The 228,502-nt window shown below is 69.9% G+C and carries 208 protein-coding genes, 6 tRNA genes and 1 pseudogene (2 of these 215 running past the window's edge); 131 read left to right on the forward strand and 84 right to left on the reverse strand.

Features of this window, described 5'->3' with window-relative positions; translation table 11 throughout:
• The 5 genes from BUR99_RS12585 to BUR99_RS12605 all read right to left on the reverse strand — a co-directional run.
• Window positions 1-521, reverse strand: the start of a protein-coding gene (locus BUR99_RS12585) for an alpha-hydroxy acid oxidase (RefSeq protein ID WP_074260698.1). It extends 874 nt beyond the left edge of the window; only the first 521 of its 1,395 coding nucleotides appear in the window; its start codon is at window positions 519-521; the stop codon falls past the left edge of the window.
• A gap of 74 nt (window positions 522-595) precedes the next feature.
• On the reverse strand, window positions 596-1,360 hold the full coding sequence (locus BUR99_RS12590) for a FadR/GntR family transcriptional regulator (RefSeq protein ID WP_074260699.1): 765 nt from the start codon (window positions 1,358-1,360) through the stop codon (window positions 596-598).
• A gap of 84 nt (window positions 1,361-1,444) precedes the next feature.
• Window positions 1,445-2,479, reverse strand: coding sequence for an NAD(P)-dependent alcohol dehydrogenase (locus BUR99_RS12595; protein WP_074260700.1), 1,035 nt, complete (start codon window positions 2,477-2,479; stop codon window positions 1,445-1,447).
• Between the two features lie 104 nt (window positions 2,480-2,583).
• Window positions 2,584-3,747 carry an NYN domain-containing protein gene (locus BUR99_RS12600; RefSeq protein WP_084183964.1) on the reverse strand — a complete coding sequence of 388 codons (1,164 nt, stop codon included), beginning with the start codon at window positions 3,745-3,747 and terminating at the stop codon, window positions 2,584-2,586.
• Window positions 3,748-3,827: 80 nt separating this feature from the next.
• Window positions 3,828-4,418: a DJ-1/PfpI family protein gene (locus BUR99_RS12605; protein WP_074260701.1), complete on the reverse strand. Its 591-nt coding sequence runs from the start codon at window positions 4,416-4,418 to the stop codon at window positions 3,828-3,830.
• Window positions 4,419-4,628: 210 nt separating this feature from the next.
• Here BUR99_RS12605 and BUR99_RS12610 point away from each other — a divergent pair, with 210 nt between their 5' ends.
• The 3 genes from BUR99_RS12610 to BUR99_RS12620 all read left to right on the forward strand — a co-directional run bounded on the left by BUR99_RS12610 (window position 4,629) and on the right by BUR99_RS12620 (window position 8,297).
• Window positions 4,629-5,405, forward strand: a complete 777-nt coding sequence (locus BUR99_RS12610) for an IclR family transcriptional regulator (protein WP_074260702.1) — start codon at window positions 4,629-4,631, stop codon at window positions 5,403-5,405.
• A 152-nt stretch (window positions 5,406-5,557) separates the two neighbouring features.
• A complete protein-coding gene (locus BUR99_RS12615; protein ID WP_074260703.1) occupies window positions 5,558-6,529 on the forward strand; it encodes an aldo/keto reductase in 972 nt (323 codons plus the stop codon).
• Window positions 6,530-6,659: 130 nt separating this feature from the next.
• Window positions 6,660-8,297: an alpha/beta hydrolase gene (locus BUR99_RS12620; protein ID WP_084183965.1), complete on the forward strand. Its 1,638-nt coding sequence runs from the start codon at window positions 6,660-6,662 to the stop codon at window positions 8,295-8,297.
• An 80-nt stretch (window positions 8,298-8,377) separates the two neighbouring features.
• Here BUR99_RS12620 and BUR99_RS12625 read toward each other — a convergent pair whose 3' ends face one another.
• A complete protein-coding gene (locus BUR99_RS12625; protein WP_074260704.1) occupies window positions 8,378-9,361 on the reverse strand; it encodes a serine hydrolase domain-containing protein in 984 nt (327 codons plus the stop codon).
• Between the two features lie 111 nt (window positions 9,362-9,472).
• Window positions 9,473-10,402: a 2-hydroxyacid dehydrogenase gene (locus BUR99_RS12630; RefSeq protein WP_074260705.1), complete on the reverse strand. Its 930-nt coding sequence runs from the start codon at window positions 10,400-10,402 to the stop codon at window positions 9,473-9,475.
• 47 nt (window positions 10,403-10,449) lie between these two features.
• Here BUR99_RS12630 and BUR99_RS12635 point away from each other — a divergent pair, with 47 nt between their 5' ends.
• Both BUR99_RS12635 and gdhA read left to right on the forward strand, forming a co-directional pair.
• Window positions 10,450-11,019 carry a hypothetical protein gene (locus tag BUR99_RS12635; RefSeq protein WP_074260706.1) on the forward strand — a complete coding sequence of 190 codons (570 nt, stop codon included), beginning with the start codon at window positions 10,450-10,452 and terminating at the stop codon, window positions 11,017-11,019.
• A gap of 138 nt (window positions 11,020-11,157) precedes the next feature.
• Window positions 11,158-12,516, forward strand: coding sequence for an NADP-specific glutamate dehydrogenase (gene gdhA, locus BUR99_RS12640; RefSeq protein WP_074260707.1), 1,359 nt, complete (start codon window positions 11,158-11,160; stop codon window positions 12,514-12,516).
• Window positions 12,517-12,786: 270 nt separating this feature from the next.
• On the opposite strand, the gene BUR99_RS12645 is transcribed toward gdhA, so the two are convergent.
• Window positions 12,787-14,289, reverse strand: coding sequence for an MFS transporter (locus BUR99_RS12645; protein ID WP_074260708.1), 1,503 nt, complete (start codon window positions 14,287-14,289; stop codon window positions 12,787-12,789).
• A gap of 5 nt (window positions 14,290-14,294) precedes the next feature.
• Window positions 14,295-14,792, reverse strand: a complete 498-nt coding sequence (locus BUR99_RS12650) for a MarR family winged helix-turn-helix transcriptional regulator (RefSeq protein ID WP_084183966.1) — start codon at window positions 14,790-14,792, stop codon at window positions 14,295-14,297.
• Window positions 14,793-14,910: 118 nt separating this feature from the next.
• On the opposite strand from BUR99_RS12650, the gene BUR99_RS12655 reads away from it, so the two are divergent.
• The 5 genes from BUR99_RS12655 (at window position 14,911) to BUR99_RS12675 (ending at window position 21,590) form a co-directional block, all read left to right on the forward strand.
• Window positions 14,911-16,077 (forward strand): DUF4185 domain-containing protein, encoded by a 1,167-nt coding sequence (locus BUR99_RS12655; protein WP_074260709.1) that lies wholly within the window; start codon window positions 14,911-14,913, stop codon window positions 16,075-16,077.
• 186 nt (window positions 16,078-16,263) lie between these two features.
• On the forward strand, window positions 16,264-17,598 hold the full coding sequence (locus BUR99_RS12660; RefSeq protein ID WP_074260710.1) for an ABC transporter substrate-binding protein: 1,335 nt from the start codon (window positions 16,264-16,266) through the stop codon (window positions 17,596-17,598).
• Between the two features lie 77 nt (window positions 17,599-17,675).
• Window positions 17,676-18,674, forward strand: coding sequence for a carbohydrate ABC transporter permease (locus BUR99_RS12665; RefSeq protein WP_074260711.1), 999 nt, complete (start codon window positions 17,676-17,678; stop codon window positions 18,672-18,674).
• A gap of 10 nt (window positions 18,675-18,684) precedes the next feature.
• The gene (locus BUR99_RS12670; protein WP_074260712.1) at window positions 18,685-19,506 is read left to right on the forward strand and encodes a carbohydrate ABC transporter permease; all 822 of its coding nucleotides are present in this window, start codon (window positions 18,685-18,687) and stop codon (window positions 19,504-19,506) included.
• Between the two features lie 41 nt (window positions 19,507-19,547).
• On the forward strand, window positions 19,548-21,590 hold the full coding sequence (locus BUR99_RS12675; protein WP_074260713.1) for a DUF4185 domain-containing protein: 2,043 nt from the start codon (window positions 19,548-19,550) through the stop codon (window positions 21,588-21,590).
• A 75-nt stretch (window positions 21,591-21,665) separates the two neighbouring features.
• Here the strand turns inward: BUR99_RS12675 and BUR99_RS12680 are convergent, their stop codons facing one another.
• Window positions 21,666-22,388 carry a TetR/AcrR family transcriptional regulator gene (locus BUR99_RS12680; protein ID WP_074260714.1) on the reverse strand — a complete coding sequence of 241 codons (723 nt, stop codon included), beginning with the start codon at window positions 22,386-22,388 and terminating at the stop codon, window positions 21,666-21,668.
• Between the two features lie 86 nt (window positions 22,389-22,474).
• Here BUR99_RS12680 and BUR99_RS12685 point away from each other — a divergent pair, with 86 nt between their 5' ends.
• Entirely contained in the window at window positions 22,475-22,864 is a 390-nt protein-coding gene (locus BUR99_RS12685; RefSeq protein WP_074260715.1) for a VOC family protein, read from the forward strand.
• Between the two features lie 62 nt (window positions 22,865-22,926).
• On the opposite strand, the gene BUR99_RS12690 is transcribed toward BUR99_RS12685, so the two are convergent.
• Window positions 22,927-24,069 carry a glycoside hydrolase family 172 protein gene (locus tag BUR99_RS12690; RefSeq protein WP_084183967.1) on the reverse strand — a complete coding sequence of 381 codons (1,143 nt, stop codon included), beginning with the start codon at window positions 24,067-24,069 and terminating at the stop codon, window positions 22,927-22,929.
• A gap of 113 nt (window positions 24,070-24,182) precedes the next feature.
• Between BUR99_RS12690 and BUR99_RS12695 the strand changes: the two genes are divergently transcribed.
• Window positions 24,183-25,193, forward strand: a complete 1,011-nt coding sequence (locus BUR99_RS12695) for a LacI family DNA-binding transcriptional regulator (protein WP_074260717.1) — start codon at window positions 24,183-24,185, stop codon at window positions 25,191-25,193.
• A 25-nt stretch (window positions 25,194-25,218) separates the two neighbouring features.
• On the opposite strand, the gene argS is transcribed toward BUR99_RS12695, so the two are convergent.
• Complete coding sequence (gene argS, locus BUR99_RS12700) at window positions 25,219-26,940, reverse strand: arginine--tRNA ligase (protein ID WP_074260718.1); 1,722 nt, start codon at window positions 26,938-26,940, stop codon at window positions 25,219-25,221.
• Window positions 26,941-27,100: 160 nt separating this feature from the next.
• Between argS and BUR99_RS12705 the strand changes: the two genes are divergently transcribed.
• From BUR99_RS12705 to BUR99_RS12720, 4 genes are all read left to right on the forward strand, one after another.
• Window positions 27,101-28,645 carry an FGGY-family carbohydrate kinase gene (locus BUR99_RS12705; protein ID WP_074260719.1) on the forward strand — a complete coding sequence of 515 codons (1,545 nt, stop codon included), beginning with the start codon at window positions 27,101-27,103 and terminating at the stop codon, window positions 28,643-28,645.
• Window positions 28,642-31,179 carry a GH116 family glycosyl hydrolase gene (locus BUR99_RS12710; protein ID WP_074260720.1) on the forward strand — a complete coding sequence of 846 codons (2,538 nt, stop codon included), beginning with the start codon at window positions 28,642-28,644 and terminating at the stop codon, window positions 31,177-31,179. Before BUR99_RS12705 ends, BUR99_RS12710 begins: the two co-directional genes overlap by 4 nt.
• Entirely contained in the window at window positions 31,176-32,810 is a 1,635-nt protein-coding gene (locus BUR99_RS12715) for a fucose isomerase (RefSeq protein ID WP_074260721.1), read from the forward strand. Before BUR99_RS12710 ends, BUR99_RS12715 begins: the two co-directional genes overlap by 4 nt.
• An 80-nt stretch (window positions 32,811-32,890) precedes the next feature.
• Window positions 32,891-33,739: an alpha/beta hydrolase gene (locus BUR99_RS12720; protein ID WP_074260722.1), complete on the forward strand. Its 849-nt coding sequence runs from the start codon at window positions 32,891-32,893 to the stop codon at window positions 33,737-33,739.
• Between the two features lie 9 nt (window positions 33,740-33,748).
• On the opposite strand, the gene BUR99_RS12725 is transcribed toward BUR99_RS12720, so the two are convergent.
• Both BUR99_RS12725 and BUR99_RS12730 read right to left on the reverse strand, forming a co-directional pair.
• Window positions 33,749-34,111, reverse strand: coding sequence for a hypothetical protein (locus BUR99_RS12725; protein WP_074260723.1), 363 nt, complete (start codon window positions 34,109-34,111; stop codon window positions 33,749-33,751).
• 41 nt (window positions 34,112-34,152) lie between these two features.
• Window positions 34,153-34,797 carry a histidine phosphatase family protein gene (locus BUR99_RS12730; RefSeq protein WP_074260724.1) on the reverse strand — a complete coding sequence of 215 codons (645 nt, stop codon included), beginning with the start codon at window positions 34,795-34,797 and terminating at the stop codon, window positions 34,153-34,155.
• Between the two features lie 70 nt (window positions 34,798-34,867).
• On the opposite strand from BUR99_RS12730, the gene BUR99_RS12735 reads away from it, so the two are divergent.
• Both BUR99_RS12735 and BUR99_RS12740 read left to right on the forward strand, forming a co-directional pair.
• Window positions 34,868-35,917 carry a lipoate-protein ligase LplAB gene (locus tag BUR99_RS12735; RefSeq protein ID WP_074261029.1) on the forward strand — a complete coding sequence of 350 codons (1,050 nt, stop codon included), beginning with the start codon at window positions 34,868-34,870 and terminating at the stop codon, window positions 35,915-35,917.
• Window positions 35,918-35,979: 62 nt separating this feature from the next.
• Window positions 35,980-36,315: a hypothetical protein gene (locus tag BUR99_RS12740; RefSeq protein WP_074260725.1), complete on the forward strand. Its 336-nt coding sequence runs from the start codon at window positions 35,980-35,982 to the stop codon at window positions 36,313-36,315.
• A 51-nt stretch (window positions 36,316-36,366) separates the two neighbouring features.
• On the opposite strand, the gene BUR99_RS12745 is transcribed toward BUR99_RS12740, so the two are convergent.
• A complete protein-coding gene (locus tag BUR99_RS12745; protein WP_074260726.1) occupies window positions 36,367-36,981 on the reverse strand; it encodes a TetR/AcrR family transcriptional regulator in 615 nt (204 codons plus the stop codon).
• 103 nt (window positions 36,982-37,084) lie between these two features.
• Here BUR99_RS12745 and BUR99_RS12750 point away from each other — a divergent pair, with 103 nt between their 5' ends.
• From BUR99_RS12750 to BUR99_RS12760, 3 genes are all read left to right on the forward strand, one after another.
• Window positions 37,085-38,575: an APC family permease gene (locus BUR99_RS12750; protein WP_074260727.1), complete on the forward strand. Its 1,491-nt coding sequence runs from the start codon at window positions 37,085-37,087 to the stop codon at window positions 38,573-38,575.
• The gene (locus BUR99_RS12755; protein WP_074260728.1) at window positions 38,572-40,275 is read left to right on the forward strand and encodes an amidohydrolase; all 1,704 of its coding nucleotides are present in this window, start codon (window positions 38,572-38,574) and stop codon (window positions 40,273-40,275) included. The genes BUR99_RS12750 and BUR99_RS12755 overlap by 4 nt, the downstream gene beginning before the upstream one ends.
• Window positions 40,276-40,363: 88 nt before the next feature.
• Window positions 40,364-41,272 (forward strand): DNA-methyltransferase, encoded by a 909-nt coding sequence (locus BUR99_RS12760; protein ID WP_074260729.1) that lies wholly within the window; start codon window positions 40,364-40,366, stop codon window positions 41,270-41,272.
• Between the two features lie 24 nt (window positions 41,273-41,296).
• Here BUR99_RS12760 and idi read toward each other — a convergent pair whose 3' ends face one another.
• The 14 genes from idi to BUR99_RS12825 all read right to left on the reverse strand — a co-directional run bounded on the left by idi (window position 41,297) and on the right by BUR99_RS12825 (window position 56,498).
• Complete coding sequence (gene idi, locus BUR99_RS12765) at window positions 41,297-41,857, reverse strand: isopentenyl-diphosphate Delta-isomerase (protein ID WP_234980844.1); 561 nt, start codon at window positions 41,855-41,857, stop codon at window positions 41,297-41,299.
• Window positions 41,854-43,257, reverse strand: coding sequence for an alkaline phosphatase family protein (locus BUR99_RS20035; RefSeq protein ID WP_074260730.1), 1,404 nt, complete (start codon window positions 43,255-43,257; stop codon window positions 41,854-41,856). Before BUR99_RS20035 ends, idi begins: the two co-directional genes overlap by 4 nt.
• A complete protein-coding gene (gene eboE, locus BUR99_RS20040; protein ID WP_074260731.1) occupies window positions 43,254-44,393 on the reverse strand; it encodes a metabolite traffic protein EboE in 1,140 nt (379 codons plus the stop codon). Before eboE ends, BUR99_RS20035 begins: the two co-directional genes overlap by 4 nt.
• Window positions 44,393-45,301, reverse strand: coding sequence for a TatD family hydrolase (locus tag BUR99_RS12780; protein ID WP_074260732.1), 909 nt, complete (start codon window positions 45,299-45,301; stop codon window positions 44,393-44,395). The genes eboE and BUR99_RS12780 overlap by 1 nt, the downstream gene beginning before the upstream one ends.
• A 2-nt stretch (window positions 45,302-45,303) precedes the next feature.
• Complete coding sequence (locus BUR99_RS20450) at window positions 45,304-45,957, reverse strand: EboA domain-containing protein (RefSeq protein ID WP_200802725.1); 654 nt, start codon at window positions 45,955-45,957, stop codon at window positions 45,304-45,306.
• On the reverse strand, window positions 45,954-46,799 hold the full coding sequence (locus BUR99_RS20455) for a sugar phosphate isomerase/epimerase family protein (RefSeq protein ID WP_200802726.1): 846 nt from the start codon (window positions 46,797-46,799) through the stop codon (window positions 45,954-45,956). The genes BUR99_RS20450 and BUR99_RS20455 overlap by 4 nt, the downstream gene beginning before the upstream one ends.
• Window positions 46,796-47,752: an SCO3242 family prenyltransferase gene (locus tag BUR99_RS12790; protein WP_074260733.1), complete on the reverse strand. Its 957-nt coding sequence runs from the start codon at window positions 47,750-47,752 to the stop codon at window positions 46,796-46,798. The genes BUR99_RS20455 and BUR99_RS12790 overlap by 4 nt, the downstream gene beginning before the upstream one ends.
• Window positions 47,749-48,993, reverse strand: a complete 1,245-nt coding sequence (locus tag BUR99_RS12795) for an inositol-3-phosphate synthase (protein ID WP_084183969.1) — start codon at window positions 48,991-48,993, stop codon at window positions 47,749-47,751. Before BUR99_RS12795 ends, BUR99_RS12790 begins: the two co-directional genes overlap by 4 nt.
• Window positions 48,994-49,031: 38 nt before the next feature.
• Complete coding sequence (locus BUR99_RS12800) at window positions 49,032-50,165, reverse strand: polyprenyl synthetase family protein (RefSeq protein WP_074260734.1); 1,134 nt, start codon at window positions 50,163-50,165, stop codon at window positions 49,032-49,034.
• A gap of 418 nt (window positions 50,166-50,583) precedes the next feature.
• On the reverse strand, window positions 50,584-51,603 hold the full coding sequence (locus tag BUR99_RS12805) for a LacI family DNA-binding transcriptional regulator (RefSeq protein ID WP_074260735.1): 1,020 nt from the start codon (window positions 51,601-51,603) through the stop codon (window positions 50,584-50,586).
• Between the two features lie 25 nt (window positions 51,604-51,628).
• Window positions 51,629-53,080, reverse strand: coding sequence for a glycoside hydrolase family 1 protein (locus BUR99_RS12810; protein ID WP_143231626.1), 1,452 nt, complete (start codon window positions 53,078-53,080; stop codon window positions 51,629-51,631).
• 2 nt (window positions 53,081-53,082) lie between these two features.
• On the reverse strand, window positions 53,083-53,955 hold the full coding sequence (locus BUR99_RS12815; RefSeq protein WP_074260737.1) for a carbohydrate ABC transporter permease: 873 nt from the start codon (window positions 53,953-53,955) through the stop codon (window positions 53,083-53,085).
• Window positions 53,952-55,103: a carbohydrate ABC transporter permease gene (locus BUR99_RS12820; protein WP_074260738.1), complete on the reverse strand. Its 1,152-nt coding sequence runs from the start codon at window positions 55,101-55,103 to the stop codon at window positions 53,952-53,954. The genes BUR99_RS12815 and BUR99_RS12820 overlap by 4 nt, the downstream gene beginning before the upstream one ends.
• A gap of 78 nt (window positions 55,104-55,181) precedes the next feature.
• Window positions 55,182-56,498, reverse strand: coding sequence for an ABC transporter substrate-binding protein (locus tag BUR99_RS12825; protein WP_074261032.1), 1,317 nt, complete (start codon window positions 56,496-56,498; stop codon window positions 55,182-55,184).
• 231 nt (window positions 56,499-56,729) lie between these two features.
• On the opposite strand from BUR99_RS12825, the gene BUR99_RS12830 reads away from it, so the two are divergent.
• On the forward strand, window positions 56,730-57,542 hold the full coding sequence (locus BUR99_RS12830) for a M15 family metallopeptidase (protein ID WP_234980845.1): 813 nt from the start codon (window positions 56,730-56,732) through the stop codon (window positions 57,540-57,542).
• Window positions 57,535-58,866: an MFS transporter gene (locus BUR99_RS12835; protein ID WP_074260740.1), complete on the forward strand. Its 1,332-nt coding sequence runs from the start codon at window positions 57,535-57,537 to the stop codon at window positions 58,864-58,866. Before BUR99_RS12830 ends, BUR99_RS12835 begins: the two co-directional genes overlap by 8 nt.
• On the opposite strand, the gene BUR99_RS12840 is transcribed toward BUR99_RS12835, so the two are convergent.
• Window positions 58,829-59,845, reverse strand: coding sequence for a DUF1648 domain-containing protein (locus tag BUR99_RS12840; RefSeq protein WP_074260741.1), 1,017 nt, complete (start codon window positions 59,843-59,845; stop codon window positions 58,829-58,831). The two genes, BUR99_RS12835 and BUR99_RS12840, sit on opposite strands and share 38 nt — an antisense overlap.
• Entirely contained in the window at window positions 59,842-60,192 is a 351-nt protein-coding gene (locus tag BUR99_RS12845; RefSeq protein WP_074260742.1) for a GntR family transcriptional regulator, read from the reverse strand. Before BUR99_RS12845 ends, BUR99_RS12840 begins: the two co-directional genes overlap by 4 nt.
• A 317-nt stretch (window positions 60,193-60,509) precedes the next feature.
• On the opposite strand from BUR99_RS12845, the gene BUR99_RS12850 reads away from it, so the two are divergent.
• On the forward strand, window positions 60,510-61,685 hold the full coding sequence (locus tag BUR99_RS12850) for an amidase domain-containing protein (protein ID WP_143231627.1): 1,176 nt from the start codon (window positions 60,510-60,512) through the stop codon (window positions 61,683-61,685).
• Between the two features lie 84 nt (window positions 61,686-61,769).
• On the opposite strand, the gene pgm is transcribed toward BUR99_RS12850, so the two are convergent.
• Both pgm and BUR99_RS12860 read right to left on the reverse strand, forming a co-directional pair.
• On the reverse strand, window positions 61,770-63,395 hold the full coding sequence (gene pgm / locus BUR99_RS12855) for a phosphoglucomutase (alpha-D-glucose-1,6-bisphosphate-dependent) (RefSeq protein ID WP_074261033.1): 1,626 nt from the start codon (window positions 63,393-63,395) through the stop codon (window positions 61,770-61,772).
• 209 nt (window positions 63,396-63,604) lie between these two features.
• Window positions 63,605-64,882 carry a DUF445 domain-containing protein gene (locus BUR99_RS12860; RefSeq protein ID WP_074260744.1) on the reverse strand — a complete coding sequence of 426 codons (1,278 nt, stop codon included), beginning with the start codon at window positions 64,880-64,882 and terminating at the stop codon, window positions 63,605-63,607.
• A 98-nt stretch (window positions 64,883-64,980) separates the two neighbouring features.
• Here BUR99_RS12860 and pheA point away from each other — a divergent pair, with 98 nt between their 5' ends.
• Window positions 64,981-65,934, forward strand: coding sequence for a prephenate dehydratase (gene pheA, locus BUR99_RS12865; protein WP_074260745.1), 954 nt, complete (start codon window positions 64,981-64,983; stop codon window positions 65,932-65,934).
• Window positions 65,935-65,961: 27 nt separating this feature from the next.
• On the forward strand, window positions 65,962-66,903 hold the full coding sequence (locus BUR99_RS12870; protein ID WP_074260746.1) for a hypothetical protein: 942 nt from the start codon (window positions 65,962-65,964) through the stop codon (window positions 66,901-66,903).
• Here BUR99_RS12870 and BUR99_RS12875 read toward each other — a convergent pair.
• Window positions 66,881-67,888 (reverse strand): diacylglycerol/lipid kinase family protein, encoded by a 1,008-nt coding sequence (locus tag BUR99_RS12875; protein WP_074260747.1) that lies wholly within the window; start codon window positions 67,886-67,888, stop codon window positions 66,881-66,883. The two genes, BUR99_RS12870 and BUR99_RS12875, sit on opposite strands and share 23 nt — an antisense overlap.
• Window positions 67,889-67,996: 108 nt before the next feature.
• Between BUR99_RS12875 and serS the strand changes: the two genes are divergently transcribed.
• From serS to BUR99_RS12930, 11 genes are all read left to right on the forward strand, one after another.
• Window positions 67,997-69,262, forward strand: a complete 1,266-nt coding sequence (serS, locus tag BUR99_RS12880; RefSeq protein WP_074260748.1) for a serine--tRNA ligase — start codon at window positions 67,997-67,999, stop codon at window positions 69,260-69,262.
• Window positions 69,263-69,273: 11 nt separating this feature from the next.
• The gene (locus BUR99_RS12885; RefSeq protein ID WP_143231654.1) at window positions 69,274-70,095 is read left to right on the forward strand and encodes an HAD family hydrolase; all 822 of its coding nucleotides are present in this window, start codon (window positions 69,274-69,276) and stop codon (window positions 70,093-70,095) included.
• A 74-nt stretch (window positions 70,096-70,169) separates the two neighbouring features.
• Window positions 70,170-71,465, forward strand: coding sequence for an LCP family protein (locus BUR99_RS12890; RefSeq protein ID WP_074260750.1), 1,296 nt, complete (start codon window positions 70,170-70,172; stop codon window positions 71,463-71,465).
• Between the two features lie 114 nt (window positions 71,466-71,579).
• Window positions 71,580-71,664: transfer RNA gene (locus tag BUR99_RS12895), tRNA-Ser, on the forward strand.
• 28 nt (window positions 71,665-71,692) lie between these two features.
• A complete protein-coding gene (locus tag BUR99_RS12900; protein WP_074260751.1) occupies window positions 71,693-72,991 on the forward strand; it encodes an LCP family protein in 1,299 nt (432 codons plus the stop codon).
• 76 nt (window positions 72,992-73,067) lie between these two features.
• Window positions 73,068-73,156, forward strand: a tRNA-Ser gene (locus tag BUR99_RS12905).
• Between the two features lie 287 nt (window positions 73,157-73,443).
• Complete coding sequence (locus tag BUR99_RS12910) at window positions 73,444-74,640, forward strand: ROK family transcriptional regulator (protein ID WP_074260752.1); 1,197 nt, start codon at window positions 73,444-73,446, stop codon at window positions 74,638-74,640.
• Between the two features lie 31 nt (window positions 74,641-74,671).
• Window positions 74,672-75,973, forward strand: a complete 1,302-nt coding sequence (locus tag BUR99_RS12915; protein WP_159440994.1) for an ABC transporter substrate-binding protein — start codon at window positions 74,672-74,674, stop codon at window positions 75,971-75,973.
• Between the two features lie 87 nt (window positions 75,974-76,060).
• Window positions 76,061-77,026 carry a carbohydrate ABC transporter permease gene (locus tag BUR99_RS12920; protein WP_084183973.1) on the forward strand — a complete coding sequence of 322 codons (966 nt, stop codon included), beginning with the start codon at window positions 76,061-76,063 and terminating at the stop codon, window positions 77,024-77,026.
• Entirely contained in the window at window positions 77,026-77,862 is an 837-nt protein-coding gene (locus BUR99_RS12925) for a carbohydrate ABC transporter permease (RefSeq protein WP_074260754.1), read from the forward strand. Before BUR99_RS12920 ends, BUR99_RS12925 begins: the two co-directional genes overlap by 1 nt.
• Before the next feature lie 23 nt (window positions 77,863-77,885).
• Window positions 77,886-79,586: a beta-galactosidase gene (locus BUR99_RS12930; protein WP_200802728.1), complete on the forward strand. Its 1,701-nt coding sequence runs from the start codon at window positions 77,886-77,888 to the stop codon at window positions 79,584-79,586.
• Window position 79,587: 1 nt separating this feature from the next.
• Here the strand turns inward: BUR99_RS12930 and BUR99_RS12935 are convergent, their stop codons facing one another.
• A complete protein-coding gene (locus BUR99_RS12935) occupies window positions 79,588-80,355 on the reverse strand; it encodes a FadR/GntR family transcriptional regulator (protein ID WP_084183974.1) in 768 nt (255 codons plus the stop codon).
• A gap of 97 nt (window positions 80,356-80,452) precedes the next feature.
• Here BUR99_RS12935 and BUR99_RS12940 point away from each other — a divergent pair, with 97 nt between their 5' ends.
• From BUR99_RS12940 to BUR99_RS12980, 9 genes are all read left to right on the forward strand, one after another.
• Window positions 80,453-81,574, forward strand: a complete 1,122-nt coding sequence (locus tag BUR99_RS12940; RefSeq protein ID WP_074260757.1) for an enolase C-terminal domain-like protein — start codon at window positions 80,453-80,455, stop codon at window positions 81,572-81,574.
• Between the two features lie 92 nt (window positions 81,575-81,666).
• Window positions 81,667-82,686: a LacI family DNA-binding transcriptional regulator gene (locus BUR99_RS12945; protein WP_074260758.1), complete on the forward strand. Its 1,020-nt coding sequence runs from the start codon at window positions 81,667-81,669 to the stop codon at window positions 82,684-82,686.
• 304 nt (window positions 82,687-82,990) lie between these two features.
• Window positions 82,991-84,202 carry an ABC transporter substrate-binding protein gene (locus BUR99_RS12950; RefSeq protein ID WP_234980846.1) on the forward strand — a complete coding sequence of 404 codons (1,212 nt, stop codon included), beginning with the start codon at window positions 82,991-82,993 and terminating at the stop codon, window positions 84,200-84,202.
• 5 nt (window positions 84,203-84,207) lie between these two features.
• Window positions 84,208-85,137 carry a carbohydrate ABC transporter permease gene (locus BUR99_RS12955; RefSeq protein ID WP_074260760.1) on the forward strand — a complete coding sequence of 310 codons (930 nt, stop codon included), beginning with the start codon at window positions 84,208-84,210 and terminating at the stop codon, window positions 85,135-85,137.
• Window positions 85,130-86,041, forward strand: a complete 912-nt coding sequence (locus BUR99_RS12960; protein ID WP_234980847.1) for a carbohydrate ABC transporter permease — start codon at window positions 85,130-85,132, stop codon at window positions 86,039-86,041. The genes BUR99_RS12955 and BUR99_RS12960 overlap by 8 nt, the downstream gene beginning before the upstream one ends.
• Before the next feature lie 7 nt (window positions 86,042-86,048).
• On the forward strand, window positions 86,049-87,263 hold the full coding sequence (locus BUR99_RS12965) for a Gfo/Idh/MocA family protein (RefSeq protein ID WP_074260761.1): 1,215 nt from the start codon (window positions 86,049-86,051) through the stop codon (window positions 87,261-87,263).
• Window positions 87,264-87,359: 96 nt separating this feature from the next.
• On the forward strand, window positions 87,360-88,334 hold the full coding sequence (locus BUR99_RS12970) for a DMT family transporter (protein ID WP_074260762.1): 975 nt from the start codon (window positions 87,360-87,362) through the stop codon (window positions 88,332-88,334).
• Window positions 88,335-88,445: 111 nt separating this feature from the next.
• Window positions 88,446-92,288 carry a discoidin domain-containing protein gene (locus tag BUR99_RS12975; protein ID WP_074260763.1) on the forward strand — a complete coding sequence of 1,281 codons (3,843 nt, stop codon included), beginning with the start codon at window positions 88,446-88,448 and terminating at the stop codon, window positions 92,286-92,288.
• A gap of 169 nt (window positions 92,289-92,457) precedes the next feature.
• Window positions 92,458-92,898 (forward strand): hypothetical protein, encoded by a 441-nt coding sequence (locus BUR99_RS12980; RefSeq protein WP_074260764.1) that lies wholly within the window; start codon window positions 92,458-92,460, stop codon window positions 92,896-92,898.
• Window positions 92,899-92,978: 80 nt separating this feature from the next.
• Here BUR99_RS12980 and ku read toward each other — a convergent pair whose 3' ends face one another.
• Window positions 92,979-93,857, reverse strand: a complete 879-nt coding sequence (gene ku, locus BUR99_RS12985; RefSeq protein ID WP_074260765.1) for a non-homologous end joining protein Ku — start codon at window positions 93,855-93,857, stop codon at window positions 92,979-92,981.
• A gap of 87 nt (window positions 93,858-93,944) precedes the next feature.
• Here ku and BUR99_RS12990 point away from each other — a divergent pair, with 87 nt between their 5' ends.
• Window positions 93,945-96,461 (forward strand): ATP-dependent DNA ligase, encoded by a 2,517-nt coding sequence (locus tag BUR99_RS12990; RefSeq protein WP_074261036.1) that lies wholly within the window; start codon window positions 93,945-93,947, stop codon window positions 96,459-96,461.
• 26 nt (window positions 96,462-96,487) lie between these two features.
• Here BUR99_RS12990 and BUR99_RS12995 read toward each other — a convergent pair whose 3' ends face one another.
• Both BUR99_RS12995 and BUR99_RS13000 read right to left on the reverse strand, forming a co-directional pair.
• A complete protein-coding gene (locus tag BUR99_RS12995; protein ID WP_074260766.1) occupies window positions 96,488-97,465 on the reverse strand; it encodes a DNA topoisomerase IB in 978 nt (325 codons plus the stop codon).
• Window positions 97,466-97,493: 28 nt separating this feature from the next.
• Window positions 97,494-98,393, reverse strand: a complete 900-nt coding sequence (locus BUR99_RS13000) for an SDR family oxidoreductase (protein WP_074260767.1) — start codon at window positions 98,391-98,393, stop codon at window positions 97,494-97,496.
• Between the two features lie 279 nt (window positions 98,394-98,672).
• On the opposite strand from BUR99_RS13000, the gene BUR99_RS20460 reads away from it, so the two are divergent.
• Both BUR99_RS20460 and BUR99_RS13005 read left to right on the forward strand, forming a co-directional pair.
• Window positions 98,673-98,837, forward strand: a complete 165-nt coding sequence (locus BUR99_RS20460; RefSeq protein WP_200802729.1) for a hypothetical protein — start codon at window positions 98,673-98,675, stop codon at window positions 98,835-98,837.
• 74 nt (window positions 98,838-98,911) lie between these two features.
• The gene (locus BUR99_RS13005) at window positions 98,912-99,304 is read left to right on the forward strand and encodes a DUF7882 family protein (protein WP_234980848.1); all 393 of its coding nucleotides are present in this window, start codon (window positions 98,912-98,914) and stop codon (window positions 99,302-99,304) included.
• 44 nt (window positions 99,305-99,348) lie between these two features.
• Here BUR99_RS13005 and BUR99_RS13010 read toward each other — a convergent pair whose 3' ends face one another.
• Entirely contained in the window at window positions 99,349-99,672 is a 324-nt protein-coding gene (locus tag BUR99_RS13010) for a DUF7882 family protein (protein ID WP_074260768.1), read from the reverse strand.
• A 142-nt stretch (window positions 99,673-99,814) separates the two neighbouring features.
• On the opposite strand from BUR99_RS13010, the gene BUR99_RS13015 reads away from it, so the two are divergent.
• From BUR99_RS13015 to BUR99_RS13060, 10 genes are all read left to right on the forward strand, one after another.
• On the forward strand, window positions 99,815-100,033 hold the full coding sequence (locus BUR99_RS13015) for a hypothetical protein (protein ID WP_074260769.1): 219 nt from the start codon (window positions 99,815-99,817) through the stop codon (window positions 100,031-100,033).
• A 56-nt stretch (window positions 100,034-100,089) separates the two neighbouring features.
• Entirely contained in the window at window positions 100,090-101,097 is a 1,008-nt protein-coding gene (locus BUR99_RS13020; protein ID WP_074260770.1) for a LacI family DNA-binding transcriptional regulator, read from the forward strand.
• A 193-nt stretch (window positions 101,098-101,290) separates the two neighbouring features.
• Window positions 101,291-102,955 (forward strand): glycoside hydrolase family 13 protein, encoded by a 1,665-nt coding sequence (locus tag BUR99_RS13025; protein WP_074261037.1) that lies wholly within the window; start codon window positions 101,291-101,293, stop codon window positions 102,953-102,955.
• 93 nt (window positions 102,956-103,048) lie between these two features.
• The gene (locus BUR99_RS13030; protein WP_074260771.1) at window positions 103,049-104,407 is read left to right on the forward strand and encodes an ABC transporter substrate-binding protein; all 1,359 of its coding nucleotides are present in this window, start codon (window positions 103,049-103,051) and stop codon (window positions 104,405-104,407) included.
• Window positions 104,408-104,493: 86 nt separating this feature from the next.
• Window positions 104,494-105,474, forward strand: a complete 981-nt coding sequence (locus BUR99_RS13035) for a carbohydrate ABC transporter permease (protein ID WP_200802730.1) — start codon at window positions 104,494-104,496, stop codon at window positions 105,472-105,474.
• Window positions 105,471-106,436, forward strand: a complete 966-nt coding sequence (locus tag BUR99_RS13040; RefSeq protein ID WP_074260772.1) for a carbohydrate ABC transporter permease — start codon at window positions 105,471-105,473, stop codon at window positions 106,434-106,436. The genes BUR99_RS13035 and BUR99_RS13040 overlap by 4 nt, the downstream gene beginning before the upstream one ends.
• Window positions 106,437-106,493: 57 nt before the next feature.
• Window positions 106,494-106,892, forward strand: coding sequence for an MmcQ/YjbR family DNA-binding protein (locus tag BUR99_RS13045; RefSeq protein ID WP_074260773.1), 399 nt, complete (start codon window positions 106,494-106,496; stop codon window positions 106,890-106,892).
• A gap of 127 nt (window positions 106,893-107,019) precedes the next feature.
• Window positions 107,020-107,092, forward strand: a tRNA-Arg gene (locus BUR99_RS13050).
• A gap of 214 nt (window positions 107,093-107,306) precedes the next feature.
• Window positions 107,307-108,779, forward strand: a complete 1,473-nt coding sequence (locus BUR99_RS13055) for a hypothetical protein (RefSeq protein WP_074260774.1) — start codon at window positions 107,307-107,309, stop codon at window positions 108,777-108,779.
• Complete coding sequence (locus tag BUR99_RS13060) at window positions 108,742-109,035, forward strand: GNAT family N-acetyltransferase (RefSeq protein ID WP_074260775.1); 294 nt, start codon at window positions 108,742-108,744, stop codon at window positions 109,033-109,035. Before BUR99_RS13055 ends, BUR99_RS13060 begins: the two co-directional genes overlap by 38 nt.
• A gap of 302 nt (window positions 109,036-109,337) precedes the next feature.
• On the opposite strand, the gene BUR99_RS13065 is transcribed toward BUR99_RS13060, so the two are convergent.
• From BUR99_RS13065 to upp, 5 genes are all read right to left on the reverse strand, one after another.
• Complete coding sequence (locus BUR99_RS13065) at window positions 109,338-110,693, reverse strand: M20/M25/M40 family metallo-hydrolase (RefSeq protein WP_074260776.1); 1,356 nt, start codon at window positions 110,691-110,693, stop codon at window positions 109,338-109,340.
• A 58-nt stretch (window positions 110,694-110,751) separates the two neighbouring features.
• Window positions 110,752-112,200 carry an SLC13 family permease gene (locus tag BUR99_RS13070; RefSeq protein WP_074260777.1) on the reverse strand — a complete coding sequence of 483 codons (1,449 nt, stop codon included), beginning with the start codon at window positions 112,198-112,200 and terminating at the stop codon, window positions 110,752-110,754.
• A gap of 112 nt (window positions 112,201-112,312) precedes the next feature.
• Entirely contained in the window at window positions 112,313-112,756 is a 444-nt protein-coding gene (locus tag BUR99_RS13075; protein ID WP_074260778.1) for a MarR family winged helix-turn-helix transcriptional regulator, read from the reverse strand.
• Between the two features lie 391 nt (window positions 112,757-113,147).
• Window positions 113,148-113,942 carry a winged helix-turn-helix domain-containing protein gene (locus BUR99_RS13080; protein ID WP_084183976.1) on the reverse strand — a complete coding sequence of 265 codons (795 nt, stop codon included), beginning with the start codon at window positions 113,940-113,942 and terminating at the stop codon, window positions 113,148-113,150.
• 498 nt (window positions 113,943-114,440) lie between these two features.
• The gene (gene upp, locus BUR99_RS13085; protein ID WP_074260779.1) at window positions 114,441-115,076 is read right to left on the reverse strand and encodes a uracil phosphoribosyltransferase; all 636 of its coding nucleotides are present in this window, start codon (window positions 115,074-115,076) and stop codon (window positions 114,441-114,443) included.
• A gap of 45 nt (window positions 115,077-115,121) precedes the next feature.
• Here upp and tadA point away from each other — a divergent pair, with 45 nt between their 5' ends.
• On the forward strand, window positions 115,122-115,589 hold the full coding sequence (gene tadA / locus BUR99_RS13090) for a tRNA adenosine(34) deaminase TadA (protein ID WP_074260780.1): 468 nt from the start codon (window positions 115,122-115,124) through the stop codon (window positions 115,587-115,589).
• Window positions 115,590-115,835: 246 nt separating this feature from the next.
• On the opposite strand, the gene BUR99_RS13095 is transcribed toward tadA, so the two are convergent.
• Entirely contained in the window at window positions 115,836-116,456 is a 621-nt protein-coding gene (locus BUR99_RS13095; protein ID WP_200802731.1) for a TetR family transcriptional regulator, read from the reverse strand.
• Window positions 116,457-116,571: 115 nt separating this feature from the next.
• On the opposite strand from BUR99_RS13095, the gene BUR99_RS13100 reads away from it, so the two are divergent.
• Window positions 116,572-117,357, forward strand: coding sequence for an SDR family NAD(P)-dependent oxidoreductase (locus tag BUR99_RS13100; RefSeq protein ID WP_074260781.1), 786 nt, complete (start codon window positions 116,572-116,574; stop codon window positions 117,355-117,357).
• 209 nt (window positions 117,358-117,566) lie between these two features.
• Here BUR99_RS13100 and BUR99_RS13105 read toward each other — a convergent pair whose 3' ends face one another.
• Both BUR99_RS13105 and BUR99_RS13110 read right to left on the reverse strand, forming a co-directional pair.
• Entirely contained in the window at window positions 117,567-118,295 is a 729-nt protein-coding gene (locus tag BUR99_RS13105; protein WP_074260782.1) for a glutamine amidotransferase-related protein, read from the reverse strand.
• On the reverse strand, window positions 118,292-119,254 hold the full coding sequence (locus tag BUR99_RS13110; RefSeq protein ID WP_074260783.1) for a cation diffusion facilitator family transporter: 963 nt from the start codon (window positions 119,252-119,254) through the stop codon (window positions 118,292-118,294). The genes BUR99_RS13105 and BUR99_RS13110 overlap by 4 nt, the downstream gene beginning before the upstream one ends.
• A 104-nt stretch (window positions 119,255-119,358) precedes the next feature.
• Between BUR99_RS13110 and proC the strand changes: the two genes are divergently transcribed.
• Complete coding sequence (gene proC / locus BUR99_RS13115) at window positions 119,359-120,213, forward strand: pyrroline-5-carboxylate reductase (RefSeq protein ID WP_074260784.1); 855 nt, start codon at window positions 119,359-119,361, stop codon at window positions 120,211-120,213.
• Window positions 120,214-120,322: 109 nt separating this feature from the next.
• On the opposite strand, the gene BUR99_RS13120 is transcribed toward proC, so the two are convergent.
• Window positions 120,323-120,574: a hypothetical protein gene (locus tag BUR99_RS13120; protein WP_143231629.1), complete on the reverse strand. Its 252-nt coding sequence runs from the start codon at window positions 120,572-120,574 to the stop codon at window positions 120,323-120,325.
• A 170-nt stretch (window positions 120,575-120,744) separates the two neighbouring features.
• Here BUR99_RS13120 and BUR99_RS20620 point away from each other — a divergent pair, with 170 nt between their 5' ends.
• Complete coding sequence (locus BUR99_RS20620; RefSeq protein ID WP_268755770.1) at window positions 120,745-120,867, forward strand: hypothetical protein; 123 nt, start codon at window positions 120,745-120,747, stop codon at window positions 120,865-120,867.
• A 109-nt stretch (window positions 120,868-120,976) separates the two neighbouring features.
• Here BUR99_RS20620 and rlmC read toward each other — a convergent pair whose 3' ends face one another.
• The gene (gene rlmC / locus BUR99_RS13125) at window positions 120,977-122,101 is read right to left on the reverse strand and encodes a 23S rRNA (uracil(747)-C(5))-methyltransferase RlmC (protein ID WP_074260786.1); all 1,125 of its coding nucleotides are present in this window, start codon (window positions 122,099-122,101) and stop codon (window positions 120,977-120,979) included.
• A gap of 86 nt (window positions 122,102-122,187) precedes the next feature.
• Here rlmC and BUR99_RS13130 point away from each other — a divergent pair, with 86 nt between their 5' ends.
• The 3 genes from BUR99_RS13130 (at window position 122,188) to BUR99_RS13140 (ending at window position 123,987) form a co-directional block, all read left to right on the forward strand.
• Window positions 122,188-122,748 (forward strand): ribonuclease FAU-1 family protein, encoded by a 561-nt coding sequence (locus BUR99_RS13130; RefSeq protein ID WP_084183977.1) that lies wholly within the window; start codon window positions 122,188-122,190, stop codon window positions 122,746-122,748.
• 94 nt (window positions 122,749-122,842) lie between these two features.
• Window positions 122,843-123,430: a hypothetical protein gene (locus tag BUR99_RS13135; RefSeq protein WP_074260787.1), complete on the forward strand. Its 588-nt coding sequence runs from the start codon at window positions 122,843-122,845 to the stop codon at window positions 123,428-123,430.
• On the forward strand, window positions 123,427-123,987 hold the full coding sequence (locus BUR99_RS13140; protein ID WP_074260788.1) for an RNA polymerase sigma factor: 561 nt from the start codon (window positions 123,427-123,429) through the stop codon (window positions 123,985-123,987). The genes BUR99_RS13135 and BUR99_RS13140 overlap by 4 nt, the downstream gene beginning before the upstream one ends.
• 30 nt (window positions 123,988-124,017) lie before the next feature.
• On the opposite strand, the gene BUR99_RS13145 is transcribed toward BUR99_RS13140, so the two are convergent.
• Window positions 124,018-124,359 carry a pyrophosphohydrolase domain-containing protein gene (locus BUR99_RS13145; protein WP_074260789.1) on the reverse strand — a complete coding sequence of 114 codons (342 nt, stop codon included), beginning with the start codon at window positions 124,357-124,359 and terminating at the stop codon, window positions 124,018-124,020.
• 123 nt (window positions 124,360-124,482) lie between these two features.
• Between BUR99_RS13145 and BUR99_RS13150 the strand changes: the two genes are divergently transcribed.
• Window positions 124,483-125,967, forward strand: a complete 1,485-nt coding sequence (locus tag BUR99_RS13150; RefSeq protein WP_074260790.1) for an HNH endonuclease signature motif containing protein — start codon at window positions 124,483-124,485, stop codon at window positions 125,965-125,967.
• A gap of 167 nt (window positions 125,968-126,134) precedes the next feature.
• Here BUR99_RS13150 and BUR99_RS13155 read toward each other — a convergent pair whose 3' ends face one another.
• Genes BUR99_RS13155 through BUR99_RS20050 form a run of 7 tightly spaced genes read right to left on the reverse strand, consistent with a single transcriptional unit; the run spans window position 126,135 to window position 134,231 of the window.
• Complete coding sequence (locus BUR99_RS13155) at window positions 126,135-126,845, reverse strand: response regulator (RefSeq protein ID WP_074260791.1); 711 nt, start codon at window positions 126,843-126,845, stop codon at window positions 126,135-126,137.
• Complete coding sequence (locus BUR99_RS13160; RefSeq protein WP_074260792.1) at window positions 126,842-129,373, reverse strand: DUF4118 domain-containing protein; 2,532 nt, start codon at window positions 129,371-129,373, stop codon at window positions 126,842-126,844. The genes BUR99_RS13155 and BUR99_RS13160 overlap by 4 nt, the downstream gene beginning before the upstream one ends.
• Before the next feature lie 11 nt (window positions 129,374-129,384).
• On the reverse strand, window positions 129,385-129,990 hold the full coding sequence (gene kdpC / locus BUR99_RS13165) for a potassium-transporting ATPase subunit KdpC (protein ID WP_074260793.1): 606 nt from the start codon (window positions 129,988-129,990) through the stop codon (window positions 129,385-129,387).
• A 25-nt stretch (window positions 129,991-130,015) separates the two neighbouring features.
• Entirely contained in the window at window positions 130,016-132,223 is a 2,208-nt protein-coding gene (gene kdpB / locus BUR99_RS13170) for a potassium-transporting ATPase subunit KdpB (protein WP_084183979.1), read from the reverse strand.
• A 3-nt stretch (window positions 132,224-132,226) separates the two neighbouring features.
• Window positions 132,227-133,900 (reverse strand): potassium-transporting ATPase subunit KdpA, encoded by a 1,674-nt coding sequence (gene kdpA / locus BUR99_RS13175; protein WP_074260795.1) that lies wholly within the window; start codon window positions 133,898-133,900, stop codon window positions 132,227-132,229.
• A complete protein-coding gene (locus BUR99_RS20680; RefSeq protein WP_022891167.1) occupies window positions 133,900-133,989 on the reverse strand; it encodes a potassium-transporting ATPase subunit F in 90 nt (29 codons plus the stop codon). The genes kdpA and BUR99_RS20680 overlap by 1 nt, the downstream gene beginning before the upstream one ends.
• Entirely contained in the window at window positions 133,986-134,231 is a 246-nt protein-coding gene (locus BUR99_RS20050; protein ID WP_143231630.1) for a hypothetical protein, read from the reverse strand. Before BUR99_RS20050 ends, BUR99_RS20680 begins: the two co-directional genes overlap by 4 nt.
• Window positions 134,232-134,337: 106 nt before the next feature.
• Between BUR99_RS20050 and BUR99_RS13185 the strand changes: the two genes are divergently transcribed.
• Window positions 134,338-134,838: a hypothetical protein gene (locus tag BUR99_RS13185; protein WP_074260796.1), complete on the forward strand. Its 501-nt coding sequence runs from the start codon at window positions 134,338-134,340 to the stop codon at window positions 134,836-134,838.
• 65 nt (window positions 134,839-134,903) lie between these two features.
• Here the strand turns inward: BUR99_RS13185 and BUR99_RS13190 are convergent, their stop codons facing one another.
• Window positions 134,904-135,482: a hypothetical protein gene (locus BUR99_RS13190; RefSeq protein WP_074260797.1), complete on the reverse strand. Its 579-nt coding sequence runs from the start codon at window positions 135,480-135,482 to the stop codon at window positions 134,904-134,906.
• 153 nt (window positions 135,483-135,635) lie between these two features.
• Here BUR99_RS13190 and BUR99_RS13195 point away from each other — a divergent pair, with 153 nt between their 5' ends.
• Complete coding sequence (locus tag BUR99_RS13195; protein ID WP_074260798.1) at window positions 135,636-136,037, forward strand: hypothetical protein; 402 nt, start codon at window positions 135,636-135,638, stop codon at window positions 136,035-136,037.
• Between the two features lie 20 nt (window positions 136,038-136,057).
• Here the strand turns inward: BUR99_RS13195 and BUR99_RS13200 are convergent, their stop codons facing one another.
• Window positions 136,058-136,726: a potassium channel family protein gene (locus BUR99_RS13200; protein ID WP_074260799.1), complete on the reverse strand. Its 669-nt coding sequence runs from the start codon at window positions 136,724-136,726 to the stop codon at window positions 136,058-136,060.
• The gene (locus BUR99_RS13205; protein ID WP_084183981.1) at window positions 136,719-138,161 is read right to left on the reverse strand and encodes a TrkH family potassium uptake protein; all 1,443 of its coding nucleotides are present in this window, start codon (window positions 138,159-138,161) and stop codon (window positions 136,719-136,721) included. The genes BUR99_RS13200 and BUR99_RS13205 overlap by 8 nt, the downstream gene beginning before the upstream one ends.
• Before the next feature lie 70 nt (window positions 138,162-138,231).
• Here BUR99_RS13205 and BUR99_RS13210 point away from each other — a divergent pair, with 70 nt between their 5' ends.
• A complete protein-coding gene (locus BUR99_RS13210; protein ID WP_074260801.1) occupies window positions 138,232-138,678 on the forward strand; it encodes an ArsR/SmtB family transcription factor in 447 nt (148 codons plus the stop codon).
• Window positions 138,679-138,688: 10 nt separating this feature from the next.
• Here BUR99_RS13210 and BUR99_RS13215 read toward each other — a convergent pair whose 3' ends face one another.
• Together BUR99_RS13215 and BUR99_RS13220 are read right to left on the reverse strand one after the other, a co-directional pair.
• Window positions 138,689-139,171: an anthrone oxygenase family protein gene (locus BUR99_RS13215; RefSeq protein ID WP_074260802.1), complete on the reverse strand. Its 483-nt coding sequence runs from the start codon at window positions 139,169-139,171 to the stop codon at window positions 138,689-138,691.
• 83 nt (window positions 139,172-139,254) lie between these two features.
• Complete coding sequence (locus tag BUR99_RS13220) at window positions 139,255-139,764, reverse strand: GNAT family N-acetyltransferase (RefSeq protein WP_074260803.1); 510 nt, start codon at window positions 139,762-139,764, stop codon at window positions 139,255-139,257.
• Window positions 139,765-139,882: 118 nt separating this feature from the next.
• Between BUR99_RS13220 and BUR99_RS13225 the strand changes: the two genes are divergently transcribed.
• The 5 genes from BUR99_RS13225 to BUR99_RS13245 all read left to right on the forward strand — a co-directional run bounded on the left by BUR99_RS13225 (window position 139,883) and on the right by BUR99_RS13245 (window position 145,487).
• Entirely contained in the window at window positions 139,883-139,981 is a 99-nt protein-coding gene (locus tag BUR99_RS13225) for a 30S ribosomal protein bS22 (protein ID WP_003792170.1), read from the forward strand.
• Window positions 139,982-140,056: 75 nt separating this feature from the next.
• Window positions 140,057-140,329 carry a glutaredoxin family protein gene (locus BUR99_RS13230; RefSeq protein WP_074260804.1) on the forward strand — a complete coding sequence of 91 codons (273 nt, stop codon included), beginning with the start codon at window positions 140,057-140,059 and terminating at the stop codon, window positions 140,327-140,329.
• 153 nt (window positions 140,330-140,482) lie between these two features.
• A complete protein-coding gene (locus BUR99_RS13235) occupies window positions 140,483-142,843 on the forward strand; it encodes an arylsulfatase (protein ID WP_074260805.1) in 2,361 nt (786 codons plus the stop codon).
• Window positions 142,840-143,790: an HAD family hydrolase gene (locus BUR99_RS13240; protein ID WP_084183982.1), complete on the forward strand. Its 951-nt coding sequence runs from the start codon at window positions 142,840-142,842 to the stop codon at window positions 143,788-143,790. The genes BUR99_RS13235 and BUR99_RS13240 overlap by 4 nt, the downstream gene beginning before the upstream one ends.
• 8 nt (window positions 143,791-143,798) lie before the next feature.
• Window positions 143,799-145,487: a SulP family inorganic anion transporter gene (locus tag BUR99_RS13245; protein ID WP_074260806.1), complete on the forward strand. Its 1,689-nt coding sequence runs from the start codon at window positions 143,799-143,801 to the stop codon at window positions 145,485-145,487.
• Between the two features lie 7 nt (window positions 145,488-145,494).
• On the opposite strand, the gene BUR99_RS13250 is transcribed toward BUR99_RS13245, so the two are convergent.
• Window positions 145,495-146,427 (reverse strand): formylglycine-generating enzyme family protein, encoded by a 933-nt coding sequence (locus BUR99_RS13250; RefSeq protein ID WP_074260807.1) that lies wholly within the window; start codon window positions 146,425-146,427, stop codon window positions 145,495-145,497.
• Between the two features lie 94 nt (window positions 146,428-146,521).
• The gene (gene aspS, locus BUR99_RS13255; protein ID WP_074260808.1) at window positions 146,522-147,880 is read right to left on the reverse strand and encodes an aspartate--tRNA(Asn) ligase; all 1,359 of its coding nucleotides are present in this window, start codon (window positions 147,878-147,880) and stop codon (window positions 146,522-146,524) included.
• A gap of 127 nt (window positions 147,881-148,007) precedes the next feature.
• Between aspS and BUR99_RS13260 the strand changes: the two genes are divergently transcribed.
• From BUR99_RS13260 to ccsB, 6 genes are all read left to right on the forward strand, one after another.
• On the forward strand, window positions 148,008-148,964 hold the full coding sequence (locus tag BUR99_RS13260) for a Dyp-type peroxidase (RefSeq protein WP_074260809.1): 957 nt from the start codon (window positions 148,008-148,010) through the stop codon (window positions 148,962-148,964).
• Window positions 148,965-149,042: 78 nt separating this feature from the next.
• Window positions 149,043-149,702: a histidine phosphatase family protein gene (locus BUR99_RS13265; RefSeq protein ID WP_074260810.1), complete on the forward strand. Its 660-nt coding sequence runs from the start codon at window positions 149,043-149,045 to the stop codon at window positions 149,700-149,702.
• Window positions 149,702-150,295: a TlpA family protein disulfide reductase gene (locus BUR99_RS13270; protein ID WP_074260811.1), complete on the forward strand. Its 594-nt coding sequence runs from the start codon at window positions 149,702-149,704 to the stop codon at window positions 150,293-150,295. The genes BUR99_RS13265 and BUR99_RS13270 overlap by 1 nt, the downstream gene beginning before the upstream one ends.
• 3 nt (window positions 150,296-150,298) lie before the next feature.
• The gene (locus BUR99_RS13275; protein ID WP_074260812.1) at window positions 150,299-151,045 is read left to right on the forward strand and encodes a cytochrome c biogenesis CcdA family protein; all 747 of its coding nucleotides are present in this window, start codon (window positions 150,299-150,301) and stop codon (window positions 151,043-151,045) included.
• On the forward strand, window positions 151,029-152,795 hold the full coding sequence (gene resB / locus BUR99_RS13280; RefSeq protein ID WP_074260813.1) for a cytochrome c biogenesis protein ResB: 1,767 nt from the start codon (window positions 151,029-151,031) through the stop codon (window positions 152,793-152,795). Before BUR99_RS13275 ends, resB begins: the two co-directional genes overlap by 17 nt.
• A 57-nt stretch (window positions 152,796-152,852) precedes the next feature.
• On the forward strand, window positions 152,853-153,800 hold the full coding sequence (ccsB, locus tag BUR99_RS13285) for a c-type cytochrome biogenesis protein CcsB (RefSeq protein WP_074261043.1): 948 nt from the start codon (window positions 152,853-152,855) through the stop codon (window positions 153,798-153,800).
• Between the two features lie 13 nt (window positions 153,801-153,813).
• On the opposite strand, the gene BUR99_RS13290 is transcribed toward ccsB, so the two are convergent.
• Entirely contained in the window at window positions 153,814-154,806 is a 993-nt protein-coding gene (locus BUR99_RS13290) for a 1-phosphofructokinase family hexose kinase (protein WP_074260814.1), read from the reverse strand.
• A gap of 344 nt (window positions 154,807-155,150) precedes the next feature.
• Between BUR99_RS13290 and pulA the strand changes: the two genes are divergently transcribed.
• Window positions 155,151-161,255, forward strand: a complete 6,105-nt coding sequence (pulA, locus tag BUR99_RS13295; protein WP_074260815.1) for a pullulanase-type alpha-1,6-glucosidase — start codon at window positions 155,151-155,153, stop codon at window positions 161,253-161,255.
• 16 nt (window positions 161,256-161,271) lie between these two features.
• Here pulA and BUR99_RS13300 read toward each other — a convergent pair whose 3' ends face one another.
• Window positions 161,272-162,495: an MFS transporter gene (locus tag BUR99_RS13300; protein ID WP_084183984.1), complete on the reverse strand. Its 1,224-nt coding sequence runs from the start codon at window positions 162,493-162,495 to the stop codon at window positions 161,272-161,274.
• Window positions 162,496-162,567: 72 nt separating this feature from the next.
• Here BUR99_RS13300 and BUR99_RS13305 point away from each other — a divergent pair, with 72 nt between their 5' ends.
• Window positions 162,568-162,930, forward strand: a complete 363-nt coding sequence (locus BUR99_RS13305; protein WP_074260816.1) for a MerR family transcriptional regulator — start codon at window positions 162,568-162,570, stop codon at window positions 162,928-162,930.
• Here BUR99_RS13305 and BUR99_RS13310 read toward each other — a convergent pair.
• On the reverse strand, window positions 162,920-163,390 hold the full coding sequence (locus tag BUR99_RS13310; protein ID WP_074261045.1) for a MarR family winged helix-turn-helix transcriptional regulator: 471 nt from the start codon (window positions 163,388-163,390) through the stop codon (window positions 162,920-162,922). The genes BUR99_RS13305 and BUR99_RS13310 overlap by 11 nt on opposite strands.
• 83 nt (window positions 163,391-163,473) lie before the next feature.
• Between BUR99_RS13310 and BUR99_RS13315 the strand changes: the two genes are divergently transcribed.
• Both BUR99_RS13315 and BUR99_RS13320 read left to right on the forward strand, forming a co-directional pair.
• Window positions 163,474-163,749, forward strand: coding sequence for a hypothetical protein (locus BUR99_RS13315; protein ID WP_074260817.1), 276 nt, complete (start codon window positions 163,474-163,476; stop codon window positions 163,747-163,749).
• On the forward strand, window positions 163,746-164,597 hold the full coding sequence (locus tag BUR99_RS13320) for an SDR family oxidoreductase (protein ID WP_074260818.1): 852 nt from the start codon (window positions 163,746-163,748) through the stop codon (window positions 164,595-164,597). Before BUR99_RS13315 ends, BUR99_RS13320 begins: the two co-directional genes overlap by 4 nt.
• 27 nt (window positions 164,598-164,624) lie before the next feature.
• Here BUR99_RS13320 and BUR99_RS13325 read toward each other — a convergent pair whose 3' ends face one another.
• Entirely contained in the window at window positions 164,625-165,614 is a 990-nt protein-coding gene (locus BUR99_RS13325) for an o-succinylbenzoate synthase (RefSeq protein ID WP_074260819.1), read from the reverse strand.
• Window positions 165,615-165,685: 71 nt separating this feature from the next.
• Here BUR99_RS13325 and BUR99_RS13330 point away from each other — a divergent pair, with 71 nt between their 5' ends.
• The 4 genes from BUR99_RS13330 (at window position 165,686) to BUR99_RS13345 (ending at window position 169,126) form a co-directional block, all read left to right on the forward strand.
• On the forward strand, window positions 165,686-165,871 hold the full coding sequence (locus BUR99_RS13330) for a hypothetical protein (protein WP_074260820.1): 186 nt from the start codon (window positions 165,686-165,688) through the stop codon (window positions 165,869-165,871).
• A gap of 48 nt (window positions 165,872-165,919) precedes the next feature.
• Window positions 165,920-166,840: a 1,4-dihydroxy-2-naphthoyl-CoA synthase gene (locus BUR99_RS13335; protein ID WP_074260821.1), complete on the forward strand. Its 921-nt coding sequence runs from the start codon at window positions 165,920-165,922 to the stop codon at window positions 166,838-166,840.
• 43 nt (window positions 166,841-166,883) lie between these two features.
• Complete coding sequence (locus tag BUR99_RS13340) at window positions 166,884-168,056, forward strand: AMP-binding protein (RefSeq protein WP_394327843.1); 1,173 nt, start codon at window positions 166,884-166,886, stop codon at window positions 168,054-168,056.
• A 62-nt stretch (window positions 168,057-168,118) separates the two neighbouring features.
• Window positions 168,119-169,126, forward strand: coding sequence for a 1,4-dihydroxy-2-naphthoate polyprenyltransferase (locus BUR99_RS13345; RefSeq protein ID WP_074260822.1), 1,008 nt, complete (start codon window positions 168,119-168,121; stop codon window positions 169,124-169,126).
• A gap of 16 nt (window positions 169,127-169,142) precedes the next feature.
• Here the strand turns inward: BUR99_RS13345 and BUR99_RS13350 are convergent, their stop codons facing one another.
• Complete coding sequence (locus BUR99_RS13350; protein ID WP_074260823.1) at window positions 169,143-169,418, reverse strand: DUF4229 domain-containing protein; 276 nt, start codon at window positions 169,416-169,418, stop codon at window positions 169,143-169,145.
• A gap of 73 nt (window positions 169,419-169,491) precedes the next feature.
• On the opposite strand from BUR99_RS13350, the gene BUR99_RS13355 reads away from it, so the two are divergent.
• From BUR99_RS13355 to BUR99_RS13365, 3 genes are read left to right on the forward strand one after another with little or no spacing between them, the layout of a single operon-like run.
• Window positions 169,492-169,932 (forward strand): PLD nuclease N-terminal domain-containing protein, encoded by a 441-nt coding sequence (locus BUR99_RS13355; RefSeq protein WP_074260824.1) that lies wholly within the window; start codon window positions 169,492-169,494, stop codon window positions 169,930-169,932.
• Window positions 169,925-171,811 carry a 2-succinyl-5-enolpyruvyl-6-hydroxy-3-cyclohexene-1-carboxylic-acid synthase gene (gene menD, locus BUR99_RS13360; RefSeq protein ID WP_074260825.1) on the forward strand — a complete coding sequence of 629 codons (1,887 nt, stop codon included), beginning with the start codon at window positions 169,925-169,927 and terminating at the stop codon, window positions 171,809-171,811. The genes BUR99_RS13355 and menD overlap by 8 nt, the downstream gene beginning before the upstream one ends.
• Before the next feature lie 39 nt (window positions 171,812-171,850).
• Window positions 171,851-172,708: a PPK2 family polyphosphate kinase gene (locus BUR99_RS13365; RefSeq protein ID WP_074260826.1), complete on the forward strand. Its 858-nt coding sequence runs from the start codon at window positions 171,851-171,853 to the stop codon at window positions 172,706-172,708.
• Between the two features lie 244 nt (window positions 172,709-172,952).
• On the opposite strand, the gene BUR99_RS13370 is transcribed toward BUR99_RS13365, so the two are convergent.
• Window positions 172,953-173,234 (reverse strand): GIY-YIG nuclease family protein, encoded by a 282-nt coding sequence (locus BUR99_RS13370; protein WP_074260827.1) that lies wholly within the window; start codon window positions 173,232-173,234, stop codon window positions 172,953-172,955.
• Between the two features lie 327 nt (window positions 173,235-173,561).
• The gene (locus tag BUR99_RS13375) at window positions 173,562-174,860 is read right to left on the reverse strand and encodes an isochorismate synthase (protein ID WP_074260828.1); all 1,299 of its coding nucleotides are present in this window, start codon (window positions 174,858-174,860) and stop codon (window positions 173,562-173,564) included.
• Window positions 174,861-174,901: 41 nt separating this feature from the next.
• Here BUR99_RS13375 and BUR99_RS13380 point away from each other — a divergent pair, with 41 nt between their 5' ends.
• The 12 genes from BUR99_RS13380 to BUR99_RS13435 all read left to right on the forward strand — a co-directional run bounded on the left by BUR99_RS13380 (window position 174,902) and on the right by BUR99_RS13435 (window position 186,661).
• The gene (locus BUR99_RS13380; protein ID WP_074260829.1) at window positions 174,902-175,609 is read left to right on the forward strand and encodes a class I SAM-dependent methyltransferase; all 708 of its coding nucleotides are present in this window, start codon (window positions 174,902-174,904) and stop codon (window positions 175,607-175,609) included.
• Between the two features lie 120 nt (window positions 175,610-175,729).
• Window positions 175,730-176,854, forward strand: coding sequence for a polyprenyl synthetase family protein (locus tag BUR99_RS13385; RefSeq protein WP_074261047.1), 1,125 nt, complete (start codon window positions 175,730-175,732; stop codon window positions 176,852-176,854).
• A gap of 16 nt (window positions 176,855-176,870) precedes the next feature.
• Window positions 176,871-178,250, forward strand: a complete 1,380-nt coding sequence (locus tag BUR99_RS13390) for an FAD-dependent oxidoreductase (protein ID WP_074260830.1) — start codon at window positions 176,871-176,873, stop codon at window positions 178,248-178,250.
• 220 nt (window positions 178,251-178,470) lie between these two features.
• Entirely contained in the window at window positions 178,471-179,133 is a 663-nt protein-coding gene (locus BUR99_RS13395; protein WP_074260831.1) for a prepilin peptidase, read from the forward strand.
• Between the two features lie 288 nt (window positions 179,134-179,421).
• A complete protein-coding gene (locus tag BUR99_RS13400; protein ID WP_074260832.1) occupies window positions 179,422-179,622 on the forward strand; it encodes a Flp family type IVb pilin in 201 nt (66 codons plus the stop codon).
• A gap of 25 nt (window positions 179,623-179,647) precedes the next feature.
• Window positions 179,648-180,079, forward strand: a complete 432-nt coding sequence (locus BUR99_RS13405; RefSeq protein ID WP_074260833.1) for a TadE/TadG family type IV pilus assembly protein — start codon at window positions 179,648-179,650, stop codon at window positions 180,077-180,079.
• Window positions 180,079-181,140: a pilus assembly protein TadG-related protein gene (locus BUR99_RS13410; RefSeq protein WP_074260834.1), complete on the forward strand. Its 1,062-nt coding sequence runs from the start codon at window positions 180,079-180,081 to the stop codon at window positions 181,138-181,140. Before BUR99_RS13405 ends, BUR99_RS13410 begins: the two co-directional genes overlap by 1 nt.
• A 37-nt stretch (window positions 181,141-181,177) precedes the next feature.
• Window positions 181,178-181,960, forward strand: a complete 783-nt coding sequence (gene cpaB / locus BUR99_RS20055) for a Flp pilus assembly protein CpaB (RefSeq protein WP_074260835.1) — start codon at window positions 181,178-181,180, stop codon at window positions 181,958-181,960.
• Window positions 181,960-183,309 carry a CpaE/TadZ family protein gene (locus BUR99_RS13420; protein ID WP_143231631.1) on the forward strand — a complete coding sequence of 450 codons (1,350 nt, stop codon included), beginning with the start codon at window positions 181,960-181,962 and terminating at the stop codon, window positions 183,307-183,309. Before cpaB ends, BUR99_RS13420 begins: the two co-directional genes overlap by 1 nt.
• Window positions 183,296-184,825, forward strand: a complete 1,530-nt coding sequence (locus tag BUR99_RS13425) for a TadA family conjugal transfer-associated ATPase (protein ID WP_074260836.1) — start codon at window positions 183,296-183,298, stop codon at window positions 184,823-184,825. Before BUR99_RS13420 ends, BUR99_RS13425 begins: the two co-directional genes overlap by 14 nt.
• Complete coding sequence (locus BUR99_RS13430) at window positions 184,822-185,778, forward strand: type II secretion system F family protein (protein WP_074260837.1); 957 nt, start codon at window positions 184,822-184,824, stop codon at window positions 185,776-185,778. The genes BUR99_RS13425 and BUR99_RS13430 overlap by 4 nt, the downstream gene beginning before the upstream one ends.
• A gap of 1 nt (window position 185,779) precedes the next feature.
• Entirely contained in the window at window positions 185,780-186,661 is an 882-nt protein-coding gene (locus BUR99_RS13435) for a type II secretion system F family protein (protein WP_074260838.1), read from the forward strand.
• On the opposite strand, the gene BUR99_RS13440 is transcribed toward BUR99_RS13435, so the two are convergent.
• Complete coding sequence (locus BUR99_RS13440; protein ID WP_074260839.1) at window positions 186,584-187,447, reverse strand: HTTM domain-containing protein; 864 nt, start codon at window positions 187,445-187,447, stop codon at window positions 186,584-186,586. The genes BUR99_RS13435 and BUR99_RS13440 overlap by 78 nt on opposite strands.
• Entirely contained in the window at window positions 187,438-187,827 is a 390-nt protein-coding gene (locus BUR99_RS13445; RefSeq protein WP_074260840.1) for a hypothetical protein, read from the reverse strand. Before BUR99_RS13445 ends, BUR99_RS13440 begins: the two co-directional genes overlap by 10 nt.
• A gap of 169 nt (window positions 187,828-187,996) precedes the next feature.
• Here BUR99_RS13445 and BUR99_RS13450 point away from each other — a divergent pair, with 169 nt between their 5' ends.
• Both BUR99_RS13450 and BUR99_RS13455 read left to right on the forward strand, forming a co-directional pair.
• On the forward strand, window positions 187,997-189,049 hold the full coding sequence (locus BUR99_RS13450) for an alpha/beta hydrolase (protein ID WP_074260841.1): 1,053 nt from the start codon (window positions 187,997-187,999) through the stop codon (window positions 189,047-189,049).
• Window positions 189,046-189,510: a hypothetical protein gene (locus BUR99_RS13455; RefSeq protein ID WP_143231632.1), complete on the forward strand. Its 465-nt coding sequence runs from the start codon at window positions 189,046-189,048 to the stop codon at window positions 189,508-189,510. Before BUR99_RS13450 ends, BUR99_RS13455 begins: the two co-directional genes overlap by 4 nt.
• Window positions 189,511-189,559: 49 nt before the next feature.
• Here the strand turns inward: BUR99_RS13455 and BUR99_RS13460 are convergent, their stop codons facing one another.
• The gene (locus BUR99_RS13460) at window positions 189,560-190,048 is read right to left on the reverse strand and encodes a YajQ family cyclic di-GMP-binding protein (protein ID WP_022891219.1); all 489 of its coding nucleotides are present in this window, start codon (window positions 190,046-190,048) and stop codon (window positions 189,560-189,562) included.
• 98 nt (window positions 190,049-190,146) lie between these two features.
• Entirely contained in the window at window positions 190,147-191,166 is a 1,020-nt protein-coding gene (locus tag BUR99_RS13465) for a LacI family DNA-binding transcriptional regulator (protein ID WP_074260843.1), read from the reverse strand.
• A gap of 191 nt (window positions 191,167-191,357) precedes the next feature.
• On the opposite strand from BUR99_RS13465, the gene BUR99_RS20465 reads away from it, so the two are divergent.
• The 6 genes from BUR99_RS20465 (at window position 191,358) to BUR99_RS13490 (ending at window position 195,730) form a co-directional block, all read left to right on the forward strand.
• Window positions 191,358-191,522, forward strand: a complete 165-nt coding sequence (locus tag BUR99_RS20465; protein ID WP_165877421.1) for a hypothetical protein — start codon at window positions 191,358-191,360, stop codon at window positions 191,520-191,522.
• A gap of 4 nt (window positions 191,523-191,526) precedes the next feature.
• The gene (locus BUR99_RS13470) at window positions 191,527-192,186 is read left to right on the forward strand and encodes a PH domain-containing protein (protein WP_074260844.1); all 660 of its coding nucleotides are present in this window, start codon (window positions 191,527-191,529) and stop codon (window positions 192,184-192,186) included.
• An 80-nt stretch (window positions 192,187-192,266) separates the two neighbouring features.
• Window positions 192,267-192,351 (forward strand) — tRNA-Tyr (locus BUR99_RS13475).
• Between the two features lie 95 nt (window positions 192,352-192,446).
• Window positions 192,447-193,262 carry an inositol monophosphatase family protein gene (locus BUR99_RS13480; protein WP_074260845.1) on the forward strand — a complete coding sequence of 272 codons (816 nt, stop codon included), beginning with the start codon at window positions 192,447-192,449 and terminating at the stop codon, window positions 193,260-193,262.
• Window positions 193,263-193,449: 187 nt separating this feature from the next.
• A complete protein-coding gene (locus BUR99_RS13485; protein WP_143231633.1) occupies window positions 193,450-195,411 on the forward strand; it encodes a M23 family metallopeptidase in 1,962 nt (653 codons plus the stop codon).
• Between the two features lies 1 nt (window position 195,412).
• A complete protein-coding gene (locus BUR99_RS13490; protein WP_074260847.1) occupies window positions 195,413-195,730 on the forward strand; it encodes a CHY zinc finger protein in 318 nt (105 codons plus the stop codon).
• 57 nt (window positions 195,731-195,787) lie between these two features.
• Here the strand turns inward: BUR99_RS13490 and BUR99_RS13495 are convergent, their stop codons facing one another.
• Complete coding sequence (locus BUR99_RS13495) at window positions 195,788-197,482, reverse strand: glycoside hydrolase family 13 protein (protein ID WP_074260848.1); 1,695 nt, start codon at window positions 197,480-197,482, stop codon at window positions 195,788-195,790.
• Between the two features lie 244 nt (window positions 197,483-197,726).
• Here BUR99_RS13495 and BUR99_RS13500 point away from each other — a divergent pair, with 244 nt between their 5' ends.
• The 4 genes from BUR99_RS13500 to BUR99_RS13515 all read left to right on the forward strand — a co-directional run bounded on the left by BUR99_RS13500 (window position 197,727) and on the right by BUR99_RS13515 (window position 203,641).
• A complete protein-coding gene (locus BUR99_RS13500; RefSeq protein ID WP_074260849.1) occupies window positions 197,727-198,959 on the forward strand; it encodes a sugar ABC transporter substrate-binding protein in 1,233 nt (410 codons plus the stop codon).
• Window positions 198,960-199,037: 78 nt separating this feature from the next.
• Window positions 199,038-200,660, forward strand: coding sequence for an ABC transporter permease subunit (locus tag BUR99_RS13505; RefSeq protein ID WP_074260850.1), 1,623 nt, complete (start codon window positions 199,038-199,040; stop codon window positions 200,658-200,660).
• Window positions 200,660-201,664, forward strand: coding sequence for a sugar ABC transporter permease (locus tag BUR99_RS13510; RefSeq protein ID WP_084183990.1), 1,005 nt, complete (start codon window positions 200,660-200,662; stop codon window positions 201,662-201,664). The genes BUR99_RS13505 and BUR99_RS13510 overlap by 1 nt, the downstream gene beginning before the upstream one ends.
• Window positions 201,665-201,730: 66 nt before the next feature.
• On the forward strand, window positions 201,731-203,641 hold the full coding sequence (locus BUR99_RS13515) for a glycoside hydrolase family 13 protein (protein WP_074260851.1): 1,911 nt from the start codon (window positions 201,731-201,733) through the stop codon (window positions 203,639-203,641).
• Between the two features lie 21 nt (window positions 203,642-203,662).
• On the opposite strand, the gene BUR99_RS13520 is transcribed toward BUR99_RS13515, so the two are convergent.
• Entirely contained in the window at window positions 203,663-204,274 is a 612-nt protein-coding gene (locus BUR99_RS13520; protein ID WP_143231634.1) for a hypothetical protein, read from the reverse strand.
• A gap of 142 nt (window positions 204,275-204,416) precedes the next feature.
• Here BUR99_RS13520 and BUR99_RS13525 point away from each other — a divergent pair.
• Window positions 204,417-204,488: transfer RNA gene (locus BUR99_RS13525), tRNA-Thr, on the forward strand.
• A 47-nt stretch (window positions 204,489-204,535) separates the two neighbouring features.
• Window positions 204,536-204,609, forward strand: a tRNA-Met gene (locus tag BUR99_RS13530).
• Between the two features lie 845 nt (window positions 204,610-205,454).
• Here the strand turns inward: BUR99_RS13530 and BUR99_RS13535 are convergent.
• Together BUR99_RS13535 and BUR99_RS13540 are read right to left on the reverse strand one after the other, a co-directional pair.
• Entirely contained in the window at window positions 205,455-206,189 is a 735-nt protein-coding gene (locus BUR99_RS13535; protein ID WP_074260853.1) for an NYN domain-containing protein, read from the reverse strand.
• A gap of 63 nt (window positions 206,190-206,252) precedes the next feature.
• A complete protein-coding gene (locus BUR99_RS13540) occupies window positions 206,253-206,759 on the reverse strand; it encodes a TetR/AcrR family transcriptional regulator (RefSeq protein ID WP_159440995.1) in 507 nt (168 codons plus the stop codon).
• 245 nt (window positions 206,760-207,004) lie between these two features.
• Between BUR99_RS13540 and BUR99_RS13545 the strand changes: the two genes are divergently transcribed.
• The gene (locus BUR99_RS13545) at window positions 207,005-207,958 is read left to right on the forward strand and encodes an alpha/beta hydrolase (protein ID WP_074260855.1); all 954 of its coding nucleotides are present in this window, start codon (window positions 207,005-207,007) and stop codon (window positions 207,956-207,958) included.
• A gap of 684 nt (window positions 207,959-208,642) precedes the next feature.
• A pseudogene (locus BUR99_RS20685) lies at window positions 208,643-209,002 on the forward strand (CPBP family intramembrane glutamic endopeptidase); the annotation flags it as partial.
• A 222-nt stretch (window positions 209,003-209,224) separates the two neighbouring features.
• On the opposite strand, the gene BUR99_RS20690 reads toward BUR99_RS20685, so the two are convergent.
• Window positions 209,225-209,890 (reverse strand): GAP family protein, encoded by a 666-nt coding sequence (locus tag BUR99_RS20690; protein WP_074260857.1) that lies wholly within the window; start codon window positions 209,888-209,890, stop codon window positions 209,225-209,227.
• A 338-nt stretch (window positions 209,891-210,228) separates the two neighbouring features.
• Complete coding sequence (locus tag BUR99_RS13570; RefSeq protein WP_074260859.1) at window positions 210,229-211,893, reverse strand: DHA2 family efflux MFS transporter permease subunit; 1,665 nt, start codon at window positions 211,891-211,893, stop codon at window positions 210,229-210,231.
• Between the two features lie 133 nt (window positions 211,894-212,026).
• Between BUR99_RS13570 and BUR99_RS13575 the strand changes: the two genes are divergently transcribed.
• From BUR99_RS13575 to BUR99_RS13585, 3 genes are all read left to right on the forward strand, one after another.
• A complete protein-coding gene (locus tag BUR99_RS13575; RefSeq protein ID WP_074260860.1) occupies window positions 212,027-213,892 on the forward strand; it encodes a DEAD/DEAH box helicase in 1,866 nt (621 codons plus the stop codon).
• 14 nt (window positions 213,893-213,906) lie between these two features.
• Window positions 213,907-214,329 (forward strand): ribosomal maturation YjgA family protein, encoded by a 423-nt coding sequence (locus tag BUR99_RS13580; RefSeq protein WP_074260861.1) that lies wholly within the window; start codon window positions 213,907-213,909, stop codon window positions 214,327-214,329.
• A gap of 81 nt (window positions 214,330-214,410) precedes the next feature.
• Window positions 214,411-214,899 (forward strand): hypothetical protein, encoded by a 489-nt coding sequence (locus BUR99_RS13585; protein WP_074260862.1) that lies wholly within the window; start codon window positions 214,411-214,413, stop codon window positions 214,897-214,899.
• Window positions 214,900-214,920: 21 nt separating this feature from the next.
• On the opposite strand, the gene BUR99_RS13590 is transcribed toward BUR99_RS13585, so the two are convergent.
• Window positions 214,921-215,925 carry a magnesium and cobalt transport protein CorA gene (locus tag BUR99_RS13590; protein ID WP_074260863.1) on the reverse strand — a complete coding sequence of 335 codons (1,005 nt, stop codon included), beginning with the start codon at window positions 215,923-215,925 and terminating at the stop codon, window positions 214,921-214,923.
• Window positions 215,926-216,159: 234 nt separating this feature from the next.
• On the reverse strand, window positions 216,160-217,719 hold the full coding sequence (locus BUR99_RS13595) for a glycosyltransferase (RefSeq protein ID WP_074260864.1): 1,560 nt from the start codon (window positions 217,717-217,719) through the stop codon (window positions 216,160-216,162).
• Between the two features lie 200 nt (window positions 217,720-217,919).
• Here BUR99_RS13595 and BUR99_RS13600 point away from each other — a divergent pair, with 200 nt between their 5' ends.
• A complete protein-coding gene (locus BUR99_RS13600; RefSeq protein ID WP_327077896.1) occupies window positions 217,920-218,876 on the forward strand; it encodes a phosphodiesterase in 957 nt (318 codons plus the stop codon).
• Between the two features lie 125 nt (window positions 218,877-219,001).
• Complete coding sequence (gene cls / locus BUR99_RS13605) at window positions 219,002-220,474, forward strand: cardiolipin synthase (protein ID WP_074260866.1); 1,473 nt, start codon at window positions 219,002-219,004, stop codon at window positions 220,472-220,474.
• Between the two features lie 15 nt (window positions 220,475-220,489).
• On the opposite strand, the gene BUR99_RS13610 is transcribed toward cls, so the two are convergent.
• Window positions 220,490-222,112 carry a stealth family protein gene (locus BUR99_RS13610; RefSeq protein WP_074260867.1) on the reverse strand — a complete coding sequence of 541 codons (1,623 nt, stop codon included), beginning with the start codon at window positions 222,110-222,112 and terminating at the stop codon, window positions 220,490-220,492.
• Window positions 222,113-222,332: 220 nt separating this feature from the next.
• Here BUR99_RS13610 and BUR99_RS13615 point away from each other — a divergent pair, with 220 nt between their 5' ends.
• From BUR99_RS13615 to BUR99_RS13640, 6 genes are all read left to right on the forward strand, one after another.
• The gene (locus BUR99_RS13615) at window positions 222,333-222,953 is read left to right on the forward strand and encodes a DJ-1/PfpI family protein (RefSeq protein ID WP_074260868.1); all 621 of its coding nucleotides are present in this window, start codon (window positions 222,333-222,335) and stop codon (window positions 222,951-222,953) included.
• Window positions 222,950-223,417 (forward strand): MarR family winged helix-turn-helix transcriptional regulator, encoded by a 468-nt coding sequence (locus BUR99_RS13620; protein WP_074260869.1) that lies wholly within the window; start codon window positions 222,950-222,952, stop codon window positions 223,415-223,417. Before BUR99_RS13615 ends, BUR99_RS13620 begins: the two co-directional genes overlap by 4 nt.
• A gap of 134 nt (window positions 223,418-223,551) precedes the next feature.
• Window positions 223,552-224,637 (forward strand): fatty acid desaturase family protein, encoded by a 1,086-nt coding sequence (locus BUR99_RS13625; RefSeq protein WP_084183991.1) that lies wholly within the window; start codon window positions 223,552-223,554, stop codon window positions 224,635-224,637.
• A 99-nt stretch (window positions 224,638-224,736) separates the two neighbouring features.
• Complete coding sequence (locus BUR99_RS13630; RefSeq protein WP_074260870.1) at window positions 224,737-226,182, forward strand: NtaA/DmoA family FMN-dependent monooxygenase; 1,446 nt, start codon at window positions 224,737-224,739, stop codon at window positions 226,180-226,182.
• A 123-nt stretch (window positions 226,183-226,305) separates the two neighbouring features.
• Window positions 226,306-227,703, forward strand: coding sequence for an aminotransferase class V-fold PLP-dependent enzyme (locus BUR99_RS13635; RefSeq protein WP_200802733.1), 1,398 nt, complete (start codon window positions 226,306-226,308; stop codon window positions 227,701-227,703).
• Between the two features lie 90 nt (window positions 227,704-227,793).
• On the forward strand, window positions 227,794-228,502 hold the 5' portion of the coding sequence (locus BUR99_RS13640) for a bile acid:sodium symporter family protein (RefSeq protein WP_074260871.1). Its footprint extends 218 nt past the window's final position; only the first 709 of its 927 coding nucleotides appear in the window; its start codon is at window positions 227,794-227,796; the stop codon falls past the right edge of the window.

Here is a 228,502-nt window from a genome sequence, read left to right on the forward strand (position 1 = left end):
CGGCGCACGAGCTCGTACGACTTCTCGCGGTCGCGCATCACGTAGAGCTGGAACCAGTTGCGGCCGTTCGGGTTCGCGGCCTTCACGTCTTCGATCGAGGTCGTGCCCATGGTCGACAGGGTGAACGGGATGCCAGCGGCACCCGCAGCGCCGGCGCCCGCAGTCTCGCCCTCGGTCTGCATCATGCGCGTGAAGCCGGTGGGCGCGATGCCGAACGGCAGGGCGGTCGGGCCGCCGAGCACCTCGCGGCTCATGTCGACCTCGGGCACATTGCGCAGGATCGCCGGGTGGAACTCGATGTCCTCGAAGGCCTGACGGGCGCGCTTCAGCGAGATCTCGCCCTCGGCGGCGCCCTCGGTGTAGTCGAACGGCGCCTTCGGCGTGCGGCGCTTCGCGATGTCGCGGAGGTCGGCGATCGTGAGGGCCTTGTCGAGGCGACGCTGCTTCGCGTTCAGGGTCGGCGCCTTGAAGCGCATGAGCTCGGCGAGCTCCTTGGGGTTCGGGAACTGGCGCTGGACCATCGGTGCTGCTCTCTTTCGGTGCCGGTGAGATGACACGAATCGACCTTCGTGGGTGGGCGGAAGGTCGATTCGCGTCATCTCGGTGGGGTGTCGACGAACGTCTCGGCGTAGTAGCCCGAGATGTGGTCGTGGGTACGGGTGCGGGCGGATGCGGCATCCGCTCGCCTGATGGCCTCCACGATGCCGCGGTGCTCGCTGCGGAGGCGGGCGGAGGTCGTGTGCCAGTCGGTGATCGCGGCGACGCCCTCGAGGGCGTACCCCTCGATGCCGCTGCGGAGGCCGGCCATCGTCGCGGTGATCACCTGGTTGCCGGATGCCTCGGCGAGGGCGAGGTGGAAGGCGGCGTCGAGGGCGAGGAACTCGGTCGGCGCGAGGTCGGGGGAGTCCATGGCGTCGAGCAGCAGCTCCGCCGGGGCGAGGTCGGGTGCCGGCGCGTCGGCGTTCGTTGCTGCGGCCGCGGCCGTGTTCGCCTCCGCCTCGGCGAGATCGCCGGCGACCGAGGTCTCGAGGATGAGCCGGGTGCGCACGATGTCGGCGACGGGGAACCCGCTCGCCGCGACCTGCAGCCGCATGAGCGCGGACATGCCGCCGCCGGGAGTCGCGATGATGATCGCGCCCGAGTTCGGGCCGGAGCCCGCGGCGGTGCGGATGAGCCCGAGCACCTCGAGCACGCGCAGCGCCTCGCGCACGCTCGAACGGCCGACGCCGAGCTCGGCCGAGAGGGCGCGCTCGCCGGGCAGCCGGTCGCCGGGGCGCAGGGCGCCCTCGAGCAGTTGCGTCTCGATGTGCTCGAGCACGGTGCGCCAGGCGCGCGGGGTGTCGGATGTCTCAGCGCCCATGCCGATCGTCCTCTCCGCGCGTCTGTGGTCTGACCACACTAGCATGTGTGGTCAGACCACAGGGATCGCCGGCGCTCGCGGCGGCTACGGGACGATGATCGCCCGGCCGCGCAGCGTGCCGTCGTGCAGGCGTCGGTACGCCTCGGGGGCCTCGTCGATCGGGAACACCTCGGTCTCCACCTTCACGAGCCCGGCGCGGGCCAGGTCGAACACCTCGAACAGCTCGGCGCGCGAACCCCAGTAGGGGGCGCGAACCGTCGAGTCGTAGGGGGCGCCGAGCATGCCGACCGGCAGCATGCCGGCACCGACGCCGACGATCACGTGGTCGCTCTCGACGCCGGCGACGCTGCGGCCGAGGTCGATGGTCGGCTGGATCGCGACGAAGTCGAACACCGCCGTGACCGGGCGCCCGCCGGTGGCCTCGCGGATCCGCTCGGCGGCATCGGCGTCGGAGGCGAACGCGTGGTGCGCGCCCACCTCGCGGGCGAGTGCGAGCTTCTCCTCGCCCAGGTCGAGTGCGATGACCGTCGACGGCGTGATCGCTCGGAGGATCTGGATCGCCACGTGGCCGAGGCCGCCCGCGCCGATGACGACGGCGGTCGTGCCCGGCACGAGCTTCGGCAGCGACATCTTGATCGCGTGGTACGGCGTGAGGCCCGCGTCGGTGAGCGCGACGTTCTGCACCGGGTCGAGGTCGCCGAGGGGCAGCAGGTGCCGGTCGCTGCGCACGATCATGTACTCGGCCATCGCGCCGGGGGCGCCGAGCCCGGGAGGGGCGATGCCGAGTTCGACGGCGCGCTCGCAGTAGTTCTCCTTGCCCTGGGCGCACTGGTAGCAGCGGCCGCAGCCCTGCGGGCCGTAGACCGCGACGGAGTCGCCGATCGCGACGCCGGTGACGCCGTCGCCGAGCTTGTCGACGATGCCGGCGCCCTCGTGGCCGAGCGTGAGCGGCAGGCCGTAGGTGTACTGCTCCTCGGTCAGGCCCATCACGAAGCTGTCGGAGTGGCAGGCGCCCGCGGCGGTCACCTTCAGGCGCACCTCACCCGGCCCCGGTTCCGGAACCTCGATCTCGACGACCTCCGGTGATCCGCCGATGGTCCGATACTGCACCGCCTTCATGGCACCCTCCCGTTCGCGACCGGCGTCCAGTACGCCGGACGATCCCAGTCTTCTCCCCGGGCCTGAACGGTGTCGGTGAACGACGGCGAGCGGATGCCGCGGGGTCAGTCCTTCGTCGGGCGGATGCGCACGCGACCCCGGCCGGTCTCGTCGAGCTCGACCACGCCGCCGCGCGACTTCAGGAAGTCGGTGAACGAGGCGAACCCGAGTCGGCGTTCCTGGAAGCTCGGGTCCATGCGCATCATCTGGTTCTTCACGGTGCTCGACGACTGCCACTCCTCGTCGTTCTTGGCATGGAGCAGCTCGAGCGCTTTGAGCAGCAGGCGGCTGGGGTTGCGCGGACTGCCTCCTGCGGTGTCGTCGGCCGGCGCGTGGTCGGTCGGGGCGACGAACTGCAGCGCCCTGGCCGAGGCGCGCTTGGCCGGCGGTTCGGGTGCCTCTGCGGGCTCGGCCGTCTCGGCCGGCGCCGTGGCCGAGGCATCCGCGACCGACTTCGTGGTGGCACGGCGGCGGCGGGTCGGGGCCTTGGTCGAGGCATCAGCGGCCGGTTCCGTCGCACCGTCGGTCGCCGTGGCGTCGGCCGGCTCCGCCGCGGCCTTCGCCCGCGTTCGGCGCCCGGTCGTCGGCGCGGCCGCGGGCTCGGCGGCGCTCGCCGCGGCATCCGCCGCCTCGTCGTCGGTGACCGCGGCATCGGTCGCGAGCAGGGTGTCGTAGTCGGCGTACTCGTCGCAGGCTGCGGTGAGCGCCCGGCTCGTGCCGCCCGCGACGCCGATGCCGACGACGTAGCGCCCGAGGCGCTTGGCCTTCTGCGCGAGTGCGACGTAGTCGGAGTCGCCGGCGACGATCACGATGTGGGTGAGGTCGTCGATGCGGAACATGTCCTCGACGGCGTCGACGGCCAGGCGGATGTCGGCGCCGTTCTTCGTCGCGGAGAGCGGGAACAGCTGCACGAGGTCGACGGCGCGGTCGATGAGCTGACCGCGGTAGCTCGCGTTCACGGGAGTCGACCAGTCGGCGTAGGCGCGGGCGATCGCGATCGTGCCGAAGGTCGCCGCGAAGTCGAGCACGGCGTCGACGTCGACCGTCGCCTCGGCGAGCTTCTTCGCCGTCTCCGATCCGGCGGCGGGCGCCTTGCTCGTCGAGGTGTCCTTGCGGTAGGCGCTGACCCTGCGCGAGCCTGGGTCGCCGTGCAGCTGGTCGTAGCGCGAGATCACGATGTTGTCGAAGTCGAAGTACAGGGCCACGCGGGGTTCTGCCGAGACGGGCATGAAGACCTTCCATCGGGGGTGTGTCTCCGATGCTACGCCCGTGGGCTGTGCGAGAACCGGAGGCACTCCCCGCGACGTCGTCAGGCGGATGCCGCGACGAGCTCGCCCTCGGCACGAACCCCTGCGGCGTCGAGCACGCCCAGGAACGCCTTCATCCACGTTCCGTTGTCGGGCCAGGCGCGCGAGGTGACGAGGTTGCCGTCGACCACGCCGCCGCCGTTCTCGAAGACGCCGCCCACGACCTCCACGTCGATCGCCAGCTCGGGGTAGATCGACGAGGTGCGACCGGCGAGCACGCCGGCGGCCGCGAGCAGCAGCGGGCCGTGGCAGGTGGCAGCGACCGGGGCATCCGTCGCGAAGAAGTGGCGCACGATGCGCTTGGCGTCCTCGTTGTTTCGCAGGTACTCGGGCGCGCGGCCGCCGGGGATCACGATCGCTGCGTAGTCGGCCGGGTCGACGTCGGCGAGCGCGACGTCCGCCGGCCAGGTGTGGCCGAGCTTCTCGGTGTAGGTGTCGAAGCCGTCGACGAAGTCGTGCACGACGAACTGCAGCTTGCGAACCTCGGGCGCGCCGATGTGCACCTCGAAGCCCTCCTCCTTCAGCCGCTCGTACGGGTAGAGCACCTCGAGCGTCTCGGCGGCGTCGCCGGTGATGATGAGGATCTTGGTCATGAGGGGTACCTCCGGTGGTACTTCGCTGTACGGATGCCGCGGGTCGGCGACTCGGGCGGGTCGCCGCGTCTGCGTCGACGGGGCAACTCTGCGCCGCCGATCGGCTCGTGTCACACCGCGTTCGCACTATGTGCGAAACGGCTCCGAATCCGCCGCGCTCGCCGCAGTGCAGCCATGTCGCGGGGCGGGTGCCGGGCGTAGCATCGGGGCATGAGCGCAGAGGAGCGCCACGGCGGCGCGGGCATCCAGTCGGCCGAGCGCGTGCTGCGCATCCTCGAACTCGTCGGTGCGGCGCCCACCGGGCTCACGGCCGCCGAGATCGCCCAGCGGCTCGGACTCGGCCAGTCGACCACCTACCGCCTGCTCGCGACGCTGCACCGGCAGGACTACCTCGCGAGGCAGTCGGGCGAGCACCGCTACATCCTCGGCCGCACGGTCGACCAGCTCGGGCGGGCGCTCCAGTACCAGCTCGTCGCGACCGACCCGGTGCGCCAGGTGCTGCGGGCGATGCACGACGCCGTGGGCGCACCGGCCTACCTCACGGTGTTCCGGGGCGACGACATCGCCGTGGCGCACATCGAGGACTCGGCCGCGCACCCCCGCATCGGGCAGCTCCACGTGGGGTTCTCCGAGGCGTCGCACACGACCGCGTTCGGCAAGCTCATGCTGGCCTCGCGCGACGACGCCGGGGTCGCCCGCTTCCTCGAGCGGCACTCGCCCGCACGCCTCACGGCGTCGAGCATCACGGATGCCGCGACGCTGCACGACCAGCTCGACGAGATCCGGGCCCAGCAGGTGGCCGTCGAGATCGAGGAGTACCTGCCGAAGCTCGCGTGCATCGCCGCCCCCGTGCGGTCGGCGGCGGGCCGCACCGTCGGCGCGGTGTCGGTGTCGGTGCAGGCGAAGGACTTCGCCGCTCGGTCCGCGCACCTCGAGCGTGCGGTGCGCCGCGGCGCGTGGCAGGTCTCCGCACGGCTCTCGGGCTGAGTCCCGCGTCACCTGCGGTGATCTCGCGTAATCCGGGAACACCCGCCGACTCGGTGCGGTTGGCTTCGGATGTCGGTCGCCGGCGTTCGCCCATGAGCGAGCCCCGCGCGGACCGGCGCCGAGCCCGCCACCCGAATCCTCGAGGAGTCCGCATGACCGAACCCGCCCAGACCGCCGACCGCGCCCGCATCGGCGCGTCCGACCTCGCGATCGCGCCGCTGTCGCTCGGCACCAACGTCTTCGGCTGGACCGCTGACCGCGACGCGACGTTCGCCGTGCTCGACGCGTTCACGGCCGGCGGTGGGAACTTCCTCGACACCGCCGACGGCTACTCGGCCTGGGTGCCCGGGAACACGGGTGGTGACAGCGAGCGCCTCATCGGGGAATGGATCGCGTCGCGCGGTTCGCGCGACGATGTCGTCATCGCCACCAAGGTGAGCACGCACCCCGACTTCGCGGGCCTCTCGGCTTCGAACATCCGGGCTGCGGCGGATGCCTCGCTCCAGCGCCTCGGCACCGACGTGATCGACCTCTACTACGCCCACTTCGACGATGCCGACGTGCCGCTCGAGGAGACCGTCGGGGCCTTCTCCGCGCTCGTGGACGCCGGCAAGGTACGGGCGATCGGCATCTCGAACTACACGCCCGAGCGCATCGACGAGTGGTTCCGGGTGACGGAGGCGAACGGCCTGCACCGTGCGGTCGCCCTGCAGCCGCACTACAACCTCGTCGAGCGCGACTTCGAGTCCAACGGCCTGCGCGAGCGCGCCGAACGCGAGGGGCTCGCGGTCTTCCCCTACTTCTCGCTCGCGAAGGGCTTCCTCGCGGGCAAGTACCGCACCGAGGCGGATGTCACCGCCAGCGGCGCGAGTGTTCGCGCCGGCGGCGCGGCGCCGTACGTCGGGGAGCGCGGGGACCGGGTGCTCGCCGTGCTCGACGCGGTCGCCGCCGCGCACGGGACATCCGTCGCCTCGGTCTCGCTCGCGTGGCTCCGACAGCAGCCGACGGTCGTCGCGCCCATCGCCAGCGCGCGCACCGTCGAGCAGTTGGGCGACCTGCTCGCGTCGATCCCGCTCGAGCTGACCGACGAGGAGCTCGCCGCGCTCGCGCACGCCTCGGCCTGAGGGGACGGGTCGCGGCATCGCGGCATCGCCGCGACACGGCCCGCGAAGGGCTGCGTTGCCGCGATCCCGACCGGTCGCCGTGGAATGATGCGGTGACGTCGCCCGAGCGCGACGGCGGGAGGGGGTCGGCGTGAAGGCTCGCTGGTGGAGACTCGATCCCGGAGGCGCGCTCATCGGGCTGCTCGTCGCCGCCCTCTCGATGACGCCGTCGCTGCTGCCGCGCCCCGCGTTGTTCCAGGGCATCATCACCGCGTTCGCGTTCCTGATCGGATACGGCATCGGGGTCTTCGCGTGGTGGCTGGTCCGCCGCTTCGTCCACTGGCGGCCGAAGCCGGAGCACCGCCGCATCGCGTGGTGGGTCTACCTCGGGCTTGCCGTGCTGCTCGCGATCCTCCTCGCCTTCGCCTCGGTGGGATGGCAGAACGAGGTGCGCAACACGGTCGAGCTGCCCGAGATCGACGGGTTCGACGGCTTGCTCTTCTTCGCCGGCTTCGTGCCGGTCGTGCTCATCGGCATCGCCCTCGCCCGTGCCGAGCGACGACTCGGCATGCGGTTGTCCGCCCGGCTCGGACGCGGCTGGGGCATGACCGCGACGGTGGCGATCGTCGTCGCCTCGACCGTTGCGCTCGTGTCGGTCGTGATGTTCGGCCTCGACCGGCTCTACCTCGCGAACAACGGCCCCGCGGCCCCGTGGGTCACCGAGCCGATGAGCGCCTTCCGATCGGCGGGACCCGATTCCGAGGTCGAGTGGGATCTCGTGGGCCGGCACGGCACCGCCTTCCTCGGCGGCGGTCCGAAGGCCGCCGACATCGAGGAGCTCACCGGTCGCCCGGCGCTCGAGCCCGTGCGCGTCTACGTCGGCCAGGCGAACGCGCCGACCGTCGAGGAACGCGCCGCCATCGCGGTGCGCGAGCTGGAACGCACCGGGGCGTTCGACCGCGACGTGCTCGTGGTCGCCACGACCACCGGGTCGGGGTGGCTGGAGCCTCAGGCCGTCGACGCCGTCGAGTACCTCCACGGCGGCGACACCGCGATCGTGTCGATGCAGTACGCGTACACGCCGAGCTGGGTGTCGTTCGTCTTCGACCCCGATGCGCCGGTCGCGTCATCCGTCGCTCTGTTCGAGGCCGTGCGGGCGAAGTGGGAGACCCTGCCCGAGGCGAGTCGCCCGCAGCTCGTGGTCTACGGCCTGAGCCTCGGCGCGCACGGCACGCAGGAGGCGTTCGACGGCTTGGACGACCTGCGCGCGAACACCGAGGGTGCGCTCCTCGTCGGCAGCCCGAACGGCGCCACGATGTGGCGCGAGCTCACCGAGGCTCGCGACGCGGGCAGCCCGCAGTGGCAGCCCGTCGTCGACGGCGGACGCGAGGTGCGCTGGCTGTCGGTGCCCGGCGACTTCCACGCGCTCGGCCCGGACTGGGCGGCGCCGCGCGTCGCGTACCTGCAGCACGCGAACGATCCCGTCACCTGGCTCGGCCTCGAGCTGATCTGGGCGGAGCCCGACTGGCTGACGCCCGACGAGCGCGCCGACGAGGTCAGCGACTCGATGCGCTGGATCCCCGCCGTGACCGCGCTGCAGGTCGTCATCGACATGTTCATGGGCGAGAGCGTGCCCGCCAGCCACGGACACAACTACGGCGACGTGGTGCTCGACGGCTGGCAGGCGATCACGGGCGACGGCGGCCTCGACGCCGCCGCGATGGCGCGCATCCAGGCCGTGCTCGAGGGATACGCGGAGGTGCAGCCCGTCGGCAGCGTCAGCCAATAGCGCACGCTCGTGCGACGAGGCTGCAGTGCTTCGATACCGACGGCCTCGGAGCCTGGACCGGCTGACCCGGCGTCGACGTCTCAGGCCGCCGCGGCCACCGCGTTGTGCAGCTCGTCGGCCTCGACGCCGAGGCGCCGGACCCCGCCGCCGACGTTGGTGAGCAGCACGAAGCAGACGTCCCGCGACGGGGTGATCCAGAACTCGCACCCGCCCCATCCGCCGTGGCCGTAGCTGTCGCGGGTGAGCAGGCCGGGGGCGTTGTTGCGCAGGTTCCAGGTGAAGCCCCAGTCCTGCCCGCGCGACGCCGGGTACGGCTCGAGCTTCGTCATGCCGGCGGTCAACGGTCGCAGCATCGCCTCGACGGTGACGGGGGCGACGAGCGAGCCGTCGTCGCGGAGCAGCGCGCTGCCCACCGCGAGCAGGTCGCCCGCCCGACCGAACAGACCGGCGCCGGGGTGGCCGAGCGCCGCGAAGCGGGTGTAGTCGAGGCCCTGTTCGGCGGCATCGACGACCTCGTGCGGCGTCGAATCCACGTCGAGGGTGAACCCGTCGGCACCGGCCCTCCCGGCGACCGCGGTGACGGCGTCGAGCCACGGCTCGCCCCCGGCGTGCTCGATCATGGCGGCCACGCCCTCGAACCCGAGGGTCGAGTACCGCGTCGTCGTGCCCGCCTCGAAGTCCCGTCCCGGTGCGACGAGCGACTCGCGGAGCCCGCCCTCGTCCATCGGCGGCTCGGCGATGCCCGAGCTGTGGCTCACGAGATGCCGCAGCCGAACGACGTCGTCGCGACCGGCGCCGAAGCCGGGCACGGCGGCCGCGAGCGGCGTGTCGGGAGTCAGCAGCCCCCGCTCGACGAGTCGCAGCGCGGCGAGTCCGACGAGCGGCTTCGTCACCGAGAAGAGCGGGTAGTGGTCGTCGACGGAGGTCGCACGCCCGTGCTCGGTGCCGAAGGCCTCGAGCGCGACGATGCCGTCGCTCGTCGCGATGCCGAGCACGGCGGTCGGCAGAGATTCGGCGGCGACGTGGCGTCGCACCCAGTCGAAGGCGTCGTCGAAGCGGGGCATGGGGTCCTCTCGGTCGGTCTGGGTGGAGCTCGTGGGTTCGGGTCAGCTGCGGGTTGAGCTTGTCGAAACCGGCGGCGGTTTCGACCGGCTCGACCCGCAGCCGGGGCCGGGTCAGCTGCGGTACACGACGTTCAGGGGAGCGTCGCCGCGCAGCATCCGCTCGATCTGCTCGCGCAGCAACCGCGCCATGCGCGGCATCATCGCGGTCGAGGCACCGCCGACGTGCGGGCTCACGAGCACGTTCGGAAGGGCGAAGAGCGGATGCCCCGCCGGCAGCGGTTCGGGATCGGTGACGTCGAGGGCGAACCGGAGTCGGCCCGATTCGGCCTCGGCGATGATCGCCTCGGTGTCGGCGACCCTGCCGCGGGCGATGTTCACGACGAGGGCGCCGTCGGGCAGCGCCGCGAGGAAGTCGGCGTCGACGAGGCCGGTCGTGGTGCCGGTCAGCGGAACGCCGACGACCACGATGTCGGCGTTCGGCAGCAGCGTCGGCAGCTCGTCGATGCCGCGGATGAAACCCTGCTCGTCGGACCGGGCGCGGCTCGCGACCCGGGTGAGCTCGACCTCGAACGGCGCGAGCCGCGCCTCGATCGCGCGCCCGACGCCGCCGTAGCCGAGCAGCAGCACGCGGCGGTCGGCGAGGCTCTCGTAGCGTGCCGGCGCCCAACGGCCCTCGCCGGCCGCCCGCACGAAGTGGGGGATGCCGCGCTGCGACGCGAGGATCAGTGCGAGCGTCAGCTCGGCCGTCGAGGTCTCGTGCACGCTCGCGGCGTTGGCGAAGATGTGCCCCGCCGGCAGGGCCGCCGGCACGTCGTCGTAGCCGATCGACTGCGACTGCACGAGCTGGGTGGCGACGCCCTCGAGTGCCGAGAGACGCGCCGCGGCGCCCATGTACGGGGGCACGACGAGGTCGATGCGGTCGGCGGGAGGCTCGCCGGTGAGGTCCCAGACCCGCACCTCGGCTCCGGCCGGCGGGGCGCCGAGGGCGTTCAGCAGGGCCTGGCCCGGCACGGTGACGAGGAGACGGGGCGTGTCGGTCATGCCCCGATCCTTTCAGAGGGGGTCGGGGGACTGGTAACGTCCGGGCCATGGAGCACGACGCGGCGGAGGCTGCTGACGGCGCGGCGCGGGGAGGGCATCGGCGCAGGCGCGACCGCTTCGCCGGGCGCCCGGTCGAAGAGCGCGCCGAGGAGCTGAAGGAACGCGTCTACGCCACGTTCACCGGCCTCGCGATCGTGCTCGTGCAGCTCGCGAACGCCGAGCACCTCGCCGCGCAGCAGGCGACGTTCGCCCTGCTCGTCGGCATCGTCGGCATCACGGCGGCCGGGTTCGTCGCCGATGTCGTCTCGTACCTCGCCGTGCATGCGGGGTTCCCCGAGGGGGCGGAGTTCCGTCGGATGCTGCGCGTCGCCGGCGAGGCGCTCGCCTCGGCCTCCGTGCCGCTCATCCTCCTGGTGCTGGCGTGGCTGGACGTGATCGAGCTCGCGACCGCCCTGCGGGCGGCGAGCATCCTCTACATCGCGACACTCGCCGCGATCGGGTACCTCGCGGTGCGCCGCACCCGCCTCCGGTGGTGGCAGAAGGGGATCGCACTGGCCATCCTCGTCGGGCTCGGCTTCGCGGTCATCGTGCTCCAGCAGCTCGCTCACGCGGACTGAGGCCGGCGCCGCCGGGACCGGGCCGCGCCTCGGCCGGAGCGGCCGTCACACGTCCGGAGTCTTCCTCGACACTGGGTAGTGTGGAATGGCCGCGCGCGACATGCACCACGTGGCATCCGTTCGACAGAAGGGCGCGCGTTGCCGAACCGCACCACCATCGAAGACATCTACGCCGACACGCTGCGGCGCAACCCCGGCGAGGTGGAGTTCCACCAGGCCGTGCGCGAGGTCTTCGACTCGCTCGGGCGGGTGCTCGACAAGAACCCGCAGTACGTGCAGGCCTCGATCCTCGAGCGCATCTGCGAGCCCGAGCGCCAGATCATCTTCCGGGTGCCGTGGGTCGACGACGCCGGGCAGGTGCGCATCAACCGCGGGTTCCGCGTGCAGTTCAACTCGGCGCTCGGCCCGTACAAGGGTGGGCTGCGCTTCCACCCGTCGGTGCTGCTCGGCACCGTGAAGTTCCTCGGCTTCGAGCAGGTCTTCAAGAACGCGCTCACCGGCATGCCCATCGGCGGCGGCAAGGGCGGCAGCGACTTCGACCCCAAGGGTCGCTCCGACGGCGAGATCATGCGGTTCTGCCAGTCGTTCATGACCGAGGCCTACCGCCACATCGGCGAGTACACGGATGTCCCGGCCGGCGACATCGGCGTCGGTGCACGTGAGATCGGCTACCTCTTCGGCCAGTACAAGCGCATCACCAACCGCTACGAGTCGGGCGTGCTCACCGGCAAGGGCGTGACCTGGGGCGGCTCGCTCGTGCGCACAGAGGCCACCGGCTACGGCGCCGTGTTCTTCACCGAGCACATGCTCGCGACGAAGGGCCGCTCGTTCGACGGCGCCCGCGTGCTCGTCTCGGGCTCCGGCAACGTCGCCGTCTACGCCATCGAGAAGGTGCACGCCCTCGGCGGCATCGTCGTGGGCGCCTCCGACTCGTCGGGTGCCATCCACGACCCCGACGGCATCGACCTCGCGCTGCTCCGCGACATCAAGGAGCGTCGCCGCGAGCGCATCTCGGTCTACGCCGAGGAGCGCGGCGGTCGGGTGAGGTTCCTGCCCGGGGCGTCCGTCTGGGACATCGAGAGCGACGAGCGCATCGACGTCGCCCTGCCGTGCGCGACGCAGAACGAAATCTCAGAGGCCCAGGCCGTGAAGCTCGTCGCCTCGGGCGTCGTCGCCGTCGCCGAGGGCGCGAACATGCCCACGACGCCCGGCGCGCTTCGCGTGCTGCGCGAGGCCGGAGTGCTCTTCGGCCCGGGCAAGGCCGCGAACGCGGGCGGCGTCGCGACCTCCGCGCTCGAGATGCAGCAGAACGCCTCACGCGACTCGTGGGGCTTCGAGCACACCGAGGAGCGCCTGTCGGAGATCATGGCGGGCATCCACGAGCGCACCGCCGCGACCGCCGACGAGTACGGCGTGCCGGGTGACTACGTGGTCGGCGCGAACATCGCCGGATTCACGCGCGTCGCCGACGCGATGCTCGCCCTCGGCGTCATCTGACGCGCTGGCGGCTGCTCGCCGGCAGCTGCCGTGGCCCGCGATTGCGCCCGCTCGCCCGCGCTCGCACCTTCGCGCGCCCGCACTCTGGCGCGCCCGCGCCTTCGCGCGCCCGCACTCTGGCGCGCTCGCACCTTCGCGCGCTCGCGCGCGCCCGTCGAGATGACGCGTCTTGTCGGTTCGAGGTCGCGAATACCGACAACACGCGTCATCTCGACGGCACCCCGCGGTGGAGTGGCGCCCGGGAGCGGGGGGAGTGGCGCCGGAATCGGGCTAGGCGCGCGACTTCGGCAGACGGATCGGCGAGGTGAGCGCCACCTCTTCGGAGAAGTCGGCGGGCACGAGCCGGTCGTTCGGCACACGGGGCACGAGCTCGCGCTCCGACGCGCGCTCACGGTCGCGGTCGATCCTGCGCTCACGCTCGGCGTCGCGATCCCGGCCGAACTCCCGTTCGATCTCGCGCTCGAGCTGATCGACCCCGACGGTCGGCACGGACTGCGTGGCCACCGCCGCGATCGCCGCGGTCGGGGCATCCGAGAATTGCACGGCGGGCCGCCAGGCGTACCGCGGATGCCGCGTCAGCCGCATTCCCCGTGACATGACGAGCCAGCCGAGGCCGATGAGTGCGGCGACCATCGCGGCGACGGCCGCGAGCCCGAGCGCCCAGCGCGGACCCATGCCGTCGGCGACGGCGCCCACGATCGGGGCGCCGATGGGGGTGCCGCCCGCGAGGATCGCCATGTACAGCGCCATCACCCGGCCGCGCAGTTCGGGCTCGGTCGTGGTCTGCACGTAGCCGTTCGCGGTCGTGAGGATCGTCACCGCGCCGAGTCCGATGAGGATCGTCGAGGCGGCGAAGGTCCAGTAGGTGGGCATGAGCGCCGCGGTGAGCGTCGCGAAGCCGAGGAACGCGCAGGCGAGGATGACCACGCGGATGCGCGCCCGCTCTCGTCGAGCCGCGAGGAGCGCCCCGGTCAGCGAGCCGATCGCGAGGATCGAGGAGAGCAGTCCGTACTCGCCGGCGCCGCGGCCGAACTCGACGGCCATCGTCGAGGAGAAGATCGGGAAGTTCATGCCGAACGCGCCGATGAGGAACACCATGACGAAGACCACGACGAGGTCGGGCCTGCCTGCCACGTAGCGGAAGCCGGCGACGAACTGGCCCTTGGCGCGGGGTGCGCGCGGAGAGCGCTTCAGCTGCCGGCCCTTCAGCATCGCGAGCGCACCGAGCACCGCGAGGAAGGTGAAGGCGTTGATGATGAAGACCCAGCCCGAGCCGACCAGCACGATGAGGAAGCCCGCGACGGCGGGGCCGATCATGCGAGCGGTGTTGAACGACGCCGAGTTCAGCGCGACCGCGTTCGACATGTCGGAGTTCGACACGAGGTCGGAGACGAACGTCTGCCGTGCGGGGTTGTCGATGGCGTTCACGAGACCGAGGGCGAGCGCGAAGAGGTAGAGGTGCCAGAGTTCGGCGTGACCGAAGACGAGCAGGAGGCCGAGCGCGAGCCCGAGCAGCATGAGCAGGGTCTGCGTGACCATGAGGATCTTGCGGCGGTCGAAGCGATCGGCGATGAGGCCGGTGATCGGCACGAGCAGCAGCTGCGGTGCGAACTGCAGCGCCATGGTGATGCCGACGGCGAAGGCGTCGTTGTCGGTGAGTTCGGTGAGCACCACCCAGTTCTGGGCGGTGGCCTGCATCCAGGCGCCGACGTTCGAGACGAGGGCGCCGATGAACCAGATTCGATAGTTGCGGTGGGCGAGGGATCTGAACATTGCACTCACTGGTCGGTGAGCCTCCTGAGGATGGTCGTGGCCTCGGCGAGCGTCTCGCGTTCGGCGGGGGTGAGTGCGGCGAAGCGCTTGGCGAGCCAGGCGTCGCGGCGGCGGCGGGTCTCGAGCACGATCGTCTCGCCCGCCTCGGTGGCGGAGACGATGACCTTGCGTCCGTCGTCGGGCGAAGCGGTACGGGTGGCGTAGCCCGCGTCGACGAGGCAGTTCACCGTGCGGTTCATCGACGGCGCGGTGACCCGCTCGAGCTCGGCGAGTCGGCCGATCGTGAGGGGGCCCTCGGTCGAGATCCAGCCGAGGGTCGAGAACTGCGAGCCGCTGAGTTCGGTCTCGGTGCGCTCCTGCCTGAGCCGGCGGGAGAGGCGCATGATCGCGATGCGGAGTTCGGTGCTCTGTTCGGCCAGAGTTCGGCGCCGTGCGGCCGGTGCTCGGGTCGGCGCCGCAGGGGTCGATCGATCGGCAGAGGCAGGGCGCGCGACATCCGACATATTGCTTAGTGTAACAAATTAGCCTTGCTAAAGATTCCACGCGGCCTGCCCGCTTCTTGAAATCGGTTTCAAAGTCACGGCCGTCGACGTATCGTGTCGGTGACGATCGAGGAGGATCATGCGCCATGCCGGCAGCAATCGCGTTCCGTGGAGTCTTGCGCTCGGGGCATCCGTCGCGCTCATGCTGGGCGCGTGCGCCCAGGGAGGCGGGGGAGGTGAGCCGGTGAACGTCGACCCCGACCCCGACAAGCCCTTCGTGCTCGAGGGCGTGGGCAACCTGACCGAGATCGCGAAGCTCACCGGGCCCGACTCCATCAACGACACCGAGTCCGCGGCCGTGGCGGGCACTGACCTCGGCTCGATGGTGAACCTGGGCGACAAGACCTTCCTGCTCTTCGGCGACACGTTCGGCGACCGCGCCCCCGACGCCTACGGCGGGCAGGGCGGCAACTGGCGCTCGAACGTCTCCGCCTGGACCACCGACGACGACCCGAGCGACGGGCTCACCTTCGACGGCTGGGCGCCAGCCGATGACCTCGGCTGGGCGGAGGCGCTCGTCGAAGGCGACCACGACGCGAACGACGGCACGGGTGAGGTGACGAAGATCCCGACGTACGGCTTCGCGATCGGCGACACCCTCTACCTCTCGTACATGTCGGTGAAGTTCTGGGGCGAGCCGGGGGCGTGGGACGCGAACGACGCCGGCCTGGCGAAGTCGACCGACGAGGGTGCGAGCTGGACGGCGCTCGACGCGCCGCGATGGCCCGGTGACTCGAACTTCATCCAGGTGGCGACGGCGAACGTCGAGGAGGGCGGCGACGAGTACGTCTACTTCTGGTCGATTCCGGCCGGGCGATTCGGCGGAGTTCAGCTCATGCGGGTGCCGGCGACGGTCGAGGCGGTCGAGGATGCCGCGGCGTACACGTACTTCACCGGTACGGACGGCGACGGCGCACCCGAATGGAGCTCCGACATGGCCGCTGCGAGGACGATCGTCGACGGCACGATCGGCGAGCTGTCCGTCATGTGGTCGGACTACCTCGACCGGTGGCTGATGACCTACTCCGACGACGGCAACGCCTACATGCGCGAGGGCATCACGCCGTGGGGCCCGTGGGGCGAGCCGATCGAGATGGTCTCCGCCGTCGACCATCCCGGCCTCTACTCGCCGTACATGAACCCGCGATACGTCGGCGAGGGAGGCAGGCGGATCTACTTCACGTTGTCGCTGTGGGGGCCGTACAACGTCTTCTGGTTCTCGGTCGACCTCGAGCGCGCGGAGTGATGGGCGACCGCCTCGTGCACGGCATCGCGACCCTTGCGCATGAAATCGATTTCGCGTACGCTGACGCCGAGACGAGATCAGAGGCGATCCGCAGCGGCGGTGCGCCGGTCTGATCGAACCGGACCGGGCTCCCTGACCGGCCACAGCAACGACTCACCGATGAGTCGAGTTCCTGAGGAGGGACGAATGCACAAGAGAATCACCAGGCTCGCCACCGTCGGCATCGCGGCCGCAGCGGTCGGGGTCATGCTCGCCGGCTGCACGCCTGCGAACAGCAACACGACGGAAGACGGCAAGTCCAAGGTCGTGTTCTGGCAGCAGAAGTTCGAGGACTACCAGCAGGACTGGTTCAAGGCGCAGGTCGCCGAGTTCAACGAGAGCCAGGACGAGGTCGAGGTCGAGCTCCTGGTGGTCCCGGCCGACACCTGGGACCAGAAGCTCAAGGCCGCCCAGGCTGCGGGCAAGGCACCCGACGTGAAGACCACGAGCTACGGCAACGTCAAGCCCATGCAGGCCACCGGTCAGATCGCGAACCTCAGCGAACTGATGGACGCCGACGCCTTCAGCGACATCGCCGAGAACATCGCTCCGTTCGTCACGGTCGACGATGGCGTCTACGCGTACCCCCTGCTCGTCGAGCCGTCGACGGTGCTGTTCTACCGCACCGACCTGCTCTCGGCAGCCGGCATCGATGCGCCGCCGACGACGTGGGACGAGCTCCTGGACGACGCTCGAACGCTCACCAAGGGCGACGTCTACGGCATGAACATCGCCCAGACCGCGCCAGACCTCGGATGGTCGAGCTGGGGCCTCCAGTACAACGCGGCCGGCGACTTCCCGCTGCGCGGTGACTGGTCGGAGGCGTCGGCCGACGATCCCGCCTACGAGGATCTCGCGAAGTTCTACCAGACGCTCTACACCGAGAAGCTGATGCCGCAGGAAGCGACCTATCCATACGCCGACTGCTCGTTCTTCGGTGAAGGCAAAGTGGCCATGAGCGCATGCGGATCATGGGCGCTCGGCCAGCTCTCGGCGAACCCCGACTGGGCGGGCGTGTGGGAGAACACGGCCGTCGCCGCCTTCCCCTCGTCCGATGGCGACCCCACCTCGCCGACGTCGACGCTCGGCGGATGGACGCTCACCGTCGATGCGAAGTCGAAGGTGCAAGAGGATTCCGCGGCGTTCGTCCAGTGGCTCCTCGCCGACGACGACACGGATCGGCTCGTCGACTTCTTCACGGCGACCGGCTTCTCGAAGTACCCGGCGCGAGTCTCGGTCACCGACGCGCTCGCGGCGACTCCCGAGGCGGCCGACAACCCGTTCCTCGCGACGATCACCGAGGACATCGTGCCCTACGCCAAGGCGGAGCCGTCCTACCCGTGGGACGTCAGCCTCGCCTTCGCGACCAGCCTCGAGAAGGCCATGCGGGGCGGTGACATCCCCGCCGCGATGAGCGAGGCCCAGGCGGCGATCGAGGATGTGATCGAGAAGCAGAAGTTGGCCGGCACCGGCAGCGACTGATTCGTGACGTGGGGCGGGTGCAGCCCTGCCGCACCCGCCCGACGTTCAGTCCCGACCGATCCCGAAGGAGCACAGCGATGACGATGTCGCCGCAGTCCACCAATCGCCTCGCGACCGCCGCGAGCGTCGCCCTGGAGCCCGAGGGCACGGCTCCGGCGTCCAAGCGCCGACGCAGAGTCGCAGGCCGTCTGAGCACGCATGTGATGGACAACCGCACCGCGTACGTGATGATCGCGCCGATGGTGGTGCTGCTCGGCATGTTCGTCTGGTGGCCGCTGCTCTACTCGTTCTACCTGTCGACGTTCGAGATCAGCTTCTACGAGGAGCCGGTGTTCGTCGGACTGCAGTTCTACGGCTACGTCCTCGAGGATCCCGACTTCTGGCATTCCATCGGCATCGGCGCCACCTACGTGCTGTACACCGTCCCCGCGATCATGATCATCGCGTTCCTGGTCGCCAGCTTCATCCGGACGGTCGGTCGCAAGGTGGCCGGACTGCTGAAGACGACGGTCTACGTGCCCACCGTGGTCTCCGCGGTGATCACGTCGGTGGTGTTCGTCTTCATGTATCGCGCCGACGGCGGCCTCATCAACTGGCTGATCGGTTTCGTCGGCCTCGGCCCGTTCGCATTCCTCTCCGACCCCGAGCTCGCGCTGCCCGCGATCTCGGTGCCGGGTATCTGGCTCGCCTTCGGAATCACGACGCTCATCATGCTCGCGGGCATGTACGACATCCCGCAGAGCTACTACGAGGCCGCCCAGCTGGAGGGCGCGAACTTCTTCCAGCGCACGTGGTTCATCACGATCCCGCTCATGAAGAACGTGCTGCTGTACCTGGTGGTGACGGCGACCATCGCGGGCATGCAGCAGTTCGAGCTTCCGCTCATCATGACGCAGGGCGGTCCGACGAACTCGACGATGACCCCCAACCTGTTCATCTTCAACCAGTTCAAGGACCCCACCCCGTACGCCACGAGCTTCTCGCTGACGGCGGCGCTCATCCTCTTCTTCGTCCTGGGTGGCATCAGCATGCTGATCTTCCGCCTCATCCGCTCCGACAAAGCGATCGACGCATAGGAATCTCGAAATGAAGGCCTCTCTCGGGCGACGCGTCGCCACCTACGCGCTCGCCGCGCTCATCGTCATCAGCACCACACTCCCACTCGCGTGGATGCTCATCTCCGGGTTCAAGGGTCGGAGCGAGGTGTTGCGGACCCCGTTCCAGTTCTTCCCCGACGTCTGGTTGTGGCAGAACTACGCGGCGATCCTGCAGGACCCCGCGTTCCTCCAGTCGATGGCATTGACCTTCGCGGGCGCCCTGCTGTTCACACTGCTCAGCCTCGTCGTGAACTCCATCGCCGCGTACGCGTTCGCTCGTCTCGACTTCCGAGGGAAGCGGTTCTGGTGGGTCTACTGCATCACGCCGATGTTCATCCCCGGCATGGCGATCCTGTTGACCTCCTACGTCGTGGTGTCGAACCTCGGGATGCTCAACACCCTCGCCGTCCTGATCATCCCCGGTGCTGCTTCGGCCGTGCAGATGTTCTTCATCCGGCAGTTCTACCTGAACACCCCGCTCGCCATCGAGGAGGCGGCCCTGATCGACGGCGCCGGCCGCTGGCGCATCTTCTGGTCGATCTTCCTCCCGCAATCGCAGGGAGTGTTCGTCGTCGTCGGGGTCGGCTCGTTCCTCGCGTACTGGAACGCGTACGTCTGGCCGATCCTGACGATCCAGGACCCCGGTCTGCAGCAGATCATGCAGTACATCGCGGGCTTCCGCTCGGAACGCGGGAACGAGTGGGGGCTCCTCATGGCCGGATCCACGCTCGCGGCCCTGCCGACGATCCTGCTCGTGCTGATCTTCCAGCGATACATCGTCAACGGCGTGCGGCTCGCCGGAATGAAGTAGCCCGCAACCTCGCGAACCTCCACCGACAGGGAGATGCAACGATGCAACCCGTACGAAGGACCTCCGCAATCCTCGCCGCCGTCGGCGCGCTCGTGATCGGCGTGATCGCGCCGATCGGCGCAGCCGCGGCACCGCTCGCTCCTGCGGAGAGCGCGGTCGCCGAGTCATCCGCCGACCACTCGCCTGCTGTGCTCGTCAGCAAGATGACGGGGCCGAAGTCGCTGAGTGCCACCGACACGCGGTGGGCGGTGACGGGCACCGACCTCGGCATCATGTGGGACAACGGCTCGGGCGAGGTGCTCACCGCGTTCGGCGACACGTTCGGCGACTGGAACGGGCCGGGCGGCGGTGGCGGCGACTGGCGCTCGAACGTGCTGCTGCGCAGCAGCGACACCGATCTCGCCGACGGCATGACGTTCGACTCGGCCGTCGAGGACGCCCCGGGTCACGCCGGCGAGATCATCCCGTCGCTGAAGATCAACGGCCAGGAGATGACGACGATCCCGACGGCCGGCATCGCCGTGGGCGATCGGCAGTACCTCGCCTTCATGTCGGTGCGCCAGTGGGGTGCGCCGGGCGTGTGGGACACGAACTTCAGCCGCATCGCCTACTCCGACGACGACGGCGAGACCTGGAACTCGACCGACGGACCGGAGTGGGCGAACACCGCCGACGGTCAGCACCCGTTCCAGATGGTCGCGTTCGAGCGTCATGACGGCTTCGTCTACATGTTCGGCACTCCCAACGGGCGATTCGGTGCGGTGCACGTCGCACGCGTGCCCGAGGCATCCGTGCTCGACAAGTCGGCCTACTCGTACTGGAACGGGTCGAGCTGGGTGCTGGGCGACGACACCGCCGCCGCGCCGATCGTGCCGCCGAACGCCGCCGAGCTCTCGGTGCGATACAGCGAGCACACCGGCGGCTGGCTGATGACCTATCTGAACGAGGACCTCGACCTGGTGCTGCGCACCGCACCCTCGGCCGAGGGGCCGTGGAGCGACACGCAGCGGCTGGCGAGCTTCGCCGACTACCCCGGCCTGTACGGCGGCTACCTGCACCCGTGGTCGGAGGACGGCGAGCTCTACTTCGCACTGTCGCAGTGGGACCCCTACAACGTCTACCTGATGCGCGCCGAGATCGACGAGAACGGTGCCGTCGTGAACCCGAACCTCATCGAGGACCCCGGCTTCGAACGGGCCGTCGACGGCACGATGCCGGCGCCGTGGGCGTGCACCGGCAACTGCGGCATCGACGTCAACCACGCGTGGGCGCACGGCGGCAGCAAGCAGGGATGGATGCGCCACAACGCCGGATGGATCGACATCCACCAGGATGTCGCGGTCGAGCCGAACACCACGTACACCTTCACCGGCTTCGTCGTGACCGGTGGCGCTCCCGCGCCCGGTTCGATCGGAGTGCGCGAACTCGGCGCCGGCGGGTCGACGCTCGCCGAGGCATCCTTCGAATCGGTCGGTGCGTACACGCGGTACTCGGTGACCTTCCACAGCGGCGATCGCACGGCGGTGCAGGCCTTCGTCGGCACGAACCTGAACGGCGACCGCTGGGTGCAGACCGACGACCTCTCGCTCGTGAAGGCGAAGGAGCAGCTGCCCGGGCTGACGGTCACCGTCTCGTCCGACCCGGCTGCCGGCTCCGAGGTCGTGCGCGACGACGTCGTGGCGTACACGGTGCACGTGTCGACCGACAGCACTCGCCCCGAGCAGGTCTCGCTCGCGGTCGATCTCGCCGGGCTCGTCGACGATGCGACTCCGGATGCCGCGTCGGTGCGCTCCTCGTTCGGCGAGGCGGTGCTCGACGGCTCGATGCTGCGCTGGTCGGGCGAGATCGCCCCCGGCGAGCGGCTCGACCTCGGCTTCGCCGTGACCGTGCGGCGCGACGCGTCGCGCGGCGACTCGGAGCTCGTCGTCACGACCACGGCCGAGGCGGAGCGAGCGATCCTGACCTCCTGCGGCGGCTGCGAGCTCAGCCTCTCGGCGGTGCACTACGACCCGCGGCCGCCGCGCCCCGAGTTCCCCGACAAGCCCGGAAAGCCCGACAAGCCGGGCAAGCCCGGCCGCCCCTGACGCCGCGGACGTCCCCGCAGGCCGGTCGAGGGAGAACGAGGTCTCGGAGGCGGGTTCGGGCGCGAGGCGGTGCGATTAGCCGCTGATCGCGTCGCCCAGTCCGGCGATGACCCGGTCCAGCCCGTACGCCCATTCCCTCTCGGCATCGTGCGGGCCGCCCATCGCCTCCCCGGCCGCGCGACCGACCCGTTGCGCGAGTGCGAAGTCGTCGCCCACGTAACGGGCCAGGCTCGCGACCGACTCCTCCCAGAGCTCGCCGAACTCGCCGGTCGCGGGACGCGTCACGATTCTCGAGGCCGACGACCGCACGAAGTCGAGCACGAACGTCAGCGCCGCATCGCGGTGGATGTCGCCGATCGACGTGCCGTCGAAGGCTCGCAGCTCGTGGTCGTACTTCGCGATCGTCCCGGGGCCGAGGGCGGTGCGCGGGTCGTCGACGTCGAGCAACCAGGGGTGGGTGCGCAGGAGCGCGAGGTTGTCGTCGGCGACCCGGCGCACCCGGGTGCGCCACGCCGCCCGCCCGAACGGCGTCGACGTCATGCGCGCGTACACGTGGTCGGCCATCAGCACGAGCAGGTCGTCGCGGCTGTTGACGTGGGTGTACACCGACATCGCCGTCATCTCGAGCGACTGCGCGAGCGCGCGCACGGTGACGGCGGTGAGGCCGCCCTCGTCGGCGAGGGCGATCGCGCGTGCGACGACGTCGCCGGTCGAGTAGCGCGCCCGGGGGCCACGGCTGCCGCCCGCCGACGCACTCGGGCTGTCGCGCCACAACAGGTCGACCAAGGGTCGGGGCATCGCGGGGCCTTCCTCGGAATAATCCATAACATTGTACGTTGTAGCCTGTGCTGTACGTCGTACAGGGTTTACTGACAGGAGACTCGATGAACATCACCCAGACCGCTCTCTCGCTGAACGTCGCCGACGTCGACGCCTCGGCGGGCTTCGCCGAGACCTTCTTCGGTTACGAGGAGGCCATGGCGGCCGACGGGTTCGTGTCGCTTCGGCATCCCGACTCGAACACGAACCTGATCTTCCTGGCCACGGGCCTGTCCACCTTCAAGCCGAGCGAGATCGCGGGCTCAGCGAGGCAGGGGCTGCTGCTCGTCTTCGTCGTCGACGACCTCGACGGCGAGTTCGCGCGCATCGAGGCGGCCGGCGCCCGAGTCGTGACACCTCCGGAGACCGAGCCGTGGGGTGAGCGCTTCTGCCAGTTCGCGGATCCGAACGGGCTCATCTGGCAGCTCGTGCAGTGGGTCGACCAGCCCGCTTGAGCGGTGAGGGGGTGGCGCGCTCCGCGCGGCGCCCCCTCGCCTGCGGGACTACTCCGCCACGCTCACTCCTGCGGCGCCCGCGGCGGCATGGCGCCGATGTCCGGCACCGGTGCGGTGCCGAGGTGCACCTCCATGTCGTCGGCGGTCGGTGACTTCGGACGGCGTGCCGTGGGGCGGTCGAGATAGAACATCGCCGTCGAGGCGATGTCGTCGCGGAGCGGGAGGTAGCGCCATCCGCTGCGCCACCCGAGCGCCTGGATGTCGACCTTCGGGATGCCGGTCGCGAAGAAGATCGGGTCGAGCAGGTGCCAGCGGTACATGCCGAATCGCTGCTGGCTGACGTAGAGGCCGTCGGGGCGGATCACCTGGGGCATGCCGAGGTAGGGGGTCGAGAACTCGGTGTACCCCTGGCCGGGGATGTCGAAGTTCCAGGCCCCGCCGAAGTAGTCCTCGGTGCCGGTGCCGCAGATCGTGGGGTGGTCGGTGTCGTCGTCGAGGTAGAACTTGATCTCGCCTTCGCCCCACCAGCCGTTGGAGTTCACGCCCCACGCGAGGTAGGTGCCGACGTACTGGCCCTGCCCCTCGACGCCCTCGAGGATCGTGTGCGGCACGAGCTCCTCGAGCGGGTTCGATCGGCGCCATTGCGCGTGGAAGTAGCCGTCGGCCGAGTAGTCGCCGCCGATCTCGTAGGTCACTTGGTAGTACACGCGCACGTCGACGACCGAGGTGTTCTCGATCGTGAGTCGTGCGCCGGTCCTGAAGGGCATCGGCCAGTACGAGTTGAATCCGCCGTGCGGGTTCGCGGCGATCGCCTGGGAGTTCACCTGCGCGAACACGCCCCAGCCGTTGCAGAAGAAATCGCCGTACGGCACTTCGACCGCGGGCTCCTCTGCGCCGTCCCAATACGCGCGCAGCACGAGCGTGCGCCAGTTGTCGGTGTGGGTCGTGATCCAGATGTGCGTGATCCTGCCCGGGCCGTCGATCGTCGCGAGGTCGAGGGTCTCGCCGGCCTTGATGTCGACGCTCGGCGAGATCTTCCAGCCGGGTCCGAGATCGCGGGCGGCGGATGCCCCGGTGCCCTCGGTCGCTCGGCCGCCGCCGCCGACCGCGCCGTCGAAGTTCTCGGGCGAGATCGAGCGCGTCTGCAGGCGTCGGAGCGCCGAGATCGACGAGAGGTCGGGACTCTGGGGATGAGGGGCGTTCACGATCGGCCACTTCCTCGTGTCGGCGCGGCACGTGCCGCGCTGCTGGAATCGATTTCAACACTGTAAGGTTGCCTCACCGGCATGTCAACGCGAGCCGGCGCAGGGCAGGGCGCATGGCGACGATCTACGAGGTGGCGAAACTCGCCGGGGTGTCCCCGGCGACGGTCTCGCGCGTCTTCAACGGGGTGGCGGTCTCCGACGAGAAGTCGGCCGCGGTTCGAGACGCCGCGAAGCAGCTGAGGTTCACGCCCAACCGCACCGCCCGCACCCTGCGCAAGCAGGAGTCCGAGGTCATCGCGCTCGTCATCCCCGACATCGAGAACCCCTACTTCACCGAACTCGCCCGTGGGGTCGAAGACGTCGCGCAGAAGGCCGGGTTCTCCGTCGTGCTGTGCAACACCGACTCGCAGGTCGACAAGGAGGCGACCTACCTCCAGATCGCGATCTCCGAGCACATGGCAGGGGTGATCCTCGCCGCGGCATCCGACCAGACCAATCTCGACGACATCCGCGCGGCGGGCCGGCCGGTCGTCGCCGTCGACCGCGGCACGGGCTACGACATCGACGGCGTGATCATGGCCAACCGCACGGCGGGCCAGGCGGCGACCGAGCACCTCGTGCAGGCCGGGTATCGGCGCATCGCATGCATCACCGGCCCGCAGCACATCGAGACGGCCGCCGAGCGCGCGCAGGGGTGGCGCGCGGTCATGACGCGGCAGTTCCCCGAGTCGAACGCCGACGAACTGCTGCGCTACTCGACGTTCCGCGTCGACGGCGGCCGGGAGTCGATGGAGGCGCTGCTCGCCCTCCCCGAGCCGCCCGACGCCGTCGTCGCGGCCAACAACCTGCTCGGCGTCGGCGCGATCCAGGTGCTGACCGAGCACGGCCTCACCCCGCCGAAGCTCGGAGTCGCGGTCGTCGGCTCGCTGCCGTTCACGACGCTGTCGCCGAGCGCGGTCACCGTCGTCAAGCTGCCGGCGCGGCACATGGGCGTGACCGCGGCCAAGATGCTGCTCGAGCGCATCGCGGGTGACGATCAGCAGGCGCGCACGGTCGTGCTGCGCGGCGAGCTGCAGCCGGCACGGCCGGCCGGCGATCCGCAGGTTCCCGCCACGTCGATGTGACGTCGCCGGGCTCGACAGCGCACCGTCACATGCGGAGCGGCGCGCTGATGCCCAGCAGGTCGAGACCCCGCACCAGCACCGCTTCGGTCTGGCGGCAGAGGCGCAGCCGTGCGTCGCGATCAGCGGTCTCCGCGCGGAGGATCGGGACGGCGTCGTAGAACGCCGCGAACCGCTTCGCGACCTGGTAGAGCAGGGCGCAGAGCCGGTGGGGTTCGAAGGACTCGCCCGCTGCTCGCGCAGTGGCGTCGAAGTCGAGCAGCAGGAGCGCCAGCTCACGGGCTTCGGGAGTGTCGAGGACGATCGGCGCGTTCGGATCGTGCCCCTTCGACCCGGGGTGCGAGAAGACGGAGCGGACCCGGGTCACCGCGTACTGCAGGTAGGGGCCGGTGTTGCCGACCGGGGCGAGCATCCGGTCGAGATCGAACATGTAGCCGGTGTCGTGCGGCACCGAGAGGTCGGCGTACTTGATCGCGCCGATGGCGACCGCGCGGGCCGCGCGTTCGCGTTCCTCGTCGTCATCGATCGCGTGCTCGCGATCCGTGGCCGCGGCCGCTCGCCGGTACGCCTCGTCGATCAGGCCGGCCAGCGTGGCGCCGTCCCCGCTCCGGGTGCGGAGCAGCTTGTTGTCGGCGCCCACGACGTTGCCGATCTTCACGTGCACGGTCTCGGTCGTCGGCGGGAGCCAGCCGGCTTCGCGGGCGACGGCCCAGACCATCTCGAGGTGCGTCGCCTGCGGCTCGCCGATCACGTAGACCGCCTGATCGGCCCCCAGCACCAGCGCGCGGTGCCGAATGGTGGCCAGGTCGGTCGTGGCGTAGCCGTACCCGCCGTCGCGCTTCCGGACGATGAGCGGGGCCGGGGTGCCGTCGCGCCCGGTGAATCCCTCGGGGAAGGCGCACAGGGCGCCGTCGCTCACCCGTGCGAGCCCGAGCGCTTCGAGCTCGGCGCAGATGCCGGCGAGTTCGTCGTTGTACGAGCTCTCTCCGGCCAGGTCCTCGTCGGTCAGTGACACGTCGAGGCTGTCGTAGACCTTCCGGAAATAGGCCTTCGACGCGTCGACGAGCTCGGTCCACCGCTCGAGCGTGGCGGCATCGCCCGCCTGGAGGAGCACCACGCGCCGGCGCGCGCGCTCGGCGAACTCGGGCGATGCGTCGAACTTCGCGCGCGCCGCCCGGTAGAAGGCGTTGGGGTCCTCGGCCATCCGGTCGAGCTCGGCCGAGCCGAGTCCGAGGTCGATCGAGTGCTCGATGAGCATGCCGAACGGCGTACCCCAGTCGCCGATGTGGTTCTGGCGGATGACGGTGTGCCCGCTCCACTCCAGCATGCGCGCCAGGGCGTCGCCGACGACGGTGGTGCGCAGGTGGCCGACGTGCATCTCCTTGGCCACGTTCGGCGATGAGTAGTCGATCACGATGCGTCGACCCGTGGCGTCGTGTCGCTCTGGAATCGAGAGCGAGGTGAGCCGCTCCGCGATCCAGTCGGTGGAGAGCTCGAGGTTCACGTACCCGGGCCCGGTCACCTCGGCGCGCGCGATCGGGCCGTCGACCGGGATCCGCTCGACGACCTGCAGTGCAAGGTCGCGCGGGCGCAGGCCGTGCGCGGGTCCGAGCGACAGGGCGGCGTTGCTCTGCAGGTCCGCGAAGCGCGACTCCCGGATCACCGGGTCGACGCCCGCGGGCTCGACGCCGAGCACTTCGGCGATCGCGTGCGCTGCGACGGACGCCACGGCAGCTGTCGGGCTCTCCACGCGTGGAGTGTATCGAACGCCGTGTCCGGGGTCTCCTCGGATCCCCACATCGATTGCATCGTTCCGATTGATCATGAAATCGATTTCGCATAGAGTGGCCGACGACGACGTGGCGGACTTGCCGACGACGTCCCACCGGCCGCGATCGAGGAGGAACGCCATGCCGAAGCGATGCACGCTCGGTGTCGACATCGGCACCTCGAGCAGCAAGGGCGTGCTCGTCGCGGCCGATGGCGAGATCCTCGCCACCGCGACGGTGGCGCACGAGGTGCAGCGCCCACGCGCCGGTTGGGTCGAGATGGACGGCCGCATCTGGTGGGACGAGTTCGTGGAGCTCTCGCGTCGACTGCTGGCCGAGGCATCCGCTCTCGGCATCGACCTCGAACTGGTCGGCGTCGGCGTCAGCGGCATGGGCCCCTGCATTCTCCTCGTCGACGAACACGACGATCCGGTGCGTCCGGCGATCCTCTACGGCGTCGACACGAGGGCGGCGGCGCAGGTCGAGCGGATGTCGCAGCAGCTCGGCATCGACGAGATCACGAGGGTCGGCGGCTCGGCCCTCACCTCCCAGGCCGGCGGCCCGAAGATCGCCTGGATCGCCGAGGAGGAGCCCGAGGCGTACGCCCGGGCCCGCCGCCTGTTCATGCCCGCCTCGTGGCTCGCACGCAGACTGACCGGCGCCTACGTGCTCGACCACCAGTCGGCCAGCCAGGTCTCCCCGCTCTACGACATCGAGGCCGAGACGTGGCACCGGCCGTGGTGGAACCGGTTCGCCGCGGGCATCGAGGCGCCGCCGCTCGCGTGGGCGGGCGACGTCGTCGGAACCGTCACGGATGCTGCGGCCGTCGCCACCGGCATCCCGGCCGGCACGCCCGTGATCGCCGGCACGATCGACGCGTGGACCGAGGCGGTCAGCGTCGGCGCCCACGGCACCGGCGACCTCATGCTGATGTACGGCACGACGATGTTCCTCATCGCGACGGGGGAGGAGACGCTGCGCACCCCGTCGATGTGGACGACGGTCGGCGCCTTCGCGGGCACCCGCAACCTCGCCGGCGGACTCGCGACCTCGGGCGCGCTGACGGCGTGGCTGACGGACCTCACCGACGCCGACTACCCGACCCTGCTCGCCGAGGCGGCCGACTCCGGAGTCGGCGCCCGCGGCCTCGTGATGCTGCCGTACTTCGCCGGAGAGCGCACCCCGATCCTCGACCCCGACGCGCGCGGCGTCATCGCGGGCCTGACACTCAGCCACTCGCGCGGCGATCTCTACCGCGCCGCGCTCGAGGCGACCGCGCTCGGCGTGCGGCACAACGTCGAGACCATGCGCGCCGCAGGCGCCGACATCCGCCGCATCGTCGCCGTCGGCGGCGGCACGCAGGGCTCGCTGTGGCTGCAGATCGTGTCGGATGTCACGGGGCTCGTGCAGGAGGTGCCGCAGACGACGATCGGGGCGAGCTACGGCGCCGCGTTCCTCGCGGCGGTCGCGACGGCATCGGTTGCGCCGCCGAGCATCGCCGACTGGAACCCGGTCGCGACGACGATCCGGCCACGGCCCGAGACCGCCGCCGGCTACGACGTGCTCTTCGAGCGCTACCTCCGCCTCTACGCCTCGACGAGGGAGCTCGTGCACGAGCTCGCAGCCGAGCAGCGCCGTGCATCCGGAGACGCTCACGACCACGCCGATCAGGAGGGCACGCGATGACCCGCAGAGCACGAGGCATCCCGCACACCGCGGAACGCGCCGCGTTCCCCCTCGGCGGCATCGGCACGGGCAACGTCTCGATCGGCGCGCGCGGCGAACTGCGCGACTGGGAGCTCGAGAACCTGCCCGACAAGGGGCGGCTGAACCCCAACACCTTCTTCGCGATCCACGCGGCGCCCGAAGGCAGCGCCGCCGTCACCCGCGTGCTCGAAGCGCGGATCACCGGCCGCCACGACTGGGACGCCGGCTACGGCTTCGACCGGCTCGCCGGGCTGCCTCGCCTGCACGGTGCGACGATGCACGGCGAGTACCCCGTGGTCGACATCGACTTCGACGACGACGTGCTCCCGGTCGACGTCTCGCTCACGGCCTTCACCCCCCTCGTGCCGCTCGACGCGGACGCCTCCGGCATCCCCGCCGCCGTACTGCGCTACCGCGTCGCGAACCCCGGAGCGGTGCCCGTCGCCGTCACGATCGCCGGCTCGCTCACGCACACCGCGGGTCGAGGCGAGGGGCCGTACGGCATGCGTGCCGCGCAGACCGTGCGCTGGCGCGACGACGGCGCGGTGCGCGGGCTCGACTTCGGCATCGGGCTGCCCGACGACGACTTCGGGTACGGCACGATGAGCCTCACCACGACGGATGCCTCGACGACGGCGAAGCCCCAGTGGGTGACCGGGTTCTGGCCCGACGGTCCGCGCCTCTTCTGGAGCGACCTCAGTGATGACGGCCTGCTCGAACCCGAGCCGCGGCTGACGCTCGAGGATCGCCCCCGCGGACTGTTCGCCGACTCCGACGACGGCGCGCCGATGGCCGAGGAGGCCCTCTTCGAGAAGCTCCCGCGCCTCCGCACCGGCACGCTCGGCATCGTGCACGAACTGGCACCGGGGGAGCAGCGCGACTTCGAGTTCGTGCTCTCCTGGAGCTTCCCGAACCGCCGACGCGGCTGGTACGGCCACATCGTCTTCGGCGACGCCGACCCCGCAGAGGTCGTGCGCAACCGCTACGCCACGCTGTGGCCCGACGCCTGGGCGGCGGCATCCCACCTGCATCGCGAACTGCCCGCCCTCGAGGCGGCGACGCGTGCATTCGTCGAGGCGCTCTACGGCGGCAGCCTCGATCCTGTGATCGCCGACGCCGTCGGCGCGAACGTCGCTGCGCTGCGCTCGACGACGTGCTTCGTCGTCGAGCAGCCGAACCCCGAGCTCGGTGCCGGACCCGTGTTCGCCGCGTGGGAGGGCTCGTTCGACCACGGCGGCTCCTGCGAGGGCACCTGCACGCACGTCTGGTCGTACGCGCAGACGGCGGCGTGGCTGTTCCCGTCGCTCGAGCGGAGTGCGCGCCGGGTCGAGTTCCTGCTCGAGACGGATGCCGCGGGCGCCCAGAAGTTCCGGTCGAACCGGGTCTTCGGCGGCCCGTCGTGGTTCATGGGCCCCGCGGTCGACGGGCAGCTCGGCACGTTCCTGCGCCTGCACCGCGAATGGCGGTTCTCGGGCGACGACGAGTTCCTCCGCGAGCTCTGGCCCGCTGCGGTGCGCACCCTCGACTACGCGATCCGCGAGTGGGACAGCGACGGCGACGGCCTGCTCGACGGCGAGCTGCACAACACCTACGACATCGAGTTCCACGGCATCGAGCCGCTCGCGAACGGAATATTCCTGGCCGCGCTGCACGCCGGCGCCCGCATGGCGGCCCACCTCGGCGAGACGGACCGCGCGAGCGACTGGCTCGAGCGTGCCGAGCGCTGCGCGGCGGGCATGGAGGCACTGCTCTGGAACGGCGAGTACTACCGCCAGGTCTCGGGCGACGTCGACGCGCACCGCTACCAGTACGGCGACGGCGTGCTCTCCGATCAACTGCTCGGCCAGTTCCACGCCTCGGTCAACGGCCTCGGCGAGATCCTGCCCCGTGACCACGTGCGGAGTGCCCTCCGCGCGATCGTCGGGCACAACCACCGAGCCGACCTCACCGAGCACGAGAGCACGCAGCGGGTCTACGCACTGAACGACGAGGGCGGGCTGCTCCTCGCGTCGTGGCCGCGCGGCGGACGACCGGCGATCCCGTTCGTCTACTCCGACGAGGTCTGGACCGGCATCGAGCACCAGGTCGCCGCCAGCCTCGTCTACGCCGGGCTCGTCGACGACGCGCTCCTCGTCGAGCGCACGCTGCGCGCACGCTACGACGGCACCGTGCGGAACCCGTGGAACGAGATCGAGTGCGGCAACCACTACGCCCGCTCGCTCGCGTCCTGGGCACTGCTGCTCGCATTCAGCGGCGTGCAATGGGATGCCCCGGCCCGAACGCTCTCGTTCGACCCGAGTTCCGACGGCCGCTACCTCTTCACCACCGGTGGGGCGTGGGGGCGCGTCGAGATCGACGGCGACGAGCTGACGCTGCGCCTCGAGGGCGGCGTGCTCGACGTCGACCGCATCGTGCTGCGCGGGCGCGAGGCATCCGGAGCACTGCACCTGACCACCGGCGACGACCACACCGCCCGCGCGGTGACCGACCACGAACACCAGGAGACACGATGACGAGTTACACCCTGCCCGCGACCGTCGAACGGCCGGTCGCGACGTCGAACACCGCCTACCTCATCGCGAGCGGCGATCTGCGCGAATCGGCCAACACCGCGGGCTGGGCGACCCAGTCGGCGATGGAGGCGGAGGTCACGGCGGCCCTCGGCGAACTCGGCTGGCGGGTCGTGCGCGCCAACGGCGTCGACCCGGCGACGGGCCACGGCTTCATCTCGAGCCAGCGCATGGGACTCGAGGTCTTCAAGGCGATCCCCGTGGACGCCCCGCTCATCGTCGCCGAGGCGGTCTGGCAGTACTCGCACCACGTGCTCGCTGGGCTCCGCACCCACCGCGGCCCCATCCTCACCGTCGCGAACTTCGCCGGCGACTGGCCGGGGCTGGTCGGCCTCCTCGGCCTGAACGCCGGCCTGACGAAGATGGGCAAGCCGTACTCGACCATCTGGTCGGTGGACTTCACCGACGAGTGGTTCCGCGCCGGTCTCCGCGAATGGGTCGAGACCGGGCGCATCACCCACGACGCGTCGCACGTGCGGGCGCTGCCCGAGCTGCCCGACACCCCCGAGGTGCGCCTCGGCCGAGCCCTCGGCGACCAGCTGCTCGCCGACAAGGCGATCATCGGCGTCTTCGACGAGGGCTGCATGGGCATGTACAACGCGGTCTTCGACGACGAGCTGCTGAACCCGCTCGGCATCTACAAGGAGCGGCTGTCGCAGTCGGCGCTCTACGCCGAGATGCTGACCGTGCCCGACGCCGAGGCCGACGCCGCCCGCGACTGGCTCGTCGAACGCGGCATGACCTTCCGCTTCGGCACGGATGACGCGACCGAGCTCACGGTCGAGCAGGTGCGCTGGCAGATGAAGATGTACATCGCCGCGCTCCGTATCTCCGACGACTTCGGCCTCGACGCCGTCGGCATCCAGTACCAGCAGGGGCTGAAGGACCTCGTGCCCGCGTCGGACCTCGCCGAGGGCGTGCTCAACTCGACCGAGCGGCCGCCCGTGTTCTCGCGCGACGGCTCGCGCGAGCTGTACGCCGGGCGCGCGTTCCCGCATTTCAACGAAGCCGACGAGGGCGTCGCCGTCGACGCGCTCATCACCGATCGCGTCTGGACCGCGATGGGTCTCGTGCCCGACAACACCCTGCACGACGTGCGCTGGGGCGAGGAGCACGACGGCGAGTTCGTCTGGGTGTACGAGATCTCGGGCTCGGTGCCGGCCTCGCACCTCGGCGGTTGGGACCATGCCGAGGGATGGCGCCAGGGCCCGGTGTTCTTCCCCGCGGGGGGCGCGACGATCAACGGGGTGTCCAAGCCGGGCGAGATCGTGCTCTCGCGGGTCTTCATCGCCGACGGGATCCTGCAAGCCGACGTCTTCCGCGCCACCGTCGTCGAGCTGCCGGCCGAGGAGACCGAGCGGCGCAAGCAGGCGACCAATCCCGAGTGGCCGATCGCGCACGTCGTGCTGCACGACGTCTCGCGCGACCAGTTCATGGCTCGGCACAAGGCCAACCACGCTCAGCTCGTGTACGCGCCCGACGCCGAGACCGCCGACAAGGCGCTCGCGGCGAAGGTCGCGATGCTCGACCGCATCGGCGTGAAGGTCAACCTCGTCGGTACCGTGGCGCTCTGAGGCGGGGAGTCGACGGCGGAGCGAGCGAGCCGGCGCGCGGGTTCATCGACCATCGCCGCACGGCCTGCCATGATGTCGGCATGGCGACCTTCACCGATGCGCACGGGGTCCGGATCCACTACGAGTCGTGGCGGGTTCCCGACGCGACCGCGGTGATCCAGCTCGCGCACGGCGTCGGCGAGCACATCGGGCGGTACGGCGAGCTGATCGAAGCGCTGAACGCGGCCGGCTACTCCGTCTGGGCCGACGACCATCGCGGCCACGGCCAGACCGGATTCGAGCACCACGGCGGCGACCTCACCCGCATGGGCCGCCTCGGTCCCGGCGGGCTCCGGGCGACGATCGACGCGGTCGAGCAGTTCACCCGCGTCATCCGCGAAGCCGAAGGGCCGGAGCTGCCGCTCGTGCTGCTCGGCCACTCATGGGGCTCGCTCATGTCGCAGATCATCGTGAACCGCAGCGCCGAGAAGTACGACGGCGTCGTGCTCACCGGCACGGCCTATCGCACGCTGTTCGACATGAACGGCGGCGACCTGAACGCCCGACACAAGCACCTCGGGCCGACCCCGGTCGAGTGGCTCAGCCGCGACCCCGACGTCGCCGCCGCCTTCATGGCCGACCCGTATACGACCGACGTGCCGCTGCGGAAGCTCTTCGGCACGGTCGACGCGCTGCGTCTGCTCGGCCGGCCCGCTCGGGACCTGCCCGCCGAGCTGCCGCTGCTCATCATGGTCGGCTCCGACGACACGCTCGGCGGCGAGCAGAGCGCGGCGAAGCTCGCGAACGCCTACGTGCACCGCTCGGGCCTCGTCGACGTCGAGCTCATCGTCTACGAGGGCGCCCGGCACGAGATCTTCAACGAGACGAACCGCGCCGAGGTGCGCGCCGACCTCATCGGCTGGCTCGACGAGCGCTTCGCGGTGGACTGAGGCGCGTCGTCAGTCGAGCATCGCCCACACCACGCACAGCGCACCGGCCGCAGCGAGCACGACCCATGACGGGTGTCGTGCACGGCTGAACACGAGCGGCAGCAGGCTCGCCGCGATGAGGCACCACCCGATCGCCGCGATCGCGGCATCCACGCCGGCATCGAACGCGAACAGCGCCAGCGCGATGGCGATGGCGAGGGCGAGCACCGACGTGACATGCCAGGCGAACCGCAGCGTCGCCACCGGGAACTCCGCTCCCGCCACTCGCGGCAGATCGTGATGCCGAGAGAGCGGCACGAGGATGAAGCGCTCACCGAGCAGCGAGTGGCCGATGGCGAGCACGAGCATGAGCACCGAGGCGATGACGAGCATGCGGTCAGGCTATCGAGGAGCGGTCGGCCGGGACCCGTGGTTCAGATCGCCGCGCGTCCCGGAGGCACGTCGAAGCCGAGCAGCCTGATGCGCGGATGGCTCGTGACCTGCGACTCCGTCGCCCACGGGTAGACGATCGTGGTGATGTTGCAGTTACCGAGCACCGGCAGCAGGTCGCGGTAGCCGTCGGGGTCCATGCCGGCGAGATCGCAGAAGAGCAGCCTGATGAGCGTCGCGTGCGCCACGACGAGCACGCGCCCGTCGGGGAACTCCTCGACGAGCTCGTCGAAGACCGGCAGGGCGCGGGCGATGCCGTCGCGGCCGCGCTCGCCGCCGGGGAAGGGGTTCGACGCCGGGGCGCGGCAGAACGCCGACCACTCCTCGGGGAACCGCTCGGCGAGCTCGGTCGGGGTGAGCCCCTCGCCGTCGCCGAAGTCGATCTCCACGAGGCGGTCGTCGATGCGCAGTGCGAGGCCGGTCGTCTCGACGGATGGCGCGGCCGAACGCCGGGCCCGGCTGAGCGGCGAGGCGACGATCGCGTCGAGCTGCGCGTCGACGGCCCAGGCGCCGAGCGCGGCGGCCTGTCCGAGACCGTGCCGCGTCAGCGGGACATCCGAATTGCCCGCGTACCGGTGGTCGGCGTGCCAGGTCGTCTCGCCGTGGCGTGCCAGGTAGAACGTCGTCATCTCGGGCCCCCTGCCGTCCCCTCGATCGTAGGCTCCCGCATCCATGCCCGGCATCCGTAGGCTGTACCGCATGCACGGTGAATACAAGGTGCCCGGTGGCAAGCTCGTGGTCGTCGATTTCGAGGTGCGCGACGGGGTGATCGTGAACCCGCGCGTCGCGGGCGACTTCTTCCTCGAACCCGACGAGGCGCTGGGCGACATCGACGCCGCGCTCACGGGGCTCTCCGCGGCATCCGATGCGAAGCAGATCGCCGCGGCGATCACCGCGGGCCTCCGGCACGACGCCGTCATGCTCGGCTTCTCGGCCGAAGCGATCGCGGTGGCCGTGCGACGGGCGATGACGGACGCCACGAGCTGGGCCGACTACGAGTGGGAGATCGTGCACGACGCGGCCGTGCCGCCGCGCACGCACCTCGCCCTCGACGAGGTGCTGGCGACCCGTGTGGGCGAGGGGCGCCGCAAGCCCACACTGCGCTTCTGGGAGTGGGACGAGTCGGCAGTCGTCATCGGCAGCTTCCAGTCGGTGAAGAACGAGGTCGACCCCGAAGGCGCCGAGAAGTACGGCTTCGACGTCGTGCGCCGCATCTCGGGCGGCGGCGCGATGATGATGGAGCGCGGCAACGTCGTGACGTACTCGCTCTACGTGCCGGGCGAACTCGTGCAGGGCATGAGCTTCGCCGACTCCTACGCCTTCCTCGACGACTGGGTGCTCCAGGGCCTGCGTGCGATCGGCATCGAGGCGACCTACCAGCCGCTCAACGACATCGCGAGCCCGCTCGGCAAGATCGGCGGCGCCGCGCAGAAGCGACTCGGCTCGGGGGGCGTGCTGCACCACGTCACGATGTCGTACGACCTCGACAACGAGAAGATGCTCGAGGTGCTGCGCATCGGCCGCGAGAAGATCAGCGACAAGGGCATCGCGTCGGCCGCCAAGCGCGTCGATCCGCTGCGCTCGCAGACCGGGCTGTCGCGCGCGGCCGTCATCGAGAGCCTGAAGCAGACGTTCGCGACGCTCTACGGAGCCACCCCCGGCACGGTGAGCGCCGACGAGCTCGCCGAGGCCGAGGCGCTCGTCGAGTCCAAGTTCTCGACGCGGGAGTGGCTGTACCGGGTTCCCTGAGCCCGCCGGGCACTGTCCACACCGTGCGAGGAAGGCTCAGCGATCCCCGTTAGACTCGCCGGGTGGAGTGGTGGATCTGGGTCGGCATCGCCGCGCTCGTCGTCGCCTTCGTGGCGCTCGCCGTGCGGCGCGGCTGGATCGACCTCTCAGACAAGACCAAGCGCGGCGGCGGTGGCGGCGGCGTCATGATGATCGGCGACGAGGTCTTCGCGCCCCGCAAGCACGAGGCGCAGGTCGAGCTCGACCGGCAGAGCCGGCTCCCGGTTCCCGCGCCGATTCCGGGCGACGGCGACAAGGGCATCGCGTTCGACGACGACGGCACGGATGCCTCGCGGCCCGCGCCCGTCGGCGCCGATCGCTTCCGCGGCACGATCCGACTCGACGTCGACCGCGACTGAGTTTCCCGCCGCCGGTCGGGTCGACCCGCGGGCCTCGATGCGCTTCGGTCGCTACTCGACCGGCGAGAGAGCCGTCGGGCAGCCGAGTTCGGCGGCGACGGCGCGCATCGCGGCGGCGGCCTTCTCGACGGTCATGAGGGCGTTGCCGCCGACGATGTGCAGCCCGTAGGCGTCCTCGAGTGCGACGAAGGTCATCGCGAGATCGTCGTCCGAAAGCCCGGGGGAGAACGCCCCCGAGGTGCGCCCCGCCGCGATGATGCCCCGATACGTCTCGAGCTGGCGCAGGTAGAGCTTCTGCACGAGCTCGTCGTGCAGGGCCGAGTTGCCGGCGAGCACGTCGAACTCGTAGAGCAGGCTCATCAGCGCGTCGTCGGGGCCGCTCGGCAGGCCCGCGTCGATCGCCGCGGCGAGCTGCTCGCGCGGATCGGCGAGGCCGGCGATCGTGACGTCGCGTGCGTCGCAGAAGCGCTCGACGCCGGCGGCGTGCGCCTCGACGAGCAGGGCGTCGAGGTCTTCGTAGTAGTAGAGGATCGCGCCGCGGGTGAGGCCGGCCTGCGCCGCGACATCCGTCAGCGAGAGCGAGCGCAGCCCGTGGGTGCGTCCGGCCGCGTACGTCGCTTCGATCAGGGCCGCCCGTCGTGCTTCCTGGGTGCGGGGGCGTGCCATGTCGTTGACACTATCCGATCGGCGTGCAACACTGCTTGAGTTATTTGACTCAAGTGTCAAAAAACCTGAACGCCCGGATCCCCCGACGAAGAGAGATCGAAGCATGTCCAGCCCGAACCCCCCGAGCGGCACTGCCGCCCCGGCATCACCCACCCTCGACACGGCCGCGACGACGACGCACGGCGGTCAGCTCTCGCGCTCGCTCGGCGTCGGCGGCAACGTGCTCATCACCCTCTCGGGCATCTCGCCGGCCTCGAGCGTCTTCATCCTCGGCGGCGCGGCCCTCGCCGGCTACGGCACCGGCGTCTTCTGGGGCTTCGCCCTCGCCGGCGTGATCAGCATCCTCATCGCGTTCTGCTACGCCGAGCTCGCCTCGCGCCACCCGATCGCCGGCGGTGACTACTCCCTCGTCAGCCGGGTGCTCGGCCCGGCCTCCGGCGCAGCGGTGTTCTTCATCGGCATGGTGAGCCTGCCGCTCATCATCGCGATCTTCGCGCTCGGCGTGGCCGACTACCTGGGCTTCGCGCTCGCCGGTCTCGACCCGCTCGCGACCGCGCTCATCGTGATCGTGCTCGCGACCGTGACGGCGTGCTTCAACATCCGCACCAATGCGTGGGTCACCGGCGTGTTCCTCTTCATCGAGCTCGCGGCGCTCGCCCTGCTCGCCGTGCTCGGCCTCGTGCACATCGAACGACCGATCACCGACCTGTTCGACTCGCAGGCGCTCGATGCGGCCACCGGGGGGCTCGCGCCGCTCGGCATCGCCGGCCTCGTGCTCGCCGTGACCCAGGGCATCTTCTCGTACAACGGCTACGGCGGCGCGGTCTACTTCGCCGAGGAGACGAAGAACGCGAAGCGCGCCATCGCGCGAGCCGTGCTCTGGAGCGCCGTCATCACCGTGATCGCCGAACTCGTGCCGCTGACCGCCGTGCTGCTCGGCGCCGACTCGCTCGAGGAACTGTTCGGTGCCGGGCTGCCGGTCGAGAGCTTCCTCGCCTCCCGCGCCGGTGACACGGTGACCGTCGTCGTGCTCATCGCGATCGCACTCGCCATCATCAACGCCATCATCGCGATCGCCCTGCAATCGGGCCGGCTGCTCTTCGCCGCCGCCCGCGACCAGGCGATGCCGGCCGCACTCGCACGGCCGCTCGGCCGGGTGTCGGCGCGCACCAGCATGCCGGTCGCCGCGACCATCGTGATGGGCGTCATCGCGCTGGCGGCGTGCTTCATCCCCTTCGACGTGCTGCTGAACGCCACCGGTTCGACCCTCGCCTTCAGCTACGGCTTCATCGCGCTCGCGGCGTTCGTCGTGCGCCGCTCGCCCGCTGCGCACGGCACGTACCGCATGCCGCTCTGGCCGGCGCCGCCCGTGCTCGCGCTCGTCGCGATCATCACGATCTTCGTGATCGGCATCCTCGACCCGGCGCAGTGGCTGAGTCTCACGATCGCGTTCGGCATCGTCGCCGCGGGCTACCTGTACTTCGTGCTGTACCTCCGGCACCGCCCGGGCGTGCTGCACCTGATCGATGCATCCGACGACCCCGACGACCTCGACGGCACTCCGGTCGCGGCGGGCGAAGGGCGCGGCGCATGACCATCGACCTGCTCATCACCGGCGCGCGCGTGCGCACCTTCGACCCCGCGCAGCCCTGGGCCGATGCCGTTGGGGTCGAGGGCGACCGCATCGCCTACGTCGGCACCGCAGCGGATGCCCCGGCAGCGCGCCGAACGATCGACGCCACCGGGCGTCTCGTGACCCCCGGCATCATCGACAGCCACAATCACCTCCTGCTCGGCTTCGACGCCGACGCGGTCTCGCTCGAGGGTGCTCACGAGCTCGCCGAGGTGCGCCGGCGCATCTCCGAGTTCGCGGCGCGCCGCCCCGAGCTCGACTGGGTCTGCGCCGAGAACGCGGTGTACTCGATCGTCGAGGGCCGGCGGCCGAGCGCGGCCGACCTCGACGGATTGACCGACCGGCCGGTGTTCGTCACGACGTACGACCAGCACTCCGTCTGGTTGAACCGCACCGCGCTCCGCGTGCTCGGCATCGCCGACGGCGTCGACATCCCCTGGGGCCGACCCGAGCGCGACGCCCGCACCGGTGAGCCGACCGGCTGGGTGACCGACTTCTACACGAGCGCCATGACCGAGGCCGGACTCGCGGCGCTGCAACGGGACATCCCGATGTACTCGCCGGAGCGCCGGTATCGCAAGCTGTGCGCGAGCATGCGCATGGCCACCTCGCTCGGCATCACGACCGTCGTCGAACCGCAGGTGCCGCTCGCCGAGCTCGGCCTCTTCACCCGCGCGAGCGGCGAGGGGCGCTTGAGTTCGCGGGTCATCGCGGCGCTCTTCCACCCGGTCGGAGCGGATGCCGCGTTCCGCGCGCAGCTCTGCGATGCGGTCGACTCGGCACCCGCTGACGACCGTCTGCGGTTCGGGCCGGTCAAGCTCTACGCCGACGACGTGATCGAGCCGCACACCGCCCTGATGCTCGAGGACTACGCGAACCGGCCGGGGGTGCGCGGGCGCCCGAGCTACCCCGACCGTGAGCTGGTCGGCGTCATCGGCGAACTCGACCGGCTCGGGTTCCAGACCCACACGCATGCCACGGGCGACGGCGGCATCCGGCTCGCCCTCGACGCGATCGAACACGCGGCGCGCAGCAACGGCACCCGCGACCGGCGCCACGGCATCGTGCACGTCGAGTGCCTGCATCCCGACGATCTGCCGCGCTTCCGTGAACTCGGCGTGACGGCGGCGATGCAGCCGCGGCACTGCTCGCCCGACCTGGTGGCGGGCACATGGATGGAGAACGTCGGCGAAGAGCGGTGGGATCGTGCCTGGCGGTTCCGGAGCCTGCTCGAATCGGGCGCGACCGTCGCCTTCTCGAGCGACTGGCAGGTGGGCGAGATGGACCCTCTCGTCGGGCTCTACTCGGCGGCCACGCGGGCCGGTCTCGACGGCTCCGACGCCTGGACGAGCCCCGAGCGCGTCGGCATCGATCGCTCGCTCGAGGCGTACACCGTGCACGGGGCTCGCGCGTGGCACCTCGAGCACGCGCTCGGCCGTATCGCGCCCGGCATGCTCGCCGACCTCGCCGTGTGGTCGGGCGACCTGACGGCCGCCGACGACGACCCGGCCGCCCTGCTCGACGAGCACGCCGAGCTCACGGTCGTCGGCGGGGAGCCGGTGTACTCTGCGGGCGGACTCGTCGAGGCGATCGGGCCCGCCGATCACGACCCGGTCGCCCTCGTCGGGGGCGCCCCGAACACGCAGGTGCACGACCACTGAGCCCGGGCGGTGCGCCGCACTCGCGGCAGGGCACGACGCGGCCGCTCGGCCAGCGTCGTGCCCACGGTCGGACTGACAGACTGGACGGGTGCACAGCGACGAACCCGACCGCATCATCCATGCGGACAACCTCGCCGTGCTGCCGACCTTCCCCGACGGCCGGTTCACGCTCATCTACCTCGACCCGCCGTTCAACACGGGCCGGGCGCAGTCGCGGCAGTCGACCCGCCACGTGCGCGTCGCGGAGTCGCCGACGGATGACGCTGCGCCCGAGCCGGGTTCCGTGAGCACCGTCGGAACCATCACCGGGTTCGCCGGCAAGCGCTACGAGCGCATCCGCGGCGACCTGCTGCGCTACGACGACCGCTTCGACGACTACTGGGGCTTCCTCGAACCGCGGCTCATGGAGGCGTGGCGGCTGCTCGCCGACGACGGCACCCTCTACCTGCACCTCGACTACCGCGAGGCGCACTACGCCAAGGTGCTGCTCGATGCGCTCTTCGGGCGCGAGAGCTTTCTCAACGAACTGATCTGGGCCTACGACTACGGCGCGAAGGCCAAGAGCCGGTGGCCGACGAAGCACGACACGATCCTCGTCTACGTGAAGAACCCGTCGGCCTACTGGTTCGATTCGAGCGCCGTCGACCGCGAGCCGTACATGGCCCCGGGGCTCGTGACGCCCGAGAAGGCCGAGCTCGGCAAGCTGCCGACCGACGTGTGGTGGCACACGATCGTCTCGCCGACCGGCCGTGAGAAGACGGGCTACCCGACGCAGAAGCCCGAGGGGATCCTCCGCCGCATCGTGCAGGCGTCGACGCGCGAGGGCGACTGGGTGCTCGACTTCTTCGCGGGGTCGGGCACGACCGGTGCCGTCGCCGCGACGCTCGGCCGCCGCTTCGTGCTCGTCGACGAGAACCCCGAGGCGATCGCCGTCATGAAGGGCCGGTTCACGGATGTCGCGGGGGTCGTGTTCGAGCAGGGGCCGACGGTGTCCTGAAGCGTCCGTCGGCGGCTCGGGCAACTATCGCGCTCGCGGGAGGAAGCCCGCGGCCGCGAGCTCGCGCAGTTGCAGCACGCTCCAGGGGCTGACGAGGAACGGAGCGTCGGCCGCGGTACGAGCGAAGGCTGACGGATCGACCCATTGCCAGTCCATGACCTCGTCGGATGCCGGTGAGGGATCGCCCGACAGCTCGGCCACGTAGACCGGGCAGACCTCGTTCTCGACGATCCCGTCGGCGGCGGTCGCCCGGTAGCTGAAGTCGGGCAGCGCGAGCCGCAGCGATGTCGGTTCGATGCCGAGCTCGGTGCGCAGCCGACGGCGCACGGCGTCGTCGACGGCCTCGCCGGGCGCCGGGTGCCCGCAGGCCGTGTTGGTCCAGACCCCGGGCCACGTGCGCTTGTTGAGCGATCGGCGGGTCAGCAGCATCCGCCCGCGCGCATCGAAGCCGTAGCACGAGAAGGCGAGGTGCAGCGGGGTCTCGGTGGTGTGCACCTCGGCCTTGTCCATCGTGCCGATCGGGGCGCCGGCCGGGTCGAGGAGCACGACCTGTTCCGCCACCGTCACGGCGGCACCGCTGCTCACGGGGCCACTGCGTTCGCCGGCACGCCCGACGCCTGCAGCACGAGATCGCGCACGTTCGCCGCGGGCACGATCTCGCCCGCCGAGGTCCAGAACGGCAGGTTCGCGTCGGAGCACAGCAGCAGCGGGGTGTCGGCGGGGCCGTCGGGCAGGCGCCCGTGCGTGCCGCGCACGTACGACGGGTCGAGCGGGATCACGTTCATGGCGTACCGCAGGCCGAGCTTCTTCTTCACCAGGCCGAGCCCGGCCTTCGCCTTCGCGAACGGGTCGGCCGGGTCGAGGAAGAGCTCGGCGGGGTCGTAGCCGGGCTTGCGGTGGATGTCGACGCCGCGCGCGAACTCGGGCGCACGATCGTCGTCGAGCCAGTAGTAGTACGTGAACCAGGCTCCGGGCTCGGCGATGACGACGAGCTCGCCAGACCGCTCGTGATCGATGCCGTACCGGGCCTGCTGTTCTCGGTCGAGCACCTCGTCGACACCGGGCAGCGCCTCGAGGAGCTCACGGGTGCGGTGCAGGTCGGCGGGGTCGGCGACGTACACGTGCGCGACCTGGTGGTCGGCGACGGCGAATGCCCGCGACGTCCACGGGTCGAGCTGCTCGCGGCCGTCCTGCGTGTAGACCTCGAGCAGGCCCTCGCGTCGGAGGGCGCGGTTGATGTCGACCGGATGCGTCGCCTCGGCGATGCCGTATTCGGCGACGGCGATCACGGTGACGCCCGCCGCGGCGGCATCGTCGAGCAGTGGCGCGAGCGTCGCGTCGAGTTCCGCGGCGGCGCGGTCGGCCTCGGGTGCGTTCGGCCCGAAGCGCTGCAGGTCGTAGTCGAGGTGCGGGAGGTAGGCCATCACGAGGTCTGAGCGCTGCTCGCGCATGACCGTGCGCGTGGCCTCGACGATCCAGCGCGTCGACCTGATCGACGCCGTCGGGCCCCAGTACTGGAAGAGCGGGAACTCGCCGAGCGCGCCGACGAGTTCGTCGTGCAGCGCGGGCGGGCGCACGTAGGCGTCGGGCGACTTGCGCCCGTCGGCGTGGTAGATCGGGCGCGGGGTGACCGTGATGTCGGTCGTCGCGCCCATCGCGTACCACCAGCCGATGTTGGCCGCGGTGAACTCGGGCCGGGCTCGGCGCGCGGTCTCCCAGACCTTCTCGCCCTGCACGAGGCGGTTGTGCTGGCGCCACAGGTGCACCTCGCCCTGGTCGCGGAAGTACCAGCCGTTGCCGACGATGCCGTGCTGCGCGGGAGCGAGCCCCGTGAGCAGCGTCGACTGCACGCTGCAGGTCACGGCGGGCAGCACGGTGCCGAGCCTCGTCTGGGCGCCCGAGGCAGCCATGGCGCGGAGCCGCGGCATGTGCGAGAGCGCGCGCGGGGTCAGGCCGACGACGTCGAGCAGCAGCACGGAGGTCACGACGCCACCTCCGAGAGCGAGCGGGTGCCGAGCAGCTCGTCGGCCGCCCAGCGCACCTCGGCGGCGATGCCCGCGACGAGGTCGTCGACGCCGCCCGGCAGCACGCTCCAGGTGTAGGTCTCGACGTCGAGGTGCGCCTCGTCGCCATGGGGGATGTCGCGGACCGCGTCGACGGCGGCGCGCAGCACCTCGGTCGTCGCCGAGATCGGCGCGGCGGGCGCGAGGTGCAGGGGCACGTGGAAGTGCACCCGCCACGGGCCGTCGGCCGGGAGGCCGGCGAGCGCCTCGGGCAGGTCGTCGACCGCGAGCACCGTGCCGTCGGGGGAGAGCTCGCGGGTCTGGTGCAGGTAGCGCTGCTCGACGAAGGCGGCGACCGCCTCGCGGTTCGCCGGGTCGCCGGGATGCTCGACGTGCAGTGCCGCCGACGCCTGCACCTTCACGACCCGGAGGCCCGCGTCGGCGATCTGCCGCACGGCGGCGGCGGGGTCGGCGAACGAGACGGCCAGGTGGCAGGTGTCGAGGCAGATGCCGATGAACTCGGGGTCGATGCCCTCGGCCACGCGCGGGGCGAGCCACCGCACGACGTCGTCGACGGTGTCGAGGATGCAGCCGGGCTCGGGCTCGACGGCCAGGCGCACGGTGCGTCCGGTGGCCTCCCGCAGTGCGCGGAGCTCGCGGGAGACGTGCACGAGCGCCGCGGTCGCGAGCGCGTCGTCGTCGTCGGTCCACGGGTCGCGCCAGCCGAGCGGCAGCGTCGAGATGCTTCCGGATGCCCCGGCCGGCAGCAGCTCGGCGAGCACGCGTGCGCAGTCGAGCGTGAACGCGGCGCGGCGGGGGTCGGTCCAGTCGGGCCGGTACACGTCGAGCTTCACCACCTCGGCGTGGAACGCGCTGTACGGGAACGCGTTGATCGTGCGGAGCTCCAGCCCGTTGGCGTCGAGCCGCCCGCGCAGCAGCTGCCGATCGGCCTCGCTCGACGCGAGCCGATGTGCGAGCTCGGCCGGCAGCCAGAGGCCGACGCCGAGGCGATCGAGGCCGGCCTGCTCGCGCACCGGCCCGGCGAAGGCATCGAGTTGCTCGAGCACCCCGTCGAGGTCTTCGGCCGGGTGCACGTTGGTGCAGTAGGAGAGTTCCATCAGACCCTCGCCCCCCGCAGCACGGAGTTGCCCTCGAACGTGACCCCGGCGGCAGGAACGGCCGGGGCTGCAGCGGCGCCCGAGGCATCCGCCGCCTCCTCGAACCCGGGCACCGGGTCGAGGTGCAGCCGCCCGCTCTGGCCGTAGAAGGCGACGGGGTTGCGCCACAGCAGCGCGTCGACCTCGTCGTCGGTGAAGCCGGCGTCGAGCATGGCCTGCCCGGTCTTGCGGGTCTTCAACGGGTCGGAGTTGCCCCAGTCGGCGGCCGAGTTCACCAGCATCCGCTCGGTGCCGTGCTCGCGGAGGATCGCGACCATGCGCGCCTCGTCCATCTTCGTGTCGGGGTAGATCGAGAAGCCCATCCAGCAGCCGCTGTCGGCGACGGCCGCCACCGTCGTCTCGTTGAGGTGGTCGACGACGACCAGCTCGGGCGCGATGCCGGCGTCCCGGATCACGTCGAGCGTGCGCAGCGTGCCGGCCGCCTTGTCGCGGTGCGGCGTGTGCACCATCGCGGGCAGCTCGAACTCGCGGGCGAGCGCGAGCTGGGCGACGAAGACCTCGTCCTCCTCGGGGGTCATCGAGTCGTAGCCGAGCTCGCCGACGGCGACGACCCCGTCTTTCGCGAGGTAGCGCGGCAGCACGGCGAGCACCTCGCGGCAGCGCGGGTCGTTCGCCTCCTTGGGGTTCAGGCCGATCGTCGCGTGGTGGCGGATGCCGTACTGCGCCGCACGGAACCGCTCCCAGCCGATGAGCCCGTCGAAGTAGTCGACGAAGCTGCCGACGTTCGTGCGGGGCTGCCCGAGCCAGAAGGCCGGCTCGACGACCGCACGCACGCCGGCGGCGTACATCGCCGCGTAGTCGTTCGTGGTGCGTGCGCTCATGTGGATGTGGGGGTCGAAGATTCGCATGGTCAGCCTCCCGGCGTGGTCTGGATCGTGGCGAGTCGGGTCATGTCGGCGCTGATGTCGCGGCCGGCAGCGAGGCGTTCGGCGATGAGGGCGGCGGCCATGCGCGAGAGCTCGGCGTCGCCGCGCTCGTCGATGCCGACGACGGCCTCGAGGGGGATGCCCATGAACAGCGCCTTCAGCACCCCGTGCCGCCAGCCGTGCTGGTCGAGCTCACGGGCGGCGAAGTCGCCGAGGGCGGCGGCGACGAGACGCGGGTCGTTCGTGCGCAGTGCGTCGGCGACGAGTTCGCGCCCCGCCGCGACGACCGCCGTGCCGGTCGGCGGCGCGGGGCTCGGCGGCGCGACGCTCGGTTCGACACGAGACGACGCGGCGTTCAGCCCGCACAGCACGCCGCGCCGTTCGGCGTCGTCGCCGTAGCGGTAGAGCTCGGCGATGGCGCCGGCGGCGGCCTCGTCGTCGACGGCCGAGATGAGCGCCAGCACGAGCGCCGCACGGGCCCGGTCGTCGCCGGTGCCGTGCACGAGCCCGAGCGGGTCGTGCTCGGGATCGACGGGGTCGCGCCCCACCGAGCGCCCGGCCGCCGGGAAGAGCACCGAGATGCGCTGCGGGTCGGCCGTCACCTCGTCGACCGCCGCGATCGTCCACGGATGGGTCATCGTTCCTCCTCCATCGCTTCGTGAATGGCACGGATGCCGCGGGCTGCGGCGCCCGGCGCATCGTGCGAGTGCCTGGGCAGCTCGATGGCCGCCACGCCCCGGTAGCCGAGCTCCTCGAGCGTGGCCAGGGCGGTGACGAGGTCGAGTCGCCCATGCCCGAGTTCGAGGTGCTCGTGCACGCCGGGCATCATGTCGTCGACCTGCACGTTCACGAGCAGCCCGCCCGCGGCGCGGAGTGCGCCGACGACGCCATCGGGCTCGACCGCGACGCAGTGGCCGAGGTCGACGGTGATGCCGAAGGCCTCGGGGCCGCCGAGCTCGTCACGGAGGCGCAGGGCGTCGGCGACGTTCTCGACGAGCATGCCGGGTTCGGGCTCGAAGCCGAGCCGCACGCCGGCGGCGTCGGCGAGGTCGACGACCTCGCGCATGCGTTCGACGAGCATCGTCCAGGCCTCGTCGGGGGCCATGTCGCCCGGCACGACGCCGGACCAGAGCGAGACGCAGTCGGCGCGGAGCACCGCGGCGAGTTCGATGGCGCGGCCGAGGAAGCGCAGTCGCGGCTCGGCCTCCCGATCGACGAGCGTCGGGCGATGCTTCACGAAAGGGTCGAGCAGGTACCGGCTGCCCGTCTCGACGACGACCGGCCAGCCGAGTTCGTCGAGGCGCCCGCGAAGCCGTGCGGCGCGCTCGAACGCGTCGTCGGCGAACGGGTCGAGGTGCGGGTGCCCGAGGGTCAGCGCGAGCGCTCCGTACCCCTCGGCCTCGAGCACCCTGATCGTGTCGTCGAGGGTGTGGTCGGCGAAACCGTTCGTGCCGTAGCCGATGCTGAAACCGGGGGTCACGTCACATCGCCCCGCTTGCGCCGCGCCGAGATCGCTCGGCGCGCGAGGTCGACGCCCGTGAGCAGCGCCGCCGATCCGAGCGCCCCGGTGCGGGCGACGAGCGTGGTCTGCAGCGGGATCATCGCGCCGATGCCCGCCCGCGTGGCGGTGCGGACGTTGCCGGCCGACGGGTCGTCGAGGGTGCGCAGCTGCGTCGGCAGCGTCGCGGCGAGGTAGGAGGCCGTCGCCGCGATGGTCGCGAGCGTGGCGCCGATCCGCCACGCGGTCGACCGCGTGCCGGCCGTGCCGACCGCGCCGACCGGGCCGGCCGTGCTGACGCCGTTCGCTGCGGAGCGTGCGGCGAAGGCTCCCCGGTCGCCCGCTGCGGCCGCCACCGCGCTCGCCGCGGTGATCGCGAGCGTCGCGCCGGCGACGCCGACCGTTCCGCCGTGCACCTCGCCGCGCGAGTGCAGCGTGACGCCGGCCGTGTGCAGCGCGACGGTCGCGGCGGCGGGAAGCGCACGTCGTGCCCCGCCGGCGCCCATCATGACGTCGAGCCCGCGGCACGCGGCCATCGACACGGGCCCGAGCGGCGTCGACTTCGCCACGGTGTTGTAGAGCACGATCGCGCCGACGAGCGGCACCGCGACGCCGAGGCCCCGGCGCCCGCCGCCCGCGGCCGCGAGGGCGAGGCCCGCCGCGAAGCATCCGCTCACGACCGCCAGTGCGTCGCCCGCCGACACCCGGCCCGAGGGGATGGGCCGCTCGGGCCGTTCCTCGGCGTCGAGCTGCCGATCGGCGTAGTCGTTCAGCGCCATGCCGCCGCTGTAGAGCAGCACGGATGCCGCGGGCAGCAGCCACTGACGACCCGTGAAGCGGGCGCCACCGGCGTGCCCGCCCGCCAACGTGTCGCCGATCACCGTCAGCGCGGCCGGCGCGCGGACGAGGTCGAGGATGTCGGCGGGGGAGGTCATGCCGGCGTCACCGCGGTCTGCGCTGCGGCGTGCACCCGCGCGCCGGTGGCGTGCGCCCAGTCGCGGAGGGCGACCGTCTGCTGCGAGAAGTCGTGCACGTCGCTGCCCCACGGGTCCTTGAAGAAGAAGCCGAACTCCGGCACGACTCCGCGCTGGCCGTCGGCTGCGGCGAGCGCCAGGAGGCGGGCGATGTCGAGGATGAGCGGCGCCGCGAGCATCGAGTCGTACGCGGACCAGATGGTCTGCGTGGTGATGCGCGACGAGAGGAAGCCCTCGGCGTGGATGTGGTCCCATGCGGTCTTCACGTCGCCGAGATCGGGCACGTTGTCGATGTGCAGGGGGGCCACGACATGGTCGCCGACGAGGCTCACGAGACCGCGGGTCTTCGTCGCCAGCTTGCTGCGCACGGCCTCGGGGTCGGCGAGGGTCGCGCCGTCGCCGCCGCCGAGGATGTTGGTGCCGGCCCACGAGAGCACGCGCATGCTGCGCGCCATGAACATCGGCGCGAGCGCGGTGCGGAGCAGTGTCTCGCCGGTCTTGCCGTCCTGGCCGGCGTAGGGGATGCCGCGCTCGGTGGCGAGGGCGCGAAGCGTCGGCAGGCCGAGACCGGCCGACGGGGTGAAGCAGGCGTAGGCGCTGTCGGACTCGATGGCGGCGAGCGCGGCGATCGAGCTCGGGGGCAGCAGGGCCCGGTCGGGGTCTTCGAGGGCCGCCGTGAGCAGGTCGGCGTCGTGGAACTCCACGTGGTCCTCGAGGATCGGCTCGGTCGAGGAGATGTCGATGACCACGACGTGGGTGAGTCCGTGCCCTTCACGGAACGCCGTGATGTCGGCGGCCATGCGCCGGACCGCGTCGGCCTGCGAGCCCAGGTGGGTCGTGGGGTCGTACCCGGGGCGGATCTCCGCGTCGGTGCGAGCGAGCGCGTCGTCGGCCGTTGCGACGAAGCGGTGGGCGAGCATCCCGGACTCGACGAGCTCGTGCGCCCGCTGCCGGAGTGGCGTCGTGCTGACGTCGTGCCCGCCGACGACCAGGTCGGCGAAGGCCGGCAACGGCACGCCGGCGAACGCCTCGCTCGCGGTCGTGCAGCCGGTCGGCGGTGCGAGCTCGGCGAGCATCGCATGCAGGCCGACGGACACCACGGTGCCGATCGATCCGCGCGCACCGATCAGCCAGAGGCCGACCCGGCCCTCGTGCCAGGTGCCGGGGTCGATTGCCGCAGTGGATGTCTCGTGCTGGGTCATGTCGTTCCTCCGTGTCGTGTCGTTCGGTGTGGGGTCGTTCAACTCGTGCGCCCCCGCAGGGAGTGCGCGAGATCGGTGAGGTAGGCGGCGAGTCGATCGGGCAGTCCGGCTTCGGCGAGACGGATGCCGCGAGCGACGTGCTCGTCGATCGCGCGCGCGACGGCGGCCCGTGCTCCGGTGCGGGTCACGAAGTCGCGGATCGCGGCGGCATCCGCCTCGGTCGCGGCAGGGTCGCCGAGGATGGCGTCGAGCAGCGCACGGCCCGCGGGGTCGGCCCGGTGGTAGGCGAGGCGCACATGCTCGGTGCGCTTGCCCTGCTGCACGTCCGAGAGCACCGACTTGCCGGTCGCTTCAGCCGCCCCGAAGAGGCCGAGCTCGTCGTCGGCGAGTTGGTAGGCGATGCCGAACGCGATGCCGACCTGCTGCAGGCACTCGAGTTCGGCGTGGGTGGCCGCGTCGCTCGCGACGGCGCCGAGGCGCAGGGGGAGCACCACGCTGTAGGCCGCGGTCTTCAGTTCGGCGACGAGCAGCGGCTCGGATGCATCGGGACGCAGCAGTTCGGACCGCACGTCGAGGAACTCGCCCGCGATGGTGGTCTCGAGCGCAGCGGATGCCTCGGCAGCGAGCCGTCGCTGCACCGCAGCGGGCGCCGGCGCTTCGAGGAGCGCGAGCATCGCGGCGTTGATCGCGAGATCGCCGGCGAGGAGCGCGGCGGTCATCGCCTGACGCTCGGCAGCGGTCTCGGTGAGCCCCTCGAGCAGCCCGGCGGCGGTGTAGCGGGCGACGATGTTGGGCCGGCCGTGTCGCACCCGGTCGCCGTCGATGATGTCGTCGTGCATGCAGAGGCCGAGGTGCAGCAGTTGCTGGGCCCCGGCGACCTCGGCGAGGAGCGCGGTGTCGGTGCCGCCCATGCCGAAGAACGCCGCTGCGACGAGTCGGGGCCGCGTGTGCTTGCCGCCGTCGGACGCGCGCGCCTCGGCGATGAGCTCGGCCGGAGCGGGGCCGGAGGCAGCGCACCGCGCCTGCACGCGATCCCAGTGGGACGCGGTGATCGCGGGTGCTCGGCGTGCGAACTCATCCACAAGCAGTGCCAGCGGCAGCGCCTCGGCCTCGAGTACCGCACCGGCGCGAGCCGAGTCGAGCGCGTTCGCGATCGCCGGGGTCGGCTTCATTGCTGCTCCTCCGTCGACATTGACAGGGCGGGTGGCGCGTTCCTCGCGGGCGAGGCTTTTGGTCATCTCGTCGGGGATTATGTCGACAAAAGTGGCAAATACGCTCAGTTGGTTACTGAAGCTCAGCATAAGTGGCGCAGAAGTTGGTCGTCAATCGACAAAACTTTTGACGGCGACCGCGAAAGCCACCCGAAGGAGGGGTGCACGAACGAGGCCGGCCGACGAGATCATCGAAGCCGAGCTCGTCGCGGCATCCGTCGAAGCCGGGACTCTGCAGAGATGGGCGTCACCCGCCGAGTGCCGTTGCAGTGGGCGGACAACACGAAGCCCGTCCGCTCCGACGGCTGGTGGTCGGCCTGGGCGAACGGTTGGGGGCTGCGCCCGACGTGGTCGGCGTGACGCGCGGATACCTCGGGACTCAGCCCGACTGGCGCACCACGAGCTCGGTCGGCAGGATCGTCGCCGACTCCACGTCTTCGCCGGCGATGAGACGCACGAGCTTGCGCGCCATCTCGGCGCCCATCTCGGAAGACGGCTGCCGCACGGTCGTGAGCGGCGGCATCGCGGTGGCCGCGTAGCGGTCGTCGTCGAAGCCGACCACGGCGACGTCGCCCGGCACCGAGCGCCCGGCGTCCGCGAGCGCGGAGAGGGCGCCCATCGCCATCTGGTCGTTGGCGGCGAACACGCCGTCGAGCTCGGGTGCACGCTCGAGCAGCCGGCGCATGGCGGCAGCACCCGAGGCCGCCGTGAAGTCGCCGAAGTCGACGAGGTCGTCGGCGAGCCCGGCTCGGCCGACGACCGAGGTGAAGCCGTGCAGGCGATCGACCCCGGGCGGCATGTCCTGCGGGCCGGCGATCGTCGCGAGCCGGGTGCGCCCCGTGTCGATGAGGTGCTGCGCCGCGGCCTCTGCGCCGTGCTCGTTGTCGACGTCGACGGTGTACCCGCTCGACTCCTCGGGGCCGAGCGGGCGCCCGCCGAACACGAGCGGCAGCGAGCGCGAGAGGTGCGCGAAGGAGTGGTCGCCCGTGTGATGCGAGACGACGAGCGCACCGTCGACGTTGCCGCCGAGCAGGTAGCGCCGGGTCTTGTCGGGGTCGAGCTCCGACTCGATGAGCATGTTCAACGTGTACTCGGTGCCGGCGAGCGCGAGCGCGGCGCCCTGCACGATCGAGGCGAAGAAGGGGTCGTCGAAGACGCGGGCCGCCGACTCGGGCACGATGAGCGCGATGGCCTGGGTGCGCCGGCTCGCGAGCGAGCGGGCGGCCCGGTTCGGCACGTAGTTCAGCGCAGTGATCGCCGCCTGCACGACCTCGGTGACCTCGGGACTCACCTTCGGCGATCCGTTGACGACCCGGGAGACCGTTGCGCGGGAGACGCCGGCGCGGGCCGCGACCATCTCGAGGGTCGGCGCGTGGCCGGCCGGTGTGCTCCCCGTCATCGTGGGCCCCTTCCCGTGCTCCGGTTCACCCCACGATAGTGGTCGCGGCGAGCTGCCTCTTCGCCCGCGCGATCAGTGCCGCGAACGCGTGCGCGCTGTCCTTCGGCGTGCGCTCGAACGTGTCGTAGTCGACCCGCACGATGCCGAACCGCTTCTCGTAGCCCCACGCCCACTCGAAGTTGTCGAGCAGCGACCAGACGAAGTAGCCGCGCACGTCGGCGCCCTGCTCGATCGCCTCCGCGATGGCGTCGACGTGGTCGAGCACGTACTCGGTGCGCTCCACGTCGTGCACGGCACCGTCGTCCGAGACGTCGTCGTCGTAGGCCGCACCGTTCTCCGTCACGTACAGCGGCGGCAGGTTCGGGTACTCCGCCCCCAGCCGCACGAGCAGCCGGGTGAGGCCAGAGGGGTTGACCTCCCAGTCCATGGCCGTGCGCGGCAGGTCGCGAGACGGCATCGAGACGTGCTCGCTGCCCGGGAACGGCGAGCGGCCGGGCCGATCGGTCGGTCGGAGCGACGGTTCGGCGTCGGCGGGCAGCGGATGCCCCGAGACGTTGTCGTCGTGGTAGTGGTTCACGCCGAGGAAGTCGATCGGCTGCGAGATCTGCTGCAGGTCGCCGGGGAGCACGCGCGAGTCGAGCCCGAACTCGCGCACGTCGGCGAGCAGGTCGCTCGGGTACGCGCCGAGCAGCAGGGGCTCGAGGTACATCCGGTTCCAGAGGGCGTCGATGCGCCGGGCGGCCTCGAGATCGACGGGGTCGGCCGGATCGTTCGGCACCGCGTTCGTGAGGTTCAGCGTGATGCCGAGCCGGATGTCGCGCCCCGCGGCATCCGCGAGGCCCCTGAGCCGCTCGACGGCGAGGCCGTGCGCGAGGTGCTGGTGATGCACGGCGGCCAGGCCCGCCTCGGGGTCGTTCAGGCCGGGCGCGTGCTCGCCGCCGACGTAGCCGATGAGCGACGAGCAGAGCGGTTCGTTGAACGTCGTCCAGTGCGTGACGCGGTCGCCGAGCGACTCGTACACGGCCTCGGCGTACTCCGCGAAGCGGAAGGAGGTGTCGCGGCTCGCCCAGCCGCCCTGCTCCTGGAGTGCCTGGGGCAGGTCCCAGTGGTAGAGCGTGAGCCAGGGCAGGATGCCTGCGCCGAGCAGTTCGTCGACGAGCCGCGAGTAGAAGTCGAGGCCCTCCTGGTTGACCGTGCGGCCGCCGGGCACGACGCGCGCCCAGCTCGTCGAGAACCGGTAGGAGTCGAGGCCGAGCGAGCGCATGAGCGCCACGTCCTCGGGCATGCGGTGGTAGTGGTCGACCGCCCGGTCGGGGGTGTCGCCGCCGGCGATCGCACCGGGCACGCGGGCGAACGCGTCCCAGATGGAATCCTCCTTGCCGCCCTCGTGCGCGGCGCCTTCGATCTGCGCCGCGGCGGTCGCCGAGCCCCAGATGAAGCCGGCCGGCCAGTTCCGTCGGAACGACGCGTGATTCACGTTCAACCCTTCACAGCTCCTTGCATGATTCCCGAGATGAGTTGCTTGCCCGCGATGACGAACAGGATGAGCAACGGCAGCGTCGCGAGCACCGCGCCGGCGAGCACGACCGAGTAGTCGACGTACTTCGCGGACTGCAGCTGGCTGAGCGCCACCTGCAGGGTCGGATTCTGCGGCACGACGAGCAGCGGCCAGAGGTAGTCGGTCCACGCCGTCATGAAGGTGAAGAGGCCGAGGATCGCCATCGCCGGGCGTGCCGCGGGCACGCCGACGTGCCAGAACGTCGAGATCATGCTCGCGCCGTCGACGCGGGCCGCCTCGATGAGCTCGTCGGGGATGACATCGACGAGGTACTGCCGCATGAAGAACACGCCGAAGGCGGTCACGAGCGTCGGCACGATCACCGCGCCGAGCGTGCCGGTCCAGCCGAACTGCTTCATGAGCATGAAGAGGGGGATGATGCCGAGCTGGGTCGGGACGGCGAGCGTCGCGATCACGAAGACGAGGAGGCCTTCGCGGCCGCGGAAGCGGAGCTTCGCGAAGGCGTACCCGGCGAGCGTCGAGAACGTGATGACGGAGACCGAGATCACCGTCGAGACGATGATGCTGTTGCCGAGCGCCAGCCAGAACGGCACGGTGTCGATGACCTCCGCGACGTTGGTCCAGAACTGCCCGCCGGGCAGGAGCGGGGGCCACGTGCTCGAGAGTGCGGACTTGTCGCTCGACCCGATGATGAACGACCACCACAGCGGGTAGGCGCCGCCGAGGAAGATCGCGAGGATCAGGAGGTAGGCGAGGAGGCCGGGGCGACGTTCGAGGCCCATGCCGCGTCCTCGGCGACTGCGCCGGGGGGCTCCGATCGTGGTGGCGGTCATGCGCGGGGCTCCTCGTCGTACGGTGCGGCGGTCGGATCGGGGTCGAGTCGGTCGGCCGGGTCGGTGGGCTCGGGGAGCGCGGCACCGGAGCCTGGGACGGCGCCGGGGACGGCGCGATATCCCTCGAGGCGTCGTCGTGTGCGTCGCTTCGAGACCCGCGCCTCGCTCGAGGCGATGCGGCGCGAGAACCAGAAGTTCAGCAGGCCGAAGGCGACGATGATCACGAACAGCATCCAGGCGACGGCCGAGGCGCGGCCGAACTCCTGGCGGTTGAAGGCCAGGTCCCAGAGGTAGAGCACCGTGGTCTGGTACTGCCGCTGCGGACCGCCGGGAACGGAGCTCGCCGCGTTGAAGAGCTTCGGCTCGGTGAAGATCTGGAGGCCGCCGATGGTGGCGGTGATGATCACGAAGACGAGTGTCGGGCGGATGCTCGGGATCGTGATCGCGAAGAAGCGGCGCACGGCGCCCGCCCCGTCGAGGGCGGCCGATTCGTGCACGTCCCGCGGCACCGCCTGCATGGCGGCGAGCAGGATGAGCGCGTTGTAGCCGGTCCAGCGCCAGTTGACCATCGTGGCGATCGCGACGTGCGACGGGAACGTCTCCGTCTTCCACATCACGGGGTCGAGGCCGAGCGTCGTGAGGATGTTGTTGACGAGGCCGTACTGCTCGCCGAAGACGTTGCTGAAGATCAGGGTCACCGCGACCGGGGTCACGATGTACGGCAGGATGACCGACAGGCGCCAGAAGGTCTTCGCGCGGAGGTTCTGGTCGAGCACGGCCGCGATGACGACCGCGGCGACGAGCTGCGGAACCGCCGACAGCAGGAAGATGCTGAAGGTGTTGAAGAGCGAGTTCCAGAACAGGGGGCTGGCCAGCTCGGTGGCGAAGTTCTCGAAGCCGACCCAGTCGCCGGGGCCCGTGAGCAGGTTCCAGTCGTTCAGCGACACCACGAAGGTGTAGACGAGCGGGAAGAGTCCGACGAGGCCGAAGAGGATGAAGAACGGCGCCACGTAGAAGTACGGGGAGTACTTCACGTCGAAGCGCGACAGCTTGCGCCGGAACTCGGAGCGGCCGGTGTCCGGTTGCGCGGGGGGAGTCGGCGAGGCGGCCGGCCGCGGTTCCGCCGATGGGGTGAGTGTCGAGGTCATCTGCTCGCCTGTCGTGGTGGGGTGTTCGGGGACCGGGCCCGGCGGGATCCGCCGGACCCGGTCGTCGGATCGAGTGGGTTACTCGGAGACGAGCTCGTGCAGCAGGTCGATCGCGTGGTTCCACGCGGTCGGGCCGTCGGCCTTGCCGGAGTCGAGCTCCTGCACCGAGGGACCGAAGACCTGCTCCTGGATCACCGAGTCGTCGGGGCCCTTGTACTGGGCGACGACGCCCTCGGCGCGCGCGGCGAGGATCTCGCCGATCGGCGCGTCGTTGAAGAACGCCGTGAGGTCGCTCTCACCGGTGACGCCGGCATCGCCCTGCGCCTCGACGTTGCTCGGGAAGGCGCCCGCGGCCTGGAAGGCGGTGACCTGCGACTGCGCGTCCGTCAGGTACGCGGCGAGTGCGGCTGCCTCCTTCGGGTGCTTCGAAGTGGTCGGGACGGTCAGGAACGAGCCGCCCCAGTTGGCCGCGCCGCCGGGGAAGACGTCGGCGAAGTCCCAGCCGCTGGTGGCGTCGCCACCGCCGGCCTCGACCTGGCCCTTGACCACGCCGAGCATCCAGCCGGGGCAGACGAAGGTCGCGAACGAGCCGTCGACGAAGGCCTGGCCCTTGCCCCAGTCCCACTGGGTCTGGTTTGCGGAGAGGCCGTCGGCCGCACCCTGCGCGAGCAGGGCCCAGCGCGCTTCGAGGTCGGCGTTGCCCTCGACGTTGAGCTCGCCATCGGCCGTGTAGTAGCCCTCGTCGAGCTGGTTCACCATCGAGTTCCAGACGAACCCGGACTGGTCGTAGAACGCCTTGCCGGTGGCGGCCTTGTACTGGTTGCCGACCTCGAGGAACTTCTCCCAGGTGGCGTCGTCGCCGCCGAAGAGCGCTGCGACGGATTCGCGGTCGCTCGGAAGCCCGGCCGCCTCGAACAGCGCGCCGTTGTAGCAGAGGCCCTCGGGGCCGATGTCCGTGCCGTACCCGATGATGCGGCCGTCGGCGTCGGTGGCCTGCTTCACCTTCCAGTCGACCCATTGGTCGGCCGTGTCCTCGGCGCCGTACTCGCTGAGGTCGGTGAACGAGTCGCTCACCTGCATGACCTTGCTGAGCCAGCCCTCTTCGACGGCCTGGACGTCGGGGAGCCCGGCGCCGGCGGCCTGCTTGGTCTGCCAGTCGGTGAGCGCGTTGCCACCGGTGTCGATGTTCGTCGCCTCGATGGTGATGTCGGGGTTGTCGGCCTCGTACTGCTCGTAGAGGTCGTCGAGTCCCATGGTGCCGAACGTCGTGACGGTCAGCGTGATCTTCTCGTCGCTCCCTTCGCCGCCACCTGAGGAACAGGCGGTGGCGAGGAGGGCGATGGTCGCTGCGCCGGCTACGGCTGCGGCAACCTTCGTGTGGCGTGAGAGCTTCACGGTCACTCCTTTGTGTGTGCGTGGACGGGAATGTGTCACAGTGCGTGAGAGCGCTCTCGTCGGGAATGGTGAGAGCGCTCTCACGATTCGAGACGTGACTCTATGCAGCATGAGGGCAATTGTCAAGAGAGCGCTCTCATCCAGTGTTTCCGGCGGGCGGCCGAACCCCGGTCGCCGGGTGTCGGTCGGCCTGCCGGTCAGCGCTCAGCACGCCCGGCGTAGACTCGCACGGTGTCATCGAGCCAACGTTCAGAGCCCTCCGACGAGGCGGTGCAGCGACGACGACTCACGATCGCCGGCTCCCTGAGTCTGGTCCTGGTGGCCGTCGCCGTCGTCGTGATCGGCGCGGTATCCGCCGGGTCCGCAGCGGGATCGGGGGGCGCAGGGGCATCCGCTTCGACCGAGACGCCGACCCCTCGCCCGGTGCCCGGTGAGGCGCCGCCGCCCGCGACCGTCGATACCTTCGACCGCACCGCGCACTCCCTCGACGACCCGAACAGCATCTGGGTCGTCGTCAACAAGCTGCGCCCCATGAACCCGCAGGACTTCGAGCCCGAAGACCTCGTCGAGGTCGACGTGCCGCACACGTGGGACCCCGAGATGCGCCAGGAGGCGTCCGACGCGATCGTCGCGATGTTCCAGGCGGCCTCCGACGAGGCCGACCTCACGCTCGCCTCGAACAGTGCGTTCCGCTCGTACTCGTCGCAGGAGGAGATCTACGACGGCGACGACCTGCTGACCGCGCGTCCGGGGTTCAGCGAGCACCAGACCGGGCTCGTCATGGACATCGGCGCCGACAGCGGCGACTGCTCGCTCGAGACCTGCTTCGCCGACACCGACGAGGGCATCTGGCTGCGTGACAACGCCTGGCGGTTCGGGTTCATCCTGCGCTACCCCGACGGCAAGACCGACGTGACCGGCTACGAGTTCGAGCCGTGGCACTACCGCTACGTCGGCGTGCCGCTCTCGACGGAGATGCACGAGACCGGCATCGCGACCCTCGAGGAGTTCTTCGGCCTGCCTGCAGCGCCCGAGTATGAGTGAGCGCGTGCCGCATCGCGGCCTCGCCCTCACGGTGCTGGTGGTCAACCAGCTGCTCGCCGGCGTCGGCGTGGCCTCCGGCATCGCCGTCGCGGCGCTGCTCGTCGAGGAGCTGACCGGCGTCGTCGCCCTCGCGGGCCTCGCTCAGTCGGCCAGCGTGCTCGGCGCTGCGATCGTGGCGATCCCGCTCGCGCGGCTCGCAGTGCGCTCGGGTCGACACGTCGCCCTCGCGACGGGCTACGCGCTCGCCGCGACGGGCGCCGTGCTCGTGATCGCCGCCGCGACGAGCGGCTGGGTGCCCCTCGTCTTCCTCGGCCTGGCCGCGTTCGGCGCGGGCAGCGCAGCCGGCCTCCAGGCCCGCTTCGCCGCGACCGAGGTGGCCGCAGCGGGCTTCGAGGCGCGCTCCATGTCGATCGTGCTCTGGGCGACGACGATCGGCTCGGTCGCCGGCCCGCTCCTCTCCGCGACCGGTGACGCCGTGGGCATCGCGCTCGGGCTGCCGCCGCTCGTCGGCCCGTTCCTGTTCTCGGGCGTAGCCTTCGCGCTCTCGACCCTGCTGGTGGCCACGCTGCTCCGGCTTCCGAAGCCGGGCACGATGGCGACGGATGCCGCGAGCAGCGCTCCCGACGTCGCCGCGACGCAGGCCGATGAACTCGCACCCGACCACGTCGTCGACGCCGGGGGAGCGGCGCCGGCGGCCGAGCCGATCGGGGCGTGGGCCGCGTTCCGCATCGCCGTACGCGAGCCGCGATCGCTCTTCGCGATCCTCGCCATCGTGTGCTCGCACACCGTCATGGTCGGCGTCATGGTGATGACCCCGGTGCACATGACCGCCCACGGCCTCTCGCTCTCGCTCGTCGGCGTCGTGATCAGCATCCACATCATCGGCATGTACGGCGCCAGCCCCCTCGTCGGCTGGCTCGTCGACCGCATCGGCTCGCCGCGGGTGATCGTGATCGGCGTCGGCATCCTCACGACCGCGGCACTCATCGGCATCCTGGCTCCCGCCGACGACATGCTGCTCGTGCCGCTCGCGCTCGGCCTGCTCGGCCTCGGCTGGTCGTGCGGACTCATCGGCGGCTCGACGCTGCTCACGACGTCGGTCGAACCGTCGATCCGGGTGCCGTTGCAGGGCGCGACGGATGCTGCGATGAACCTCGCGGCCGCGGCATCCGCTGCCCTGTCGGGCGTCGTGCTGGGGGCTGCGGGCTTCGCCGGAGTGAACGTCGTGGCGCTGCTCGTGCTCGTGCCGCTCGTCGTCGCCGGCGTGCGTGCTCGCCGCGCGGGTCTCAGCGAGCAGGCGGGTCGACGCGCTCCCGCGCGCTGAGCGCCTCGAGCAGGGCGGCCGCGGTGGCGGCGTCATCGACGGTCACGACGAATCGTCGCCCGTTGCGGCGGGTGACCTGCAGTGCCTCGCCGGCGCGGAGCACGATGCCGAACGCGCCGTCGGGCGCGAGGCGGATGCCCCAGCCGCCGAACTCGGCGGTCGGGTGGACGTTCGTGACGGCGACCGCTTCGACCTCGGCGAGCGGCACGCCGAAGCGCGGGATGCCGAGCGGTGAACGGACCACGAGGCCGCGGTCGTCGACGCGCACCCGGAACACGAACGTCGTCGCGGCGAGGACCACGAGCAGCACGGTGACGCCGAGCATCACCCACCAGGCCGCCGAGCCGGTGGCCGCGACGACGACGGTGCCGATCGCCAGGGCGATGATGCTCACGATGATCGCGACCATGCCGCCCCGGGTCATCATCGTGGTCCGCACCCAGACCGCTCGTTCGCCCGCGGCGAGGTCGAGCGGTTCGACGGTGCGCGCCGGCGTGCGCCCCTCGGCCGTGACGTTCGGCTGGGCGAACCATCCGCCGACCCCGGCGCCGACGGCGAGCAGGGTGCTCACCAGGAGCGGCAGGCCGATGCCGGGCGCATCGAGCGGGTCGGCGAGACCGCGCTGCAGTCCGAACGACCAGGTGATGCCCACGACCAGCAGCACGTTGGTGCCGATCGAGAGGGCGGCGAGCAGTCGCAGCATCGGGCCCCATCTGCCGTCACGCGTGCCGACGAGCATGATGCCCGTGAAGAGCGCGACGAGGCCGAACCCCAGCACGGCCGTGCCGAGCGGGACCGACCACGCGGGGCCGAACCCGTCGGGACCGCTGCCGCTCCAGTGCGTGGCGACCGTCGGCGGAACCTCGGGGAGCCAGGCGACCATGAGCCCGACGGCGACGAGGGTGATGGCCGCAGGCAGTGCGCAGCCGATCAGCAGGAAGCGGCGGCGGGCGGTGCGGACGGCGGCTGGCACGGTCATCGGTACGTCTCCTTCACGAGGGCGGCGAGGGTGTCGGCGGCGAGGCCGAGGGTGCGGGCGCGCGCGACGAGCGCGGCGATGTCGTGGTGCAGGTGCGCGAGGGGTTCGACCGCCTCGGTGACGACGGCGCCTCGGCCGCGACGCATGTCGACGAGCCCTTCGTCGCGAAGCTCCTGGTAGGCGCGCAGCACCGTGTGCAGGTTGACGCCGAGCGCGCCGGCGACGTCGCGCGCCGAGGGCAGGCGGTCGCCGGGATTGAGCCGCCCGGCCGCGGCGTCGGCGTGCACGGAAGCGACGATCTGGGCGAAGATCGGCGTGCCGCTCGTCGGGTCGACTCGGATCAGCATCGGCACAACCTTTCAAACTGTTCTATAAATACTAGAATAGTTTTGCCCGATGCTGCGAACGTGAGCGGAACGCGACGTCGAAGTCCCGGATTTCCGGGCGAGAGCGCGCTCTCACCGGCTTCCCAGAGTTTGAGAGGCTTCCTCACAAATTCACGTGATGGGGTTGTGGACTTCCCCCCCCCGATCACGTACCCGGAATCCCGCCTGTGCCCTTCCCCTTCTTCTCGTCTGCCTCCACGCCCACCGAACCCCCCGCACGACGTCGCTCGACCTATCGGGCCCCGTCGTCGATCGAGCCCCCGCTCGACGCCGATCAGATGATCGACGCGACCCCCGAAGCCGACGCCGCACCGGTCGCCGGCGCGACGCTGGCGGACCAGGCGGACCAGGCGGACCAGGTGGAGCGCGAGCGCCGTGCGCGGCACCGCGCCGAGCGGGTGCGCAACCGCCGCTCGTCGAGCGGTGCCCCCCGGAGGTTCATGGCGCTCGGCTGCGCGAGCGCGATCCTGAGCGTCAGTGCGTTCGGCGCCGTCGCCGCATCCGCGGCGGACGAGACGAAACTCGCGTCCGCACGCGACCAGGCGTCGGTCTCCGCGGACTCCGTGTCCTCCGCGGCCGATGGCGACGTCATCGCGGCTCCCGTCTCGATCGCGAAGCGGCCGACCGTCACGAGCGGCCTCTCGACGGCCGCTGTGCCCTTCACCGGCGGCACGCAGGTCACGGTCGCCGGCGAACAGCTCGATCAGGTCGCCCAGGTCGCCGTCGGCGGCGCTGCCGCGCCGATCGTCGCGGCCTCGCCCGAGCAGCTGACCTTCCAGGTTCCCGCCGTCGCCGACACCGCCCTCGGCGACGTGGCCGTGGCGTTCACGGATGCCGCGGGCGCACCCGTCGTCGTCACGACGCCCGGCACCGCGACCGTCGCCGGTGCGGCCGCCCCGGCCTCGCTCGCCGCCCAGCTCACCGAGATCGACGAGGCCGCGCTGCATGCGCCGACGCAGGCGCTCACGCTCACGTACACCTCGAACCCCGCCATCGACGCGCAGCTCGGCTACGTGCTCACCTACTGGAGCAGTTACAACACGGCCCAGTACACCGTCTTGAGTGGTGTCGACTGCGCGAACTTCACGAGCCAGTCGCTCGTCGCCCGGGGCTGGGCGATGGACGCCGGCTGGTACTACGACCAGGCGACCGGCACGATGTCGCCGAGCTGGTCGAGTTCGACCGCCATGCGCGACTGGCTGTACAGCCGCCCCGACCTCGCGACGCCGCTCGACGACTCGCAGCGCGGACTCGTGAAGGTCGGCGACATCGCCCAGTTCGACTGGGACGGCTCGGGCGACCGCGACCACACCGCGGTCGTCACCCGCGTCGAGCACACCGCGAACGGCACCGCCGTCTGGGTCGGCGGCCACACGAAGGACGCCGACTTCTGGAACGTCGACGAGGCGCTCGCCTCAGGCGGCGGCAGCGTCACCTACTTCTCGCTCCGCTGACCCCGCGCTGCGGGTTGAGCTTGTCGAAACCCACTTCGGCGAGCGCTCGGTTCCGACAGGCTCAACCCGCAGCGACCGGCGCGCTCAGCCCCCGAGGGCCGCGTCGACGATCGCCTTCGCCTCGGCCTGCACGAGCCGCAGGTGCTCCGCGCCCCTGAACGACTCGGCGTAGATCTTGTAGACGTCTTCCGTGCCGCTCGGCCGTGCCGCGAACCACGCGTCGGCCGTCTCGACCTTCACCCCGCCGATCGCCGCGCCGTTGCCCGGCGCGTGCGAGAGCTTCGCCGTGATCGGGTCGCCGGCGAGCTCGGTCGCTGCGATGGCGTCGCCGTCGAGCTTGCCGAGTGCCGCCTTCTGGGCAGCGGATGCCGCGGCATCCGTGCGCTCGTAGGCGGGGTCGCCGAAGCGCTCGACGAGCTCCGCATAGAGGGCGGAGGGCGACTTGCCGGTGACGGCGCGGATCTCCGACGCGAGCAGGCACAGCAGGATGCCGTCTTTGTCGGTCGTCCACACGGTGCCGTCGAAGCGCAGGAAGGAGGCGCCGGCGCTCTCTTCGCCGCCGAAGCCGACCGAGCCGTCGACGAGGCCGGGCACGAACCACTTGAAGCCGACCGGCACCTCCCAGAGGCGTCGGCCGAGCGCCGCGGCGACCCGGTCGATCATCGAGCTCGACACGAGGGTCTTGCCGATCGCGGCATCCGCCCGCCAGTTCGGACGGTGGCCGAAGAGGTACTCGATCGCGACCGCGAGATAGTGGTTGGGGTTCATGAGTCCGCCGTCGGGCGTGACGATGCCGTGCCGGTCGGCGTCGGCGTCGTTGCCCGTGAGGATGTCGTAGCCCTCGTGCTCGAGCACCGAGGCCATCGCGCTCGGCGACGACGGGTCCATGCGGATCTTGCCGTCCCAGTCGAGGGTCATGAACGACCAGGCGGGGTCGACGCGTTCGTTGACGACCGTCAGGTCGAGTTCGTAGCGGTCGCGGATCGCGCCCCAGTACGAGACGGATGCCCCGCCGAGGGGGTCGGCGCCGATGCGGATGCCCGACGCGCGGATCGCGTCGAAGTCGATGATGTTCGCGAGGTCGTCGACGTAGTTGCCGCGGAAGTCGTAGGTCTCGACGCCGCTCGGCTCGGCCTGCTTGACACCCTTCAGGCCGTCGGCGATGAGCTCGTTGGCGCGGGCGGCGATCCACGAGGTGGCGTCGGAGTCGGCCGGGCCGCCGTGCGGCGGGTTGTACTTGAACCCGCCGTCCTGCGGCGGGTTGTGCGACGGCGTGATGACGATGCCGTCGGCCTCGCCCTCTGCGCGCTTGGCGGGGTCGTTGTTCCACTTCAGGATCGCGTGCGAGAGCGCGGGCGTCGGCACGTAGTCGTCGAACTCGTCGGCGAGCACGCGCACCTGATTGGCGACGAGCACGTCGAGCGCGGTCGTCTGCGCGGGGGCGCTGAGCGCATGGGTGTCGGCGCCGATGAAGAGCGGGCCCGTGATGCTCTGCGAGGCGCGGTACTCCACGATCGCCTGCGTGATGGCGAGGATGTGGTCCTCGTTGAACGCGGTGTTGAACGCGGAGCCGCGGTGGCCCGAGGTGCCGAAGGCGACGCGCTGCTCGGGCACCGAGGCATCGGGATGCAGCTCGTAGTACGCCCTGACGAGGGCCTCCACGTCGATGAGGTCGGATTCGGTCGCCGGGGTGCCTGCGCGCTCGTGCATGTTCATAGTCTCCCGTGGGTTGCGGAGGCGCGCCAGCACCGTCTCGTGATCTGTGGGTTGAGCCTGCCGTCTCGCGATCTGTGGGTTGAGCCTGCCGTCTCGCGATCTGTGGGTTGAGCCTGCCGTCTCGCGATCTGTGGGTTGAGCCTGCCGAAACCCGTGTGCGATCAGCAGGTTTCGGCAGGCTCAACCCGCAGGACGTGTAGCGCTCACACGAGCGCATGCACCGCCGTGGCGATCGAGTAGATCGCGAGTCCGGCGAGCGCGCCGACGACGGTGCCGTTGATGCGGATGAACTGCAGGTCCCGGCCCACCTGCAGTTCGAGCTTCTCGGTCGTCTCCCGGGGATCCCAGCGTTCGACGGTCTCGGTGATGACCCCCGCGATCTCGTGGCGGTAGTTGCGCACGACGTAGGCCGCGGCATCCGTCACCCAGGTGTCGACCTTCGCGGCGAGGCCCTCGTCGGCGACGAGCCGGGCGCCCACCTCGACGACCGCCGCGGTGAGCCCGGCCCGCAGCTCGCTCGACGGGTCGGCGAGTGCGGTGTCGAGCGTCGCCTTCACCGATGCCCACGCCTCGCCCGCGAACTCGCGCACGCGCGGGCTCTCGAGCAGCTCGCCCTTGAGGCGCTCGACGCGGGCGATCATCGCCGGGTCGTGCTGCAGGTCGTCGGCGAGCTCGGCGAGGTAGCGGTCGATCGCGAGGCGCAGCGGATGGCCCGGATCGGCGCGCACCGCTCGGACGAAGGCGAGCACCTCGCGGGCGGCGCGGTCGTCGACGAGCCGGTCGACGAAGCCGGGCAGCCAGCGGGGGAGCCGATCGGAGACCATGCTGCCGAAGGCCTCGGGGTGCGCCTCGAGCCAGGCCTCCGCCTTCTCGAGCACGGCGTCGACCGCGGCGCGCTGCTGGTCGGCGGCCACGAGCCGGGCGCCGACCCGGCCGATCGCCGGGCCCCACTCGGGCTCGAAGAGGTGGCGTCTGGCGAGTCGCTCGATGACGTCCTCGACGTCGTCGTCGCCGAGCAGGGTGAGCACGCCGCGAGCGGCGACGGATGCCTCGGCGGTCAGCCGCTCGGCATTGGCCGGCGTCGCGAGCCAGCCGCCGAGCCGGCGGGCGATGCCGATCGAGCGGAGCTTGCCGAGCACGACCTCGTCGGAGAGGAACTCGTGCTCGACGAACGCGCCGAGGGTCGCGCCGATCTCGTCCTTGCGCCTCGGGATGATCGCGGTGTGGGGGATCGGGATGCCGAGCGGATGCCGGAACAGCGCCGTCACCGCGAACCAGTCGGCGATCGCGCCGACCATGGCGCCCTCGGCGGCCGCGCGCACGTAGGCGAGCCACGGCACCTCGTCCTGCAGGGCGAACGACACGGCGAAGACGACGGCGGCGACGATCAGCAGGCCCGTCGCCACGCGCTTCATGCGCCGCAGCGCGGCGAGCCGCTCGACGTCGGTCGGCACGGATCGGTGCGCCTCGAGCGTGGTCATCGGCCCCTCCTCACGCGCACGACGCCCGGCGGTCGCGCGGTGTCGCACGGTGTCGACGCTAGCCGCTCGCTCACGGCCCGGTGGCTAGGCTGGCCTGCATGACGGATGCCGCGCCCACACCGCCCGAGGAGACCTACTCCTACCTGGGGCCGGCGGGCACCTTCACCGAGGCGGCGCTGAAGCAGGTCGCCGCGGCATCCGGAAAGCACTGGCGCGGCGTGAACAATGTCGGCGAAGCGCTCGCCGACGTCACGAGCGGTCGTTCGACCGCGGCGATGATCGCGATCGAGAACTCGATCGACGGCGGCGTCACGGCCACGCAGGACGCGCTCGCGACCGTGCCCGGCCTCCGCATCCTCGGCGAGTACCTCGTGCCGGTCAACTTCGTGCTCGTGGCCCGGCCCGGCACCACGCTCGCGGAGGTGCGGGTCGTCAACGCCCACCCCGTCGCCTACGCGCAGTCGCGCGGCTGGCTCGAGCGCGAACTCCCCGACCACGGGCACATTCCCGCGACGAGCAACGTGGCGGCCGCGGCATCCCTCTTCGAAGGCAGCCAGGCCGACGCGGCCGTCGCCCCGCCCGGCATCACCGACCACCTCGACGTCGACGTGCTCGCCCGCGACATCGGCGACAACCCCAACGCCGTCACGCGCTTCGTGCTCGTCAGCCGCTCGCGCGAGCTGCCCGAGCCGACCGGTGCCGACAAGACGAGCCTCATCGTCGAGCTGCCCGACGACGAACCGGGCGCCCTGCTCGCGATGCTCGAGCAATTCTCGACCCGGGGCGTGAACCTCTCGCTCATCCAGTCGCGACCCATCGGCGACGCCCTCGGCCGCTACCGATTCGTCGTCGACGTCGACGGCCACATCGCCGACGAGCGGGTCGCCGACGCACTGCTCGGCCTGCGCCGCACGAGCCCCAACGTCATCTTCCTCGGCTCCTATCCGCGCGCCGACGAGCAGACGGTCGCCTACCACTCGAAGTACGATGACGGCATCTTCATCGAGGCCCGTGACTGGCTGCGCGGCCTGCTGAGCGGCGAACCCGACTGATCGGGCGGCCCTGACCCGAGGAGCTTTGTGAGCGACGGCGCTGCGAGCGGGATCGATCCGCGGTTCGACCCGCGCTACCAGCGCGGCTACGCGGGCGGCGAGGGGAGCACGACGGATGCCTCGTCGGCCGCGCCGGCGGCGATGCCGCGGAATAGCGAACCGCCGGCCCCGGCCCCCGCCCCGGACCCGGCGCCGTTCGCCGGGAGCGAGGCCGGCCGTCCGTCGCCGGGTCGAGACGACACGGCGCCGGAGGCCGCCGCGGTCGTCTCCGATCCGCCTGCCGAACGCGTCGACGACGCTCGCGCCGACGCCGCTCGCATCGAGGTCGACGACGAGGAGCACGATCGCGCCGCGTTCGTCGCCGAGGTCGTTTCGTCGGGCCGGTCCACGGTCGGCTGGCTCATCGCCGGGTGGGCGGTCACGCTCGCGGCGTTCGCGTTCGGGGCGTATCTGTCGTGGATGGTCAATTCCGACATCGGGTACTACACCGGGCAGATCTCGTCGAGCGACCAGTGGATCCGAGAACTCGGCTGGACGCTGTCGCCGTCGCTGATGATGGCCGGGGCGACGGGCGTGGTCGTGGTCACGGCGCTCGCGGTGGTCGTGCAGCGCCGCGGCGCCGCTGCGGCGACCAGCGAGGCGGCCGGGGAGATGGGCGGCGACGAGGACGCCCGGTCCGGTCGCGGCACGGCATGGTGGGCACTCGTCTCGATCGGGGCGATCAGCGCCGTCGGCGTGGTCTGGGCCGTCGGCCGGGCCTCGGAGGCGTCGCGTGCGAACGCCGGCCTCGTCTTCGACGGGAACGGCAACCCCACCGGCGAACAGGCGGACGCGTTCGCCCTGATCGCGCTGGGTCAGTTCGCGCAGAGCCTGATCGGCCCGCTCGCGCTCGCCGCGGTCGCTGCGTTCGTGGCGCTCGTCGCGGTCGAGACCTCCCGCGCGACGCTCAGCGCGGCACGCGCACGATGAGCGCGGCAGGATCGACCGTGAACCGCGCCGCGGCGACGAGACCGAACTCGTCGCCGTCGATCTCGAACTCCTCGGGATCGCCCTCGATCTCGAGCTCGACCGAGCGGCCGCGCAGGTAGAAGATCTCGCTGCGACGGTTGCCGCCCGTGAGGTCGAGGAACTGCCGGCCGATCGCCGATTTCCGGAGCACCCGGTTCTCCCAGGTGATCTTGCGCCAGATGAGCAGCCAGCCGAACAGGTTGCGCGGCGCCAGCACGACCACGTCGAGCCGGCCGTCGTCGATCTCGGCGTCGGGGATCAGCTCGATGTTGCCGGGCAGGTAGCCGAGGTTCGCGACGAGGATGCTCGAGACCTTCGACCGGTGGTGCCTGCCCGTGTCGACCCGGCGCACGACGCGGTACGGCTTCGAGGCGGGCAGCGCCCGCAGGCCGGCGTCGACGTAGGCGAGCCATCCGACGCGCTTCTTCAAGTCGGGGTTGGTGTTCGAGATCATTGCGGCGTCGATGCCGATGCCGCTCATGACGAGGGAGACGTGGCTCTCCTCGGTGCCGTCTGCCCGGGAGATGTCGGCGACGATGAGGTCGACGGCGCGGTCGAGCCCCGCGAAGGCGAGCACCACGGCGTCGGCCTGGTCGTTGACCGGGATCTCGAGGTTGCGGGCGAACAGGTTGCCCGTGCCGATGGGCACGAGTCCGAGCGGCACGCCGGTGCCCCGAAGGGTCGCGGCGACCGATCGCACGGTGCCGTCGCCGCCCGCCGCGATCACGAGGTCGACGCCGGCATCGAGGGCCTGGCGCGCCATGCCCTTGCCCGGGTCGTCGGCCGCGGTCTCGATCCAGAGGGACGGGGCGAAGTGCTGGCGGGCCTCGGCAGCGGCGACCGCCGCGCGCAGCGTCTCGACGCCCTGCTTGGTGGGGTTGAAGATCACGGCGGCCCGCGGGCGCCCGCCCGCGACATCCGCCGCCCCCTGCTGGTCTGCCGTCACGCTGCCAACGGTATTGCATCGCACCGGGAAAAACGCCCGCTTGCCCTGCGGCCCCCGAACGACGGGGCCGCAGATCAGGGGTCGGATGCCGCGGCTAGACTTGCTCGGGTGATCGATCCCGTGCTGCTTCGCGAGAACCCCGACCTCATCAAGCGTTCGCAAGAGCTCAGAGGCGAGTCCGTGGCGCTCGTCGACGCGGCCGTTGAAGCCGATGCCGCGCGGCGCACCGCGATCACCGTCTTCGAGGCGCTCCGCGCCGAGCAGAACGCCTTCGGCAAGCAGGTCGCGCAGGCCCCGAAAGAGGCCAAGGCCGCCCTCGTCGCCGAGGCGCAGGAGCTCGCCGCGCGCGTGAAGGCCGCGAACCAGGCCGCCGGCGACGCCGAGGCCGAGTTCACGCTCGCCATGCAGCGGCTCGGCAACGTCGTCATCGACGGCGTGCCCGCCGGCGGCGAAGACGACTTCATCGTGCTGCGCGAGGTCGGCGAGATCCCCGCGTTCGACTTCGAGCCGCGCGACCACCTCGAGATCGGCGAGCTGCTCGACGCCATCGACATGCAGCGCGGTGCCAAGGTCTCGGGCGCGCGTTTCCACTACCTCAAGGGCATCGGCGCCCGCCTCGAGCTCGCCCTCATGAACATGGGCCTCGACCGGGCGATCGCGGCCGGCTTCACCCCGCTCATCACGCCCACGCTCGTGCGCCCCGAGATCATGCAGGGCACCGGATTCCTCGGCGCCCACGCCGACGAGGTCTACTACCTGCCCGAGCAGGAGCTCTACCTCACGGGCACGAGCGAGGTCGCGCTCGCCGGCTACCACGCCGACGAGATCATCGACGTGTCGAACGGGCCCATCCGCTACGCGGGCTGGTCGACCTGCTACCGCAGCGAGGCCGGCAGCCACGGCAAAGACACTCGCGGCATCATCCGCGTGCACCAGTTCAACAAGCTCGAGATGTTCACCTACATCGACCCGGCCGACGCCGAGGCCGAGCACGAGCGCCTGCTCGGCTGGCAGGAGGGCATGCTGCAAGACCTCGGCCTCACCTACCGCGTGATCGACACCGCGGCCGGCGACCTGGGATCGAGCGCGGCCCGCAAGTACGACGTCGAGGCGTGGGTGCCCACGCAGAACGCGTACCGTGAGCTCACCTCCACGTCGAACTGCACGACGTTCCAGGCGCGCCGCCTCGACATCCGCCACCGCACCGAGACCGGCAAGACGGCGCCCGTCGCGACGCTCAACGGCACGCTCGCGACGACGCGCTGGCTGGTCGCGATCCTCGAGACCCACCAGCAGGCCGACGGCTCGGTCGTGGTGCCCGAGGCGCTTCGCGGCTACCTCGGCGGCCTCGAGGTGCTCGAGCCGATCGCATGAGCATCGAGCGGATGCCGCGCTCCGACGCCGCCGTCGACGAGCAGTGGTTCGTCGCGCTCGACGTCGACGGCACGATCATGCACGAAGACGGCTCGATCGACCCGGTCGTCGTCGACGCGGTGGCCGCCGCCCGCGACCGCGGTCACGTCGTCACGCTCGCGACCGGCCGTTCGTGGTCGACCACCGCTCCGGTGCTCGAGCAGCTCGGGCTCTCGCCCGAGTACGTGGTGTGCGCGAACGGCGCCATCACGATGCAGCGCGACGACTCGGCGCCCGACGGATACGTGCGACGCCACGTCGAGACGTTCGACCCGACGCAGGTGCTCGAGCGCATCCGCGGGTTCCTGCCGTCCGGCAAGTTCATGGTCGAGCTGCCCGACGGCTACCGGCTCTACACCGAGGGCATGACGGAGTGGAACCTCGAGAACGCCCGTGAGGTGCGCTTCGAGGAGCTGCTCGACCACCGCGCGACGCGTGTCGTCGTCACGAGTCTCGAGCACGGTCTCGACGAGTTCTTCGGCATCGTCGACCAGATGGGCCTGCATCACGTGAGCTATGCCATCGGCTGGACCGCGTGGCTCGACATCGCCCCCGACGGCGTCAACAAGGCGACCGCGCTCGAGCGCGTGCGCGGGTGGCTCGAACTGCCGATCGATCGCGTGCTGGCCGCCGGCGACGGGCGCAACGACCTCGAGATGTTCGCGTGGGCCGGTGCCGCCGGCCGTGCCGTGGCGATGGGCCAGGCGCCCGACGAGGTGCGCGAGGCCGCGAACGAGGTGGGCGGCTCGGTCGACGACGCCGGGCTGGCGGCGGTGCTCGACTCGCTGCCGTGACGCGCCGCGCTCCGCGCCGGTATCGGGCGACTCCGAGCGCACCAGCATAGAATCGGGCGAGTCGGAGGGGTGCGATGAGCGAGACGGGCGAGCAACAGGCCGCTGCTGAGCAGCAGACTCCTGCCGAGCAGAAGGCTGCTGCCGAGCAGGCGGGGGTGGCCCGTCACGGGCGACTGCCGAGGCGGAGCGCCGCATCGACCTATCTGAAGCTCACAGCATCCGTCGTCGCGGTGCTCGCGGTCAGCGCCGCATCCGTCGCCGCGTACGCCGCCGTCGACCTGATCGGCTCGGTCAAGCCCGGGGTCTCGCTCGCGAACGCCGGGATGCTCGAGGGCGTGCCTGACATCGGTGCGATGGACGGCGGGCTCAACTTCCTCCTCGTCGGCAGCGACAAGCGACCGCTCGACGGCTCGTTCGGCGACCCCGAAGAGGACGACGGCATCCTCAACGACGTCAACATGCTGCTGCACATCTCTCAGGACCATTCCCATGTCGAGGTCGTGAGCTTTCCGCGCGACATGATCGTGCCGGTGCCCGAGTGCCCCGACCCGGTCGACCCCGCCTCGGGCCCGCTGTCGGCGATGTCGGGGGTGCCGCTCAACAGCGTGCTCGTCCACGGCGGTCTCGGCTGCGTCTCGCTCACCATCGAGCAGCTCACCGGCACGAAGATCCCCGTCGGCGGCGTGGTCGAGTTCAAGGGAGTCGCGGCCCTCTCGAAGGCGGTCGGCGGCGTCGAGGTGTGTCTGGTGGACCCGATCGACGATCCCGACTCGGGGCTCCACCTCGCGGCCGGCACTCACTCCATCTCCGGCTACGACGCGCTCGCGTTCCTCCGCACCCGCAAGGCGGTCGGCGACGGCAGCGACCTCGCCCGTATCGCGAGTCAGCAGGCGTTCCTCGCCTCGCTCGCCCGCACCGTGCAGAGCGACGGCACGCTCAGCGACCCGGTGAAGCTGTACTCGATCGCGAAGGCCGTGCTGTCGAACATGGAGCTCTCGAAGGAGCTGCAGAACCCGGCGACCCTCATCTCGATCGCGAAGGCCCTTCAGGACACCGATCTCTCGAAGATCGCGTTCATCCAGTACCCGACCGCAGAGGCGGGGGACGGACAGCACGTCGTGCCGACCGACTCCGCCGAGGCGATCAACCTCGCGCTGCAGGAGGACCGGCCCGTCGTGCTCGATCCGACCGCGAACGAGAACTCCGAGTTCGGCACCACGGCCGGCCCGACCGCTCCGGCGGCGGAGCCGGCGCCCGCAGCCGATCCGTCGGATGCCCCGGCGACCTCGCCGCCGGCCGAGACGCTGCCCGGTGATGTGACCGGCATCACCGGCGACGAAGTGCGGTGCACGACGGCGAACGAGGGCTGATCCCAGCAGCTATGCCGCCTCAGGGTGCTCTCAGGAGGGGTTGAGAGGCTGATCGGAACGCGCAACGGCTAGAATGGGCGCCTGCCTGCACGATCCATGTGATCGCACGGGCATGGAGGGCTGTCCGAGCGGCCGATGGAGCTGGTCTTGAAAACCAGTGGGCAGCAATGCCTCGTGGGTTCGAATCCCACGCCCTCCGCGAGAACCGACGACATGAGAGGACACCGGTGGCAGAAGAACTTCGATCCAGCGCACGACGCGCGGCGTCGTCGACGCCGGTCGTGCGCCACGGTCGCCTGAAGCGACGCAGCATCTGGCGCACGCTCGCGAAGGTGACGGTGACCTTGGTCGTGGTCACGGCGGTCTCCGGAATGTCCGTCGCGGCCTACGCGGCGTGGGACCTCGCCAATACCGCCAAGCCCAGCGTCACGCTCGGCAACGAAGACATGCTCGAGGGTGTGCCCGATGTCGGGGCCATCGACGGCGGCGTGAACCTGCTGCTCATCGGCAGCGACAGCCGCGAGGGCCAGGGCGACGGGTTCGGCGATCCCGATGAGGAGACGGCCGTCCTCAACGACGTCACCATGCTCCTGCACATCTCCGAAGACCACACGAACGCCTCGGTCATCAGCTTCCCCCGCGACATGCTCGTCGATGTGCCCGCGTGCGTCGACCCCGAAGACCCCGCGGGCGATCCGCTGTACGAGCAGTACGGCGTGAAGATGAACTCGGTGCTCTCGCTCGGCGGCATGCCGTGCGTCGTCAAGACCGTCGAGCAGCTCGTCGGCGTGCCGATCCTGTTCGCCGGCACCGTGCAGTTCCTGGGCGTCGCCGGACTCTCCGAAGCCGTGGGCGGCGTTCCCGTCTGCATCGCCGAACCGATCGAAGACGAGCACACCGATCTCTACCTCCCCGCCGGAATGCAGGAGCTCTCGGGCATGCAGGCACTGCAGTTCCTCCGCACCCGCCATGGCGTCGGCGACGGCAGCGACCTCGGCCGCATCTCGAATCAGCAGGTCTTCATGTCGGCGCTCGCGCGAACGCTGCAGTCGAACGGCACGCTGAGCGATCCGGTCAAGCTCTACGGCATCGCGAAGGCCGCGCTCGCGAACATGGAGCTCTCCGACAGCCTCATGGACCCGACGACCATGATCTCGATCGCGAGCGCCCTGAAAGACACCGATCTGAGCAAGATCGCGTTCATCCAGTACCCGACCGGCTACTCCGATGGCGATCTCCTTCCGTCCGAATCGGCGGAGATCGTCAACACGGCCCTCCAGAACGATCTGCCGGTCACCTTCGATCCCGAGGCCGATGAAGCGGCGTTCGCGTCGGCAGGTGACCCCACGGCCGTCGACGCGGCTCCCGAGGCCGAGGCCGAGGCTCCGGTCGAGGAGGAGGCCCCCGCAGTGGACGATGCCACGACTCCGACGCCGCCGACCGCCGAGGCGCTGCCGAGCGATGTCACCGGTCAGACCGCGGCAGAGACCCGCTGTTCCGCGGGTCGCACGCTCGAAGACCAGTAGGCTCGGTCGCTCGAATCGTCATCCGCGGCATCATCGGGTTATGATGACTTTCGCGTATGCACGCAAGTGCGCGCAAGGAGACGTCGCATAGTCCGGCCGAGTGCACCACCCTGCTAAGGTGGAGTCCCCGTAAGGGGACCAGGGGTTCAAATCCCCTCGTCTCCGCACTCTTGGTGTGATCCGACCGAAACGGTCCGAATTCCCACCCTGCACGAGAAGGCCCCCGCATTCCGCGGGGGCCTTTCGTGTTCCCCGACGAGCTCACCGAGTCCGACGAAGCCGCCCGCGCTGCTGCTGCCGATGCCGCATGCGAGTCGATGGTTATGCAAGTAACTTGCATCGGATGTGGGAAATGCTCTTGCATTGACATCCCAGCCGCTCTATCGTGAGACCCGCACGATGCAACCCATTTGCATAAGTCCCCGTTCGTCTGAGGAATAGGTAACGAAGCCGTGGTCAGAAGCAACCGTTACGGAGCGCGCGTCGGCGCGATCCGGCAGGAGAACGAGACGCAGTGCGCGCTGTGGCTGCGCGACCATGGTCCCTCCTCCGTCGCCACGCTCACCCGCAGTGTCGGGCTGTCGCGACCGACGGTCGAGGTCGCCCTGGCCCGGCTCGTGGAGCGTGGCCTCGTCAAAGAGACCGAGGGTGGATCAGACGCTGCGACCGGCCGCCCCGCGCGGGTCTTCGAGTTCGTCGAGCGTGCCGGTTTCGTGGCCGGCATCGACATCGCCCGTGCCGGTGTCGCCGTGATCATCGCAGACATCAGCGGAAAGGTCCTGGTCCAGCGGCGTATCAGCGGTCCGCTCCCGAAGGACTCGCACGCCCGGCTCAAGCTCGTCACGCGCGAGACCACCGCGGCACTCGCCGAGGCAGGCGGAACGGTGTCGCGTCTGGTGACGGCGCACGTCGCGCTGACCGGATGGGTGGGCGCCGACGGCCGCCTGCGCACCTCTGGCGCATACCCCGACTGGGAGGGCGTCGACATCGCCGGGCATCTCTCCCGCATGCTTGGCTGCGACGTCCACGTCGACAACGACGTCAACCTCGCGGCATTGGCGGAGCACCGCATCGGCGCGGCGCGACTCATTCCGGACATGCTCTACGTCCGCATCGGCAGCGGCATCTCCGCGGCCCTCGTTCTCGATGGAAAGCTGCGCCTCGGCAGCCACGACTCCGCTGGCGCCCTTGCCGGCGCGAGCCTGCCGCTGCCGGTCGATCCGCAGGGTGATCTGGGCTGGGCCGACGAACCCTCGTTGCGCGCGGTCCTGGAACGTGCGGAGGCGAACGAGCCGGAGGCCGCTGCGAAGCGAGACGGCTTCGTCGACGGCCTCGCCGAGCTGGTCGGGATGATCGGCCAGATCGTCGATCCCGACTGCATCGTCGTGGGCTGCGATGCGGCGGAGCACGGCGACACGATCGTGTCGATGCTGCGTCAGCGCCTCATCGACAAGGGATGGCTCCTCTACGAGCCGGCCATCATCGCGTCCCACCTCGGTGACGACGCCGCGGTGCTCGGAGCGCTCACCCGCGCCTTCGACAGCAGCGCGAAGCACCTGTACGGCCTCGATGAGGTCGGACTTCCGGAGATCCGATTCTCCGATGTCATTGCGACGTCGAAGACGCCGATCGCCGCGAACACCCCGTAAGACGACGACGAACCGACTGAAGGAGAAGAACATGAGCAAGGCCCGTCCAAAGACGCGCGGGATCGTTTCCGCTGCCGTCTCAGCCGCGATGCTGGGTACGATGCTCGCCGGGTGCGCCGCCACCGCCCCGGAGTCCGAGAACAGCGAACTGGAGTTCTGGGGGTGGAACCCCGCGTACGAGAAGGTCGTCGACCTGTGGAACTCCTCGCATGATCAGCAGGTGAAGTTCGAGACGACCGCCTCCGGCGGCGACGGCGGATATACGAAGATGCAGGCGGCGGTGAAGGCCGGCAACGCACCGTGCCTGGCGCAGGTCGGCAACGAGTCCGTGCCCACCCTCACCGTCGACGGCTCGCTCGTCGACATCTCCGAGGAGATCGACCAGTACCGCGACGGGTTCCCCGACAGCGCGTGGGCGGCGATGGGAGTCGGCGAGGGAATCTACGGCGTGCCGGTCGACATCGCCCCGCTCGCCCTGTTCTACCGCACCGACGTGTACGAGAAGTTCGGTGTCACCCCGGCGACGACCTGGGAGCAGTTCGCCGCCGACTCCGCGAAGGTCCACGCCGCAGATCCGAACGTCTACCTCTCCTCGTTCGCGCCCGCGATCACCTACCAGATCGCCGGGTTCGTGCAGCAGGCCGGCGGCACCTGGTACTCGAGTGAGAACGACCAGTGGAAGGTGTCGATGAACGGCGCCGAGACGAAGGACGTCGCCGCCTACTGGCAGAAGATGATGGACGAGGACCTCACGAAGGTCACCGACCCCGAGACCCCGGAGTGGTTCGCCGCCGTTCAGGACGGCACCATCGCCAGCTACGTCGCCCCGGTCTGGTGGGTGACCGTCCTGGAGGGTGCCGCGGCCGGGTCTTCGGGCAAGTGGCGGGTCGCACCGATGCCCAACGTCGACGACGACACCGTGAGCACGGGAACCGCCGGCGGATCCGCCACCTCGGTGCTCACCGGTTGCGACGACGTCCAGGGCGCGGTCGACTTCGCGAACTGGATGAGCACGGATGACGGTGCGCTCGAGATCCTCATCGAGGACGCGGCATCCTTCCCGGCCGCGACCAACGGAACCGGCCTCGGATCGCTCAGCGAACCGCTCGAGTTCTACGGCGGGCAGAAGGTGTACGAGGTGTTCGCCGATGCGGCACCGACGATCAACCCGAACTGGCAGTTCGGACCGGCGAACGCCGAGACGGGCAGTGCGTACGCCGACGCCATGAAGCCGGTGCTCGACGGCACCCGGACGATGGCCGAGGGCCTCGACATCGCGCAGGCCTCACTGGTCGACGCACTCACCACCAAGGGGCTCAGCGTCACCGAGTGACGGGTTCCATGACCGGAGGGTTCCCCGGTGCCCCTGCGCCGGGGACCCCTCCGCCTGGATCCGAACGCCACCGAACAAGGACCGATCATGACCACCACCACTGCCGTCCGAACGATCGCCAGCAGACCGCCGCGGTTCCGCGCGGTCGGTCGCACCACCATCCGTCGCTCCCAGCGCAGGGCCATCTGGCTCCTCCTGCTGCCGTTCCTCGTGCTCTTCGTGTTCTCGTTCGTGGTGCCGCTCGTGTACGCGGTCGTCGAGAGTTTCTTCACCGAGAAGCGATCGGGGCTGGGCATCGGCGGCGAGCGGGCGTTCGCGGGGTTCGTGAACTATGTGAACGCGATCCAGAAGACCGATCTGCTCGAGGGGGTCGGTCGGGTGCTCGTGTTCGGCATCGTCCAGGTGCCGCTCATGCTCATCGTCGCCCTCGCCCTCGCGCTCGCAGTGGATGCGCTCAAGGGCAACTACCCCAAGTTCGTTCGGCTCTCGGCATTCCTGCCGTACGCGGTACCGGGGGTGATCGCGGCGATCCTGTGGGCCTTCCTCTACCTCCCCGGGACGAGTCCGTTCGTCGCCGCCCTTGCGAGCGTCGGCATCGACGTCGACTTCCTCTCGAGTGAGGTCGTGCTCTGGTCGATCGCGAACATCGTCACCTGGACGTGGACGGGCTACAACATGCTCGTGATCTACTCGGCCCTGACCGGCATCCCGCAGGAGCTCTATGAGGCGGCCGCCATCGACGGCGCCGGAGCGTGGCGGATCGCGTGGAGCATCAAGATCCCGCTCGTGGCGCCGGCGCTCGTGCTCACCACGTTCTTCTCCATCGTCGGGACGGTCCAGCTCTACGCCGAGCCGACCGTGCTGAAGTCGTACTCCAGCGCGATCACCTCGGGCTACACGCCGAACATGGCGGTGCAGGACGTCGCATTCGGGCTCAACAACTACGGCGTCGCGGCTGCCATGGCGGTGCTCCTGGCCATCGGGACCTTCGTCCTGTCGTTCGGATTCCTGCGCCTCGCGAACGTCATCACCGCACGGCGGGCGGCTGCCTGATGCCGAACTTCACCAGTCGCCTCTTCATCCGCGGTGTCCTCTTCCTCGGCGTCGTCTACTTCCTGATCCCCATTTGGTGGCTCCTCACCGCATCCACCAAATCCAGCTCTGAGCTGTTCTCCAGCCCTCCGCTCTGGTTCGGCGAGGACTTCGTCCTGCTCGACAACATCGTCGCCGTCCTCACCCGCCAGGACGGGCTCTTCGTGCGATGGATGCTGAACTCGCTGATCTACGCCGGCGGCGGTGCGATCGGTGCCACGCTCCTCAGCGCCGCTGCCGGATACGTGTTCGCGAAGTACAGCTTCCCCGGCAAGGGCGCTCTCTTCGGCGCGATCCTCGCCTCGATCCTCCTGCCCGCATCGCTGCTCGTCATGCCGCTCTACCTGCTGTTCTCCTCCCTCGGCATGATCAACACCATGTGGGCAGTGATCATCCCGAGTCTCGTCAGCCCGTTCGGCGTGTTCCTCGCGCGCATCACCGCGCAGGAGAGCGTTCCGGACGACTTGCTGGACGCGGCCCGCATCGACGGCGCCGGTGAGATCCGGATCTTCTCCACGATCGCGCTGCCGATCATGGGTCCGGCCCTCCTGACCGTCTTCCTCTTCTCGTTCGTCGGCATCTGGAACAACTTCTTCCTCCCGATGGTCACGCTGAACGACGCGGAGCTCTGGCCGGCCATGCTCGGCCTCTACTTCTGGGGCAGCCAACCCAGTGAGCTCAACTATCACTTCGTGATCACCGGCTCGCTGCTGTCGATCATCCCGCTCGCCATCGCCTTCATCAGCCTGCAGAAGTACTGGCGCGTCGGCCTCACCGCCGGCGCGGTCAAGATCTGATCACCTCACGACGAATGGACACCATGGACCCTTCTTCTCGCGCGCCTCGCGTCCTCGCCGGCGCGATCCACTACTTCCGCTCGCTGCCCGAGCAGTGGCCCGACCTGATGCGATCGATGCGGGCGATGGGCTTGAACACCGTCGAGACGTACCTCGCGTGGAACGTCCACGAACCTCGTGAAGGGCAGTGGCAGCGGCTCGACGAGATCACCCGGTTCCTCGATTGCGCGCATGCGGAAGGGCTCCGCACGATCGTGCGGCCTGGCCCGTACATCTGCGCGGAATGGGACAACGGCGGCCTGCCCTCCTGGTTGACAGGGCGAGTGGGCGAGCACGTGCGCACGAGTCATCCGGAATTCATGGCAGCCGTCGGACGGTATCTCGATGCCGTCGTGCCGACCTTCGTCGACCACCCCAGCCTGCTCATGGTCCAGGTCGAGAACGAGTACGGTTCCTTCGGCACGGACGCCGCCTATCTGGCGGCGCTCGCCCGGGGCCTGGAGGAACGGGGTGTCACCGTCCCGCTGTTCACGAGCGACGGGTGGACGGACGTCTGCCTCTCGGGCGGGACGGTTCCCGGATTGCGCGCGACGGTGAACTTCGGATCGGAGGCGGATGCCGCGTTCGCCGCTCTCGCGCGCCACCGCCCGGATGACCCGCCGTTCTGCATGGAGTTCTGGAACGGGTGGTTCGACCACTGGGGCCGGCCGCGGGTGACGAGGTCGCCGCAAGACGCCGCTGGCGCGCTCGCCGAGATCATCGATGCGAGCGGGTCGGTGAACATCTACATGGCGCACGGCGGCACCAACTTCGGAACGGGAGCCGGTGCCAACCACGTCGACCACGACGGGGTGAGCGAGTATCGCCCGACCGTCACGAGCTACGACTACGACGCCCCGCTCGACGAGCGGGGCGCACCGACGCCGAAGTTCCATGCGCTCCGCGAGGTGTTGATGACCGCGTCGGACGGCAGCGGAGTCGTCGATCTCCCGCCGCTGCGCCCGCTCATGGAGGAGGCGGTTGCTCCGTTGACCCACGTCGCAGAGGTCGACTTCGAGGAGCACGGCCGGTACGCCGTCGCACCGACCTTCGAAGAGCTCGGCGTCGATCACGGCCTCGTCAGGTACGAGGTCTCGATTCCGGGACCGCGGGCGCCGCTCCCGCTCGAGCTCATCGAGCTGCGCGATCGGGCCCAGGTCCGCGTCGACGGCGCGCTCGTCGCTGTCGTCGAACGTGACGGAGGCACCTCGACACTGCCTCCAGTCGGGGGATCGGCCCGCGTGTCGGTCACGGTCGAGTCCATGGGCCGGGTGAACTACGGCCCCCGGCTCGGCGAGACGAAGGGCCTTCGCGGGCTGCGCCAGGACAACCAGTGGCTCAACGGCTTCTCCGTGTCGTCGCATGCGCTGCCGGAGCTGCGCGAGCTGGCCTGGACGGCGGTCTCAGCCCAGGCAGGCGGGGAGTCGGACGGCCCGCGGTACTACCGCGCAGACGTCGAACTGCCCGAACAGGCGGATGGCTACCTCGAGATCCCGGGCGGGTCGAAGGGCTATGCCTGGTTCAACGAGCTGTGTCTCGGACGGTACTGGAACCGCGGCCCGCAGCAGCGCCTCTTCGTGCCGTGGCCGGCGACGCGAACCGGCCGGAACACCGTGACCGTGCTCGAACTCGATGCGCTCACCGACCTCACCGTCGCCGTCGGCGGCACGCCCGCCCTCGGCTGAGTCAGGGTTCGTTCGTGGAACCCCAGGTCCACATCTGCGAGATGTGTTCGCTGAGCGCGGCCAGCGCGACATCGGTCCGCCCGGCGTGGAGTGCGTGGAAGATCGCCCAATGCTGCCGGTTCGCAGCGTCGTAGGAGTCACGCGGGGCGGTGACGACTCGGTTCGGCGGCGGCATCTCATCGACCAGGAGATGCACGATGCCCTCGGTGAGCAGGTTGCCCGAGCGGTGCTGGTACACCTGATGGAACGCGAGATCGGCCTCTTGCAGGCGGTCGAACGACGTCTCGGCATCCATGACGAGCAGGTGCCGCTCCATCGCCGTGAAGTCATCGTCGGTGAGCTTCGGCGCGGATTCGGCGAGGAGGGAGAGCTCGAGATCGAGGCGGAGCTGCACGGCGTCGCTTCGGATGCGTGAGCCGATGTTCAACGCCAGGGCGGTCCGAAGCACGCTCGGGTCGAGGAGGTTCCACTTGGACGACTCGCGGACGACCGTGCCTTCGCCCTGACGGATCGCGACGAGTCGAGCAGACTCGAGGAACTTCATCGCCTCGCGGGCCACGGGTCGGCTGACTTCGAACTCTCTGACCAGCTGCGGCTCCGGCGGGAGGAGTGAGCCGACCGGGTACTCGCCCGAGACGATCCTGCGAAGGAGCTCCTCCGAGACGACCGTGCTCAGGCGCTTGGGACGACGGGTCAGGTCGGACCGTTCCGGTGGTGTGCGTGCAGCAGGCGACGCTTCCATCCCGTACTCCATTGCTCGCTCCTCCATCGTCTGAATCGTAGCTTGTTCAGTAAACGTCAGACGTGTAACGTTTGACAAGTGCCGGACCTCGGCAGCAGGCGAACATCATCCAAGGAAGCATGCAATGAAGATCACCCATGTGGAAGTGTGGACCGTGCCGGTGCCGGCACCGTCGCCGCCGTTCAAGTGGCGGGCGGGGCTGCCGGGCAGCGGCGTCGCGGGTGAGCGGGGCATCCTTCGCATCGGGACCGACACCGGCGCGACCGGCGTGGCGTACGCTTCGCGCCCGGGCAGCGCCTCGATGTTGCGCGACCTGGTCGATCGCGTCTGGCGCGACGAGCTCCTGGGGCAGGATCCGTTGCAGCGCGAGCATCTGTACCATCGCATCTGGGAGCTGGACCGACTCGAGGAGTTCGCCCTCCCGTACCTCGGCACCGTGGATCTGGCACTGTGGGACCTTGCCGCGCGAGAGGCCGGGTTGCCGCTCTGGCAGTTCCTGGGCGGGGCGAGGACCCGGATCCCCGCGTATGCCTCGACCACGACGTTCGACACGACGGAGGAGTTCCTCGCCGTTGCGGATCGCGCGCTCGAGCTGGGCTACCCGGCGATCAAGCTGCACGCGTGGGGGGACGCGCGTCGAGACGCGGCACTGTGCCAGGCGCTTCGCGACCATGTCGGCCCCGACGTTCCGCTCATGTACGACGGTTCTGCCGGGTTCGATCTGCCCGATGCCATCTCCCTCGGGCATGCACTCTCCGATGCGAACTACCTCTGGTACGAGGAGCCGATGCGCGAGTTCTCGGTCTCCGCGTATGCGGCGCTCGGCCGCGCGGTTCGCGTGCCGCTGCTGTCCGCTGAGACCTCGGATGGCTCGTACATGAACTCCGCCGATTTCGTCAGCGCCGGTGCGGCCACGTTCGGACTGCGCCTCTCATCGGAACTGCGCGGCGGCATCTCGGGCGCGATGCGCACCGCACACCTGGCGGATGCCTTCCGGTTGCGTGCCGAGCCCCATGGCATGGGGGAGGCGGAGCGTCACCTCTGCATGGCCGTCAGCAACGCGACCTACTACGAATCGCTCGTCACGCACACGGAGTTCGTGCGCACGGACGGGATCGATGCCGAGGGCTACCTGTTGGCGCCGGTCGGCCCGGGAGTCTCCCTGCCGAGAGGGCTCGACTACCCGCACGCCCTCGCGGACTACGTGAACCCCGACCCGGTCGCGCTCGCGCTCGCCGCAGCCTGACCCAGGGCCGGCATCACCCGTGCGGGGTCGGCGTCGTTCGCCCGCGCGGCCACCGCGGGCAGCGACTTCGTGACAGCTAGGCTCGGGGAATCATGAGTGCACGAGCTGGGAAGGCTGGTCCGCGGGTCACGCTGCGCGAGGTCGCCGTGCATGCCGGAGTCTCGATCGCAACCGCCTCGAACGTGCTCACCGGCACGCAGAAGGAAGGCGCGCGCTACTCGGATGAGACGGCGGAGCGGGTGCGAGCATCTGCCGCCGAGCTGCGCTACCTGCCGAACCGGATGGCGCGGTCGGTGCGGACCGGTCGAACCGGCGTCATCCAGCTCGTGCTGCACATGCTCGGTGATCCCTGGACGCTGAGCATCGCGGAGTCCTTCACCGAAGCGACACCTGCGCTCGGGTGGACGACGCTGATCGCCTTGGATTCCGACTTCGCGGCGGCGCTCGCGCGGAGCGAGTTCGATGCCGCATTCGTCGCCGCCGCCGACGCCTCGGAGAGCACTCAGTGGCGTGATGCGCTCGGCCCTCTGGCTCGCAAGGTGTCCGTCTACTCGGCGTACCTCGAGCCGGACGGCTTCGATGTCATCCGCTTCGATGAGCGTCGCGCTGCCCGGATGGCCGTCGAGCACCTGCTGGAGCGACGTCGACGAGTGGCCTGTCTCGCGATCGCTCCCGATCGCGACTCGCCTCACGGGAGCGTTCGTCGGCAGACGTACGTCGAGACGCTGCAGTCGGCGGGGAGATCCGTCCCCGACGGCTACATCGCCGAGTATGCGAAGGACCTGCTCGATCCGTATCGCGCGTCACGGATGCTCCTGGACCGCGACGACCGACCGGATGCGGTGTTCGCGGAGGCCGACTTCGCCGCATTCGCGGCGGCGCATACGGCGCGGGAACTGGGGCTGCGTGTGCCCGAAGACGTCGCGGTCATCGGCATCGGCGACTCTCGTCAGGCCGCGCAGGCCGACATCAGCTCGGTCGGCGCCGTCGACATGCGTGCGCGGATCATCGAGTTCGTGCTGGCTCGGGCTCTGGATGCCGAAACGCCGACGAACCGCATCCTGGAACTCGAGCCGACCCTCTTCGCGCGCGGATCGACCCGCGCGAACTGATTCGCCTCGCGCAGGCGAGCGGAATCGCAGTTCGCGTGGCGCGAGCTCCTCGATGAGGTCGAGGACCGTCGCGGCGCGTCGACATCCGATGTCCGCCACGCGGAACGACCGTTCGAGATCCGATCGTCCGGAAAGCAATCGGTGCTCTTGACCGAGACGTCTGACGTTCGCTACAGTCCTGCATAATCGTTTAAGCACCGAACGATTCAGTGAACATCGACCGAACATCGCATCGTCGCGGTGGAAAGGAACCGAAATGCAATCACGCGTTCTTCGCTCTGGCGCGGTAGCGCTGGGGGCGGCGATGGTCGCCGCTCTCGCACTCGCCGGATGCTCATCGAGCGGCGGCCAGGACGGGTCGACCACCCTGAACTACACGATCTGGGATCAGAACCAGGAGCCGGCTCTGCGTGAGGTGGCCGACGAGTTCGAGGCCCAGAACCCGAACGTCGACGTCGAGATCACCGTCATCCCGTCGAAGGACTACTGGACGAAGATCCAGACGCAGATGTCCGCAGGGACCGGGCCGGATGTCTTCTGGGTCAACGGGCCGAACTTCCAGCTGTACGCCTCGAACGGACAACTGGCCCCGCTCGACGACACCGGAATCGAGGCCGGTGACTACCCGGAATCCCTGGTCGATCTCTACACCTACGACGGCAGCCTGTACGGTGCGCCCAAGGACTTCGACACCATCGGCGTCTACTACAACAAGGCGCTCTTCGACGCGGCCGGCCTCGAGTACCCCGCTGCGGGATGGACGTGGGCGGACTTCCAGAACGCAGCCCAGAAGATCAGTGATCCGGCCAACGGCGTCTACGGCACCGCCGCGGCGCCGTACGGCCAGATGACGTACTACAACACGATTCTCCAGGCCGGGGGCGAGGTCATCTCCGAGGACGGCACGACGTCGGGGTACGACACTCCCGAAGCGGCAGAGGGCGTGCAGTTCTGGGCCGATCTCATCGCGAACGGTTCGTCGCCGACGCTCCAGCAGCTCACCGACACGTGGCCCGGCGACACCTTCAGCTCGGGGAAGATGGGCATGTTCCTCGACGGCTCCTGGGCCGCGGGCACCTACAGCTCGGCCGAGGCGATCGCCGACGTGATCGGTGTCGCACCGCTGCCGATCGGTCCGACCGGTGAGAACACCTCGGTTGTCCACGGCCTTGCGAACGCCGCTTCCGCGAAGTCGGAGAACCTCGAGCTGGCCAAGGAGTTCGCCGTGTTCCTCAGCGGAGAGGAGGCCGCCGGGATTCAGGCGAAGACGGCCACCGTGATCCCCGCGTTCAACGGCACGCAGCAGGCCTGGGTCGATGCACTGTCGACGATCGACGCGCAGGTCTTCCTCGACGCGGTCGAGACCGGGGCGCCCCTGCCCATCTCGAAGAACACCACGGCGTGGGTTCCGGTCGAGGAGGACTACATCAAGCAGATCCTGTCGGGCCAGCTCGACACGGAGACCGGCTTGAAGGAGCTCGCCGCCGAGATGAACGACCTTCTCGCCAAGGAATAAGACGAATGACGCGACAACTGCGCGGCCGCAACGCCGCACCGCGGCGTTCGGCCGCGCAGCTGAGCCGCGGGCGGGCCTGGTGGGCAGTGCTGTTCATCGGGCCCGCCGGTCTCGGGCTGGTGGTCTTCTACCTGTGGCCGATCATCAGGGGCATCTACCTGTCGTTCCAGGACGTCGGGCCGTTCGGCGGCGAGACCTTCGTCGGCATCGACAACTTCGTCGAGGTCTTCTCCGAACCCGATCTCGGCCGCGCCCTGCTGAACACGCTGCTGTATGCAGTGATCTGCCTCATCGGAATCCCGGTGGCGATGATCATCGCGGTGCTGATCAACACGAAGGGGCTGAAGGGGCGGAGCCTGTTCAGAGTCCTGTTCTTCCTCCCCGTCGTCACGATGCCGGTCGCGGTCGCACTGGTATGGCGACTCCTGCTGAACGTCGACTACGGGGTGCTGAATCTCAGCCTTCGGGCCATCGGTCTGCCGGGAGTCGCCTGGCTCTCCACACCGGTCGTCAACATGGTCGTGATCGCGATCGTCGGCATCTGGATGGGGCTCGGCACGCAGATCATCATCTTCACGGCCGGGCTGCAGGGCATCCCCGACACCTTGATCGAGGCCGCGGAACTCGACGGCGCAGGTCCGGTGCGGCGGTTCGTTTCCGTGATCGTCCCGCTGCTCTCCCCGACGACCTTCCTGCTGAGCGTGCTGAGCGTGATCGCATCGATGCAGGTCTTCGACCTGATCTTCCTGATGATCGACCCCAACAACCCGGCCCAGTCGCAGTCGCAGTCCTTGGTCTCCCTCTTCTACACCCGGGGCTTCCTACAGCACGATCTCGGTGCCGCCGCCGCGATCGCCTGCGTGCTGCTCGCGATCATCCTGGTGCTGAGCGCCATCCAATTCCGACTGCAACGAAGGTGGGTGCACTATGAGTGAGCCGACGTCGGTCATGATGCGTGAACGAGCACCGGTCACGGTGCGCGAACCGGCACCGGTCGCGACGCCGCGTCGAACGGGCCGTGCACCGGGCAAGCCGCTGTTCTGGGTGTACGTCCTGCTCATCCTCGGATCCGCCGTGATGGTGTTCCCGTTCCTCTGGGAGGTCCTGACTTCTCTGAAGACGCTGTCCGGGGCCTCCTCCGTGCCCCCGCAGATCATCCCGGATCCGTTCACGACCCGCGCGTACGCCAAGGTCTTCGACACCTTGCCGTTCTGGAACCTGCTCGGCAATTCGGTACTACTGACCGTGATCCGAACCCTCGGTCAGGTCCTGCTCTGCACCATGGCGGGCTACGGATTCGCCCGCTTCCACTTCCGGGGCAAGAACGTGCTGTTCATCGCCTTCCTCGCGGTGCTGATGGTTCCCGGTCAGCTCTTCCTCCTGCCGCAGTACGAGATCATCCGCGAGATGGGCCTGCTCGGCACCATCCCAGGCATCGCGCTTCCCGGACTGTTCAGCGTCTTCGGCACCTTCCTGCTGCGACAGTTCTTCCAGACGCTGCCGATGGAGCTCGAGGAGGCCGCGCGCCTCGACGGCGCGAACGAGTGGCAGATCTTCTGGCGGGTCATGCTGCCGCTCGCCAAACCGGGGATCATCGCGCTCACGCTGCTGACCGCGCTGTGGTCGTGGAACGACTTCCTCTGGCCGCTCGTGGTGTCGGGGAACGTCAACTCCATGCCGCTGAGCGTCGGCCTCAGCCTGCTCACGGACCTGCGGTTGCGGGACGACGCGCTCCTCATGGCCGGCGCGCTGCTGAGCTCCCTGCCGATGATCGTCGTCTTCCTCGTCCTGCAGCGACAGTTCATCCAGGGCATCGCCTTCACCGGAACGAAAGGGTAACAACCGAATGGGCAACACACGGATGCCGGTCGGCATCGTCGGGTTCGGAGTGCGCGCACTCCTCACCGAGGAACTCGCGAAACGGGAGGATGTCGAGATCCGGGTCATCTGCGACCCCTCCGAGTCCGCTCGCGCTCGCGCTCGCGAGCAGTTCCCCGAGGCCCGGGTCACCGACTCGCTCGACGAACTGCTCGAGGCCCGGGTCGAGGCCGTGTTCGTGCTCTCGCCCGACGACACGCACGCCGACATCGTCTGCCGGTGCCTCGCCGCAGGGGTCGCCGTGTTCTGCGAGAAGCCCATCGCGATCTCCATCGAGGATGCCGATCGCATGCTCGAACTCGCCCGTGCCACGGGCACACGGCTCTACCTCGGCCACAACATGCGCCACATGCCGGTCGTCCGGCTGATGCGCGACATCATCCAGTCGGGGCGCATCGGCGAGGTCAAGGCGATCTGGTGCCGCCATTTCGTCGGACACGGCGGCGACTACTACTTCAAGGACTGGCACGCCGAGCGGTCGCACGTGAACTCGCTGCTGCTGCAGAAGGGGGCGCACGACATCGACGTGATCCACTGGCTCGCCGGCGGCTACTCGCAGCGCGTCTCGGGGATGGGCGGCCTCACCGTCTACGGCGATCCCGAACAGCAGGGGGCTCGCACCGGGCAGATGATGACCGACTGGATCAGCACCGACAACTGGCCGCCGACGGCGCAGACCGGCATCAACCCGCGGGCGGATGTTGAAGACCTGTCGATGATCACGATGCGACTCGACAACGGCGTGTTCGCGAGCTACCAGCAGTGCCACTACACGCCCGACTACTGGCGCAACTACACCGTGATCGGCACGGAAGGCCGACTCGAGAACGTCGGCGACGACTCGGACGGCGTCGTGAACGTGTGGACACGACGGCATTCCGGCTACGCCGCGCCCGACGAGGTGATCGAGATCCCCGAGGCATCCGGATCCCACGGCGGCGCCGACCCGTTGCTGCTCGACGAGTTCCTGCGATTCGCGCGAGAAGGGGGAGGCACCGAGACCTCACCGGTCGCCGCGCGTCAGGCCGTCGCCGTCGGCGTGCTCGCCGCAGCATCCCTTCGCGGCGACCAGGGCGCCCGTACGGTCCCGGCACTCGCACCGGAGCTGATCGAGTACTTCGACGACGGGCAGCCGGGTTCGCACGGCGTCGTGCCGATGTCCGTCGCAGCGATGGATCACTGAGCCGGACCGTTCCCGCAGTTCGAGCACGATGAGGAGTTCGAAGATGAGACAGCGTCCGCCGACCGATTCCACAACGTCGACCACTGGACGCAGCGGATGCCGCGGCAGCCGCCGCGGGACATCGTGAGGTCGTCGGCCGCGGGCATCGCGGGGCAGTCGATCGCGCTCGTCCTTCTTCTGGCCTCCACCTGGGTGGTCGTCGGCATCGCACTCGTGGGGGCGGAGGCCGGGGTGGTCTCCGCAGGACGCACGGTGTTCGCGGCCTTCGGCCTGTTGCTCCTGCTGCTCACGTCGCAGAACCGGCGCTCGACGCAGACGGACGACCGGGGCGCGGTCGGTCGCCCTGGTCGGTACACCGCATGGCAGCTCGTCGTACTCGCCGGAACCGGGGTCGCCGGCTACACGATGTTGTCGACGGTCGCGATCGATCTCGCCGGCCCGACGCTGCCGAGCCTCGTGTTGTCGCTCTCGCCCGCGGTCGTGCTGATGCTCGAGGCCAGGCTGGCGCGGGCACGCGTGAACATGCCGACCCTGGTCGCCACGGGGGCCGCCATCGCCGGTACGGTGCTCTTCGTCGTTCCACGACTCAGTGGAACAGCCGGATCGGACACCCTCCTCGGAGTGCTCGCGGCGATCGCCGCCATGCTCTCGATGGCGGTCTACGGCCTCTACTTCGCGCAGGTCAATCTTCACCATGTGGGTGCCCTGACTCCGCGCATCCTTCCGATCTTCGCGCTCGGGAGCATCCCGCTCGTGCTCTGGGCCGGCATCGAGGTGTCGAACGGCCGGAACGTGGACCTGTCGAGCGTGGTGATCCTGGCATTGCTCGGAATCGTGATCTATGTGCCCGCCTACCTGGTGCAGCACCGGATCCTGCTGAGTGCCGGCCCCGCATACGCCGCCGTGTTGGGACTGGCCGTCCCGCCGTTGGTCGGGGTCGCCTCCGCCGTCCTCGGCATCGCGGACGCTCCCGGAGTCGTCCAGACCGTCGGGATCGCGCTCACCTCGGTGGCCATGGTCTTCGTCATCCGCCTGAAGTTCGCAGAACACGCCGCCGCACGGGAAGGCTGACCGACCCCGCACCTCGTCACCCACCCATGCAGTACCTCTGCGCTCCCGACACGGAGGCATTCCCCGATCGTCGGTTCACCGATGAACCGAGAACACAGAAAAGGAGTACTCATGCAAGACAGGCGAACGAAACCCATCGCCATACTCAGCGCCTCGGCGCTGATCACGACGGCGCTGGCCGTCGGTGCGTCTGCGGGGCCCGCTCAGGCCCAGCAGACGGGCGGAAACGCACCGTTCATCAATTCGTGGCTCGTGTCCGGGCCGGTCGACACCGCCGTCGCGGACGAGATCTACGGATGCGAGGCGCCCGAGGTCGTGAACCTGGCGGCGTCGGCGACGGCGACGGCCTCGACGGCCCTCGCCGCGAACCCGCCCGCCCAGCTGATCGACGGCGATGTCCGCAAGCAGTGGGTGGGGGAGAGCACGTCCGCTCCGACCGTCACCCTCAGCTGGGATTCGCCGATCTCACTCAACGAGGTGCGGTTGGCTCAGTGGGGCGACGGGCGCCACGTGAACCAGTCGTACCGGCTTGCGTTCACGCTCGAGGATGGCTCGACGGTCGATGTGCCGACCGTCGCCAGCACCTCCAACGCCCCGACCTCGCCCACGATCTACACGCACGCGGAGACGCTGCAGGGTGTCGTGTCGCTGACCGTCACGATCGACCCGGATCGCAGTCCGTACCCGGGAATCACCGGGCTGTCGGAGATCGAGGTCTACGAGCGGGTGCAGCCGTCGCAGGGCGAGGAGCCGATCACGCCCGAGCTCGGCGGCACGCTCGGCACCGAGGCCGAGTCGACCGAGTGGGAGTACTTCGACGATCGGCTCTACAACCGCAACTACGACGACTACCAGGACCTGTACGGCTACTACTCGGTCAAGAAGGGTGAGGACACGCGGAACAAGTTCGTCTACGCGCACACCTACGTCTACAGCCCCGAGGCGCGGAAGGCGTTCGTGAACGTCGGGGCGAGCGGCTCGTACCGGCTGTACGTGAACGACCACTGCCTGACGTCTCCGAGCACGCCCGTCGAGGTGCAGAAGGACCTGACGAAGCAGGAGGTCGACCTGCAGGCGGGATGGAACAAGGTGCTGCTGCAGATCGAGCACACCTACACCGAGGACGTGAACGGCAACGGCGTTCCGATCGCCAAGGACCAGAACGTCGCCTACCTCGGCTTCTACGGTCGGATCAGCGATGAGCGCGGCAACCGAATCGACGGGATCGTCAGCTCGGTGGCCGGCCCTTCCGACGAGCTGCAGATCGACACGCAGTCGCTCGAGAGCCGCAGCCCGGGCGAGGACACGCTGCCGAAGGCCGTCCTGCCGACCGGCTACGTGGACTGGCCCTACGTGTGGAACAAGTCGGTCACCTCGAACGCGTACGGCGTCTCGGCATCTCCGTTCCAGTTCAACGCCAGCGGCGGCGAGCCCGGTTACACCTGGAAGCTGGTCGACGGCGAGCTCCCCGAAGGTCTCGAGCTGAACCCCGACGGCACGATCCCCGACGGACTCGTCGACGGCAAGGCGGATCTCGCCAACCCGAAGGGCGTCATCAGTCCGAACGCCCGCATCGGCGACTACGCGTTCACGCTCGAGGTGACCGACGCCGCAGGCACGACCGCGACCAAGGAGTTCACCCTCACGGTGGAGGATCGACCCAACCGCGAGTTCGAGGAAGGACGCGTCAGCGCACTCACGCACGCCACCCCGATCTACAACTACTTCGTCGATCCGAACTACTCGGTCGACCAGTGGGCGCAGCGCGCGCTCGGGCAGGGCCACTCGCTCGTGACGCTCGAAGCGCTGCAGCAGAACTACCACTGGCCGTCGAAGTTCGCCGACCCGGCGCACGATCGCAACCAGTACATGCCGAAGGACGCCGACGGCAAGGTCGTCGACGGGCTGATGCCCTTCGCCGACGCCGTGAGGCGATACGGCATGGATCTCGGGATCTACTACGCGACCGAGGGCGGCGGCCTGCAGCACTACTCGACCGACGTGTTCGTGCAGAACGTCGAGGACCTGCTCGACCGATACGAGCCGACCTATCTGTACTTCGACGGACCGCAGGCCATGCGAGGTGCGAACTACGACGTGATGTACAGCGCGGTGCGCAACCACGGCGCGGACATCATCATCGACTCCAACGCCTGGGGGGAGGAGTTCGGCGACCCGGACATCCGCACCGCCGAGGCATCCGGCATCTTCTCGAACGCGGGCGCCGACCACCTGGTCAAGCGGACCCCGATGGAGCCGTGGAAGATGATCCGCACCGCGAACCAGGTGTCGCCGTACTACGGTCAGCGCGACGACTTCCGCATGGTGGTGCAGGAGACCGTCATGAATGCCGGCCGCGGCTACGTCGACAACAACGACCAGACCGTGCTCGACAGTCGCGGCCCGAACTGGCACTCGCCCACCGAGATGGCGACGCGTTATCCGAAGGGCGTCCAGGAGTTCATCGACGTGCGTGACGCGATGGTCGACTGGTGGCAGCCGGCTCCCGGCGTGAACCTGCACGAGTCGGTCACCGGCACCATGCCGTTCTACCTTCCGGGGTACGGATACGAGGACGACGGGATCGGCAACTACGACCAGTTCGCCCACCCGAACGCCTCGACCGGCCCGCAGTGGGGGTATGCGACCAGTCGCGACAACAGCGTCTACCTGCACATCGTGAAGGGGCCGGATGGCAAGAAGGGCTTCGAGGCGATCCCTGACCGTCAGCTGACGGTCGGAGGCATCGCCCACGGGGTGGAATCGGTCACTCTGCTCAACGCCGATCAGCCGATCCAATTCACGCAGGACGGCGAATCGCTGGCCATCGACCTGAGCGATGTCGCCGCCGATCCGATCGACACGATCATCAAGATCGAGACGGATGACGCGGCTCGCGAGTACGCCCTGACCGACGTGACGGTCGACGCCGAGGCCCGCGACGACGGCCGGCTGCAGCTGATCGCGGGTGGATACATGACGTACCCCTCGCTGGCGACGGAGCTCGACAAGGTGAAGTACCACTCGTCGAACAAGAAGGTGGCCACCGTCGGCAAGGACGGTGTGGTCGTGCCCCGAGGCGACGGCTCGGTGACGGTCACCGTGACCGGAAAGGCCGCTGGAGTCACGAAGCGCACCGACGTCGAGATCGCGGTCGTGAACGGTGTGGCGTTCATCGGCGAGGATCTGACCTCGGCGGTGCTGCGGATCGACGACAAGGAGACGTTCGGCACGTTCGACCGCGGTGCGTCGCCCGCGTACACGCTCGACGGACGCTCGGCGCACGGTCAGTCCGTGCGACTGGATGCCGCCGAGATCACCTGGCACGCCGGCACGGTCGACCTCGACGCCGGCACGAAGACGGCGCCGGTCGTGATCACCGAACTCGACACGTTCGCGTTCGAGGACGGAGAGCTCTCGCTGCCCGAGGTCGCCGAGACGACGCGCGGCGTCGCCTGGGCCGAGGTCGAACTGGGCGGCAAGACCGTCACCAGCAACCGGGTGTTCTTCGACCTGCTGCCGACGCGCGATCTCGCAGGCTCGGCGAAGGTCACCGCGAGCGACGGCTCCTCGTCGACGGCGGAGCTGACGGACGGGATCGAGATCGACGCCGCCCACCTCGGCGGCTCCGGCTGGACCGCTCCCGGAGCCGCGCCCTCGTGGGTGCAGTTCGAGCTCGACGAGCCCGCCGCGCTGTCGAGCATCGGGCTGACGTTCAACTCGGCGGGTCAGCGCTACGTCAACACGCCGAAGTCGATCGTCATTCAGACGAGCAGCGACGGGGAGACCTGGCAGGATGCCGCTGCCGTCGCCGGGCCGACGGGCGGGGTCTACTTCGGAGCGCCGAACGCCTATCCGCTCACCGGCACCGTTCAGCACGTGCGGGTCTCGTTCCCGGAGGGGTCACGAGGGTCGACCCTCGACGTGCTCGAGGTCGCGATCAACGCGAAGTGAGTCGGGACCGTCCCTGACCTGCCTCGGTGACTCGGGCGCCATCACGGCCCGAGTCACCGGGGCGGCCGGGAGACCGCCGGGCGGGGAACGGCCCCCGGCGGTCGCGCGATTCCCGTGTCGGAGGCGGTGAGTAGACTCTTCTGGTCACTCGACCTTAGGGGCATTACATATGCAACGAATCATCACTTCCACGGCGCTCGTCTTCGCGGGCGCCCTGCTTCTCTCGGGCTGCGCCACAAGCGGCGGCACCGAGGCGAGCCCGTCCGCCGACTCGTGCGAGGTCGTCCGCGTCGAGGTGCGCGACGTCTCGAACGGTGCGCAGAACGCGATCCTGACCGTCACCGACCCGACTGAGCTCGTCGCCTACCTCGACGAGCTCTCCGAGCGCGTCGACGCGCTCGACGAGCAGGCGGCCGACGACACGGCTCTCGCCGACGCGCTCGACGCGTTCGACGAGAAGATCGACGCGGCGAGCGACTGGGCGGAGACGCTGCCCACCGCTGCCGAGATCGAGGCCGGCGCCGAGATCGACGCCGAGGCACAGGCTGCGCAGACCGCGGACATCCAGACCGCAGCGGTCAAGGTCACCGAGGTGTGCACCGCCGAGTAGCAGTCGTCACGGAGTCGACGCGGGGCATCGCGCCCGGTCGCGTCGACTCCGAACGCGCATGATGAGCGCGCGGCATCCGTTCACTCGGAGGCCGCGCGCTTTCGCGTGCTCGCCGTCTTCTTCGGAGCCTTCGTCGATTTCGCCTCGGACGCCGTGGTCGTCGCGTCGGATGCCTCGCGCTTGGCCGCGATCGACTGACGCAGCGCCTCCATGAGGTCGATGACCTCGCCGCCCTTCTCCTCTTCGGGCTCTTCGCCGAAGGTCGCTGCGGTGTCGATGCCCTCGCCCTGTTCGAGCTTGGCCGCGATGAGCGTGCGCAGCTCCTGCTGGTACTCGTCGACGTACTGCTCGGGGTCGAAGTCGGAGACGAGGCTCTCGACGAGCTGCTTCGAGAGGTCGAGTTCCTTCGCCGAGATCTTCACCGGCTCGGAGAGCGAGGCGAAGTCGGCGGCGCGCACCTCGTCGCTCCAGAGCAGCGTCTGCACCATGAGCACGTCGCCGTGCACGCGGAGGGCGGCGAGCCGCGTCTTCTGCCGCAGGGCCATCTGCACGATCGCGGTGCGGTCGGTCGACTCGAGCGTCTCGCGCAGCAGCACGTAGGCCTTCGACGACGCCGAGTCGGGCTCGAGGTAGTAGCTGCGGTCGAACATGATCGGGTCGATCTGGTCGCTCGGCACGAACTCGACGACCTCGATCTCGCGGCTGCGCTCGGCCGGCAGCGACTTCAGGTCGTCGTCGGTGATGACGACGGTCTGCTCGCCGTCGTCGTACGCCTTGTCGATGTTCTTGAAATCGACGACCTTGCCGCAGACCTCGCACTTGCGTTGGTACCTGATGCGCCCACCGTCTTCGTCGTGCACCTGGTGCAGTGACACGTCGTGGTCTTCGGTGGCGCTGTACAGCTTGACGGGCACATTGACGAGGCCGAATGTGACCGCCCCCTTCCAGACGGCTCGCATGCCTCCAGTACACACCAGGGGCATGCGTGCGCGATACCCCTCGCGGCATCCTCGTGATCCGGCGCCGACCCCGGCATGATGGTGGTCATGGCCGATGGCGCGCGCCAACTCGTCGAGGTCGACGGCCGCCGCCTGCGGTTGACGAACCTCGACAAGGTCATGTATCCCGAGACGGGCATGACGAAGGGCGAGGTGATCTCCTACTACGCGGAGATCGCCGCCGTCATGGTGCCGCTCGTCGCCGGGCGGCCGGTCACGCGCAAACGGTGGGTGCACGGCGTCGGCACAGCGGATGCCCCTGAGCAGCCGTTCTTCGAGAAGAACCTCGCCGAGCATGCTCCCGACTGGGTGCGCCGCGGCATCCAGCACCACTCCGACGGCGACAAGGCGTATCCCATCGCCGGCGACCGTGCGACGCTCGTCTGGCTCGCGCAGCAGGCCGCCCTCGAGCTGCACGTGCCGCAGTGGCGGTTCGATGCCGGCGGGGAGCCCGCGAAGCCCGATCGCATGGTCTTCGACCTCGATCCCGGCGAGGGCATGGGACTCGCCGAGTGCGCCGAGGTCGCGAGACTCGTGCGCGACCTCATCGCGGGAATGGGCCTCGAGGCAGTGCCCGTGACGAGCGGCAGCAAGGGCATCCACCTCTATGCGGCGCTCGACGGCTCGCAGACCTCCGACCAGGTCTCGGCGGTCGCGCACGAGTTGGCCAGGGCGCTCGAGGCAGACCATCCCGACCTCGTGGTCTCGAGCATGCGCAAGACGCTGCGCACCGGGCGGGTGCTCATCGACTGGAGCCAGAACAACGGCAAGAAGACGACGATCGCGCCGTACTCGCTGCGCGGCCGGCCGCGGCCGACGGTGGCCGCGCCGCGCACGTGGGAAGAACTCGACGATGCAGGGCTCCGTCAGCTCGAGGCATCCGAGGTGCTCGAACGGGTCGCGGCGGCAGGCGACCCGATGCGGGCGATCACCGAACGCTCGCACGGAGGGCCGCTCGCACAGTACCTGTCGATGCGGAGCGCCGCGGCCACGCCTGAGCCCATGCCGGCGTCGGCATGGGGTGAGGCGAGTGCGGGGGAGCCGCGCTTCGTGATCCAGGAGCACCGCGCCCGCCGCCTGCACTTCGACCTGCGGCTCGAGCGCGACGGCGTGCTGAAGAGCTGGGCGGTGCCGAAGGGCGTGCCCGAGACGTCGGGGGCGAACCACCTCGCCGTGCAGACCGAGGACCACCCGATGGAGTACGCCGCGTTCGAGGGCACCATCCCGAAGGGGGAATACGGTGCCGGGTCCATGACGATCTGGGATGCCGGAACCTATGCGACCGAGAAGTGGCGCGACGACGAGATCATCATCGACGTCGACGGGCAGCCGGGCGGGCCGCTCGGCGGGCCGGTGCGGCTCGCGCTCATCCGCACCGACGGGCAGGGTGAGAAGAGCTCGTGGCTGCTGCACCGGATGAAGGACCAGACGATGCGCGCCGAGCAGGTTCTGCCGGTTGAGCCTGTCGAAACCGGGCCGGTCGAGACCGGGCCGGTCGAGACCGAGCCGGTCGAGACCGAGGCTGTCGACACCTCTCGTGCAGGCCCCATGGTTTCGGCAGGCTCGACCCGCAGCGTTCGGCAGGCTCATCGCGCGGAAGAGCGCCCGATGCTCGCGACGGCGGCGACGGTCGGCATGCTCAGCGGAGAGGAGTGGGCGCTCGAGTGGAAGTGGGACGGCATCCGCGTGCTCGCGCGCACCGAGGGCGGTGTCGTGCGGTTGCTCAGCCGCAACGGGGTCGACATCACCGCCCGGTACCCCGAGCTCGCCCAACTGCCCGCCGTCGTGCGCGGCGATGCCCTCCTCGACGGCGAGATCGTCGCACTCGACGCTGACGGGCGACCTGATTTCGGGCGCCTCCAGCATCGGATGAATCTCACGAAGCCGCGGGAGATCGAGCGGGTCGCGGCATCCGTTCCCGTGCGCCTGCTGCTCTTCGACGTGCTCGAGGTCGCCGGTCGATCCGTCGTCGACGAGCCGTACCGCGAGCGTCGCGCGCGGCTGGCCGGACTCGTCAGGATGAAGCGGGGCGTGCCGATCGAGGTGCCCGCGCCCGCCACCGGGAGCCCGGCCGAGGCGCTCGAGGAGAGCCGCCGGCTCGGGCTCGAGGGGCTCGTCGCGAAGCGCCCCGACTCCCGGTACCGACCCGGCGCCCGCAGCAGCGACTGGCTGAAGCTCAAGCTCACCCTGACGCAGGAGGTCGTGATCGGCGGCTACCGACGGGGCGTCGGCACGCGCACCGGGCGCATCCGCTCGTTGCTCGTCGGCATCCCGGGTGAGGGCGGTCTCGGCGCCGGCAGCCTCGAGTACGCCGGCCGCGTGGGGTCGGGATTCGCCGAGCGCGAGCTCGACCGACTCCTCGCCGCGCTGACGCCGCTCGAGCAGGCCGAGTCGCCCTTCGTGCAGGTGCCCGCGGCCGACATGAGCGACGCGGTCTGGGTGCGCCCCGAGCTCGTCGGCGAGATCGAACTCGGCGAATGGACGGGCACCGGGGTCGCGCGGCATCCGCGCTGGCGAGGCCTGCGACCCGACAAGTCGCCGGCCGACGTCGTGCGCGAGAGCTGACCGGTTCGCGAACCGGTGCGGAGAGTTCAGGCTTCGTCGACGCGCCTGAGCAGTTCGATCAGCCGCTGCTCGCGGTTGGCACCGGATGCCGCGACGACCCCCTGGCCGTAGGCGAGGAGCACTCGCGGGTCGACGTAGCTGTTCCGGGCGATCGCCGGTGTGTTGCCGAGCACCTGCGACGCCTCCTCGATCGCCGCTCGGATGGCCGCCGTTCGGGCGCGGGCTGTGGCGGCCGGGCCGAGCTCCGCGAGTCGATCGGCCGCTGCGATCGTGCCGCGCAGAGTGCGGAAGTCCTTCGCGGTGAAGTCGCCGCCGGTGCGCTCGCGGATGTCGTCGTTGACGTCGACCGGCGCTGCGGCTCGCATCGACCGTCCGTCCGGCCACGCGTAGAGACGACTGGCCGATGAGCGTTCGCCGGTGCTCGCGATGAACCCGGCGAGCGGGGCATCCGCCACTCTCAGGTCTTGCGCGATCCCGCCCTTCGCGCGGAACCGGAATCGCACCGTCTCGTCGTCCTCCAGCCTGGCGTTGCGCACCAGGAGCGTGGTCAGGCCGCGACTGCGGAAGCCGGCGAGCGATTCCTCCGAGCCGATGCGGATGCCGCCGAGGTCGAGCGTGCGGAATGCGGCCGCGAGCACCCGCTCTCGAGGTGACCCGTCGAGCGCGAGGTCGCGCGCGACGCTCCGGCGGGCCGCGGGCAGGGCGGAGGCGAGGGCGGTCATGCGCTCGAACTTCTCGGCGTCCTGTCGCTCGCGCCAGACCGGGTGGTAGAGGTACTGACGTCGTCCGGCGGCGTCCACCCCGACGGCGAGGATGTGGGCGTTCGCGGCATCCGAGATCCACACCTCCTGCCAGGCGGGCGGGATCGCGAGGTCGGCGATGCGGGCTCGCTCGGCCCGGTTCGCGCCGCCGCCGGTGCTGTGCACGTAGCCGAAGCCGCGCCCGCGCCGCACCCGGTTGAACCCGGGGGAGACGTACGGTTCGACCCGCTTCAGGCGCGGCATCGGCGACGGCCGGTCAGTGGTCGCGCAGTCACAGTCCGCGGCCGCCGGTGACCGGCAGGATGGCCCCGGACACGTACGAGGCCTCGTCCGACGCGAGGTACACGTAGGCGCCGGCGAGTTCCGCCGGCTGCCCCGCGCGACCGAGCGGAGTATTGTGCCCGAACTCGGGCAGTTTGTCGGGCCAGCCGGTCGACGGGATGAGCGGCGTCCAGATCGGACCGGGGGCGACGGCGTTCACGCGGATGCCCCGTGGTCCGAGCTCCTCGGCGAGCGCCTTCGTGAAGGCGACCAGCGCCGCCTTGGTCATTGCGTAGTCGACGAGATCCGACGACGGGTCGAAGCCCTGGATGGACGTCGTCGTGATGATGCTCGACCCGGCGTCCATGAGGGGCACCGCGGCGCGAGCGAGGAAGACCGGCGCGAACAGGTTCACGCGCATCACGGTCTCGAAGTCGTCGGTCGGGATCGTCGAGATGCCACCGCGTTCGCGTTGATGAGCGGCGTTGAGCACCAGCAGATCGAGACCGCCGAACGCCTGGTGCGTGCGGGCGACGAGCTCCTTGCAGTGACTCTCGTCGCGCAGGTCTCCCGAGAGCAGCAGTGGGTCGGATCCGGCGTCCGAGATCCACTCCGCCGTCTCGTCCGCGTCCTCCTGCTCGCTCGGCAGGAAGGCGATGGCGACCCTCGCGCCCTCTCGGGCGAAGGCGATCGCGACCGCGCGGCCGATGCCGGAGTCTCCGCCGGTGATGAGGGCGCGACGACCTTCGAGACGCCGGTTGCCGCGGTAGCTCTGCTCGCCGTGGTCGGGCAGTGGGGACATCCGCTCGGTGAGGCCGGGCGGTTCCTGCTCCTGTCGTGGGAAGGGGTCGGTCGTGTGCTTGGTCGTCGGGTCGATGAGCAGGTCGTTGCTCAGGCGGTCGTAGGTCATGGGACCTCCTCGGATCACCGGCCACGGTACGCGCGCGCAGCAGCTCCCGGCAGGGGATTGACAAGCCGCATGGTCGACGCTCGAGCCGGACGGACGCGAGCCTTCGCAGGCGCGTGAGTAGCACGCGGCCGGAACGGCGGTCAACCCCTAGCCGCCGGTGCAGGCAGCCCAATAGCGTCGAGGAACGAGGCGTACCCCCGTCTCGAGGTTCTGCCCGTCGGGCCCGAACCACTCGCCGCACTCGTCGATCACGAGGGCGGACCACCTGAAGGAGAGATCATGAACATCCTCGTCGCCATCATCGCCATCGCCGCGGTCGTCCTGCTCATCACCGGCGGCGTCGTCCCCGCACTGAACTTCCTCATCTGGGTCGGCGTCGCATTGGCGGTCATCGCGGTCATCGTGTTCCTCGTTCGCTACATCGGTGGGAACCGGACGGTCTGACCCGCGCAGCACTTCACCCGAACGGGCGGCCCCAGGGCCGCCCGTTCCGCGTGTCGAGGCCGTATGCTGAGGCCGTGGGAACCCTGTATTACGGCGACTCCGGCACCCCGATCGGCATCGAGGACCGAGCACTCGCGCATGTGAAGGTCGCCATCACGACGAAGCTCCGTCGGGGTGAGTCCTTCACGTTGTCCTGGCAGCACGCCGAGGACCAGCCGCGCGGCCGGAGCACGCTCTGGCTGCACCCCAGCATTCCGCTGCGATTCGTCTTCGACGAACCGGAGGCGCCCGAGCTCAGCCGGCAGTGGATCGAGGATCTGATGCGGTCGGCCAACAGCACGGGCGGAATCCGCCTCGTGCCGGAGCATCTTGACACCGATCCGATCCCGACGATCGCCGACCAGCCGGTGCAGGTCGGCGTCGACGTGCAGGAGGTCGAGGCCGGCAGCGAGGGCCAGCCGGCCTGAGGTCACGTCCCCGTTGCGCCCGACCGCAACGCGACGAGCGTGCGCTAGTCGCTCTCGATGGGTTCGTTCTCGGTGGGCTCGGGCACGAAGACCAGCCCCGCGGTGCTGTTGGCCGCGAGCAGCAACTGCTCGATCCAGAGCCGGTTCAACGTGGGCTGGCGATTGCCGCTGAAGACGAACTGCAGCGGCACCGATTCGTGCAGCCACATCGTGGTGCGGCCGCTGCCGTTCTCGACCCCGTGCTCCCAGGTCATCGCGAAGCTCTCGGAGCGGCGGAGCTTGTTGAGGATCGCCACGCGCAGGTGGGCGAGGGTGCGATCGTCGATCTCGATCTCACGTGGTGACGAGTTGTAGATGAACTTGCCCATGCCCGAACTCTAGCCCGCGGGGAGGGGCGAGCGGGGCCGGATCCGCGATGCCTCACGCACCGGTCTCGTCGAGGACCGTTCGTCCGAGAAGGGCTGCCTGCGGAGGGAGTGCGGATCTACCCTGAAAGAGAGGGGGATCGCGATGAACGACGCACTCGAACATGCCCTGGAGCACGAGATCGAGCGCTGGTGGCCACAGCTCTCGATCGAGGCGAAGCACCGGATGCTCGCCGACCTCGAGGCCGAACTCGACCCGCTCACGTGCGCCGAGATCGAGGCCCTGGTGGGGGCTCCGGCGCCCACGAGCCTCACCGCGGCCGAACGGATGTTCATCATCACGCAGATGGAGGCGGTCGACTGACACGGGGCATCCGCTCGATTGTCGAGTTCTTGCGCTGCCTCCCGTAGCATGACGGCATGTCGAGGAGACTCGCGGATGTCGCGCGCAAGGTCGGAGTCAGCGAAGCCACCGTCAGTCGGGTGCTGAACGGCAAGCCCGGTGTCTCGGCGTCGACCCGCGACGCCGTGCTCACGGCGCTCGACGTGCTCGGCTACGAGCGGCCGACGAAGCTGCGCGGCGAGCGCGCCCGGCTCGTGGGCCTCGTCATGCCCGAGCTGCAGAACCCCATCTTCCCCGCGCTCGCCGAGGCGATCGGCGGCGGCCTCGCGCAGAACGGCTACACGCCGGTGCTCTGCATCCAGACGGCGGGCGGCATCTCGGAGTCCGACTACGTCGAGCTGCTCCTGCATCAGCAGGTCTCGGGCGTGATCTTCGCGGGCGGTGCCTACGCCCAGGCGGAGGTGAACCACGACCACTACGAGCGGCTCCGCGAGCTGAAGCTGCCGACCGTGCTCGTGAACGCACCGATCGACGGCCTCGATTTCGCGACGGTCTCGTGCGACGACGCGACCTCGGTCGAGCAGGCGTTCGGCCATCTCGTGCAGTTGGGGCACGAGCGCATCGGCATCCTGCTCGGCCCGAACGACCACATGCCCTCGCAGCGCAAGCACGCGGCGGCGTTGCGCATGGCGGAGCGGCACGGGCTCGAGCTCGGCGACGACCGCATCGTGCACTCGCTGTACTCGCTCGAGTCGGGCCAGACGGCGGCGACCAAGCTGCTCGCCGCGGGTGTCACGGGCATCGTCTGCGCGAGCGATCCCATGGCGCTCGGGGCGGTGCGGGCGGTGCGCCGTGCAGGGCTCCGCGTGCCCGAGGACGTCTCCGTGATCGGCTACGACGACTCGGCGCTGATGAACTGCACCGAGCCGCCGCTGACAACGGTGCGGCAGCCGATCGAGGCGATGGGCAAGATGATCATCGAGCTGCTCATGCGCCAGATGTCGAGCGAGCGGGCGATCGGCGATGAGGTCTTCTTCGCGCCCGAGCTCGTGGTGCGCGGGTCGACGGCGCCGGCCAGGCGCTGAGGCCGCGTACGCCCGCTTGCGCGGATCAGGCAAGTGGATGCCGCAATTCCACGCAAATCACCGCAAACTGATGTCGATTTGTTGAATAGTTGCATCATTCTGTTGCTCTCATTACGTTGACGGCAAGACGCCGTCGTCCTCCTTCGACACGGCGTGCCCGCCCCGTCGACACGAGGAGACGCACCGCGTGACCATGCACCTCACGGATGCCGCATCGGCCGTCACCGCCGGCGCGTCCGACCCGCTCTGGTGGCGGAGCGCGGTGATCTACCAGGTCTACGTGCGCAGCTTCGCCGACTCCGACGGCGACGGCACGGGTGACCTCCGAGGGGTGCGGAGCCGCCTCGGGTACCTGAAGGAACTCGGCGTCGACGCCCTCTGGTTCAACCCCTGGTATCCGTCGCCCTTCGCCGACGGCGGCTACGACGTCAGCGACTACCGCGACATCCACCCGAGCTTCGGCACCCTCGAGGACGCCGAGCTCCTCATCGCCGACGCGCTCGCCCTCGGCATCCGCACGATCATCGACGTCGTGCCGAACCACGTGTCGAGCGAGCACCCGTGGTTCCGGGCCGCGCTCGCGGCAGGCCCGGGCTCGCCGGAGCGAGAACGGTTCTGGTTCCACCCGGGCAAGGGCCCGAACGGCGACCTGATGCCCACGAACTGGGTCTCGAACTTCCAGGGCGACACGTGGACCCGCACGACGAACCCCGACGGCACGCCGGGGGAGTGGTACCTGCACCTCTTCACTCCCGAGCAGCCCGACCTGAACTGGAGCCACCCCGACGTGCGCCGCGAGCACGAGGAGATCCTGCGGTTCTGGTTCGACCGCGGCGTCGCCGGCGTGCGCATCGACTCGGCGGGGCTCCTCATCAAGGACCCGGCGCTGCCCGAGGTGCCCGCGGAGACCGCCCCCGGCCAGCACCCGACCGAGGACCGCGACGAGGTGCACGAGGTGTACCGCGCATGGCGGCGCATCGCCGACTCCTACGAGGGCACCCGGGTGCTCGTCGGCGAGGTCTGGGTGCCGGATGCCTCCCGCTTCGCGGCCTACCTCCGCCCCGACGAGATGCACACCGCGTTCAACTTCGACTTCATGTCGCGCCCGTGGGATGCCGCGGAGCTCCGCGGTTCGATCGACCTGATGCTCGCCGCGCACGCCCCGGTCGGCGCCCCGAGCACGTGGGTGCTCTCGAACCACGACGTGACCCGGCCGGTCACCCGCTACGGCCGGGACGACTCGGGCTTCGCCTTCGCCCGGAAGCGCTTCGACACCCCGACCGACCTCGACCTCGGCGCTCGGCGTGCGCGTGCCGCGGCCCTGCTCACCGCGGCGCTGCCCGGCTCGCTCTACCTCTACCAGGGCGACGAGCTCGGGCTCCCCGAGGTCGAGCTGCCGCGCGAGGTGCTCGAGGACCCGATGCACTTCCGCTCGGGCGGCGTCGACCCCGGCCGCGACGGCTGCCGTGTGCCCCTGCCGTGGCGCGGCACCGCGGCGCCCTTCGGGTTCAGCCCCGCCGATGCATCCGCCGCCCCATGGCTGCCGCAGCCCGCCGACTGGGCCGCGCTCTCCGTGCAGGCGCAGGAGGCCGATCCGGGTTCGATGCTCTGGCTTTACCGGCAGGCGCTGCGCCTGCGGCGCCGCGAGGCGGCGCTCGGCGACGGGTCGCTCACCTGGCTCGACAGCGAGCCGCAGGTGCTCGCCTTCCGGCGCGGCGAGTCCTTCATCAGCGTCACCAACCTCGGCGGCGAGCCCGTCGCGCTGCCCGACCACGAGAGCATCCTGCTCGCGAGCACCCCGCTCGTCGGCGGGCTGCTGCCACCCGACTCCACGGCCTGGCTCCACCGGAGCACCTGACCGTCGAGGCCGCGGCGAGCGCCATGCCGCGGCACGCATCCAGCAATCACACCTGAACCGATCACCTGAACACAGCACCGAAAGGACTGGACAATGAAGTCACCACGCAAGGTCGTGATCGCCGGCATCGCCGCGTTCGCGATGGTCGGCGCCCTCGCCGCCTGCAGCTCGGGAGGCAGCGAGAGCGGCAAGACCGAACTGCGGGTCGCGACGTTCCCGCCCGGGGCCGACGCCGCCGCATACGAGGCGTTCGACGCCCAGGAGAAGCAGTTCGAGAAGGCGAACCCCGACATCGACATCATCGGCGTCGAGTACGAGTGGGAGGGGCCGACGTTCGCCGTGCAGCTCGCCGGCGGCAGCCTGCCCGACGTCTTCACCGTGCCCTTCACCGACTCCAAGACCCTGCTCGAGAACGGCCAGCTCATGGACGTGACCGACGAGATCGAGGAGCTGGGATACACCGACAGCTTCAACCCCGTGATCCTCGACGGCGTCACCGACTCCGAGGGCCGCATCTTCGGGTTCCCGCGCCAGGCGTACGCCATGGGCCTGCACTACAACCGCACCCTGTTCGAGGAGGCCGGGCTCGACCCCGACAGCCCGCCCACCACGTGGGACGAGGTGCGCGAGGACGCGAAGGTCATCGCCGACAAGACCGGCAAGGCCGGCTACATGCAGATGACGCAGAACAACACGGGCGGCTGGCAGCTCACCGCGGCCACCGTGGCGCGCGGGGGCAGCACCCAGACCGACAACGGCGACGGCACGTACACGTCGACGATCGCGAACGACGGCACGAAGGCGTCGCTCGAGTTCCTGAAGGAACTGCGGTGGGAGGACGACTCGCTCGGGTCGAACTTCCTGCTCGACTGGGGCAGCATCAACCAGGAGTTCGCGGCCGGCAACATCGGCATGTACACGACCGGCTCCGACATCTACACGGCGCTCGTGCGCGACTTCTCGCTGAACCCCGACGACTACGGGCTCACCGTCATCCCGATCGAGAACGACGGCGGCACCCTCGGCGGCGGCGACATCGCCGTGGTCAGCCCCACGGTCGACGAGCAGACGAAGGCCGCGGCGGTCACGTGGATCGACTGGTTCTACATGCAGAAGCTCCTGAACGAGGACGCGGCGGTGCTCGACGCGAAGACGCTCGCCGAGAGCGACCAGGCCGTCGGCACACCGCTCCTCCCGGTGCTGAACCGCGAGGCGTACGAGCAGTCGCTCGTCTGGATCGAGCCGTACATCAACGTGCCGCGCGACCAGATGACCCCGTTCATCGAGGGCATCTGGGAGCAGACGCCGGTGGGCGAGCCGAAGGGCAAGACGCAGGAGATCTACGCCCTGCTCGACCCCGTGGTGCAGGCCGTGCTCACCGACCAGAACGCCGACATCGACGCCCTGCTCGCGCAGGCCGACGAAGAGGCGCAGGCACTGCTCGACGAGTAGCGCACCGAGCGGATGCCGCGGCGCGGGTCTTCCCCCGACCGCCCGCGCCGCGGCATCCGCTCTCGCTCCGACCGCGAAGGACCCAGATGACCCTCACCGCGAAACCGCCCGCCGCGGGCCCGTCCGCGAGCGAGCCCGCCCCGCCCTCGAGGCCTGCACCGCGCAAGCGGGCGCGGAACCTCCGCACCTGGGTGCAGGGCGGCGGCCTCTCGACCCTCGTCTTCCTCGCACCGATGCTCATCGTCTTCGCGATCTTCAGTTGGTCGCCGATCGTGCAGTCGATCGTCATGAGCTTCCAGCAGACGAACCTCCTCGACCCGCCCACCTGGGTCGGGCTCGACAACTTCGCCGCGGTGCTGAGCGACCCGCTGCTCGGCACCGCCGTGCTGAACACCGTGTACTTCGCCGTGCTGGCACTGCTGTTCGGCTTCCCGCTGCCGATCCTCGTGGCCGTGCTGATGAGCGAGGTGCGGCGGGGCAAGGGCTTCTACAGCGCGCTCGCGTACCTGCCGGTCGTCGTGCCGCCGGTCGTCGCCGTGCTCCTCTGGAAGGTCTTCTACGACGCGAGCCCGACGGGCCTCTTCAACACCATCCTCGGCTGGTTCGGCATCCCGGCCCAGCCGTGGCTGCAGTCCTCGGCGACGGCGATGCCCTCGCTCGTGCTCGAGGCGACCTGGGCTGGAGCCGGCGGCTCGATCATCATCTACCTCGCCGCCCTCCTCGCCGTGCCGCCCGAGCTCTACGACGCCGCCGAGGTCGACGGCGCCTCGATCTGGAACAAGATCTGGCACGTCACGCTGCCGCAGCTCCGCGGCATCCTCTTCATCATGCTGATCCTGCAGGTCATCGCGACCGCACAGGTGTTCCTCGAGCCGTACCTCTTCACCGGCGGCGGTCCGAACAACGCGACGGTGACGATCCTGCTCCTCATCTACCGCTACGCGTTCCAGAACAGCCTCGGCGGCGACTACGGAGAGGCGACCGCGCTCAGTGTGATGCTCGCGGTCGTGCTCGCCTTGCTCAGCTGGCTCTACTTCAGGCTCACCAACCGCTGGAGCACCTCATGACGACGGCACCCTCTGCACGGGACATCCGCCTGCCTCGGCTCTCGCTGAAGTCACGCAGGGCCAAGCGATTCGATGACGAATCGCGCGACCGGGGCATCGTCTCGGACTTCGACGGCAAGAAGCGCGGAGTCCGGCTCGGCATGGGCGGCGTGCACCTCGCGCTCTTCGTCGGACTCGTCGTCGCGGGCCTCGGCCCGCTGCTCTGGCTCGCGAAGTCGGCGGTGACGCCGACGCAGGACACGCTGCGCCAGCCGCTCGCGCTCTGGCCGAACGGCATCGACTGGCAGAACCTGCAGTCCGCGTGGGTCGAGGTGCACATCGACCAGTTCTTCTGGAACACGATCGTGATCGCAGCGGGTTCCTGGTTCTTCCAGCTGCTCGTGGCGACCACCGCGGGCTTCGCGCTGTCGGTGCTGCGGCCGCGGTACGCGCCGATCCTGAACGGCGCGATCCTGGTCACGCTCTTCATCCCGGCCGTCGTGCTGCTCGTTCCGCTCTACCTCACGATCGTGAACCCGCCGCTGCTCGGCGACGTGTCGCTGCTCAACAACTACCTCGCGGTGTGGCTGCCCGCGGCGGCGAACGCCTTCAACATCCTGCTCGTGAAGCGCTTCTTCGACGCGCTGCCGCGCGAGGTGTTCGAGGCCGCTCGCACCGACGGTGCTGGCCCCTTCCGCCTCTTCTGGTCGATCGTGCTGCCGATGTCGAAGCCGATCCTCGGCGTCGTGTCGGTGTTCGCGATCATCGCCGCGTGGAAGGACTTCCTGTGGCCGATGCTCGTGCTGCCGGATCCCGCCGTGCAGCCGCTCTCGGTGCGGCTGCCCGCCGTGCAGGGGTCGATCGAGCTCGACGTGTTCCTCGCGGCGCTCGCGATCTCCACGCTCATCCCGGTCGTGCTGTTCCTCCTCTTCCAGGGGGTCTTCCTGCGATCGGCAGGGCTCGGGGGAGCGGTCAAGGGCTGACGATCAGCGGATGCCGCGGCTCGCGCCGTGTCGCCGGTGCGGCGTACCGTTGGCGGCGTGGAGCATCCCCGAGTCGTCGACCCGCGGCATCCGCTCGTCGAGCGCGTGCGCGCCGTGTGCCTCGCGCTGCCCGAGTCCGTCGAGGTCGAGGCGTGGGGCCGGCCGACCTTCCGCGCCGCGAAGCCGATCTTCGTGCACGTGAGCGCCTCGATGGAGCGACCGCTCTCGATCGTGCTGAAGACCGACCCCGACGAGCACCACGCACTCGTGCAAGACGGGCGGTTCTTCGGGCCGCCCTACTACGACCGCGAGCGATGGGTCGGCGTCGACCTCGATCGGCCCGACACCGACTGGGAACTCCTGGCCGAGCTCATCGAGACCTCGTACCGGCAGGTCGCGAACCGACGGCAGCTCGTGGCGCTCGATGCGTTGCGGCCCGAGCACGCCGACGGTTGAGTCGCGGGTTCCGCCTGCATCGAGTCGTCGTACACGGCCGAGGTTCCGCTCGATTGGCGAGATCCGAGCGGGTGCGTTAGAGTTACGTGGTTGCCTGATCGCGAAGGAAGCGCCAGGCCACATGACTGCGCCCGTAGCTCAACGGATAGAGCATCTGACTACGGATCAGAAGGTTGGGGGTTCGAATCCCTCCGGGCGCACACTGGTTGAGACAGTAAGAGAACGGCCCGCTTCGGCGGGCCGTTCTTGTTTTCCCCCACGCAAGCTCCACTGTGCACGTGCTTCATGATCGCCAGCAGTTTGCTGAGAGTCTGCTGGGTATAGGCGTGGGGAACGTCGCCCGGGGATGACGCGGTCGATGGGCGCCGGTTAGGCTCGCGAACACATCTGATTCTGGGGATCGAGAGTTCGGATATGAGGGGTGCGTTCGCCGGGGTCGGCCCGGAGTCGTCGAACCGGATCCTCGTCGTGCCGCAGCGGGCGACGGGTCCCGGCACCGCCGAACGTGTGGGGCGCGTTCGGCCACGAGGTGTGCGCGCGCGGCGGTTGGCCGCTCATGTGCGACGCGTCTATGCCCTGCTGATCGCCGCGGCCGTGTCGATCATCCTGTATCGCGCCCTCGACCCCAGGTTCTCGGCGACCGGCGGCTCGCACGCGATCGACGTCGTCTGGGTGGTGCCGGCACTCGCCGGTGGGGCGGCGGTCGGTGCGTGCCTCGTCGTGGCATCGGCATCGAACAGCGCGATCGCGCGGCTCGCGCGCTTCGGGCTGCCGGCGCTGCGCGTCGAGTCGCGGGCGATCGCCAACGGGCTGACGTGGGCGGCGATCGTGCTGCTCGGCGTGCACTACACCTCCTCGGCCTTCGACGGGCTCCCCGGCGGACACGAACTGTACGGCGTCCTCCTCGGCGTCGTGTTCGGCGTCGGCACGTTCCAGCTGCATCGCCACGCGATCGCGCACGAGGCCTACCGAACGTTCAACCTCGTGGCCATGCTGCTCGCCGCCGGAAGCCTCGCGAGCATGAGCATCACCCCCACCGGCGAGTGGTGGACCCGCAACTTCAGCACCCTGGGCACCTCGAACGACCTGGCCGCCGCGTGCTTCAACGTCGCGATCATCGTGTCGGGCTTCGGCATGGCGGGCCTTTCGGCGTTGCTCACCCGCGCGCTCGCGTACGGGCCGTTCGGGCTCCGGCCCGGCGGGCGCACCGTGATGCGCGTGCTCATCGCACTCGTCGGGTTCAACCTCATGGGCGTCGGACTCGTGCCGATCAACACCGCCACCGACCTGCACAACGCCTTCGCGGTCGGCGCTGCAGCGTCCTTCGCGATGCTGTGTCTCGGCATCCAGCTCTTCGCGCCCCGCGTTCCGCGCTGGTTCGCCTGGTTCTCGTACGTCGCGCTCGTGGTCGAAGCGGTCGCGATGGTGGCCTACGACCGACTCGGGGTCTTCAACCTGACCGTGTTCGAACTCGTGGCGTTCACGCTCGTGTTCGCCTGGTTGATCGCACTCGTCGTCGCGACCGTGCACGAGCACGGAGACTGCGCGGCGGATGCCCCGGCGCCCGTGCGAGGCATCCGCCGCTGCATGCCGCGACCCGTCGGTGCGGCGCGCCGCGCACCCGTGCCGCACGCCGTCGCTCGAGTCGGCCGACCTGAAGCGGCGAACCGTGCGAGCACGCTCACGGTGCCGCCCGGCACCAGGGGCGCCGGCCGGAGACTGCGACACGTCGTGCCCGCACGGACCGTGCGATTGAGCGCGGCGGCGACGCCCTCGGCGAGCGCATCCCGACGGCGAGGGCGGCGCCGGTCGCGGCGCATCCGCCGCGACGGTCGAGTAGAGTCGCGCCATGGCCACCGACATCGTCGAGATCGTCCGCAACGATGACCGTCACCGCTACGACCTGATGTTCGGGGGTGAGCGCGCGGGCTTCGCGCAGTACCGCCTCGAAGACGGCGTGATCGTCTTCACGCACACCGTGGTGCTGCCCGAGTTCGAGGGGCGCGGCCTCGGCAGCAAGCTCGCCAGGTTCGTGCTCGACGACGCCGTCGCCCGCGGCGAGCGCATCGTGCCCGAATGCCCGTTCATCGCCGCCTACCTGCGCCGACACGAGGAGTACGAGGCGTCCGTCGACTGGCCCTGATCGACGGCATCGACGTGCCGCGCGATCGCCGCAACGGCAGGCATGGAAGCGTTCTCACCCCCCGATCGGGGCAGTACCCAGCGGTCGAACTGGCGGATACCATTCGAGCAGACCCGAGTCGACCCCCGTGCCGACCTGCTCGCGCTGTCCCCGGTGAGCAGCGCGATCGAGTATTCCTTCGATCGCCGGGACAAGCTCGCCGGGCTCAGTTCGGGTCGCTCGGCGGGAGTGGTCTCCCAAGGAGACCGCGGTGGGGCGGGAGGTAGGGTTCCCGCCCCGCCGTCCCGTGTGGGCCGACTCGATCATGACTGTTCGGCCGCCGCGAGTCCCTGGATGAAGAGCGTCTGCGCGGCGATCATCCGCTCGATCTCGCCGGGGTCGACCGACTCGTCGGACGCGTGGATGCGCGACTGAGCGGTGTCCTCAGCGCCCCAGAGCACGATCGCCGAACCCGGGGCGACCTTCTGGAGCGACGCTACGAGGGGGATGGATGCGCCGCTGCCGATCGACTCGACGGGTGCGCCGTAGGCCGCCTCGAGCGCGGACTCGGCGGCCACGATCGCCGGGTGCGAGGCGTCGACGGCGAACGGATGCCCCGTCTTCACCTTCTCGACCTCGACCTCGCAGTTCCACGGGCGCTGCGCTCGCAGGTGCGCCATCAGCGCGTCGAGCTGCGCGTCGGCGTCGGCGCCGGGCACGATGCGCATTGAGAGCTTCGCGGTGACGGAGGGCAGCAGCACGTTCGACGCCTCCGTGGTGTTCGGCAGGTCCATGCCGAGCACGGTGACGGAGGGCTTCGCCCAGATCCGGTCCGAGAGCGAGCCCGTGCCGAGATAGTCGACCCCTGGCAGGATGGCCGAGCCTTCGCGGTAGACGTCCTCCTCCATGTCGGCACCGCTCCAGTGACCGCTGTCGACGCCGGGGATGACGGTGTCGCCGTGCTCGTCGTGGAGGGTGTCGAGGATGCGGATCATCGCCGTCATGGCATCGGGGGCCGCGCCGCCGAACATGCCCGAGTGCACGGGGTTGCCGAGCGTGCGTACCGTCACCGTGCACGCGACATCCCCTCGGAGGGCGGTCGTGAGGCCCGGCCGGCCCACGCGCTGCGGGCCGATGTCGGCGATGACGTACGCATCGGCGGCGAAGAGCTCGGGGTTCGCCTCGACGAACGCCTCGAGGTGGGAGATCGTCTCCTCCTCGCCTTCGACGAGGATCTTCACGCGGCACGGCCGGTCGGCGCCGAGGAGCTTCAGGGTGCCGTAGTGGATGACGAGACCGGACTTGTCGTCGGCGGCCCCGCGCCCGTAGATGCGGCCGTCGTCCTTGGTCACCGGTTCGAAGGGCTCGCTCGACCAGCCCTGACTCTCGGCCGCAGGCTGCACGTCGTAGTGGGCGTAGAGCAGCACGGTCGGGGACCCCTCGGGGCCGGGCAGGTCCGCGTAGACGCACGGATAGCCGTCGGGCACGTCGAGCAGGGTCACGCCGGTCGCCCCCGCCGCTTCGAAGAGCTCGACGACGGCCGCGCCCATGCGATGCACGGGCTCTGGGTCGAAACCCGGGAACGCGACGGATGGGATGCGCACGAGGGTCTCGAGGCGCTCGAGCACCTCGGGCATCAACTGCGCTGCGGCGGACTTCACGTCGGCGGCGTCGGTCATGGGTTCCTCCTCGGCTGGATGGTACGGAAGCGGTCGGCCGGCGTCGCGGCGACGCGGGTCAGGCAGGGACGATGAGCTGGATCAGGAGGCCGGATCCGACGACGGCGACCCACGACACGAGCATCGGGATCGTGAAGGAATGCCAGACCGGCACCTGGGTCAGCTTCGTCGACCCAGTGAGGTCGGTCTCGACGGAGGCGATCTGCGAGCCGTTGGCCGGGAAGAGCCAGACGCCGATGAGCGACGGCCACATCGCCGTGATGATGCCGGGGGCGAGCCCGGAGGCGAGTGCGATCGGGATCATCGTGTTCGTCGTCGCGGACTGGCTCGTCGTGAGGCCGCAGACGAGGAACAGTGCGACGGCGAGGAGCAGCGGATTCGCTTCGATCATCGCGCCGAGCGGTTCGATGATCGTCTCCTCGTTGGCGGAGATGAAGGTGTCGGCCATCCAGGCGATGCCGAACAGCGCCACCGCGGCGACGAAGCCGGCCCGCAGCAGGGGCTGCTCGACCACCAGTGACGGCTTGACCTTGCGCACGAGGATGATGACGAGCGCAACCGTGAACATGATCATCTCGATGACGGTCGACATGCCGATCGGCACGAGCTCGCCGGCCTCATCGGGGAACGCCGGACGCAGGCCCGGGAAGAGTCCGAGGAGCACGATCACCAAGGTGCCGGCGACGAAGATCCACGCGGCGGTCGCGCCACCCGGTGGCACGGGGTGCTCGACGGGTGCCGGCGGGACGTCGCCTGCCGCGGCATCCGGACCGCCCGTCATCGTGGCCGTCGCGGTCGCAGTTCCGCCGCCCGTGGTGCCGGCGCCGACCTTGGCCTCGTAGCGGGCCTTCAGCGCGGCCGGCACCTCCACCGTGCCGTCGGCGACCCGCTTCAGGTACTCCGGGTCGTCGAGCAGGTCCTTGCCGACGCGCTGCTGCACGAGCGACGTCGCGAGGCAGGCGATGAGGGCAGCAGGCACCGTGATGAGGAGGATCTGCGGCAGGCCGTAGCCGGTGCCGTCCATGAGTACGAGGTATGCCGCCATCGCCGCCGACACCGGGCTCGCCGTGATGCCGAGGCCGGAGGTGACGGTCGAGGCCGCGAGCGCTCGCTCGGGGCGCTGGCCGTTGCGGTAGGCCGTCTCGTAGATCACGGGGATGAGGGCGAAGAAGATGTTCGAGGTGCCCGAGAGCACGGTGAAGACGAACGCCACGATCGGGGCGACATAGGTGAGTCGTTTCGGACTGCGCTGGATGATCTTCGACGCGATCGAGACGAGATAGTCGATGCCGCCTGCCGCTTGCATCGCCGACGACGCCGTGATCACCGCGATGATGATGAAGAACGCGTCGATCGGGATGGCGCCCGGTGGAAGCTGGAAGACGAACACGAGGATCACCGTGCCGACGACGCCCCAGAGACCCAGTCCGATGCCGCCGGTCCGGACGCCGAGTACGATCGCGCCGATGACGATGCAGCCTTGCAGGATGACGAGCACGATGTCCATGACTTCCCCCCAGGAACCCAGCCAGACCCACTGTCTGAGCTGAGAGTAACGCTGTGGGGAGCCGCTCGTCTATACCGAGTTCTCGCGCGTGATTCCGGGGATCGGCCGGGTGTCAGGCCCGGTCGAGTTCGGGGCGCAGCCGGTTGCAGAGGTCGGCGAGCGTGCGGAGCTCCTCTTCGGACAGGCTGTCGCCGAACTGGCGATTGATCGCGTCCATGTGCGTGATCGCGACGCGCCGGAAGAGGTCGAAGCCCTCATCGGTGATCGCGACGATCGTGCCGCGGCCGTCGCGCGGGTCGGGCAGCTTCGCGACGAGCCCGCGGGCGGTGAGCCGGTCGACGAGCCGGCTCACGCTCGGCTGGGTGATGAGCACGTTCTGGTTCAGGTCTTTGAGGCGGAGCCGCCGGCCCGGAGCGCGGGTGATGTTGAAGAGCACGTCGTACTCGTTGAGTGAGATGACCTCGCTCGGGAAGTCGGCCGCGAGTGCGCGCATGATCGAGACCTGCGCACGGAACAGCGATTCCCAAGCGGCCACCGTGATCGCGCGATCTGCCATGCGGGGTCCTTCCGATTGTGGGCTGATCCCACAATAGGGAACCTCGGGAGGAATCGGTTGAGGGCCGGTCGCAGAGGCTGGCGGTGCTGGGCGCCGCCCCTCGATCTTCTGCGGCTGGAATCGGTTGAGGGCCGGTCGCAGAGGCTGGCGGTGCTGGGCGCCGCCCCTCGGTCGTCTGCGGCTGGAATCGGTTGAGGGCCGGTCGCAGAGGCTGGCGACCGACCCTCTCCCTTGCACCAAGAGTGTCCTGCAATCACATTCCGCGCCGCTTGCCACAGCAAACAAGCGGCGCAGTTCCGAATATATAACGGATCGGTAACAGGCGCTAGTTATCGTTCCGTTATTTTTCGAGACGGCTCATTCCGCGGCGCTCGTCGGCGCCTGCGCCGGCTCAGTACAGGTCGGGGGAGGGCGTCGAGGCCTGGCGGATCGAGACATCCGCGTGGCGGTCGAAGCGGTAGCCGACGCCGCGAACCGTGCGCACGATGTCCTGGTAGTGCGCGAGCTTCGAGCGCAGGCGACGCACGTGCACGTCGATGGTGCGCTCGCTCGGGGCCTCGTCGTCGGCGTCCCAGAGGCTGTCGATGAGCTCGTGGCGGTCGATCGTGCGGCCCTCGCGGAGCACGAGGTACTGCAGCAGTTCGAACTCCTTGTAGGTGAGGCCCGCAGCCTCGCCGTCGAGCAGCACGCGCTTGCGGGAGATGTCGATGATCACGCCGTTGGGGTGCCGGTCGGCGTCGTCGCGCACGCCCTGACCCTCGCGCTGCTTGGCGAGCGCCGCCGGGTCCTGCAGGGCGAGCCGAACGACGTCGACGTCGCGGCCGCCGGCTCCTTCGGGTGCGAGTGCCACCGCGGCGTACGTCTCGGCGGAGGGGGAGACCTCGGCGGTGAGTGCGCGCAGCGCCTCGACGATTCGGTGGAGGGTCGTGCCGTCGGAGAGGGCCTTGGCTTCGTCGATGCCGACGTAGAGCACGAAGCCGCGAGCTTCAGTGCCCTCGGGCACGGCGCGGACCCGCGGGCTGCGGGCAGCCGACGCGGACTCGGCCGACGCTGCGACGCCGGACTGGGCGACCTCGGCGGGCACGGAGCGGAGCGGAGCCGACACCTGCGCCGGCGCTGCGGCGAGCGACGGTGCGGTGCGGGCCTGGACGGTACGGATGGGAGCGGGTGCGAGTGCGAGAGACATGACGGAGAATCCTTGCGTGAAGGGTGCAGCGACGGACCCCTGGAGTGGGGTCTGAGCGAATGGCCGTACGGCCGGGCGAACCCCCGGATGCGGTGGGTTCAGAGGAGTCGGCGTCGATCTGGGTGCGGATCGGCTGCGGAACTCGGCGGTGGGGTCGCGGTCAGCGGCACATTCGACAACACATGGCTGCACGTGCCGGCATCATCATGCCGGTCGTCCTGAGAGCGCCGTGGGCGGTCAGGTTGCGTGCGGTGTCTGTCATGAGCGTCAGTCAAACCGATCACCGAGCATGTGTCAATTCGTGACCATCGCGTGACGGGGTGTGACATCGCACGCGGTGCGCGATGCCGAGAGGCATCCGGCAGGATCAGTCAGCCCATGGCAGTGTTTGCAAGATTCTGCGATGAATACGCAGTTTCAGAAATCTTCCGCGTCGGATTCTCACCTCGGCGTGTCGAGGCTCGAAGATCCTTCGGGATTGGGGCCGTGTGGCGGCGCTTATACCGTGCCGTACAGTCGGTCGCCCGCGTCGCCGAGGCCGGGCACGATGTAGCCGAGTTCGTTCAGGCGCTCGTCGACGGCGCCGAGCACGACGGTCACCTCGCCGCGACCCTCCATCGCCTGCTCGACTGCCGCGAGGCCCTCGGGGGCCGCGAGGATGCAGATGGCCGTGACATCCGTCGCCCCGCGCTTCAGCAGGAACTCGATCGCCGCGATGAGCGATCCGCCCGTGGCGAGCATCGGGTCGAGCACGAAGCACTGGCGGTCGCTGAGGTCGTCGGGCAGGCGCTCGGCGTAGGTGGTGGGCTCGAGCGTCTCTTCGTTGCGTGCCATGCCGAGGAAGCCGACCTCGGCCGTGGGCACGAGCTTCGTCATGCCCTCGAGCATGCCGAGCCCCGCGCGGAGGATCGGCACGATGAGCGGCTTGGGGTCGGCGATGCGCACGCCCGTGGTGGGTGCGACCGGCGTGACGATGTCGACCGGCTCGACCCGCACGCCGCGCGTGCCCTCGTAGGCGAGCAGCGTCATGAGCTCTTCGACGAGCGAGCGGAACACCGGCGACGGGGTGTTCACGTCGCGGAGCACCGTCAGCTTGTGGGTGATGAGCGGGTGGTCGGCAACGTGGACTCGCATAGGCTCGAGTCTAGTTCGGGAGGGTCGAGCGCGGAGGAGGGGATCATGGAGCTGCCGCAGCATCGCGAGTGGATGCGCCTCGCGCTCGCCGAGGCCGCTCAGGCGCCCGCGACGCGCGATGTACCGGTCGGCGCGATCGTCGTCGACGCGGACGGAGCGGTCATCGCCGCCCGCCGCAACGAACGTGAGCTGCACGGCGATCCGACCGCTCATGCCGAGCTCCTGGCGCTTCGCTCGGCCGCCGAGGTCACCGGCGACTGGCGGCTCACCGACTGCACCCTCGTCGTGACGCTGGAGCCCTGCGTCATGTGCGCCGGTGCGATCCTCGCCGCGCGCATCCCGACGGTCGTGTTCGGCGCATGGGACGAGAAGGCCGGCGCAGCCGGGTCGCTCTACGACGTGCTGCGGGATCGACGGCTGAACCACCGGGTCGAGGTGTTCGCCGGCGTCGAGGCGGATGCCGCGGCGCGACTGCTGCTCGACTTCTTCGAGGACCCGCTCAGGCGCTCGTGAGGCGAGTGGATATCGCGGCGCGGCGGCTGCTCGGCTTCTTCGAGGACCCGCTCAGGCGCTCGTGAGGCGTGTGGATATCGCGGCGCGGCGGCTGCTCGGCTTCTTCGAGGACCCGCTCAGGCGCTCGTGAGGCGTGTGGATATCGCGGCGCGGCGGCTGCTCGACTTCTTCGAGGACCCGCTCAGGCGCTCGTGAGGCGAGTGGATATCGCGGCGCGGCGGCTGCTCGACTTCTTCGAGGACCCGCTCAGGCGCTCGTGAGGCCCGCCGAGAGGCGCTGGAAGTTCTGCACGGCCCGCTCGGCCGGTGAGCCCGGCCCGAGCTCGGGGTCATCCGTCTCGGCCCAGGCCTCGAGTGCGATGCGGATCGCATCGGTGGCCGCAGCCGCGACGAGTCGTGCGGTCGACTCGTCGACCGACGGCCCGCCGAGCTCGAGGATGACACCGCGCAGCTTCGTCTCCGACTCGCGGTTGACCCGGTACCAGACGTTCATGAGGGCGGGGTCGTCGGCGCCGGCACGCAGGAGTCCGCGGGTCCAGTGCACGCCCTCGAGCTCGGCGTCGGGGGGTGTGAGGGCTTCGGCGATGGCCTGCTCGATCGCGATGAGCGGGTCGACCGAGCGATCGGATGCCGCGAGCAGCGCGCGCCAGTGCTCGGCGCCGACCGAGAGGAGGGGGGCGACCGCATCCTCCTTGGTGCGGAAGTAACGGTAGAAGGTGCGCAGCGCCACGCCGCCGGCGGCAGCGATCTCCTCGGCGGTCGTCGCGTCGGGGCCGCGATCGGTGAAGAGACGGGCGGCGGCGCGGGCGAGCTCGAGCTGGGTCGCGGCCTTGCGGCGTTCGGTCAGCGTCGGGGGTTTCTCTTCCACGTTCGAAGCGTACGCGATGAGGGCTTCAACGTGGCGCTCATCGCCACACTGGCACAACGTGTCACTGTGGCGTAGCGTGTAGTACATCTTCCCGATCACTGAAAGGTCACCTGTCATGAACCGTTACGAAGGACGCCGCGCGATCGTCACCGGCGGAGGCTCCGGCATCGGCCAGGCCACCGTGCTCCGCATGCTCGCCGAGGGTGGCCGTGTCGTCGCCGCCGACGTGAGCGACGCCGGCCTCGCCGACACCGTGGCCAAGGCCGGCGACGCCGCCGACCGCCTCACGACCGTCGTCGTGAACATCTCCGACGAGGCCTCCGTGCGCGAGGGCGTCGCCGCTGCCGTCCAGGCGCTCGGCGGCCTCGACGTGCTCGTCAACGCCGCCGGCATCCTCCGCTCCTCGCACACCCACGAGACCACGCTCGAGCAGTTCCAGCAGGTCATCAACGTGAACCTCGTCGGCACCTTCCTCATGATCCGCGAGTCGATCCCCGCCCTTCTCGAGGGCAACGGCGCCGCGGTCGTGAACTTCAGCTCGACGTCGGCCGCCTTCGCACACCCGTACATGTCGGCCTACGCGGCCAGCAAGGGCGGCGTGCAGTCGATGACCCACGCGCTCGCGGCGGAGTACGCCAAGCAGGGCATCCGCTTCAACTCGGTGCAGCCCGGCTCGATCTCGTCGGGCATGACCGACGGCAGCGGCGAGAGCAAGCAGAGCCAGGGTCCCGGCCTGCCCGCCGACGCAGACTTCAGCCTCTTCATGAAGCTCGCACCGGCGATCAAGCAGGGCTTCGCCGGCCCCGAGGCCGTCGCCGGCGTCGTCGCGATGCTCGCGAGCGAAGACGGTTCGTTCATCACCGGCACCGAGGTGCGCATCGACGGCGGCACGCACTTCTAGTCGCCACTGCCACGCCTCGTGGGCGCCGTCCGGAGCATCCGGTCGGCGCCCGTGTGCGTTGGGGATACGGTGCGTCGCCACGTCGGAGAACTGCACGAACTCGGATCGATCAGCGATGAAGGGTCCGAATCCGCGCAGATCCCCGAACCTACGGCGGGGAGGAGTGGCGCAGCGTGAATGTGCGAGGGTGCGACGTGTGGAGGGAGGGCCTACGCAGCGCGCGTGTCGCGCGCTTCGAGCCCCTCGAGGTACTCGCCCAGCAGGCGAGCGGATGCCTCCTGCGCGACCGGCCCGAACGACCCACGCTCCTCGCGCAGCTGCTCGCGGCTCAGGCCGTACTCGGGTAGCTCGTCGCCCCACTCGCGCAGCCACTCTTCATGGATCTCGTCGGTGACCTCGGGGTGGAACTGCACGGCGAGCAGCCACTCGCCCTTCGAGAAGGCCTGGTTCTCGTAGGCGCCCGACGAGGCGAGTCGATGGACGCCCGCCGGCAGCTCGAAGGTGTCGCCGTGCCACTGCACCGTCGGCACCCCGGCGAAGTGCCGCACGGGCGAGCTCGCCCCGGCCTCCGTCGGCTCGACCGTCAGCCAGCCGACCTCCTTCGTCGTGCCCTTGAACACTTCGGCGCCGAGCGACTTGGCGAGCAGCTGAGCGCCGAGGCACACGCCGAAGATAGGCGCCTCAGCGTCGATGCGCGTGCGGAGCAGCGCGATCTCGTCGGCGAGGTACGGATAGCGGTCGGTCTCGTATGCGCCCTCGTCGCCGCCGAGCACCACGACGAGGTCGGGCGCCAGGGCGTCGAGCGCCGAGACATCCGTCGACGGGGCGTCGACCGTGACGATCTCGTAGCCGTGCGCCTCGAGCGTGGGGCCGAGGTTGCCGAGACCGATCGCGGAGTCGTGGCGCAGCACCAGGGCGGTGCGGCGTGCTCGCGTCACTCGAGGCCCTTGATGACGATGGCGTCGGTCGGCGGTGCGGGCTGGTTCGGCTCGACGTAGACGTCGGGCTCGATGTAGATCGCGCGCGCCGAGGGCACCGCGTCGCGGATGCGCTGCTCGATCACGTTGGTCGCCACCGCCACCTCGAGCAGGCGCTGGTCGGCCGCGAAGCCGAGCTTCGCGGCGATGAGCAGCTCGTCGGGGCCGAGGTAGAGGGTCTTCATGTGGATGATGCGCTCGGCCTCGGGGCCGGCGAGGATGGCCTGCTCGATGCGCTCCAGGTCGTCGTCGTTGGCGCCTTCGCCGACGAGGAGCGACTTCGTCTCGATGCCGAGCACGACGGCCACGACCACGAGGAGCGTGCCGATCATGAGCGTGCCGATGGCGTCGAAGACCGGGTTGCCGGTGAGAACCGTGAGGCCGACGGCGAGGAACGCGAACACGAGGCCGATGAGGGCCGCGACGTCTTCGAGCAGCACGACGGGCAGCTCGGGCGCCTTCGCCCGGCGCACGAACTGCACCCAGCTCTGGCGGCCGCGGATGGTGTTCGACTCCTTGACCGCCGTACGCAGCGAGAACGACTCGAGCACGATCGCGATCGAGAGCACGAGCAGCGGCAGCCAGGCGTTCTCGAGCTCGTGCGGGTGCGTCAGCTTGTCGACGCCCTCGTAGATCGAGAAGATGCCGCCGACCGAGAACAGGATGATCGACACGACGAAGGCGTAGACGTAGCGCTCGCGGCCGTAGCCGAAGGGGTGCTCCTTGTCGGCGGCCTTCTTCGCCTTGCGGCCGCCGAGGATCAGGAGCAGCTGATTGCCGGCGTCGGCGACCGAGTGCACGCCCTCGGCGAGCATCGAGGTGGAACCCGAGAAGAACCACGCGATGAACTTCGTCAGGGCGATGCCCGTATTGGCGAGGAACGCCGCGATGATTGCCTTGGTGCCGCCCGATGCGCTCATGCAGCAATCCTAAAGGGGATGATTGGCTGCGTTCGCGTCGAGCCCGATGCGCTCGTGCAGCAATCCACGTCCACGGCATCCGGCCTCGAATCTAGGATGGTCGCATGAGTGCCGAGGCCCCCGTCAGACTGCCCGCGATCGCGTTCCTGGGGGCCGGCTCGATGGCCCGCGCCATCCTCACCGGCCTGTTGCAGCCGGGCATCGAGGTCGACGGCGGCATTCGTTCGACGAACCGCAGCGCCGAGAAGGCGGCCGAGCTCGCCGCACTTCCCGGAGTCGTCGCGTACGCCACCGAGACGGATGCCTCGGCCAACCGCACGGCCGTCGCCGGCGCGAAGCTCGTGGTCGTCGCCGTGAAGCCGGCGATGGTGCCCGCGCTCCTCGAGGAGATCGCCGAAGCGCTCGAGCCCGGTGCGATCGTCGTGAGTGTCGCCGCCGGGGTCACCGTCGCGACCTTCGAGTCGCTGCTGCCCGAGTCGGTCGCGGTGATCCGTTCGATGCCGAACACGCCGGCCGTCGTCGGCCGCGCCGTCACGGGCGTCTCGGCCGGCACCCGGTCGAGCGACGACGACCTCGCGCTCGCCGTGGCCCTGTTCGAGACCGTCGGCGAAGTGCTCGTCGTGCCCGAGGGGCAGATCGACGCCCTCTCGACGATCTCGGGCTCGGGCCCGGCCTACGTCTTCTACCTGATCGAGCAGCTCACGGCCGCGGCGGTCGACAAGGGCTTCACACCCGAGCAGGCGGCCGTCATGGTCGAGGGCACGTTCCGCGGGGCGAGCGAACTGCTCGCCGCGTCCGATGACGGCCCTGCCGCGCTGCGACGCCGTGTCACGAGCCCGAAGGGCACCACCGAGCGCGCCGTCGCCGTGCTCGAGGAGGCCGGGTTCAAGCGCACGTTCGACCGCGCGACCGATGCGGCGCTCGCTCGCGCGCGCGAGCTCGCCGCCGGCGGCGCCTGAGCGCCGGGTTCCAGCGGCGGGCTGAACGCACCTCGGGGTGTTGCCGGCGTCGTGCCTGCGCCCCGCGGGGGCGCGGCGCCGCGAGGTGCGACGCCGCGACGCGCCGGCGCTACAGCGCCCTGGGGACCTCGCGAGATCGTGCCTTGACCAGCGACTTCGCGACGCGCACACTGGCGACGATCACCAGCATGGCGCCGACCGCGATGATGCCCATCGTGAGTCCGGCGACCAGTGCGTCGGGGTGCTCGCGCGTGAGTGTCGGCTGGGCGGCGAGTTCACTCTCGAAACCGGCGGCGAATCCGATCATGAACAGCCAGGTCGCGACGACCATCGTCGCGAGGAACGTAGGGATCCTCTTCATGTCGCCTCCTTTGGCGTGACCTGCCAGTATAGCCCACGTGCAAGGAAATGCCTGAACCGGGCCGGTTTCGAAACGCGGTCGTGGGCCGATGGTCGGCGAAGTGACTTCCTCTGAGGGGTGGGCTATGGTCATCGGAAGCCCGCCAGCTGATGAAGGGAAGCGAGCCCAGCATGTCCGAGAAGAACGCCCGCGGAAGCACCGCGAAGAAGCAAGCCCAGCTCTCGTTGAAAGAGAAGCGAGCGCTGAAGCGCGAGAAGGCCGAAGACGGCATCGTCAAGCCGCGCAAGCGCTGACGCCGAGGCGGCCGGGCGCGAAGCGCAGCCGAGCTCCCGGCCGCTGCCTCGACCTCGAGCTCAGACCCGGATGGGGTGGCGCGTGCAGCCGCCGACTCGCGTTTCGACCTCAGGCTCGCTCGAGCAGCACCATGACCTCGAAGTGCGTCGTCTGCGGGAACATGTCGAACACCCGGCCCCGCACCGGTCGGAGCGACGGCATCGCCTCGAGGTCGCGCGCGAGCGAGGCCGCGTTGCAGCTCGAGTAGAGCACGTGACGAACAGCGGATGCCTCGAGCCATCCGCTCAGTTCACGGCCGATGCCTCGTCGGGGCGGGTTCACGATCACGAGATCGGGGGCCGTCTCTGCCCCCAGGGCGAAGGCGGTGGCATCGCCGGACTCGAACCGCACGCGTGAGAGTGCGGCATCCGTTCGGCTGAGTTCTGCGCTGGCCACGGCCTCGACGCTCGTCTCGATTCCGGTGACGGATGCCGCGGCATCCGCGATGTGCAGGGCGAAGCCGCCGACGCCCGAGTAGAGGTCCCATGCCGAATCGGGTGCGAGTGCGCGCACCCAGTCGCGCGCCTCGACGTAGAGCGCCTCGGCGATCTCGGTGTTCGTCTGGAAGAAGCTCTGCGGGCGCAGGTGCATCGTGACGTCGCCGAGTCGCATCGGCAGCGTCTCCGCCTCGGTGAAGACGATCTCGTGCTCGCCCTCGAGCACCGCCTTGTGCTCGGGCAGCACGTTCGCGGTGACGACGCGCGCGTTCGGCAGCTCGGCGAGGAGCCACGGCAGGTGCTTGCGGATGCGACCGACGGGCTCGGTCGAGCGCACGACGAAGCGGATCATGAGCTCGCCGTCGGGCGACTCGGTGAGGATCAGGTGCTTGAGCTCGCCCGTGCGGCTCGGCACGTCGTAGGGCGTGAGCCCGGCACGCGTGATGAACGCGGAGATCACCGGGAACGCCGCCCGGTGGCCGGGGGAGCAGATGCCGCACGCTTCGAGGTCGATGCCGTGGCCGTCGGCGTCGAGGATGCCGATGGTGGGCGCCGCCGCCGTGCCGCCGATCACCATCTTCGCCTTGTTGCGGTAGCCGTCTTCGCGGCTGCCGATCGGCGCCATCCAGTCGAGGCCGTCGTGGGCCTGCAGGAGGTCTTCGGCATGCCGTTGCTTGTCGGCGAGCTGCCGCTCGTATGCCTGCCCCATGAGCGAGCACGAGGTGCAGCGCCCGGCGTCGAAGTAGGAGCAGTCCACGGTTCCAGCGTAGGCGCGGATGCAGGTCGAGCCTGCCTGGGCTGTGGGTTGAGCCTGCCGAAACCGCCTGGGGATACGTTGTTCACGTGACTGCCGCCGCCGACCGCCCCAGCACTCCCGGAGATCTCGTGCGCGTGCGCGCGATGAAATGGCCCGAGCAGCCGCACTGGGAGTTCGACGGGCGCTGGCTCGGCTCCGACGAGCACGGCGACTGGGTCGGATTTCCGGCGGGCACCCGGTTCGCTCGGCCGGGGCACGCGTTCACCGCGACGTGGGACTCGGTCTCGCTCTTCCCGCGCGCAGGCTGGGCAGCGGGCTTCAACGCGGGCCATCCGCGGGGGCTCGGCATCTACGTCGACGTCGCGACGGTTCCCCAGTGGCGAGCGGATGCCTCGGGCTCGACGCACTCGTCGGTCTGGACCGTCTCGTACGTCGATCTCGACCTCGACGTCGTCGAGCGCGCGGGGGCGCCGGCGTTCATCGATGATGAAGACGAGTTCGCCGAGCATGCAGTGGAGTTCGGGTATCCGCCCGGGGTCGTGGTGCGCGCGCGTGCCGATGCCGATGCCGTGCTGGCCGCAGTGCGGCGGCGCGAGGCACCGTTCGACGGAGCGACGGCTGCGGGGTGGCTTGACCGACTGGCGTGACTTCGCCGGATTCGCTGGGTTTCCGTCGGGTGCGTACACATTCGTGCCGTCCCGGACATGTCTCTGGTGAAGGCCCGACCAGAGATGGAGCCGTATGAGCATCGATGAACGACTGACGAGAAGTGATCCGGCGAATCTCGTGACATCGCGGTCGCTCGACGAATCGGCCACGGCCCTCGCTCTGCAGATCTCGGCGTCGAGGCCTCGGCACAGACGATGGTTCGCGCCCCTCGCGGTCGCGGGCGTGCTCGGTTGCCTCGGACTGGCCGGCGGCGTCGCCGCGGTGGCCGCACCCGACCTCATGCCGTGGGCGGCCCCTGAGTATCACGGCGACCTGAGCTACGAGCGTGTCATCCCGATCGAGACGGGAGAGTTGAGGTGCACCATCGACATCGGCGCCGAACCCGACCCGGCAAGCGCCGGGGCAGACATCGAGCAGCGATTCAGCGAGGCGCAGAAGTTCCTCGCCGCAGTGGACATCGACGAGCTCGACCGCGGCACGGAACAGAGCGAGAGCGCGTGGGCGCGAGCTCGTCACAATGAATCGATCGAGGCCGACCCTGACGAGCGATACATCAATTCCACGTTCGTCGGTCAGATCGAGGAGGAATTCGAAGCCCGCGGATTCCTCGGCGCGGGCATCTCCTTGCAAGCGCGGTACGGCTGCGAGGAGCAGCAGTGAAGGCGCGACGACGTGACGAGAGGGACCGCCGTCTGACCCGCCTCCACGAATCGCTCGCTCCCGAGCTCTTGCGCTATTTCGTCCGGCGAACCACCGAGCCCGCCGACGCCGCAGACCTCCTCGCCGAGGCGTTTCTCGTCGCGTGGCGGCGAATCAGGGACCTCCCGGTCGACGACCATGAGGCGAAGCTCTGGATGTATGGCGTCGCCGGCCGAGTGCACGGCAACTGGATTCGTGGTCGCCGCCGAGCCGAGCGCCTCGCAGCCCCGCTCCGCGCGCAGTTGATGCTCTCCGCGGTGCCACCCGCCGATGACGAGGCGCTCGACGTGCGGGCCGCCGTCGCAGTCCTTCCGAACGACCAACGCGAACTGATCATGCTCGTCTACTGGGACGGCATGCCGGTGCCCGACGCGGCGACGGCACTCGGCATCCCCATCACCACGGCCCGAGGGCGGATGCACCGAGCGAAGCGCGCCCTGCGAGGTGTGTTGTCCGATGAACCGAACAGCACCGCAGAACACGATCGCCTCGGTTCGTTCGATGCCGCCGGCGCATGAGCCACCGAGTGAGGGCCACCGCAGCCGGAATCAGTGGTGCCCTGCGGCACCCTCGTCGCTCGTCGGGGGCGCATCCCAAGAAAGCCACTTCGCCTCGATCGCACGGGGAAGGTCGATGCCCTGGCTGCGCGCCAGCAGGAGGAGATGGGCGAGCACGTCGGCGCACTCGTTCGCGAACGCCTCGCGCTTGTCGTCGTCGCTCAGTCCGCGGTCGCGCCCCATGCCGTTCAGATCGACGAACACCTGGGTGAGTTCACCGACCTCCTCCTGCAGTTTGAGCATGAACCATTCGTCGGTGCGGTTCAGGTCGAACTTCGCCGCGTAGGCGCGCGATACCGACTCGACGGCGTCTTCAATGGCATGAAGGTCCATGAGGGAGAGGGTAACCGTTCTGCCTCGATTTCCTCGAATCTCTCTCCAATTGTGGGCGAACATTCGGCGTGATTCTCTCGAACATACCTTCCATTCTCGGCCCGTTTCGCGGTAAAATAAGGCATGCCCGATGCGACCGCCGCACTCACCGAGTTGCGGTCGGCATGCGCCGAGGTCGATCACGACTGGGCGGACTCATTGCCGGGCGAATCGATCGAAGCGGAGCACGACGTTCGCGCCATGAGCGGCGATGGTCTGGTGCGGGTGACGGAGTCGCTGGCCGAGCTCGAGCGTCGCGTGCAGGCGTTGCAGACCAAGTGCGCCGCTGAGCTCGCGCGTCGCGCTCGCATGGGCGGCGATGACGATGTCGCGCGCCGCCACGGCTACGCCTCGCCCGCGCGTCTGATCGCGTCGGTCACCGGCGGCAGGTTCAGCGACGCCGCCAAGCTCGTTGCGGTGGGGGAGGCGACTGCCGTGCGGGCCTCGTTCACCGGCGAGGTGCTGCCGGCGCGGCATCCGCATCTGGCTGCCGGTCTGGAGTCCGGCTCGCTGTGCGTCGACGCTGCTGAGACGATCCGCCGGTTCCTCGACGGCATCGCCTTCCGGGCCGACCGAACCGAACTCGGTGAGGCTGAACGGTTTCTCGTCGAGCGGGCGCCGCTGGTCGGCGTCGACGGGCTCACCCGGCTGGTCAAGCAGTTGCAGGCGCGACTCGACCCCGACGGGGTGAAGCCGCGCGAAGACGAACTGCGTTCGCAGCGGGGCCTGCGCATCTGGGAGGATCGCGCCGGCATGATCCAGCTGCAGGGCGCGTTCGACCCGGCGAACGGCGCCCCGATCAAGCTCGCTGTCGAGGCGCTCGTCAGTGCGGAGCTGCACCGGGCACGCGATGCGAAGCGCGGCTTCGGTGCATCGGCCGACGATGAGCACGCCCGCACTGACGCCGAGCATGATGCGAGCGGCGAGCCCGATGCGATCTTCGGCGAGCAGCGCACGATCGCGCAGATGAACGCCGACGCCCTCGCCGACATCGCGCGGCTCTCACTCGGGGCGAAGCAGGCGCCGGCCGCGCTGAGGCAGGCCACCGTGGTCGCGCGCATCGACGCCGAGTCGCTCGTCGGCGGTCAGGGTCATGCCACGATCGACGGCATCGATCAGCCGATCTCGGTCGCGACCGTGCGTGAGCTGGCGATGTCTGCCGGCATCAGCCCGCTCCTGCTCGATCACCGCTCCGAGCCGCTCGAGCTCGGCCGCGCGGCCCGACTCTTCACCGCGGCGCAGAAGCTGGCTCTGGTCGAACGTGACGGCGGTTGCGCCTGGCCGGCCTGCAATCGCCCGCCATCGCATACGCAGGCGCACCACATCAGATGGTGGAAGCGTCATCGTGGCCGCACCGACATCGGCAACGGCATCATGTTGTGCTCGCACCATCATCACCGCGTCCATGACGACGGGTGGGTCATCACCGTGCGCGACGCGCAGACGTGGTTCACGCCTCCGGTGCACCTCGACCCGCAGCAGCGGCCGCGCCCCGGTAATCGGAGGCTGTGGTCGGCGCGGACAGCTACCTCGGCGGTCGCGGCGGTCGCTCAAGAGGCGGCCGCCTGAATATTCGGGCCGCGTGCCGAGAGTGCGCTCCGCGCGCTCAACGCGCTCGGGGCGCTCAGCGCACGACCTTCTCATGACGAGTGAGACGCTTGTGTGCGCTCAGACCGCGTTGCCGACCGAGCCGTCCGAGTCGTCCGAGACCAAGGTCTCGATGCGCTCCTTCGTCGCTACTCGACCGGCGGCGAGGCTGCCCCCGGCTCGAAGCGGTACCCCATGCCGGGCTCGGTGAGGAAGAACCGCGGTTCCGACGGCGTCGGCTCGAGCTTGCGCCGCAGCTGGGCGACGTAGAGCCGCAGGTAGCCGGCGTCGTTCGCGTGGAACGGCCCCCACACCTCGCTCAGCAGCATCTGCCGGGTGAGGAGCTTGCCCGGGTTCTTGAGGAACAGCTCGAGCAGGCGCCACTCGGTCGGCGTCAGTCGCACGGATGTCGCGTGCCCCGAGGCATCCGTCGACCTGATGGTCTTCGCCGCGAGGTCGACCGTGAGGGCGCCGATCGCATGCGCCGCGGCATCCGCTTCGCCAGTGGTCGACCGGGCCCGCGCACGGATGCGGGCGAGGAGTTCGTCCATCGCGAAGGGCTTCGTCACGTAGTCGTCGGCACCGGCGTCGAGGGCGTCGACCTTCTCGGCGGAGTCGGTGCGACCCGAGAGCACGAGGATCGGCACCTTCGACCACGCGCGCACGGCCCGGATGACATCGATGCCGTCGACGCGAGGCATGCCGAGGTCGAGCAGGATGAGGTCGGGGTGCGCATTCGCGGCCAGGTCGATCGCCTCGGCACCGTCGCGGGCGGCGACGACCTCGTAGCCGCGCGCGGCGAGCGTGATGCGCAGCGCCCGCTGCAGCTGGTCGTCATCGTCGGCGAGGAGGATCCTCATCGTGTCTCCTCGGTGGTGGTCATCGGCGTGGCCGTCGGCGGGGTCGGCGGCGTGCTCGGGGCGGAGGGCAGGGTGACGACCATGGTCAGGCCGCCGCCGGGGGTGTCCTCGACCTCCAGTGTGCCGTCCATTCCCTCGACGAAGCCCTTCGACAGGGCGAGTCCGAGTCCGAGGCCGGTGTCGTTGTCGGTGTCGCCGAGGCGCTGGAACGGCGTGAACACCTCGTCGCGGCGCTCGACGGGGATGCCGGGGCCGCGGTCGACGACGCGCAGTTCGGTGCGGCCCTGGAACGAGCTCGCGGCGAGACGCACGCGTTCGCCGTCGGGACTGTGGCGCACCGCGTTCGCGAGCAGGTTCACGACCACCCGCTGCAGGAGCACCCCGTCGGCGAGCACGGGCGCGAGCTCATCGGCGAGATCGAGCTCGATGTCGCCCGGCCCGAGCGCGAGCTCGTCGAGGGCGGGCAGCACGACGTCGACGACCTCGGTGGGCGCGAGCATGACGGCGAGCGCCCCGGCCTGCACCCGGCTCACGTCGAGCAGGTTGGTGACGAGTTCGGCGAGGGCGTCGAGGCTCTCGGAGGCGGTCGCGAGGAGCTCCTCGCGTTCGGCGGCGGGCAGCTCGACCTCGCGGGAGCGCAGGGCGCTGATCGCCGCCGACGCCGAGGTGAGCGGGCGTCGCAGGTCGTGCCCGACCGCGGCGAGCAGGGCCGAACGCACGCGGTCGGTCTCGACGAGGGCGTCGGCCGCCGAGGCGGCGGTCGCGAGCGCGCCGTGCTCGATCGCGGCATCCATCTGGGTCGCGATGACGTGCAGCAGACGGCGCTCGGATGCCTCGAGGTCCTGCCCGTGCAGTTCGAGCACGCCGCGGCTGCCGATGGGGACCTCGGTGACCCGGTCGTCGCGGCTCGGCTCGCCGTCGGCCACCCGCGTCTCGCCGTCGACGAGGAGGCGCACGCCCGTGAGGCCGAACGCCTCGCGGGTGCGGGTGACCATCGCCTGCAGGGCGTCCTCACCGCGGAGCACGCTGCCGGCGAGCGTCGCAAGCAGTTGCGACTCGGCGGCCGCCCGCCGTGCGATGCGCGTGCGGCGTGCGGCCTGGTCGACGACGTAGCTCACGAGCAGCGCGTTGGCGACATAGAACACGAGGGCGAGCAGTTGCCGTGGGTCGCTGATCGTCAGCGTGTACGTCGGCTGGACGAAGAGGAAGTTGAGGGTGAGGCCCGAGAGCACGGCCGCGAAGAGTCCCGGCCAGATGCCGCCGATGAGGGCGACGACGATGACGAGCAACTGGTACGCGAGCACGTCGCTCGTGATCGACGTCTCGGTGTGGAACGTCACGAGCAGCCAGCTGAGCAGCGGCCCGGCGATGAGGGCCACGGCGAAGCCGACGAGCATGCGCCCGCGGCTGAGCGCGCCGCCGAGCTTCGGGAGCGAGAACCCCGAGCCGGCCGCCGCGTGCGTGACGATGTGCACGTCGATGTCGCCCGACTCGCGGATGACCGTCGCCCCGATGCCCGGTCCCGTGAACGCCGCCGCGAGTCGCGACCGGCGGCTGACGCCGATCACGAGCTGCGTGGCGTTCGCCGCTCTCGCGAAGTCGACGAGCGCGCGTGGCACGTCTTCGCCGACGACCTGGTGGAAGGTGCCGCCGAGCTGTTCGACGAGGGTGCGCTGGCCATCGAGGGCGCCCGGATGCCGCGCCCGCATGCCGTCGGGATTCGTGACGTGCACCGCGATGAGTTCGCCGCCCGACGATCGTGAGGCGATGCGGGCACCGCGGCGCAGGAGCGTCTCGCCCTCGGGGCCGCCGGTGAGGGCGACGACGACGCGTTCGCGCGCCTCCCACTTGCGATCGATGCCGTGCTCGACGCGGTAGGCCTTGAGCGCCGAGTCGACCTCGTCGGCGAGCCAGAGCAGCGCGAGTTCGCGGAGCGCCGTGAGGTTGCCGAGACGGAAGTAGTTCGAGAGCGCCGCGTCGATGCGCTCGGCCGGGTAGACGAGGCCGCCCGCGAGCCGGTCGCGCAAAGCCTGCGGGGCGAGGTCGACGACCTCGATCTGGTCGGCCGCCCGCAGCACGGCATCGGGGATGGTCTCGCGCTGGGCGACCCCCGTGATCTGCTGCACGACGTCGCCGAGCGACTCGATGTGCTGGGTGTTGACCGTCGAGATCACGTCGATGCCGGCGTCGAGCAGCTCGTCGACGTCCTGCCAGCGCTTGGCGTGCCGCGACCCCGGCGCATTGGTGTGGGCGAGTTCGTCGACGAGGGCGACCTCGGGGCGGCGCGCGAGCACCGCGTCGAGGTCCATCTCGTCGAGACCCATGCCGCGGTGCTCGACGGTGGTGCGGGGCACCACCTCGAGCCCGCTGACCATCGACGCGGTGGCCTTGCGGCCGTGCGTCTCGACGAAGGCGACGACGACGTCGTGGCCCTCGCCCCGGAGCCGCCGGCCCTCTTCGAGCATGGAGTAGGTCTTGCCGACGCCGGGGGCGGCGCCGAGCAGCACGCGAAGCCGCCCCCGTTTCATGAATCTGCCCCTCAGCCCAGCTCGGAGAGGGCGAGGTTCAGCTGCAGCACGTTGACGGTCGGCTCGCCCAGGTACCCGAGATCCCGTGCCTGAATCCTAGACTCCACGAGTTCGCGCACCTCGGATTCGGGGAGGCCGCGCTCGTCGGCGACCCGCGCCACCTGCAGCAGGGCGTACTCCGGGCTGATGTGCGGGTCGAGACCCGACGCCGATGCGGTGACCGCGTCGGCCGGGACATCCGCTTCGGAGACGCCGTTGAACTCGGCGACCTGCGCCTTCCGCTCTTCGATCGCGGCGATGAGGTCGGCGTTCTCGGGACCCTGGTTGCTGCCGCTCGACGCGCCGCCGCCGTACCCGTCGCCGGCCGCCGACGGGCGGGGCTGGAACCACTCGGGAAGCGGCTCGCCTGAAGCATCCGTGAACGACTGGCCGATGAGGGCGGAGCCCACGACCTCGTCGCCCGAGCGGACGACCGACCCGTTCGCCTGGGCGGGAAGGACGACCTGCCCGATGCCCGTGACGACGAGCGTGTAGGCCACGCCGAGCACGGCGGTGAAGATGAGCATCGCGCGAACCGCCACCCAGTGGGTGCGGACCGCAGTGCGAGTGGAGCTCATGGTGTGTTTCCTTTCGCTCCCGGGCCTAGAACCCGGGGATGAGGCTGACGACGAGGTCGATCAGCTTGATGCCGATGAAGGGGGCGATGATGCCGCCGAGGCCGTAGATCAGCAGGTTGCGGCTGAGGATCGCGGACGCGCCACCGGCCTGGTACTTCACGCCGCGGAGCGCGAGCGGGATCAGGATCACGATGATGATCGCGTTGAAGATGATCGCCGACAGGATCGCCGAGGCGGGGGAGCTCAGCTGCATGATGTTCAGCACCGCGAGCCCCGGGAAGACGCCCGCGAACATCGCCGGGATGATCGCGAAGTACTTCGCGACGTCGTTGGCGATCGAGAACGTGGTCAGCGCGCCGCGCGTGATGAGCAGCTGCTTGCCGATGCGCACGATCTCGATGAGCTTCGTCGGGTCGCTGTCGAGGTCGACCATGTTGCCGGCCTCCTTCGCGGCCGACGTGCCCGTGTTCATCGCGACGCCGACGTCCGCCTGCGCGAGCGCCGGGGCGTCGTTCGTGCCGTCGCCGGTCATGGCGACGAGGTTGCCGCCCGCCTGCTCGCGCTTGATGAGGGCCATCTTGTCTTCGGGGGTGGCCTCGGCGAGGTAGTCGTCGACGCCCGCCTCGGCCGCGATCGCCTTCGCGGTGAGCGGGTTGTCGCCCGTGATCATGACCGTGCGGATGCCCATGGCGCGGAGCTCGGCGAAGCGCTCGGTGAGGCCGTCCTTCACGACGTCCTTCAGGTGCACGACGCCGAGCAGGCGTGCCTCGCCGTTCAGGTCCTTCGCGGCGACGACGAGCGGGGTGCCGCCGCTGTTCGAGATCGTCTCGACGCGCTGCTCGAGCTCGTCGAGCGTCGACGAGGCGATGCGACCGGATGCCTCGACCCACGCGATGACCGCCGACCCGGCACCCTTGCGGATGCTCGAGCCGTCGGGCAGGTCGAGTCCCGACATGCGGGTCTGCGCCGTGAACGGCACGACCTCGCCGGCCACCCCGCTCCCTGAGCCTGTCGAAGGGTCGAAGCGGATGCCGCGTTCCGCCGCCAGGTCGACGATCGACGATCCCTCGGGGGTGGGGTCGGCGAGTGACGAGAGGGCCGCGGCCCGCTCGAGCTCCGAGATCGCCACGCCCGGCATCGGCACGAACTCGCTCGCACGGCGGTTGCCGTACGTGATGGTGCCGGTCTTGTCGAGGAGCAGCGTCGTGACATCGCCCGCCGCCTCGACCGCACGGCCCGACATCGCGAGCACGTTGCGCTGCACGAGCCGGTCCATGCCGGCGATGCCGATGGCCGAGAGCAGGGCGCCGATCGTCGTCGGGATGAGGCAGACGAGGAGCGCGATGAGCACCGGGATCGAGACCGGCGACGCCGCGTAGGAGGCGATCGGGTTCAGCGTGAGGGTGACGACCACGAAGATGATCGAGAGGCTCGCGAGCAGGATGTTGAGCGCGATCTCGTTCGGCGTCTTCTGGCGCGAGGCCCCCTCGACGAGCGCGATCATGCGGTCGACGAAGGTCTCGCCGGGCTTCGAGGTGATGCGCACCACGATGCGGTCGGAGAGCACGCGGGTGCCGCCGGTGACCGCCGAGCGGTCGCCGCCGGACTCACGTACGACCGGGGCGGACTCGCCCGTGATCGCCGACTCGTCGACCGAGGCGATGCCGTGGATGATGTCGCCGTCGCCCGGGATCGACTCGCCCGCCGTCACGACGACGACGTCGCCGAGCCGGAGGTCGCCCGAGGGCACCTCGGCGATCGCGGTGCGCTCGGCCGCGGCATCCGCGACCTCGTCGTACGCCGTGACGCGGCGGGCGATCGTCGACGTTCGGGTCTGCCGCAGGGTGTCGGCCTGCGCCTTGCCGCGGCCCTCGGCCACCGACTCCGCGAGGTTCGCGAAGAGCACGGTGAGCCAGAGCCAGACGGCGATCGCCCAGGTGAAGGAGAGCGGGACGGCCGTGCCGCCCGACGACTCGGGGCCGCCGAGGAACGGCTCGGCGATCGCGAGCACGGTCGTGAGCGCGGCGCCGACCTCGACGAGGAACATGACGGGGTTGTGCCACATCTGTCTCGGGTCGAGCTTGCGGAACGCGCCGGGCAGGGCCGCGACGATCTGAGCCGGCCCGAATGCGCCGGCGGGGCGTTTCGACGGGGAGCCCATCTGACGGGGGGTGTGCTCCGCAGGCTCGGGCCCTTCGACAGGCTCAGGGAGCGACGTGATGGTGGTGGACATGGATCAGTTCAGCCCTTCAGCCAGGGGACCCAGCGTGAGAACGGGGAAGTAGGTGAGCGCGGTCACGATGACCGTGACGCCCACGAGGAGGCCGACGAACTGCGGCCGGTGGGTGGGCAGGGTGCCTGCGGTCGCGGGCACCTTGTCCTGTGCGGCGAGGCTGCCGGCGAGGGCGAGCACGAGCACGATCGGGATGAACCGGCCGAGCAGCATCGCGACGCCGAGCGCCGTGTTGAACCACGGGGTGTTCGCGGTGAGCCCCGCGAACGCCGAGCCGTTGTTGTTCGACGCGCTCGTGAACGCGTAGAGCACCTCGCTCATGCCGTGGATGCCTGGGTTCCAGATCGAGACCGACTCGACGTCCTCGCGGATGCCGGGGATCGCGAAGCTGAGGGCGGTGCCCACGAGCACGAGCGTCGGCGTGACGAGGATGTAGAGGCTCGCGAGCTTGATCTCGCGCGGGCCGATCTTCTTGCCGAGGTACTCGGGTGTGCGGCCGACGAGGAGGCCGGCGATGAACACCGCGATGATCGCGAGCACGAGCATGCCGTAGAGGCCGGAGCCGACGCCGCCGGGGGCGACCTCGCCGAGCATCATGTTCAGCATCGGCATCATGCCGCCGAGGGCGGTGAACGAGTCGTGCATCGAGTTCACGGCGCCGGTCGAGGTGAGCGTCGACGTGGTGCCGAAGAGCGTCGAACCGAAGATGCCGAAGCGCGCCTCCTTGCCCTCGAGCGCGCCGCCGGCGAGCTCGGGAGCGGTGCCGTTGCCGCCCGACTCGAGCGCGCTGAGCGCGAAGAGCGAGATCAGGTAGAGCGTCGCCATGACCGCGAGGATCGCGTACCCCTGCTTGTTGGAGCCGACCATCCTGCCGAAGGTGCGCGGCAGGGCGAAGGGGATCGCGAGCATGAGCACGTTCTGGAAGAGGCTCGTCCAGGCGGTCGGGTTCTCGAACGGGTGGGCCGAGTTCGCGTTGAAGAACCCGCCGCCGTTCGTGCCGAGCAGCTTGATGACCTCCTGCGAGGCGACCGGGCCGCCGGGCAGGTTCTGGGTGTTGCCCGCGAGGGTCGTCACCTCGGTGAAGCCGTTGAAGTTCTGCACGACGCCGCCGATGAGCAGCACGATCGCGCCGATGACCGAGAGCGGCAGCAGCAGGCGGAACGCGCCGCGGAACAGGTCGACCCAGAAGTTGCCGATCGTGCCCGAGTTGCGGCGAGCGAAGCCGCGCACGAGTGCCACGGCGACGGCGATGCCGACGGCGGCCGAGACGAAGTTCTGCACCGCGAGGCCCGCGAGCTGCACGGTGTAGCCCATCGTGAGCTCGGGGGAGTACGACTGCCAGTTCGTGTTCGCGACGAAGGACGCCGCGGTGTTGAACGACAGGCCCTCGGGCACGGCCGGGAGGCCGAGCGAGTAGGGCAGCACCGCCTGGGCGCGCTGCAGCACGTAGACGAACAGCAGCCCGACGACCGAGAACGCGAGCACGCCGCGCAGGTAGGCAGGCCACGACTGCTCCGAGCGCGGGTCGACGCCGATGAGGCGGTAGAGGCCGCGCTCGAACTTCCAGTCGCGATCGCTCGTGTAGAGGCGCGCCATGTAGTCGCCGAGCGGGCGGTAGAGGAGGGCGAGGATCAGGGCGAGGGTGGCCGCCTGCATGACGGCGAACAGCGCATCCATCAGAACCGCTCAGGTTTGACGAGGGCGTACACGAGGTACACCACAGCGGCGACACCCAACGCGGCAGCGAGGAGTTCGAAGAAGATCACAGCTTCTCGACCCCCCTGGCGATGAGGCCGACGAGTACGAACACGGCGATGATGCCGAGAATGTAGACGACGTCGAGCACGAAGACTCCAGTTTCGGGAGATCCGCGGGCCGCGGTCGCGGCGTGCGGGCAGGTTTCGACAAGCTCAACCGGCAGATCCGATGCAACACCCGAGCGGATGCCTCGCCGCCGATCCTCACGGACCCCTAACGCGTCCTCGGGCGATCCGAATGCGCCGCTCACGATGACGACGGCACTCCGCAAGGATCCCGTCAGCGAACCCGACCCGTCCCGTTCGGGATCCGTTGATGCGCGCGTTCATCGGGCATTCGGCGCTTACACCTGAACCATGACGACGGTTCTCGCGTATTCGACCAGCACTCCTCTGCTCACGACGACAGGCCGGCCCGCCGGGCTGGAGCACTGGCCCCGGCACACCTCCGCGACCGTCGACGACATCGTCGTCTCAGGGGTCTCGATGCTGCGCCTCGTCGAGCTGTGCGGCACGCCGTGCGTACACACGGCGACGGCCGAGGCGACGGGGGAGAGCGGGCCGGAGCGGTCGATCGACATCTCGGTCGTCGTCGTGCGGGTCACGAACGTGCGCGGGCGGGGCGCGGAGCGGGTCGTCGAGGTCGACGGGCGCCTCGACGGTTGCGACGCCTGCTGGGTCGAGCTCCGGATGATCGGCCGCACCAGCACGGCTCCTGCCATTGCCGTGGGCCTGTCGACGCCGTCGGAACCAGGCACCGGCAACCAGGTGTCGCTCCCGGAGGACATCGCCGCCGGCGACCTCATCGCGGCGCCGTGCGGCCACGTCAGCGCATTGCGAGACATCCGCAGAGGCTGACGCTCGGCACACGACGGGCGGATGCCGACGCCTCGGCGTGCGGCATCCGCCCGTTCACGGTGGGGTCAGCGACCGCAGTGCCCCAGGGGGAACTCGTCGCGATCGTGGTCGATCCGGTCGTCGGACAGCCGCGAGCGATGGCGGCTCGACGGTCGGATGTCACGGAGCGACGTGGCCCCGCGACATGGCACGGCGATGAGGTCGCCGGGATGCAGGTCGATCGGCAGGGCCGCCACCGGCACCTCGGCGGCGGTCGTGACCGACGGCCGGAGCTGGACGGGCAACGTTGCCTCGATGCTCGGGCGGCCGATGATGCGGGCCTCCGAGAGCACGGGCGAGCAGCGGTCGAGATCCGCATCGACCCAGGCGCCGAGCGAGTCGTCGGGAAGCGTCTCGACCGCGAGCACCCGCGTGACGACGACCGAGGCGAACTGCGAGGGAGACGGCGCGCCCCCCGTGCCGGGCACGACGGCGGCGGCATTTCGCACGCACGGGGTGCCGTGGCTCGCGGCGACGCCGAGGAGCGAGATCGTGCTGATGCGCACGTCTCCCGCCTCCATCACCGTGGCTTCGGGCCAGGCATCGCGTGACCACGGGCCGGTGTAGCGGTGGCGCAGCCACGTGACGGTGTGCAGGATACTCATCGATGGAACCTCCTCAGGGTGGTTCCTCCGGTCTACGCCCGGCCGATGGTGCGCCGCAGGGGCACTCACGGGACCCGAACGGCCCCGACCTGTTCACCGACGGGTTCCTCACGCGTGCGGTCTCGCCGCCCGCGGGGCGATAGCTTTGGTTGCATGAACGCGGCGGACACCATCTCGGTCATCACCGAGGTGATCGGATGGTTCGCGCTCGCCGCGGGGCTCACCTGCCTGCTGCTCGCGCTGCTGATCCGAGTGGCCGATGGTCGCTGGCTGCGCACCGAGGCGGTCGTCATCGACGGCGACGGCGACGGGGGCAGCATCGTGCGGTGGTTCACCGACGACGGCTTCCAGTCGCGCGTGCTCAGCGCCGACGAGCGCGCGCACGTCACCAACCCCGACGAGGAGCCAGCGTTCTACAAGGAGCGCGAGCCGTACCGCCTGCGGCTCCACGAGCCGCCGACGGGTCGACGCGTCATTCGCATCCTCGGCTTCGTGTTCATCGGCATCGCCGCGGCATCCGCCGTCATCGGCGTCGTGCTGATGTTCGTGGGCTGAGCTTCGTCGCCTGCCGACCGCTACTCGAGCGCGGCGAACCGCTCGATGTCGCCCTCGGTGCCCGAGACGATGATGAGGTCGTGGTTGGAGACCACGGTCTGCTCGGTCGCGTAGGTGAACGGCTTGCCGGGGCTCTTGACGCCGACGACCGTGACGCGGTACTTCGACCGCACGCCCGACTCGGTGAGGTTCTTGCCGCGGATCGGCTTCGGCGGGTACATCTTCACAAGGGCGAAGTCGTCGTCGAACTCGATGAAGTCGAGCATGCGGCCGCTCACGAGGTGCGCGGTGCGCTCGCCCGCTTCGCGCTCGGGGTAGATGACGTGGTTCGCGCCGATGCGCTGCAGGATCTTGCCGTGCGAGGCCGAGATCGCCTTCGCCCAGATCTGCGGGATCTTCAGGTCGACGAGGTTCGCCGTGATGAGCACGGATGCCTCGATCGACGAGCCCACCGCGCACACCGCGATCGAGAAGTCCTGCGCGCCGATCTGCTTCAGTGCGTCGATCGACTTCGCGTCGGCGACGACGGCGTGGGTGACCCGCTCCGACCACTTCTGAACGAGGCCCTCGTTCTCGTCGACGGCGAGCACCTCGCGGCCGAGCCGGTCGAGCTGACCCGCGGTGGCGGCTCCGAAGCGGCCGAGGCCGATCACGAGCACCGGGGCGTCGTGCCTGATTCGATCAACCAACGATGGGCCTCTCTTCCGGACGTTTGAACAACTGCCGGCGCTGGCTCGCCGCCAGGGCCGCGGCGAGTGTCACTGTACCAACCCGCCCCATGAACATCGTGAGGGCCATGACGTAGACGCCCTCGGGCGGCAGCTCGGCCGTGAGTCCCGTCGAGAGGCCGCACGTGGCGAATGCGGAGATCACGTCGAAGAGCACGTAGTCGAACGGCTGCTTCGTGATCTGCAGGATGGCGATCGACGAGACGGCGACGATCGTGGCACCCCAGAGCACGACGCTGACCGAGAGGCGCAGCATGTCGCGGGGGATGCGCCGACCGAACGCCTCCATCGAGGGCGCTCCTCGTGCCTCGGCGAAGGCGGCGAGGAAGAGCACGGCGAGGGTCGTGACCTTGATGCCACCGGCGGTCGATGCCGAACCGCCGCCGATGAACATGAGCATGTCGGAGACGAGCAGGCTCGACCCGTTGAGGTCGTGCATGTTGATCGTCGAGAATCCGCCCGACCTCGTCATCATCGACATGAAGAACGACTGGAAGACGGTCGGGCCGGCGTCGAGCTGGCCGTACGTCTTCGGGTTGCCGTACTCGAGCAGCAGGAACATCGCGGCACCTGCGACGAAGAGGATCGTGGTCGTCGTGAGCGTGAGCTTCACGTGCACGCTCCAGCGGCGCGGCTGCCGCCATGCCCGTGCCAGCGCGAAGATCACGGGGAAGCCGAGGCTGCCGAGGAACACGCCGAGCATGAGGAGCGACTGGAACCAGTAGTCGCCGACGAGCGGTTCGAGTCCGCCCGGGTTCGGGCTGAACCCCGTGTTGGTGAAGGCCATCGCCGAGTAGTAGAAGCTGTACCAGAACGAGTGCCATGCGTCGTAGCCCGCGGCGAGCATGCTCGGGATCATGCCGATCGCGATCGTCACCTCGATGACGAGGGCGCTGATCGCGACGGTCGCGAGCAGCCCGCCGACCTCGCCGAGCCGAACCGCCTGGCGTTCGGAGACCGGGCCGACGTGGATGCGCGACGGGTTCGAGTCGCTCGCGGCGATGAGCTTGGCCCGCAGGCCGAGTCGCCGGGAGATCACGAGGCCGAGGATCGACGCGAGCGTCAGCACGCCGACGCCGCCGATGTTCACGCCGATGAAGACGAGCACGTTGCCGAACGGCGACCAGTGCGTCGCCATGTCGACCGTCGCGAGGCCGGTGACGCAGATGACCGAGACCGCGGTGAACACCGCGTCGTGGAGCGGCGTCATCTGCCGATCGGCGCTCGCGATCGGCAGCGAGAACAGCACGGTGAAGAGCACGATGAGGGCCGCGAAGATGAGGATCGCGAATCGCGACGGCGAGTGCTTCATGAGCCCGTCGACGGCGTCGCGGAGCCTGCCGAGCCACGACCGGCGGTCGACTCGGCCGAGTCGACCCATCGGCTGTGCGCGCATCGAGCCCCCTCCGCCGTCACCGAACGCGTGAGTCATGGTACTCCCCACGCGGAGTGACTAACCTTGGGGCATGGCGGACATCTTCGACGTGGTGGCGGACTCGACGCGGCGCGACATCCTCGCCGTACTCCTCGAGCGCGAGGCGGACGTGCCGTCGTCGGGCGGCGAGATCAGCGTCTCCGAGATCGTGAGTGCGCTCGGCGCGAGTCAGCCGACGGTCTCCAAGCACTTGAAGGTGCTTCGCGAGTCGGGCCTCGTCGCCGTACGCGAAGAGGGGCAGCACCGCTACTACAAGCTCGACCGCACGCCGCTCGAGACGCTCGAGGACTGGCTCATCCCGTTCGTCTCGACGGATGCCGCAGCCGACGCCGCCACGCTCGCGAGCGCCGGCGCGACCGCTCGCGAAGAGCTCGCCCTGAACGAGGAGCAGTTCGCCTTCGCCGCGGCCATCGGCAAGGCTTTCGCCGAGACCGCGCACCAGGTCACCGCCGTCGTCGCCCCGAAGAAGCGACGGTAGCGAGCCCGCCTCACCCCACGAGGGCGAGCACGAACGCGAGGCTCGACGCGGTCGACGCGATCGTGCGCACGTGGTTCCACGCGAGCCAGCCCGGGCGGAACGCCTGCCAGGCGGCGGCGAGCGCCGGGGCATCCGCTTCGGCGGCAGCTGCCAGGCGGTTGTTGAGCGGCACGTTGGCGGTGCCCGTCACGCCGACCACGCCGATCAGGTAGAGCGCCGCGCCGCCGAGCGACCACCACGTCGCACCCTCGGGTTCGCCGAGGAACGCGAACACGGCGAGCACCGCCACGACGAGGGCCGTGCCGAAGATCGCGAGCATGAGCGGCGCGCGCACCGCGGTCACGTTGATCTCGCGCATCGCCCTCGCCGCCTCGGCGGCCGGCAGTCGGCCGATGCCCTGCATGACGAAGCCCGAGAAGGCGAAGAAGACTCCGGCGACGATGCCCGTGCCGAGGATCGCGACGACGAGCAGCACTTCCACGAATGCGGTCATGGGCTCAGTCTGCCGTGCGGGTTTCGACGAGCTCAACCAGCAGACGAGCTCAACCAGCAGGCGGGCTCAACCAGCAGAGGAATTCACTGCAGCGGCTTGATCATCTCGAGTTCGAGGCCGCCCGGCGCGAGCTCGTACTCACGGCTCCGACCGGTGCGCGTGAAGCCGAGCTTCTCGTAGAAGCGGATCGCCCGCGGGTTGTCCTCGTGCACCTCGAGCCGCAGCGTTCCGCCGAACTCGCGCGCCCACTGCTCGACCGCATCGAGCAGCAGACGCGAGACACCGGCCTCGTCGCCGCGGTGCTCGGGTGCCACGTAGACGCCGACGAGCATCGGGCCCGACGTGGCATCCGGAATGTAGCCGCCCATGTGCCCGATCCAGCGCTCGCCGTCGATCGCCACGATCGAGGTCTGGCGGGGTGTCGTGCCGCGCGCAGCGCGTGCCCGCCAGGTCGCCTCATCGGCGTCGAGTGCCGTGGCGAGGGTCTCGCCGTAGGCCAGCGGGGTGTCGCGCAGCATCTCGAGACGCAGCGCGCGCACGGCCTGCCAGTCGGCTTCCTCGGTGGTTCGGATCACGAGATCTGGGCGGGGCATCCCTCGACGCTAACCCATCGGGCGAAGGCTGCCGTTCGGATCCGGTAGACTACCCCGAGGCTTTCTAGCCTCCGGCCGCGGCACGCGCGTCCGACTCGATCTTTTCTGTGAGGTTCTGATGGGTTCCGTCATCAAGAAGCGCCGCAAGCGTATGGCGAAGAAGAAGCACCGCAAGCTGCTTCGCAAGACGCGCCACCAGCGTCGCAACAAGAAGTAGTCCTTCGAGACGACGGCTGAGCGTCAGGCCCTGCGGCCTGGCGCTTTTCGCTGTACCCGGACGTAGGCTGAAACAGTGACCCGACGCGACATCCGACTCACCCTCATCGGCAAGCCCGGCTGCCATCTCTGCGACGACGCACGAGAGGTCGTGCAGGCAGTGATGGCCGAGATCGAGGCGACGGATGCCCCGCCGCACATCGCGCTCGACGAGCGCTCGATCCTCGACGACGACGAACTGCGCGCCCGCTACGCCGAGGAGATCCCCGTCGTGCTCATCGACGACGTCGTGCACAACTACTGGCGCATCGACCCGGTTCGGCTGAAGACGGCGCTGCTCGCCGGCTGAGTCCCGATCGACGATCGTGTCGCGTTGTCACTCGCCCCGCGCTGTGCCACGGTTGACAGGTAGCCGTCGGGGGTCGACGGCTTCTGAGCGGGAAGGGTGTGTGCCGGGGCATCCCGCCCTCGTCATCGCCCTCCCAGACCTGGGAGACCGACTGTGAGCACCAAGCCCGACGTCCAGCGTTCGACACTGCCGATTCCGGACCTCGCCTACACGGGCACGGTGACCTACGACGCGACCGACCCCGATACGCACTACCCGCCGATCGAGCGGCTGCTGCCCCCCGAGGGTGCGCCCAATGTGCTCGTGGTGCTCATCGACGACACCGGCTTCGGCGCCTCGAGCGCCTTCGGCGGCCCCGTGCACACGCCGAACTTCGAGCGGGTCGCCGCGCAGGGCCTGAAGTACACGCGCTTCCACACGACGGCGCTCTGCTCGCCGACGCGCGCCGCGCTGCTCTCCGGCCGCAACCACCACACCGTCGGCATGGGCGGCATCACCGAGATCGCCACGAGCGCGCCCGGCTACAGCTCGCTGCGCCCGAACAACTGCGCGCCCCTGGCCGAGACCCTGAAGCTCAACGGCTACAGCACCGCCCAGTTCGGCAAGTGCCACGAGGTGCCCGTCTGGCAGTCGAGCCCGGTCGGCCCGTTCGACCAGTGGCCGAGCCCCGGCGGCGGCTTCGAGTACTTCTACGGCTTCATCGGGGGCGAGACCAACCAGTGGTACCCCGCGATCTACGAGGGCACGACGCCCGTCGAGCCCTGGGGCACGCCCGAAGAGGGCTACCACTTCATGGCCGACATGACGCAGAAGGCCATCGACTGGACGAAGCAGCAGAAGGCGCTCGCCCCCGACAAGCCCTTCTTCACCTACTTCGCGCCGGGCGCGACGCACGCCCCGCACCACGTGCCCGCCGAGTGGGCCGACAAGTACGCCGGCAAGTTCGACCAGGGCTGGGACGCGCTGCGGGAGGAGACCTTCGCGCGGCAGAAGGCGCTCGGCGTCATCCCCGAGAACGCGGTGCTCACCGAGCGCAGCCCCGGCATCCCCGCGTGGGACGAGATGAACCCCGAGCTGCACCCCGTGCTCGCCCGCGAGATGGAGGTCTACGCCGGGTACCTCGAGTACGCCGACCACTACGTCGGCGAGCTGCTCGACGCCCTCGAAGAGCTCGACGTGCTCGACGACACGCTCGTCTACGTGATCATCGGCGACAACGGGGCATCCGCCGAGGGCACCATGAAGGGCACGACCAACGAGGCGTTCACGATCAACCACATGAACGAACTCGAAGACGACGCCTACCTCATCGAGCACCAGGACGACCTCGGCACGCCCCGCTCGTACAACCACTACGCGATCGGCTGGGCGCACGCGATGGACACGCCCTACCAGTGGACCAAGCAGGTGGCGAGCCACTGGGGCGGCACCCGCAACGGCACGATCGTCTCGTGGCCGAACGGCATCGCCGCGCGCGGCGAGATCCGCGACCAGTTCGCGCACGTCATCGACGTCGCGCCGACCGTGCTCGAAGCGGCCGGCATCCCCGAGCCGGCGACCGTGCACGGCGTCACGCAGCGGCCCTACGAGGGCACGCCGATGAACTCCTCGTTCGCGTCGGCCGACGCCGACGAGGTGCACACGACCCAGTACTTCGAGATGCTCGGCAACCGGGCGATCTTCCACAAGGGGTGGACGGCCGTCGCCAAGCACAAGGACCCGTGGCTCGCGTCGAGCCACGGCCTCGACGACGACGTGTGGGAGCTCTACAACGTCGAGGAGGACTGGACCCAGTCCAACGACCTCGCGGCGAAGGAGCCCGCGAAGCTCGCGGAGCTGCAGCGACTCTTCCTGATCCAGGCCGCGCGCTTCAACGTGCTGCCCATGGACATCCGCTCGGCCGAGCGGTTCAACGAGGAGATCGCCGGGCGGCCTGCCCTCGTGAAGGGCACCTCGCAGACCCTGTACTCGGGCATGAAGCGCCTCAGCGAGAACTCGGTCGTCAACATCAAGAACAAGTCGTTCACCGTGACCGCGAAGGTGACGATCCCCGAGTCGGGCGGCACCGGCGTGATCATCGCGCAGGGCGGCTCCTACGGCGGGTGGAGCATGTACCTGCACGAGGGAACGCTGCGCTTCGCGTACAACGTCATGGGCATCGAGACCGACTACGCGACCTCCGAGACGGTGCTCGAGCCGGGTGTCCACGAGCTCCGCGTGCACTTCGCGTACGACGGCGGGGGCCTCGGCAAGGGCGGAGCGGTGACGCTCTCCGACGGCGAGACGCAGCTCGGCGAGGGCCGGGTCTCTCGCACGCTGCCGTTCTTCTTCTCGATGGACGAGACCGTCGACGTCGGCGCGGATGTCGCGTCGCCGGTGTCGGCCGACTACGAGGCGACCGGCAACGCGTTCTCGGGCAAGATCTCGTGGGTGCGCATCGATGTCGGCGACGACAACCACGACCACCTCATCGACCCCGCCCACCAGATGCAGATTGCGATGACCCGACAGTGAGCGCGACGAACGACGCGGTATCGGCGCTGCCGTCGTGGACCGACGGGGCGACCCGTGACGCGATCCTCGACTTCGTGGCCACCGTCACCGAGGGGCCGGAGGCCGTGCCGATCGAGGAACGCGTCGCGGTCTTCGACAACGACGGCACGCTCTGGACCGAGAAGCCCATGCCGACGCAGCTGCACTTCATCGTGCAGCAGTGGGCCGCGGCTGCCGCGGCCGACCCCTCGCTCGCCGAGCAGCAGCCCTACAAGGCGGCCGTCACCGGCGACTTCGAGTGGCTCGGGGGAGCGCTCGAGAAGCACTACGCAGGCGACGACTCCGAGCTGAAGGTCATGATCGGCGCGATGCTCGGGGCAGCCGCAGATCTGAGCGTCGAGGACTACGCCGCGATGGTCGCCGACTTCTACCGCGACGCCCGGCACCTGGTGTTGCACCGGCCGTACTCCCAGGTCGTCTACCAGCCCATGGTGGAGCTGCTGCGCCACCTCGAGGCCAACGGCTTCGCGAACTACATCGTCTCGGGCGGCGACCGCGACTTCATGCGGCCGATGACGGCCGAGTACTACGGCATCCCGCCGGAGCGCGTCATCGGGTCGGCGCTCGGTCTCGGGTACGACGAGGCGTCGAACCAGGTGCATTACCACGCGACGTTCGACTTCATGGATGACGGCCCGGTGAAGCCGGTGCGCATCTGGACGCGCGTCGGGCGGCGTCCGATCCTCGCCGCCGGGAACTCCAACGGCGACATCGAGATGCTCCGGTACGCCCAGGGCAGCCGGCAGCACCTCGCCCTGCTCGTGCACCACGACGACGACACCGGTCGGGGCGACACGCCCTACGACAAGGGGGCCGAGCAGGCGCTCGCCGCGGCATCCGAGCACGACTTCACGGTCGTGAGCGTCGCGCGCGACTGGGCGAGCGTCTTCCCCGACCCGGCAGCGTAGGCGAGCGGATGCCGCAGACCCCCGTTGCAGCGCGGCGGCGACCGCTGCTGTTCCCGACCCTTCGCGGCTATCAGCGCGGATGGCTCGGAGCCGACCTGCTCGCGGGGCTCTCGGCCGGGGCCGTCGTCATTCCGCAGGCGATGGCCTACGCGACGATCGCGAACCTGCCGGTGCAGGTCGGCCTCTACACGTGCATGGTGCCCATGCTCGTCTACGCCATGCTCGGCGGCTCGCGTGCGATGAGCGTGTCGACGACGTCGACGATCGCGACGCTGACCGCGACGACGCTCGTCTCGGCCGGCGTCGCCGCGGGCTCCGACGACCCCGTGCCCGACCTCATGGCGCTCACGCTCATCGTCGGGGTGCTCCTGCTCGTCTGCCGACTCCTGAAGCTCGGGTCCCTCGTCGAGAACATCTCGAAGGCGACGATCGTCGGCATCCAGGTCGGCGTCGGCGCGACCGTCGCGGTCGGCCAGCTGCCGAAGCTGCTCGGCGAGACGTCGAACTTCTCGGGCCACGGATTCATCCGCTCGCTGGTCGCCGTCGTCGAAGCCGTGCCCGGCGCGAACCTCGCGACGATCGCCCTCTCGGCCGGGTCGATCGCCGTGCTCTTCCTGCTGAAGCGCTTCGCCCCGCGGGTTCCCGGGCCGCTGATCGTCGTCGCCGCGGGCATCCTGCTCGTGGCGTTCGCCGGCCTCGAAGAGGCGGGCGTCGAGCTCATCCCGCCGGTGCCGCAGGGCTTCCCGCCACCGTCGCTGCCCTCGTTCGCGCACGTGCCGGAGCTGCTGCCCGGCGCGCTCGCGATCGCGGTGATGGCGTTCCTCGAATCCGCGGCGGTGGCACGAGGCATCCGCAAGCCGGGCGAGCCGCAGATCGACAGCGACCAGGAGCTCTTCGCGACCGGTGCGGCCAATACGGTCGGCTCGTTCTTCCAGGTGCTGCCCGCCGCGGGCGGCTTCTCGCAGAGCGCGGTGAACCAGGGGGCGGGTGCGCGCACGCAGCTCGCGACGATCGTGACGGTCGTGCTCGCCGTGCTCGTGGCGCTGTTCCTCGGGCCGGTGCTGAGCCTGCTGCCGCAGGCGACGCTCGCCGCCCTCGTCTTCGTCGCGGTGATCAGCCTCATCGACGTCGGCTCGCTCGTGCGGTTCTGGCGGATCAGTCGGAACGACTTCTGGATCGCCGCGGCCACGGCGTTCGTGGGGCTCACCGCTGGACTGCTGCTGGCGGTCGTCGTCGGCATCGTCGCCACGTTCGTCGTCGTGCTGCGCGAGCTCAACCGGCTGCGCATCGACGTGGCCGAGCCGGTCGACGGGGTGCTGCCCGTGCGGCTCATGGGCCCGCTCTACACGGCGAACGTGGTCGCCAACGAGAACGCCGTGCTCGCCGCCGCCGCCGCCGCCGCCGCCGCCGCTGCCGCCGAGGCTGCCGCTGCCGTGGGCGATGCCGCTGCCGGTGGCGCGGGCATCCGGGCGGTGGCCCTCGAGCTCACCCGGCTCTCGGCGACCTCGATCACGGTGCTCGACACGCTCGCCGACCTCGATCGCGAGCTCGCAGCGACCGGCGTCGAGCTGCGCCTCGCCGCCGTTCCCGAGCCAGGCGCGGTGATCGCACGCCGCACGAGCTGGTTCGCCGGGCTCGAGGCCGCCGGCCGGGTCTACCCGACGCTCGCCGACGCGATCGCGGCGCCGGTCGAGTAGCGCCGCGTCAGGCGTCGCGCGCGCAGCGGAAGCCGATGTGCGTCGTCGCCGAGTCGTCGGCCTGCGGGGAGCGGGCCGCGGGGCGGTAGCGCAGGCAGTAGTCGGGGGAGCACAGGTGCGAACCGCCCTTGAGCACCCGGCGCGGGATGCGCGAGCCGGGCTCGGCCGAGGCGGCGGCGAGCAGGTTCGGTCGCCGTTCAGCGTCGACAGCCTCGAGCCCCGACGGGTTGTGGCGTGCGGTGTAGAAGTCGGTCGTCCACTCCCAGACGTTGCCGGTGACGTCGAAGAGCCCGTAGCCGTTCGCGGGGAACGTCATCACGGGAGACGTGCCGGCCCAGCCCTCGGCGCCGGTGTTGCGGTACGGGAAGGCGCCCTGCCAGCGGTTGACCATGAGCCGGCCGTCGGGGAACTCCTCGTCGCCCCACGCGAAGCGCGCACCGTCGAGCCCGCCGCGCGCGGCGAACTCTAACTCGGCCTCGGTCGGCAGACGCTTGCCGGCCCATTCGGCGTAGGCGGAGGCATCCTCGAAGCTCACCTGCACCACCGGGTGCGTCGGGCGGTCGGCGAGCGCGTCGACGGCGCCGAACTGAGCCTGTCGCAATGATGCCTCGGGCCCGAACGGATGCCGCCAGCTCGCCCCGGCGCCCCAGCGCCACCACTGCCGCCACTCGCGCAGGTCGACGGGGCCCGAGGTGGGCGTGAACACGAGCCCGCCGGGCACGAGGTCGGCGGGATCGACGCCGGGGAAGTCGGCCGGGTCGAGCGGGCGTTCGGCGACGGTGACGTAGCCGGTCGCCTCGACGAACGCGGCGAACTGCTCGTTCGTCACGGGGTGCACGTCGAGCTCGAACGCGGCGACCGAACGCTCGTGCACCGGGGTCTCGTCGGCGTAGAACTCCTCGGAGCCCATGCGGAAGCTGCCGCCGTCGATGCGGGTCATGGGCGTCGGGTGGGTGTCGCTCGTCACCCTCCGAGCCTACGACGCGTTCGCGGAGCCCGGCCTCGCGCCGGGCGCCGCGCGCGACCGATGGCCGCTACGGCTGCAGGCGGGTCGGGCCGCGGAAGAGGTAGGTGGTCTCGCGGATCGAGTGCTCTTCGAGCATGAGCATCAGCACGCGTGCGAGACCCATGCCGAAGCCGCCGTGCGGCGGCACGCCGTAGCGGAAGAAGTCGAGGTAGAACTCGAGCTCCTCGGGGTCCATGCCCTTGTCGCGGGCCTGCTCGATGAGCACGTCGATGCGGTGCTCGCGCTGTGCGCCCGTCGAGATCTCGACGCCGTTGTAGATGAGGTCGTAGGAGTTCGTGAGGCTCGGGTCGCCCTCGTGCCGCATGTGGTAGAACGGCCGGATGCTCGACGCGTAGTCGGTGAGGAACACGAAGTCGTGGCCGAACGCCTCTTTCACGTACGCCGAGATCTGGCGCTCGCCCTCGGGGTCCATGTCGTCGTCGGCGCGGGGGATGACGTAGCCGCGGTCGGCGACGATCTGCTTCGCCTCGGCGAGCGGGATGCGCGGGAACGGACGCGTCGGCACAGTGAGCTCGATGCCGAAGAGCTCGGCGATCTCGGCGCCGTGCTTGTCGACGACGGCCTGGAAGCCGGCGACCATGAGCTCCTCGTGCAGGGCCATGACGTCTTCGTGCGAGTCGATCCAGCTGATCTCGGTGTCGATCGAGGTGAACTCGGTCGCGTGGCGCGAGGTGAACGACGGGTCGGCGCGGAACGCGGGCCCGACCTCGAAGACGCCGCCGAAGCCGGCCGCCTGCGCCATCTGCTTGAAGAACTGGGGGCTCTGCGCGAGGTACGCCTTGCCCTCGAAGTACTCGACCTCGAAGAGTTCGGCGCGCGACTCCGACGCCGAGGCCATGAGCTTCGGGGTCTGGATCTCGATGAGGCCCTTCTCGACCCACACGCCGCGGAGCGCGTGGAGGAAGGTCGTCTGGATGCGGAAGATGAGGGCCTGCTTGGGGTGGCGCAGGTCGAGGAAGCGCCAGTCCATGCGCTTGTCGAGGCTCGAGTCGGCCGCGATGGGCGTCTCGGGGTTCGCGGCGGTGACGACCTCGAACGAGGCGATCTTCACCTCGAGGCCGCCGAGCTTGACGCGCTCGTCGTGCTTCAGCTCACCGGTGACGGTGATGAAGGAGCCGTGGGCGAGCGCCGAGATGGCCTCGGTCGTCGCCAGGCGAGCGGATGCCTCGGCCACTTCGGCAGGCTCAGTGAGCGAGGGGTCGACCTCGCGGGTCGCGGGGTTCACGAGCTGCACGGCACCCGACTCGTCGCGAAGGATGACGAACTGCACCTTCTTCTGATCGCGCACGGTCTCGACCCATCCGGACACGGTGACGGGGCCGTCGGGGAGGGCGGCGAGGTTCTTGACGAGGGTGCGGGTGCTCACGATCGACCATCCTACCCGTGGGCGTTCGCCGCCCGTCCTGTCGGGTGGCTGCACGCCGGGCGTAGGGTGGCGGAAGGCGCGCGGCCGCGAGGGACGCGCGCGCCGCAGCTTCGGGGGGAGCACGGTCATGGATGGAAGCGATCGCCGAGTGCCGATCGACGCGCAGCAGGTGGCGGCGCCGCTCTCACGCTCGGCCGTCTTCCTGGTGGTGACGATCCCGTCGGGCGACGACGCGCTGAGCACCGCGCTCGAGGCGGTCGCCGGCATCGACGATCTCGTCAAGTCCGTCGGATTCCGCGACCTCGGGGCAAACCTCTCGTGCGTCGTCGGCATCGGCTCGGACCTCTGGGACCGACTGGGTCGAACCGACCGGCCGGCGGAGCTGCGCCCGTTCACGCAGATCGTGAACGGGGAGCACCGCGCACCGGCGACCCCGGGCGACCTGCTGTTCCACATCCGCGCGGATCGGGCCGACTTCTGCTTCGAGTTCGAACGGCTGCTGCTCGAGCAGCTCGGCGACGCGGTCGAGGTGGTCGACGAGGTCAACGGATTCCGCTACTTCGACGCGCGCGACCTGCTCGGCTTCGTCGACGGCACCGCGAACCCGTCGGGCGCCGGCATGGCGGGGGCGACCCTCATCGGCGACGAGGACCCGGCGTTCGCCGGCGGGAGCTACGTCGTGGTGCAGAAGTACCTGCACGACCTCGCCGCCTGGAACGCGATGACGACCGAACAGCAGGAGGCGGTGATCGGACGGCGGAAGGCCGACAACCTCGAACTCGACGACACCGAACCGCAGCGGGCGCACAAGACGCTCGCGACGATCACCGACGATGCCGACGAGGAGTTCGAGATCCTGCGCGACAACATGCCGTTCGGGAGCCCCGCGACCGGCGAGATGGGCACCTACTTCATCGGGTACTCCCGTCGCCTGTGGGTCATCGAGCGGATGCTGCAGCGCATGTTCCTCGGCGACCCGCCCGGATATCACGACCGGATTCTCGAGGTGTCGACCGCCACGACGGGCGGCACGTTCTTCGTGCCGCCGCTCCACCTGCTCGAGGCGCTCGCCGACGCCGACTGACGATCGCCGTGCACCGGAGGCGACCGCGAGCGGGACGCACGGCGGATTCAAAGGAAGCCGCTCTCTAGACTGGAAGCCGTGCCGGCCGAGCAGATCCATCTCGTGCGCCATGGCGAGGTGTTCAACCCCCAGGGCGTGCTCTACGGTCGACTCTCGGGATTCGGCCTCTCCGACCTTGGCCGGAGCATGGCGCAGGCCGCCGCCGACGACCTCGTCGCCCGCGATCGCCCGATCGTCGCGCTCGTCTCGTCGCCCCTGCAGCGCACGCAGCAGTCGGCGGAACCGATCGCCGCGGCCTTCGGCCTCGAACCGACACTCGACGACCGGGTGATCGAGCCCGAGAACCGCTTCGAGGGCAAGCGCATGCGCGGACCCGACGGCGCACTCCGCGACATCCGCAACTGGCCGTTGCTCGTGAACCCGTGGGAACCGAGCTGGGGCGAGCCCTTCCGCTCGATCGCCGACCGCATGCTCGCCGCCATCGGCGACGCCTGGCAGTCGGTCGACGGCGGCGACGTCGTGGTCGTCAGCCATCAGCTGCCGATCTGGATGGTGCACCGGCGTCTCGCCGGCGTCTCCCTCGCGCACGACCCCCGTCGTCGGCGCTGCGCCCTCTCGAGCATCACGACGCTCGAGCCTTCGACCGGCTCCGGCAGCAGGCACGGATTCGTCGAGGTCGGCTACACCGATCCCGCGGCGGGACTCGCCGCCGAAGCCACAGATGTAGGAGCCGTGTGATGCGCAGTCGTTGGTCGTTGACGGCGGTCGTCGTGGCATCCGCCCTGCTGCTGACCGGCTGCACGAGCGACCCGCTCGCCGACCAGTTCCGCGAGGGCAGCGGCAAGAACTACATCGCCGGCGACGGCACGATCACGGTCTACGACGCCGCAGATCGCGGCGATCCCATCGAGTTCGACGGTGAGACCGTCGAGGGCGAGCAGTACGACTCCGCGGATGACGCGGGCAAGGTGCAGGTCGTCAACTTCTGGTACGCCGGCTGCGCGCCGTGCCGTGCCGAGGCGCCCATCCTGCAGGAGGTGCACGAGTCGGTCGACGCCGACGAGGTGAGCTTCGTCGGGGTGAACGTGCGCGACCAGGCGGGCACCGCCGCGCCGTTCGAGAAGGACTACGGCATCACCTATCCCTCGGTGCTCGACGTCGAGACCGGCGTCGCCCAGCTCGCCTTCGCGGGCAAGGTGCCGCCCGCCGCGGTGCCGACGACGATCGTGCTCGACCAGAACGGCGCGGTCGCCGCGCGCGTGCTCGGCCAGCTCGAGGACGCCTCGATCCTCCAGACGATCATCGACGACCTCCTCGCCGAGCAGGCCTAGCGCATGGGCGAGATCGTGCTGAACGGGCAGCTGCTCGCGGCGATGCCGATCGCGATCGCCGCCGGGCTCGTCTCGTTCCTCTCTCCGTGCGTGCTGCCCCTCGTACCCGGCTACCTGGGCTACCTGGGCGGCTTCACGGATGCCTCGGCCGACGCCGCCACGGAGCGGAAGAACCGCCGACGGCTGCTGCTCGGCGTGCTGCTCTTCATCGCCGGGTTCACGGTCGTCTTCGTGAGCTTCAATCTCATCGCGGGCTTCGCCGGGTCGTGGCTCGTGCAGTACGCCGACCTGATCGTGCGCATCGCCGGGGTGCTGCTCATCGTCATGGGTCTCGTCTTCATCGGCCAGTTCACCTTCATGCAGCGCACGTTCAAGCCGTCGTGGCGCCCGGCGACGGGCCTCGCCGGGGCACCGCTGCTCGGCATCGTGTTCGGCCTCGGCTGGACTCCGTGCATCGGCCCGACCCTCGCCGTCGTGCTCACGCTCAGTGCCGACTCGGCCTCGGCCGGCCGCGGCGTGCTGCTCGGCCTCGCCTACTGCGTCGGTCTCGGCATCCCGTTCCTGCTCGTCGCCGCCGGCTTCAGCTGGGTGACGGGCTCCCTCGCCTTCCTCCGTCGTCACATCCGCGCGATCAACATCGCGGGAGGTGCGCTGCTCATCCTGATCGGCGTGCTCATGGTGACGGGGATCTGGTCCATCTGGATGTACGAGCTGCAGGCGGTGATCACGGGTTTTGACCCCGCAATCTGATCCCGGCGCGCCTTCGCGGCCCGCCGACCACATCGACTCGACCGAGGCCGACCCCGGCGAGACGCCGGTCAACCAGCCGAAACTCGGGTTCGTCGGCTGGCTGCGCTTCGCCTGGCGGCAGCTCACGAGCATGCGCACGGCGCTGCTGCTGCTCCTGCTGCTCGCGATCGCCGCGGTGCCGGGCTCCCTCGTGCCGCAACGCTCGAGCGACCCCAACGGCGTCACGCAGTACTTCGACAACAACCCGACGCTCGCGCCGATCCTCGACGGCTTCCAGATGTTCGACGTGTACACGTCGGCATGGTTCTCGGCGATCTACCTGCTGCTGTTCGTCTCGCTCATCGGCTGCATCATCCCGCGCACGAAGCACCACTTCGAGGCGCTGCGCGCCCGGCCGCCGCGCACGCCCGTGCGCCTGTCGCGTCTCGCGGGCTACACCGAACGGCCGCTGCCGGTTTCGACAGGCTCAACCAGCGAAGCTGCGGCTGCCGCGATCGACTCCGCGGCGAAACAGCTGCGCCAGGCGGGCTACCGCGTCGAGCGGTACGAGGTGCGCGGCGAGCCATCCGTCTCGGCCGAGCGCGGCTACCTGCGCGAGACCGGCAACCTCGTCTTCCACACCGCCCTCGTCGGCGTGCTCGTGGCCGTCGGCTTCGGCGGCGGATTCGGGTTCTCGGGTCAGCGCGTGATCGTCGAGGGGCAGACCTTCGTCAACACGCTCGCGGCCTACGACTCGTTCAACCCCGGCCGCTTCTTCACCGACACCCGGCTCACGCCCTACCGGCTCACGCTCGAGAATCTCGACGCGGTGTACGAGACGCGCAACCAGGACGCGATCGGCCAGCCCATCGACTTCACGGCGAACGTGACCGTGCAGGATCAGGACGGCGAGCCCGAAGACCGCACCGTGAAGGTCAACGAGCCGCTCTACACCCACGGCACCGACGTCTACCTGCTCGGCAACGGCTATGCGCCGACGATCACCGTGAAGAACGCCGAGGGCGAGGTCGTCTTCACCGACGCCGTGCCGTTCCTGCCGCAGGACGCGAACCTCACGTCGATCGGCGTCGTGAAGGTGCCCGACGGCATGCCCGAGCAGCTCGGCATGGTGGGCTTCTTCTACCCGACGCAGACCGAGCTCACCTCGGGCGCGTACACCTCGAGCTACCCCGACCTGATCCTGCCGGTGCTGACGCTCAACGTCTACCAGGGCGACCTCGGCATCGACGACGGCACGCCCACCTCGGTGTACGAGCTCGACGTCTCGACCCTCGAGCAGCTCAGCGGCGGCAAGACGGGGGTCGACTCCATCGAGCTGAAGCCCGGCCAGACCGCCGAACTGCCGAACGGCCTCGGCACGGTGACCTTCGAGGACGTCACGCCGGGCGCCGCCCCCGCGGTCGACGTGGACGCCGACGCGGATGCCGAGGCCGCCCAGGAGCGGAACTATGCGCAGAGCGTCTCGCGCTTCGCGAGCTTCGACATCCACCACGACCCGACGCAGATGTGGGTGCTCGCCTTCGCCGCGCTCATCCTCGGCGGGCTCCTCGTCTCGCTCTTCGTGCCACGCCGCCGCATGTGGGTCAAGGCCGTCTCGAAGCCCGACGGCAGCGTCGTGCTCGAGTACGCCGCGCTCGCCCGCGGCGAGGACCCGGGACTCGAAGACGCCGTGACGGGGTTCGCCGACAAGCACGCCGGCCCCGCGGCATCCGTTGAAACCGCAGATGCCCCCGAGAAATCTTCGACGTAAGGTAGAACAGTGCAGTTGACGCTCGATGAGATCTCCATCCTCTGCGTGTACTCGGCCATGGTCGTGTACGCGATCGCGTTCATCGCGTTCTCGATCGACCTCGCGAGGCGCTCGGCGGCGGCCACGGCGGCAGCGGATGCCGCGGCGCGCGTCGAGGTGAAGGAGGCCGTCGCGGTCGGTGCCGGGCGCGGCCCGCGCTCGGCGGTCGCGGCGAAGCCGGCGGCATCCGTCGCCTACGGCCGCTCGCCGGCGCTGCGCGTCGGTGTCGCGATGACGGTGCTCGCGTGGATCCTGCACCTCTCGGCCACGGTGCTGCGCGGCCTCGCCGCGGGTCGCGTGCCGTGGGCGAACATGTACGAGTTCGCGCTCACGGGCACGCTCATCATCACCACGGTCTTCCTCATCGTGATCACGGTCTCGAAGCAGGACCTCCGATTCCTCGGCACCTTCATCACGGGTCTCGTGCTCGTGCTGCTCGGCGTCGCGGCGCTGAACTTCTACGTCAGCCCGGTCCCGCTGCCGCCGGCGCTGCAGTCGGTGTGGCTCGTCATCCACGTGTTCGTGGCGAGCGCGTCGGTCGGTCTCTTCGCCCTCGGCTTCGCGCTCTCGGTCGTGCAGCTCATGCAGGCGCGCCGCGAGTCGATCGCGGCGACGGCGAAGGCCGCGAAGCTCACCTTCCTCGCGACGCTGCCCGACTCGGTCACGCTCGAGAACCTCGCGTACCGCATCAACATCATCGGCTTCATCATGTGGACCTTCACCCTCATGGCCGGCTCCGTCTGGGCCGAGAAGGCCTGGGGTCGCTACTGGGGCTGGGACACCAAGGAGGTGTGGACCTTCATCATCTGGGTGGTCTACGCCGGCTACATCCATGCCCGTGCGACGCGCGGCTGGCGGGGCTCCCGCTCGGCCTGGCTCGCGATCATCGGCTTCTCGACGGTGCTCTTCAACTTCACCGTGGTGAACCTCTTCTTCAAGGGCCTGCACGCCTACTCGGGTCTCTGATCCGCGGGGCTCGTCAGGGACGTGGCTGACGTGCGCGCGTCACGTCGACGGGCGCGAGCCCGGTGCTGAGCGCCACCACGTCGTCCGCGTGGCAGAGCTCGGTGCCCGGCCGCATCGAGGTGGCGCTGCCCGCTGCGACGGCTGTGCGGAACGCCGTGGGCACGTCATCGCCCTGCGCGAGCCGGAGCACGAACCCGCCGAGGAAGGAATCGCCGGCGCCGACGGTGCTCTGCACGTCGATCGCCGGTGGGTGCAGCCGCAGCGCACCGTCCGCAGTGACGACGAGGGCCCCGGCAGCCGCCATCGTGAGGGCCACCACCTCGCATGCCCCCGCATCCACGAGGTCGCGGGCCGCCTCCTGCATGTCGTCTTCGTCTCGGAGTTCCGCGCCGACCAGTTCGCCCAGCTCGCGTCGGCTCGGTTTGATCAGGTAGACGCCCTCGTCGAGCGCTGCGCGCAGGGCCTCGCCCGAGGTGTCGACGACGCATCTCGTGCCCGTGTCGCGAGCGATCCGCCCGATGCGGCCGTAGAAGTCGATGGGTGCGCCCGGCGGCAGGCTTCCGCTCGGCACGACGTAACCGCCGACGGGCATGTCGTCGGCGACAGCGGACAGGAAGGCCCTCCACTCGGGTTCGTGCAGCTCGTGACCGGGCAGCACGAACCGGAACTGCTCGCCGGTCTCGGTCTCATCGACCGTGAAGCTCGAGCGCGTGTTGGCGCCGACCGGGACGGCGCGGCCGGCGATGCCCTCGGCCTCGAGCAGTTCGCGATAGGCCTGGCCGGTCGGCCCACCCACCGAGTACACCGCGATCGATCGGCCGCCGAGGTTTCGCACGACACGTGAGACGTTGATGCCGCCGCCGCCCGGATCCAGCCGGGTGGGACCGCAGCGCATCTTGTGCTCCGGAATGACGCGAGCCGCGGTGGTGCTGATGTCGAGTGCGGGATTCGGAGTCACCGTGACGATGGGATCGTGGTGGAGTGGATGCTTCCCCAAAGCTGCCATGGGCTCAGTGTAGGAGTCAGGGGCCGCTGGATGGGCTGCGACGGCGGGCGGTCAGGGACGGGCCCGGTTGCCGCGGCGACGCTCCAGCCCTGTTGACCGGAGGCGGCACCGGGCTCGACGGAGGCTGAGCAGGCCACGCGAGCAGTGAGCAGAACCGCGAGGCGATCTGCCTGACAGCGCTTCCAGTGCGAGCTGCCGCGGACGGGTCGACTTTGGTCGACAGCGGTGAATACAGGGCAATTCGCTCACCAGCGCATGTAAGCGCTTGCATTAACGATTCCGCCGCTGCTACGGTCGCCTGCAGGTCGGAGGCACGCGGTCGTGCCGGGAATCGGGAGTCAAGGATGACGCAACGCGCACGTGCTCGCAGCTGGTTCGCCCTCGTGGTCGCAGGAGGGCTCGCGGCATCCGTGCTCACCGTGATCCCGGGCCTCGCCGCCGTGGCGGACGAGGCGCGCACCTTCGCCCTCGTCGGCTCGCTGCAGAGCGAGCTCGGATGCGCGGCCGACTGGGCGCCCGACTGCGCCGAGACCGAACTGACCGCCACCGGCACTCCCGGCGTCTTCGCGGCCGACTTCACGATCCCCGCGGGCAGCTGGGAGTACAAGGTCGCCGTGAACGACACCTGGGACGAGGCCTACGGGCTGAACGGCGGGGGCGACAACATCCCGCTGACCGTCGCAGGCGACACCGCGGTGCGCGTCGTCTTCGACGACAACCTGAAGAAGGTCGGTCTCGAGGCCACCGAGGCGACGCTGCGCGGCGCCTACGACGAGGCATCCGACGCCGATCTCGTGGCCGCTCCCGTGCGCCAGCCCGGCAGCGACGAGGTGTTCTACTTCGTCATGACCGACCGCTTCGCCAACGGCGACACGTCGAACGACGAGGGCGGCCTCGACGGCGACCGCATGGCGACCGGCTACGACCCGACCGACAAGGGCTTCTACAACGGCGGCGACCTCGCAGGCCTGCGTCAGCAGCTCGACTACATCGACGGGCTCGGCACGACGGCGATCTGGCTCACCCCGAGCTTCAAGAACCGCCCGGTGCAGGGCGAGGGCGCGAACGCGAGCGCCGGGTACCACGGCTACTGGATCACCGACTTCACCCAGATCGACCCGCACCTCGGCACGAACGCCGAGCTCGAGGCGCTCATCGCCGAGGCCCACGACAAGGGCATCAAGGTCTACTTCGACATCATCACGAACCACACGGCCGACGTCATCGACTACGAGGAGCAGCAGTACTCGTACATCGACCAGGCGACGAGCCCCTACCTCGCCGCAGACGGCGCCGCCTTCGACCCCGCCGACTTCGCCGACGCCGACACGGGTGCCGACTTCCCGGCCCTCGACGCGGCGACGAGCTTCCCCTACACGCCGACCCTCACGGGCGATGACGCCGACCTCAAGGTGCCGGCCTGGCTCAACGACCCCACGCTGTACCACAACCGCGGCGACTCGACGTGGGAGGGGGAGTCGGTGACCTACGGCGACTTCTCGGGCCTCGACGACCTCATGACCGAGCACCCGACCGTCGTGAACGGCTTCGTCGACGTCTACGAGCAGTGGATCGACCTCGGCATCGACGGCTTCCGCATCGACACCGCCAAGCACGTGAACTTCGAGTTCTGGGAGCAGTGGTCGACCGAGGTGCTCGACTACGCCCACGACGTCGCGAAGAAGCCCGACTTCTTCATGTTCGGCGAGGTCTACGACGCCGACCCGCAGAAGCTCAGCCCCTACGTGCGCAAGACCGACATGAACTCGGTGCTCGACTTCACCTTCCAGTCGCAGGCCGTGAGCTTCGCGGCCGGCAACTCGGCCAAGAACCTGCAGTCGCTCTTCGCGGGCGACGACTACTACACGACCCCCGACTCCTCGGCGACGGCCCTGCCCACCTTCCTCGGCAACCACGACATGGGCCGCGTCGGCATGTTCCTGCAGTCGACGGATGCCCCGCTCGCCCGAGACGAGCTCGCGCACGAGCTGCTCTTCCTCACGCGCGGCCAGCCCGTCGTCTACTACGGCGACGAGCAGGGCTTCGCGGGCACCGGCGGCGACAAGGACGCCCGGCAGACGCTCTTCGCGAGCCAGGTGGCCGAGTACCAGAACCAGCCGCTCGTCACGGGCGAGACGGCCGGCAACGTCGACCGCTACGCGACGGATGCTCCGCTCTACGAGCACATCTCCGAACTCGCCGCGCTCCGCTCCGCGCACCCGGCGCTCGCGACGGGCGCGCAGATCGAGCGCTACGTCGACAACGGCGCGGGCGTCTACGCCTTCAGCCGCGTCGATCGTGCCGAGCAGGTCGAGTACCTCGTCGCCGCGAACAACTCGGCCGCCGCGAAGACGGTCGACGTCTCGACGCTCACGAAGGACGGCGAGTTCTCGGTGCTCTCGGGCGGCCTTCGACAGGCTCAGGCAGCAGAGGCGTTCACCGCGAACGCCGACGGCGTCGCCTCGATCACCGTGCCGCCGTTCGGCTCGGTCGTCTGGAAGGCCGATCGCGCGGTGAGCGCGCCCGACGCGGCATCCGCCATCACGGTCTCGACGCCGGTCGCCGGCGCCGGCGTCTCGGGCATCACCCCCGTCGTCGCCGATGTCGACGACGCCACCTGGCAGGAGACGAGCTTCGCCTGGCGGATCGCCGGTGCCACCGGCGACGATGCGTGGCACGCGCTCGGCACGGCTGAAGACACGAGCCCCCGCGTCTTCCACGACACGGCGGGCCTCGAGCAGGGCACTCTGCTCGAGTACCGCGCGATCTCGACGGATGCCGCGGGCAACCGCGCCGCCGCGAGCACCTACGCCTCGGTCGGCAACGCCGTGAACCTCGTCGAGGAGGAGGAGCCCGAGCAGCCGATCGACCTCGTGACGGTGCCCGGCTCGCACAACTCCGAGATGGGCTGCGCGGGCGACTGGGCTCCCGGCTGCGAGGCCGCGAAGCTCACGCTCCGCGCCGACGGCATCTACGCGGGCACGTTCGACGTCGCCGCGGGCGACTACGAGTACAAGGTCGCGATCAACGGCAGCTGGGACGTCAACTACGGCGCGAACGGCGAGCCGAACGGCGGCAACGTCACCTACTCGCACACGGGCGGGCCGATCACGTTCTTCTGGAACCCCGACACGAAGGTGGTCTCCTCGACCGCCGAGGGTCCCGTCGTGACGCTGCCCGGGAGCTTCCAGTCGGAGGTCGGCTGCCCCGGCGACTGGCAGCCCGACTGCCTCGCCTCGCTCATGCAGGACGGCGACAAGGACGGCGTGCTGACCTACGCGATCGACCAGATCCCCGACGGCGCGTACGAGACGAAGGTCGCCCACGGCCAGGGCTGGGACGAGAACTACGGCGTGGGCGGCGCACCGGGCGGAGCGAACTACACGTTCACCGCCGCCACCGGCAAGCTCGTCGAGTTCCGCTACACGCTCGCCACGCACGTGCTCGAGATCGTCGTCACCGACCCGCCGCTCGCCGGCACCGGTGAGGCGCGCGCGCACTGGGTCGGCGAGGACACGCTCGCATGGCCCGCGGAACTCCTCGGCGGCGCCGAGGCAGCGGATGCCTCGTGGACCCTCGAGCACTCGGGCGATGCCTCGCTCGTCGTCGAGGGCGGCGAGGTGACCGGGGGCGGCGACGCGGTCGAGCTCGAGCTCGACCCCGACGGGCTCTCCGATGAGCAGCTCGCGGCGTTCCCGGCGCTCGAGGGCTCCCTCGCCCTGCGCCCGGTCGGCCTCGACCGCGCCGAGGTGCAGGGGCTCCTCACCGAGCAGCTCGCGGTCGCGCAATCGACGGGCGACGAGCTGACCGCCTTCACCGGCGTGCAGCTGCCCGGCGTGCTCGATGCGCTCTACGGCGACGCCGTGGCATCCGTGCCGCTCGGTGTCGACTGGAGGGGCGGCGAACCGACCCTCGCGCTCTGGGCGCCGACCGCGCAGTCGGTCGCGCTCGAGGTGTTCCCGACGGGCGAGAGCGGCGAGCCCGTCACGACGCCCGCCGTCTTCGACGACGAGACCGGCGTCTGGTCGGTCGCGGGCGCCGACGGTGCCGACGGCGAGCCGCTCGCGGCCGGGGCCGAGTACCGCTGGTCCGTGGAGGTCTACGCCCCGAGCACCGGCGAGATCGAGACGAACTCGGTCACCGACCCGTACTCGGTCGCCCTCACGGCGAACTCGGTGCGCTCGGTCGTCGTCGATCTCGACGACGAGTCGCTCCGACCCGAGCAGTGGGAGGAGACGCCGGCGCCGGTCGTCGAGCGCCCGGTCGACCGTGCGATCTACGAACTGCACGTGCGCGACTTCTCGATCGGCGACGAGACCGTGCCGGCTGAGGAGCGCGGCACCTACCGCGCCTTTACACGGGACTCGGCAGGCACCGCCCAGCTGGAGCAGCTCGCCGACGCCGGCATCAACACGGTGCACCTGCTGCCGACGTTCGACATCGCGACGATCGAGGAGAACCGGGCCGCCCAGGCGACGCCCGACTGCGACCTCGCGTCGTTCGGTCCCGCGTCGCCCGAGCAGCAGGCGTGCATCAACGCGATCCGCGACCTCGACGGCTTCAACTGGGGCTACGACCCGTTCCACTTCCAGACGCCCGAGGGCTCGTACGCCGTCGACCCGAACGGCGGCGCCCGGGTCACCGAGTTCCGCGAGATGGTCGGCGCGCTGCACGCCACTGGCTTGCAGGTCGTGCTCGACGAGGTCTACAACCACACGGCCGAGGGCGGCCAGGGCGCCAAGTCGGTGCTCGATCGCATCGTGCCGGGCTACTACCAGCGCCTGAACGCGGCCGGCAACGTCGAGACCTCGACGTGCTGCCAGAACGTGGCGACCGAGCACGACGTGGCGCAGAAGCTCATGGTCGACTCGGTGGTGCTGTGGGCCAAGGAGTACAAGGTCGACGGCTTCCGCTTCGACCTCATGGGCCACCACTCGAAGGCCAACATGCTGGCCGTGCGCGCAGCCCTCGATGAGCTCACGCTCGCGGAGGACGGTGTCGACGGGTCATCCGTCTACCTCTACGGCGAAGGCTGGAACTTCGGCGAGGTCGCCGACAACGCCCTCTTCGAACAGGCCACGCAGGGCCAGCTCGGCGGCACGGGCATCGGCACCTTCAACGACCGGCTGCGCGATGCCGTGCACGGCGGCAGCCCGGTCGACGGCGCCTCGACGTTCCAGCAGGGCTTCGGCACCGGCCTCGGCACCGACCCCAACGGCCGGCCGGGTACGCCATCGCAGGCCGACCAGCTCGCCGACCTCGGCCACCAGACCGACCTGGTGAAGCTCGGACTCGCGGGCAACCTCCGCGGCTACGAGCTGACGGATGCCTCGGGGCAGCTCGTGCGCGGCGACGCGCTCGACTACCGGGGTGCGCCGGCCGGCTACGCCGACCAGCCCGACGAGGTCATCAACTACGTCGACGCCCACGACAACGAGACGCTCTACGACCTCTCGGTGTTCAAGCTGCCGGCCGACACGACGATGGCCGACCGCGTGCGCATGAACACCCTCGAGCTCGCGACCGTGACGCTGTCGCAGTCGCCCTCGTTCTGGCACGCCGGCACCGAGCTGCTGCGCTCGAAGTCGCTCGATCGCAACAGCTACAACTCGGGAGACTGGTTCAACCGCATCGACTGGACCGGTCAGGAGTCGACCTTCGGCTCGGGCCTGCCGGGCGAGACCGACAACGGCGGCAAGTGGGAGGCCATGGCGCCGCTGCTCGCGGACCCGGCGCTCAAGCCGGGCGCCGCGGACATCGCCGCCGCCGAGGCATCCGCGCTCGACCTGTTGCGCGTGCGTTCGACGGTCGACCTGCTGCAGCTCGGTTCGGCCGAGCTCATCGACGAGAAGGTGTCGTTCCCGAACAGCGGCGCCGAGGCGACCCCCGGCGTGATCGCGATGCAGATCGACGACCTCGTGGGCGACGACGTCGACCCCGAGCTCGACGGTGCGCTCGTCGTGTTCAACGCCTCGCCCGAGCCGGTGACCGAGACGGTCGCCGGGCTCGCCGGTCGCGAGTTCGCGCTCGCCGAGGCGCAGGCGAACGGCTCCGACGCCGTCGTGAAGACGACGACGTGGGATGCCGCGACGGGCACGGTCACCGTGCCCGCCCGCAGCGTCGCCGTGCTCGTCGACGAGCAGCCGCCGCCGGCGGTCGCCACCGTCACGGTCGCGGCGCCGAACAAGCTGCTCGCGAAGGCCGGTTCCGCGGTGAAGCTGCAGGGCAGGGTGTTCGCCCTCGACGGCAGCGCACCGGTCGGCGACGTGCGCGTGTACGACGGCGGCACGCTCATCGCGGAGGCCGAGCTCGAGTCGAGCGACAAGGGACGCGTCGACGTGAAGCTCCCGAAGCTGCCTGGCGGGCTGCATCTCGTGCGCGCGGTGTTCGACGGCGGCGAGGGCTATGCCGATTCGCAGTCGTTCACGGTGCCGCTCATCCTCTGGTGACCGGGCGGGGCCGGGGTCATGCCCCGGCCCCCACCGGCCGGAAGGCCGCACGCGCCGTCGCCGCGATGACCGCGGCGGCGGCGAGCAGGGCCAGCGCGAGCCACGGCAGCGCTTCGACGCCCATCGTGTCGAGGGCGATGCCGCCGAGGAACGCGCCGGCTGCGATCGCGCCGTTCCAGGTCGCGACGACCATGGACTGCGCGACATCCGCGGCATCGCCCGCGATGCGCGCCGGCGCCGCCTGCAACAGGGTCGGCGCGCTGCCGTAGGCGATGCCCCAGGCCGCGAGCGCGACGTAGACCACGACGGGCTGGGCGGCGAAGAGGCCGATCGCGATCATCGCGAGGCCGAGCAGGGCCGTCGCGACGAGCACCATCGACCGCATCCGCCGATCGACGAGGGCGCCAGCGACGATCACGCCGATCACGGCGGGCACGCCGAAGACGAGCAGCGCCAGGTCGAGGTGACGGTCGATGCCCGAGGCGACGGTGATGGGCGCGATGTAGGTGTACGCGAGGTTGTGGGCGAGCACGAACAGCCCGGTCGTGGCGAGCACGGCGACGAGTCCCGGCATCCGCAGCACCGACGACAGACTGGGCCGCTGCCCCGAGCGCTCGCCGGGGAACGAGGGGAGTGCTGCTGCTGCCCAGACCGCGAGCCCGATCCCGACGACGGCGATGACGCCGAACGCCGCGCGCCACCCGATGGCGGCGCCGAGCGTGGTCGCGATCGGCAGGCCGAACGCGAAGGCGAGCGGGGTGCCCACCATCGCGACCGAGAGGGCGCGGCCCGAGTGCTCGGGCGCCACCGTGCGCATGGCGTAGCCCGCGGCCATCGCCCAGAGGAGTCCGGCGAGCATGCCGCCGAACATGCGGGCGATGAGGATCACCGTGTAGGAGTCGGCGATCGCCGTGACGCCGTTGACGAGGGCGAAGCCGATCACGAGCCCGACGAGCAGGGGCTTCCGCGGCAGGCTGCGGGTGACGGCGGTGAGCGGGATCGCGGTGATCGCGGTGGTGACCGCGTAGATCGCCACGAGCTGGCCGATCTGGGATTCGGACACCCCGAGGTCGGCGCTCATCTGCGGCAGGAGCCCGGCCGGGAGGATCTCGGTGACGACCCCGGTGAAGACGACGGCGGCGAGGGCGAGGAGTCCGTTGAGGGGCAGACGCGCACGCGATCGGCGGGTGGCGGTTGCGGGCAGCGGTGGAGCGGAACGGTCGGTGATCGGTGAAGCCATGTCGACAGTCTCAAACCTTGACACTAGTGTGAAGGTCAAGTCGCGAGCCACGCGACGACACAGGGAGGCGGCATGCGCATCGGCGAACTCTCGACGCGGACGGGCGTGGCCACGCGTCTGCTGCGGTACTACGAGGAGCAGGGCCTCGTGAGCTCGACGCGCGAGCACAACGGGTACCGCGACTACGACGACACGGCGATCGAACGGGTGACCCAGGTGCGCGGCCTCATCGAAGCCGGCATCCCGACCGCGGTGATCCACGACATGCTGCCGTGCCTCGCGAGCACGTCGAACGCCTCGGCGCCCGTCATTCAGCGCGACCTCGCCGAGACGCTCGCCGAACGACGTGCCCAACTCGATCAGCGCATCGGATGCCTCGCGAAGAACCGCGACGCCATCACGAGCTACCTGGAACGGGCCACCGTCACGGGGTGACGCCGGCGTCGCCGTCGGCCGGTGGTGCCTCGCCGACCTGTCGGAGCAGTCGCTTGAACGCGTCGTAGGCCGCTTCGCCCGCCGCCGCCGCGTGGCGGGCTTCGATCTCGCCCACGATCGCGTCGGATCGCTGCATCTGGTCGAGTCCGCGCTCGGTCGGCACGACGAGCTTGGCGCGACGGTCGTCGGGGTCGGGCTCGCGCCGCACGTAGCCGAGCGCGGCCAGCTCGTCGACGAGCGTGCCGATGACCTGCTTGTGCTGACCCGACTGCTGGGCGAGATCGGTGGCCCGGCTGCCCTCTTCGTCGATGAACGCCATGACCGCGCCGTGGCGCGGGCGCAGATCGGGGTGGCCCTGCTCGGCGAGGGTGCGGAACAGTTCACGCTGCACCGCGTGCAGCGCGCGATTCGCCAGGATCCCGAGGTCGGGCGAGGCGGCCTTGCGTTCGCTGCGTCTCATCATCATTCCTCGAATTTAGTCACTGATCTTGACGATCATGAACTCTTACTATACGTTCACCAGTGTAGCGAAGGAGAGCACACATGATCATCGAACTCACCAGGTTCCGGGCGGGCAGTCGCGCGGCGCTGTTGGCTGCACGGCCCGCCATGCTGGCCGACTTCAGCACCGACCGCTCGGGCTTCATCGGCGCCCGGCTCGTCGAGCTCACGGGCGGCGAATGGCTCGACATCGTCGAGTGGCGAAGCGCCGCCGACCTCACGGCCTCTCGTGAGAAGGGCGCGAACCTGCCCGGTATCGGTGCCTTCTTCTCCGCCATCGACGAGCTCGTCGTCTCCGAAGCGGGGGTGGCAGCATGACCGTGCTCATCACCGGCGCCAACGGCAACATCTCCAGCGCCCTCCTCGAACGACTCGCGGGCTCCGGCCTCGAGGTGCGGGCCATGGTGCGCGACGCCGCGAAGGCACCCGCGATCCCCGGCGTCGAGATCGTCGTCGGCGACCTCGACGACCCGGCCTCGCTCGACGTCGCCTTCGACGGCGTCGACACCCTCTGGCTGCTCACTGCCATGGGCCCGCAGGCGCCGCACGCGAGCATGAACGCGATCTGGGCGGCCCGCGCGGCCGGCGTGCGCCACATCGTGCGCCTCTCGGCGATCGGCGCGGCGCACGATGCCCCGACCAGGAACGGCAGGCTGCATGCCCTCTCCGACGCCGAGCTGCGTGCCTCGGGCATCGACTGGACGATCATCAGGCCCGCATTCTTCATGCAGAACCTGCTCGGCGGCGTGAACGGCGACGCCCTCTACGGAGCGCTCGGTGATGGCCGCGTCGGACTCATCGACGTGCGCGACATCGCCGATTTCGCGGCAGTGGTGCTCGCCGATCCGCGCGCCCACGCCGGTGCCACCTACACGATCACGGGGCCAGAGAGCATCTCGCTGCACGAGGCGGCCGATGCCGCGGCATCCGTGCTCGAGATGCCGATCTCGTACCGCAAGCTGAGTGATGACCAGGCCTACGCCGCGATGCTCGGCTTCGGGCTTCCCGAGTGGGTCGCAGCGGTCAGCGTCGAGTACGGGCGGGCGTACGCGTCGAACTGGGGTGATCTCACCACGCCCGACTTCGAGCGGGTGGTCGGCCGCCAGGCGCGGGACTTCGCGACCTTCGCGCGCGATCACGCGTCGATGCTGCGTGCGGCGGCCTGATCGCCGCAGCGATCGTGACCGCCGTTGTCAGGCCACCGTCTGCGCGAGCACGGCGTGGGCGCGGCCGACGCGCTCGAACCACCACTCGGTGCGCTCGGGTGACGCGGCGTACCGCTCGAGCAGGTCGAGGTGGGGCAGTACTCGCCGAACGGGGATCGAACCGTCTTGGGGCAGCAACGGCGACCGCGTGACATCCGCCGCCAGGAGCGATGCGGTGCCGAGGCCGCAGTCGAATTCGAGCGAGGGCACGGATGCCGCGAGGTGCGCGCCCATCGAGAGGCCGATGCTCGTGTCGAGGGCACTCGACACGACGACGGGCAGGCCAGTGCGGCCGATGAGCTCGAGTGCGCGGTGGATGCCGCCGAGCGGCTGCGCCTTGATCACGAGCAGGTCGGCGGCGCCGGCTTCGGCCACGGCGAGCGGGTCGTCGGCGCGGCGCACGCTCTCGTCGGCCGCGATCGGCAGGCCCATGTACTTCGTGCGGCGGCGGATCTCGGCGAGCTCCTCGACGCTCGCGCACGGCTGCTCGACGTACTCGAGGTCGAAGGGGGCGAGCGCGTGGATCGCGTGCTCGGCCTCGTCGACGTTCCAGCCGCCGTTGGCGTCGACGCGGATGCGCCCTTCGGGACCGAGCGCCTCACGCACGGCGCGCACGCGGGCGACATCCTGTGCCAGCGTCTGGTCGGAGCCCGCGACCTTGACCTTCGCCGTACGGCATCCGGGGAATCGCGCGAGCACGGCGGCCACGCTGTCGGGGTCGACGGCGGGCACGGTCGCGTTCACCGGAATGCGGTCGCGGAGGGCGGGCGGCGGGGCTGTCCAGCCGAAGTCGATCGCCGCGGCCAGCCAAGCGGATGCCTCGTCGTCGTCGTACTCCACGAAGGGCGAGAACTCGGTCCAACCCTCGGGCCCCTCGAAGAGCATGGCCTCGCGCACGTCGATGCCGCGGAACCGCGTCACGAGGGGGAGGGCCACGACTCTGGCGGTGGCGAGCAGTTCGTTCGGCTCGGGCAGCATGTGCCCAGTCTCGCACCCCTGCCGGCGGACGGGGCGGACTGTTAGGGTGAACGCCCACAAGGGGGTGCGTGATGGACGGATTGCAACAGCTCGGCATCGAGGGCACCGACATGCCCGAGGAGCCGGTCTCGAAGAACGTGCTCATCGGCGTCGGGGGAGTGCTGCTCGTGATCGCCGCGCTGATCCCGATCACCGCGGTGGTCATCGCGGTCGTGGTCGTCGTCACGAGCTACGGCGGCGCGATGCTCGGCCTGTGACGGGCGTCGGCCGCTCGGGCTCGGCACCGGCGGAATAGGCTGGATGCCATGAGCGCCGAGGTGTCTGAACTGTTCGATGCGAGCGAGTGGACCGAGGCGGCATCCGCGGTCGGATTCACCGACATCACGTACCACCACTCGAACGACGGACGCATCGCGCGCATCGCGTTCGATCGGCCCGAGGTGCGCAATGCGTTCCGCCCGCACACGGTCGATGAGCTCTACCGCGCCCTCGAAGACGCGCGTACGAACCCGCGCATCGGCGTGGTGCTGTTGACCGGCAACGGACCGAGCGCGAAGGACGGCGGGTGGGCGTTCTGCTCGGGCGGCGACCAGCGCATCCGCGGGCGCGACGGCTACCAGTACTCGGCCGACGAGGCCGAGGTCGTCCGCGACCCTGCGGCTGCGGCGAGCACGGGTCGCCTGCACATCCTCGAGGTGCAGCGACTCATCCGCTTCATGCCGAAGGTCGTCATCGCGGTGGTGCCCGGCTGGGCCGCCGGCGGCGGTCACTCGCTGCACGTCGTCTGCGACCTGACGATCGCGAGCCGCGAGCACGGCCGGTTCAAGCAGACCGACGCCGACGTCGGCAGCTTCGACGCCGGGTACGGCTCCGCCTACTTCGCCCGCCAGATCGGGCAGAAGTTCGCCCGCGAGGTCTTCTTCCTCGCCGAGGAGTACTCGGCCGAGCGCGCCTACGAGATGGGTGCCGTGAACCGGGTCGTGCCGCACGCCGAGCTCGAGCGCGAGGCGATCGCGATGGCCCGCACGATCCTCACGAAGTCGCCGACCGCGGTGCGCATGCTGAAGTTCGCCTTCAACGCGGTCGACGACGGCATGGTCGGCCAGCAGGTCTTCGCGGGCGAGGCCACGCGCCTCGCCTACGGGACCGATGAGGCGGTCGAGGGCCGCGACGCCTTCCTCGAGAAGCGCGACCCCGACTGGGGCCCCTACCCGTGGCACTACTGATGCCGGTTACGGGTCACCGGCTGGGCGGGGTTACGTGAGCGACGTGAAACCCCTCATCAGGGTCGCGGCCGGTGACACCCGCGTGATGCTCGCGCAGCTGCGGCAGGCGGTGCTCTTCGACGGAGCGGCGCTCGCGGTGCTGCCGGTGCCCGGCGACACCGAGCCTGCTCGGGACGACCTCATGGCCGGCCTCGTGCCGCACGACGTCGCGCTCGTCGTCGAGACGAGCGGGTCGACGGATGCCCCGAAGCGGGTGATGCTCTCGGCCGCGGCGCTGCGCGCGAGCGCGGGCGCCACCGAGCAGTTCTTCGGCGATCAGCACGGCCAGTGGCTGCTCGCCCTGCCCGCGACCTACATCGCCGGGGCGCAGGTGCTCGTGCGGTCGATCCTCGCGGGCACCGAACCCGTCGTGCTGCCGCAGGGGCATTTCGATCCGCGGGCGTTCGCCGCGGCATCCGCGCGGCTCGACCGGGGCGGCGCGCGGTTCACCTCGCTCGTGCCCGTGCAGCTCGCCCGACTCGTCGATGCCGCCGCCGACGATGCCGCCGTGGCCGAGGCGCTTCGCTCGTTCGATCGGATCCTGCTCGGCGGGCAGGCGGCGCCGACCGGGCTCGTCGAACGTGCCGCCGAACTCGGCGCCGTCGTGCACCGCACCTACGGGTCGAGCGAGACCGCGGGCGGCTGCGTCTACGACGGCATTCCGCTCCCGAGCGTCGGCGTGCGCATCGTCGACGGACTCGTCGAGCTCTCGGGCCCGATGCTCGCGAGCGGATACCTCGACGACCCCGAGCGCACAGCCGCGGCGTTCACGACCGACGCCGACGGCACCCGCTGGTACCGCACGGGCGACCTCGGCGGCCTCGGCCCCGACCGCCGCCTGCGCATCTCGGGGAGGGCCGATGACGTCATCATCTCGGGCGGCGTCAAGGTCGCGCTCGGCGAGGTCGAGCGCGCGATCCGCGGTGTTCCCGGGTTCGCCGAGGCCGTGGTCGTCGCGGTCGACGACCACGAGTGGGGGCAGCGGCCGGCGGTCGCGGTGGCGGGAGCCGCGGCATCCGCGACCCTCGCAGAGCTCGCGGCGGCGACGGATGCCTCCGGGCTCTCGCCCGCCGCACGGCCCGTGCGACTGCTGCGCCTCGACGCGATGCCGCAGCTGGCCTCGGGCAAGCCCGACCGGCGACGAATCGCGGGGCTGCTCGCCGAATCGCGGGCGTAGCGGTCGAACTCGGCGAGGCCGTCGCCGAGCCTGCTCCGAGGTGCGCGAACTAGCATGTTCGTGTGGCCCGCCCGAAACCCCAACGTCTGAATCCCGCCTCCGACCTCGCGGCGAAGTCGCGCGCGCCGGGGCGCAGCGGCAACCCCTCCAAGGCCGCCGGCGGCCCGGCGTCGCCGAAGGCGGCATCGCGTGATCGTGCCACCGCCGCCGACTGGGTGTCGGGTGCACGTCTGCGCACGCTGCCGCTCGCCATCGCACCGGTCGCCCTCGGCACGGGCGCGGGCGTCGTGGCGATCGACGGCCCGTGGCACCCGGCGCGCGCCCTGCTCGCCCTCGTCGTCGCGCTCGCGCTGCAGATCGGCGTCAACTACGCCAACGACTACTCCGACGGGGTGCGCGGCACCGACGAGCACCGGGTCGGGCCGGCCCGTCTCACCGGATCGGGCGTCGCGAAGCCCAAGCAGGTGCTCGCCGTCGCGCTGAGCTTCTTCGCCCTCGCCGCGATCGCGGGTCTCGTGCTCACGATCGTGACGGCGCAGTGGTGGCTGCTCGCCGTCGGTGCGGTCGCGATCGTCGCCGCCTGGTTCTACACCGGGGGCAAGCGCCCCTACGGCTACTACGGTCTCGGCGAGCTCTTCGTCTTCGTCTTCTTCGGTCTCGTGGCGACCGCGGGTTCCGCGTTCGTGCAGGCGCTGACCGTCAACATGGAGGCCTGGCTCGGCGGCGTCGGCGTGGGTCTCATCGCCTGCGCCGTGCTCATGGCCAACAACCTCCGCGACGTGGCGCAAGACAAGGTCGCGGGCAAGCGCACCCTCGCCGTGCTCGTCGGCCCGCTCGCGGGACGCATCCTGTTCGCGGTCTTCATGCTCGTGCCGTTCGCGATCGCCGCCTTCTTCGCGCTGTTCTACCCGACTGCGTGGCTCGTCATGTTCGCGTTGCTCGCGGCGCTGCCGGCGTGCCTCATCGTGCTCACGGCGAAGACTCCGCGGGAGCTGATCATCGCCCTGCAGCTCGCGAGCCTCACGGCGCTCGCCTACGGCATCGGACTCGGGCTGGCGTTCGCGCTCTGATCAGCGCGGCAGGAGCTCAGCGCTCGTCGGCGCCGCGTTCGATCGCGGCGTCTTCGGCCTCGTCGTCCTCGTTCACGAGCGGCTTCTCCCGGTGCCGGGCGGCGTAGAGGTCGCTCGACATCGCGTTGCGTGCGCGGCGGAGGAAGATGAGCGACGCGCTCAGCCCGAACAGTGCCGCGAGCGCAGCCGAGACCCAGACGTCGACACCGGCGATGAGGAGCACCGCGAGGGGAACGGCGAACAGCAGCACCCGCAGCGCGGTGTACCAGATCCAGACGGGCACGGATTTCACCCGATCAGTCTAGGTCGGCGCGGCTGAACGCACTCACAGCCGGGGAGGCCCCGAGCGCGCCTAGACTGGGGCCATGGTGCGGTTGTACGTGGTACTCATCGTGGCCGCGGTGGTCTTCTCGATCTACGCCGTCGCCGACTGCGCCTTCTTCGACCGTTCACGTGTCCGCGGGCTGAGCCGGGGCTGGTGGATCGTCGTCATCCTGTTCGTGCCGATCATCGGCGGGCTGCTCTGGTTCATCATCGGGCGGGGCAGGGCCGGGCGCTCGTCGGGCGGCGGGCGAACCCGCACGATCGCTCCCGACGACGACGCCGACTTCCTGCGGCGACTCGGCACCGAGGCCGAGCAGGCCGAGCGCATCCGCCGCATGGAGCAGGAGCTCGCCGACCTCGACGGCGACGGCGCGTCCGGCGACGGCGGGCAGGCCGACGGCACCGCCGGCACCGAGCGCAACCACCCCGACACCCCCGAGACGCCGGGTGAGTCCGGTCCGTCCGGCCGCCCGAATGGCTGAGCCCGACCGGCGAATCCCAGCGAGCCCCGCGAGCGACACCGCGCTGGCGCTGCTCGCGGCGTTCGTGCGCGAGGGCGTCGTCGACCTCGTCGTGGCGCCGGGCTCGCGTTCGCAGGCGCTCGCGCTCGCTGCTGCCGAGCTCGAGCGAGCCGGCGCCGTGCGCCTGCACGTGCGCATCGACGAGCGCGGCGCCGCGTTCCTCGCCCTCGGTCTCGCCGTCGAGTCGGGTCGGCCGGTGCCGATCATCACGACCTCGGGCACGGCGGTCGCGAACCTGCATCCCGCGGTGCTCGAGGCACACCATTCGGGCGTGCCGTTGATCGTGCTCTCGGCCGATCGGCCGGCGGAGCTCCGCGGCATCCGCTCGAACCAGACGACCATGCAGCCGGGCATCTTCGCCGGAGCGGTGCGGCTCGAGCGCGACGTCGCCGCTCCAGAGGGCGCGGCCGGTGAAGCGGATGCCGCAACCCGCCTCGCCCGGGAGGCCATCGCCGCAGCTCTCGGCCGCGATGCCGACGGGCGGCCGGTGCCGCACCCCGGCCCTGGTCCGGTGCATCTCAACCTGCAGCTGCGGGAGCCGCTGTCCTCGGCGACCCCGGCCGATTCGCCGGTGGTGGCGTCGGCCGCTGCCGCTGCCGCTGCTTCTGCCGCTGCCGAGGCCCGGCCCGACGAGCCGTCGCCGGCGGTCGCCGACGGGGGAGCGGCGCCCGCGCACATCGAACCGGGCCCGCGCACGATCGTGGTGGCGGGTGCCGGCGCGGGTGCCGGCGCCGAGGAGTTCGCCCGCGACGGCGGCTGGCCGCTCATCGCCGAGGTCTCGAGCGGCGCCCACTTCGGGCCGAACCTCGTCGTCGCCTACCGCGAGCTGCTGCGCGAGCCGGGCTTCGGCGACGAGATCGAGCGGGTCGTGGTCTTCGGCCACCCGACCCTCTCGCGCGAGGTGCCCGCCCTCGTGCAGCGCGACGACGTCGAGACGATCGTCGTGGCCCCGTGGGGCATCGAGTGGTTCAACCCCGGGCGCCGGGCCGCCCGGTTCGAGCGCGCCGTGCGCACCGAACCGCGCCCCCAGAGCAGCGAGGAACGCGCGTGGGTCGGCCGCTGGGTGCGCGCGAGCCGCATGCTGGTGGAGGCCGGGCTGCCGACGCCGCCGCCGCCCATGCGCGACGGCGTCGACGAGACCGGCCACGCCTCCGACTTCGAGGCGCAGCGCGAGTACATGAAGGCCCAGCTCGCCGCGATGCGGGCGCCCGTCACCCGGCGCATGCTCGTCGATGCGGTGTGGTCGGCGACCTGGCCGCACGACCGGCTCCTCTTCGGCGCCTCGCGCCTCATCCGGGATGCCGATCGGGCGGTTCCCGGTCGCCGCATCCCCGTGCACGCCAACCGCGGGCTCGCGGGCATCGACGGCACCGTCGCGACCGCGGTCGGCGTCGCGATCGCGAGCCAGGGCGCGCTTCCGGGGGAGGCATCGGCGGCGACGTCGGGCGAACCCTCCGGCGCAGCGGATGCCGCGGCCGTCGCAGCGTCGACGGCGAACACGTCACGGGGCGGCGTGACCCGCGCCATCATCGGCGACCTCACCCTGCTGCACGACGCTGGATCGATGCTGCTCGGCGCGGGCGAACAGCGCCCGCGGGTGCAGCTCATCGTCGGCAACGACGGCGGCGGCACGATCTTCGATTCGCTCGAGGTCGCGGCCTCCGCTCCGGCCGACGCCTTCGACCGCGTGCAGTTCACGCCGCAGCACGTCGACCTCGCGGCGCTCGCCGCCGCCTACGGCTGGTCGTACACGCGGGCCACGACCCGCGCCGAGCTCCACGACGCGCTCGGCACGCGGGTCGACGGGCCGTCGATCCTCGAGGTCCCGCTTCCGCGCTGACCCTTGCCGCGGCATCCGCTCGCTCGGCAGGATGGACGCATGAGCCGCGAGACGTACTGGACCGCCGACCCCGCCGACCTGCTGCGCGTCGGCGACGGCTTCGAGCTGTCGAAGACCGGCACTCGCGAGAACCCCGGCTTCGACGGCGACAAGGCCGCCGGGCAGGAGGCGCTCCTCGAGGGTTCGGAGATCCTCGCCGAGCTGCAGGAGCAGCTCTTCGCGATGAGCCGCATGGGCGGCGACGAACGGCGCATCCTGCTCGTGCTGCAGGCCATGGACACCGCGGGCAAGGGCGGCATCGTCAAGCACGTCATGGGCGCCGTCGACCCGCAGGGCGTGCAGCTCGCCGCGTTCAAGAAGCCGACGGCCGACGAGCTCGAGCACGACTTCCTCTGGCGCATCCACAAGCAGGTGCCGGGCGCCGGCATGATCGGGGTCTTCGACCGATCGCACTACGAAGACGTGCTCATCGGCCGGGTGCGCTCGCTCGCCTCGCCTGAAGAGATCGAGCGGCGCTACGAGGCCATCAACGAGTTCGAGGCCGAACTCGCCGCCACCGGCACGACGATCATCAAGGTCATGCTGCACATCTCGCGCGACGAGCAGAAGGCGCGGCTCACCGAGCGCCTCGCCCGTGCCGACAAGCACTGGAAGTTCAACCCGGGCGACGTCGACGAGCGACTGCGGTGGGACGACTACGCGGCGGCCTACCAGCTCGTCTTCGAGCGCACGGCGACACCGGATGCCCCGTGGTTCGTCGTGCCCGCCGACCGCAAGTGGTACGCGCGGCTGGCCGTGCAGCACCTGCTGATCGACGCGCTCGAAGACATGCAGCTCGAGTGGCCGAAGGCCGACTACGACGTCGCCGAGCAGCAGGCGCGGCTCGCCGCGAGCTGACCCTGCGGGTTGAGCCTGTCGAAACCTGCCTGTGCGGGTTGAGCGTGTCGAAACCTGCCTGTGGGGGTTGAGCGTGTCGAAACCTGCCTGTGGGGGTTGAGCGTGTCGAAACCTGCCTGTGGGGGTTGAGCGTGTCGAAACCTGCCTGTGGGGGTTGAGCCTGTCGAAACCTGCCTCTGTGGGTTGAGCCTGTCGAAACCCTGCCTCTGTGGGTTGAGCCTGTCGAAACCCCCACCCGACGACATCACCCCTCCGCCGAACGGCTCAACCAGGGGAGATCGCCGTAGCGCCCCTCGATGAGCGCCCGCCGCTTCGCCCGGCTCCACCCCTGCACCTGCTTCTCGCGCGCATACGCTTCGTGCATGTGCTTCCACTCCTCGACGTACACGAGCCTGATGGGAAGACGCGTGCTCGTATACGAGGGAACCGCGCCCAGTTCGTGCTGTGCGAGTCGGTGGTCGAGGTTGCGCGTACTTCCGACGTAGTAGCTTCCGTCGGCGCACTCGAGGATGTACACGTGCGGCATGCGCCGATGCTGGCAGGAGCGGGCTGCGCGGGTTCGATGGCCGTCGTCTTCGGGGGCGCTGATGGGCGCCCGGCGGCTGTCGAGGCCGAGTGGATGTTCGGGGGGAGGGGGTTCGGCAGGCTCAACCCGCGGATGCCCGTGTGCGGGTTGAGCTTGTCGAAACCGAGTTTGCGGGGGTGGGGTTTCGGCAGGCTCAACCCGCAGTGGTTTCGGCAGGCTCAACCCGCAGGGGGTTTCGGCAGGCTCAACCTGCAGGGGTTTCGGCAGGCTCAACCCGCAGTGGTTTCGACGGGCTCAACCCGCAGAAGGGGCTCGACCCGCACCGGCTCAGCCGCCGAAGGCCTCGACGATCGGGCGGAACTTCATGACGGTCTCGGCGAGCTCGTCGGCGGGCACCGAGTCGTGCACGATGCCGCAACCGGCATATGCCGTGACGGTGCCGTCGGCGTCGACCTGCGCGCAGCGCAGCGCGATGGCCCACTCGCCGTCGCCGTCGCCGTCGATCCAGCCCACCGGGCCGGCGTAGCGCCCGCGGTCGAAGCCCTCGAGCTCGGCGATCGCGGGCAGTGCGATGCGGCGCGGGGTGCCGGCGACGGCGGCCGTCGGGTGCACGGCGCGCACGAGGTCGAGCGAACTCGAACCGTCGCCGAGGGTGCCCTTGAGATCGGTTGCGAGGTGCCAGAGGTTCGGCAGCTGCAGGGTGAACGGCTCGGGGCTCGTGTCGAGACGGGCGGTGTGCGGGGCGAGCCGCTTCACCGCGCTCTCCACGGCGAGGGCGTGCTCGGCGAGGTCCTTCTCCGAAGCAGCGAGCGCGAGCGCCCGTTCGCGGTCGGAGGCCTCGCCGGCGCCACGCGAGGCGGTGCCGGCGAGCACGCGCGCCGAGACGGTGCCGTGGTCGACCCGCACGAGCGTCTCGGGGCTCGCCCCGATGAGCCCGTCGACGGCGAACACCCAGGTGTCGGGGTAGTCCTCGGCGAGCCGGTTGATCGTGGCCCGCAACCCCGCGTCCTCGTGCAGTTCGCCGACGAGCTGGCGGGCGAGCACGACCTTCTCGAGCTCGCCGGCGTCGATGCGGCGCACGGCTTCGGCGACGGCCGTCTCGTATGCCTCGGGCGGCACGGATCCGGGCGTGAACGCCACGCGCGGCACCCGGCGCTTCGGCGCCGGCTCGGGGAGCAGCACGTCGGCGTCGTCGGCATCGGCGGGCCCGGAGGCATCCGTCTCCTCGACCGGGTCGAGCGAGATCCGCGTGACCCAGGCGCGGCCGTCGCGACGGCCCATGACGAGCTCGGGCACGATGAGCACGCTCGTCGCCTCGGACTCGTCGGCGAACGCGAACGCGCCGAACGCCACGAGCCCGGTGCCGGGCAGCCCGACTCGGTCGTCGATCTCGGCGAGGGCGGCGAGCGAGGTCCACGCGGCTGCGGCGTCTTCGACCCGGGTCGCGCCGGTCGTCTCGATGCGAACGACCTCGCCGAGCCCCACGATGCCCTCGCCGCGGCGCATCCACACGAGCGGATGCCGCGGATCGGCGCGCGGGATCAGCGGCTCCGTCTCATCGACGGCCACGGTGCGAACGACGAGCCGAGCACTCGCGGCCTGCGCCGCGTCATCCGTCTGACTCACCGCCCCAGCCTACGCCCGGCTGCGCGCCGTAGGATCGAGGGATGACCCGCGCAGATCTCGGCAAGCAGCCCGACCAGGTGTCGGCGATGTTCGATCGCGTCGCCGCGAGCTACGACCGCACCAACACGGTGCTCTCGGTGGGCAACGCGCCGCTGTGGCGCGTCGCGACGACCCGTGCCGTCGACCCGAAGCCGGGTCAGCGAATCCTCGACGTCGCCGCAGGCACCGGCACTTCGAGTGCGAGCCTGGCCAAGTCCGGGGCATCCGTCGTCGCCGCCGACTTCTCGCCCGGCATGATCGAGGTCGGCCGCAGGCGCCAGGCCGGCGTGCAGAACCTCGTGTTCGTCGAGGCCGACGCCACGAAGCTGCCCTTCGGCGATGCCGAGTTCGACGCCGTCACGATCTCGTTCGGCCTGCGCAACGTCAACGAGCCCAAGCAGGCGCTCGCGGAGTTCTTCCGCGTGACCAAGCCGGGCGGCCGCCTCGTCATCTGCGAGTTCTCGACCCCGCCGGCGCCGCTCGTGCGCACCGGGTACGGCATCTACCAGCGCTACGTGATGCCGCCGCTCGTGAAGCTCTCGAGCTCGAACGACACGGCCTACGACTACCTCAACGAGTCGATCAACGCGTGGCCCGACCAGCGCACCCTCGCCGCGTGGATCCGCGAAGCGGGCTACACGGATGTCGCATGGCGCAACCTCACGCTCGGCGTCGTCGCCCTGCACCGCGCGACCAAGCCGCTCGCCTGACCCTGCCCCGCTGCTGGTTGAGCCCGTCGAAACCTGAGCCGCCGAAACCTCGCGCGCGCGGTTTCGGCAAGCTCAACCCGCAGACAAAGCTCCCATTCGCACCCCGATAGGCTAGTGAGCGTGAAACCGAGTCACCCGGTCGCCCGTCGAGGCTCATCGCTCGCCGCCAATCTCGGCCTCAGCGAGCGCGTCTTCGCGACCTCGGCCGACAAGGCCATGGTGAAGGCCATCGACGCAGGGCTCGATCGCGTCGAAGCAGGCCTCCTCGAAGAGGTGCGGTTCGCCGACACCATCGCGGATGTCTCGACGCGCTACCTGCTCCAGGCGGGCGGCAAGCGCGTGCGCCCCATGCTGACGCTGCTCACCGCGCAGCTCGGCGCCGGCGTGACCGACGACGTGGTCACCGCGGCTGAGGCCATCGAGATCACGCACCTCGCGAGCCTGTACCACGACGACGTCATGGACGACGCCGACCGTCGCCGCGGCGTGCCGAGCGCACAGGCGGTGTGGGGCAACTCCGTCGCCATCCTCACCGGCGACCTGCTCTTCGCCCGCGCGAGCCAGCTCATGGCCGGCCTCGGCGAGGGCGCGATCCGCATGCAGGCGCGCACCTTCGAGCGGCTCGTGCTCGGCCAGCTGCACGAGACCGTCGGCCCGCAGCCGGGCGACGACCCCATCGCGCATTACATCCAGGTGCTCGCCGACAAGACCGGTTCGCTCATCGCGGCGGCCGCGCAGTCGGGCATCATCTTCTCGGGCGCCGACCCCGGCCTCGAAGCCCCCATCATCGAGTTCGGCGAGAAGATCGGCGTGGCCTTCCAGCTCGTCGACGACGTCATCGACCTCTCGCCGCAGCCCGCAGAGACCGGCAAGGTGCCCGGCACCGACCTGCGTGCGGGCGTCGTGACCCTGCCGATGCTCCGGCTCGCCGAGCACGCCGCCACCGACGCGGCATCCGCTGCCCTGCTCGAGCGCATCGAACGCGACGTCGTCATCGCCACCGGCCCGGCCGCTGCCGCCGACCCGATCGACACGAACACCATGGCCTCGCGCATCGTGCCCTCGAAGGAGACGATCGACGCGATCGTCGCCGAACTTCGGGAACACGAAGCTACGCGCGCTACGCTCGCTGAGGCCCACCGTTGGGCGCGCGAGGCGGTCGCCGCCCTCGCGCCGCTGCCCGAGGGCAGTGTGAAGAAGGCGCTCACACGATTCGCAGAGACGGTCGTCGAGCGCGAGAGCTGATGGAGAGACCACGCACGTGACGAGGAACAAGCTGAGACTGGCGATCGTCGGGGCAGGCCCCGCCGGCATCTACGCCGCAGACATCCTGCTGAAGGCCGAACGCAACTTCGACGTCTCGATCGACCTCTTCGATCACCTGCCGGCGCCCTACGGGCTCGTGCGCTACGGCGTCGCGCCCGACCACCCGCGCATCAAGGGCATCATCACGGCCCTTCGGGAGGTGCTCGACCGCGGCGACATCCGCATCTTCGGCAACGTGAAGTTCGGCGAGGACATCACGCTCGAAGACCTGAAGAAGCACTACAACGCCGTGATCTTCGCGACCGGTGCCGTGAAGGACGCGTCGCTGAACATCCCGGGCGCCGAGCTCGAGGGCTCGTACGGCGCGGCCGAGTTCGTCAGCTGGTTCGACGGGCACCCCGACTTCCCGCGCACGTGGCCGCTCGACGCCGAGTCCGTGGCCGTCATCGGCAACGGCAACGTCGCGCTCGACGTGGCGCGAATCCTCGCCAAGCATGTCGAAGACCTCATGTCGACCGAGATCCCCGCGAATGTCGCGGCCGGCCTCGCGGCATCGCCCGTCACCGACGTGCACGTGTTCGGCCGCCGCGGCCCGACCTCGGTGAAGTTCACGCCGCTCGAGCTGCGCGAACTCGGCGAACTCCGCGACGTCGACATGATCCTGTACGACGAGGACTTCGACTACGACGACGCGGCCCGCGCGGCCGTCGCCGGCAACAAGCAGGTCTTCGTTATCGACAAGGTGCTGAACCAGTGGCGCCAGCGCGAGGTCGGCGAGGCATCGCGCCGCCTGCACCTGCACTTCTTCGCGAAGCCGCTCGAGCTCGTCGACGACGGCGAGGGCCACGTCGGCGCCATCCGCTGGGAGCGCACCGCGCCCGACGGCGAGGGCGGCGTGGTCGGCACCGGCGAGATCCGCGAGCTGCCCGTGCAGGCCGTCTACCGTGCCGTCGGCTACTTCGGTTCGCAGCTGCCCGGCATCCCGTTCGACAAGAAGTTCGGCGTGATCCCGAACCACGAGGGTCAGGTGCTCACGCGCGACAAGGGGACCGGCGAGGCGCGCCAGATGTACGGCGTCTACGCGACCGGCTGGATCAAGCGAGGGCCCGTCGGCCTCATCGGGCACACCAAGTCCGACGCCATGGAGACCATCAAGCACCTCATCAACGACCTCGGCAACTGGTGGGACCCCGAGTCCCCGTCGGAGGAATCGGTCATCGAGCTGCTCGAGTCCCGCGGCATCCGCTGGACCGACCTCGACGGCTGGCACCGACTCGACGAGCACGAGCAGGCGCTCGGTTCGGCCGAGGGCCGCGTGCGCGTGAAGGTCGTGCCCCGCGACGAGATGGTCGACATCTCGCGCGCCGAGGTGTAGCCGCCGCTCTGCCGGTCGAGCTTGTCGAAACCCTTCTGCCGGTTGAGCTTGTCCGTCTGCGGGTTGAGCTTGTCGAAACTCTTCTGTGGGTTGAGCTTGTCGAAACTCTTCTGTGGGTTGAGCTTGTCGAAACTCTTCTGTGGGTTGAGCTTGTCGAAACGCTTCCGCGGGTTGAGCTTGTCGAAACCCTTCCGCGGATCGAGCCACTACGCTGCTCACCATGCCCTTCGCCTGGTCGAGCCTCGTCGTGACGGTCGCCGCGGTGCTGCTCGGCTTCGGCCTCGGCTGGTGGCCGCTCGCCGCCTGGACCGATCGGTCGATGAAGAGCGAGCGGATGCCGCGGCGCACGTTGCGCCTCGCCGCTGCGATCACCACTGCCGTCGCCTTCGGCGTGCTCGCCCTGCGGTTCGGCCTCTCGTGGACGCTGCCGGCGCTGCTCGCGTTCGCCGCGTGCGCGACCGTGCTGTCGATCGTCGACCTCGCTGAGAAGCGCCTGCCGAATGCGGTGGTCTTCCCGGCGCTCGGCGCGGTTGCGGTGCTGCTCGTGCCGGCGACCTGGGCGACCGGGCTGTGGATGGCCCTCGTGTGGGCGGTGGCGGGCTCTGCGGCGATGTTCGCCGTGTACTTCGTGCTGGCCCTCATCTCGCCTGCCTCGATGGGCATGGGCGACGTCAAGCTCGCGCTCGTGATCGGGTTGCTGCTCGGCTGGTTCGGGCTGTCGGCGTGGCTCGTGGGGCTGCTCGCGGCGTTCGTCGTCGGGGGAGTGATCGCTGTGGTGGCCTTGGCGCTGAAGCGGGTGACGTTGCGCGGATCGATCCCGTTCGGGCCCTCGATGCTCGCGGGCGCGCTGGTTTCGGTGGTGTTGACGGGGCCGGTGGGCTGAGTTCGACCGAAGCTGAGAGCGCTCTCCGTATCGGAAATCGGGGTACAAGGTGTACCCCGGTGACGGGGTACACGTACCCCATCGCGGGGTACACGAGGTACCCCCAGAGTGGGGTACGTGCGACGGCATATTGCGCGGATTCTGGCCGATCTGGGCCGATCGTTGCGCCTTCGGGTCCTCTTGCCCCCGAAGGGGGGCGTTTGATGCAAACGTACGCACAGCTACCTTCAACTGACCGACCCCACCCAGGTCGGTCACAGCAACCCCCGAACTCGAAGGAAACCCGAAATGCTCAAGGCATACTCGCGCATTCAGGCGCGCATCAACTCGCTCCGTTCCGAAGAAGAGGGCGCGACCGCGGTCGAGTACGGCCTCATCGTGGCTGGGATCGCGGCGGTCATCGTCGTCGTCGTGTTCACGCTCGGTGGCCAGATCCAGGAAGCGTTCCAGACCGTTTCGGACGAGATCGGCGGCACAACGACGACCTGATCCCGCTTCAACGCGCCCGATTCACGTGACCAGAGATCGTGAACGAGGAGCGGCGGCAGTCGAGTTCGCACTCGTGCTGCTGCCGCTCTGCTTCCTGCTCCTCGGAATCATCGACTTCGGCTGGGTCTTCAACCAGCAGGTATCGCTCTCGAATGCCGCGCGCGAGTCGGCGAGGCACTACGTCGTGCACCAGGCGGACACGCCCCCGGGATCGGTCTCGGCGGCCATCGCCATCGGCGAGTCGGCTGCGCCGACCGTCGATTGGACCGTCGCGGGCGCCGGCATCACCCTCCAGCAGGGCTGTGACAGTTCGAAGGCCAATTACAGTGCAGCCCTCTCAGCGTCGAAGAGCGTGTCCACGACAGCGAGCATCCCGATGCCGTCGCTGACGGGATTCTTCACCTCGATGCTCGGCCCCACCCTCTCTGCGAACGGACAGATGGCATGCATCGAATGATGGATCGCCTGCGAGGAGACGAGCATGGAGCGAGCGCCGTGCTCGTGGGCCTCATGCTCGTCGTGCTCGTCGGCTTCGGCGCGGTCGCGGTCGACGTCGGTGCGATGTATTCCGAACGCGCGCAGCTGCAGAACTCCGCAGACGCCGGCGCACTCGCCGCCGCACAGTACTGCGCGAAGCACTCGAACTGCGCATCTGCGACCGACCAGGCCGGCGCGCGGGCCGCGGCGCTCTCGGTCACCGGCGGAAACCTCATCGGGTCGGCACCGACGATCGGCGCGCTGAGCTACACCTCGAACACCGTCACGGTGCCTGCTGCGACGCTTGCGATGAAGCATCCGCTCGCCGCGGCGATCGGTATGGCGCAAAGCGATGTCGGCGCCGGCGCGACCGCCAAGTGGGTTCCCGGAACGAAGGGCCCGGTCGTTCCCTGGGCGATCGGCCACTGCAGCATCCCGGCGAGCGGCAGCGGCACGAACGCGTGGATTCCGATCGACAACGTCACCTGCCCCGGATTCGCAACGGGCGGGTTCGGATGGCTCGATGACGGCACCACGTCGTGCTCGAAGGATGTCGCGCTCTACGAATTCGTCACCATCACGACGGGAAACACAGGCAAGTGCGACGTCTCCAATCAGGAACTCGCCGAGGCGGTCGCCCAGCTCGGCTGCAACCTGGGGTCGCTGCCGAGTTCATTGAAGTCGAATGCCGAGAAGCTGTTCGCATGCCTCGTCGGCAAGACCATCTATGTTCCCGTGTACAACTCGGCGAGCGCCTGCGCCCCGCTGACGCCCCCAGCCGGCAAGGCGTACTGCATCGACAAGTTCGCAGTCTTCGAGGTCAGCGGCATCCACGTCAAGGACAACGGCTCGGATCAGGTCGACTACTGCGCACCGAAGAGCACCCCGTTCTACGACGTCAAGTGTGAAGACAAGAAGGATCCGACCAAGCCCAAGGACTGGGGCTCGCTCGCCTTCTTCGGAAGGTTCATCGAGTACACGACGGTGAACCCGAACTGGTTCATCGGACCGACCGTGCCAAAGACGACCCTCGTCAACTGATCCCCTCTCGATCACCGAATCCCTAGGACCCGAACCAATGAAGACTCGAATCATCGGTGCGATCGTCGCTCTCGTGCTCGCGGCGTTGGGCGCGTTCGTCATCATCACCTATGTGCGCGGTGCCGACGCTCGCGCTGCCGAAGGCATGGAGATGGCCGACGTCTACATCGTTCAGCAACCCATCCCAAAGGGCACCGCAGGCGCCGCGGTCGGCGACTTCGTCGAGCTGGACACTGTCCCGACGAAGAACCTCGCCGCTGGACATGTCACCGATCTCGACGAGATCAGCGGACTCGTCGCGGACGCCGAGCTGCTCCCCGGCGAGCAGCTCCTCGTCGAGCGATTCGTCGACCCGCTCGAGCTCGCGGCGCGCGGCGACGTCGTGATCCCCGACGGCATGCAGCTGATGTCGTTCACGCTCCCCGCCGATCGGGTGGTCGGTGGCCAGGTTCGAGCCGGCGACTCGATCGGCCTCGTCGGGACGGTCGATCCCGACGAGGTCGGCGATCAGGAAGACGTCGTCAATCCGATCACGCAGTTCGCCTTCCACAACGTGCTCGTCACGAAGGTCCAGGGCGCGGTCGCACCGCAGGCGAACGCCGAGGGGGATGCGGCGGCGGAGGACGCTGCTGCACAGCCCGAGCAGAACTCAGGTGACAGCATCATGGTGACCATCGCCTTGAGTGCTCACGACATCGAACGATGGGTGTGGTTCACCGAGGGCGAGGCGGCGAGCTACGCGCAGATGTGGCTCACCCTCGAGAACGACAAGACCGTCAATACCGGCACCGAGCCGGTGACCGGGAGCAACGCGTTCTAGTGTCCGCCTACCTCCTGGTCAGTCGTTCCGCCGAGTATGAGACTCGTCTACAGGCTCTGCTCGGTGAACGGCTCGCCGTGATCCCGGGGGAGTTCCTCACCTTCGGCCCCGACTCGGTCGTGAGCCGGGTAGCGGGCAGCCCGCGCATCGCACTGCTCGGGCCGGTGCTCAACTACGAGGAGACCCGAGGGCTCGTCGAAGCGCTCACGGCGAAGCATCCGGATCTCGGGCTCATCGTGGTCCGTGAACAGCGATCGGACCTCGAGGACTGGGTCGACGAGCTCGCCCTTCACGCGGTACTGAGCCCCGACGCCGGCGACGACACCACGATCAGGCTGCTCGATCGGCTCGCCGGTTGGCTCGTCGAGAACGGACGGGCGACCGCGAGCGACTTCGACGCGCCGGCGGCGCTGGAGATCGACGAGGAGATCCTCGGGGTGCTCGATGTCGGCCTCGAGACCGTCGTCGATGCCCCGTCGCCGGTCGCCGAGGAGCCCTCGCCGGTCGTTGTGGAGGCGGAACCCGAGCCCGAGGCGCCGGAATGGGAGTTCCCGCCGCTCGATGCCGGTACGCCCACCGAAGCGATCGCCGTCGTCGCGCCGAAGGGTGGTCAGGGCAAGACCACGATCGCCATCAATCTCGCGACCGGCCTCGCCGAGGTCGCACCCAACTCCGTCGTGCTCGTCGACGCCGACCTGCAGTTCGGCGACATCACCGCAGCTCTCGCGCTCTCGCCCGCACGTACGATCGTCGATGCGGTCGCCGACGCCGCGGCCGATGAACTCGTGCTGAAGACGACGCTCACCCACCACGAGGACGGATTCTTCGTGGTGGCGAGTGCGCCGTCTCCGGAGTTCGGCGACCAGGTGTCGCCTCGTGCGCTCGCGCAGCTCATCGACCGGCTCCGCTCGGCGTTCCGCTACGTGATCATCGACACGACGCCAGGTCTCGGCGAGCACACGCTGGTGACGCTCGAGCACGTCACCGACGCCGTCTTCGTCACGGTCATGGGTGTGCCGAGCCTGCGTGCGATGCGCACCGAGTTCGAATTGCTCACCAGGCTCGGCCTCATGCCGGGCAACCGGCACATCGTGGTCAATCAGACCGACAAGAACAGTGGGCTCACGACGAAGGACGTCGAGAGTATCCTCGGAGCCCCCGTCGACTTCGAGGTGCCGAAGTCGTCGGCGGTGCTCCTGGCATCGAACCGCGGTGTGCCGCTCATCCACGACGATGTGCGAGACCCCGCAGCGAAGGCGATCCGTTCGATCGTGCTTCGCATCGCGCCGGAGGCATTCCCGAAGCGCAGCAGGATCCAGAGAAGGCGGCGATCGAATGAACCTGAATGATCGGCTGAACGCCCTTCGCAATGCAGAGGAGCGCGTTGCCTCCGAACCGGAGCGTGCGGCGGCCTACCCCAGCCCACCCGACACGGCCGCAGCGCCTCCGGAGCAGACCCCGGTGGTCGCCACCCCAGTGGATCCGGTCGCCCAAGCCGACCCTCGGGGCGCCAACGCGTTCGTGTCATCCCAACCAGCCTCGGCGCAACTGCGACGCCCGGCGCCGGCCGTCGACCCGCTGGCGGAGACGAAGGAGAAGGCCGCTCAAGAGCTCTTCGGGCGGATCGGGTCGCGACTCAACGATTCCTCGTTGACCGAGGAGCAACTGCATCAACTCGCTCGGCACGAACTCTCCGAGATCGTCGCCGCGGAACAGCTCGCCCTGACGACCGCGGAGCGGAACAGGCTCATCGACGACATCGGCGCCGACGTGCTCGGCTACGGGCCGCTCGAGCCACTGCTCGACGACGAGTCCGTCAGCGAGATCATGGTCAATCGTCATGACCAGATCTACGTCGAACGCTACGGCCGGCTCCAGGAGACGCCGTACCGGTTCACCGGTGAACCGCAATTGCGGCGAGTGATCGAACGGATCGTGTCCAGGGTCGGTCGACGCATCGACGAGGCATCGCCGCTCGTCGACGCTCGACTCGAAGACGGCTCGCGTGTGAACGCCATCATCCCTCCGCTCGCGGTCGACGGCTCGTCGCTCACGATCCGGAAGTTCGCGGGCACCCCGTACACCGTCGACGACCTCATCAGGTTCGGAACCCTGACGCGCGAAGCCGCGACGGTTCTCGACGCCGCGGTGCGGGCGAAGCTCAACATCCTGGTCTCAGGAGGAACGGGCACCGGAAAGACGACCCTGCTGAACGTGCTGTCGGCGTTCATCCCCGGGGATGAACGGATCGTGACGATCGAGGATGCGGTCGAACTCCAGCTCCAGCAGGAGCACGTCGTGCGCCTCGAGTCGCGACCGCCGAACATCGAGGGCCGTGGCGAGATCACCATTCGCGACCTGGTGCGCAACTCCCTTCGCATGCGCCCCGACCGCATCGTCGTCGGCGAGGTTCGTGGAGCCGAATCCCTCGACATGCTGCAGGCGATGAACACCGGTCATGAGGGCTCCATCTCGACGCTCCACGCCAACGCACCGCGTGACGCGATCGCGCGCATGGAGACGCTCGTGCTCATGGCGGGCATGGAACTGCCGCTTCGCGCGATCCGCGAGCAGATCGCCTCGGCGATCGACATCATCGTGCAGATCACCCGCCACAAGGACGGCGTCCGCCGCATCACCGCGATCACCGAAGTGCACGGGATGGAGGGTGACGTCATCACACTGCAGGACGCGTTCGCGTTCGACTACTCGGCCGGCTACGACGACGAGGGCCGGTTGAAGGGGACCATCGAGCCGACCGGTGTCCGGCCGCGCTTCGCCGAACGGATCGCGGACCAGGGGATCGCGCTACCGATCGCGCTCTTCCAGGTGCAGCATCGCGAAATGCTCGGAGAGATCCGGTGACTCCGCTCATCTTGATCCTCGGCATCAGCACCGTGCTGCTCGCCGGCCTGGTCGCGGTCTTCTTCGTGTTCGCACCACCCGCACCCCGCGTTGCACGCGATCGTCGGAGCGCCCCGGGGGTGGAACACGTCTCCGCGCTCACCCGCATCACCGATCGCACCGTTGGAGCGCTCGACTCGGTCGCTTCCCGTCGCAAGTCGCGCTTCTTCGGGCAGGAGGAACTCGAACTCGCCGGCGTGCAGTCGGAGCCGTCGGGCTTCCTCGTGCTCGTGACCTCGGCGGCGGCCGTTCTCGCGCTGGTGGGGGCATTGCTCGGCCTGGCCAACGGGTCGTCGGTCGTCCTCGCGCTGCTGTTCGCAGCGCTCACTCCGGTCCTGGCCAAGGTCGTCCTCGTCATGCGAACGGCGAAACGTCGTGCGAAGTTCGCCGAGCAGATCGACGACATGGTGCAGATGATCGCGGGCGGTCTGCGGGCGGGGCATGGTCTCAGCCGTTCGATCACCGCTGTCGCGACGGAATCCGACTCACCCATGCGCGAGGAACTCGCACGAGTCGTGAATGAGACGCGTTTGGGGCGACCGCTGTCGGATTCGCTCCTGACGACGGCCGCTCGCATGCGGAGCCCCGACTTCGAATGGATCGCTCAGGCGATCGCCATCAACCAGGAGACCGGCGGCAACCTCGCGGAGGTGCTCGACCAGGTCGGCAAGACGATCCGCGACCGCAACGAGATCCGGCGGCAGGTGAGCGCGCTGTCGGCTGAAGGCCGTCTCTCGGCGATCATTCTCGTGGCACTGCCGATCGCGGTGTTCCTGCTCCTGATGGCCACACGCCCGAGCTACATGAGCGTGCTGTTCGAGACCGTGCTGGGCCTGATCTCGCTCGTCATCGCCGTGCTGCTGCTGATCGTCGGCATGATCTGGATCTCGTTCACGGTGAAGGTGAAGTTCTGAGATGCCCGTATTCATCATGGTCGTCGGATTGCTCAGTGCGGCGGCGTTCGGGGTGTTCGTCTTCTTGCTGTTCCCGTCGACGACGAAGGCGCCAGTGCCCGCGGCCGAGGCCTCCGAGATCGAGCAGCCGAGCGCGGTTCCGGTGCAGCAGTCGACGATCGGCACGAGGTTCGTCGCTGCCGCCCCGAAGGGCTACATCGCGTGGATCGAGCGCCAGATCCTGCACGCTGGCAGACCTGGAGGATGGACGGTCGCGCGCATTCTCGCGTGGAAGGTCGTGCTGACGCTCATCGCCGTGGTCTTCGGGTGGATGTTCGTCGTGTCGGGAGGCGTGGAGCCGTTCAAGGTGCTCGTCGCCGTCGTGCTCGTTGCGATCGCGTTCGCCCTGCCCGATGTGCTCATCAACAGCAGGGCCCACGATCGCCAGACTGCGATCAACAATGCGCTGCCCGACACGCTCGATCAGATGACGATCGCCGTCGAGGCGGGCCTCGGATTCGATGCGGCGATGGCGAAGTCCGCTCGAAACGGCAAGGGCCCCCTGGCCGAAGAACTGATCCGGGTGCTGCAGGACATGTCGATCGGTCGAACACGACGCGACGCCTTCCTGGAGCTCGACCACCGAACGAACTCGGCGGATCTGAAGCGGTTCGTCCGAGCCGTGGTGCAGGCCGACGCCTACGGCATCGCACTCGGCGACGTGCTGCGAGTGCAGGCCGGCGAGATGCGACTGAAGCGTCGTCAGCGGGCCGAAGAGCAGGCGCAGAAGGTCACCGTCAAGATCCTCTTCCCGCTCATCTTCTGCCTACTGCCGGTGCTGCTCATCGTCGTCATGGCGCCCGCGGTCATCGGGATCATGGACGCGTTCAGCCAGGTCCGGTGAATCCGCAGGTGCCTCGGAGACGCCGCTGCTTCGGCGGAGCTGCGGGCGGAACAGGAAGAGCGGATACAGCGACACGCACATGATCGCGAACGCGATGAGTGCGAACGTCTCGTTGTTCATGAGCACCACGATCGAAATATGGAGGCCGACGCCGAGCAGCGCCGCCAGCCGGCGACTCGCGGGAAACCAGAGACCGATCGCGATGATGAGCTCGACGACGACGGTGAGCACGGCAGCAGTGAAGAAGAGCTGCCACGGGAGGGTGATCCACACCCATTTCGAGAGTGGGGCGCCGGTGATGAACGTCGGGTTCATCTTGCTCACGGCTGAGAAGAAGTACAGGACCGAGAGCTGACTCATCATGAGCAACTGCGGCCACCAGGGCACGGTGGCATGGTGGCGCCGAGTGACGGACCAGGTCGAGTCCGAGCGCGCGAACACGAGATACGCCATCAGCAGCGTGGCGAGCCACCGGTGGCTGCTGTATGCCTGCTGGTCGGCGAGCAGGACTGTCGCATTCAGCACGACGGTCAGGATGGCCCCAGGTGCCGTCATCCAGCCGATCGCCACCGCGATCCCCGCCGCGATGGCGAGCACGAGGCCGGCGATCAGCCATGGCAGCTCGAGCGCGGGCAGGCCCGTGAAGACGGGCGCGGCAAGATAGCCGGCCGAGACGCGTTCCAAGATGGTGAACGCCTCGATCGCATTGAGGATCGTGGCGATGCCGAGCCCGATTCTGGCGATGGCCACCGGGCGTGCGTCGGTTCGGATGTCGATCAGTCGCATTCGATGCTCCGAACTCGGCCCGACTGCTCCACCCGCACGCTCACCGCAGCGGCGTCTGCCTCGCAGATCGCCTCCGGAAGCGACGGCAGCCAATCGATCTCCGGTCGATTCTTCGCGACGATCCGGTCGAGGTCGACGACCGGGTGTTCGACTCCGTCGGCATCGACGGTGATCGCCGTGACGCCGCCGAGCGCCGAGTACATCTGGAATCCGAACTCCTGCGGAGGTGGTTGGAGCAGCGCGACGAGCGGGAGTGCGATCTGGAGGCAGATCACGGCGCAGATCGCGATGGTTCCGATCGTGCCACCCGGTCGCCGGCCGGACGATATAGCCGTGCGGCCGGTCGCACCGGCGTCGGCTTCGTCGTCAGGGGTGCCCACGCTCTCACGCTAGGGCTTTCCCCGCCCGGCACCAATGCCCGCGTTGGTGGGCCAACCGAGAGGAGCGAGACGGGCCGCGGCCGAGAGGGCAACCGATGACTCCGACCAGTCCTGCTCCCGGGGTCGCGGCCGCCCTCGCTAGGCTGAGCACAGACCGAGGGGAGGCGGCATGGCGGAGCCTGAGCCCCCCGAGCCCGACCGCCCCGGAACCTGGCGACCCGACGTGCTCGGCGCGGGGTTTGAGCAGCTCACCCTGCCTCTCGGCACCGACAATCAGGGTGAGGTCGTGGCCACCCTCGTGCGGCACCGGCCTCCGTGGCGCCTCCGGCTCACGCGAGGCGCGGCATCCGGAGCCGATGTGCTCTACGTGCACGGCTGGAGCGACTATTTCTTCAACCCCGGCCTCGCCGAGTACTGGTCGAACGCCGGCGCGCGGTTCTACGCGCTCGACCTGCGCAAGTACGGACGGAGCCTGCGCCCCGGCCAGACGCCCGGGTTCATCACCGACCTCGCCGACTACGACGCCGACATCGCCGCTGCGCTCGCCGCGATGGGCCACGGTGCGCCCGACGGATCCGATGGCGGGGATGCCGCGGCGAGGGGCAGCAACGGGCGACCGCTCATCCTGCTCGGCCACTCGACCGGCGGGCTCACGCTCAGCCTCTGGGCCGCGCGGCACCCCGGGCGTGCCGCAGCGCTCGTGCTCAACAGCCCGTGGCTCGAGTTCCAGGCGAGCAGGGTGGGGCGCGAGGCGCTCGCGCCGGTCATCGGCTGGGGTGCCAAGGTGAATCCGCTCGCCCCGCTGCCGAACGTCGACCTGGGCTTCTACACGCGCACGGTCGCGAAGGAGCAGGAGGGCGAGTGGGAGTACAACCACGACTGGCGGCCCGACCGTGGGTTCACGGTGCATCCGGCCTGGCTGAACGCCGTGCTCGCCGGGCACGCCACGGTCGCCTCGCGCGTCGACGTGGGCGCCCCGGTGCTGACGCTGCTCTCGAAGCGGTCGACGCTGCAGGCGCGGTGGGACCCGGCGATGGCGTCGAGCGACATCGTGCTCGTGGTCGACGAGGTCGCCGAGCGCACGCTGCGGCTCAGCCAGGTCGGCGCCGTGGCACGCATCGACGGGGCGCTGCACGATGTGTTCCTGTCGCGAGCGCCCGTGCGTGAGGCCGCGTACGCCGCGATCACGCAGTGGCTGCGCGGCTACGGGCCCGCATCATGAGCACAACCGGGATTTGGACCAGGCAGGGCAGCCTCCTCGTCGGACTGATGGCGTGGTTGGCGCTCGCCGGATTCGCAACAATCTGCAGCGGGGTCTGGCTGCGGGAGTCCTTCTGGCTGATGGACTATACGCTGCGGGCCGAAGCAGTCGCAGACGGCATGCCCTGGCTGATCCTCGGAGCTGCGCTCTCCGTCGTAACGTTCACCGGTGGACGCCTCGTGGGCGGACGGTGGTGGGACTCAGCTCTCGCCGTGGCACCCGCGATCGTCGTCGTCGCCGTCGAACTGTTCACTGGGGTTGCGATGACCGCGATCGGACACGTGCTCTTCCTTCCGGCGGTCGCGATCGCGATGTTCGGGGCCGGGGGAGTCGTCCGTGCAACGGTCAGGAGGCTTGACCGACTTCCGGAGCCCGATCCGCCACGAACGGGCCCCTCAGGGCCGCCCGCTGGACCAACATGATCGTCTTCGCATCGATGATGTCGCGGCCGATGCGGCAGCGCGGGGCTCGCTAGCGGAAGTTGACGAACTGCAGGGCGACCTCGAGGTCCTTGCCCTTGAGCAGCGCCATCGTGGCCTGCAGGTCGTCGCGGCTCTTCGAGGAGACCCGCACCTCGTCGCCCTGCGTCTGGCTCTTCACGCTCTTCGGCGCCTCGTCGCGGATGATCTTGTTGATCTTCTTCGCGTTCTCGGAGTCGATGCCGGCCTTCATCGTGGTCTCGATGCGGAACTCCTTGCCCGACGGGAACGGCTCCCCGGCGTCGAGCGAACGCAGCGAGATGCCGCGCTTGATGAGCTTGGCCTCGTAGACCTCGAGGATCGCCTTCGCGCGCTCCTCGCTGTTGGCCTTGATCAGCACCTTCTCGCCGGACTGCTCGATCGAGGCGCCGACGTTCTTGAAGTCGTAACGCTGCGCGACCTCTTTCTGCGCCTGGTGGAGGGCGTTGTCGGCCTCCATCTGGTCGACCTTGGAAACGATGTCGAACGTTGCATCAGCCATGCCGCCCAGTGTACCGACGAGATCGAAACGGCGAGCGGATGCCGCGTGGCAGGGGTTTCGAGACGGCGCCGGCGCGCCTCCTCAACCCGCAGAGGGGGTTACGCCGGCGGGCGGGCCGTCGACGAGCGCACGCGCAACTCGTAGGGCAGGGGAGTGGCGGCGGGCGTCGCGGCATCCGTCGTCGCCGGCTCGAGCTGGTCCATCAGGATCTCGACCGCCATCTCGCCCTGCACGCGGGGGAACTGCGCGACCGTCGTGAGGCCGAAGAAGTCGGAGAGGTCGTGGTCGTCGATGCCGGCGATCGAGACGTCGCGCGGCACGACGAGTCCGAGGTCGCGAGCCGCGAGGATCGAACCGATGGCCATCTCGTCGGATGCCGCGAAGATCGCGGTGGGTCGGTCGTGCGGGGCGCCGAGCAGCTGCTTCGCGGCGTGGTACCCGCCGCGGATCGTGAAGTCGGCCGGTGCGAACAGTCGCGGGTCGACGTCGATGCCGGCGTCGCGGAGCGCGCCCTCGTAGCCGATGCGGCGATTCGTCGGCAGGTGGAAGTCCATGTCGAACTCGAGGTCGCCGCCGATGTGCGCGATGCGGGTGTGGCCGAGGCCGATGAGGTGCTCGGTCGCGAGCCGCGCGACCGAGACGTCGTCGATCGTGAGGGTGCGCACGCCGGGGATCGGGCCGCCGACGCCGACGAGCGGCTTGCCGAGCTCGTGCAGGCGCGCGACCTCGGGCTCGGTGAGTTCGAGGGAGACGGCGATGACGGCGTCGACGCGCTGGCGCAGCAGGAAGTGTTCGAAGACGCTCGCCCGCTCGCGGCCGTCGCCCGAGAGGTTGTAGAGGGTCAGGTCGTAGCCGCTGCGGAGGAGGGACTGCTGGGCGCCCTCGAGCACCGAGGAGAAGAACCAGCGGTTCAGGAACGGCACGACGACGCCGATGTTGCGGGTGCGACCCGACGCGAGACTCGAGGCGTTGGAGGAGACGACGTAGCCGAGCCGTGCCGCGGCCTCTTCGACCTTCGCCTTTGATCCGGGGGAGACGTGGCCGCGGCCGCTGAGCGCGCGCGAGACCGTCGCGGTGGAGACTCCCGCGAGTCTCGCGACCTCTTCGATGCCGGCCATGGCTCCTCATTCCCGGCGCTGCCGAGTCGTTTCCCGGCCGTGCCGAGTCAGAGGAATCCTACTCGTCCATGCCTGCGGTGCCCCGCGTGGCGCGTTGTCTCCGCGCGACGGGTGGGATAGAAATACGAGTCGGGGCTGGCTCACGGGGGTGGCGGCTCGCCCCCTGTCGCCGTCTCGAAGGGAAAGCACCCGTGAAGTGGCTCAAGGGCATCGCCGTGGCGTTGGTCGTGATCTTCGCCTTGTTCTACATGATCAGTCGTCCTGAAGACGCTGCGAACGTCGTGCAGGGTGCGTTCGGCGCGGTCGTCTCGGCCACCGAGGCCGTCGGCAGGTTCTTCAGCTCGCTCGCCTCATGACGCCATGAGCGTGTTCGGGTTCGATCCGCGCGTCGAGCGCCACCTCATCGCCGATGAGGGCGAGGTGATCGTCGACGAGGTGCGCAAGCACTGGGCCGCGGTCGTCGGAGCCGTCCTCGAGATGTGCGCGGCCGTACCCGCCCTGATCCTGCTGGCCTGGGTGCCGCAGCAGTTGTACTGGTTCCCGCTCTTCCTCGCGCTCTTCCTCTTCCTGCATGGACTCTGGCGGGTCCTGCAGGCTCGCATGGATCGCTTCGTGATCACGAACATGCGCGTGTTCCGCGTGCACGGCATCCTGTCGCAGCGCATCGCGACCATGCCGATCTCCCGAATCCTCGACATCTCGGTGCACACGCCGCTCATCGGCCGGGTCTTCGGCTACGGGCATTTCGTCTTCGAGTCCGCCGCTCAGGACCAGGGTCTCCGCGAGATCCGCTTCGTCGGGTCGCCCGACCAGCGCGGCGCCACGATCCAGCGGGTCATCCAGCGATCGGGCCTGCGCGGCCCCGCCCGACAGATGGGTCGCAGCGAGCAGTTCGACACGGCCCCCGCGCCCGCGCCGGCGCCGCAGCGCTACGACCCCGCGCCGCAGCCCGATCGCTACGACACGACCCCGCCGCGCGACCCGAACGACACCGCCGAGATGCCCTGGTGGCGGTCGTAGGCCGTCGATTTCTCGCACCGGCCCTCGGCGGGTACCATTGACAGGCCCCCGGTTGTGTGCAGAACGTGGTCGGGTGCGATGGCGAGTTACCCAAGCGGCCAAAGGGATCTGACTGTAAATCAGACTGCTCAGCATTCGGGGGTTCGAATCCCTCACTCGCCACCAAAGAAGCCCCGGTCAGCCGGGGCTTTCGTGGTTTCACGGCCGAGAATCGCGGATGCCGCGGTGCGGCGTTCATCTCGTCGGGCTAGCGTGTCGGCATGAGAGACGACGCATCCGCTGCCCTGCTCGACCTCGCCCGCGGCATCGCCCTGCAGGCGGCGGAGTTCGCGCTCGACGCCCGGCGCGGCGGCGTGAGCGTTGCCGCGACGAAGTCGTCGCCCGTCGATGTCGTCACCTCGGTGGATCGCGACACTGAGGCGCTCATCCGCCGGCTCGTGCTCGAGGCGCGTCCCGATGACGGCATCGTCGGCGAGGAGGACGACACGCGAGTCGGCACCACCGGCGTCAACTGGGTCGTCGACCCGATCGACGGCACCGTGAACTTCCTCTACGGCATCCCCGCCTGGTCGATCAGCATCGCCGTGGTTGAAGGGTCGGACGACCCGACGCGATGGCGGGCGCTCGCCGGCGTGGTCGTCAACCCGAGCACCGGCGAGGTCTTCGAGGCGAGCGCAGGCGGCGGGGCCCGGCTCGACGGACGACGGTTGACGGTGAACACGGATGTCCCGCTCAGCCATGCCCTCGTCGGCACCGGCTTCTCGTACTCGGCCGAGGCTCGTCGTGCGCAGGCCGAGGTGCTGCTCGAGCTGCTGCCGCTCGCGCGGGACATCCGTCGTATGGGGTCGGGGGCGCTCGACCTCTGCTCGGTCGCGGCCGGTCGCCTCGACGCGTACTACGAGCGCGGGCTGAACCCGTGGGATCACGCCGCCGGCGCATTGATCGCGCAGGAGGCCGGCGCGCGGGTCGGCGGACCGCGCGGGGGAGCCGTCACTGCCGAGCTCGTGCTGGCCGCGGCGCCGGCGCTGTACGAGGAGATCGCCGCGGCATTGCGACGCGCCGGAGTCGACGCCTGATCCGCAATCGCTGATCGCCGCGGATGCCGTGGACTTGCAGCGTTCTGACAGGTGGAAATCGTTGTTCGACATGGCATGCGCAGTCGAGACCGGGTAGTCTTTACCAACCTGTTATCCCGGCGTCACCGTCGAGATGCCCACCTCCCAGACCTGTTCGATCCCTACGAAGCCGAGAGTTTCCCCCCACGTGCTCGAGTCCCCCCTCGTGCCCGACGATTCCACGCCAGGCACCCAGGCCCTTTCGCGGCCCGAGCGACCCCTGACTCGTCGTGAACTCCGTGAGCGCGAGGCGGCCGTGACGGCTGCGGCGCAGCAGGCCGTGGCGATCGGGCAGCACGGAATGGCGGCGGCGCAGTCGGCATCGGTTGCGCAGGCGGCGCCGGTTGCGGCGGATGCCTCGTGGCAGGCGCTCGTGACTCCTGCGGTTGCGTCCGCTCCCGCGTACACGCAGGCTGCCGCCCAAGCGCCGGCCTACGCGCCCGCAGCGGTGTTCACCCCGGCACCCGCGCCCGCTCCGATGGCTGCGGCTGCTCCGGTGTTCACCCCGGCCCCAGTCGCACAAGCGGCCGCTCCTGCCTCGGCGTCTCCCGCGGCTCCGTGGTATCCCGACCAGACTCCGGCGCCGGTCGCGACCGGCGGGCTGCGGCCCAGGCGCTCGGCTCCCGAGGCTCCGCAGTTGCCGGCTCCGTCGGGTCTCCTCGAACATCCGGCCCCCTCCGAACACTCGTCTGACGCAGTCTCAGTCGCATCCGCACTCGCGACAACTCCCGCAACATCCGCAACTCCCGCTCCGAAGCCCCAGGCCGAGCCGGTCGACCACTCGGTCGACAGGAACTCGGCCTTCGCCGTTTCGCGGGCGGACTCCGCTTCACGTGCGGTCCGTGATGCGCCGGCAGGGTCGACGTCCGAGCCGAGCATCGGATTCGACGCGCTCTTCGCCGGACTCGGAGACGAGACCGAGGCGGCCGAGCCCGTGGGGCGCCGCGCGGAGGCATCCGCTCGGTCGGCCCGCCCGTCGCGCGCCGAGCGCAAGGCCGAGAAGGCTGCGAAGGCGACGAAGGCCGGCAAGGCGACGAAGGCTGTGGCGGCCGAGCGGCCCGCACGTTCCGCCGCTCCGGTGCGGCCCCCGGTCGCGCCGATCCCGACGCCCGACGCCGGTGCTTCGGCGACCGACGACTTCGCCGCCGTGATCGCCGCCTCGGCGATGGCCCGCATGGCCGACAGCGCGCCCGTGCCGATCCCCGCGCCCGAGTCGCAGGAGTTCGCACCCACTTCGGTCTGGCAGCCCTCGACCGGCGTCGCCGCGGCCGAGCAGCGGCCGCGTCGTTCGCCCGGCGCCGACTTCGTCGGTGCACGGCGGTCGACCGGGCGCGACGCATCGGGCTCCGACACAGCGGCCGCGACGCCCAGGCCGCCGGCCAAGCGACGGGTGAAGCGTGCCGGGCGGGTCGCCCGCATGTCGAGCGGCTTCGCGGCGATGAGCTTCGCGGCGCTGCTCGCGGTCACCACCTCGGTGCCCTCGCTCTCGCTGCTGTCGCCCGCCGACGTGCAGGCCATGGCGCTCGAGCGGGCGAACGTCGGCACCGAGCCCGGTCAGCAGGTCGAGATCAACGGAGGCGCCCTCGCGCAGACCGTGCAGCGCGACGGCTACGAGACGCAGACCATCGACGAGTACGCCCGCGCGGCCGGCATCCGGCCAGAGGCGACGTTCACGAACAACCCGTCGGGCACGATCCAGTGGCCGTTCGCGGTCGGCGTGCACATCGGCGACCGCTTCGGCTACCGCGACTGCGCCGGCTGCTCGAGCGACCACGGCGGCCAGGACTTCAACCCGGGCCTCGGCGCCGAGATCCAGGCGATCGCCGACGGCGTCGTCGCGAACTCGACGGACTCCGGCGGATCGCTCGGCGTGGTCATGATGATCGATCACATGATCGACGGCGAGCTCGTCACGAGCGTCTACGCGCACATGGAGTACGAGTCGCGTCGCTTCGAGGTCGGCGACACGGTCAGCGTCGGCGACGTCATCGGCAACACCGGCGACACCGGCATGTCGACGGGGCCGCACCTGCACTTCGAGATCCGCCTCGGAGGCATGGACGGCACCAAGGTCGACCCGCTCGACTGGCTGTACGCGAACACCAACTGACGTGCGGCCGCACGTGCACGGCCGCACGGTCGATGACGAGACCCGTTGCGTGCACTACGCGACGGCGGTCGACATCATCGCGATCCGGTTCGCCTGCTGCGATCGCTACTACCCGTGCCACGCCTGCCATGAGGAGGCGGAGTCGCACCCGGTCGTGCGTCGGCCGCGCGCCGAATGGGACGCGCCCGGCATCCTCTGCGGTGCCTGCGGCACCGAGCTCTCCGTGAACGAGTACCGCGCCGGCGAGTCGTGCCCGAGCTGCGCCGCGGCCTTCAACCCGCGCTGCCGCCTGCACTGGGACCTCTACTTCGAGCAGTAGGCGCGTCGCGCGGCCGGAGCAGTCTCCGGCCGCACAGACGCCGCGCGGGTCGAACCGCTAGGCCGTGAGCCAGACCGTCGTGTCGGCGGGCAGTGCCCGACCCTCGAAGGGCTCGCTCGAGAGCAGCACCTCGCCTGCCGGCAGTTCGACGGATGCGTCGCCGGCATTGGCGATCACGACGACGTCGCCGTTGCGGAACGCGATGACGGACTCGGGGAAGCCGGGGAGCCACTCGAGCGCGCCCGCGCCGAGGTCGTGCGCGCGCCGCAGTGCAAGGGCGTCGCGGTAGAGCGAGAGCGTCGAGTCGGGGTCGCCCTGCTGCACGTCACGTGCGAGCTCGGCCCACTGCTCGGGCTGGGGGAGCCACGAGGCATCCGTCGGGCCGAAGCCGTACGAGGGTGCCGTCGACTCCCAGGGCAGCGGTACGCGGCATCCGTCGCGCCCGTAGCGCTCACCGCTCGTGCGGAACCACGTCGGGTCCTGGCGGGCGTCGTCGGGCACGTCGATGACCTCGGGCAGGCCGAGCTCCTCGCCCTGGTAGAGGTAGACCGAACCGGGCAGCGCGAGCATGAGCGCGGTCGCGGCGCGAGCGCGGCGGAGGCCGGGCTCGTACTCGGGCAGGCCCTTCGAGCGCGGCCCGAGGCCGTGACCCTGGGGGTTCGCCTCGGTGACCGAGAGCCGGGTCGCGTGGCGCACGACGTCATGGTTCGAGAGCACCCAGGTCGAGGGTGCGCCGACCGCGGCGAACGCGGCGAGCGAGTCGTCGATGACGCTGCGCAGGGCGTCGGCGTTCCACGGCGTCTCGAGGTAGGCGAAGTTGAACGCCTGGTGCATCTCGTCGGGGCGCACCCAGTTCGCGAGCCGCGAGAGCGGGTCGACCCATGCCTCGGCTGCGAGGATGCGGTCGTCGGGGTACTCGTCGAGCAGCGTCCGCCAGTCGCGGTAGATCTCGTGCACGCCGTCCTGGCCCCAGTACGGCGCACTGTCGCCGGGTTCTGCCGAGATCTCGGGCTCGAGCGGCATGCCGGATGTCGCAGCACCGCCCATGCTGCCGCCCTCTGCCGGGGGAGTGAAGTCGGGCAGGCCGTCGGCCTTGATCATGCCGTGGGCGACGTCGACGCGGAAGCCGTCGACACCGCGGTCGAGCCAGAAGCGCAGGATGTTGCGGAACTCCTCGCGCACCTCGTCGTTCGTCCAGTCGAAGTCGGGCTGCGAGCTGTCGAAGAGGTGCAGGTACCACTGCCCGGGCGTGCCGTCGGCTTCGACGATGCGGGTCCATGCCGGCCCGCCGAAGACGGACTCCCAGTTGTTGGGCGCCTCGGCGCCGTCGGCCCCGCGGCCGTCGCGGAACAGGTAGCGGGCGCGCTCGGCGCTGCCGGGCGCTGCGGCGAGCGCCGCCTGGAACCACTCGTGCGCGTCGGAGGAGTGGTTCGGCACGAGGTCGACGATGACGCGGATGCCGCGGGCGTGCGCCTCGGCGACCATCGCGTCGAAGTCGGCGAGGGTGCCGAAGAGCGGGTCGACGTCGCAGTAGTCGGCGACGTCGTAGCCGGCGTCCCGCTGGGGCGAGGTGTAGAAGGGGGAGAGCCAGATCGCGTCGATGCCGAGCTCCTGCAGCGCACCGAGGCGCGAGGTGATGCCGGCGAGGTCGCCCATGCCGTCGCCGTTCGCGTCGGCGAACGACCGGGGGTAGATCTGGTAGATCGCGGCGGTGCGCCACCATTCGGAAGTCATGCGGAAACTGTACGTCATCCCGATACATGATGGAAACGCTTGCAGTTCGCACACGTCACGCGATGGTTACGAACCGGTATCAATGCGCGCTGCCCGGTTTGGTAATGAGACGGTGGCAAGGTATACCTGTAATCGCTTGCACCAAGCGAGCACTCCATACGGAAGAACGGCCTTTCGGGCGCGGTGCCCCGTTTCACAGCGGAACGGGGAGACTCATCCAGGCGAAGGCGCCGATCTCACGCACACTGAGAAGGGCACACCAATGAGGGTGAACAAGAAGAGCCTCCTCGCCGCCGGAGCCGTCGCAGTCATCGCGACCCTCGGTCTCGCGAGCTGCGCAGGCGGCGACAGCGGCTCCGAAGGCGAGGCCTCGTCGAGCGGCACGCTGACCGTCTGGGTCGACGCCGAGCGTGTCGACGCGCTGCAGGCAGCTGCCGACGCCTACTCCGAGGAGAAGGGCGTCAAGGTCGAGCTCGTCGGCAAGGACAACGCCGACATCAAGGACGACTTCATCCAGCAGGTTCCGACCGGCAAGGGCCCCGACATCACCATGGGCGCCCACGACTGGCTCGGCGAGCTCTCGACCAACGGCGTCGTCGCCCCGATCGAGCTCGGCGACTCCGCTGCCGACTACCTCCCCGTCGCGATCGACGCGTCGACCTACGAGGGCACGACCTACATGCTCCCCTACGCGGTGGAGAACATCGCGGTGCTCCGCAACGCCGACCTCGTTCCCGAGGCCGCCACGAGCTTCGACGACATGATCGCCAAGGGCCAGGCCGCCGGCCTCACCCACCCGTTCGTCGTGGAGCAGGGTGCAGAGGGCAACCCCTACCACCTGTACCCCTTCCAGACCGCGTTCGGTGCTCCCGTCTTCGGCACCACCGACGAGGGCTACGACCCGACCGACCTGCAGATCGGCAACGCGGGCGGCGAGCAGTTCGCCACGTGGCTCGGCAGCCAGGGCAAGAACGGCACCGGCGTCTTCAACACCGACATCGACGGTGACATCGCCAAGCAGGCCTTCATCGACGGCACCGCGGCCTTCTGGCTGACCGGCCCGTGGAACGTCGGCGCAGCGACCGACGCCGGCATCAACGTCGCGATCGACACCGTGCCGAGCCCGACCGCCGAGGTCGCTTCGCCGTTCGCCGGTGTCAAGGGCTTCTTCGTCTCGTCCGAGTCGAAGAACAAGGTCGCCGCGAACGACTTCCTCGTCAACTACATCGGCACCGAAGACGTTCAGCTCGAGCTCTTCAAGGCCGGCAACGTGCTCCCCGCCCTCTCGGCTGCCGCTGAGACCGCGTCGAGCGACCCGATCGTCGCCGGCTTCGCAGCCGTCGGCGCCGAGGCCGTGCCGATGCCCGCGATCCCCGCGATGGGCGCCGTGTGGCAGTACTGGGGCATCGCCGAGGCCGACATCATCAACGGTGCCGACCCGGTCACGACGTGGCAGAAGCTTGCCGCCGACGTGCAGGCCGCGATCAGCAAGTAACGACTGAGCAGCTCCGGGCCGGATGCCGCAACGGCATCCGGCCCGGAGCACTCACGTTCGACGAGAAGAGCGAGCAGGATGAGCACCACGATCGACGACGAGGTCACGGCGGAGACGCCGCAGCAGCAGCCGACGAAGAAGCAGCGGCGTGCCGCGAACATCGCCGACGCGGCATCCGGTGGGCTGAAGATGCTCCTCGTGAAGCTGCTGATGCTCGGCCTCGTCGACGCGATCGCGATCTACGCGGTCATCATCCTCGCGAGCGCCGAGCAGTGGCTCGTCGCGGCGATCGTCGCGGTCGTCGCGGTGATCGTCAACTGGATCTACTTCTCGCGGCGCAAGCTCCCCGCGAAGTACCTCACGCCCGGCGTGATCTTCCTCGTCGTCTTCCAGGTGTTCGTGCTCGTCTACACGGGCTACATCGCCTTCACGAACTACGGCACGGGCCACAACGGCTCGAAGGAGCAGGCGGTCTCGTCGCTCATGGCCTCGTCGCTCCAGCGCGTCGAGGACTCGCCCACCTACCCCGTCACCGTCGTCGACCAGGGCGGCACGCTCGGCCTGCTCGTGACGGACCCCGACGGCGAGGCGCTGCTCGGCACCAACGACGAGCCGCTCGCGCCCGTCGACGCCGAGATGGACGGCGACAAGGCCGTCGCCGTCGACGGCTGGACGACCCTGCAGTTCGGCGACGTGGTCACCCGCACCGACGAGATCACGGCCCTCGCCGTGCCGTTCTCCGACGACCCGAACGACGGTGCGCTGCGCACCCCCGACGGCTCGAGCGCCTACCTCTACCTCTCGAACCTCGAGTACGACGAGTCCGCCGGCACGATGACGAACCTCGACACCGGCACCGTCTACTCCGACATCGGCACCGGCGCCTTCACCTCCGACAGCGGCGAGGAGCTGCTGCCGGGCTGGCAGATCGTCGTCGGCTTCGACAACTTCGTGCGCGCCGTCACCGACGAGCGGCTCGCCGGCCCGCTCGTCTACGTCACGCTCTGGACCTTCGCGTTCGCGCTCATCTCGGTCGCGTCGACGTTCTTCCTCGGCCTCTTCCTCGCGATCGTCTTCAACGACATGCGCATGAAGGGTCGCAAGTACTACCGCGTGCTGATGATCCTCCCGTACGCGGTGCCGTCGTTCCTCTCGGCGCTGATCTGGGCCGGCATGATGAACGAGAGCTTCGGCTTCATCAACCAGGTGCTGTTCGGCGGGGCATCCATTCCCTGGCTGACCGACCCGGTGCTCGCCAAGTTCTCGGTGCTGCTCGTGAACCTGTGGCTCGGCTTCCCGTACATGTTCCTCGTGTGCACCGGCGCCCTGCAGTCGATTCCCGAAGAGCTGCAGGAGGCAGCCACGGTCGACGGCGCGAAGCCGTGGGCGGTGTTCCGGCTCATCAAGCTGCCGCTGCTGCTCGTGTCGGTCGCGCCGCTGCTCATCGCCTCGTTCGCGTTCAACTTCAACAACTTCAACGTGATCTACATGCTCACCGACGGCGGGCCGAGGGACTCGAACGCCCCGATCCCCGTCGGGTTCACCGACATCCTGATCTCGATGGTCTACAAGGTGGCGTTCACCGGGCAGACGCGCGACTACGGCCTCGCGAGCGCCTACTCGATCATCATCTTCATCATCGTGGCCGTGATCTCGGTCATCGCCTTCCGCCGCACCAAGTCCCTCGAGGAGCTGAACTGATGGCCGCCCAGCAGCCCGTTCCCGGAACCCAGACCGGCCTCGTCATCGGCGAGGCGGAGGAGTTCGCGGATGCCTCGACGCGCGCGAGCGTCTCGATCGCGCGCGACGGCCGTGGCGGCGGTGCCGGCCGCGAGCTTCCGCGCAAGCCGTTCAACCTGCGTCGCTGGTTCGCCGCGACCGGGTGGCGCCACGTCGTCGGCGTGGTGATGGTGGCCTTCTCGCTGTTCCCGATCGTCTTCGTGATCTCGTCGTCGCTGAACCCGCACGGCACGCTCACCGGCTCGAACGCGCTGTTCTCGGCGATCGGCCTCGAGAGCTACGTGCGCATCCTCACCGACCCGCAGGTGCCGTTCCTCACCTGGTTCGGCAACACGCTCATGATCGCCGGCATCACGGCCGTGCTGACCGTCTTCCTCGGGGCGCTCGCGGCGTATTCCTTCTCGCGCATGCGCTTCACGGGCCGTCGTTTCGGCCTGATTTCGATCGTCGTCGTGCAGATGTTCCCGCAGCTGCTCGCGGTCGTCGCGATCTTCCTGCTCATGAGCGCGATCGGCGACTGGTTCCCCGCGATCGGCCTGAACACCCACATCGGCCTGATCATGGTCTACCTGGGCGGCGCGCTCGGCGTGAACACGTACCTCATGTACGGCTTCTTCAACACGGTGCCGGCGTCGATCGACGAGGCCGCGAAGATCGACGGGGCGGGTCACGCCCGCATCTTCTTCACGATCATCCTGCGGCTCGTGGCGCCGATCCTCGCGGTCGTGGCGCTGCTGTCGTTCATCGCCTCGGTGAACGAGTTCGTGGTCGCCTCCGTGCTGCTCATCGACACCGACAAGCAGACGCTCGCGGTGGGTCTCACGAAGCTCGTCTCGAACCCGCGCTACGCCGACTGGAGCGCCTTCTCGGCCGGTGCCGTCATCGCGGCGCTGCCGGTGGTCGCCCTCTTCCTCTTCCTGCAGAAGTACATCGTCGGCGGGCTGACCGCCGGCGCCGTGAAGTAACCGCCGGCCACCCGGGCGGCGCAGCGACGACACCGGCGCGTCACACGCAGGTGGAAAGGTGATGGCATGACCCCGCCGACCCCTCTGGTCCAGAACGCCCCGCCGGCTCCGCATCACGACGGGTCACCGCTGCACGTCTCGACGCAGGCGCCCGCGCTCGGCGAGACGGTGCGGGTGCGCCTGCGCGTGCCCGAGTCGTTCGGGCCGCTCTCGTGGGTCGGCACCCGGTCGAACCCGAACCGGGAGCCGCGGTTCGACGAGGCATCCGTCGTCGGGGCCGCCGACGGCTGGCAGTGGTGGCAGGCGGCCGTCGAGGTCGAGAACCCCGTGCACGGCTACCGCTGGCTGCTCGTCGGCGCCGACGGTCGGCAGCACTGGCTGAACCAGCTCGGCCTGTCGACGGTCGAGACCCGCGACCACGACGACTTCCGGCTCGTCGCGCACGAGCCCGCACCCGAGTGGGCGGCGTCGAGCGTGATGTACCAGGTGTTCCCCGATCGCTTCGCGAAGTCGGATGTCGCGCCCTTCGACAGGCTCCGAGAGCAGGGGGAGCTGCCCGGGTGGGCGATCGCCGCCGACTGGGGCGACCCGGTCGACCCCGTGTACCCGGGGCGCTCGAAGCAGCTGTTCGGCGGCGACCTCGACGGCGTGCGCGAGCAGCTCGACCACCTCGCGTCGCTCGGCGTCGACCTGCTCTACCTGACGCCGGTCTTCCCGGCCCGCTCGAACCACCGCTACGACGCCACGACCTTCGACCTCGTCGACCCGCTGCTCGGCGGCGACGAGGCGCTCGTGCGGCTCGTCGAGGCGGCGCACGCCCGCGGCATCCGCGTCATCGGCGACCTCACCTCGAACCACTCGGGCGATGCGCACGAGTGGTTCCGCGCGGCGCAGGCGGATGCCGAAGCGCCCGAGCGCGAGTTCTACTTCTTCCACCCTTCGACAGGCTCAGGGAGCACAGAAGGATACGAGTCGTGGCTCGGCGTGCCGAGCCTGCCGAAGTTCGACTGGAGCTCGGCCGAGCTGCGCCGGCGCTTCATCGAAGGGCCCGACTCGGTCGTCGCGCGGTTCCTGGGCGCGCCGTTCCACCTCGACGGGTGGCGCATCGACGTCGCCAACATGACGGGCCGGCTCGGCTCGGCCGACCTCAACGAGTCGGTGCGGCGAACGATCCGCCGCACGATGCTCGAGGCGAAGCCCGACACGCTGCTGCTGGGGGAGTCCACCAACGACGCCGCGAGCGACTTCCAGGGCGACGCGTGGCACGGGGCGATGACGTACACCCCGTTCACGCGGCCGCTGTGGAGTTGGCTGCTCGAACCCGGCAGCCCGGCCGGCGGTGGCCTCGGCTTCGCCCTGCAGCGGGTGCCGACGTTCACGGGCGGTGACTTCCACGCTGCGCACGCGCGGTTCGCGGCGGGATTCCCGTGGCGCACGCGCCTCGCGACCATGAACGCGCTCGACACCCACGACACCCCGCGTTTCGCGACGCACGCGCGCCCCGGCTCGCTGCCCGCCGCGCTCGGGCTCGCGGTGACCCTGCCCGGCATCCCGGTCGTCTGGGCCGGCGACGAGTTCGGCCTGACCGGCGTCGACGGCGAGGCCTCGCGCACGCCCATGCCGTGGGGGAGCGAGAGCTCGCCCGAGGTGGCACCCGTGCTCGAGACTTATCGGCAGTTGCTGCGGCTGCGCCGCGAGCACCCGGTGCTCGCGACCGGCGGCATCCGCTGGCTCGCGGTCGGCGACGATGCCGTGGCCTTCGTGCGCGAGTCGGCCGAGGAGTCCGTGCTCGTGTTCGCCGCGCGGTCGGCCGCGACGCTCGAGTTCGAGGCGGCATCACTGGCGGGTGCGGATGCCGCGGCGCCGGTGTACGGGCAGGCTCGACTCGAGGCATCCGACAGTCGGGTGACGCTCTCGGCCGACGGCCCGGCGTTCGCGGTCTGGTCGGTCGGCGGGGTCAGAGCGCCCCGCTGGTGACGTCGGGTCGTCCCTGCGTGATCAGCCGCAGTACTCGCTCGGCGGGACGGCTCCCTCGACGACCGAGATCGTCGTGATCGGTGCGGTCGGGCCGACATCGAGGCCTTCAGTCGTGAAGCTGATCCAGCCGGGCGTGCCTTCGAGCGTGTAGCGATCCGCGTACCGCTGGGTGAGCTCGAGGCCCGGGTACGCGCTCGTCGCCTCGGTCACCGTCGAGCCGACGCGAATGCCTCCGGCGGTGGCGGGCTGCGTCGAGCCGGAGAGCGTCACCTCCGCGAGTCCGCCGTCGTCGGCCGCGACGAGGATGATCGTCGGGCTGGACGCGGTCTCGGAGCCGAGGAACCGGACCGCCGGGTTGGGGCAGGTCTCCACGGTGTAGTCGGGCACCAATGCGACCGCCGCGTCGAGCGGCATGCCGAGCTCGAACGGACCGATGCCGTCGGCATCGATCAACCAGGTCGACGGGTCGGCCGGGTCGGCCTCGACCGGCGCGGGTGTCGGCGTCGGTGCCGGCGACGGCTCGGCCGTGACCACGGGCGTGCTCGGCTCGCCGGCGTCGGCCGGGGAGCCGGTGCAACCTGCGAGAACGGTGACCGCGATCGCGGCGAGAGCCAGCATGGACAGTGAGCGCATGCGCAGCAAGATAGCAGTCGGCGGGAGGACTGCACATGCTCCATTTGGAGCGAAGACGGGCTGGTCGCTCGTGGAGGTCGCCGTGGTTCGAAGCAGGGCTCTCGAGGTGATATCCTCGTACGGTTGCCAAGTGCGGCAACGCGCCCCGATAGCTCAGTGGTAGAGCACTTCCATGGTAAGGAAGGGGTCGTCAGTTCAATCCTGACTCGGGGCTCTGGTTTTCTTCGGTTCGGCCGTTCGGCTGGGCGGGGAAGCCTACCCGGCGGGGTAGCTCAGGTGGTTAGAGCACACGGCTCATAATCGTGGTGTCGCGGGTTCGAGTCCCGCCCTCGCTACAACATCAGGACTCTGCGCATCGCGGGTTCACTTCTTCTGGTTCGGAAATCCCTCTCCGGCCGATCTGACCGCATCATGACCACATTCGTCGTGCATCTATGCTGATTCAGCGGATGCCTCGCGGCGGCAGTGCATAAGGAATTCCGGCAAGAGGATCCGGGGCCGAGCCAGTTCACCTAAGCGCGGCTAGGGTTGTCGCCTGCCGTGAGCCGATACGCGACGACCCCTGCGCGTCGGTAGCGCGACCATCCGTCGCCATCTGGTGCGTCCCACTGGAGACTGCGGCCTGCCCTGTTCAGCCGGTCGTGCTCATCGTTCGTGACCCAGCACTTCTGGAGGAGCTGGTCGAAGATTGAGATGAGGTGTTGTGGAGAACTAGCAGGGCCACCGGCGATCGGGGCATTGTGGGTGTTCGATCTGGGGTCGGCCTGGCTTGGATCGACAATCTCGATGACGATCCGTTTGAACGGGATCACATGCTCCACAACCCGTTCACCACGCGGTAACCGCATCGCATCTTGGGTCGCGAACGTGACGTCGTGAGCTGTATCCAGCCCATGAAGAATCTGACGGAGACGACTCGGGTAGCCTCCCGATCCTTTCGACCACAACCGACCGCCTGAGGCAAGGAGCGGACGGACTTCCGCTTGGATGAGGTCAAAGGCCTCAGTGGCGATCCGCATGCGGCGCTCATCGTCCCGCGTACCGTTCATTGCTCGATCCTCGCACCAGATCGGCGCACAGTCCCCTCAATGTGCGGTGACCGCATTCGGATCCCTGGGACCGGGTATGCGATCGGTTGCTCAGCGGTCGATGCCGTCTGGTTCGGCCGATCGGTGCCTGCTCAGCCGCCGTTCTTCTTCTTGTGCTGCACCTGCAACCCGCCGCCAGGTCGGGTCGTGACGACGAAGAGCTCCGTCGCCCGAACCAGGTCGGAGAGCTTCGCGTAGCCCCAGTTTCGTGAGTCGAAGTCGGGATGCTGCTTCCGCATCAGCGAGCCCACGGCGGAGAGATTCGCCCATCCGTCCTCTCCCGAGGCGGTGGTGACACTCTTCCGCAGGCCGGAAACGAGCTTCCCGTCGCCGCGCAACTGCGGCGATGGAACCCGTTTGAGCAGCGCTGAGGTGCTCTCCGCTGCCGGTTCATCGAGCACGTCGAGGTAAGTGAACTGATCGCAGGCGTTCCGGAAGGCCTCGGGCGTCTTCCGCTCTCCGAACCCGTAGACGGTGACGCCCTCTTCGCGAATGCGCGACGCGAGGCGGGTGAAGTCGCTGTCGGACGGCACGATGCAGAAGCCGTGGAACCGACGTGTGTAGAGCAGGTCCATGGCGTCGATGATCAGCGCGCTGTCGGTCGCGTTCTTGCCGACCGTGTTGGCGAACTGCTGCATCGGCTGGATCACGTGCTCGCTGGCGACAGGCTTCCAGCTGCTCAGGTTCGGCTTGGTCCAGTCACCGTAGACCCGCTTGACCGAGGCCGTGCCGAAACGAGCGACCTCCGTGAGGATCGCACCGATCTTCGACGGCGGCACGTTGTCGGCGTCGACGAGCACGGCGAGGAGGTCATTCGGCTGCGGCATGCGACCAGCATGCCAGCCGGTGTCCGGCCTCCGCTCCCGCCTGTTGAGGGGCCTTCCGGCTCGTCAGCGGGTGGGAGCCAGGCTGCTGGGCGCCACTGAAAGCGGCGCATCGAGCAGGTTGTCGCGAGCCAACCACTCGGGGAGCATCGCTGAGACGATCGCTCCCGTCCCGTCGATGTCCGCGCCGGTCTGCAGGTCCTCATGCAGCAGTGAGAGGATCCCGCCGACGAGGAATCGCGCTCCTCGTTCGACGTCGAACCCGGCGGGCATGGCCGGTGATCGTTCGATCGCGGTGGTGACGTGCGTCACCAGCGCGGCATGAAGCTCTGCGAGCGCGGGCATCTGCTCATCGGAGACCAGCACTGCGACACACAGATCTCGATGCGCGGCGAGATGGTCGAAGAGGTCTTGGAAACTCGCCGCCGCCGGTGCGCCCGGCGCCCCGGGATCTCGTTCGTCGTCGATCGGGTCGAAGGAATCGAGGATCGAACGAAGGGCGGCGACGCCCACTTCCTCGATGCCAGCGAAGTGGGTGTAGAACGAACTCCTGCTCACGCCCGCCGTGCGCACGAGGTCGGCGACCGTGGGTGAACCCGATGAGGCGAGCAGCTGTTCGTATGCGGCGAGCAACTGGCTTCGCGTTCGCATCGACCTCGGGTCGGTCGGGTCGCCTTCCCGCATGAATGCCGCGGGGGGAATTCCTGTCAGGCCCATCGATCCACCTCCTCAGCATGAGGGTAGCGGAAGACAATCGGACAGATGTCCGTTAGTGTGTTCGCAACCGCCCCCGATGAAAGGACGTCGAGATGTCAACGATGATGCTCGATCCACAGATCGCCGCAATGTACCGGGCCATGGCCGAGAACCTCCAGTCCCTCGGAGACTTCAGCCCTCCGGCGCGTGGTGACGTGCACGCGCTGCGCGCAATGATCGACGGAGCGATGCCCGCGTGCCCCGCGCCTCCGTCGACCGGCGTCTCCGTGCGGCAGCACGTGGTCGCCTCCTCGCAGCAGGGCCGGTTCGAACTGCGCTGGTACGAGCCCGAGACCTCGCAGGATGACGAGCTGCGGCCCGCAGTCGTGTACCTGCACGGCGGAGGCATGGTCGCCGGAAAAGCGGAGTACTACGACGGCCTCGTCCGGTACTACGTGGAGCAGACGCGCGTGCCCTTCGCCTCGGTCGACTACCGACTGGCGCCCGAGAACCCGGGAACGGGCATGGCCACCGACGCCGTCGACGCCATCGCCTGGCTCATCGAGCACGCCGACGAGTTCGGAATCGACCCGCAGCGAATCGCCGTGATGGGCGACAGCGGCGGAGGCGGCGTGGCCGCCGGAGCAGCGATCCTCGCTCGGGACCGAGGCATCGCACTCGCACGACAGCTCCTCATCTACCCGATGCTCGACGACCGCACCACGGTGCCCGACCCGAACATCGCCCCCTACGCCGCCTGGGACTGGGACTCGAACTGGACCTGCTGGAGCGCCGTGCTCGGAGCCGGAATCGGTGGCGACAGCGTGTCGCCGATCGCGGCTCCCGCGCGGCTCACCGAGTTCGGCGGCCTGCCACCGGCATACATCGAGGTCGGCGACCTCGACATCTTCCGGGACGAATCGATCAGCTACGCCCAACGCCTGCACGCGGCGGGCATCTCGTGCGAGCTCCACGTCCTTCCCGGCGTCACCCATGGGCACGACCGCGTGAGTGTGGAGATCGACGTGTCGCGTCGCACGCTCGCGGCGCGATGCCGCGTGCTCGCGGCGCTGTAGCCCACCACCACCTCGCACCATCGAAGGAGACACGACACACGTGCGCAGAACATACGCGATCACCGGCTCGGCGTCGGCACGTGACCGGTCAGGTCATCTTCCTCGATGGCGGGGCGACGCCACGGTGCGAGGCGACCGCATCTTCTGACCGGCTGACGACCAGCCTCACAACTCCGCCCCCGCCCGCCTGTCACTCGCCTGCCCGGCGGGCGGGGGCTGGGGATCATCGTTCCCATGGGCTCTCATCGCCGAGCATCCCTCCGGAGGATGACGTTGCGTTCCGAACGTCGCCCTTCCGCCCGATGCTGCCGGCCGACTCCGGTCGAGATCATGAGATGCGCGCCATGGGTGCACGGCTCTGCCGTTCTCTTGCCCGGGGCGGCGCGACCAGCACCTCGCATTCCGCAGCTCGAAGGAACCATGTTCACGAATCTCTCCGACCGCACGAGCTCGATCGTCTTCGTCATCCTCGTGGTCGGCATCGCCGGCGCCACGGCCTCCTTCGCGGGCGGCCTCGTCCTCGCCGTCTCCCCGCTGCTCGTGACCGCATTGATGATGTTCGTCGTCACACGGGACGGATACCGTGCCGAGGGCTGGCGTCGGTTGGGGATCACCCGCCTCGGCCTGCGCTGGTGGCCGGTGACGCTCGCAGCGACCGTCGGCGTCTCGGTCGCGGCAGCCGGCATGACGGTCCTCCTCGGCTTCTCGCACCTCGGCGCGCCCACGCCGGCAGCCTGGCAGGACCTCCTGTCGCTGTGCATCGCGGGGCCGATCCTCGCCTTCGCCGAGGAGATCGGCTGGCGAGGCTACCTGCAACCGCGGGTCATGCCGTGGCTCGGTGAGAAGTGGACCTACCTCGCCATCGGCGTGGTGTGGGTGGTCTGGCATCTCATGTACATCCTGCTCACGCCCTTCTCCCACTCGGAGGGCGGCCGAGGGATCGTCCTCGCGCTGTTCTCCGCGACGGTCATCGCCTTCTCCTTCCTGTTCGGCCGGCTCCGAACCCTGTCCGGCAGCGTCTGGCCGGCCGTACTCGGCCACTTCGCGCACAACGCGACGTTCGCCTGGCTCGCCTCCGCCATCGTGCTCACCGATCAGCCGGTGCTCGTGAACGAGTACCTGGCCGGCGACACCGGACTCTTCGTCCTGCTCGGCACCGTCGCCTCCGTCGTGGCCATCGCGGCAGCGACGAGGCGAATGCGCACACCGGTCAGCGCGAGCGCTCCACAGAACGTGAGCGCACGGGAGAACTCGACTGACGGCCCGTCACAACCGCGCGAGGCCGCTGCCGATGATGAACACGCCGACCATCAGCATGATGAGCGCGGTCACCACACGGTTGTTGCGGGTGAGCCACTCCTTCATCTTGAGCAGCCTCGGCTGCATGCCCTTCGCATCGATGAGCGTCGCGATGACCGGCACCGCCACGGTCGATGCGCCGATGAGCGTGTAGAGGAGGATCACGATCGCCGCCTCGGAGCCCGAGAGTCCGGCGCCGCGAATGGCAAGGCCCGCAGCGAGCGCGAGCAGGATCTCCTTGGGGCGGATGTTCAGCGCCACACCCAGCCCGAAGGCGCTCCACGGCCCGATCGACTCCATCTTGCCGAGCCAGGCGGGCATGCTCGCGACAGGATCCTTGCGGGCTCGTCGCCAGGAGATGATCCCGATGACGATGAGCCCGGTGCCGACGATCATCTCGCCGACACCGACCGCCACATCGGGCTGTCGCGCGGAACGGGGCGTGGGCACCGCCTGCGTCGAGACCGTGCAGATGAAGACCAGCGCCGCCATGCCCAGCACCCAGCCGATGAGGTACGGCAAGGCCGACCCGCGCTTCGGCGACAGCAGGATCACGATCGTCGCCATGAGGGGCACCGAGCTGAGCGCGACCGCCAGCGCGATCGGAAGGATGTGCCCTATCGCCTGCAGCATTCCGCTGCACCCCCTGACTGGTGCCAGTACTCCCGACCGCACTCCCGCGCACCGCGCGCCGCTGTCCACACGATAGCGGAGGCGGGCGCCCAGAGCCCGGAGGTCGCTGCCCCCGCCTCAGGCGGCGAACGCGTACGCGTCGACCTCGCGACCTCGCGCCACCAGCGCCGCCGAGGTCGGCCGGTCGTGGTCGAGATCGCGCGGGCAACCGCACCGCACCGACATCCTGCCCCCATCGACGGATGTCACGAACTCGACGTGCTCGACCGGATCCTGCTGCTTGCGTCTGCCCCACATGTTTCGGCCCCCTTCACCTGAGAGATGCAGGGCGCCCTGATTCATGACGCGGGTTCGGCCGCGCTTTCGGATGTCTCGCCCGACCGCTTCGCCAGCGCGCGCAGACGCAGCGCGAACGCCCCGCCGAGCACGAGGAACCCGGCCGCCGCGAGGAGCGCCCAGCGCGAGGCATCCGCCATGCCGTCGGCGAGTGCCTCGGCGACGGCGGGCCCGGCCGAGCCGAGCTGGCCGTCGGTGCCCTCGGCCCGAACCTGGGGGATCGTGCCGCCGGCCGATTCCTCAGTCGCGGAGACGATCTGCTCGGATGCCGCGGCGGGCACGCCCTCGACGGTGTCGACCTGGGCCGGCAGCGCGACGGCCATGCCCGCCGCGAGCACGGCGCCGATGATGGCGGTGCCGAGGGCCGAGCCGACCTGGCGCCCGGTGCTCTGCGTCGCCGAGCCCTGGCCCGACTCCTCGGGCGGGATGTCGGCGAGCACGGTGCCCGTGAGCTGCGCGGAGGCGAGGCCGAGGCCGAGGCCGTAGAGGGCGAGCACGCCGGCGAGCAGCCAGGCGTTCATCTCGGAGGAGAGCAGCAGGGCGGCGAACACGGCGCCGGCGACCTCGAGCGCGAGGCCGATCACGACGACCGTCGGTGCGCCGAACCGCTCGGCGACGTGGCGTGCCATGGCGCCGGAGACGAATGCACCGAGCCCCATGGCCGCGAGCACGAATCCGGCCGCGAGCGTCGACAGGCCGAGCGCGTTCACGATGAAGAGGGGGAGGACGAAGAGGATGCCGAACTCGCCGATCGCGACGCACATCGCGACGAGGTTGCCCCATGTGAACGTGGGCACCGAGAACAGGTGCACGTCGAGGATCGCCGACCGGCCGTTCCTCGCGCGATGCCGCTCCCAGAAGAAGAAGAGCACGAGGGCCGTGAGGCCGATCGCGATCGCCACCGGCACGGGGGAGATGGGCCACGAGGTCGGCCAGGTCCAGCCGAAGAGCTCGAACTGCTGCTTCGGCGCCCACCAGCCGAGCGAGCCGCCCTCGATGAGGCCGAACACGAGTGCGCCGAACCCGATCGCCGAGAGGAGCAGCCCGTCGACGTCGAGGCCCTTCGAGGTGATGACGGCGCGCGTCTCGGGCACCGTGAGGAAGGTGGCGACGAGGATGATCGCGCCGAACGGCAGGTTGACGAGGAAGATCCACTCCCAGCCGAACGACTGGGTGAGCCAGCCGCCGAGCAGGGGGCCGAGTGCGGCGACACCGGAGATGACCGCGCCCCAGACGCCGAAGGCGACCGCGCGGTCGCGACCGCGGAACGTGGCGTTGACCGTCGACAGCGTCGTCGGGAGGATGAACGCGCCGCCGATGCCCTGTACGAACCGGGCGAGGATGAGCGAGGTGCCGCCGGTGGCGAGCGCCGCCAGCATGCTGCCGGCCAGGAAGACCAGGATCCCGGCCACCATTGCGCGGCGTCGACCGAGGCGATCGCCGAGACGCCCGGCGGTCAGCAGCAGCGCGGCGAAGATCACCGAGTAGATGCCGTTCACCCACTGCGCCTCGCTGAAGTCGAGCTTCAGGTCGGTGATGATCGTCGGCAGCGCGATGCCCACGATCGTGCCGTCGAGCACGATCATCGAGAGCGCAGCGGCGAGCACGCCGAGCCCCACCCAGCGCCGTACGCCGGTGTTTTCGGGCGCAGTGGCCGTGTCGTTCATGTCTTCGTCCCCCCGTGGGTCACCTCGTCGGTTCCCACCGTATGCCCAGCGAAACCCCGTGCCTATGCGACATTCGATTGACGCCCGAAGCGGCGGACCTGCGTTCTCCCAGCTCTACGGACTACCCTGAAGCGTGACTGCTGACGAAGCTCCGGTCGAGGTGGAGGCTCCAGAAGAGCCCGCCGCGACGACATTCTCCGACCTCGGACTCGATGGCGCGGTCCTGAAAGCCCTCGCCGACGTCGGCTACGAGACCCCTTCCGCGATCCAGGCCGCGACGATTCCGTCGCTCCTCGCCGGGCGCGACGTGGTGGGCCTGGCCCAGACCGGCACCGGCAAGACGGCCGCGTTCGCGCTGCCGATCCTCTCGCGCCTCGACCTCTCCCAGAAGACCCCTCAGGCCCTCGTGCTCGCCCCGACCCGCGAGCTCGCGCTGCAGGTCTGCGAGGCGTTCGAGAAGTACGCCTCGCACCTCAAGGGCGTGCACATCCTGCCCGTCTACGGCGGTCAGGGCTACGGCGTGCAGCTCTCGGCGCTGCGTCGCGGCGTGCACATCGTCGTCGGCACCCCGGGTCGCATCATGGACCACCTCGACAAGGGCACCCTCGACCTCTCGGAGCTCAAGTACCTCGTGCTCGACGAGGCCGACGAGATGCTGAAGATGGGCTTCGCCGAAGACGTCGAGACGATCCTCGCCGACACTCCCGACACCAAGCAGGTCGCCCTGTTCTCGGCGACCATGCCCGCGGCGATCCGCCGCATGTCGAAGCAGTACCTGCACGACCCCGAAGAGATCACCGTCAAGACGAAGACGCAGACCTCGGCGAACATCAGCCAGCGCTACCTCATCGTCTCGTACCAGCAGAAGGTCGACGCCCTCACCCGCATCCTCGAGGTCGAGAACTTCGAGGGCATGATCGTCTTCGTGCGCACGAAGAGCGTCACCGAGGAGCTCGCCGAGAAGCTCCGCGCCCGCGGATACTCGGCCGCCGCGATCAACGGCGACATCGCCCAGGTGCAGCGCGAGCGCACGGTCAACCAGTTGAAGTCGGGCAAGCTCGACATCCTGGTGGCCACGGATGTCGCGGCGCGCGGCCTCGACGTCGAGCGCATCAGCCACGTGGTGAACTTCGACATCCCCACCGACAGCGAGCCCTACGTGCACCGCATCGGCCGCACGGGCCGCGCAGGCCGCACCGGCGACGCGATCAGCTTCGTCACGCCGCGCGAGCGGAGCCTGCTCGCCCGCATCGAGAAGGCCACGCGCCAGCCGATCGTGCAGATGCAGCTGCCGAGCGTCGACGACGTCAACGTCACGCGTCTCGCGCGCTTCGACGACCGCATCACCGCGGCGCTCGGCCAGAACGAGCGCATCGACGGCTTCCGCGACATCATCGCCCACTACGTGCGCAACCACGACGTGCCCGAGGCCGATGTCGCGGCCGCGCTCGCCGTCGTGGCGCAGGGCGAGGCGCCCCTCCTGCTCGAGCCCGAGGCGGCGCGCCGTGCCGAGCGCGAGTGGAGCGACCGTCCGCCCCGCGGTGACAAGCCCGAGCGCGGCGACCGTCGCGACCGTGACCGCGGCGACCGGTTCGACCGCGGCGGAGACCGCCCCGAGCGGCGCCAGCGACCGAGCAGCGGCCCCATGGCGACCTACCGCATCGCGGTCGGCAAGCGCCACAAGGTCGAGCCGCGCCAGATCGTCGGAGCGCTCGCGAACGAGGGTGGCCTCAGCCGCGAGGACTTCGGCTCCATCCAGATCCGTCCGGAGTTCTCGCTCGTCGAGCTGCCCGCGAACCTGCCCCGCGAGACCCTCGAGAAGCTCGACGGCACCCGCATCTCGGGCCGGCTCATCGAGCTGCGTCCCGACCGCGGCGGTCCGACGCGTCGCACGAACGACCGCGACCGCGGTGGCGATCGCAACCGAGGTGGCGACCGTGACCGCGGTGGCGATGGCGGAGGCGACGGCGACAAGCCGTTCCGGAAGCCGCGCCACTAAGGCGGGGACAGCGGATGGCGCTGCCGAAAGCCGGCTCGCAGAGCATCCGGGTGCGAAGCGGGCTGGCCGCGGCCGTCAGCCTCGCACTCGGCCTCGGCCTGCAGCTCCTCGATCGCACGCCCGTCATCGACGTGCTCGGCAGTGTCGTCTACATCGTGTTCATCGCCTGCGTGCTGCGCGCGATCTGGCCCGGGCTCGGCGCCGTGGCCGTCGCTGCGACGGCATTCGGGTTCGCGACGGCCGTCGAGCTGCTGCAGCTGACCGAGGCGCCGCAGCTCGTGGTCGACGCCTTCCCGCCGTCGCGCCTGTTGCTCGGCAGCGCGTTCGACCCGATCGACGTGTTCGCCTACGCGGGCGGCGCCGTGCTCGCGTACGTCGTGCTCGTCGTGTGGGTCGGCACGGAGCGCGTCGTCGCGTCGCCCGTCGCCGACGAATGACCGGTCTCGATTCGAACCGTGCGGGTTGGGTACCCTCGATGACGGACGACGTTCTCGAACGCCACGGACAGGAGGGTGACGATGTCGGAACACGACGAACCGGATGACGCCGCACGCCGCCCGAGCGGTCGACGGGCGGCGCCCGCTTCACGCGTCGGCACCATGCTCGAACCGGTGCTGCCGTACGTGGCGACCTCGATGGCATGGCTGACGCGCCACCGGTTGGGCGCGATGATCGCCGCCACCGGTCTGGCCGTCGTCGTCATGGGCGGAGCCGGCGTCGCGCTCATGCAGGCAGCAGGCGGGGGCGCGCCCGGCAATGAGGCGTCGACCTCGATCGAGGAGCCTCGACCGACCTCGACGACGCCGGCGGCGCCCAGCCCGTACGGCCCGGTGCTGCCGACGCCGGTGCCGCCGTCCGCGACTCCCACCGAGCCGCCGCCGTCGGTGGAGCCCGACGAGATCGTCGAGCCGCCGCTCGACGACGACGAGCAGGTGGAGCCGACGGCGACGCCCGAGCCGGCCGATGACCACCCGGGGCAGGGCAAGGGGCCGAAGAAGCCCCGCTGACGCCGTGGGTTCGCGACGGTGTCAGAGCCACCTCTTGTACTTGAAGACCGCGTACAGCCCGACGCCGAACAGCACCATCGCGGCGAGCGCGGCCGGGTACCCGAACTCCCAGTGGGTCTCGGGCATGTCATCGAAGTTCATGCCGTAGACCGTTCCGATGAGCGTCGGCGCGAAGATGATCGCCGCCCACGACGAGATCTTCTTGATCTCGTCGTTCTGCTTCAGGCTCGTGTCGGTCTGGCGGCGTGCCACGAGCGCCGAGTGCACGGTGAGGGCGTTGTCGAGGATGGCGCGGAACGAGCCGACCCGCTCGTTGATGCGGATCGCGTGGTCGAGCACGTCGCGGAGCGAACGCTGCAGTTCGACGTCGACGCGGTACTTCTCGGAGCCCCGGCGCAGCCATTCGAGCATCGCGGCGAGCGGCTGCACCGCGCGCTGGAAGTTGATGACCTCCCGCGAGAGCTCGTAGATGCGACGCGAGAGCGCGTCGTCGTCGCTGTCGCCGAAGAGCTGGTCCTCGATCTCGTCGATGTCGTTCTCGAGACCGGCGACGACCGGCTCGTACTCGTCGACGACCTCGTCGAGGATCGCGTAGAGCACGGCCTCGGGGCCCATGGCGAGCAGCTCGGGGCTCGACTCCATGCGCCGGCGCACGGCCGCGAGGTCGGGCGACTCCGCGTGGCGGATGGTGACGACGAAGTCGGGTCCGACGAAGAGGTGCAGCTCGCCGAACTCGACCGTCTCGAGTTCGTCGCGGTACCGGGCGGGCCGCAGCACGGCGAACAGGGTGTCGCCGTAGCGCTCGAGCTTCGAGCGCTGGTGACCGGTCAGCGCGTCTTCGACGGCGAGCGGGTGCAGGCCGAACTCGCGGGCGACCGAGGCGACTTCGCGCGGACTCGGCCGGTAGAGCCCGATCCACGCGAGGCCGTCATGGTCGTCCATGAGGCGGTAGGTGTCGTCGAGGTTCGTGGGCGTCTCGACGCGACGTCCGTCGACGTAGACGCCGTTGTCGACCAGAGGTGACATGAGCGATCCGTTCTCGCAGGGCGCGCGGGAGCGCGCCGGTTCGGCAGGTGAGCGGATGACGCCGCCGGCCGGGGTGCAGATCGGAACTCGTTCGCGCGTGTCGAGCAGACGCTCAGTGCGTGCGGGAACGGGGAGACGACGCAGCAGCGGTGGCGGCGCCGGTACTATGATCGGCCATCGCCCTCACCGCCTCTCGCATCAGGGGCCGCTCGCTGGCAGGCCCGACGGCAGAGTCTAGCCCACGCGACTGAAGCGTCGGGCGACGTGGTCGATCGTCGAGACGACGCTCGCGCCGGCCGACCGCACCGCGCGGGGGAGCGGGAGCCGCGAGGCCGCGGCCCGCGTCCGGCCGAACCGGCCGGTGCGCCGCACCTCCCTGCGGACCTCGGCGTGGTGCAGTTCCCGCGCCCAGATGCGGGTGACCCGGTCCTCGTCGAACCGGCTCGCGGTGCGCACGGCGGCGGCTCGCATGCGGGCGACGCGGCGGGGCGACATCCGCTGCAGTCGGACGATCGCGTCGGTCAGGCCGTCGACGTCGCCGGGCGGCACCAGGAAGCCGTTGCGCCCGTCGCGGATGAGGTCGGCGGGCCCGTAGGGGATGTCGTAGGCGATCGGCAGGCAACCGGCGGCCATCGCCTCCACGAGCACGAGCGGGAAGCCCTCCGAGTGCGAGGTCAGGAGGAGGAACGAGGCGTCGGGCAGATGCTGTCGCGCGTCGGGGTCGAAGCCGTGGAGCTCGACCGCCGCGGGGTCGGTGATGCGTCGTTCGAGCGCCGGCCGACTCTCGCCGTCGCCGTAGACATCGAGGTGCACGTCGATGCCGGCGCGCGCGTTGGCCGCCTGCGCGGCGGCGATCGCGTGCGAGACCCGCTTGCGCCGGGTGAGCGCGGCGAGCACGATGCCGCGGGCGGGGTCGCGGGGCGGCGACGGTCGCGGGCCGGCGCCCTCCGGTGCGAGCGGACGCGGGTTCGGGATCACGACGAGGCGGTCGTTCCTGCCGACGATCTGCTCGAGGTCGTGACGCTGCCGCAGCGAGAGCACCGCCACGAGGTCGAAGTCGTCGAGATGCTCGAGCACCTCGCGGCGCGAGCGCCTGATCGGGTGATCCTCGGTCGGCCCGGAGCGATGCGAGGCATGCACCACGTGCGCGGTGATCGCGTGCGCCCGACGATAGGTGCGCATGAACGGCGCCATCGTCTTGCTGTCGACGATCAGGTAGCTCGACTCGCCCGCGGTCAGCGCGTCGAGCCAGGCCCGGTACAGGGTCCAGAGGCGGCGCCAGGAGCGCACGGGGCGCCCATCGCGGTCGCACAGCACCACGGATCGCCCACCGAGCACGCCGCGCTCGCGGGTGTCGTGCCGGTCGCTGAGCAGCAGCGTGCCGTCATCGCGGTAGTGGTCGGTCTGCAGGGTGTTGCCCTCGGCGTCGAGCCGTGATCGGCTCATCACGCGGTCGCCGCGGAGCCGGGTCTCGGTCGCGTCCTCAGCCGCGAGCGGCGTGAACGTCTCGGGGTCGTGGCGGAGCGAACCACCGGGCAGCGGATGGCTCCGGAGCCAGTCGTAGAGGTTGACGATGCGCACTCCGGGCGCGAGCACGCCGCGCTCCCGCAGCATCCGTTCGACGTCCGGGGTGTCGGGCCGGGCGTCGAAGGTCAGCACGTCCACCTCGACCCCGGCGACGCGATGGAATGCCGCGGACCGTCGCAGCATCGCATCCGTCATGCCGCCGAAGGCGTCGGGGATCGACCAGGTGACGGCGAAGTGGCGGCCGTCGGGCAGCGCGATCCGAGTCATCCGCAACCCCCTGACCTGCGCGGGTCTGACATGTCCTCGAGCCTAGCCACGCGGACTTCGAGAGTCCTGAAGGTGCTCGGCCGCCGCGATCGGGCTTCAGCACAGGCCGCGTTCATGCGCCGTTCAGGCGGGCATGGTCGGCTAGTGTCCATGCCAGACGCCCGAGGTTGCGCGTCGACCACCGATCGATGGGACGAATCGTGACGACCCGTACGGCCGAGTACCCCAGGCCGGACCACTTCCTCCTCCACATCAGCGACACCCACGTGCTCGCCGGTGGCGGGAGGCTCTACGACCGGGTCGCGAGCGAGCGGCACCTGCAGACCCTCTTCGAGGAGTTCGAGGCATCCGGCGGCAGGCCAGAGGCGATCGTCTTCACCGGCGATCTCGCCGACAAGGGGGAGCCCGACGCGTACGACCGCATCCGGCGCATCGTCGACCCGGTCGCCGAGCGGCTCGGCGCCCAGGTGATCTGGGTCATGGGCAACCATGACGAGCGGGCGGCGTTCCGCCGCGGACTGCTCGGCGAGCACGGCGTGCACGCCGAGGGCGGGGTGCGGCCGGTCGACCGCGTCGACGACGTCAACGGGCTGCGCGTCATCACGCTCGACTCCACCGTGCCCGGTCGGCACCACGGCGAGATCGCGCCCGAGCAGCTCGACTGGCTCGCCGAGGAGCTCTCGATGCCCGCACCGCACGGCACGATCCTCGCGATGCACCACCCGCCGGTGCCGAGCGTGCTCGACCTCGCCGTCGCCGTCGAGCTGCGCGATCAGGGCGGGCTCGCCGAGGTGGTCGAGGGCAGCGACATCCGCTCGATCATCGCCGGTCACCTGCACTACTCGTCGACCGCGACGTTCGCGGGCGTGCCCGTCTCGGTGGCCTCGGCCAGCTGCTACACGCAGGACCTCAACGTGCCCGTCGGCGGCACCCGCGGTCGCGACGGCGCACGCGCCTTCAACCTCGTGCACGTGTATCCGACCACCGTGCTGCACTCGGTCGTGCCGCTCGGCTCGTACGCCGCGCTCGACTGGATCGACGCGGAGGAGAGCGCGCGGCGCCTCGCGGCTTCCGGCATCGCCATCGCGGATGCCGCGACCACGCCGGTGCCGAAGGATCCGCCGTTCACCATGCCCATCCCGGTGCTCGCGGGCTGACCTCCGCGGGTCCCTCCGCGCGTCCCTCCGCATGATCGGGGCGAACTGCCATACTCAGACGACTTCTCCCGACCGCTGCGGCCTGCACGCGCGCGAGGCGAGCAGACGACCTGGGGAGGTGGCGAATGAGCACGGAGCTCGCCGCGATCATCGGAGTGGTGCTGGTTCTGGCCGACTGGGCGATCCGCATCGCCGCGCTCATCATCGTGCCGCGGGGGCGCAAGCCCACCGCCGCGATGGCCTGGCTCCTCGCGATCTTCCTGATCCCCTTCGTCGGCATCCTGTTCTTCCTGCTGATCGGCAGCGTGAAGCTGCCGAAGCGGCGGCGCGAGAAGCAGCGCGAGATCAACGCGATGATCGCGGCGAAGACCGAGGGCGTCGACCTCACACCCGACCGTGCGACGTGGCCCGAGTGGTTCGCCACGCTCACCGAGCAGAACCGCACGCTCGGCGCGCTGCCTGCGGTCGGCGGCAACACGGCCCACCTCATCGGCGACTACCAGTCCTCGATCGACGCCATGGCGGCCGAGATCGACACCGCCACCCTGTTCGTGCACGTCGAGTTCTACATCGTCTCGTTCGACGACACGACGCGCGGCTTCTTCGCGGCGATGGAGCGCGCGGTGCAGCGCGGGGTCGTCGTGCGCGTGCTGCTCGACGCGGTGGCGACGAACCGCACGGCCGACCACGATGCGACGTACGCCGAACTCGACCGGATCGGCGCGAAGTGGAGCTCGATGCTGCCGGTGCGCCTGCGCAAGGGGCAGTACCAACGACCAGACCTGCGCAACCACCGAAAGCTCGTCGTCGTCGACGGCCGCGTCGGCTTCATGGGCTCGCAGAACCTCATCGCGCGCAGCTACAACTCGCCGAAGAACATCAAGCGCGGGCTCATGTGGCAGGAGCTCGTGACCCGGGTCACGGGCCCCGTCGTGACCGCGATCAACACCGTGTTCATGTCGGACTGGTACCTCGAGACCGACGAGGTCCTCGGTGATGAAGAGAACGTTCCCGCCGCGGCGGTGCCGGCGAGCACCGCACCCGACGCCCTCGTCTGCCAGGTCGTGCCGAGCGGTCCCGGCTACGACGCCGAGAACGGCCTGCGGCTCTTCCTCACGCTCATCAACTCGGCGCAACGACAGGCCATCATCACGAGCCCGTACTTCGTGCCCGACGAGGCGATGCTCTACGCGATCACGTCCGCCTGCTATCGCGGGCTCGACGTGCAGCTCTTCGTCTCCGAGATCGGCGACCAGGGATCGGTCTGGCACGCGCAGCGCTCGTACTACCGCGACCTGCTGCAGGCGGGCGTGAAGATCTGGCTCTACCCCGGCCCGTACATCCTGCACTCGAAGCACCTCTCGATCGACGACGACGTCGCCGTGATCGGGTCGAGCAACATGGACATCCGGTCGTTCAGCCTGAACTCCGAGGTGTCGCTGCTCGTGCGCGGTCGTTCGTTCGTCGAGCAGATGCGCGCGGTCGAGCAGGGCTACCGCGACGCGGGCCGCCGGCTCACGCTCGAGGAGTGGGATCGCGAGCCCGGGTCGGCGACGTTCCTCGACGGAGTGGCGCGCCTCACCTCAGCGCTGCAGTAGCCGCCGGGACCCGCCTCAGGCGATGCGGTCGGAGGCAGCGGATGCCGCGGCGCCCGCCTGCTCCGAGGCATCCGTCGCCGCCTTCTCCCACGGTGCCGGGAACGGGAAGTAGCGCTCGAGGAAGTCGATCACGGCCGCCGTGCGCTCCTCGACCGAGATCTCGGGGAAGCTGCCGTCGTTCAGGCAGAACATGTCGTGGTCGCGGTGCTTCAGGAGCTCCTTCATCGCGGGCAGCGCCTGGCGCAGCGTCGTCTCGACGTATTTGACGCGCGCATTCGTCTGCTCGACCGCGTGCCCGGCGAGGAGCGAGTAGTAGTGGTACAGCGAGTTCGTCACCGAGATGTCGGTCGCCGAGCGGAAGCGGCTCGCGGCCGTGCGCCGGAACTCCTCGGGGAAGGCGGCCTCGAGCTCGGCCATGACGCTCTTGCGGAGCGGGGCCGCGCAGTGCTCGAGGTGCCGGGTCGTGACCTTGCCGAAGCGCTCGCGCAGCAGCGCCCGGTTGACCCGGGCCGCGTTCTCGAACCCGCTGCGTCCGGGATGGGTCGAACCGAGGCCGATGCGGGTCGCGGCCTCGACGAACTTCGTGATGCCGCCGGGGGAGAAGAACAGCGACGGGCTGAGCGGCCGACCGAAGAACATGTCGTCGTTGGAGTAGAGGAAATGCTCGGCGAGGCCGTCGATGTGGTGCAGCTGGCTCTCGACGGCGTGCGAGTTGTGCGTCGGCAGCACCGAGGTGTCGGCGAACATCGCCTCGCTCGGCACGATCGTGACCTTGGGGTGCTTCGCGAGCCAGGCCGGTGCGCCCGAGTCGGTCGCGATGAAGATGCGGCGCACCCACGGCGCGAAGAGGTGCACCGAGCGCAGGGCGTACTTCAGCTCGTCGATCTGCCGGTAGCGGGCCTCGGAGTCGTCGCCCTCGCCGACGACGTAGCTCTGCATGCGCTTCGCCCGCTCGCGGATGAACTCGTCGCTCGAGCCGTCGACCCAGGAGAAGACCATGTCGATCTCGAAGTCGACGTCGCTCGCGAGCGGCTCCCACATGTGCTCGAGGGTCGGCCAGTCGCGGCCGTGCAGGTGCACGACGTCGTCGGTCGTCTCGGAGCGCTGCAGGGTGCGGCGCATCAGCACGTTCTCGGCGGGCGCCTCGATCGTCTCGTCGCCGAAGCGCCAGAACTCGAGCTGCACGCCCGTCTCGCTGCCGTAGCGCATGCGCCCGATCGGCTCGATACGAGGGCGGTAGACGCGGAGCAGCGTGGGCTTGCGCCCGGCGGAGAGCCGGCCGTCGGCGAGCAGCACGGGGTGGGTCTCGGCCGCGCGCTTCGGGGCGAGGGTCGCGGCGTAGAACGGCTCGTCGGCGAATGCCGCTGCGAAGGCGCGCGCCACGGCCTTTCGCTCGGCGCGGTCGATCGCGATGATCGGTCGGTCGTTGTTGCCGCGCACGAGGAGGAACGGGATCTCGGCCGCGTCGAGCGCTGCGCCGAGGGCGAGCAGGTCCTCGATCATCGACTCCTGCGGCGTCATGTGACCGTTCCGCAGGGCGTACTGGCCCTTGCGCAGCACGAGGTCGTCGCGATCGAAGCGGAGCGCACGACCGGCGGATGCCACGACCACGAGTTCGGAGGCGTCGGAGAGCCGCATCGGCGGGGCGGGCGTCGCTTCCCTCCTCGCGAACGCGTGTCCATCGTGCTGCTGCCGGTCAGGGGTTCGATCGCGGTCGGGTCTCGTCACGAAGCGGTGGCCTCCAGGGGGTAGGTGGGGCGCGAGTTGCGCAGTGCTCTGATTGTACGCAGCGCACGGGCGGCGGCGTCCGCCTCTGTCGAGCATTGACAGCATGCTGTCAAAATGGGAGAATGACAGCATGCTGACAAACACTGAATCGAACGAGCAGCTCGTCGTGCTGTACGCCACGGGCACCATGGCCGACTGGGAGTACGGCTACCTCACGGCCGGGCTGGGAATGGCCGGCGGCGCGATCCGCCTCGTGACGGCGGGCGAGACGACGGCCGAGGTCGACACGATGGGCGGGCTCCACGTGCGTCCGGACGCCGCGCTCGCCGACCTCGACCCCGACGGCATCGCCATGCTCGTGCTCCCGGGCGCCGACACCTGGGCGGAGGGTCACGAGCAGGTGCTCGCGCTCGCCTCCCGTCTCGCCGCATCCGGCACCCCGGTCGCGGCGATCTGCGGCGGCACCCTCGGGCTCGCCCGGGTCGGGCTGCTCGACGACCGACGGCACACCAGCAACGCCCCCGACTTCCTCGCCATGGCCGACGGGTACGCCGGGGCGGCGTTCTACGCCGACGAGCGCGCGGTCGTCGACGGTGGGGTGATCACGGCGGGCGCCACGGCCCCGCTCGAGTTCGCCAAGGCGATCTTCGAGGCGCTCGGTGCCATGCCGCAGTCCGTGATCGACGCCTGGTACGGCCTCTACACCACTGGCGAACGCCGGTACTTCGATGCGCTCGTGGGTGCCGCGTGACCACTCGTCGCAGTGCGGCGGGCGACGCCCTCACCGAACTCGTGCTGCCGGTGTTCGAGCTCAACGGCGAGTTCCTCGAGGCTGCTCGCGACATCGCCGGGCCCGAGGGCCTCACCTCGGCGCAGTGGCAGGTGCTCGGCGCGACCCTCGACGAGGGGCTCCCCGTGGCCGAGATCGCCCGACGCGTCGGCCTCGGTCTCGCCAGGCAGAGCGTGCAGCGCACCGCCGATCTGCTCGTCGAGCGAGGGTGGGCCGAGTACGACGAGAACCCGCGGCACCGTCGCGCGAAACTGCTTCGCCCGACGGCGGGCGGTCGCGCGGCCGTCGAACGCCTGGGCGCGGCCCAGCGTTCGTGGGCTGACGCCGTGGGCGCGGCGGTGGGCGCCGAGCAACTGCAGGCCGCCGTCGCGACGCTGCTGCGCGTCATCGACGCCTCGAGGCAGGTGCGCGGCGTCGTGGGCTGAGGTCGTCGAGCCTGTGAGTTGCTTGAGGGTTTCTCATGTCACGGGCGGCGCGGCGTAGCGTGAAGGGGTGCGGATCGCATCGTGGCCTCCGCACCGTTCCCCTACGACTCGGGAACGGCAGGAAGAAGGTCATCATGACCAGCCAGGCGATCCCGCCCCGACCTCTCACAGCATCGGGCGGCCCGCCCGGGAACAGCGACTTCACCGACCTCGCCCGTATCGTGAAGTCCGCCGGGCTCATGCGTCGCAGGTACGGCTACTACTGGACGAAGCTCATCGCGGTGCCCGTCACGATCGGGGCCGCCGTCGTCGTGTTCGTCTGGATCGGCGACAGCTGGTGGCAGATGTTCGTCGCGGCGGCCTTCGCGTTCCTCTTCACCCAGACCGCCTTCCTCGGCCATGACGCCGCGCACCGCCAGATCTTCCGTTCGGGCAAGTGGAACGACTGGGCGAGCCTCGTGCTCGGCGGATTCGTCGGCATGAGCTACGGCTGGTGGCAGCACAAGCACACCCGCCACCACGCGAACCCCAACCAGATCGGAGCCGACCCCGACATCGACCTGCCGGTGGTCGCATTCACGCCCGAGCAGGCCAGCCGCGATCGTGCGGCGTTCTTCCGCTGGGTCATCGCCCACCAAGGGGTGTTCTTCTTCCCGATCCTGCTGCTCGAGGGCGTGTCGCTGCACGCCTCGAGCGTGCACCGGGTGCTCTCCCGCGAGCATCTCGCCCATCGACCGGTGGAGATCTCGTTCCTCGCGGTGCGGATCGTCGGATACCTGACGCTCGTCTTCCTCGTGCTCTCGCCGGAGAAGGCCGCCGTGTTCCTCGCGATCCAGCTCGGCCTCTTCGGGTTCTACATGGGCATGTCGTTCGCCCCCAACCACAAGGGCATGCCGCTCGTGCCCGCAGGGCTGAAGCTCGACTTCCTGCGCCGCCAGGTGCTCATGAGCCGGAACATCCGCGGCAGCCGCGTGCTCGACTTCGCCATGGGCGGGCTGAACTACCAGATCGAGCACCACCTCTTCCCGTCGATGCCGAGACCGCACCTGCGGCGGGCCGCCCCGCTCATCGCCGACTACCTGCACCGCCACGACGTGCCGTACACGCAGACCTCGTTGTGGCGCTCGTACGCCATCGTCTTCCGCTACATCAACCGCGTCGGACTCGGCGAGAGAGACCCGTTCGAGTGCCCGCTCCTGGCGGCGCGGTCGAGCATCTGACTGCTCGCGCGTGACGCCGCGTGACCTCGCGTTGACACGTGTGACGGCCGGCCTCGCGGCATCCGCCCGCCCTCTTTACGGTCGGGTCAGGAGGTCGACATGACACGACTCATCATCGGCGCGATGGTCAGGGCGATCGGCGCGTACCCGTCGGGGTGGCGGTACCCGGGCGCCCACCGCGACCCCCGCGGCGACGCGGCGGTGCTGCGGCGAGCGGCAGAGGTGGCCGAGGCCGCGCGACTCGACTACCTCTTCTTCGGCGACTGGCTCGCCACGGGGCACGACCTCGAGTACCACGACCCGTACCTCGTCGCCCGGGTCGACCCGATCGCGGCGATCACCTACCTCGCCGGCGTGACGAGCCGCATCGGGCTCATCGCGACCGCGAACACGAGCTATTCCGACCCCTACACGCTGGCCCGTGCGACGGCGTCGGCCGACCTGCTCTCGGGGGGCCGCGCCGGCCTCAACCTCGTGACGGGCGCCGAACCGCGCGCCGCCGCCAACCACGGCGTCGACTTCCACACCGCCAACGAGGCGCGATACGACCGCGCGGTCGAGTTCGAGATCGTGCTGCGGCGGCTCTGGGACTCCTTCGACGACGACGCGATCGTCGCGGATGCCGCGAGCGGCGTGTACCTCGATCCGCAGAAGCTGCACGCCACCGACTTCCACGGCGAGCACCTCAGCGTGACCGGCCCGCTCAACGTGCCGCGCCCCGTGCAGGGCCACCTGCCGATCGTGCACGCGGGCATCTCGCCCCGGTCGCGACTCTTCGCCGCGCAGAGCGCCGACCTCGCGCTCGTCGCCGTCGGCGACCGCGAGCAGGCGATCGCGATCCGCGAGGAGTTGCGCTCGCTCGCCTTCGAGTCCGGCCGCGACGACCGCACGTTGAAGGTCATCGCGCCGGTGCTGCCGATCGTGGGGGAGACGCGCGAGCACGCGCAGTCGATCGCCGACGAGCTGAGCGAGCTCGTGCAGATCGCCGAGGACTGGCCCGACGGGCCGCCGACCGCGTTCCCGTCGAACCGTTCGCTCGCCCAGCTCTCGCTCCTCGTGGGGGTCGACCTCGCGGGGCTCTCGCCCGACCGCTCGGTGACTCCCGCGCTCGTCGCCGAGTTCAGCGCCGCCGGGCAGGAGCTCGTCGAGATCGTCGCCGAGCGCACGGGACGGAGCCCGTCGGGCGAGCGGCCGCCGACGCTGCGGCACCTCGTCGTCGCGGCATCCGTCAACGCCTCGATGATCGTCGGCACCGCCGACGACATCGCCGCCGAGTTCGAGGCGTGGGGCGACGCGGGGGCCGTCGACGGGTTCAACGTGCTCTCGGCCGTGCAGCCGCAGCAGTTCGAGGCGTTCGCGTTCCAGGTCGTGCCCGAGTTGCAGCGGCGCGGGCTCCTGCCCACCGAGTACGAGGGCGAGACGCTGCGCGAGCATCTCGGGCTCGCCCGGCCCGACAGCGTGCACGAGACCGGCGAGCCCGTGGCGGCCGTCGGGCAACGGCACGGGTTGCGGGCACGGCTCGCGTCGGCGCGGCGGCATCCGTAGTCCGCACCGTTCGCCGTTGTGTGTCGCAATGTGTCGCGCTGTGACCCCGCGCTGCTGGCACGGTTGAGGGCGATTCCCGCGATCCGTAGCCTCGTCGCACACACCCGCAATCGAGGAGCATCCGTGACGGTCACCGAGCAGTTCGCGACGCGCGAGGCCGTGCGCCCCGCGCCGGCGGCTCAGGCGACGGTGACGGATGCCGCAGCTCGGCCCCGCCCCGTCGGACCGGGCCCGCTCGCAGTGCTCGCCGACGCCGGCCTCGAGGTGCCCGTGCTCGGCGGAGGGTTCGTGCGGCACGTGAACCTCGACGTCGCGGCATCGGCACCCGCGCTCGAGGTCGTCGCGCAGCAGGTGACGCGCGTGCTGCCCTACTACGCGAGCGTGCACCGCGGCTCGGGGTACCCGTCGCAGCTGTCGACCTCGCTCGTCGAAGACGCCCGGCTCGCGGTGGCCCGCCACGTCGGCGCCCGCGACGACGACCTCGTCGTCTTCACCCGCAACACGACCGACGCCCTGAACCTGCTCGCCGGCGCCGTGCCCGGCGACACCGTGGTGCTCGACCTCGAGCACCACGCCAACCTGCTGCCCTGGCGCTCGCGCCGGCTCGTCGAGGGGCGGGCGACGATCGCCGCCACGCTCGAGGCCCTCGACGCCGAGCTCGCCCGCACGCCGGCCGCGCTGCTGTCGGTCACCGGGGCGTCGAACGTCACCGGCGAGGTGCTGCCGATCGACCGGCTCGCCGAGATCGCGCACGCCCACGGCGCGCGCATCGCCGTCGACGCGGCGCAGCTGCTGCCGCACCGGCGGGTCGACGTCGCGGCATCGGGCATCGACTACCTCGCCTTCTCGGGTCACAAGGCCTACGCGCCCTTCGGCGCCGGAGCGCTCGTCGGCCGCGCCGACTGGCTCGACGCCGCACCCGCCTACCTCGCCGGCGGCGGCGCCGTCGACGCCGTGCGCGTCGACGGGGTCGATTGGAAGCACGGCGTCGAACGGCACGAGGCCGGCACCCCCAACGTCATCGGCGCCGTCGCGCTCGCCCGCGCGCTCGCCGAGCTCGAGCGGCTCGGCGACGACGCGCGGCACGACCACGAGCAGGCGCTCACCCGTCGGCTGCACGAGGGGCTCGCCGCGCAGCGCGGGGTGCGCGTGCTCAGCGGGTTCGGCGACGAGCAGGGCGACGGGCTCGGCGACCGCCTCGGCATCGCGACGATCGAGCTCGAGCGAGGCTCCGTCGGCCTCCTCGCCGCGGCGCTCGGCGCCGAGCACGGCATCTCGGTGCGCGCCGGCCGGTTCTGCGCGCACCCCTTCTTCGAGCGCACGGCGACCCGGGCGAACGGCCTGCGCGCGAGCCTCGGCGCCGGCAGCTCGGCCGACGACGTCGACCGGTTCCTCGACGCGCTGGCGACGCTCATCGCCGACGGCCCGGCGCACGCCTACGACCGCTCGCCCGAGGGCTGGTGTCCGCGCGTCGACGACCGCCCACGCCCAGACTTCGCCGCCGACTTCGCCCTCGCCTGAGACCACTCCGCGGGGGCTCCTGCATGCCCCCGGGGCATCCGTCACCGAATCGATACTCGACGGCGGCCCGTCGTGGTCCACACTTGGCGCATGGGATCAGCGTTGACCACCATCGGACTCCCCGTCGCCCTCGGCATCATCATGTTCGGGCTCGGACTCTCACTCACCCCGGGCGATTTCGCGCGGGTGGCGAAGCATCCGAAGGCGGTGATCATCGCCCTCGTCTGCCAGCTGCTCGTGCTGCCGGCGCTCTGTCTCGGCCTCGTGCTCGTCTTCCAGCTGCCTCCGGTGCTCGCGGTCGGCATGATGCTGCTCGCCGCGTCGCCCGGCGGCACGACGGCCAACCTCTACAGCCACCTGTTCCGCGGCGACGTCGCCCTCAACATCTCGCTCACCGCCATCAACTCGGTGCTCGCCGTCTTCACGCTGCCGCTCATCACGAACCTCGCGATCGCGTACTTCCTCCCCGGCGACGACGGGCTCGGCCTGCAGCTCGCCAAGGTCGTGGAGGTGTTCGCGATCGTGCTGCTGCCCGTGGTGCTCGGCATGCTCGTGCGCTGGTGGCGCCCGGGCTTCGCCGACCGCATGGACAAGCCCGTGCGCATCGCCTCCGTCGTGATCCTCGTGATCGTCATCGCCGGCGCGATCGTCTCGAACCTCGAACTGCTGCTCGAGAACTTCGGCAGCCTCGCCGCCATCACGGTGCTGTTCTGCGTGCTGAGCCTGACGATCGGCTACCTCGTGCCGCGCCTGCTGCGCGTCGGCCCGGCCCAGTCGATCGCGAGCTCGTTCGAGATCG

The sequence above is a fragment of the Agromyces cerinus subsp. cerinus genome (assembly GCF_900142065.1).
Taxonomy (GTDB): domain Bacteria; phylum Actinomycetota; class Actinomycetes; order Actinomycetales; family Microbacteriaceae; genus Agromyces; species Agromyces cerinus.

Coding starts and splice junctions, on each gene's coding strand:
- BUR99_RS12995 (WP_074260766.1), bottom strand. CDS start 97,465: ATGCCGCGCCTGAAGCGGGTCGAACCGTACGTCTCCCCCGGGTTCAAC.
- BUR99_RS12735 (WP_074261029.1), top strand. CDS start 34,868: ATGCACGGTGAATACAAGGTGCCCGGTGGCAAGCTCGTGGTCGTCGAT.
- BUR99_RS13040 (WP_074260772.1), top strand. CDS start 105,471: ATGACGACGGCACCCTCTGCACGGGACATCCGCCTGCCTCGGCTCTCG.
- cpaB (WP_074260835.1), top strand. CDS start 181,178: ATGAAGACTCGAATCATCGGTGCGATCGTCGCTCTCGTGCTCGCGGCG.
- BUR99_RS13495 (WP_074260848.1), bottom strand. CDS start 197,482: ATGACGTACAGTTTCCGCATGACTTCCGAATGGTGGCGCACCGCCGCG.
- BUR99_RS13470 (WP_074260844.1), top strand. CDS start 191,527: ATGAGCGTGTTCGGGTTCGATCCGCGCGTCGAGCGCCACCTCATCGCC.
- BUR99_RS12820 (WP_074260738.1), bottom strand. CDS start 55,103: ATGACCTCGACACTCACCCCATCGGCGGAACCGCGGCCGGCCGCCTCG.
- BUR99_RS12625 (WP_074260704.1), bottom strand. CDS start 9,361: ATGCCCCGCTTCGACGACGCCTTCGACTGGGTGCGACGCCACGTCGCC.
- BUR99_RS13195 (WP_074260798.1), top strand. CDS start 135,636: ATGAACGCGGCGGACACCATCTCGGTCATCACCGAGGTGATCGGATGG.
- BUR99_RS20690 (WP_074260857.1), bottom strand. CDS start 209,890: ATGCTGCAGGCGATAGGGCACATCCTTCCGATCGCGCTGGCGGTCGCG.
- upp (WP_074260779.1), bottom strand. CDS start 115,076: ATGCGAGTCCACGTTGCCGACCACCCGCTCATCACCCACAAGCTGACG.
- BUR99_RS13500 (WP_074260849.1), top strand. CDS start 197,727: ATGAGGGTGAACAAGAAGAGCCTCCTCGCCGCCGGAGCCGTCGCAGTC.
- ccsB (WP_074261043.1), top strand. CDS start 152,853: ATGGTCGTGTACGCGATCGCGTTCATCGCGTTCTCGATCGACCTCGCG.
- BUR99_RS13595 (WP_074260864.1), bottom strand. CDS start 217,719: ATGACTCGGATCGCGCTGCCCGACGGCCGCCACTTCGCCGTCACCTGG.
- BUR99_RS13075 (WP_074260778.1), bottom strand. CDS start 112,756: ATGGCAGATCGCGCGATCACGGTGGCCGCTTGGGAATCGCTGTTCCGT.
- BUR99_RS13010 (WP_074260768.1), bottom strand. CDS start 99,672: ATGGGCAAGTTCATCTACAACTCGTCACCACGTGAGATCGAGATCGAC.
- BUR99_RS13380 (WP_074260829.1), top strand. CDS start 174,902: ATGACCCGCGCAGATCTCGGCAAGCAGCCCGACCAGGTGTCGGCGATG.
- BUR99_RS13300 (WP_084183984.1), bottom strand. CDS start 162,495: ATGGCTTCACCGATCACCGACCGTTCCGCTCCACCGCTGCCCGCAACC.
- BUR99_RS12940 (WP_074260757.1), top strand. CDS start 80,453: ATGAAGATCACCCATGTGGAAGTGTGGACCGTGCCGGTGCCGGCACCG.
- BUR99_RS13190 (WP_074260797.1), bottom strand. CDS start 135,482: ATGAGTATCCTGCACACCGTCACGTGGCTGCGCCACCGCTACACCGGC.
- BUR99_RS13135 (WP_074260787.1), top strand. CDS start 122,843: ATGAGCATCGATGAACGACTGACGAGAAGTGATCCGGCGAATCTCGTG.
- BUR99_RS13225 (WP_003792170.1), top strand. CDS start 139,883: ATGGGTTCCGTCATCAAGAAGCGCCGCAAGCGTATGGCGAAGAAGAAG.
- BUR99_RS13365 (WP_074260826.1), top strand. CDS start 171,851: ATGAGCCGCGAGACGTACTGGACCGCCGACCCCGCCGACCTGCTGCGC.
- BUR99_RS20620 (WP_268755770.1), top strand. CDS start 120,745: ATGTCCGAGAAGAACGCCCGCGGAAGCACCGCGAAGAAGCAAGCCCAG.
- BUR99_RS12950 (WP_234980846.1), top strand. CDS start 82,991: ATGGTCGCCGCTCTCGCACTCGCCGGATGCTCATCGAGCGGCGGCCAG.
- BUR99_RS12920 (WP_084183973.1), top strand. CDS start 76,061: ATGACCACCACCACTGCCGTCCGAACGATCGCCAGCAGACCGCCGCGG.
- BUR99_RS13450 (WP_074260841.1), top strand. CDS start 187,997: ATGGCGGAGCCTGAGCCCCCCGAGCCCGACCGCCCCGGAACCTGGCGA.
- BUR99_RS12715 (WP_074260721.1), top strand. CDS start 31,176: ATGACGAGTTACACCCTGCCCGCGACCGTCGAACGGCCGGTCGCGACG.
- BUR99_RS13625 (WP_084183991.1), top strand. CDS start 223,552: ATGACCAGCCAGGCGATCCCGCCCCGACCTCTCACAGCATCGGGCGGC.
- BUR99_RS12680 (WP_074260714.1), bottom strand. CDS start 22,388: ATGCCCCGACCCTTGGTCGACCTGTTGTGGCGCGACAGCCCGAGTGCG.
- BUR99_RS13400 (WP_074260832.1), top strand. CDS start 179,422: ATGCTCAAGGCATACTCGCGCATTCAGGCGCGCATCAACTCGCTCCGT.
- BUR99_RS12710 (WP_074260720.1), top strand. CDS start 28,642: ATGACCCGCAGAGCACGAGGCATCCCGCACACCGCGGAACGCGCCGCG.
- BUR99_RS13070 (WP_074260777.1), bottom strand. CDS start 112,200: ATGGACATCGTGCTCGTCATCCTGCAAGGCTGCATCGTCATCGGCGCG.
- BUR99_RS13305 (WP_074260816.1), top strand. CDS start 162,568: ATGCGCATCGGCGAACTCTCGACGCGGACGGGCGTGGCCACGCGTCTG.
- BUR99_RS13520 (WP_143231634.1), bottom strand. CDS start 204,274: ATGCGCTCACTGTCCATGCTGGCTCTCGCCGCGATCGCGGTCACCGTT.
- BUR99_RS13055 (WP_074260774.1), top strand. CDS start 107,307: ATGAGGGGTGCGTTCGCCGGGGTCGGCCCGGAGTCGTCGAACCGGATC.
- BUR99_RS12980 (WP_074260764.1), top strand. CDS start 92,458: ATGCAACGAATCATCACTTCCACGGCGCTCGTCTTCGCGGGCGCCCTG.
- BUR99_RS20450 (WP_200802725.1), bottom strand. CDS start 45,957: ATGACCCATCCGTGGACGATCGCGGCGGTCGACGAGGTGACGGCCGAC.
- BUR99_RS12965 (WP_074260761.1), top strand. CDS start 86,049: ATGGGCAACACACGGATGCCGGTCGGCATCGTCGGGTTCGGAGTGCGC.
- BUR99_RS12605 (WP_074260701.1), bottom strand. CDS start 4,418: ATGACCAAGATCCTCATCATCACCGGCGACGCCGCCGAGACGCTCGAG.
- BUR99_RS12705 (WP_074260719.1), top strand. CDS start 27,101: ATGCCGAAGCGATGCACGCTCGGTGTCGACATCGGCACCTCGAGCAGC.
- BUR99_RS12860 (WP_074260744.1), bottom strand. CDS start 64,882: ATGACCACGCTCGAGGCGCACCGATCCGTGCCGACCGACGTCGAGCGG.
- BUR99_RS13220 (WP_074260803.1), bottom strand. CDS start 139,764: ATGCCCCGCCCAGATCTCGTGATCCGAACCACCGAGGAAGCCGACTGG.
- BUR99_RS13025 (WP_074261037.1), top strand. CDS start 101,291: ATGCACCTCACGGATGCCGCATCGGCCGTCACCGCCGGCGCGTCCGAC.
- BUR99_RS13480 (WP_074260845.1), top strand. CDS start 192,447: ATGAGAGACGACGCATCCGCTGCCCTGCTCGACCTCGCCCGCGGCATC.
- BUR99_RS13155 (WP_074260791.1), bottom strand. CDS start 126,845: ATGAGGATCCTCCTCGCCGACGATGACGACCAGCTGCAGCGGGCGCTG.
- BUR99_RS12945 (WP_074260758.1), top strand. CDS start 81,667: ATGAGTGCACGAGCTGGGAAGGCTGGTCCGCGGGTCACGCTGCGCGAG.
- BUR99_RS13080 (WP_084183976.1), bottom strand. CDS start 113,942: ATGTCTCTCGCACTCGCACCCGCTCCCATCCGTACCGTCCAGGCCCGC.
- BUR99_RS12960 (WP_234980847.1), top strand. CDS start 85,130: ATGAGTGAGCCGACGTCGGTCATGATGCGTGAACGAGCACCGGTCACG.
- kdpB (WP_084183979.1), bottom strand. CDS start 132,223: ATGTCCACCACCATCACGTCGCTCCCTGAGCCTGTCGAAGGGCCCGAG.
- BUR99_RS13610 (WP_074260867.1), bottom strand. CDS start 222,112: ATGCGGCTCTCCGACGCCTCCGAACTCGTGGTCGTGGCATCCGCCGGT.
- BUR99_RS12935 (WP_084183974.1), bottom strand. CDS start 80,355: ATGGAGGAGCGAGCAATGGAGTACGGGATGGAAGCGTCGCCTGCTGCA.
- BUR99_RS13245 (WP_074260806.1), top strand. CDS start 143,799: ATGCCGCAGACCCCCGTTGCAGCGCGGCGGCGACCGCTGCTGTTCCCG.
- proC (WP_074260784.1), top strand. CDS start 119,359: ATGAGTGCCGAGGCCCCCGTCAGACTGCCCGCGATCGCGTTCCTGGGG.
- BUR99_RS13035 (WP_200802730.1), top strand. CDS start 104,494: ATGACCCTCACCGCGAAACCGCCCGCCGCGGGCCCGTCCGCGAGCGAG.
- BUR99_RS12800 (WP_074260734.1), bottom strand. CDS start 50,165: ATGAAGCCGACCCCGGCGATCGCGAACGCGCTCGACTCGGCTCGCGCC.
- BUR99_RS12925 (WP_074260754.1), top strand. CDS start 77,026: ATGCCGAACTTCACCAGTCGCCTCTTCATCCGCGGTGTCCTCTTCCTC.
- BUR99_RS13290 (WP_074260814.1), bottom strand. CDS start 154,806: ATGGCAGCTTTGGGGAAGCATCCACTCCACCACGATCCCATCGTCACG.
- BUR99_RS13100 (WP_074260781.1), top strand. CDS start 116,572: ATGAACCGTTACGAAGGACGCCGCGCGATCGTCACCGGCGGAGGCTCC.
- BUR99_RS12780 (WP_074260732.1), bottom strand. CDS start 45,301: ATGCGAATCTTCGACCCCCACATCCACATGAGCGCACGCACCACGAAC.
- BUR99_RS13315 (WP_074260817.1), top strand. CDS start 163,474: ATGATCATCGAACTCACCAGGTTCCGGGCGGGCAGTCGCGCGGCGCTG.
- BUR99_RS12915 (WP_159440994.1), top strand. CDS start 74,672: ATGAGCAAGGCCCGTCCAAAGACGCGCGGGATCGTTTCCGCTGCCGTC.
- BUR99_RS12655 (WP_074260709.1), top strand. CDS start 14,911: ATGCGCCATGCCGGCAGCAATCGCGTTCCGTGGAGTCTTGCGCTCGGG.
- BUR99_RS12670 (WP_074260712.1), top strand. CDS start 18,685: ATGAAGGCCTCTCTCGGGCGACGCGTCGCCACCTACGCGCTCGCCGCG.
- BUR99_RS13515 (WP_074260851.1), top strand. CDS start 201,731: ATGACCCCGCCGACCCCTCTGGTCCAGAACGCCCCGCCGGCTCCGCAT.
- pgm (WP_074261033.1), bottom strand. CDS start 63,395: ATGCACGAGCGCGCAGGCACCCCGGCGACCGAATCCGACCTCATCGAC.
- BUR99_RS12590 (WP_074260699.1), bottom strand. CDS start 1,360: ATGGGCGCTGAGACATCCGACACCCCGCGCGCCTGGCGCACCGTGCTC.
- BUR99_RS13355 (WP_074260824.1), top strand. CDS start 169,492: ATGGTGCGGTTGTACGTGGTACTCATCGTGGCCGCGGTGGTCTTCTCG.
- BUR99_RS12730 (WP_074260724.1), bottom strand. CDS start 34,797: ATGACGACGTTCTACCTGGCACGCCACGGCGAGACGACCTGGCACGCC.
- BUR99_RS12805 (WP_074260735.1), bottom strand. CDS start 51,603: ATGACGGGGAGCACACCGGCCGGCCACGCGCCGACCCTCGAGATGGTC.
- BUR99_RS12795 (WP_084183969.1), bottom strand. CDS start 48,993: ATGACCCAGCACGAGACATCCACTGCGGCAATCGACCCCGGCACCTGG.
- BUR99_RS13455 (WP_143231632.1), top strand. CDS start 189,046: ATGAGCACAACCGGGATTTGGACCAGGCAGGGCAGCCTCCTCGTCGGA.
- eboE (WP_074260731.1), bottom strand. CDS start 44,393: ATGGAACTCTCCTACTGCACCAACGTGCACCCGGCCGAAGACCTCGAC.
- BUR99_RS13110 (WP_074260783.1), bottom strand. CDS start 119,254: ATGAGCGCATCGGGCGGCACCAAGGCAATCATCGCGGCGTTCCTCGCC.
- BUR99_RS13320 (WP_074260818.1), top strand. CDS start 163,746: ATGACCGTGCTCATCACCGGCGCCAACGGCAACATCTCCAGCGCCCTC.
- BUR99_RS12630 (WP_074260705.1), bottom strand. CDS start 10,402: ATGACCGACACGCCCCGTCTCCTCGTCACCGTGCCGGGCCAGGCCCTG.
- BUR99_RS13410 (WP_074260834.1), top strand. CDS start 180,079: ATGGATCGCCTGCGAGGAGACGAGCATGGAGCGAGCGCCGTGCTCGTG.
- BUR99_RS13205 (WP_084183981.1), bottom strand. CDS start 138,161: ATGCGCGCACAGCCGATGGGTCGACTCGGCCGAGTCGACCGCCGGTCG.
- ku (WP_074260765.1), bottom strand. CDS start 93,857: ATGCGAGCCGTCTGGAAGGGGGCGGTCACATTCGGCCTCGTCAATGTG.
- BUR99_RS12660 (WP_074260710.1), top strand. CDS start 16,264: ATGCACAAGAGAATCACCAGGCTCGCCACCGTCGGCATCGCGGCCGCA.
- BUR99_RS13330 (WP_074260820.1), top strand. CDS start 165,686: ATGGACGGATTGCAACAGCTCGGCATCGAGGGCACCGACATGCCCGAG.
- BUR99_RS13145 (WP_074260789.1), bottom strand. CDS start 124,359: ATGGACCTTCATGCCATTGAAGACGCCGTCGAGTCGGTATCGCGCGCC.
- BUR99_RS13275 (WP_074260812.1), top strand. CDS start 150,299: ATGGGCGAGATCGTGCTGAACGGGCAGCTGCTCGCGGCGATGCCGATC.
- BUR99_RS12725 (WP_074260723.1), bottom strand. CDS start 34,111: ATGCTCGTCATCGCCTCGGTGCTCATGCTCGTGCTCGCCATCGGCCAC.
- pulA (WP_074260815.1), top strand. CDS start 155,151: ATGACGCAACGCGCACGTGCTCGCAGCTGGTTCGCCCTCGTGGTCGCA.
- menD (WP_074260825.1), top strand. CDS start 169,925: ATGGCTGAGCCCGACCGGCGAATCCCAGCGAGCCCCGCGAGCGACACC.
- BUR99_RS12975 (WP_074260763.1), top strand. CDS start 88,446: ATGCAAGACAGGCGAACGAAACCCATCGCCATACTCAGCGCCTCGGCG.
- BUR99_RS13630 (WP_074260870.1), top strand. CDS start 224,737: ATGACACGACTCATCATCGGCGCGATGGTCAGGGCGATCGGCGCGTAC.
- BUR99_RS20460 (WP_200802729.1), top strand. CDS start 98,673: ATGAACATCCTCGTCGCCATCATCGCCATCGCCGCGGTCGTCCTGCTC.
- BUR99_RS13215 (WP_074260802.1), bottom strand. CDS start 139,171: ATGACCGCATTCGTGGAAGTGCTGCTCGTCGTCGCGATCCTCGGCACG.
- cls (WP_074260866.1), top strand. CDS start 219,002: ATGAGCACGGAGCTCGCCGCGATCATCGGAGTGGTGCTGGTTCTGGCC.
- BUR99_RS13585 (WP_074260862.1), top strand. CDS start 214,411: ATGTCGGAACACGACGAACCGGATGACGCCGCACGCCGCCCGAGCGGT.
- BUR99_RS13435 (WP_074260838.1), top strand. CDS start 185,780: ATGCCCGTATTCATCATGGTCGTCGGATTGCTCAGTGCGGCGGCGTTC.
- BUR99_RS12930 (WP_200802728.1), top strand. CDS start 77,886: ATGGACCCTTCTTCTCGCGCGCCTCGCGTCCTCGCCGGCGCGATCCAC.
- BUR99_RS12635 (WP_074260706.1), top strand. CDS start 10,450: ATGGAGCACGACGCGGCGGAGGCTGCTGACGGCGCGGCGCGGGGAGGG.
- BUR99_RS12665 (WP_074260711.1), top strand. CDS start 17,676: ATGACGATGTCGCCGCAGTCCACCAATCGCCTCGCGACCGCCGCGAGC.
- BUR99_RS12610 (WP_074260702.1), top strand. CDS start 4,629: ATGAGCGCAGAGGAGCGCCACGGCGGCGCGGGCATCCAGTCGGCCGAG.
- BUR99_RS13465 (WP_074260843.1), bottom strand. CDS start 191,166: ATGGCCGGCATCGAAGAGGTCGCGAGACTCGCGGGAGTCTCCACCGCG.
- BUR99_RS13335 (WP_074260821.1), top strand. CDS start 165,920: ATGAGCGCCGAGGTGTCTGAACTGTTCGATGCGAGCGAGTGGACCGAG.
- BUR99_RS12685 (WP_074260715.1), top strand. CDS start 22,475: ATGAACATCACCCAGACCGCTCTCTCGCTGAACGTCGCCGACGTCGAC.
- BUR99_RS12990 (WP_074261036.1), top strand. CDS start 93,945: ATGGCCGATGGCGCGCGCCAACTCGTCGAGGTCGACGGCCGCCGCCTG.
- BUR99_RS12840 (WP_074260741.1), bottom strand. CDS start 59,845: ATGACCGTGCCAGCCGCCGTCCGCACCGCCCGCCGCCGCTTCCTGCTG.
- BUR99_RS13120 (WP_143231629.1), bottom strand. CDS start 120,574: ATGAAGAGGATCCCTACGTTCCTCGCGACGATGGTCGTCGCGACCTGG.
- BUR99_RS12745 (WP_074260726.1), bottom strand. CDS start 36,981: ATGGCACGCCCCCGCACCCAGGAAGCACGACGGGCGGCCCTGATCGAA.
- BUR99_RS13615 (WP_074260868.1), top strand. CDS start 222,333: ATGCTGACAAACACTGAATCGAACGAGCAGCTCGTCGTGCTGTACGCC.
- BUR99_RS12750 (WP_074260727.1), top strand. CDS start 37,085: ATGTCCAGCCCGAACCCCCCGAGCGGCACTGCCGCCCCGGCATCACCC.
- BUR99_RS13150 (WP_074260790.1), top strand. CDS start 124,483: ATGCCCGATGCGACCGCCGCACTCACCGAGTTGCGGTCGGCATGCGCC.
- BUR99_RS12885 (WP_143231654.1), top strand. CDS start 69,274: ATGCCGCGCTCCGACGCCGCCGTCGACGAGCAGTGGTTCGTCGCGCTC.
- BUR99_RS12695 (WP_074260717.1), top strand. CDS start 24,183: ATGGCGACGATCTACGAGGTGGCGAAACTCGCCGGGGTGTCCCCGGCG.
- BUR99_RS12600 (WP_084183964.1), bottom strand. CDS start 3,747: ATGCCCGTCTCGGCAGAACCCCGCGTGGCCCTGTACTTCGACTTCGAC.
- BUR99_RS13260 (WP_074260809.1), top strand. CDS start 148,008: ATGGATGGAAGCGATCGCCGAGTGCCGATCGACGCGCAGCAGGTGGCG.
- BUR99_RS13535 (WP_074260853.1), bottom strand. CDS start 206,189: ATGCCGCAGCCGAATGACCTCCTCGCCGTGCTCGTCGACGCCGACAAC.
- BUR99_RS12845 (WP_074260742.1), bottom strand. CDS start 60,192: ATGCTGATCCGAGTCGACCCGACGAGCGGCACGCCGATCTTCGCCCAG.
- BUR99_RS13460 (WP_022891219.1), bottom strand. CDS start 190,048: ATGGCTGATGCAACGTTCGACATCGTTTCCAAGGTCGACCAGATGGAG.
- BUR99_RS13580 (WP_074260861.1), top strand. CDS start 213,907: ATGGCGCTGCCGAAAGCCGGCTCGCAGAGCATCCGGGTGCGAAGCGGG.
- BUR99_RS12615 (WP_074260703.1), top strand. CDS start 5,558: ATGACCGAACCCGCCCAGACCGCCGACCGCGCCCGCATCGGCGCGTCC.
- BUR99_RS12955 (WP_074260760.1), top strand. CDS start 84,208: ATGACGCGACAACTGCGCGGCCGCAACGCCGCACCGCGGCGTTCGGCC.
- BUR99_RS13325 (WP_074260819.1), bottom strand. CDS start 165,614: ATGCTGCCCGAGCCGAACGAACTGCTCGCCACCGCCAGAGTCGTGGCC.
- BUR99_RS13545 (WP_074260855.1), top strand. CDS start 207,005: ATGATGCTCGATCCACAGATCGCCGCAATGTACCGGGCCATGGCCGAG.
- BUR99_RS13015 (WP_074260769.1), top strand. CDS start 99,815: ATGAACGACGCACTCGAACATGCCCTGGAGCACGAGATCGAGCGCTGG.
- kdpA (WP_074260795.1), bottom strand. CDS start 133,900: ATGGATGCGCTGTTCGCCGTCATGCAGGCGGCCACCCTCGCCCTGATC.
- BUR99_RS13510 (WP_084183990.1), top strand. CDS start 200,660: ATGGCCGCCCAGCAGCCCGTTCCCGGAACCCAGACCGGCCTCGTCATC.
- BUR99_RS13395 (WP_074260831.1), top strand. CDS start 178,471: ATGCCCTTCGCCTGGTCGAGCCTCGTCGTGACGGTCGCCGCGGTGCTG.
- BUR99_RS13000 (WP_074260767.1), bottom strand. CDS start 98,393: ATGACCTACGACCGCCTGAGCAACGACCTGCTCATCGACCCGACGACC.
- tadA (WP_074260780.1), top strand. CDS start 115,122: ATGGAGCTGCCGCAGCATCGCGAGTGGATGCGCCTCGCGCTCGCCGAG.
- BUR99_RS13570 (WP_074260859.1), bottom strand. CDS start 211,893: ATGAACGACACGGCCACTGCGCCCGAAAACACCGGCGTACGGCGCTGG.
- kdpC (WP_074260793.1), bottom strand. CDS start 129,990: ATGAGCTCCACTCGCACTGCGGTCCGCACCCACTGGGTGGCGGTTCGC.
- BUR99_RS12755 (WP_074260728.1), top strand. CDS start 38,572: ATGACCATCGACCTGCTCATCACCGGCGCGCGCGTGCGCACCTTCGAC.
- BUR99_RS13020 (WP_074260770.1), top strand. CDS start 100,090: ATGTCGAGGAGACTCGCGGATGTCGCGCGCAAGGTCGGAGTCAGCGAA.
- BUR99_RS13440 (WP_074260839.1), bottom strand. CDS start 187,447: ATGCGACTGATCGACATCCGAACCGACGCACGCCCGGTGGCCATCGCC.
- BUR99_RS13030 (WP_074260771.1), top strand. CDS start 103,049: ATGAAGTCACCACGCAAGGTCGTGATCGCCGGCATCGCCGCGTTCGCG.
- BUR99_RS13310 (WP_074261045.1), bottom strand. CDS start 163,390: ATGAGACGCAGCGAACGCAAGGCCGCCTCGCCCGACCTCGGGATCCTG.
- BUR99_RS13210 (WP_074260801.1), top strand. CDS start 138,232: ATGGCGGACATCTTCGACGTGGTGGCGGACTCGACGCGGCGCGACATC.
- BUR99_RS13060 (WP_074260775.1), top strand. CDS start 108,742: ATGGCCACCGACATCGTCGAGATCGTCCGCAACGATGACCGTCACCGC.
- BUR99_RS12645 (WP_074260708.1), bottom strand. CDS start 14,289: ATGTTCAGATCCCTCGCCCACCGCAACTATCGAATCTGGTTCATCGGC.
- BUR99_RS13185 (WP_074260796.1), top strand. CDS start 134,338: ATGACGACGGTTCTCGCGTATTCGACCAGCACTCCTCTGCTCACGACG.
- BUR99_RS12815 (WP_074260737.1), bottom strand. CDS start 53,955: ATGACCGCCACCACGATCGGAGCCCCCCGGCGCAGTCGCCGAGGACGC.
- BUR99_RS13505 (WP_074260850.1), top strand. CDS start 199,038: ATGAGCACCACGATCGACGACGAGGTCACGGCGGAGACGCCGCAGCAG.
- BUR99_RS12675 (WP_074260713.1), top strand. CDS start 19,548: ATGCAACCCGTACGAAGGACCTCCGCAATCCTCGCCGCCGTCGGCGCG.
- BUR99_RS13250 (WP_074260807.1), bottom strand. CDS start 146,427: ATGACCCGCATCGACGGCGGCAGCTTCCGCATGGGCTCCGAGGAGTTC.
- BUR99_RS13370 (WP_074260827.1), bottom strand. CDS start 173,234: ATGCCGCACGTGTACATCCTCGAGTGCGCCGACGGAAGCTACTACGTC.
- BUR99_RS12650 (WP_084183966.1), bottom strand. CDS start 14,792: ATGTCGGATGTCGCGCGCCCTGCCTCTGCCGATCGATCGACCCCTGCG.
- pheA (WP_074260745.1), top strand. CDS start 64,981: ATGACGGATGCCGCGCCCACACCGCCCGAGGAGACCTACTCCTACCTG.
- BUR99_RS12595 (WP_074260700.1), bottom strand. CDS start 2,479: ATGAAGGCGGTGCAGTATCGGACCATCGGCGGATCACCGGAGGTCGTC.
- BUR99_RS13065 (WP_074260776.1), bottom strand. CDS start 110,693: ATGACCGACGCCGCCGACGTGAAGTCCGCCGCAGCGCAGTTGATGCCC.
- BUR99_RS13160 (WP_074260792.1), bottom strand. CDS start 129,373: ATGAAACGGGGGCGGCTTCGCGTGCTGCTCGGCGCCGCCCCCGGCGTC.
- BUR99_RS12890 (WP_074260750.1), top strand. CDS start 70,170: ATGAGCGAGACGGGCGAGCAACAGGCCGCTGCTGAGCAGCAGACTCCT.
- BUR99_RS13425 (WP_074260836.1), top strand. CDS start 183,296: ATGAACCTGAATGATCGGCTGAACGCCCTTCGCAATGCAGAGGAGCGC.
- BUR99_RS12720 (WP_074260722.1), top strand. CDS start 32,891: ATGGCGACCTTCACCGATGCGCACGGGGTCCGGATCCACTACGAGTCG.
- BUR99_RS13590 (WP_074260863.1), bottom strand. CDS start 215,925: ATGTCACCTCTGGTCGACAACGGCGTCTACGTCGACGGACGTCGCGTC.
- BUR99_RS13270 (WP_074260811.1), top strand. CDS start 149,702: ATGCGCAGTCGTTGGTCGTTGACGGCGGTCGTCGTGGCATCCGCCCTG.
- BUR99_RS12850 (WP_143231627.1), top strand. CDS start 60,510: ATGATCGACGCGACCCCCGAAGCCGACGCCGCACCGGTCGCCGGCGCG.
- BUR99_RS12835 (WP_074260740.1), top strand. CDS start 57,535: ATGAGTGAGCGCGTGCCGCATCGCGGCCTCGCCCTCACGGTGCTGGTG.
- BUR99_RS12790 (WP_074260733.1), bottom strand. CDS start 47,752: ATGACCTCCCCCGCCGACATCCTCGACCTCGTCCGCGCGCCGGCCGCG.
- BUR99_RS12970 (WP_074260762.1), top strand. CDS start 87,360: ATGCCGCGGCAGCCGCCGCGGGACATCGTGAGGTCGTCGGCCGCGGGC.